The organism is Streptomyces sp. V2I9, from assembly GCF_030817475.1.
Lineage (GTDB): Bacteria > Actinomycetota > Actinomycetes > Streptomycetales > Streptomycetaceae > Streptomyces.
In genome coordinates this window covers 1964729-2195414 of record NZ_JAUSZJ010000002.1, presented here as the reverse complement: position 1 = coordinate 2195414, position 230686 = coordinate 1964729, and the positions used below count along the sequence as shown (strand labels likewise).

The 230686-nt window shown below is 73.0% G+C and carries 158 protein-coding genes, 1 tRNA gene and 4 pseudogenes (2 of these 163 cut by a window edge); 61 read left to right on the top strand and 102 right to left on the bottom strand.

Annotated features, from left to right (window positions below; translation table 11 throughout):
* Positions 1–1025, bottom strand: partial view of an aspartate aminotransferase family protein gene (locus QFZ71_RS09595; protein ID WP_307667840.1) — the 5' portion only. The gene continues 424 nt to the left of window position 1, outside the view; the window shows 1025 of its 1449 coding nt (coding positions 1–1025); the start codon lies at positions 1023–1025; its stop codon lies beyond the left edge, outside the window.
* 418 nt (positions 1026–1443) lie between these two features.
* Positions 1444–2085 carry a GNAT family N-acetyltransferase gene (locus tag QFZ71_RS09590; RefSeq protein WP_307667839.1) on the bottom strand — a complete coding sequence of 214 codons (642 nt, stop codon included), beginning with the start codon at positions 2083–2085 and terminating at the stop codon, positions 1444–1446.
* A 171-nt stretch (positions 2086–2256) separates the two neighbouring features.
* Here QFZ71_RS09590 and QFZ71_RS09585 point away from each other — a divergent pair, with 171 nt between their 5' ends.
* Both QFZ71_RS09585 and QFZ71_RS09580 read left to right on the top strand, forming a co-directional pair.
* Positions 2257–2901, top strand: a complete 645-nt coding sequence (locus QFZ71_RS09585) for a maleylpyruvate isomerase N-terminal domain-containing protein (protein ID WP_307667838.1) — start codon at positions 2257–2259, stop codon at positions 2899–2901.
* A gap of 80 nt (positions 2902–2981) precedes the next feature.
* A complete protein-coding gene (locus QFZ71_RS09580) occupies positions 2982–3641 on the top strand; it encodes a hypothetical protein (RefSeq protein ID WP_307667837.1) in 660 nt (219 codons plus the stop codon).
* 47 nt (positions 3642–3688) lie between these two features.
* Here the strand turns inward: QFZ71_RS09580 and QFZ71_RS09575 are convergent, their stop codons facing one another.
* The 6 genes from QFZ71_RS09575 to QFZ71_RS09550 form a co-directional block, all read right to left on the bottom strand.
* The gene (locus QFZ71_RS09575; protein WP_307667836.1) at positions 3689–4336 is read right to left on the bottom strand and encodes a YdcF family protein; all 648 of its coding nucleotides are present in this window, start codon (positions 4334–4336) and stop codon (positions 3689–3691) included.
* On the bottom strand, positions 4333–5127 hold the full coding sequence (locus tag QFZ71_RS09570; RefSeq protein WP_307667835.1) for a GntR family transcriptional regulator: 795 nt from the start codon (positions 5125–5127) through the stop codon (positions 4333–4335). Before QFZ71_RS09570 ends, QFZ71_RS09575 begins: the two co-directional genes overlap by 4 nt.
* A 412-nt stretch (positions 5128–5539) precedes the next feature.
* A complete protein-coding gene (locus QFZ71_RS09565; RefSeq protein WP_307667834.1) occupies positions 5540–6706 on the bottom strand; it encodes an acyl-CoA dehydrogenase family protein in 1167 nt (388 codons plus the stop codon).
* A gap of 7 nt (positions 6707–6713) precedes the next feature.
* Positions 6714–7685: a hydroxymethylglutaryl-CoA lyase gene (locus QFZ71_RS09560; protein WP_307667833.1), complete on the bottom strand. Its 972-nt coding sequence runs from the start codon at positions 7683–7685 to the stop codon at positions 6714–6716.
* Positions 7682–9637, bottom strand: coding sequence for an acetyl/propionyl/methylcrotonyl-CoA carboxylase subunit alpha (locus QFZ71_RS09555; protein WP_307667832.1), 1956 nt, complete (start codon positions 9635–9637; stop codon positions 7682–7684). Before QFZ71_RS09555 ends, QFZ71_RS09560 begins: the two co-directional genes overlap by 4 nt.
* A gap of 7 nt (positions 9638–9644) precedes the next feature.
* Positions 9645–11267, bottom strand: coding sequence for a carboxyl transferase domain-containing protein (locus QFZ71_RS09550; protein WP_307667831.1), 1623 nt, complete (start codon positions 11265–11267; stop codon positions 9645–9647).
* A gap of 113 nt (positions 11268–11380) precedes the next feature.
* Between QFZ71_RS09550 and QFZ71_RS09545 the strand changes: the two genes are divergently transcribed.
* Both QFZ71_RS09545 and QFZ71_RS09540 read left to right on the top strand, forming a co-directional pair.
* Positions 11381–11998 carry a TetR/AcrR family transcriptional regulator gene (locus QFZ71_RS09545; protein ID WP_307667830.1) on the top strand — a complete coding sequence of 206 codons (618 nt, stop codon included), beginning with the start codon at positions 11381–11383 and terminating at the stop codon, positions 11996–11998.
* A gap of 232 nt (positions 11999–12230) precedes the next feature.
* Complete coding sequence (locus QFZ71_RS09540) at positions 12231–12896, top strand: GPP34 family phosphoprotein (RefSeq protein ID WP_307667829.1); 666 nt, start codon at positions 12231–12233, stop codon at positions 12894–12896.
* Between the two features lie 118 nt (positions 12897–13014).
* Here QFZ71_RS09540 and QFZ71_RS09535 read toward each other — a convergent pair whose 3' ends face one another.
* A complete protein-coding gene (locus QFZ71_RS09535; protein WP_307671389.1) occupies positions 13015–16071 on the bottom strand; it encodes an acyltransferase family protein in 3057 nt (1018 codons plus the stop codon).
* 23 nt (positions 16072–16094) lie between these two features.
* On the bottom strand, positions 16095–17837 hold the full coding sequence (locus tag QFZ71_RS09530) for a cellulose synthase catalytic subunit (protein WP_307667828.1): 1743 nt from the start codon (positions 17835–17837) through the stop codon (positions 16095–16097).
* Positions 17838–18195: 358 nt separating this feature from the next.
* Between QFZ71_RS09530 and QFZ71_RS09525 the strand changes: the two genes are divergently transcribed.
* Complete coding sequence (locus tag QFZ71_RS09525) at positions 18196–19032, top strand: phosphatase (RefSeq protein WP_307667827.1); 837 nt, start codon at positions 18196–18198, stop codon at positions 19030–19032.
* A gap of 105 nt (positions 19033–19137) precedes the next feature.
* On the opposite strand, the gene QFZ71_RS09520 is transcribed toward QFZ71_RS09525, so the two are convergent.
* From QFZ71_RS09520 to QFZ71_RS09510, 3 genes are all read right to left on the bottom strand, one after another.
* Positions 19138–20103, bottom strand: a complete 966-nt coding sequence (locus tag QFZ71_RS09520) for a cation diffusion facilitator family transporter (RefSeq protein ID WP_307667826.1) — start codon at positions 20101–20103, stop codon at positions 19138–19140.
* Positions 20104–20164: 61 nt separating this feature from the next.
* Positions 20165–21046 (bottom strand): acyl-CoA thioesterase II, encoded by an 882-nt coding sequence (locus QFZ71_RS09515; RefSeq protein ID WP_307667825.1) that lies wholly within the window; start codon positions 21044–21046, stop codon positions 20165–20167.
* Between the two features lie 17 nt (positions 21047–21063).
* Positions 21064–22221 carry an acyl-CoA dehydrogenase family protein gene (locus QFZ71_RS09510; RefSeq protein WP_307667824.1) on the bottom strand — a complete coding sequence of 386 codons (1158 nt, stop codon included), beginning with the start codon at positions 22219–22221 and terminating at the stop codon, positions 21064–21066.
* Positions 22222–22466: 245 nt separating this feature from the next.
* Between QFZ71_RS09510 and QFZ71_RS09505 the strand changes: the two genes are divergently transcribed.
* The 3 genes from QFZ71_RS09505 to QFZ71_RS09495 all read left to right on the top strand — a co-directional run bounded on the left by QFZ71_RS09505 (position 22467) and on the right by QFZ71_RS09495 (position 25795).
* Positions 22467–22886 (top strand): helix-turn-helix transcriptional regulator, encoded by a 420-nt coding sequence (locus QFZ71_RS09505; RefSeq protein WP_065488124.1) that lies wholly within the window; start codon positions 22467–22469, stop codon positions 22884–22886.
* A 10-nt stretch (positions 22887–22896) separates the two neighbouring features.
* Complete coding sequence (locus tag QFZ71_RS09500) at positions 22897–23310, top strand: VOC family protein (RefSeq protein WP_307667823.1); 414 nt, start codon at positions 22897–22899, stop codon at positions 23308–23310.
* Positions 23311–23407: 97 nt separating this feature from the next.
* Positions 23408–25795, top strand: a complete 2388-nt coding sequence (locus QFZ71_RS09495; RefSeq protein ID WP_307667822.1) for an excinuclease ABC subunit UvrA — start codon at positions 23408–23410, stop codon at positions 25793–25795.
* Between the two features lie 60 nt (positions 25796–25855).
* Here QFZ71_RS09495 and QFZ71_RS09490 read toward each other — a convergent pair whose 3' ends face one another.
* Complete coding sequence (locus QFZ71_RS09490; protein ID WP_307671388.1) at positions 25856–26083, bottom strand: DUF397 domain-containing protein; 228 nt, start codon at positions 26081–26083, stop codon at positions 25856–25858.
* Positions 26084–26872, bottom strand: a pseudogene (locus tag QFZ71_RS09485) (Scr1 family TA system antitoxin-like transcriptional regulator); the annotation flags it as partial.
* Positions 26873–27004: 132 nt separating this feature from the next.
* Here QFZ71_RS09485 and QFZ71_RS09480 point away from each other — a divergent pair.
* Together QFZ71_RS09480 and QFZ71_RS09475 are read left to right on the top strand one after the other, a co-directional pair.
* Positions 27005–27361: a hypothetical protein gene (locus tag QFZ71_RS09480; RefSeq protein WP_307667821.1), complete on the top strand. Its 357-nt coding sequence runs from the start codon at positions 27005–27007 to the stop codon at positions 27359–27361.
* An 81-nt stretch (positions 27362–27442) separates the two neighbouring features.
* Positions 27443–28030, top strand: a complete 588-nt coding sequence (locus QFZ71_RS09475) for a YciI family protein (protein ID WP_307667820.1) — start codon at positions 27443–27445, stop codon at positions 28028–28030.
* Between the two features lie 91 nt (positions 28031–28121).
* On the opposite strand, the gene QFZ71_RS09470 is transcribed toward QFZ71_RS09475, so the two are convergent.
* The 3 genes from QFZ71_RS09470 to QFZ71_RS09460 all read right to left on the bottom strand — a co-directional run bounded on the left by QFZ71_RS09470 (position 28122) and on the right by QFZ71_RS09460 (position 30779).
* Positions 28122–28616 (bottom strand): hypothetical protein, encoded by a 495-nt coding sequence (locus QFZ71_RS09470; protein ID WP_307667819.1) that lies wholly within the window; start codon positions 28614–28616, stop codon positions 28122–28124.
* Positions 28617–28733: 117 nt separating this feature from the next.
* A complete protein-coding gene (locus QFZ71_RS09465; RefSeq protein WP_307667818.1) occupies positions 28734–29714 on the bottom strand; it encodes an alpha/beta hydrolase fold domain-containing protein in 981 nt (326 codons plus the stop codon).
* A gap of 129 nt (positions 29715–29843) precedes the next feature.
* Positions 29844–30779, bottom strand: a complete 936-nt coding sequence (locus tag QFZ71_RS09460; protein WP_307667817.1) for a trans-aconitate 2-methyltransferase — start codon at positions 30777–30779, stop codon at positions 29844–29846.
* 214 nt (positions 30780–30993) lie between these two features.
* Here QFZ71_RS09460 and QFZ71_RS09455 point away from each other — a divergent pair, with 214 nt between their 5' ends.
* Positions 30994–32421 carry an FG-GAP and VCBS repeat-containing protein gene (locus QFZ71_RS09455; RefSeq protein WP_307667816.1) on the top strand — a complete coding sequence of 476 codons (1428 nt, stop codon included), beginning with the start codon at positions 30994–30996 and terminating at the stop codon, positions 32419–32421.
* A 159-nt stretch (positions 32422–32580) separates the two neighbouring features.
* Here QFZ71_RS09455 and QFZ71_RS09450 read toward each other — a convergent pair whose 3' ends face one another.
* From QFZ71_RS09450 to QFZ71_RS09390, 13 genes are all read right to left on the bottom strand, one after another.
* Entirely contained in the window at positions 32581–32790 is a 210-nt protein-coding gene (locus tag QFZ71_RS09450) for a hypothetical protein (RefSeq protein WP_307667815.1), read from the bottom strand.
* Positions 32791–33149: 359 nt separating this feature from the next.
* Positions 33150–33926, bottom strand: a complete 777-nt coding sequence (locus QFZ71_RS09445; RefSeq protein ID WP_307667814.1) for a hypothetical protein — start codon at positions 33924–33926, stop codon at positions 33150–33152.
* Positions 33923–36517 (bottom strand): hypothetical protein, encoded by a 2595-nt coding sequence (locus QFZ71_RS09440; protein WP_307667813.1) that lies wholly within the window; start codon positions 36515–36517, stop codon positions 33923–33925. Before QFZ71_RS09440 ends, QFZ71_RS09445 begins: the two co-directional genes overlap by 4 nt.
* A complete protein-coding gene (locus tag QFZ71_RS09435) occupies positions 36514–36939 on the bottom strand; it encodes a DUF6507 family protein (RefSeq protein WP_307667812.1) in 426 nt (141 codons plus the stop codon). The genes QFZ71_RS09440 and QFZ71_RS09435 overlap by 4 nt, the downstream gene beginning before the upstream one ends.
* A gap of 76 nt (positions 36940–37015) precedes the next feature.
* Complete coding sequence (locus QFZ71_RS09430) at positions 37016–37327, bottom strand: pore-forming ESAT-6 family protein (RefSeq protein WP_307667811.1); 312 nt, start codon at positions 37325–37327, stop codon at positions 37016–37018.
* A 58-nt stretch (positions 37328–37385) separates the two neighbouring features.
* Entirely contained in the window at positions 37386–37718 is a 333-nt protein-coding gene (locus QFZ71_RS09425; RefSeq protein WP_228991319.1) for a hypothetical protein, read from the bottom strand.
* A gap of 115 nt (positions 37719–37833) precedes the next feature.
* Positions 37834–39252 (bottom strand): DUF6177 family protein, encoded by a 1419-nt coding sequence (locus QFZ71_RS09420; protein WP_307667810.1) that lies wholly within the window; start codon positions 39250–39252, stop codon positions 37834–37836.
* 71 nt (positions 39253–39323) lie between these two features.
* Positions 39324–43316: a type VII secretion protein EccCa gene (gene eccCa / locus QFZ71_RS09415; protein ID WP_307667809.1), complete on the bottom strand. Its 3993-nt coding sequence runs from the start codon at positions 43314–43316 to the stop codon at positions 39324–39326.
* A gap of 109 nt (positions 43317–43425) precedes the next feature.
* Positions 43426–44619 (bottom strand): MinD/ParA family protein, encoded by a 1194-nt coding sequence (locus QFZ71_RS09410; protein ID WP_307667808.1) that lies wholly within the window; start codon positions 44617–44619, stop codon positions 43426–43428.
* Positions 44620–44671: 52 nt separating this feature from the next.
* A complete protein-coding gene (eccD, locus tag QFZ71_RS09405; RefSeq protein WP_307671387.1) occupies positions 44672–46015 on the bottom strand; it encodes a type VII secretion integral membrane protein EccD in 1344 nt (447 codons plus the stop codon).
* A 168-nt stretch (positions 46016–46183) separates the two neighbouring features.
* On the bottom strand, positions 46184–46474 hold the full coding sequence (locus QFZ71_RS09400) for a hypothetical protein (RefSeq protein WP_307667807.1): 291 nt from the start codon (positions 46472–46474) through the stop codon (positions 46184–46186).
* A gap of 106 nt (positions 46475–46580) precedes the next feature.
* On the bottom strand, positions 46581–46850 hold the full coding sequence (locus QFZ71_RS09395; protein WP_307667806.1) for a DUF1905 domain-containing protein: 270 nt from the start codon (positions 46848–46850) through the stop codon (positions 46581–46583).
* 130 nt (positions 46851–46980) lie between these two features.
* Positions 46981–48516, bottom strand: a complete 1536-nt coding sequence (locus QFZ71_RS09390; protein WP_373465093.1) for a PucR family transcriptional regulator — start codon at positions 48514–48516, stop codon at positions 46981–46983.
* Positions 48517–48691: 175 nt separating this feature from the next.
* Between QFZ71_RS09390 and speB the strand changes: the two genes are divergently transcribed.
* Together speB and QFZ71_RS09380 are read left to right on the top strand one after the other, a co-directional pair.
* On the top strand, positions 48692–49693 hold the full coding sequence (gene speB, locus QFZ71_RS09385; protein ID WP_307667804.1) for an agmatinase: 1002 nt from the start codon (positions 48692–48694) through the stop codon (positions 49691–49693).
* Entirely contained in the window at positions 49690–51372 is a 1683-nt protein-coding gene (locus QFZ71_RS09380; RefSeq protein ID WP_307667803.1) for a thiamine pyrophosphate-binding protein, read from the top strand. Before speB ends, QFZ71_RS09380 begins: the two co-directional genes overlap by 4 nt.
* Positions 51373–51411: 39 nt before the next feature.
* Here the strand turns inward: QFZ71_RS09380 and QFZ71_RS09375 are convergent, their stop codons facing one another.
* Positions 51412–51777: a hypothetical protein gene (locus QFZ71_RS09375; RefSeq protein WP_307667802.1), complete on the bottom strand. Its 366-nt coding sequence runs from the start codon at positions 51775–51777 to the stop codon at positions 51412–51414.
* Positions 51778–52052: 275 nt separating this feature from the next.
* Between QFZ71_RS09375 and QFZ71_RS09370 the strand changes: the two genes are divergently transcribed.
* From QFZ71_RS09370 to QFZ71_RS09360, 3 genes are all read left to right on the top strand, one after another.
* On the top strand, positions 52053–55778 hold the full coding sequence (locus QFZ71_RS09370; protein ID WP_307667801.1) for an ABC transporter ATP-binding protein: 3726 nt from the start codon (positions 52053–52055) through the stop codon (positions 55776–55778).
* A gap of 93 nt (positions 55779–55871) precedes the next feature.
* Entirely contained in the window at positions 55872–56369 is a 498-nt protein-coding gene (locus tag QFZ71_RS09365) for a hypothetical protein (protein ID WP_307667800.1), read from the top strand.
* Between the two features lie 143 nt (positions 56370–56512).
* Positions 56513–57997, top strand: a complete 1485-nt coding sequence (locus QFZ71_RS09360) for a S28 family serine protease (RefSeq protein ID WP_307667799.1) — start codon at positions 56513–56515, stop codon at positions 57995–57997.
* 159 nt (positions 57998–58156) lie between these two features.
* On the opposite strand, the gene QFZ71_RS09355 is transcribed toward QFZ71_RS09360, so the two are convergent.
* From QFZ71_RS09355 to QFZ71_RS09315, 9 genes are all read right to left on the bottom strand, one after another.
* The gene (locus QFZ71_RS09355; RefSeq protein WP_307671386.1) at positions 58157–58735 is read right to left on the bottom strand and encodes a hypothetical protein; all 579 of its coding nucleotides are present in this window, start codon (positions 58733–58735) and stop codon (positions 58157–58159) included.
* Positions 58736–58999: 264 nt separating this feature from the next.
* Positions 59000–60835, bottom strand: coding sequence for a glycoside hydrolase family 3 protein (locus tag QFZ71_RS09350; RefSeq protein ID WP_307667798.1), 1836 nt, complete (start codon positions 60833–60835; stop codon positions 59000–59002).
* Between the two features lie 237 nt (positions 60836–61072).
* A complete protein-coding gene (locus tag QFZ71_RS09345; protein ID WP_307667797.1) occupies positions 61073–61861 on the bottom strand; it encodes a sugar phosphate isomerase/epimerase in 789 nt (262 codons plus the stop codon).
* Between the two features lie 110 nt (positions 61862–61971).
* Positions 61972–62595 carry a GAF domain-containing protein gene (locus tag QFZ71_RS09340; RefSeq protein WP_307667796.1) on the bottom strand — a complete coding sequence of 208 codons (624 nt, stop codon included), beginning with the start codon at positions 62593–62595 and terminating at the stop codon, positions 61972–61974.
* Complete coding sequence (locus tag QFZ71_RS09335) at positions 62579–63424, bottom strand: S8 family serine peptidase (RefSeq protein ID WP_307671385.1); 846 nt, start codon at positions 63422–63424, stop codon at positions 62579–62581. The genes QFZ71_RS09340 and QFZ71_RS09335 overlap by 17 nt, the downstream gene beginning before the upstream one ends.
* Positions 63425–63594: 170 nt before the next feature.
* A complete protein-coding gene (locus QFZ71_RS09330) occupies positions 63595–66924 on the bottom strand; it encodes an adenylate/guanylate cyclase domain-containing protein (protein WP_307667795.1) in 3330 nt (1109 codons plus the stop codon).
* A gap of 163 nt (positions 66925–67087) precedes the next feature.
* Positions 67088–67306 carry an aroma-sacti cluster domain-containing protein gene (locus QFZ71_RS09325; protein ID WP_307667794.1) on the bottom strand — a complete coding sequence of 73 codons (219 nt, stop codon included), beginning with the start codon at positions 67304–67306 and terminating at the stop codon, positions 67088–67090.
* Positions 67303–68076, bottom strand: coding sequence for an iron-containing redox enzyme family protein (locus QFZ71_RS09320; RefSeq protein ID WP_307667793.1), 774 nt, complete (start codon positions 68074–68076; stop codon positions 67303–67305). Before QFZ71_RS09320 ends, QFZ71_RS09325 begins: the two co-directional genes overlap by 4 nt.
* Entirely contained in the window at positions 68073–69245 is a 1173-nt protein-coding gene (locus QFZ71_RS09315; RefSeq protein ID WP_307667792.1) for a radical SAM protein, read from the bottom strand. The genes QFZ71_RS09320 and QFZ71_RS09315 overlap by 4 nt, the downstream gene beginning before the upstream one ends.
* Before the next feature lie 320 nt (positions 69246–69565).
* Here QFZ71_RS09315 and QFZ71_RS09310 point away from each other — a divergent pair, with 320 nt between their 5' ends.
* From QFZ71_RS09310 to lanKC, 4 genes are all read left to right on the top strand, one after another.
* A complete protein-coding gene (locus QFZ71_RS09310) occupies positions 69566–69727 on the top strand; it encodes a hypothetical protein (RefSeq protein WP_307667791.1) in 162 nt (53 codons plus the stop codon).
* Between the two features lie 112 nt (positions 69728–69839).
* The gene (locus tag QFZ71_RS09305; RefSeq protein WP_307667790.1) at positions 69840–69998 is read left to right on the top strand and encodes a hypothetical protein; all 159 of its coding nucleotides are present in this window, start codon (positions 69840–69842) and stop codon (positions 69996–69998) included.
* 352 nt (positions 69999–70350) lie between these two features.
* Positions 70351–71715, top strand: a complete 1365-nt coding sequence (locus QFZ71_RS09300) for an MFS transporter (RefSeq protein WP_307667789.1) — start codon at positions 70351–70353, stop codon at positions 71713–71715.
* Positions 71716–71730: 15 nt separating this feature from the next.
* Positions 71731–74388 carry a class III lanthionine synthetase LanKC gene (gene lanKC, locus QFZ71_RS09295; RefSeq protein WP_307667788.1) on the top strand — a complete coding sequence of 886 codons (2658 nt, stop codon included), beginning with the start codon at positions 71731–71733 and terminating at the stop codon, positions 74386–74388.
* A 66-nt stretch (positions 74389–74454) separates the two neighbouring features.
* Here lanKC and QFZ71_RS09290 read toward each other — a convergent pair whose 3' ends face one another.
* The 15 genes from QFZ71_RS09290 to QFZ71_RS09220 form a co-directional block, all read right to left on the bottom strand.
* Positions 74455–76410: an AfsR/SARP family transcriptional regulator gene (locus QFZ71_RS09290; protein WP_307667787.1), complete on the bottom strand. Its 1956-nt coding sequence runs from the start codon at positions 76408–76410 to the stop codon at positions 74455–74457.
* Positions 76411–76728: 318 nt separating this feature from the next.
* On the bottom strand, positions 76729–79650 hold the full coding sequence (locus tag QFZ71_RS09285; protein ID WP_307667786.1) for an AAA family ATPase: 2922 nt from the start codon (positions 79648–79650) through the stop codon (positions 76729–76731).
* A 79-nt stretch (positions 79651–79729) separates the two neighbouring features.
* A complete protein-coding gene (locus QFZ71_RS09280; protein ID WP_307667785.1) occupies positions 79730–79927 on the bottom strand; it encodes a hypothetical protein in 198 nt (65 codons plus the stop codon).
* A 140-nt stretch (positions 79928–80067) separates the two neighbouring features.
* Positions 80068–83403, bottom strand: a complete 3336-nt coding sequence (lanM, locus tag QFZ71_RS09275) for a type 2 lanthipeptide synthetase LanM family protein (protein WP_307667784.1) — start codon at positions 83401–83403, stop codon at positions 80068–80070.
* A gap of 255 nt (positions 83404–83658) precedes the next feature.
* Positions 83659–84903, bottom strand: coding sequence for an amino acid permease (locus QFZ71_RS09270; protein ID WP_307667783.1), 1245 nt, complete (start codon positions 84901–84903; stop codon positions 83659–83661).
* A 272-nt stretch (positions 84904–85175) separates the two neighbouring features.
* Positions 85176–86942: a hypothetical protein gene (locus QFZ71_RS09265; protein WP_307667782.1), complete on the bottom strand. Its 1767-nt coding sequence runs from the start codon at positions 86940–86942 to the stop codon at positions 85176–85178.
* Positions 86943–87044: 102 nt separating this feature from the next.
* Positions 87045–88307: a kynureninase gene (gene kynU, locus QFZ71_RS09260; RefSeq protein ID WP_307667781.1), complete on the bottom strand. Its 1263-nt coding sequence runs from the start codon at positions 88305–88307 to the stop codon at positions 87045–87047.
* On the bottom strand, positions 88301–89350 hold the full coding sequence (gene dmpG, locus QFZ71_RS09255) for a 4-hydroxy-2-oxovalerate aldolase (protein WP_307667780.1): 1050 nt from the start codon (positions 89348–89350) through the stop codon (positions 88301–88303). The genes kynU and dmpG overlap by 7 nt, the downstream gene beginning before the upstream one ends.
* Entirely contained in the window at positions 89347–90207 is an 861-nt protein-coding gene (locus tag QFZ71_RS09250; RefSeq protein WP_373465187.1) for an acetaldehyde dehydrogenase (acetylating), read from the bottom strand. Before QFZ71_RS09250 ends, dmpG begins: the two co-directional genes overlap by 4 nt.
* A gap of 50 nt (positions 90208–90257) precedes the next feature.
* Positions 90258–91280 (bottom strand): amidohydrolase family protein, encoded by a 1023-nt coding sequence (locus tag QFZ71_RS09245; RefSeq protein WP_307667778.1) that lies wholly within the window; start codon positions 91278–91280, stop codon positions 90258–90260.
* Complete coding sequence (locus QFZ71_RS09240) at positions 91277–91849, bottom strand: 3-hydroxyanthranilate 3,4-dioxygenase (protein WP_307667777.1); 573 nt, start codon at positions 91847–91849, stop codon at positions 91277–91279. The genes QFZ71_RS09245 and QFZ71_RS09240 overlap by 4 nt, the downstream gene beginning before the upstream one ends.
* A complete protein-coding gene (locus QFZ71_RS09235) occupies positions 91846–92271 on the bottom strand; it encodes a RidA family protein (protein ID WP_307667776.1) in 426 nt (141 codons plus the stop codon). The genes QFZ71_RS09240 and QFZ71_RS09235 overlap by 4 nt, the downstream gene beginning before the upstream one ends.
* A complete protein-coding gene (locus tag QFZ71_RS09230; protein WP_307671384.1) occupies positions 92268–93029 on the bottom strand; it encodes a 2-keto-4-pentenoate hydratase in 762 nt (253 codons plus the stop codon). Before QFZ71_RS09230 ends, QFZ71_RS09235 begins: the two co-directional genes overlap by 4 nt.
* Positions 93030–93091: 62 nt before the next feature.
* Complete coding sequence (locus tag QFZ71_RS09225) at positions 93092–93913, bottom strand: 2-keto-4-pentenoate hydratase (protein ID WP_307667775.1); 822 nt, start codon at positions 93911–93913, stop codon at positions 93092–93094.
* On the bottom strand, positions 93910–95328 hold the full coding sequence (locus tag QFZ71_RS09220) for a 2-hydroxymuconic semialdehyde dehydrogenase (RefSeq protein WP_307667774.1): 1419 nt from the start codon (positions 95326–95328) through the stop codon (positions 93910–93912). Before QFZ71_RS09220 ends, QFZ71_RS09225 begins: the two co-directional genes overlap by 4 nt.
* 196 nt (positions 95329–95524) lie before the next feature.
* On the opposite strand from QFZ71_RS09220, the gene QFZ71_RS09215 reads away from it, so the two are divergent.
* The gene (locus QFZ71_RS09215) at positions 95525–96481 is read left to right on the top strand and encodes a LysR substrate-binding domain-containing protein (protein WP_307667773.1); all 957 of its coding nucleotides are present in this window, start codon (positions 95525–95527) and stop codon (positions 96479–96481) included.
* Positions 96482–96675: 194 nt separating this feature from the next.
* Here the strand turns inward: QFZ71_RS09215 and QFZ71_RS09210 are convergent, their stop codons facing one another.
* Together QFZ71_RS09210 and QFZ71_RS09205 are read right to left on the bottom strand one after the other, a co-directional pair.
* Positions 96676–97677, bottom strand: coding sequence for a hypothetical protein (locus tag QFZ71_RS09210; protein ID WP_307667772.1), 1002 nt, complete (start codon positions 97675–97677; stop codon positions 96676–96678).
* 464 nt (positions 97678–98141) lie between these two features.
* Positions 98142–99233 carry a LacI family DNA-binding transcriptional regulator gene (locus QFZ71_RS09205; RefSeq protein ID WP_307667771.1) on the bottom strand — a complete coding sequence of 364 codons (1092 nt, stop codon included), beginning with the start codon at positions 99231–99233 and terminating at the stop codon, positions 98142–98144.
* A 110-nt stretch (positions 99234–99343) separates the two neighbouring features.
* Between QFZ71_RS09205 and QFZ71_RS09200 the strand changes: the two genes are divergently transcribed.
* From QFZ71_RS09200 to QFZ71_RS09190, 3 genes are all read left to right on the top strand, one after another.
* Entirely contained in the window at positions 99344–100495 is a 1152-nt protein-coding gene (locus QFZ71_RS09200) for a Gfo/Idh/MocA family protein (protein ID WP_307667770.1), read from the top strand.
* 78 nt (positions 100496–100573) lie between these two features.
* On the top strand, positions 100574–101725 hold the full coding sequence (locus tag QFZ71_RS09195; RefSeq protein WP_307667769.1) for a dihydrodipicolinate synthase family protein: 1152 nt from the start codon (positions 100574–100576) through the stop codon (positions 101723–101725).
* Complete coding sequence (locus tag QFZ71_RS09190; protein ID WP_307667768.1) at positions 101722–102555, top strand: sugar phosphate isomerase/epimerase; 834 nt, start codon at positions 101722–101724, stop codon at positions 102553–102555. The genes QFZ71_RS09195 and QFZ71_RS09190 overlap by 4 nt, the downstream gene beginning before the upstream one ends.
* A gap of 301 nt (positions 102556–102856) precedes the next feature.
* On the opposite strand, the gene QFZ71_RS09185 is transcribed toward QFZ71_RS09190, so the two are convergent.
* Both QFZ71_RS09185 and QFZ71_RS09180 read right to left on the bottom strand, forming a co-directional pair.
* Positions 102857–103276, bottom strand: a complete 420-nt coding sequence (locus QFZ71_RS09185) for an RNHCP domain-containing protein (RefSeq protein WP_307667767.1) — start codon at positions 103274–103276, stop codon at positions 102857–102859.
* Between the two features lie 76 nt (positions 103277–103352).
* Complete coding sequence (locus tag QFZ71_RS09180; RefSeq protein ID WP_307671383.1) at positions 103353–103712, bottom strand: RNHCP domain-containing protein; 360 nt, start codon at positions 103710–103712, stop codon at positions 103353–103355.
* Positions 103713–104293: 581 nt separating this feature from the next.
* Here QFZ71_RS09180 and QFZ71_RS09175 point away from each other — a divergent pair.
* From QFZ71_RS09175 to QFZ71_RS09165, 3 genes are all read left to right on the top strand, one after another.
* Positions 104294–104560: a hypothetical protein gene (locus QFZ71_RS09175; protein ID WP_307667766.1), complete on the top strand. Its 267-nt coding sequence runs from the start codon at positions 104294–104296 to the stop codon at positions 104558–104560.
* 290 nt (positions 104561–104850) lie between these two features.
* Positions 104851–105735: a lysozyme gene (locus QFZ71_RS09170; RefSeq protein WP_307667765.1), complete on the top strand. Its 885-nt coding sequence runs from the start codon at positions 104851–104853 to the stop codon at positions 105733–105735.
* A 141-nt stretch (positions 105736–105876) separates the two neighbouring features.
* Entirely contained in the window at positions 105877–106542 is a 666-nt protein-coding gene (locus tag QFZ71_RS09165) for a peptidoglycan recognition family protein (RefSeq protein WP_307667764.1), read from the top strand.
* Positions 106543–107395: 853 nt separating this feature from the next.
* On the opposite strand, the gene QFZ71_RS09155 is transcribed toward QFZ71_RS09165, so the two are convergent.
* From QFZ71_RS09155 to QFZ71_RS09145, 3 genes are all read right to left on the bottom strand, one after another.
* Complete coding sequence (locus QFZ71_RS09155) at positions 107396–113635, bottom strand: DNRLRE domain-containing protein (RefSeq protein ID WP_307667763.1); 6240 nt, start codon at positions 113633–113635, stop codon at positions 107396–107398.
* 474 nt (positions 113636–114109) lie between these two features.
* A complete protein-coding gene (locus QFZ71_RS09150) occupies positions 114110–114631 on the bottom strand; it encodes a hypothetical protein (protein WP_307667762.1) in 522 nt (173 codons plus the stop codon).
* Between the two features lie 211 nt (positions 114632–114842).
* Positions 114843–115349 (bottom strand): DUF6584 family protein, encoded by a 507-nt coding sequence (locus tag QFZ71_RS09145; RefSeq protein WP_307667761.1) that lies wholly within the window; start codon positions 115347–115349, stop codon positions 114843–114845.
* A 135-nt stretch (positions 115350–115484) separates the two neighbouring features.
* On the opposite strand from QFZ71_RS09145, the gene QFZ71_RS09140 reads away from it, so the two are divergent.
* Positions 115485–117710 carry an ATP-dependent RecD-like DNA helicase gene (locus tag QFZ71_RS09140; protein ID WP_307667760.1) on the top strand — a complete coding sequence of 742 codons (2226 nt, stop codon included), beginning with the start codon at positions 115485–115487 and terminating at the stop codon, positions 117708–117710.
* Between the two features lie 214 nt (positions 117711–117924).
* Positions 117925–119223, top strand: coding sequence for a citrate synthase (locus QFZ71_RS09135; protein WP_307667759.1), 1299 nt, complete (start codon positions 117925–117927; stop codon positions 119221–119223).
* 572 nt (positions 119224–119795) lie between these two features.
* Here QFZ71_RS09135 and QFZ71_RS09130 read toward each other — a convergent pair.
* Both QFZ71_RS09130 and QFZ71_RS09125 read right to left on the bottom strand, forming a co-directional pair.
* The gene (locus QFZ71_RS09130; RefSeq protein WP_307667758.1) at positions 119796–122267 is read right to left on the bottom strand and encodes a cation-translocating P-type ATPase; all 2472 of its coding nucleotides are present in this window, start codon (positions 122265–122267) and stop codon (positions 119796–119798) included.
* Between the two features lie 117 nt (positions 122268–122384).
* A complete protein-coding gene (locus QFZ71_RS09125; RefSeq protein WP_307667757.1) occupies positions 122385–122702 on the bottom strand; it encodes a heavy-metal-associated domain-containing protein in 318 nt (105 codons plus the stop codon).
* A gap of 399 nt (positions 122703–123101) precedes the next feature.
* Here QFZ71_RS09125 and QFZ71_RS09120 point away from each other — a divergent pair, with 399 nt between their 5' ends.
* Complete coding sequence (locus QFZ71_RS09120) at positions 123102–123860, top strand: class I SAM-dependent methyltransferase (protein ID WP_307667756.1); 759 nt, start codon at positions 123102–123104, stop codon at positions 123858–123860.
* A 25-nt stretch (positions 123861–123885) separates the two neighbouring features.
* Here QFZ71_RS09120 and QFZ71_RS09115 read toward each other — a convergent pair whose 3' ends face one another.
* Positions 123886–124077 carry a MerR family transcriptional regulator gene (locus QFZ71_RS09115; protein WP_307667755.1) on the bottom strand — a complete coding sequence of 64 codons (192 nt, stop codon included), beginning with the start codon at positions 124075–124077 and terminating at the stop codon, positions 123886–123888.
* Between the two features lie 258 nt (positions 124078–124335).
* Between QFZ71_RS09115 and QFZ71_RS09110 the strand changes: the two genes are divergently transcribed.
* On the top strand, positions 124336–124857 hold the full coding sequence (locus QFZ71_RS09110; protein WP_307667754.1) for a DinB family protein: 522 nt from the start codon (positions 124336–124338) through the stop codon (positions 124855–124857).
* Positions 124858–124986: 129 nt separating this feature from the next.
* On the opposite strand, the gene QFZ71_RS09105 is transcribed toward QFZ71_RS09110, so the two are convergent.
* Positions 124987–125913, bottom strand: coding sequence for a sugar phosphate isomerase/epimerase (locus QFZ71_RS09105; protein ID WP_307667753.1), 927 nt, complete (start codon positions 125911–125913; stop codon positions 124987–124989).
* Positions 125914–126060: 147 nt separating this feature from the next.
* Here QFZ71_RS09105 and iolC point away from each other — a divergent pair, with 147 nt between their 5' ends.
* The 8 genes from iolC (at position 126061) to QFZ71_RS09065 (ending at position 135598) form a co-directional block, all read left to right on the top strand.
* On the top strand, positions 126061–127134 hold the full coding sequence (gene iolC, locus QFZ71_RS09100) for a 5-dehydro-2-deoxygluconokinase (RefSeq protein WP_307667752.1): 1074 nt from the start codon (positions 126061–126063) through the stop codon (positions 127132–127134).
* A complete protein-coding gene (locus QFZ71_RS09095; RefSeq protein WP_307667751.1) occupies positions 127131–128039 on the top strand; it encodes a deoxyribose-phosphate aldolase in 909 nt (302 codons plus the stop codon). The genes iolC and QFZ71_RS09095 overlap by 4 nt, the downstream gene beginning before the upstream one ends.
* A gap of 10 nt (positions 128040–128049) precedes the next feature.
* A complete protein-coding gene (gene iolB, locus QFZ71_RS09090) occupies positions 128050–129027 on the top strand; it encodes a 5-deoxy-glucuronate isomerase (protein ID WP_307667750.1) in 978 nt (325 codons plus the stop codon).
* On the top strand, positions 129024–130979 hold the full coding sequence (iolD, locus tag QFZ71_RS09085) for a 3D-(3,5/4)-trihydroxycyclohexane-1,2-dione acylhydrolase (decyclizing) (RefSeq protein ID WP_307667749.1): 1956 nt from the start codon (positions 129024–129026) through the stop codon (positions 130977–130979). Before iolB ends, iolD begins: the two co-directional genes overlap by 4 nt.
* Positions 130980–131013: 34 nt before the next feature.
* On the top strand, positions 131014–132516 hold the full coding sequence (gene mmsA / locus QFZ71_RS09080) for a CoA-acylating methylmalonate-semialdehyde dehydrogenase (protein ID WP_307667748.1): 1503 nt from the start codon (positions 131014–131016) through the stop codon (positions 132514–132516).
* 122 nt (positions 132517–132638) lie between these two features.
* Positions 132639–133259 (top strand): DUF4291 domain-containing protein, encoded by a 621-nt coding sequence (locus QFZ71_RS09075; protein WP_307667747.1) that lies wholly within the window; start codon positions 132639–132641, stop codon positions 133257–133259.
* Between the two features lie 133 nt (positions 133260–133392).
* Positions 133393–134826, top strand: coding sequence for a sensor histidine kinase (locus tag QFZ71_RS09070; RefSeq protein WP_307671382.1), 1434 nt, complete (start codon positions 133393–133395; stop codon positions 134824–134826).
* Positions 134827–134833: 7 nt separating this feature from the next.
* Positions 134834–135598, top strand: a complete 765-nt coding sequence (locus QFZ71_RS09065; protein WP_307667746.1) for a response regulator transcription factor — start codon at positions 134834–134836, stop codon at positions 135596–135598.
* A 96-nt stretch (positions 135599–135694) separates the two neighbouring features.
* Here the strand turns inward: QFZ71_RS09065 and QFZ71_RS09060 are convergent.
* Positions 135695–135901: pseudogene (locus tag QFZ71_RS09060) on the bottom strand (hypothetical protein); the annotation flags it as partial.
* Here QFZ71_RS09060 and QFZ71_RS09055 point away from each other — a divergent pair.
* Positions 135813–136259 (top strand): hypothetical protein, encoded by a 447-nt coding sequence (locus QFZ71_RS09055; protein ID WP_307671637.1) that lies wholly within the window; start codon positions 135813–135815, stop codon positions 136257–136259. The pseudogene QFZ71_RS09060 and the gene QFZ71_RS09055 sit on opposite strands and share 89 nt — an antisense overlap.
* 112 nt (positions 136260–136371) lie before the next feature.
* Here QFZ71_RS09055 and QFZ71_RS09050 read toward each other — a convergent pair whose 3' ends face one another.
* Positions 136372–136794: a GNAT family N-acetyltransferase gene (locus QFZ71_RS09050; RefSeq protein ID WP_307667745.1), complete on the bottom strand. Its 423-nt coding sequence runs from the start codon at positions 136792–136794 to the stop codon at positions 136372–136374.
* Between the two features lie 148 nt (positions 136795–136942).
* Between QFZ71_RS09050 and QFZ71_RS09045 the strand changes: the two genes are divergently transcribed.
* The 4 genes from QFZ71_RS09045 (at position 136943) to QFZ71_RS09030 (ending at position 142984) form a co-directional block, all read left to right on the top strand.
* Complete coding sequence (locus tag QFZ71_RS09045) at positions 136943–139594, top strand: alpha/beta fold hydrolase (protein ID WP_307667744.1); 2652 nt, start codon at positions 136943–136945, stop codon at positions 139592–139594.
* Positions 139591–140493, top strand: a complete 903-nt coding sequence (locus QFZ71_RS09040; protein WP_307667743.1) for an ABC transporter permease — start codon at positions 139591–139593, stop codon at positions 140491–140493. The genes QFZ71_RS09045 and QFZ71_RS09040 overlap by 4 nt, the downstream gene beginning before the upstream one ends.
* Before the next feature lie 169 nt (positions 140494–140662).
* Positions 140663–142345 carry a von Willebrand factor type A domain-containing protein gene (locus tag QFZ71_RS09035; protein WP_373465092.1) on the top strand — a complete coding sequence of 561 codons (1683 nt, stop codon included), beginning with the start codon at positions 140663–140665 and terminating at the stop codon, positions 142343–142345.
* 171 nt (positions 142346–142516) lie between these two features.
* The gene (locus tag QFZ71_RS09030) at positions 142517–142984 is read left to right on the top strand and encodes a DUF1772 domain-containing protein (RefSeq protein WP_307667742.1); all 468 of its coding nucleotides are present in this window, start codon (positions 142517–142519) and stop codon (positions 142982–142984) included.
* A 49-nt stretch (positions 142985–143033) separates the two neighbouring features.
* On the opposite strand, the gene QFZ71_RS09025 is transcribed toward QFZ71_RS09030, so the two are convergent.
* The 14 genes from QFZ71_RS09025 to eccD (QFZ71_RS08960) all read right to left on the bottom strand — a co-directional run bounded on the left by QFZ71_RS09025 (position 143034) and on the right by eccD (QFZ71_RS08960) (position 172734).
* Positions 143034–143621 (bottom strand): GNAT family N-acetyltransferase, encoded by a 588-nt coding sequence (locus tag QFZ71_RS09025; protein WP_307667741.1) that lies wholly within the window; start codon positions 143619–143621, stop codon positions 143034–143036.
* Between the two features lie 151 nt (positions 143622–143772).
* A complete protein-coding gene (locus QFZ71_RS09020; RefSeq protein ID WP_307667740.1) occupies positions 143773–144648 on the bottom strand; it encodes a peptidoglycan-binding protein in 876 nt (291 codons plus the stop codon).
* Positions 144649–145090: 442 nt separating this feature from the next.
* The gene (locus QFZ71_RS09015) at positions 145091–146770 is read right to left on the bottom strand and encodes a hypothetical protein (RefSeq protein WP_307667739.1); all 1680 of its coding nucleotides are present in this window, start codon (positions 146768–146770) and stop codon (positions 145091–145093) included.
* A gap of 2433 nt (positions 146771–149203) precedes the next feature.
* On the bottom strand, positions 149204–159214 hold the full coding sequence (locus QFZ71_RS09010) for a glycosyltransferase (protein WP_307667738.1): 10011 nt from the start codon (positions 159212–159214) through the stop codon (positions 149204–149206).
* 91 nt (positions 159215–159305) lie between these two features.
* Positions 159306–164795, bottom strand: a complete 5490-nt coding sequence (locus tag QFZ71_RS09005) for a hypothetical protein (protein ID WP_307667737.1) — start codon at positions 164793–164795, stop codon at positions 159306–159308.
* A gap of 33 nt (positions 164796–164828) precedes the next feature.
* The gene (locus QFZ71_RS09000; protein ID WP_307667736.1) at positions 164829–165140 is read right to left on the bottom strand and encodes a hypothetical protein; all 312 of its coding nucleotides are present in this window, start codon (positions 165138–165140) and stop codon (positions 164829–164831) included.
* The gene (locus QFZ71_RS08995) at positions 165133–165591 is read right to left on the bottom strand and encodes a YbaB/EbfC family nucleoid-associated protein (RefSeq protein ID WP_307667735.1); all 459 of its coding nucleotides are present in this window, start codon (positions 165589–165591) and stop codon (positions 165133–165135) included. The genes QFZ71_RS09000 and QFZ71_RS08995 overlap by 8 nt, the downstream gene beginning before the upstream one ends.
* Positions 165591–166259: a type VII secretion system-associated protein gene (locus tag QFZ71_RS08990; protein WP_307667734.1), complete on the bottom strand. Its 669-nt coding sequence runs from the start codon at positions 166257–166259 to the stop codon at positions 165591–165593. Before QFZ71_RS08990 ends, QFZ71_RS08995 begins: the two co-directional genes overlap by 1 nt.
* Complete coding sequence (locus QFZ71_RS08985) at positions 166256–168454, bottom strand: hypothetical protein (protein ID WP_307667733.1); 2199 nt, start codon at positions 168452–168454, stop codon at positions 166256–166258. Before QFZ71_RS08985 ends, QFZ71_RS08990 begins: the two co-directional genes overlap by 4 nt.
* A gap of 4 nt (positions 168455–168458) precedes the next feature.
* A complete protein-coding gene (locus QFZ71_RS08980; RefSeq protein ID WP_307667732.1) occupies positions 168459–168836 on the bottom strand; it encodes a hypothetical protein in 378 nt (125 codons plus the stop codon).
* A gap of 32 nt (positions 168837–168868) precedes the next feature.
* Positions 168869–169168: a hypothetical protein gene (locus tag QFZ71_RS08975; protein WP_307667731.1), complete on the bottom strand. Its 300-nt coding sequence runs from the start codon at positions 169166–169168 to the stop codon at positions 168869–168871.
* A gap of 59 nt (positions 169169–169227) precedes the next feature.
* On the bottom strand, positions 169228–169575 hold the full coding sequence (locus tag QFZ71_RS08970; RefSeq protein WP_307667730.1) for a hypothetical protein: 348 nt from the start codon (positions 169573–169575) through the stop codon (positions 169228–169230).
* A gap of 234 nt (positions 169576–169809) precedes the next feature.
* Positions 169810–171279, bottom strand: coding sequence for a type VII secretion protein EccB (eccB, locus tag QFZ71_RS08965; RefSeq protein WP_307667729.1), 1470 nt, complete (start codon positions 171277–171279; stop codon positions 169810–169812).
* Positions 171280–171351: 72 nt separating this feature from the next.
* Entirely contained in the window at positions 171352–172734 is a 1383-nt protein-coding gene (gene eccD / locus QFZ71_RS08960; RefSeq protein ID WP_307667728.1) for a type VII secretion integral membrane protein EccD, read from the bottom strand.
* A gap of 269 nt (positions 172735–173003) precedes the next feature.
* Here eccD (QFZ71_RS08960) and eccCa (QFZ71_RS08955) point away from each other — a divergent pair, with 269 nt between their 5' ends.
* Positions 173004–176936 carry a type VII secretion protein EccCa gene (eccCa, locus tag QFZ71_RS08955; protein ID WP_307671380.1) on the top strand — a complete coding sequence of 1311 codons (3933 nt, stop codon included), beginning with the start codon at positions 173004–173006 and terminating at the stop codon, positions 176934–176936.
* A 171-nt stretch (positions 176937–177107) separates the two neighbouring features.
* Here the strand turns inward: eccCa (QFZ71_RS08955) and QFZ71_RS08950 are convergent, their stop codons facing one another.
* A complete protein-coding gene (locus QFZ71_RS08950; protein ID WP_307667727.1) occupies positions 177108–178403 on the bottom strand; it encodes a S8 family serine peptidase in 1296 nt (431 codons plus the stop codon).
* 202 nt (positions 178404–178605) lie between these two features.
* Between QFZ71_RS08950 and QFZ71_RS08945 the strand changes: the two are divergent.
* Positions 178606–181915, top strand: a pseudogene (locus QFZ71_RS08945) (right-handed parallel beta-helix repeat-containing protein).
* Between the two features lie 137 nt (positions 181916–182052).
* Here QFZ71_RS08945 and QFZ71_RS08940 read toward each other — a convergent pair.
* Entirely contained in the window at positions 182053–183648 is a 1596-nt protein-coding gene (locus QFZ71_RS08940) for a M23 family peptidase (RefSeq protein ID WP_307667726.1), read from the bottom strand.
* Between the two features lie 571 nt (positions 183649–184219).
* Here QFZ71_RS08940 and QFZ71_RS08935 point away from each other — a divergent pair.
* From QFZ71_RS08935 to QFZ71_RS08905, 7 genes are all read left to right on the top strand, one after another.
* Positions 184220–185206, top strand: a complete 987-nt coding sequence (locus tag QFZ71_RS08935; RefSeq protein ID WP_307667725.1) for an alpha/beta hydrolase family protein — start codon at positions 184220–184222, stop codon at positions 185204–185206.
* A 61-nt stretch (positions 185207–185267) separates the two neighbouring features.
* The gene (locus QFZ71_RS08930) at positions 185268–186779 is read left to right on the top strand and encodes a peptidoglycan DD-metalloendopeptidase family protein (RefSeq protein ID WP_307667724.1); all 1512 of its coding nucleotides are present in this window, start codon (positions 185268–185270) and stop codon (positions 186777–186779) included.
* A gap of 11 nt (positions 186780–186790) precedes the next feature.
* Positions 186791–188260, top strand: coding sequence for a transglycosylase SLT domain-containing protein (locus QFZ71_RS08925; RefSeq protein ID WP_307667723.1), 1470 nt, complete (start codon positions 186791–186793; stop codon positions 188258–188260).
* A 28-nt stretch (positions 188261–188288) separates the two neighbouring features.
* On the top strand, positions 188289–190316 hold the full coding sequence (locus QFZ71_RS08920) for a family 43 glycosylhydrolase (RefSeq protein ID WP_307667722.1): 2028 nt from the start codon (positions 188289–188291) through the stop codon (positions 190314–190316).
* Positions 190317–190440: 124 nt separating this feature from the next.
* Positions 190441–191211, top strand: coding sequence for a serine/threonine protein kinase (locus QFZ71_RS08915; RefSeq protein ID WP_307667721.1), 771 nt, complete (start codon positions 190441–190443; stop codon positions 191209–191211).
* Between the two features lie 75 nt (positions 191212–191286).
* Complete coding sequence (locus QFZ71_RS08910) at positions 191287–192603, top strand: serine/threonine-protein kinase (protein ID WP_307667720.1); 1317 nt, start codon at positions 191287–191289, stop codon at positions 192601–192603.
* 163 nt (positions 192604–192766) lie between these two features.
* Positions 192767–193807: a BTAD domain-containing putative transcriptional regulator gene (locus tag QFZ71_RS08905; protein WP_307667719.1), complete on the top strand. Its 1041-nt coding sequence runs from the start codon at positions 192767–192769 to the stop codon at positions 193805–193807.
* Positions 193808–193946: 139 nt separating this feature from the next.
* Here QFZ71_RS08905 and QFZ71_RS08900 read toward each other — a convergent pair whose 3' ends face one another.
* From QFZ71_RS08900 to QFZ71_RS08890, 3 genes are all read right to left on the bottom strand, one after another.
* The gene (locus tag QFZ71_RS08900) at positions 193947–194993 is read right to left on the bottom strand and encodes an alpha/beta hydrolase family protein (protein ID WP_307671379.1); all 1047 of its coding nucleotides are present in this window, start codon (positions 194991–194993) and stop codon (positions 193947–193949) included.
* 73 nt (positions 194994–195066) lie between these two features.
* Positions 195067–197559, bottom strand: a complete 2493-nt coding sequence (locus QFZ71_RS08895; protein WP_307667718.1) for a penicillin acylase family protein — start codon at positions 197557–197559, stop codon at positions 195067–195069.
* A 423-nt stretch (positions 197560–197982) separates the two neighbouring features.
* Positions 197983–198058: transfer RNA gene (locus tag QFZ71_RS08890), tRNA-Arg, on the bottom strand.
* Between the two features lie 306 nt (positions 198059–198364).
* Between QFZ71_RS08890 and QFZ71_RS08885 the strand changes: the two genes are divergently transcribed.
* The 7 genes from QFZ71_RS08885 (at position 198365) to QFZ71_RS08855 (ending at position 207036) form a co-directional block, all read left to right on the top strand.
* Entirely contained in the window at positions 198365–200008 is a 1644-nt protein-coding gene (locus QFZ71_RS08885) for a dynamin family protein (RefSeq protein WP_307667717.1), read from the top strand.
* Entirely contained in the window at positions 200005–201855 is a 1851-nt protein-coding gene (locus tag QFZ71_RS08880) for a YfjP family GTPase (protein ID WP_307667716.1), read from the top strand. Before QFZ71_RS08885 ends, QFZ71_RS08880 begins: the two co-directional genes overlap by 4 nt.
* 123 nt (positions 201856–201978) lie before the next feature.
* Positions 201979–202440, top strand: a complete 462-nt coding sequence (locus tag QFZ71_RS08875; protein ID WP_307667715.1) for a single-stranded DNA-binding protein — start codon at positions 201979–201981, stop codon at positions 202438–202440.
* A gap of 186 nt (positions 202441–202626) precedes the next feature.
* A complete protein-coding gene (locus QFZ71_RS08870) occupies positions 202627–204105 on the top strand; it encodes a Cys-Gln thioester bond-forming surface protein (RefSeq protein WP_307667714.1) in 1479 nt (492 codons plus the stop codon).
* Positions 204106–204230: 125 nt separating this feature from the next.
* A complete protein-coding gene (gene ettA / locus QFZ71_RS08865) occupies positions 204231–205895 on the top strand; it encodes an energy-dependent translational throttle protein EttA (RefSeq protein WP_307667713.1) in 1665 nt (554 codons plus the stop codon).
* 5 nt (positions 205896–205900) lie between these two features.
* On the top strand, positions 205901–206323 hold the full coding sequence (locus QFZ71_RS08860; RefSeq protein ID WP_307667712.1) for a thioesterase family protein: 423 nt from the start codon (positions 205901–205903) through the stop codon (positions 206321–206323).
* Positions 206320–207036: a hypothetical protein gene (locus QFZ71_RS08855; protein WP_307667711.1), complete on the top strand. Its 717-nt coding sequence runs from the start codon at positions 206320–206322 to the stop codon at positions 207034–207036. Before QFZ71_RS08860 ends, QFZ71_RS08855 begins: the two co-directional genes overlap by 4 nt.
* 99 nt (positions 207037–207135) lie before the next feature.
* Here QFZ71_RS08855 and QFZ71_RS08850 read toward each other — a convergent pair whose 3' ends face one another.
* The 4 genes from QFZ71_RS08850 to QFZ71_RS08835 form a co-directional block, all read right to left on the bottom strand.
* Positions 207136–208164: an ABC transporter ATP-binding protein gene (locus QFZ71_RS08850; protein WP_307667710.1), complete on the bottom strand. Its 1029-nt coding sequence runs from the start codon at positions 208162–208164 to the stop codon at positions 207136–207138.
* Entirely contained in the window at positions 208161–211022 is a 2862-nt protein-coding gene (locus QFZ71_RS08845; protein WP_307667709.1) for an ABC transporter permease, read from the bottom strand. The genes QFZ71_RS08850 and QFZ71_RS08845 overlap by 4 nt, the downstream gene beginning before the upstream one ends.
* Before the next feature lies 1 nt (position 211023).
* Entirely contained in the window at positions 211024–214317 is a 3294-nt protein-coding gene (locus tag QFZ71_RS08840; protein ID WP_307667708.1) for an FtsX-like permease family protein, read from the bottom strand.
* Between the two features lie 211 nt (positions 214318–214528).
* Positions 214529–214933: a globin gene (locus QFZ71_RS08835; protein WP_307667707.1), complete on the bottom strand. Its 405-nt coding sequence runs from the start codon at positions 214931–214933 to the stop codon at positions 214529–214531.
* Positions 214934–215066: 133 nt separating this feature from the next.
* On the opposite strand from QFZ71_RS08835, the gene QFZ71_RS08830 reads away from it, so the two are divergent.
* Complete coding sequence (locus tag QFZ71_RS08830) at positions 215067–216068, top strand: methyltransferase domain-containing protein (protein WP_307667706.1); 1002 nt, start codon at positions 215067–215069, stop codon at positions 216066–216068.
* A gap of 39 nt (positions 216069–216107) precedes the next feature.
* Here QFZ71_RS08830 and QFZ71_RS08825 read toward each other — a convergent pair.
* The 10 genes and pseudogenes from QFZ71_RS08825 to QFZ71_RS08780 all read right to left on the bottom strand — a co-directional run.
* Positions 216108–217605: pseudogene (locus tag QFZ71_RS08825) on the bottom strand (FHA domain-containing protein).
* Between the two features lie 130 nt (positions 217606–217735).
* Positions 217736–219091: a VWA domain-containing protein gene (locus tag QFZ71_RS08820; protein ID WP_307667705.1), complete on the bottom strand. Its 1356-nt coding sequence runs from the start codon at positions 219089–219091 to the stop codon at positions 217736–217738.
* 17 nt (positions 219092–219108) lie between these two features.
* On the bottom strand, positions 219109–220662 hold the full coding sequence (locus QFZ71_RS08815; protein ID WP_307667704.1) for a PP2C family serine/threonine-protein phosphatase: 1554 nt from the start codon (positions 220660–220662) through the stop codon (positions 219109–219111).
* A 2-nt stretch (positions 220663–220664) separates the two neighbouring features.
* Positions 220665–223490, bottom strand: coding sequence for a serine/threonine-protein kinase (locus QFZ71_RS08810; RefSeq protein ID WP_307667703.1), 2826 nt, complete (start codon positions 223488–223490; stop codon positions 220665–220667).
* A complete protein-coding gene (locus tag QFZ71_RS08805; RefSeq protein ID WP_307667702.1) occupies positions 223487–224839 on the bottom strand; it encodes a hypothetical protein in 1353 nt (450 codons plus the stop codon). The genes QFZ71_RS08810 and QFZ71_RS08805 overlap by 4 nt, the downstream gene beginning before the upstream one ends.
* Positions 224840–224946: 107 nt before the next feature.
* Positions 224947–225969 (bottom strand): glutamate ABC transporter substrate-binding protein, encoded by a 1023-nt coding sequence (locus QFZ71_RS08800; protein ID WP_307667701.1) that lies wholly within the window; start codon positions 225967–225969, stop codon positions 224947–224949.
* Positions 225970–225980: 11 nt separating this feature from the next.
* Positions 225981–227369 carry a hypothetical protein gene (locus QFZ71_RS08795; RefSeq protein WP_307667700.1) on the bottom strand — a complete coding sequence of 463 codons (1389 nt, stop codon included), beginning with the start codon at positions 227367–227369 and terminating at the stop codon, positions 225981–225983.
* 284 nt (positions 227370–227653) lie between these two features.
* On the bottom strand, positions 227654–228664 hold the full coding sequence (locus tag QFZ71_RS08790; RefSeq protein WP_307667699.1) for an N-acetylglucosamine kinase: 1011 nt from the start codon (positions 228662–228664) through the stop codon (positions 227654–227656).
* Positions 228655–229920 carry a 6-phospho-beta-glucosidase gene (locus QFZ71_RS08785; RefSeq protein ID WP_307667698.1) on the bottom strand — a complete coding sequence of 422 codons (1266 nt, stop codon included), beginning with the start codon at positions 229918–229920 and terminating at the stop codon, positions 228655–228657. Before QFZ71_RS08785 ends, QFZ71_RS08790 begins: the two co-directional genes overlap by 10 nt.
* Before the next feature lies 1 nt (position 229921).
* Positions 229922–230686 carry the 3' portion of a carbohydrate ABC transporter permease gene (locus QFZ71_RS08780; protein ID WP_307667697.1) on the bottom strand. Its footprint extends 141 nt past the window's final position, so 765 of the gene's 906 nt are visible here — the last part of the coding sequence; the start codon falls outside the window, past its right edge — the gene reads right to left on this strand; the stop codon is at positions 229922–229924.

Below are 230686 nucleotides of genomic sequence, written 5' to 3'. Positions count from 1 at the left end.
AGGGACTTGTCGACCTGGTTGGGGATGTTCTCCTCGGCCGTCCGGCGCGGGTTGAGGTATTCCGCGTGGTACGTCGCATGGCGCAGGGTCGCCCGGTCGCGGACCAGCAGGGCGGACGAACTCACGGGTTGGAAGAAGGACTTGTGGTAGTCCACGGTGACCGAGTCGGCGTGGGCGATGCCGTCGAGGAGGCCGCCCCGCTCGCGGGAGACGAGCAGTCCGCAGCCGTACGCGGCGTCCACGTGCATCCAGACGGCGTACCGCTCGCAGAGCGCCGCGATCTCGGGCAGCGGGTCGATGGAGCCGAAGTCCGTGGTGCCGGCGGTGGCGACGACAGCCATCGGGACGGCCCCCTCGGCCACACAGCTCTCCAGGGCACGGGCGAGGCCCACGGCCCGCATCCGCTTGTCGCGGTCCACGGGGACGGAGACGACGGCGTCCGGGCCGAGGCCGAGGAGTTTGGCGGACTTCTGGACGCTGAAGTGGCTGCACTCCGAGGCGAAGATCCGCAGCCGGGTGAGGTGTTCGGGCCGGACCTTCGCCTCCTCGCGCGCCAGCAGCAGGGCCTGGAGGTTGGACTGGGTGCCGCCGCTGGTGAAGATGCCGTCGGCGGCCGGGCCGAGCCCGATCCGTTCGGTGGTCCAGTCGATCAGGCGGCGTTCGATGAGGGTGCCGCCCGCGCTCTGGTCCCAGGTGTCCAGGGAGGAGTTGACGGCGGAGAGCACGGCCTCCCCGAGGACGGCGGGGATGACGACCGGGCAGTTGAGGTGGCCCAGGTAGCGGGGATGGTGGAAGTAGACGGCGTCGCGGAGGTAGACCTCGCCGAGTTCGTCGAGGGCCGCGGCGGCGTCGCCCAGCGGCCGGTCGAGGTCGATCGTGTCGACGGCGGAGGAGAGCTCGTCGACCCCGATCCCGCTGAAGGGGCGCTCGGTGGCGGCGAATGTGGCCGCGACCCGTGCCACTCCGGCGGTGACGGTGGTCCGATAGTGCTCCGCGGTCGCGTTGTTGAGCAGGTGCGCACGCATGGTGAGGGGCCTCCCGGATGAGGGGATCTTCATCGCACCCTCCGGGCAGGAAAAGGGGGACGGGCGCGATGTCGAAATTAGGTAAGCCTAACCTAAGTCGATCGGGTTGTTCGTCCTCACCCCTCGGGCTGCACCGCTTGTCCGCCGCCTCCTCCCCATCCCTCCACCTGCTCTCCTCACTTCCTGTGTCGTGCCTGGTCCAGGCCGGTGCGGGCGGTGGCCGACACTGCTTCCGCTTCCGCAGCCCGCACCACGGTGTCCGCTTCCCGACCCCCGGTGCGCCATGCCCGGTGCGCGATGCGCGGACGGCAGGCAGGACTCATGGCGGTGCCCGGACGAAGGGCACGGCTGCCGACGACACGGCGAAGACCGGCGCCGGGTGCCGAGGGTTGTACGGCCCTCACCGGAGAACGCGGCTTCAGACCCCGAACTCCGCCCGGCAGGCGTCGAGTCCCTCCACGGTCACCTCCACGCCGCTGTGTTCCTCCCACCGGGCCCGGTCCATGCGCAGCCGCTGAAGGGTGACCGGCGCCCCGCGGACGACACCCGTCTCCAGGCCGTCGTCCGTGTATCCGAGCCGCCGCGAGACCCCGAGCGAACGGGGGTTGTCGAGCATGGCAGCGGACACGGCGTACCGTGCGCCGAGCCCGGCGAACGCGAGGTGGAGGGCGGCGGCGCGCATCTCCGTACCGAACCCCCGCCCCTGGTACGGGAGTCCGAGCCATGACCCCGTCTCCACCTGTCGCCGGACCCCGAAGTCCTGCCCCATCAGGTCCTGCCGTCCGACGACCTCGCCCTCATGCAGGACGGCCAGGCTGAGCGTCCAGTTCTGCACGGACCAGTCGGCGACGGTCGCCAGCACGTGCTGGAACACCGCCCGCGCCACTTCCTCGGGCTTCCCGTCGGTCCAGGGCACGGTGAACGGCATGCGGTCCGGACCGTGCACCCCGACGGCCGCCACCGAGGACAGCTCGTCGAGGAGCCGGAGGTCGGGCAGACGCAGTTCGAGACGCGGGGTACGCAGGCGAAGCCCGTACAGGGGCCAGTGTCGGAGGTCCATGACGGGACTCTGCCGGACGGGGCGGGGAGTGTCGAACGGATTGGACGGGCGACGGGCGCGGCGGGGGCACCGTCACGCACACCCACGGCGGACACGCACCCACGGTGAACGCGAGGACCACCATGCGGACGCCACTCCGCGGATGATCACCTTGCGGGCACCATGCCCGGCATGACGACCACCGACACACGCACCGCGTACCTCCTGGCCGCCGAGCAAGCCGTGCACCTCCTGGCGGAAGCGGAGGTGGCGCGCCGCTGGCAGAAGGAGTCCGTCCTGCCGGGGATGTCGGTGGGCGCGCTGGCAGGTCACCTCGCACGCAGCATCCTGCAGGTCGAATGGTTCCTCGACGGCCGGGTGGCCGGAGCGGAGCCGGTGACACCGGTGCACTACTACGCCCGGCTCACCGGCACAGCGACACCCGACTCCGCGCTCAACGTCGGTGTGCGCGCCCGCAGCGAGGAAACGGCCGCGGCGGGACCCGAGGTCGTGGCCGGACAGGCGCGCGCCGCCTGGCAGCGGTTGTCCGTCCGGCTGGCGGAGGAGCCGGCCGACCGGCGGGTGGCTGTCCTCCACCGGTCCGGCGAGGAGATGCGCCTCGACGGATACCTGGAGACGCGCTGCGTCGAATTCGCCGTACACCTGGAGGACTTGGCGCTGAGTGCGGGCGTCAGCACGCGCACGCCGGAGCCGGCGCTCGCGGTGGCGATCGACGTGCTCTTCGCGGCAGCCCGCGAACGGCACGGCGACCAGGCCGTGTTGCACGCCCTGGCCAGGCGCGAACGCGATGCCGGAGACGCCCTGCGGGTGTTGTAGGCGGCGTTCCGGGAAGCTCCGGACGGGCCGTGAGTACGCGTACTCACGCGGACCGCGACGTTCCGCCGGAGACTCGCCGCATGACACAGATCCGCGGTTCTCTCAGCCTGTTCGCCCATGGTCGGCGCGCCCTCACCGCCGCTGCCCTCGCCGCTCTGGTCCTCACCGGTTGCGGCAGCGTGCAGAGCGGCGGCGGGCAGCGGGGCGACTCGGCCGCCGCCGTCTCCGAGACGCGCGCGCCCCGGTCTTCCGCCGAGCACGCGGCGTCCGCCACGCTTTTCGAGGCGTTCGGACGGGCCTGCCCGCCACCGGGTACGCCCGCACGGAGACCCGCCGGCGGGCAGGCCGTTGCGGAGGGGCCGGAGAGCGTCGCCCCTGGAGAGACGCCCCCGACCCGCCCGATCGAGCCGGCTCCCCCCACCGGGCCCGAGGCGGAGCTGAACGCCCGCGAGTGGTGCATGAGCGGCCACCACGAACAGCGGATCGTCGCGGCGCTGCAGAAACTGGCGGAACCCACCCCCGCCACGGTCCGCGCGACCCTGAACCGCCTCGGCTACACCGACGACCTGATCCACGCCCTCCAGCAGGACGGCACGACGACCCGCCTCCACCTCGACCTGCGCGAGAGCGGCGGCCGGCTCTGCGAGTCGGTCCTGGCGGCGGGCGCCGTGTCGGACATCGCCCCGTGTGTGGCGGCCGCCGAGGGACCGTTCGAGGTCACGTCGGAGTCCCGCCCGTAACGCCGGCGCGCCCCGCCCATGGCGCGCCCTTGGCGAGGGCCCGCCTCCTACCGGATCAGCCGACTCGTGAACCCGGCCCCGACCAGCCGCTCGTACGCCGCCGCGACCTCCTCCGGCACGGGCTGCTCGATCATGAACCCCCGGGCCGGGTAGACGAGGAGTCGTTGCAGTGCCCCGACCAGCATGTCGATCACCATCCGGTCGTCCCCGATCGAGGCCGCGTATTCCTCGAACGTCATCGGGCTCGACGCGCTCACGATGCGCACCCCCGGCCACAGTTTGCGTGCCGTGGCGTACGCGCGCCGCTCCTCGTACGGCTTGCTGACCAGCAGGACGGATTCCGCGTCCACCTCGGCCCCTTCGAGGAGGGCCCGCGAGAAGCGGATGTTCTCCCCGGTGTTACGGGCCCTCGGCTCGACCAGCACGGCGGGCTCCGGCACCCCCAGCTCGACGGCCCGCTCCCGGTAGTGCACGGCCTCGCCGCGCGGCATCCGGTCGCGGGTGGTGGGGCTGGTCGAGCCGGTGAAGACGATGACGGGAGCCAGCCCGCGCAGGTAGAACCCCGCCGACGCATCGGCCACCCCCAGGTCATGGCTGCCCAGCCCGATGATGACCGAGCAGGGGCGCGGGGTGTGGTGCATGAGGTGGTGGTCCCACAACTGCCGGGCATCCGACCAGGACTGGGGAGTGATCACGACTGCTTGCCCTTCCTCTGCGCCGAGTCCGGTACCGCGAAGTCGTATGTCCAGCGGAACCTCGAGGCGGCGTGCACTCCGATGGCGAACTCGACAGCTGTTCCGTCTGCGGTGAACGCCGTCCGGTGAAGCTCCACCACGGCTTCACCGGAGGGCAGGTGCAGCAACGTCGCCTCCTCCGGTGTGGCGGAGCGCGCGAACAGCTCCTCACGCATGTGGTCGATCTCGTACCCGGCGTCGTACAGGACGCGGAACCCTCCACCCCGCCCGGCCGGGCCGGGCGCCGGGTCGACCAGACGCGTGCCTTCGACGTGCTCGGGGCGGTAGTAGCTGGTCAGGGTGTGGGTGGGGTGGCCGCTCTCCTTGATCAGGCGGGCACGCGCGTAGACGTCGGATCCCGGGCGCAGGCCGAGGGCGGCGGCAACGGTGTCCGTGGCTTCGATGCGGCTCACCGTCTGCGTCTGGTCGCCACGGCTGTGCGGTCGCCCCGAGGCGACACGGTCCGCGATGAAGGCGACTTCGTCGCCGTCGCGCCACTTCGCTTTGTCGTAGCGGTCGGTACCCAACCGCTGGAGAGCTGCCGGCGGCCGTACGACAGTGCCGTGGCCGCGCGACGATGTGACCAGGCCCTCTGCCTCCAACGCCTTGTACGCCGCATGGACCGTCGACTTGGATCCCTCGCCCGCTGCCACGAGATCTCTGATGTGTGGCAGCTGCCGTCCCGGCTCGTACTCACCGCTTCTGATGCGTTCGGCCAGCCGGTCGGCCAAGTCCCGCCACTTGGGCGCCATGCGTCCCTCCTCTCGACAGGAGCAGTCAAACACAGCGAAGAGAAGGTTGACAGTCCTAGGACTGTGCGCCACAGTGGCATCGCCGACGGTCGTAGTCCTAGGACTGAGAGGCTGGATTCGTGATGGTGCAGAGCAGTGGCGGTCGACGGAATCTCTCTCGACTCATGAAAGAGCTCGGCAGTGACGGGGTTCTCGTCGTTCCGACCGGTGGCCATGCCCGGGCCGACCCCGACCCCGACCTCGTCCCCGGAGCCGCGCTCCGGTGGCCGCCCTGTCGGTGCGGGCACTCGCTCTGCCCCGACCTCGTGCCGCCGGAGGGCGATGGGTGACCCCCGCCCACACGCCCGCCCCGCCCGCCGCAGAGTGATCCACGGCGGGCGGGGCGGCGGCGGTCAGCGCATCGGACGGCAGCTCAGCCCGGCAGTCCCAGCTCCCGTGCGATCAGCATCCGCTGGACCTCGCTCGTGCCCTCGCCGATCTCCAGGATCTTCGAGTCGCGCCACATCCGTGCCACCGGGTACTCGTTCATGAACCCGTAGCCGCCGTGGATCTGCGTGGCGTCGCGGGCGTTGTCCACCGCGACCGTCGAGGAGTACAGCTTCGCGATGGCCGCCTCCTTCTTGAACGGCTCGCCCGCCACCAGGCGGGACGCCGCGTCGCGCCAGCCCACGCGGGCCATGTGGGCGCGCGTCTCCATGTCGGCGATCTTGAACTGGATCGCCTGGTTCGCGCCGATCGGCTTGCCGAACGCGTGGCGTTCGTGCGCGTACTTCACCGACTCGTCCACGCAGCCCTGCGCCAGCCCCGTCGCCAGGGCGGAGATCGCGACCCGGCCCTCGTCCAGGATGCGCAGGAACTGGGCGTAGCCCCGGCCCTGTTCGCCCAGCAGGTTGGCGGCGGGGACGCGGACGTCGGTGAAGGACAGCTCGCGGGTGTCCGAGGCGTTCCAGCCGACCTTGGAGTACGGGGCCGCGACCGTGAAGCCGGGGGTGCCCGAAGGGACGATGATCGCGGAGATCAGCGGGCGGTCGTCCTCCTTGCGGCCCGTCACGGCGGTGACCGTCACCAACTCCGTGATGTCCGTACCGGAGTTGGTGATGAAGCACTTCGAACCGTTGATCACCCACTCGTTCGTCGCCTCGTCCAGCACCGCCGTCGTCCGGGTGCCGCCGGCGTCCGAGCCGCCGTCCGGTTCGGTCAGGCCGAACGCGCCCAGCGCCTCGCCCGCGCACAGCTTCGGCAGCCACTGCCGCTTCTGCTCCTCCGTGCCGAACAGGTGCAGCGGCATCGCTCCCAGCGACACCCCGGCCTCCAGGGTGATCGCCACCGAGGAGTCGACCCGCGCCAGCTCCTCCAGGGCGATCCCGAGCGCCAGGTAGTCGCCGCCCATCCCGCCGTACTCCTCCGGGAACGGCAGCCCGAACAGGCCCATCCGGCCCATCTCGCGCACGATCTCGTACGGGAATTCATGCCGCTCGTAGAAGTCGCCGATCTTCGGCGCGACCACGTCGTGCGCGAACTCCTCGACCGTGCGGCGCAGTTCCTCGTGCTCGGCGGTCAGCCGGTGGTCCAGGGACATGGGGTGCTCACTCCTTGTGGGAGGCGGAAGAAGAGGAAGGGGCGAGGGCGCGGACCGTGCGCGACGGGCTCGGCCGTCCCAGGTGTCCGGCCAGCCAGAGACTGGTGGCGGTCAGGGCGTCCAGGTCGACGCCCGTCTCGATGCCGAGGCCGTCGAGCATCCAGACCAGGTCCTCGGTGGCCAGGTTGCCGGTGGCGCTCTTCGCGTACGGGCAGCCGCCCAGACCGCCCGCCGACGCGTCCACCGTCGTCACTCCGTGCTGGAGCGCCGCCAGGGTGTTCGACAGCGCCTGGCCGTACGTGTCGTGGAAGTGCACGCCGATCGACGGGGTCGCCACCCCCGCCTCGTTCAGCGCGGTCAGCAGGGCGCTCACGTGGCCGGGTGTCGCCACCCCGATCGTGTCGCCCAGCGACAGCTCGTCGCAGCCCAGGTCCATCAGCGCCTTCGCGACGCCGACCACCTGCGCCACCGGCACCGCGCCCTCCCACGGGTCGCCGAAGCACATCGACAGATACCCGCGCACCTGGACCCGGTCCGCCTTGGCGCGGGCCACCACCGGTTCGAACATCGCCAGCGACTCGGCCACCGTCCGATTCAGGTTGCGCGCGGCGAACGTCTCCGTCGCCGAGCCGAACACCGCGATCGACCGGGCCCCGAGTGCCAGCGCCCGGTCCAGTCCCCGTTCGTTCGGGACGAGGACGGGGAGCGACACGCCCCCGACGTCCGCGATGTCGCCGAGCAGCGGGAACAGCTCCTCCGCGTCCGCGAGTTGGGGCACCCACTTCGGGTGGACGAAGCTCGTCGCCTCGATGGTGGTGAGGCCGGCCTCCGCCAGGCGGCGGATGAACTCCGCCTTCACCGGCGTCGGGACCGTCTCCTTCTCGTTCTGCAGGCCGTCCCGCGCCCCCACCTCGTGGATGCGGACCCGGTCGGGCAGGCCGGGGGCCGGCACCTCCATGGGCAGCGACCGTGTGCTCATGCGTCCTCCCCGCCGGCGGCCGGGACCACCACGGCCAGGACCTGGTCCATCGCCACCGTCGCACCCGCCGTGACGTCCAGCTCGGTCACGGTCCCCGCGTGCGGGGCGGAGATCACGTGCTCCATCTTCATCGCCTCCACCACGAGCAGGCTCTGGCCCGCCTCGACCTCGTCCCCGACCGCCACCTTCACCACCGTGACCGTGCCCGGCATCGGGGCCGCCAGGGTGCCCGCCCCGCTGCGGCCGGCCCCGCTGAGGGACGCCTCCACCGGGTCGTGGTCCTGGACGTGCCAGGTGTCGCCGTCCCGGCCGAGCCAGTGGCCTGACCGGTGGAAGTGGCCGACCGTGCCGTCGAGTTCGACCGTGACCCGGTCGGCGGTGACCGTCGCGGAGGCCGGGGCGATCCGCGTGACGGGTTCGCCTCCCGCCACGCGCAACGGGAAGAGCAGCGGCGCGCGCACACCGCCCGTACGCCATCCGTTCGGCACCGAGAACGGGTCCGTCCAGCCGCCCGCGTCCGGCCGGGGCTCCAGTGCCTCCCGGCGGACCGCCGCGGCCGCCGCGTACACCTCGTCCGGCACGCCGTCCGGCACCAGGCCCTCCGCCTCGCGCTCCACCAGCCCCGTGTCCAGGCGCCCCGCGATGACGTCCGGGTGGGCCAGCAGGCGGCGCAGGAAGCCCGCGTTGGTCGGGACGCCCAGGATCACCGTGTCCGCGAGGGCGGCCCGCAGCTTGCGCAGGGCGGTCGCGCGGTCGGGGCCGTACGCGATGACCTTCGACAGCATCGGGTCGTACAGGCTGCCCACCGGCACGCCCTCGCTGAGCCCCGAGTCCGTCCGCACCCCGCCGCCCTGCGGCTCGCGCAGCGCCAGCACCGTACCGCCCGAGGGCAGGAAGCCGCGGGAGGGGTCCTCGGCGCAGACGCGGGCCTCGATCGCCCAGCCGTCGAGCCGGACGTCCTCCTGCGCGTACGGGAGCCGCTCGCCCGCCGCGACCCGCAGCTGCCACTCCACCAGGTCCAGCCCGGTGATCAGCTCGGTCACCGGGTGCTCGACCTGGAGACGGGTGTTCATCTCCATGAAGTAGTACGAGGACGGGTCGTCGCCCGGAACGATGAACTCCACCGTCCCCGCGCCCGCGTAGCCGCAGGAGCGCGCCGCCTGCACGGCCGCCTCGCCCATCGCCGCGCGGGTCTCCGCGTCCAGCAGGACGCTGGGCGCCTCCTCGATGATCTTCTGGTGGCGGCGCTGGAGGGAGCACTCGCGCTCGCCGAGGTGGATCACGTTGCCGTGGGTGTCGGCCAGCACCTGGATCTCGATGTGGCGCGGGCGGTCGATCCACCGCTCCACGAGCAGCGTGTCGTCGCCGAACGAGGCCCGTGCCTCGCGCCGCGCCGCCGCGATCTCCTCCGCCAGGACGGCCGTGTCACGGACCAGGCGCATGCCCTTGCCGCCGCCGCCCGCCGAGGGCTTCAGCAGCACCGGGGTGCCGATCTCCCGTGCCGCCGCCTCCAGTTGGGCGTCGGTCAGGCCGCTGCCCGAGGAGCCGGGCACGACCGGGACCCCGGCCGCGGCGACGGTCTCCTTGGCCCGGATCTTGTCGCCCATGAGCGCGATCGCGGCGGCGGGCGGTCCGATGAAGACCAGCCCCGCGTCCGCGCACGCCTGGGCGAACTCCGCGTTCTCCGCGAGGAATCCGTACCCCGGATGGACGGCCTGCGCCCCCGTGCGACGGGCCGCGTCCAGCAGCGCCGGCACGTTCAGGTAGCTCTCGGCGGCGGGCGGCGGGCCGATGCGGACCGCCGTGTCCGCCTCCCGTACGTGCCGGGCGTCCGCGTCCGCGTCGCTGAAGACCGCGACCGAGCGCACGCCCTGCTCGCGCAGGGTCCGGATCACCCGGACCGCGATCTCGCCGCGGTTGGCGACCAGTACGGTGTCGAACATCGTCGTCATCTGTTCCTCACATCCGGAAGACGCCGAAGCCGGGCCCGGCCGGGTCCTTCTGGGGCAGCGGGGCATTGGCGCAGGCGGTCAGGGCGAGGCCGAGGACCTGCCGGGTGTCCACAGGGTCGATCACACCGTCGTCCCACAGTCGGGCGCTGGCGTAGTACGCGTTGCCCCGGGTCTCGTACTGGGCGCGGATCGGGGCCTTGAACGTTTCCTCGTCCTCGGCGCTCCAGTCGTCGCCGAGCTGGTCGCGCTTGACGGTGGCCAGCACCGAGGCGGCCTGCTCGCCGCCCATCACCGAGATCTTGGCGTTCGGCCACATCCACAGGAAGCGGGGGCTGTAGGCCCGGCCGCACATCGAGTAGTTGCCCGCGCCGTACGAACCACCGACCACGACCGTCAGCTTCGGCACGCGGGTGCAGGCCACCGCCGTCACCATCTTCGCGCCGTGCTTGGCGATGCCGCCCGCCTCGTAGTCGCGGCCGACCATGAAGCCGGAGATGTTCTGGAGGAAGACGAGCGGGATGCCGCGCTGGTCGCAGAGCTCGATGAAGTGCGCGCCCTTCTGCGCCGATTCGGAGAACAGGATGCCGTTGTTGGCGACGATCCCGACCGGGTGGCCGTGGACGCGGGCGAAGCCGGTGACCAGCGTCTGCCCGTACTCCGCCTTGAACTCCTGGAACCGTGAGCCGTCCACCACGCGGGCGATCACCTCGCGTACGTCGTACGGGGTGCGGGAGTCCACCGGGACCGCCCCGTACAGCCCGGCCGGGTCCACCTTCGGCTCCTCGGCCGGCTCGACCGACCAGGGCAGCGGGGCGCGGTCCGGGAGGGTCCCGACGATGGTGCGGACGATCCGCAGGGCGTGCGCGTCGTCCTCGGCGAGGTGGTCGGTGACCCCCGACGTCCGGGAGTGGACCTCGCCGCCGCCCAGTTCCTCGGCCGTGACGACCTCGCCGGTCGCGGCCTTCACCAGCGGCGGGCCGCCGAGGAAGATCGTGCCCTGGTTCCGGACGATGACGGCCTCGTCGCTCATCGCCGGGACGTACGCACCGCCCGCGGTGCAGGAGCCCATGACCGCCGCGATCTGCGGAATCCCGGCACCCGACATCCGTGCCTGGTTGTAGAAGATCCGCCCGAAGTGGTCCCGGTCGGGGAAGACCTCGTCCTGCATCGGCAGGAACGCGCCGCCCGAGTCCACCAGGTACAGACAGGGGAGACGGTTCTCCAGGGCCACTTCCTGGGCGCGCAGGTGCTTCTTCACGGTCATCGGGTAGTACGTGCCGCCCTTGACGGTCGCGTCGTTGGCGACGATCACGCACTCCCGGCCCGAGACCCGGCCGATGCCCGCGATGACGCCGGCGGCGGGGGCCTGGTCCCCGTACATCCCGTTCGCCGCCAGCGGGGCCAGCTCCAGGAACGGCGAGCCCGGATCGAGGAGGGTGTCCACCCGGTCGCGGGGGAGCAGCTTGCCGCGCGCCTCGTGACGGGCCCGCGCCTTCTCACCCCCGCCCAGCCGCGCCGTGGCGAGGCGGCCCGCCAAGTCGTCGGAGAGCGCGCGATGCGCCGCCTCGTTGGCCTGCCAGGCCGCCGAGGCGGGATCGGCCGCACTCGCCAGGACCGGTGCCTGCTGCATCGTGTCGAGCCCCCTTGCCCGTACCGCGATCGGTGCTGCACTGCTGTTAATGAGCGTTAACGCGTCCGCCTCAGGTTAACGAGCGCTAACGGCCCTGTCTAGAATGAATCCTCATGAGCACCCATGCCGCCGCCCGCGTCGCGGCCCCCACCCGCCGCGAGCAGATCCTCCGGGAGGCCGCCCGCCTCTTCGCCGAGCGCGGCTTCCACGGCGTCGGCGTGGACGAGATAGGCGCCGCCGTCGGGATCAGCGGTCCCGGCCTCTACCGGCACTTCCCCGGCAAGGACGCGATGCTCGCCGAGCTGCTGGTGGGGATCAGCGAACGCCTCCTGGAGGGGGGACGGCAGCGGGTGGCGGAGGACGAGGCCCGCGGCGGCGGCTCCCCGGAGGCCCTCCTGGACGCGCTCATCGAGGGCCACATCGACTTCGCCCTCGACGACCGCCCCCTGATCACCCTCCACGACCGGGAGCTGGACCGGCTCCGCGACACGGACCGCAAGCGGGTGCGCCGGCTCCAGCGCGAGTACGTCGAGGTCTGGGTCGGCGTCGTCCGCGCCCTCTACCCGGCGCTGGCCGAGAACCGGGCCCGCGTCACCGTGCACGCCGTCTTCGGCCTGCTGAACTCCACCCCGCACCTGGCCCGCCCCGACGCCCTGCCCGGCCGCGCGGCCACCGCCGCCCTGCTGCACCGGCTGGCCCGCGGCGCGTTCGCCGCGGCGGAACCGTCCTGACCGCCCGAGCCCCTGACCCTCCAGCCTCCTGAGCACCCCGACCGCCCGGCCTCCTGACGGACTCGGCGCCCGCCCGCCGTCCTGACCGCCCGCCGTTCTGACCGCCTGAACACCCGGCCGCCCGGCCTCCCCGTACCGGTGTCGGCAGCCGGGTGCTCCGGGGTTCCGGGCAACCCGGAACCGGGTACGTACGTCTGTCCGGTCACCACGCAACGAATCGGGGAGCCGCATCGTGACTGTCTCACTGGGTGAAGAGATCATGCTGCTGTCGCTGGACGACGCGACCGGCGAGGCGAAGGGGCAGACCGCGGCCCGCTGGGGTGTGGCGGCGGGCATGCTCCTGGAGCTGGTCATGGCGGGCCGTGTCACGGTGAAGGGCGGCCGCGTCGAGGTCTTCGACCCGACCCCCACGGGCGACCCGCTCCTGGACGGCCGCCTCGACCGGCTCACCCGCTGGGTCCACGGGGCGTCCAGCAGCCGCAAGGTGACCGACTGGCTGGCCCGCGAGCACTCCAAGGGTTCGCAGGACGTCGTGGCGAGCCTCGTCGCCCGCGGTCCGGTGACCGAGGAGAAGCGCCGTGCCCTCGGAGTCTTCCCGGTCCGCCGCTATCCGGAGGCGGACGGGGCCGTGGAACGGGAGCTGCGCGCCCGGCTGGCCTCCGTGGTCCTGGACGGGGTCGAGCCGGACGCCCGCACCAGCTCCCTGGTCGCGCTGCTGCACGCCACCGGCATGCACCCCCAGGCGTTTCCGGGCGTGCCGAAGAAGCAGGTCGTGCCGCGCATGGCCGAGATCGCGGAAGGCCACTGGGCGGGCGTGAGCGTGCGCGAGGCGATCCGCACCCTTCAGGCCGCGATCTCCGCGGTGACCGTGGTGACGGTGCTCTCCGTGGCGTCGTAGCGGCCCGCCGCGGGTCCCGGCGTCCGGGAGGGCCCCTCACGCGGAGGTCCCTCGGGCGTCCCGAGCGCGGCGGGCGCGGGGCGGCCCCGGTCGGTCCGGGGCCGCCCCGACGGACCGGTCACCCCGCCGGGGCCCTGGTGGCGACCCGTACGTGATCCACCCGCATCGGGTGGCCCGGCTCGGTCGCGGGGCCCGCCGTCGCCCCGTCGGCCAGCGGCAGCTTGCCGCCGATCGCCACGTTCAGGATCAGGAAGAGGCCGTGGTCCACGGTCCGCTTCCACGTCCCGGCGTCCATCGCGTCCGCCCGCACCCGGTGGAACACCCGGTCGTCCCGGTACCAGCGGACCTCCTCCGCGCCCGGTGAGAGGTCCACCTCGACGGCGTACGTGTGGAACCGCGTACGGCAGTCCGCACACGCCTGCGGGCCCGAGGTCAGCCCCACCGGCTCCTCGCACGGGCCGCCGTCCAGGACCCCGCAGTGCATCGTGCCGAAGACGGTGTCCCGGCCGTTCACCGACTCCATCACGTCCAGCTCGCCGACGCCCGGCCAGCCGGTGTACCCGTCGCGCAGGTCCGCGCCCAGCGTCCAGAACGCCGGCCAGTAGCCCGCGGCCTTCGGTCCCGTCACGTCCGGCAGCGCGATCGACGCCTCGATCCGCAGCACTCCGCCGGGCGGTGGCGCGAAGTCGGACCGCACGGTCGTGATCCGGCCCGAACTCCACCGCCCGTCCTTCCTGGTGGGGACGATCTCCAGCACGCCCCGCCCGTCCAGGCGCACGTTGTCGGTCGAGTCGGTCATGGTCTCGATCTCCCCGGTGCCCCACTGCGCCGCCGGGCAGCCGGGGTAGCAGGTGCCGAGGTCGTGACTCCAGTTCGCGCGCGAGGGGCGACCACCCGCCGGGCCGTCGAAGTCGTCCCGCAGCAGAACGCTCCAGCCGTCCGCGCCGGGCTCGGGAGCCGGTGGGGGCGGAGTGACGGCGGGGCCGGAGGCGGCGGCCGGGGGCAGCGCGCCCGAAGCGGTCAGCAGCCGCTCCAGGCGGGGGGTCAGCACGATGGCCGCCACGTTCGTCAGGTGGGCGTCGTCCCGGTAGAGGAGGACGCGGTCCCGCACGGCAGGGCAGGTCGGGCCCGGCTCCGGGCACAGCACCGGGTTCACGCCGACCGACCGCACACCCGGCACCGCGCCCGCCGCGATCCGCCGCGCCAGCGGATCGGCGGGAAGCGCCTCCGCCCGGTCGAACGCGCAGCCCGCCGCCTCCTCCGGGACGCCGGAGACGCAGGCCGGGATGTCCGTGCCCGGTACGGGGGTGTCCTCGATGTACACGATCGGCGTGCCGGTCGCCCGCAGCGGCTTCAGCGTCTTCTCCCAGGCCGCGACGAGGAGTTCACGGTCGGCGGTGTACCGGTTGAGCGAGGCGATCACGATGAGCCGTGGCGTGGGACCCGTCCGCACCCGTTCCAGGGCGTCCGCCCGCCAGGTGTCGCACTCGCGGTACTCCCGGCCCAACTGCGGGTTCTTCACCGTCAGTTCCGGAAGCGGGCAGCCCTGCTTGACCAGTTCCTGGAGCGCCCAGCCGCGTCGGGAGGCCAGGGCGAGCATCGGGGAGAACCACTGGCCCGCGTGCGAGTCGCCGAGCAGCACCACCCGGTCGGGGCTGTCCACCGCCCCGAACAGGCATTCCGGGCTGCGGGTCGCCGCCGGGGCGACCTGGCAGGCCCCGTCCGGCGGGAAGTCCTTGCGCGCCTGGGCCGGGCTCGGCACCGTCGGGCCGCCCGCGAGCGGGGAGCCGTCGGTCCGGGCCAGCAGGGAAGGGCCGGTGGCCGCACCGGGCGGCAGACCCTTGACGTCGACCGGGGTGGCCGGGCCCATCAGGTGCAGGGTGGTGGTGCCGACGACCAGCGCGAGCACGATCGGCAGGACGATCGCGGAGACGCCCACCGCCAGCCCCCGGCGCGGGAGTTCGGAGACCGTACGACTGCGGCGCAACGGCCGTTCGACCCAGCGCATCGTGGCGAGGGCGGGCAGCACGGCCGCCAGCGTCAGCGCTGCCTTCGCGGGCCAGCCGAGCGCCCCGAGCCGCGCCTCGGCCAGGACGAGCACCGGCCAGTGCCACAGGTAGAGGTTGTAGGAGAGCCGCCCGACCGCCCGAGGCGCCCGTCCGGCCAGCAACCGGCCCACGCTGAGGGCCCCTTGGACCTCCCGCTCGCCCCGGCCGGGGATCGCGGCGAGGATCACGGCGGCCGTCCCCAGGGTGGGGACGAGCGCCGCGTATCCGGGGTACGGGGTCGTCGCGTCGTACGCCACGACGCACCAGACGATCGCCGCGGCCCCCGCCCACCCGCAGACCAGGCGCAGCGGACGCGGCCCGCGCAGCAGATGCCAGGGCAGCAGCGCCAGCATCGCACCGACCGCGAACTGCCAGACGCGCGACGGCGTTCCGAGGTACGCGAGCGAGACCGAGTCCCGTGTCCAGTGCAGGGACAGCGCGAACGAGGCGAGCCCCAGGGCGGTGGCGGCGAGCGCCACGACCGCGCGCACGGCCCGCCCCCGGCGCACCGCACGGGCGGTCAGCAGCACGGTCACCGCCAGCAGCGGGCCCCACGCGAGATAGAACTGTTCCTCGACGGCGAGCGACCAGAAGTGCAGCAGCGGACTCTGGTCGTGCCCGGCGGCCAGGTAGTCGGTCTGCTGGGAGACGAACCGCCAGTTGGCGACGGACAGCGCGGCGGCGAGGACGTCCTGCTCCAGGTCGGCGCGGAGCAGCGGTACGGTCAGCCACGCCCCGGCCACCGCCACGGCCGCGAGGACGACGGCGGCGGAGGGCAGCAGCCGGCGGGCCCGGCGGGAGAAGAAGTCGCCGAGGCGGATACGGCCGGTGGTGATCGCCTCCCGGACCAGCAGGCCGGTGATCAGGTAGCCGGAGATGACGAAGAAGACGTCCACACCGACGAAGCCGCCCGCCGTCCCCGGTATCCCGGCGTGGAAGGCGAGGACCGCGAGGACCGCGACCGCGCGCAGCCCCTCGATGTCGGGCCGGAAGGTGGACCGGTGCGGACTGGGCCCGGACTCGCCGCCCGGGCCGCCGGAACGGCCCGGGCGGCACGCGGACTCGGGCGTGGTGGGCGGGGGAGGGAGCCGTCTGCGGCGAGGGCCGGGTGCGAGGAGGAAGGGCATCGGGCGGGGCCTTTCGGAGCGGTTCAACTCAGCCACGGGAGCATGGGGTTGACCCATCCCGAGGCGATCAGACCGGTGAGCAGGAGGACGGCGGAGGCGGCCAGGGCCTCGGGCCAGCGGCGGGGCAGGAGGACGCCGGCACGGGCCGGCGGTCGGTGGTCGGCGCGAGGTGTCATCGCACCCGACCTGCCGTTCGACGGCTCGTCGGAAGAGGTCTGTTCGGCAGCCGCCGAGGCCCGGCGGATCGGGCGCAGCTCCGCCAGCAGGTCCCGGATCAGCGGCACGTTGATCTGCGACTGGACCAGGAGGTAGAGGCCGAGGCCCCAGTTCGGCTCCCAGCCGTTGCGGGCGACGGCCAGGGCGAGGCCCGCCGCGGCGGCCCCGTTGGACAGGACCAGCCAGACCAGTGAGCCGCCCACCACCCGGCGGGCCATGGAGCCCGAACTCCCCTTGCCCTGCGCGCCCGTGGGCACCCACGCGGCGCTGCGGCCCCGCAGGGTGTGCCAGAAGCCGACGGCGGCGGCGACGCTGGTGAGGACGTTGGCGCGGATCACCTCGACCCGCCACCGGGTCCGGCTGATCCGGGGCAGCAGGACGTGCCACAGCCAGAGCGGGGCGAGCAGCGGCAGGACGTGCCAGGGGCGGATGTGGTCCGGGTACGCGAACATCATCACCAGCGGTGGCAGCGGGGCGGCGAAGGTGTTCACGGCGGTGGTCAGATAGCCGACGACGCCCTCGTAGAAGCAGAGCCGCATCCGCCAGGGCGCGCCCATCCGCTTCAGGACCGGGGTGCCGAGGAGGTGCAGATTGCCCATGGCCCACCGGTACTGCTGGTTCACGAACGAGGTGACGGTGTCCGGCGAGGTGCCCTTGGCGACCAGGACGGGGACGTACTGCGTGCGGAACCCCCGCTCGTACAGGGCGAGTCCGGTGTACAGGTCCTCGCTGTGGTCGAGCCGGGCGAAGCCGCCGGCCAGGTCGATCGCGGAGCGCCGGTAGACGGCGTTGCTGCCGCAGCAGATCGCGGCGTCGCTGGCGTCCCGTGAAGGCTGGATCCAGCGGAAGAACCACTCCTGGGCGGCGCCTGCGGCGCGTTGGATCCAGGCCATGCCCGCGTCGGTGTCGAAGCACTGCGGGCTCTGCACGATGCCGACGGCCGGGTCCGCGAGGTACGGGACGAGATGGCGCAGGAAGTCCGGCCGGGGCGCGAAGTCGGCGTCCAGGATCGCGATGAACTCGGCGTCGGACAGGGTGAGGGCGTGGTTGAGGTTCCCCGCCTTCTTCAGGTGCCCCCGGTCGGGCCGTACGACGTACCGGTAGCCGTGCTGGGCCGCCAGGGCCGCCACCTCCGCCCGGTCGGCGTCGTCCAGCACCCAGACGGTCAGCGCGTCGGGCCAGTCGAGGGCGGCGACCGCGCGGTAGGCGTTGGCGAGGACGGGCAGCGGTTCGCCGCAGGTCGGCAGGTAGAGGTCGACGGCCGGCAGCGTGGCGGGCCGCCAGGCGCGGACGAGCACCTCGTGCGAGGAGCGGGTGAGGCGGCGCTGGCGCAGGCTGTTCAGGCAGGACAGCAGCAGGGCCGCCATGTTCAGCCCGAGGACCGCGAGGAACGCCCAGAGCGCCGGGGTCCGCAGCGCGAAGGTGAACATGGTGGCCGCCGTGAACACGAAGGCCAGCGAGCTGCTCACCAGCACCCACCGGCGTTGCGGTCCGAAGTACCAGTACAACTCGGTGTCGGACGGAGGTTGCGGAAGGTGATGCACGGTCATAAAGCCCCCCACGGCTGCGTATGTGCCCGTTTCAGGTGGCCCACCCTAATGCCAAAGGTATAGACCACTGCCCGGAGATCGCTCCGACGGAGAGAATCGGACACCGGTTTGGCGCGACTCGATTGGTTTAGACCTCTGGGTCGTTCCATTCGAGACCGGTCCCCGCCCGGCGAAGGAAGAAGCAGGTCACGCGGGGGTGAACAGTGCCGGAAGACTTGCCCGGCCGAGCGGCGGGCCGGATGCGACGCGGCCGCCGGACCAGGGGACGGACCGCCCGCCACACCGCTCGCCGGAGCGGAACCCGCTCCCCGGCCCGGACACCGGGCACACCGCGCACACGGGACGGCACAATGGGTCCATGCCGATACCCAGCCGCGCCGCCCTCGTCGACCACCTCGTCCGCTCGCGTATCGCGGGGGATGTCGCCACACCGCGCGACAACAACCTCTCCCACTACCGCAAGCTCGCCAACGGCGACCGCCACTACTGGCTGGGCCTGGAGCTCGGCGACCGCTGGACCGACGAGCAGGACGTGCTCGCCGTGATGGCCGAGCGCTGCGGCGTCAACGACGACCCCGCGCACCGGCAGGGCCAGGACACCATCGACCCCGAGCTGACGGTGGACGCCCTGGAGCGGATGGCGGCCCGCCTGCGCAAGGCCGCCGACGGCCGCGAGCGGGTCCTCTTCGCCACCGGGCACCCCGGCGGCCTGCTGGACGTGCACCGGCAGACGGCGGACGCGTTGCGCCGCGCCGGCTGCGAGATCGTCCGCATCCCGTCCGGGCTGATGGCGGACGAGGGCATGGTCTTCCAGTTCGCGGACGTCGCGGTGCTGGAGCGCGGGGCCACCCTGTGGCACACCCACTCCCCGGCCCCCATGGCCGCCATCCTCGACGCCATGGCCCACCTCGGCCGCCCGCTGCCCGACCTGGTCGTCGCGGACCACGGCTGGGCCGGCTGCGCCGGACAGCGGGGACTGGACGCGATCGGCTACGCGGACTGCAACGACCCGGCGCTCTTCCTCGGCGAGGCGGAGGGGACCCTCCAGGTCACGGTCCCGCTCGACGACCACGTCACCGACCCGCGCTTCTACGACCCGATGACGGACTACCTGCTCCACGCGGCGGGACTGCTGGAGGAGGAGCCCGTCGAGGAGGCGGCGGAGACCGAGAGGGCCGGCCGGCCGGTCGCGTAGCGGCTTCCGGTGGGTGAACCGCGCGGCCGGGCCCCGTGCGCGTCAGGGGCCACCGCGCCCCGCCCCAGCGGCCCGCCCGCGGCTCCCGGAGCCGTACGTCCCGCGTCAGGTCCCGCCGTTCCGACGCCGGGCCCGGCCCGGCGTCGGGTCCAGGTAGACCCGGCGGATCGACGGGAACCGCTCGCGCAACTGCGCCTCCGCCTCCTCGCAGGCCCACTCGACCTCGGCGGCGGTGGCCATGTCCCGGAAGTCGATCTTCGCGGCGATCAGCATCTCGGTCGGCCCCTGGATCAGCGTGGTCAGCTCCAGTACGTCCACGATGTGCGGCACCGACAGCAGTTCCTCGCGCACGCCCGCGCGCACCGCGGCGGGCAGCGGCCGGCCGATCAGGAGCTGCGCGTTGGAGCGGCCCAGCACCCACGCCACGTACACCAGCAGCAGGCCGATCAGGCAGGACGCGATCCCGTCCCAGACGCCCGAACCGGTGAGCTGCCCGCCCAGCAGGCCGCCCGCTGCCAGCAGCAGCCCGGCCAGGGCCGCCGAGTCCTCCATCACGACGGCCTTGACCGCCGTGTCGGGGGTGTGGCGCAGGTAGTACGCGTCCGGCACGCGCATCCGCGACGCCTCGCGCCGCACCTGTTTGACCCCGGTGCGCAGCGAGTAGCCCTCCAGCAGGAAGGCGACGGCCAGCACGATGTACGAGACGAGAGGGTCGCCCAGCTCCTCGCCCTCGACCAGGGTGTGCACCCCGTCGTAGAGGGAGAAGACGGCCCCGCCGACGAAGGTGGCGATGGAGGCGAGCATCGCCCAGATGTAGCGCTCGGGGCCGTAGCCGAGGGGGTGCTCCTCGTCGGCGGGCTTCTCGCTCCGCTTGAGCGCGGCGAGGAGCATGACCTCGGTGACGGTGTCCGCGACCGAGTGCGCCGCCTCGGAGAGCATCGCGCTGGAGCCGCTGATGAGTCCGGCGACGGCCTTGGCCACGGCGATCCCGAGATTGGCGACCGCCGCCACGATCACGGTGAACGTGGATTCCCCGCCACCGTCTGTTCCGTTCGCTTTCGCGTCACTCATGGTGGGGAGTATGTCGGAATTGCGGCGTCGAATCACGGTCATCGCCGGGGGCGCGGACGACTCACCGGGGAACGCGGACGACGCCTTCCTGGATGACGGTGATCGCAAGGCGTCCGTCGGCGGTGTGGATACGGGCCTGGCCGAGTCCGCGCCCGCCGGAGGCCGAGGGCGACTCCTGGTCGTACAGCAGCCACTCGTCCGCCCGGAACGGCCGGTGGAACCACATCGCGTGGTCCAGGCTCGCCCCGACCACGTCCCCGACCGCCCAGCCGCCCCGCCCGTGGGCGAGCAGCACCGAGTCGAGCAGGGTCATGTCGGAGACGTAGGTGGCCAGGCAGACGTGCAGCAGCGGATCGTCGGCCAGCTTGCCGTTCGTCCGGAACCACACCTGCGAGCGCGGTTCACGCGCCTCGCCGACCGTGGCGAACGGCGGGGTGTCCACGTACCGCAGATCCACCGCCGCCCGCGCGTCGATGAGCCGGTCCACGACGCCGGGGGAGCTGAAGCGGTCCGCGTACCGGGGCAGCATCTCGGCGGCGGTCGGCAGCGTCTCCGGGTCGGGCGCGGCGGGCATGGGCGCCTGGTGCTCCATGCCCTCCTCGTACGTCTGGAAGGACGCGGAGAGGTGGAAGACGGGCTGCCCGTGCTGGACGGCGACGACGCGGCGGGTGGTGAAGGAACGCCCGTCCCGGATGCGGTCCACGGTGTAGACGATCGGCGCTCCGGGATCGCCCGCCCGCAGGAAGTACGCGTGCAGGGAGTGGGCGGCCCGGTCGGCGGGGACGGTGCGGCCCGCGGCGACGAGCGCCTGGGCCGCCACCTGGCCGCCGAACACCCGGGGCACGAGCGAACTGCGGCTCTCGCCCCGGAAGATGTCCCGCTCGATCCGCTCCAGGTCGAGGAGCTGGAGCAGATCGAGCAGGGGATCGGGACTCTCGTTCATGGAGGGAACGTGTCCCCTTACAGGCCCATGGACTTGGCGATGATCGACTTCATGACCTCGCTGGTGCCGCCGTAGATGCGGTTGACCCGGTTGTCCGTGTAGAGGCGGGCGATCGGGTACTCGTTCATGAAGCCGTAGCCGCCGTGCAGCTGGAGGCAGCGGTCGATGACGCGGTGGGCGACCTCGGTGCAGAACAGCTTCGCGGAGGCGGCCTCGGCCGCCGTCAGCTCACCGGCGTCCAGCGCCTCCAGCGCGCGGTCGGCGACGGCCTGGGCCGCGTCCACCTCGGCCTGGCAGGCGGCCAGCTCGAACTTGGTGTTCTGGAACGAGGCGACGGTCTTGCCGAAGACCGTGCGGTCCTGCACGTACTGCTGGGCGAACCGGACGGCCGCCGCGGCCTGGGCGTACGCGCCGTAGGCGATGCCCCAGCGCTCGGAGGCCAGGTTGGTGCCGAGGTAGCCGAAGCCCTTGTTCTCCTCGCCCATCAGGTCCTCGACGGGGACCTTGACGTCGACGAACGCCAGCTCGGCGGTGTCCGAGACCCGCAGGCCCAGCTTGTCGAGCTTGCGGCCGACCGAGTAGCCCTCGGACGTCGTGTCCACGGCGAAGAGGGAGATGCCGAAGCGGCGGTCGTCCTCGCGCGGGGCGGCGGTGCGGGCGCAGACGATCACGCGGTCGGCATGGACACCGCCGGTGATGAACGTCTTCGCGCCGTTGAGGACGTAGTGGGTGCCGTCCTCGGAGAGCTTGGCGGTGGTCTTCATGCCCGCGACGTCGGAACCGGTGCCCGGCTCGGTCATGGCGAGGGCCCACATCTCCTCGCCCGTCGCGAACTTCGGCAGCCAGCGCTTCTTCTGGTCGTCGGTGGCGAGCATCTTGATGTACGGCAGACCGAGCAGCGTGTGCACACCGGAGCCGCCGAAGGAGACTCCCGCCCGCGTGGTCTCCTCGTAGATGACGGCCTCGTACTTGTGCGAGTCGATGCCCGCGCCGCCGTACTCCTCGTCGACCGTGATGCCGAAGACGCCCAGCTCGCCCAGCTTGAGGTAGAAGTCGCGCGGGGCCTGGCCCGCGGCGAACCACTCGTCGTACACCGGCACGACCTCGGCCGCGATGAAGGCGCGGAGGGTCTCCCGGAACGCGTCGTGGTCCTCGTCGAATACCGTACGGCGCACGGGATGCCTCCTTGGTCGGCGGTCGATGCGTGTTCGTCTAAGCGCTTGCTCAGCCCTCCTTCGAAGTTACCCGCCAGTTGTGTGCGCTGTCCAGGGTGACGCTCGGCACCCGTCCCGATGGGCGGTGGAGCGCGATGGTCGGTGGCGTGGGGGAGGATCGGGAACAGGCGGCGCGAGACGCCGACGGATGTACGGAAACGGGCATACGGGACGCACGCGGGCGCGTGCGTCGGTGGAGGTGGGGAGTGAGGCTGGAGGACCTGGCCCGGCTGCGCCGGGCCCGCGACCGCATGGACCGCGAGTACGCCGAACCGCTCGACGTCCCCTCGCTGGCCCGCGACGCCCTCATGTCGGCGGGCCACTTCTCCCGCAGTTTCCGCGCCGCCTTCGGCGAGACCCCGTACAGCTACCTCATGACCCGCCGCATCGAGCGGGCCAAGGCGCTGCTCCGCCGGGGCGACCTGTCGGTCACGGACGTCTGCTTCGCCGTCGGCTGTACGTCGCTGGGCTCGTTCAGCAGCCGTTTCACGGAGCTGGTCGGGGAGAGCCCGAGCGCCTACCGGGCCCGTCCCCACGAGGCCGGCGAGACCATCCCCGCGTGCGTCGCCAAGATGCTCACGCGACCGGTCAGGAATGGAGAAGCGGATCGTCGGCCCCGCCCGTAGCGTGAAACCCATGGACATCAAGCTCTCGCAGTGCTTCATCGCCGTCGACGACCACGACAAGGCGCTCGCCTTCTACCGGGACGCCCTGGGAATGGAGGTGCGCAACGACGTCGGGTTCGAGGGCATGCGCTGGGTGACCGTCGGCTCCCCCTCCCAGCCGGACGTCGAGATCGTCCTGGAGCCCCCGCTCGCGGACCCCAACGCCCCGGCCGCCGACCGGCAGACCATGGCCGAGCTGCTCGCCAAGGGCATGCTGCGCGGGGTCATCCTCTCCTCCGACGACGTGGACGCGGCCTTCGAGAAGGTCCGCGCGGCGGGCGGCGAGGTGCTCCAGGAGCCGATCGACCAGCCGTACGGCGTCCGCGACTGCGCCTTCCGCGATCCCGCCGGGAACATGCTCCGCATCACCCAGGCCACGAGGTAACCCCCGCCGGGCCGGGGCCGGGACCGACAAGGCCCCGGCCCCGACGCACGATCACGATCCGCAGGCTTCGCGTACCAGTACGGGAGAGACGACGAGCATGGCCCCGAGAACGACGACCCAGCAGCAGCCCGGCCCGCACCCCGCCGACAGCCACGACCTGATCCGGGTGCACGGCGCGCGGGAGAACAACCTGAAGGACGTCAGCATCGAGCTGCCCAAGCGGCGGCTGACGGTGTTCACCGGAGTCTCCGGCTCAGGAAAGAGCTCGCTGGTCTTCAGCACCATCGCCGCCGAGTCCCAGCGGCTGATCAACGAGACCTACAGCGCGTTCGTCCAGGGCTTCATGCCCTCGCAGGCGCGGCCCGACGTCGACGTCCTCGACGGCCTGACGACGGCGATCATCGTCGACCAGCAGCGCATGGGCAGCGACCCCCGCTCCACGGTCGGCACCGCCACCGACGCCAACGCCATGCTCCGCATCCTCTTCAGCCGCCTCGGCGACCCGCACATCGGCCCGCCCGGCGCGTTCGCGTTCAACGTCCCCTCGGTGACGGCCAGCGGCGCGATCACCGTCGAGCGCGGCAACAAGAAGGCCGTCAAGGCGACCTTCAGCCGCACCGGCGGCATGTGCCAGCGGTGCGAGGGGCGCGGCAACGTCTCCGACATCGACCTCAGCCAGCTCTACGACGACTCCAAGTCGATCTCCGAGGGCGCGTTCACCATCCCCGGCTGGAAGTCGGACAGCTGGTGGACGGTGCGGGTCTACGCGGAGTCCGGCTTCCTCGACCCGAACAAGCCGATCGCCACGTTCACCAAGAAGGAGATGCAGGACTTCCTCTACAAGGAGCCGACCAAGGTCAAGGTGGAGGGTTCCACCCTCACCTTCGAGGGCCTGATCCCCAAGATCCAGAAGTCGTTCCTGTCCAAGGACCGCGAGTCGATGCAGCCCCACATCCGGGAGTTCGTCGACCGCGCCGTCACCTTCGCCACCTGCCCCGAGTGCGACGGGACCCGGCTCACCGAGGCCGCCCGCTCCTCGAAGATCGCCAAGATCTCCATCGCCGACGCCTGCGCCATGGAGATCCGCGACCTCGCGGAGTGGGTCCGCGCCCTGGACGAGCCCTCGGTCGCCCCGCTCCTCGAAGCGCTCCAGCAGACGCTGGACTCCTTCGTGGAGATCGGCCTCGGCTACCTCGCCCTGGACCGCCCCTCCGGCACCCTGTCCGGCGGCGAGGCCCAGCGCGTCAAGATGATCCGCCACCTCGGCTCCTCGCTCACCGACGTCACGTACGTCTTCGACGAGCCGACCATCGGCCTCCACCCGCACGACATCCAGCGCATGAACGACCTGCTGCTGCGCCTGCGCGACAAGGGCAACACGGTCCTGGTCGTGGAGCACAAGCCCGAGGCCATCGCCATCGCGGACCACATCGTCGACCTCGGCCCCGGCGCCGGTACGGCGGGCGGCACCGTCTGCTTCGAGGGCACCCTGGACGGGCTGCGCGCCTCCGGCACCGTCACCGGCCGCCACCTCGACGACCGGGCCGCGCTCAAGGACGAGGTGCGCAAGCCCACGGGCGCGCTGGAGATCCGGGGGGCGACGTCCCACAACCTCCAGGACGTGGACGTCGACATCCCGCTCGGCGTCCTCACCGTCATCACGGGCGTCGCCGGCTCCGGGAAGAGCTCGCTGGTCCACGGGTCGATCCCGGCGGGCGAGAACGTCATCTCCGTCGACCAGAGCCCCATCAAGGGCTCCCGCCGCAGCAACCCGGCGACGTACACCGGCCTGCTGGAGCCGATCCGCAAGGCGTTCGCCAAGGCCAACGGGGTGAAGCCCGCCCTCTTCAGCGCCAACTCCGAGGGCGCCTGCCCCACCTGCAACGGCGCGGGCGTCATCTTCACCGACCTCGGCGTCATGGCCGGCGTCTCCAGCCCGTGCGAGGACTGCGAGGGCAAGCGGTTCCAGCCGTCGGTGCTCGACTACCACCTCGGCGGCCGGGACATCAGCGAGGTCCTGGCGATGTCGGTCACCGAGGCCGAGGAGTTCTTCGGCTCCGGCGAGGCCGCCATCCCGGCCGCGCACAAGATCCTCACCCGCCTCGTGGACGTCGGCCTCGGCTACCTGAGCCTCGGCCAGCCCCTCACCACCCTGTCCGGCGGCGAACGCCAACGCCTCAAGCTGGCCACGCACATGGCCGACAAGGGCGGGATCTACGTCCTCGACGAACCGACCACCGGCCTGCACCTCGCGGACGTGGAACAGCTCCTCGGCCTGCTGGACCGCCTGGTCGACTCCGGAAAGTCGGTGATCGTCATCGAGCACCACCAGGCGGTCATGGCCCACGCCGACTGGATCATCGACCTCGGCCCCGGCGCGGGCCATGACGGCGGCAGAATCGTCTTCGAGGGCACCCCGGCCGACCTGGTCGCGGCCCGCTCGACCCTGACGGGCGAGCACCTGGCGGAGTACGTGGGGGAGTAGTCAGGCGGGGCCGGGTCCTTCCGGCCCGGCTCTCCGGGCCCTCTCGGCACGACCTCCGGCTCAGCCGGGGAGGGCCCCGCTCTTGACCGCGTCCACGAAGGAGGTCCACCCGGCGGCAGGGATGAGCAGGGCGGGCCCGCCGGGGACCTTGGAGTCGCGGACGGGGACGGCGGTGGGGTGGTGGTCGTGGACTTCGAGGCAGCTGCCCGACTCGCTGCCGCTGTAGGAGGACTTGCGCCAGCGAAGGGGCGAGCGCGGTGAATCCTTCGGGAGTTTGTGCTCAGCCATATCGCGGTAGCCCTTCGCAGTCTCTTTCAGCAGTGCCAAAGACTCCTGCAATGGCAGTGCTTCGCTCAGGGCGAGATCATAGCGGGCCTGGAGTGCCTCGACCACGGACGGCGAATCGTGCAACCTCCCCATCTGCACGCCTTCGCTGTAGGCGACCGGCGGCTGGTCGTCGAACCACATCAGCGTCAGCATGCTCTCCAGCAGGGAGTGGAACCCGACCGAAGCGGGGATCACGTGTACGCGAATGCGCCCGGATTCGACGAGTCCGATGATGTGCTCAAGCTGTTCGGCCATGACGGCCGGGCCGCCGATCGGACGTCGAATCGTGGCCTCGTCCAGAAGGGCCCAGACCACGGGAGAAGGGGGTGACTTGAGGACCTGAGCCCGTTCCAGTCGTGCGACGACGGCTTTGTCACACTCCTCCGGGGTCAACGGCGGGTACACCTTGCCGAGCACCGCACGTGCGTACGCCTCGGTCTGGAGGATGCCCGGCAGGAAGGACAGGGCGAATTCGCGGATCACGGTCGCCTGCTGCTCAAGATGACGCGCGGCCGCGAAATAGTCCGCGAGGACGTTGTCCTCGGAACCGGGCCGGAAGCTGGTCAGCACCCCACCGGTCTTGAGCACCATGTCGAGCCGCCGGGCGTCCTCCTCGCTCGGCACGCGGCGACCCGCCTCGATGTGGGCGATGTGCGACCGGGTCATGAACGCCAGGTCCGCCAATTGCTGCTGTGTCAGACCCGCCGCCTCCCGCTGCGCCTTCAACCATTCGCCATAGGTATTACTCACAGCCAACTCCCGTGTGACGAGCGCGGTGTCACTCCGACCCTCTGGCGAGCCTAGCTCCGCCGCTCGCACTCTGTGAGTGGATCGCTACGCAGCGAAGACTTCACCCCCACTGCTCACGGAGTTGACACCCTCATGAACGAAGACACGCACGACGAACTCCCCAACACCTTCCGCCTCCTCCCTTGGACCGGGACGGCGGGACGGCCCTGCTACGTCGTCGGCAGCGGCGACGGGAAGGTCTCGCGCGAGGCCGACAAGGTCGAGGCCATGCAGCTCGGCATGGCGTACGAACTCCTGGACCACGCCGACGACCTGGTCCAGGACGACGGGTCCACCGCCGTACAGCTCCGCCATGTCGCCGCCGCCCTGGCGCACTCGCTGCGGGATGTGCACCGGGTCGCCCGGAGCCGTGGACTGCGGCTGGGGATTCCCGACGTGTTCGAGCCGGACCACCCGTCGGGCCCCGGACTGATTCCGCTGCGGCCCTGAGGCGGGAGGAGCGTCCCGGCGGCCTCCCCGCCGTGGCCGGGTGGACCGGGCCCGTTCCGGCGCCTCCGGTACGGTCGCGGCATGCCGTTCTACGTCTACGCCCAGGACCAGCCCGAAGTCGCGGACCAGTTGATGGAGTTGTGCGAGGAGCACTGGTCCTACATGGACCGGTTCGACGGCCGGCTGATACTCCGGGGGCCCACCGTGTCCGACGACGGGGAGGAGCACACGGGGAGCGTCCACGTCGTCGATCTCGCCGGCCGGGCGGAGGCGGAGCGGTTCGCGCGGGAGGAGCCGTTCCGGAAGGCGGGCCTCTACCGGGATCTCACGGTGGTCGCGGCCGTGGTGCTGCTGCGCCGTGAACCGGCGGCGGACGTCCCGTACACGCTCGTCACCGCGCAGTGGTCCGTGTCGGCCAGCGCTACGGGCGGTGCCGCTTCGGGTGACGCCGGGCGGCAGCGCCTGCTGGGGGCGGAGCCGGACGACCGGCTGGTGTTCGTGGCCGCTCTGGTCGATGACGAGGGGACCGGGACGACGGGGGTGGTCGCTGCCGTGCGGGCGCTCCCGGACGAGGCACGGGGCCTGGTCCGGCCGTTCGCGGAGCGGCTGGCCGGTGGACAGGCCGTGACGCTCACGGCGCAGCGCTGGGAGCGCGGCGGACGGAACTGACACACGGGCCGGGGCGCCGCTGTTCGCCGGTAGGCGCCGCACTTTCGGAGCCCCGGTACGCGCCCCCACTGGCCGGGCACGCGCCGCGAGCTCAGACCCCGGCCGTGCAGAACACGCACCCCGCCCAGTACGGCAGCGCGTCGAGCACCCGGTGGCGTACGCACGAGGCCAGCGCGGCGTCCTGTGGTGCGGGGAGGACCCCCGCACGCCCGTCCGCCGTCGCCGGGTCGAACACCTCCACCATGGCCCGGTACGTGCGCAGGTACGTCTCGGCATACGGCGGTTCGTACGTCAGCTCCTCCCAGCGGTGGCGGGTCAGCGCCAGGTCGAGGACGCGCAGGAGCCACTCCTTCGCCGCCGCCCGCTCCTGCGGGGTGTCTCCCCAGGCGAGGTCCGCCAGGTCGAAGCCGACGACCCCGCGCCCGATCACGCTCTGGTCCTGGAGCGTCAGCAGGGCGGCGAAACGGAAGTGCCACGGCTCGCGGGCCAGGGCGGAGACGGCGAGCGCCAGGACATCCACGAACACCGCCGTACCGCCGTTGCTCATCTCCAGGCATTGGCCGTCGCCGCCGTCGAAGATGTTCATGCACCGAGCGTAGGGAGGGGCCGCCTTCCTGTCAGCCGGGTTCAGGGGCGGTGCCGCGACCTTGACGTACGGCTTCCCCGGCGGGTGCCCCTGGGCGCGTGCATCTGCACGCCCGCGTCAGGGGCGACCGAGCCGTTCCCGCAACCAGGAGTCGATGCCGGCGAGCGCGGTGGCCGCGAGGGCGGTGGGGTGGCCGGTGAAGCCGTGGGGCGCGGCGGGGTAGAGGCGCAGCTCGACGTCGTTCCCGGCGGCCGCCAACCGGCCCGCCAGCGTCAGGTTGTCCTCCAGCAGGACGTCCTCCGCGCCCACGACGAGCAGGGCCGGAGGGAGTCCGGTGAGGTCGGCGTAGAGGGGCGAGATGTCGGGAAGGGTGCGGTCGCGGTCCGGCACGTGGCCGACGTACGCCTGGAGGAAGTACTCGTCCGCGATACGGCGGCCGGCCGGGGTGAGCGCGCTCATGTCGTAGGTGCCGAACTGGAGCGCGGCCCCGGTGAACCGGCTCACCGCGTCTCCGTACCGGCTCGCCGGGGCTGCCTCGTCGGGGCCGCTCGGGGTGTCCTCGGCGCGCCGGTCCCTGAGCCGCAGCAGGGTGGCCAGGGCGAGGGTGGCCCCGGCCGAGGTTCCGCCGATCGCCAGCCGCGATGTCCCGAACCGGGCCTCGGCCTGTTCGACCAGCCAGAGCGCCGCCGTCTCGCAGTCGTCGGGCGCGGCGGGCCAGGGGTTCTCGGGGGCGAGCCGGTAGTCGACGCTGACGACGACGGCGCGCAGGGCCTCCGCGAGGGACCGGTTGCGTACGTCGCCGTGCGCGGCGCTGTCCATGTAGAAGCCGCCGCCGTGGATGTCCAGGTGGACGCCACGGGGCGGGCCGCCGGACGGCAGGAAGACCCGGACCGGGACACGCCTCCCGGCTGCTTCGGCCGTCTCCTCGACGGCGGGCGGATCGGCGGAGGGCGGAGCGGACCGCCGCGCCCGGACGGCGGCCAACTCCTCGAACGAGACCGGCCCACGGCCTGCGGCCCGCGCCCGGTGGAAGGCGCGGGCCTCCGCGACCTGCTCGGCGGGCACGTCCGCGAAGAGTGCCTCCAGTGCGAATCGCATGCGTCGCTCCTCGTGGTCGGCCTGAGTCCGTCCGGGTCCGTCTGAGTCCGTCCGGTTTCCGCGTGGATGCTATCGGCGGCCCGGTGCGGACAGTCCGGGACCGGGGTTCTCAGGCGGGGACGGGGTGTCTCAGGCCGGGCGGCGGGCCAACCAGGTCTCGCGGGTGGACCGTACGACGAGGTCGTCCCGGTGGCGTACGTCCTCGGGCCCGCCGCCGACCAGCCGGTCCAGGGCTGCCAGATCCTCGGCGCTGACGCGCCCTGCGAGGGTGCCGCGGATGCGCTCGAAGACCAGGAACGCGTACCGGCCTGCCTCCTCCGGCAGCGGGGCACGCAGTTCCCACCGCTCGGCGCGCTCCTGTTCGACGGAGAGCCCGGCGACGGTGAGCAGGGTGCCCCAGTCGGCGCCCCGGTGCGGCAGCCGCTCGGCGTGCAGGCCGTCGAGCGCCGTACGGCAGCGGGCCTCCAGCGCGCCGGCCGGGCCGTCCTCCGGCAGGAAGGCGGGCATCCCGTCGACCTCCGCGACGGCCAGCAGGCCGCCGGGGCGCAGGGCGGCACGGATGCCCGCGAGGGCGGTGGCGGGGTCGTCCAGGTGGTGCAGGGAAGCGGACGCCCAGACGAGGTCCGCGTCGACGACACCGGGCAGCCCCGCCCCGGCGTCGGCCTCCACCGCCCGCACGCGGTCGCCGAGCCCCCGCTCCCGCGCGGACGTGACGATCCGCTCCAGCATGGCGGGGGAACTGTCGACGGCGGTCACGCGGGCGGTGGGGAACCGCTCCAGCAGGGCGAAGGTTCCGGTTCCGGTTCCGGCGCCGAGGTCGACGATGTGCCGGACGTCGTCACCGGCCAGACAGGCGATACGCCCGGTGAGCGCGGTCAGGTGGGGCGCGAAGAGGGCGGCGTCGAGGTCGAGGATCTCGGGGAGGCCGTCGGGAGGCGGGTCGGAGACATGGCTGTGGGGGGAGCCGTCATGCGTGTGCGTGTGCGTGTGCGTGTGCGTGGTGGGCTGGTGGGTGTGGGGGCGGGAGGGCTGGTTCTGGTCCTGGTCCTGGTGTGCGTGAGCCATGTGGTCGAGCGTACGAAGGGTTGCGCCACCTGCATACAGGGTTGCCGAAAACGCAAGAAGAAGACTCCGGAGCCGGCTCCGCACGCAAGAGGCCGACACCGGCGTGATCCACAACCCGACCGGGTTCGCACAACCATTCGCCGGGCGGGTGGTCTACCTGAGGGCGGGGGCGGATGGCCCTCCGACCGACAATTTCTGTCCTTCAGGGGGATGAATGGTGAACGCTTCACGTATCCGTACGGCTTCCGCGGTGATCGTCGCACTCGCGGCGACGGCGGCCGCCGTACCGGCCTTGACCGGGACGGCGGTGGCGGCCGGACCTGCCGCCGTCGCGCGTCAGCACGTGGACTTCAACGGGGACGGGTACCAGGACATGTACGCCTCGGTGCCCGACGGGACGGTGTCCGGCCTGAAGAAGGCCGGGTACCTGGTGGTGTACGCGGGTGACGCGAAGGGCATCAGCCCGGCCCGGCGTCAGGTGATCAACCAGAACACGTCCGGGGTCCCCGGCACGGCCGCCGCGAACGCCCGCTTCGGCGGCGGAACAACGGCCGACATCGACCGCGACGGCTACACGGACCTGCTGGTGACGGCCGGCACGGACCAGCGGATCATCCTGTTCGGCGGCAACCAGGGCCTCGGCGCCCGGTCCGTCGAGTTCCAGGGCAAGGGGCACGTGCTGGGCGACTTCGACGGGGACGGCCGTACGGACGCGGCCGGGATCGAGTTGGGCGACTGGAGCGGCAAGGTCGTCCTGCACGAGGGCATCGGCGCGGACGGCTCGGTCGCCTCCACGCGCACGGCACTCACCGTGGACGACGGCGTCAGCGTTCTCGAAGGCGTGCAGGCCGTGGACATCAACAACGACGGCAAGGACGACCTGCTGGTCCGCACCGGTTGCAACGACGAACCGGACTGCGACAGCACGCAGTTGTACCTGTCGACGGGTACCGGCTTCACCCACACCCCGATCGTCGCCGCAGCCGGGACGTACCTGTCCCACTCCTCCGTGACGGTCGGCTCGGTCAACGGGGACGCGTACCCGGACCTGGTCTTCACGCGCCGGCCGACCGGCCTGGACAGCGACCTGGACTTCCCGAGCAAGGGCGGTGCGGTGGCGGTCGTGTACGGCGGGCCGAAGGGCCAGAACACCGCGCTGAAGCCGAAGTGGATCACCCAGGCCACGACCGGGGTGCCGGGCGCGGACGAGGTGGGCGACGCCATGGGCGCGAGCGCGGCCGTGGGCGACCTGGACGGCGACGGTTACGGCGAGGTCGTCGTGGGCCTGCCGGGCGAGGACGTGGACGCGGCGAAGGACGCGGGCGGTGTGCTGGTCTTCAAGGGCCGCGCGTCGGGCATCACGGGCGCGGACACGAAGGTGATCGGCCAGTCCACGGCGAACGTCCCGGGGGCCGACGAGAACGGCGACGCGTTCGGCGGCGAGGTCCACGTGGTGGCCGGAGCCAAGGGCGTACCGGCCACGCTGGCGGTGGGCGCGCCGGGCGAGAACATCAACCAGGGCGGCGTCTGGCTCTTCAAGGGCAGCAGCACGGGCCCGGTCACCATGGGCAGCGTCTCCTTCGGCGAGTCGAGCCTGGGCGTGACGCCGTCGCCGGTCCGCTTCGGCAACTGGCTGGGCTGACGAGGAGGACGGCGGCGGCCCCGGAGACGCGCTCGCACCTCCGGGGCCGCCGTATGTCCGCCGCCGGCCGGTCTCCGTCTGCCCCGCCCGTCCACTTTCAGCCAAGATCAAGATTGGTTAACGTGGACGTGCTCAATCACTGGCGATTCTCCGCAGAGCTCAGAAGTCGGCCTCCGCGGTCGAAGATTCATGTGGAATGTGTCCGGAAGCTTTGTTTGTGGAAGAATTCCTGAGGGTTTCCAAGGCCACGGAAGGCGTCAATCCCTGATCGAAGGCGTCTTGAAGCTTGTCCAGCCACACCAGGCCCGCGTGGTATCCGGCCAGATCGGCTTTTGTCGCGCGGCTCGAAACTTGCAGCCCCTTCGGCATCCGACGCCCATAGATACCCTAGAATCTCGCCCTCGCCGCGCACAGGCAAAAAGGAGACCTGGCCGGTGGCGTCGCGCCTGTAGGTTGCCTGGAACGGCGGGGTCTGGCTAAAAACGCTTCCACGTTCGAAGGGTCGCGGCTCGATAGGAGGCGGGGCGTGTTCGCCGTGACCCATATCGCACGTGAGTGAGGGCCAGGAGATCAATCAGACGGCTCCCGAAGGCCAGTCTCGGGGAGGCAGCCGTCTACGAGGTGGCTGAGGTATTGGATGCGTCGTAGGCCGTGTTGATGCGCTGCACGATGAGCAGTCACCTGCTACGACTCCACAAGCTAAACTTCAGCAACTGGGCAGACGTGGTTCACTCCTGGCCTGCGACCCTAGGTAGACCAAGTAGGGCCTCCTCAATGATCCTGGCAGCGTCCTGGTCGTAGATGCGAACGCAGTCACCATCTGTTTCCATAGCGGATAGCCGGGTTGTCGGCTGCCACCCCAGGCGTCCACTGAATACCTCTTCGTGTTGCCCGCCCCCCTGCGGCAAAAGGCGTCTGAAGACGGTTCCTCGGTCATTATCAGAGGCGTAGAACGTAACGCGTCCTTCGACATCCAGGGCGTCGAGCACGGCGTCGTGGAGCGCGACAACTGGGGTATTGCTCGCATTTCCCTGCAAGCTTCCTGGGCGAAACGAGACACCTGTCAGATCGAGGGCTCCGACATTGTCTTCCATGAATTCGCCCCCTCGCTCATACAAGCGAATCAGTGGCTCATAGAGATCAGGTAGGCCGGTAGCCGCGATAGCGGGGTCATGGAAACGTAGTTCCGCAAGGCGCACGGCGCCACGGCAGGTTACCTTGACGCTTCCGCTCATTCGTGCACGGAGAAAATCTTCCAATTCGTGCGCCGTGCTGGGCGGAAGCGTAAATTCTGGATCCACGTACTCCGTTACATCGAAGAACGGCCAAGCGCTCTCAGCGGAGTATGTCTGGGCCCACAGCGCGGATCGCCTCAGGTATTCTCGCATCAATAGCCGCCGCGACATCGCCTTCCCAAAGGAATCACTCCAATCGCCATCCCATTGCACTGCGCGGAGACGCTCCATGACTTTGAATGCTGCCTGCTCGCCTTGCCTGTCAGTCACTTCAGCTCGATCCCCTTGGCCAGCAGCTCCCGCTTGAGGGCCGCGACAACATCGTCAATATTTTTCAGTCTAGGCGCCACCTCGACACGCGAGGCATCCATGCCCAATGAGCGCCAATGTCCGAACCCGCCCGTACCTTCATTCAAGGAGAGGTCATGGGCGCCCGCCTCGGATGCACTCCTAGGCCAAGTGTGATAATATTCAACGGTTTTGCCGCCGTCATTGGAAAAACTCTCCCATGCATCTGGGTGCTCGCGCAAATAGGGTAGACCCGCCTCCATCAGGTGGCTCTCGATATATTCATGAGCTATAAACCTTTCGAACTTGACAACTTCCTCCGGATTCAAGCTGCGTTGACTTGCTGTTTCGAGGATGGTGGCAATGTCTTGACGGGGTGTGAAATACGCTTTGCGGGCGCTGCCCGGGGCATCTGCCACCACGTGCTCGGTGAGAAAGAAATGCGTTCTGACGCGGTCCAGCGCATCCTTGCTTACGCCGGTGTTCTCAGAGATGCGCGCGATGTCCAGGGAATCTGGGTCCGCTCGCACTCGGTCGTAGAACTCTGCCGCTGCGGTGTGCTCGGCGGTAGGTTCCTCGACATACCGGGCGCCGTCAGGCCTCACTTCGGAGCCGCCCCCAAGTGGCGGTGGCTCATGACCGTCTCCATGACTGGACGTGCCTCTGGCATCGGCGCTGTGACCGCCGCTGGCCGTCGGGGCGTCCGTGGGGTTGCCTCCGTCCACGCTGTTTGCCGGGGTGTGGCTGCCCTGGCCGTCTCGTGAACCGCTGCCCGGCGTGCTGTTGTCCACGCTGTTGGTCGGCAGGTTGTTGGCGGTTCCGCCCGGTGATCTGTCGGGGTTCGTGGCGTCGTTGCCCGTGCGGCCGGGGTGGTCGCCGATCCGGCCGGTCTCGCTCATGTCCGAGCCCAGCCGCACTGTGTCGCTGCCGCCGCGTGCGCCCGCGCCGATCAGGGCCGATTCGTGTGCAGGTGTGCGGGGGAGGGGGCTGCCCGCGTCGGCGGGTGCCGGGCTGTCGGCCGGTGGGGTCTCGCGGCGGGCGTCGGTGTGGTGCTGTTTGAGGGTGCCGTCCTGGCCGAGGATGTTGCCCTGGCGGTCGAGGTGGGTGACGTTGCCGTTCTCGTCGATGCCTCTGGCGGTGCCTTCGGGGAGGGCGGTGGTGCCTTCGGGGAGTTTGAGGGCGCCCTCCTGGATCGGCAGGGAGCCTGCGGGTGGGGTCATGCCGTCGGGGAGGTGGACGATGCCGTCGCCCAGGTCCACCGCTCCGGTGGGGATCCGCGCCCCGGCCGGGAGTCTGACCGAGCCCTTCGGGATCTCGAACGCGGTCTCCGGGACGGCCGCGCCCGCGGGCAGGGTCAGTGTGCCGTCGGCCGCCTTGTACGCGCCGTCCGGCAGGGTCACCACGCCGGGTGGCAGGGGCGGGATCTCGATGTGGCCCGTGTTCCTCAGGCCGGTCATGACGTCGCTGATCCTGGTGAGGCCGGCCCCGGCGCCCGTGAAGAGGTAGGCGGTGGGGTCGACGGCGCGGCTCGCCCTGTTCGCGAAGGAGATGGCCTTGCCCGCGAGTGCCGCTTTGCCGGCGCCGGAGACGCCGCCGCCGGTGCCACCGGTGAAGACCGTCGTCAGGACGTTGAAGGTGACCGCGCCACCCGCACGGGCCGGGTTCTCGCCCCACCGGTCGTAGGCGATCAGCGCCTTCCCGGTCTCCTTCATCGCCCGGCTCGGACCCCGTAGCCAGGAAGGCAGTCCCTCCTCCGGCGTGGTGAGGAGGTACGCCCCTCCCGCACCCGACGTCGCCAGGGTGATCGACAGGCCGATGGAGAGCTGTGCCAGGCCGCCCCACGCCTGCTTCATGCTCTCCCAGCCGTCGACACCGACCAGGGTGCCCAGGCCCTTGACCGTGCCCCAGACACCGTCGACGACGAAGCCCTTGCCGAAGTCCCAGACGTGCTCGTAGGACTGGTACCAGGGGGTCGATTCCTTGACCGGGTCGCCCCACGGCAGCCCCTTCGCCTGCTTCAGGGCCTCGGCGTCGTACCCGTGCATGCGCTCGCCGCCGGAGCCGTCGTTCACCGTGAGGGGCTTGCCGCCGGGCACCAGGGAGATGATCCTGTTGTAGCAGGCGCGCTCCACCGCCTGGAACGCCGCCCACGTCTCGGCGATCTCGTCGCGGCGCCGGTTGTTCTCCTCGACCAGGTCGCCGTCCTCGCGCCACTCGTCGTCCGCGTTCACCTTCACGAGGAACGCACCGGCGTCCCGCTTCAGCTGCCGCAACTTCTCGACCAGCGGACCGGCGTCGTCCGAGTAGCTCCTCAGAGCGGCCGTGATCGTGGCGAGGTCCGACTTCAGCGCGGCCCCCCGGTCCGCGACCGGCTTCGTCGCCGCGAACAGCTGATCGGCCTCCGGCGCCCGGTAGAAGGCCTGCAGACCACCGAAGCTGCTGTGGACGTCGCCCGCGGCCGCGGCGATCCTCGCCCCGTCCCCGACCAGCTCCCTCACCTTGGTGTCCAGCAGGGCGAGATCACCCGTGAAGACCGGTATGCCCTCCAGAACCACCGGCTGCGAGTCGCTCACTTCGCACCCCGCAGATCCCTCAGCACATCCAGACGCACCGACCTCGCCGCGTCCTGCGCCTGCTTCGCCGCCTCGAGATCACCCTCCACGTACTCGTTCACCGCCGTCGCCGCACCCAGCACCGCCGCCTGGATCCGCTCCGACATCGCCCTCAACTGCGGCTGCCGCGCCGTCACGTACTCACCCAGTGCCGCCGCCACCGGACCCGACGCCGCCCGCGACAACGGCGCCCGCCCCGGCGCCACCGGGCCGTGCACCGCCGTACTCGCAGCGTTCCCCGGAACCGCCGTCCCCGCCGCCCGCGCCGCCTCCCCCAGATCCTCCAGCCACGCCGTCAGCGCCTTCTCCAGCTCACCCGCATGCCCGCCGACCACCTTCAACCGGCCCTGCACACCCTGCGGCCGAATATCCCACCCGCTCATCCCACGCCCCCGTACGCACAACACAACCGACCCACCCCACCGGGCAGGCGAAAACCGTCCACCGGCCGCCGGCAGGTCAGCCGATACCGTCCACCGCCGCCTTCGCCCGCGCCAACGTCTGCGCGGCCGTCACATCGTTCTTCTCCAACGTCGAACGCAACAGCCGGATGATGTTGCGCACCTCCTGCGACGTCGCGTACCACCGCTGCTCCTTGCCGTGGTACTCCTCCGCCACCCCGTCGGCCGCGAAATCGTTCATCGCCGCCTTCACCTGCGCGTCCCGCGCCGTCATCACCTGCTCCAGACGGCCGATCACCACCTGCAACGACGCCTGCACCTCCGTCGAAGCCCCGGTGTCGTACGAACGCCGATCCGTGCTGCCCGCCATCGGTCCCCAACTCCCCGTCACACACAAAAACTGGACAACCCGCTCACCACGACCGGCCTCAGCGACCCGAGAACCGCGCCGCGTCGAAATTCGCCGACGCCATCTGCGACCGCGCGTTCTCGCCCTGCTCCTGATCGCCCGAACCGAACGCCGCGTCCATCCCCGACTGACCGCCCAGGATCCCCGACAACGACGCGTTCAACGCCTTCGTGATCTCGTCCGACCGCGTCTTGAAGTCATCGAACGCGACCTTCCCCGCCCCGTTGAACTTCCCCTCCAACGGCTCCGCCGCAGCGATCAACTGCTGGATCAACGTCCCCAGATCCGTACTCGCACCCTGCGAATCCGACAACAGCCGCGACAGGACCGACGCCCCCATGTCGAACTTCATCAACAACCCCCCGTTCCACCGAACACATCGAACGAACGTACGCGTGCACTCCTGTCTATCAACCCCGGCATCGCTACTGCAATCTGCAATCGGCCAGATTGCGGCCGAGGCGGAACTACGCCCCCTTGAGATGCCGCATCAGCCGCTCGAACTCCTGCCACCCGGTCAGATCCGAGGGGTCCCCCGGCAGCGGGTAGTACAGCGCTTGCCTGGTTCTCGGGCCGAGCGGCACCGGTTGTCCGTCCAGCGGGGTGCGGCGTGCCCGGTCCCCCGGCATCGCGCGGACCTCCTCCGCGCCCAGTACGAAGGCCAGCGGGACTCCGGGGCCCTCGAAGCGCGGGGGCACGGCGATGTCCCGGCGTGCTTTGCGAAGTTGTACGAGCATCGACTGGAGGTGGTGGCGCGTGGCGAGCGCCTCGGCGGCCGCGGGCAGAGCGTCCAGCGGCGGCTTCTCGTCCGCGCCGTAGCCGAACGCCAGCGTGACCTCCTCCTCCACACCGGCCGTCGTACGCGTGACCCGTACGGTGGCGATCCCCGGCCGCGAGCGGTGGCCGACCACGACGAACCAGCTCGGCTCGGGTGCCCGGCGGTGCGCGACATCGGTCAACCGGGTGGCGGACCAGGGGAGGTTGGCCGGTTCCGCTGTTCCCCAGCCGGCCGGCGGCTCTCCTGTCAGTTCACGCCACACGGCCTCCAGGCCACCGCCCAGCACCAGTCGCTCGTCCGCCGGGTGCACCATGCGGAAGGTCAGGCCGAGCTGGCGTTCGCCGGTGTCCTGGACCTGCTGGTAGGCGGCCGCCACCGGGGTGCGCGGGTCGTCAGCCGTGGCGTCGGGGGAGAGCACGGGGTCGAACACGCCGTCCTGCCAGCGCAGTACGGCTCCCGTCAGACCGTCGTAGTAGCCGTCACGTTCGTCCTGGACGATCCAGCGGGACGGCCACCCGCCCAGCGCGTCCCGTACGGCGGGGGAGAGCGTGGTGCCCGCCGGGGAGACGATCTGGAGGCCGAGGCCCGCGGCAGCCGCCGCCCGGAAGGCGTCGGACAGCCAGGCCGTCATCGCCACCACCGGGCGGTCCTGGATGACGACCGCGACCTTCTCGGTGAGCACGTCGATGGCGGGCCGGGCGGCCGCGGGCTCCGGCGCGACGCTCACGCCCTCGGTCTTCACCACGGCGATCGAGCCGACCGCGTCCGGTGGCCAGGCGGAGCCGCCCACCAGCGTGGCGAGCCGGGCCGCGAACGTGCCCGCGAGCTGCTCCGCCTCGGCGACGCCCGTGGTGGCACGAGCCTCCGTCCACCAGTACGGCACCGGCGGCGGCACCGTCCCGAGCAGCCGCTCCGCCTCGCCCTCGACGGAGACCAGGAGCGGTGCCTCCACGGAGACGAGCGGGCGGCCCTCCGGATCGCAGAGCTGTACGACTGCTCCCTCTCCCCGTGTGTCGACGAGCTTGTCGGGGCCGCCCGAGAGCAGGCCCGCCAGTACGGCCCAGGGGTCGGGCATGCGGGGAGTGAGGGCGATGACGTCCTTGGTCATGGCGTGGTCGTCCGGTCCTTCGTCGTCGTCGGTCGGCGGGGATGCGGCGGGCGCTGGTCCGTCCCGGCGCATCAGGTCGGCGCGCAGACCGTCTGGATCAGACGGTTCGGCTGGCCGCGACGGATGAACACACCACGCCCCGCCGCCTGTTGGGAGGCGTACACGCCCGGGAAGAGCTGGCCCTCGCTCCGGTCGCCCGCCATCACCAGGGCCGAGGCCCCCGATTCCCGCAGCCCCTGCACCAGCGGTTCGTACATGCCCCGCGACGCACCGGCGACCCGGCGCGTCAGGACGAAGTGGAGGCCGATGTCCACCGCCGACGGGATGTACGGGAGGAACGGCGACAGCGGCGACTGCCCGGCGGTCGTGAGCACGTCGTAGTCGTCCACCAGGACCACGATGCGCGGGCCCTTGCCCCAGCGGCCCGGTTCCAGGTCCTCCAGGCGGGCGTTCTCGTCGGGCAGGCGCTTCTCCAGTTCGGTGGCGATGCCCGCCGAAAGGCCCGCGCACAGCTTCGCGTTGTACGCGTAGCCGCCGTTGAACTCTTCCGGCACCGCGCCGCGCAGCGAGCGCCGCGGATCCATCACGGCGAACACCAGCTCGTCCTCGCCGTACCGGTCGACGAGCCCGTGCGCGACGGTCCGCAGCAGGTTCGTCTTGCCGCACTCGCTGTCCCCCAGCACCAGCAGGTGCTGGTCGTGGTGGAACAGGTCGAGCAGGACGGGGGCGAGCGCCGACTGATCGAGCCCGATCGGTACGCGGGTGGGCTCGGCCGCCGGCCCCGGCAGCGAGTGCGGCTCCAGGATGTGGGGCAACACCCTCACAGGCTGGGCGACTTCGCCGCTCCAGGTGGCTCGGACCGTACGGGCCGAGCGCTCCAGGACCGCCCCGAGGTCCACCGTGTCGGCGACGCCGTCCGTGCGCGGAAGCGCCACCTGGGCGAAGAGCTTGGCATCGGTGAGGACCCGGCCGGGCTCGTCCGGCGACAGCGTCTCGGCGAGCTTGCGGTCGATGCTGGACTCGCCGGGGTCGTTGAGACGCAGCTCGACACGGGTGCCGAAGTTGGACTGGATGGCGATGCGTACGTCGTTCCAGCGCAGCATGCCCGCGACGACGTGGATGCCGTACCCGCCGCCGCGCTTGAGGATGTCGGCGATCGCGTCGTCGAGCTCGTCGAAATCGTCGCGCAGCGCGCCGAAACCGTCGATGACCAGGAGGACCTCCGCGGAGGCGAGCTCGGGCAGCCGGCCGCTCGCGTGCAGGGTGCGCAGCTGCTCGACCGAGTCGATGCCGTGCTCGCGGAAGAGGTCCTCGCGCAGCGCGAGCATCGTGCGGACCTCCTCGACGGTGCGCGCCGCCCGTTCCCGGTCGGCGCGGCCCGCGATGCCTCCGACGTGCGGCAGCCCCGACAGCGCCTGGAGACCGCCGCCGACGAGGTCGAGTCCGTACACGCCGATCTCGCGCGGGGTGTGGGTGAGCGCGAGGGAGAGGACGAGGGTGCGCAGCAGCGTCGTCTTGCCCGATTGCGGGCCGCCGATCACCGCCACATGGCCGCCCGCCACCGTCAGGTCCAGGTACCACTGCCCCTGCCACTGCCGGGCCGGGTCGTCGAGCAGTCCGACAGGGACGCGGAGGGGGCGGCGGCCGCCCGCCGTGTCCGTACCGGTCAGCCGCATCCCGTCCGGGCCGATGTCCAGCGGGCCGGCGACGGTGTCCAGCGCGGTGGCGGTGGGCAGCGGCGGCAGCCAGATGCTCCGTACGGGGTCGGCGACGCCGGTCAACTGCTCGACCATGATGCCGAGTTCGGTCGGGCCGGTCTCCCGTCGGCGGGACGCCGGTTCCGGGGACGTCCGGGCCTCGTCCGGCCCGGCCAGGGTGTTGAACGCTTCGTACGGCAGCGCCAGCGGTCCGGTCTCCGCCGCGTCCTGGCTGCGGACCGGGCCGCGGTAACCCCCTGACACGTAGCCCGCCTTGAACCGCGCGTAATGGCTCGTGTCGACCTTCAGGTAGCCGAAACCGGGCAGCGGCGGCAGATGGAAGGCGTCCGTGGTGTCCAGGACGGTCCGTGACTCGTCCGCGGAGAAGGTCCGCAGCCCGAGCCGGTAGGAGAGATAGGTGTCCAGGCCCTTGAGCTTGCCGCCCTCGATGCGCTGGCTGGAGAGCAGCAGATGGACGCCGATGGAGCGGCCGATCCGCCCGATGGAGAGGAACAGGTCGATGAAGTCCGGTTTGGCGGTGAGCAGTTCGCCGAACTCGTCGATCACCACGAACAGGTGCGGCAGCGGGTCCAGGTCCGGCCGCTTCTCGGCGCGCAGCGCGGCGTAGTCCCCGATGTCCGCGACGTTCCCCGCGTCCTTCAGTGCCTGCTGGCGGCGCTTGACCTCACCGGCGAGCGAGGAGTGGACGCGCTCGACGAGCCCCGCCTGGTTCTCCAGGTTGGTGATGACCCCGGCCACGTGCGGCAGCTCCGCGAACGGCGCGAAGGTCGCCCCGCCCTTGTAGTCGACCAGCACGAGCGCCAGGTCTTCCGGCGGATGCGTCGCCACCAGGGCGAGGACCAGGGTGCGCAGCAGTTCGGACTTTCCCGAACCCGTCGCGCCCACACACAGCCCGTGCGGGCCCATCCCCAGCTCCGAGGACTCCTTGAGGTCCAGCAGCACCGGCTCGTGGGAGTCGCTGACGCCGATCGGAACGCGCAGGAACGCGCGTTCGCCCCGAGGCGCCCACAGCCGGTCCAGGTCGAGCCGGGCCACGTCGTCGATGCCGAGCATCGCCGCGAACTCCACCGGTCCGGACAGCGGGGCGTCGACCAGCGACTCGGCGGACAGGCGCAGCGGTGCGAGCATCCTCGCCAGGCCCTCGGCGAACGGGACGCCGGCTTCGTCCACCGTGCCGTGCGCCTCCACGGGCTCCGGCGTGCGCAGGTCCTCGACGGTCACGTCCGTGCCGTCGACGGTGATCCGTACGCTGACCTGTCCCGGCTCCTGCACCCGCCGCTCCACCAGGTGCAGGACGGTGACGCCCATCTCGCGGAGGCCGACGGCGTCGTCCGGGCGCGGCAGATCGACGGCGTCCTCGCCGTGCCCGTCGGTCACGACGAGCAGCCGGGAGTTCATGGACAGGGCGTCCTTCCCGGCCAGACCGCGCCTGACCTCGGCCGCGTACGACGCGCGGCGGCGCAGCTCGGGGCCGAGCCGACGGGCGAGCTGCGGTGCGGACGGGGCGATGCGGCGGGCGGCCACCGGCCCGTCGAACTGCTCGGTGTCCAGCAGGTGCGGCAGCCACTTGGCCCACTCCCAGTCGGCCGTCCGGTCGCCCGGCGCGGCGAGTGCGATGGCCACGTCGTCGGGCGCGTGCAGGGCTGCGGCCTGGACCAGCAGGGCACGGGCCACCCGAAGACAGTCCTCGCGGGGTCCGACCACGCTGACGTTGCCGATCCGGTCCAGCGGGACGGTCAGCGGGAGTTCGGTGCCGTTGCGGAACCGGTTCACCAGCGCGGACGCCTCGTTGAGCATGAACAGGTCGGGCGGGGTGAGCACGGTCGAGCCCGGTTCGGCGATCCCCAGATCGCGTACCGGCATCTCACCGGTACCGATCCGCACCCGCAGGAAGTCGTCGTCGATCCTGCGCCGCTCCCAGAGGCGGGCCGGGTCCCGCACGATGTCGTACAGGGCGTACGGGGGCGGGTTCAGCACGTCCGCGCGCTCGCGCCGCTCGCGTTCCTCGGCGGAGAACTCCTCACGCAGGTCCTCCACGTAGGCGAGATACGCCTCGCGCTGCGTGCGGCGGGTGCGCTGGGCCTTGCCGCGCTGGGAGAAGAGCAGCGCCACGGAGCCGATGACGGTGACCACGAGGATGATCGCGCCGAGGGCGGCGAACTGGCTGTTGCGGACCACCGTCATCATCACGACGGACGACATGACCCCGGCGACCGGCAGCAGGGACATCGCGATGTTGCCCGCCTTCCCCTCGGGGAGGTTGGGCGGCGCCTCGATGGTGCGGGGCGCGGGCGCGGCCGGGGGACGGGCGGTCCGGGCGGGGCGGTGGATCAGTCGGGTGCTCATCGGCGTGGTCCGGCGGGAGGGGTGGCGGTGGCGGAAGCGGCGGTGACGGAAGCAGTGGTGGCGGAAGCGGCCGTGGTGGAAGCGGCGGTGGCGGTGGACCGCATCGGGGTCACCTGCGCTTCTGGGAGAGCTGGAAGACCTCGGCGGCCAACCGGGTGGCCGCCAGCCGCGTGGGCCGGGCGAGGAGTTCGGTGCGGAGTGCGCCGCCCGCCGCGAGGTGCCGGTCGTAGGGCAGCACGTGGACGGCCGCGCCGGTGGACCGCAGCTTCTCGGCGGCGGCCTCCACGTCGATGCCGGGACGGGCCGTCATGCTGGTGAGAGCCACCACGGTGCCGGCGATCATGTGGCGGGGCAGCCCCTGCATCCACTGGAGGACCGCGTACGTGCTGGTGATGCCGTCCAGCGTGGCGGGGGCGGCCAGCACGCGGGCCTGGGAGGCGGAGAGCGCGACACGGGCGACCTCGGCGGGCAGGGTCTCGCAGTCGACCACGGTCACTCCGAAGTAGCGCCGGAGCGCGACCATGACCCGCTCGTACGCCGAGGTGTCCAGCATCGCCCCGATCCGGCCCTGACTGCCGGGCAGCAGCCAGGCGTTGCCGGGGAGCTGGACGAGGTAGCCGGTGACGTCGAGCAGCGACATCTGCGGTTCCACGAGGTCCGCCAGATCTGCCGTGGTCCAGCGCAGCGCCTCCGCGCCGAGACGCAGGGGCAGCGAGCCGAGCGCCGGGTCGGCCTCCACCAGGAGGACCGGGTCCTGGCGGTGGTGCGCGTACGCCGTGCCGAGCAGGGCGGCCACCGTCGTCTTGCCGGCACCGCCCCGGATGGAGGTGACGGAGATCTGCCGGCCGGTGGTCACCGGCTGCTGGATGCACTCGGCGGTGCGGGTCAGCTCGGTGACCTCGCGCGCCGCCGACGAGGACACGATCCGGCGTATCGCCCGCGACACCCGGACCGCTGCGGGCTCACCCCTCAGGGGGCGTCGGGCCGTTCCGGCCAGCGCGCCGTCCACGACGGGCCGCGAGTCGGGGGACGGGGCCGGCCGTCGCGTGCGGGCCGGGGGAGTGGCGGCGGGCGGCGCCGCCGCGCGTTGCGCGGGCCACGGGGTGGCGGGTGCGGCAGCGGCGGAGGTCCTCGGGGCCGGTGCCTGTCCGGGGGAGCGCGGGTGGGGTGGTGTCCGCGCCGGGGTGCCGGGACGTTCCTGCGGCTGCGGCTGCGGCTGCGGCTGCGGCGGAGCCTGCGGAGGCTGAGGCGTACTCCTCAGATCGCGCAGCACATCGCGCTGCCAGTTGTCCGCGTTCGGCATGGCTGCCTTCCCCTCCGCTCCGATGCCCCACCGGAGCCGTCCCGCATGAATGTCAGAACTTGCCGAGCAACTGGCCGTACACGCCGAACACACCGACGGCGAGCGGGAACAGCCCCACCATGCCGATGGACTCGACCAGGTCGGCGGTGCGCCGCAGCCGTACCTGGACATGCTCCGGAGGCTCCATCGCCAGCGCGAGCAGCGGCAGCAGCGCCGTCACGCCGAGCACGAGGACGGGGCCCACGCTGCCGGACGACTGCTCCATCCACAGCATCACCAGGCGTACGAGCAGGACCGCCGCCGCCGCGAACAGCGCCACCACCTCGGCGACCAGCGGGAACGCACGCGCCCGCGAGAGCAGCACCACCGCCACCAGTGAGGGCAGGAGCACGGTCCACACGGTCGGTCTTCCGGCGAGGGTGAGGAGCCAGCCCGCGGCGGTCGCCGAGACCGCGGTGACCACGGTCGCCAGGGCGAGCCCGCGGTGCGTGGCGGCCAGCGCGTCGGCGACGTCGTGGCGGCTGACCGACACCCCGCCCGACCGCCGGTCGTCGAGCGCGGTGAGACCGGAAGCCATCAGGGCGAGCCGGGGCAGCATGCCGAGCAGTACCACGGAGAAGACCGCCATCACGGCGCCCAGCCGGGCCGGATCCGGTTCCACGGCCGCCACCGCCTCCCAGGCCGCGGCGACGGCCGCCGTAGCGGCCGCACCGACCAGGCCCCCGCGGCCGAGAGGCGAGAAGAGGCCGAGCAGCACCAGGCCCAGGACCACCGCCGTCGCCACCGCGGCGAGCCGCGCCGGGCCCGACCAGCCGTACGCGTCGGCCGCGGTCCAGGCCGTGAGGACGCCGAGACCGCCCGAGACGAACAGCAGGGCGGTCGCCAGTCCGCGGTTGCCCTCCCCGATCCGGGCGCACAGCGCGCCGCCGACCAGGAGTGCGGCGGTGACACCCGCCAGCACCACGGCCAGCGTGCCGAGCGGGACGTCACGCCGGGCCAGGAGGGCGGCGATCACCGCGAACGCCACGGCCGACGCGCCGGCGGCGACCCTGCGCGCGGCCGGCCGCCAGCGCCATGCCCGCACGTCGAGATCCTCGGCCACCTGGTCCGTGACGTCGTGGACCACCGGGGCGGGCGGTGCCGCGTGGGTCCGGACCAGACGCAGCACGGCGCCGTCGCTGACCCCCGCCGACGCGAGTGTGCTGTCGTGCGGCAGGGCCGAGCCGTCGGAGGTGATCAACTGCCGTGTCAGCGGCCGCGATGCCGCCCGATCGTCCAGCAACTGGAGTATGTCCGGCAGGAGTTGACCGATGGGGGTGTCCGAGGGCAGCACGATGTCGGCCCGGCGCCGCTCGCCGACCAGGGTCACCCGGCTCAGTTCCGAGCGGGACGTCATTGCTGTGCTCACCACTTACGGGAACCTATCATCGTGATGTTCCGAAAATTCGGGCCAATTGGGCAAAAGGCTTTGGGTGGCTGGGGAAATGCCCGGTTCGGCGAAAAGTCGCCCACCGCGCATGCCGGTGAAACTCCGCCCGTTCCGTCGCTGTGCGGCGGGAGTTGATCAGCGACTCTTCCCGGTGTCGGAAGAATGCCCCGGCGGTGCGTACCGCTGGGCCTGCCGCTGCTGCTTCTCCTGCTCCGCCTTCTGTTTGTCCAGGGTGTGCTGGAGGAAGGACCAGCCGACACATCCGGCGCAGAGCACGGCGGTGATGGCGATGCCCGCGAATACCTTTCCGAGCCGTTCGTCGGCGGTGCGCCGCGCGCGCCCCACGCCGAAGATCAGGGCATCGCGCATCCTGCGACGCCTTACCCCTACCGATTCCAGCAGCTGGCTGTCGTAATCCCGTGCCATGCGATCCCCCTTTGCCACTGCAACATACCGAGCCGCGGTCGTGGAGTACACGGCAGGGGGGCCGGGAGGGGAAAAGGTGCGGGGCCCGTGCCCGGACTTGCCCCGGTCAGCCGGAAATCCGCTCCTCCAGCCGCACGGTCACGGTTTCTCCTTCCTCCTTGCCGATCGCCTTGCGCACCTCCGCCTTCACCGGCAGTTTGTGGGTGCCGTCCCCCAGGGCCATGAACGAACTCCGGAACGGGTGGCCGTCGACGGTTCCCCTGACCTTCACCAGGCCGCGGGTGCCGAAGAACGCGACCGATTCGGGCCACACGACATAGGTCCAGCCGCCCTTCTCCGGGCTCTTCCGCAGAGTTGCCGTGAACTGCTTGTCCATCGTGGGTACCGCCTGTCCGGAAACGCGCGACGGGGCCGTCGCGGTGTACATCAGGAGGACCGCGCCGGGCGGGGAAAGTCATCGGTGAGGGGGAGGCCGGAGACCCGTCGGGCCGGCCCGACGCCCCGGCTCACCCCTGCCGCAGCGCGAACCACAGCTCCGTCCGTACGTCCATGTCGTCCAGGTCCTTCCCCAGCAGCTCCCCGCACCGCCCGATGCGCTGGCGGACGGTGTTGCGGTGGACGGCGAGGGCCACCGCCGTACGGTCCCAGCTGCCGTGCAGGGAGAGCCAGCAGCGCAAGGTGTCGGCCAGCGGCGCGGTGAGCGGGGCGAGCAGGGCGCGGGCGTGGGCGGCCGCCTGCCCGGGCGGGACCAGGGCGGCCAGGCCGCTCACGGGGGTGTCCACCGTCAGCGGAGCGCGGGTCGCCCGCGCGTGGGCCAGGGCGCGGGCGGCCAGGGAGTCGGCGGCGTCGAGACCGGGGACGGGGGTGGGCGCGGACGCGCCGAGGGTCCAGCCGGGCTGCGGGGCGATCCCGTTCCCCTCCGGCAGCAGCAGGCGGACGGGGGAACCGGCCCCGCCTCCCCTGCCTTCCCCGCCTCCCGTGTCGACCAGGGCCGTGCCCAGCGACGCGCCCAGTGCCCCGGCCGTCAGGGCGTCCGCCGGGGCGCCGTCCGTGCGGCGGGCGTGGACCACCGTCCACAGGCCGGATCCGGAACCGGGACCGCCGCCGAGCAGCGGGGCCACCTCGGAGGGGGACGCGCCCAGCAGCAGCCGCACCAGGGCCGCCGAGCGGTTCGCCGCGTCCGCCCCCTGGTGGGGCGCCGCCAGCAGCGACAGCAGGACCACCGCGATGCCCGCCACCGTATGGTCGCCCGGTCCCCGCCGCCGGGCGGCCAGCGTCAGGGCCAGGCCCTCGCCGCCGCCCAGCGCGTAGGCGGACAGGCGGGTGTCGCCGTACGTGTCCGTGGCCGAGGCGGGGGCGCCGGGGCGGTCGCCGGCCACCACGCGGGCCAGGCGGGTCAGGGCGGCCACCGCCTCCGGGCCCACGTCGCGTCCCGCCGCGTGCACCTCCTCGCCCCGCGCCGTCAGCAGGACGGCCCGGCCGTCGAGCTGGGACGCGAGTTGCTGGAGCACCGCCGGTACGGGGTCGGGGCGGGCCGCCGCCGTCGCCAGCGCCTGCTGGGCGCGGGTCACCCGGCGCAGCTCCCGGTGGCGGGCCTCGGCCATCAGCCGCCACACCGCCCGCGCGATCGCGGTGAACGGGGTTTCCGGGGGCACCTCCAGCAGAGGCAGTCCGTACCGGTCGCACGCCTCGACCAGCCCTCGGGGCACCACCTCGTGCACCGGCCGGACCCCGAAGCCCAGCGCCGCCGCCCCCGCCTCCACCAGCCGGGAGACGTAGTGGTCCGGCTGGTGATCCGGGTCCGTGAGCAGCACCCCGGCCGTCAGCAGCAGCTCCCCGCCGAGGAGGTACGGGTACGGGTCCGCCATTTCCGAGGTGTGTACCCAGAGCAGCTCGGCCTCCGCCGGGCCCGCGATCCGGCGCAGGCCCAGGTCCTCGCGGGCGAGGAGTTCCGCCAGGGGGACGGGCGGGGTCGGAGGGGCGGTCGGCGCGGCGGCGTCCGGGGCCGGGGGCGGCGTGTACGGCATGGATGGTTCATCCATTCAGGGCGGGACAGGTGGAGCAAACGTACACTTCAGTGTCGGCTTTCGGCCGCCTACCGTCTTCCTCGCACCTCCATCCGTCCGCCCGGACGGCCCCGGCGCCCCGCCGCGCGGCACACCGCCGCGGACCACCCGCACACTCGACCCCGTACGAAACCGAAGGAAGGGCACCCCCATGAGCAGCACCGAGTCGCCGCGCGGCCCCATCGACTCCTCCCGCGTCCCGCGGTACGCCGGGCCCGCGACGTTCGCCCGGCTGCCCCGGCTCGACGAGGTCGGGCGCACCGACGTCGCCGTGGTCGGCGTGCCCTTCGACACCGGGGTCTCCTACCGGCCCGGCGCCCGCTTCGGCGGCAACGCGATCCGTGAGGCGTCCCGGCTGCTGCGCCCGTACAACCCGGCCCAGGACGCCTCCCCGTTCGCCCTCGCGCAGGTCGCCGACGCCGGGGACATCGCGGCGAACCCGTTCAACATCAACGAGGCCGTCGAGACCGTCGAGGGCGCGGCCGACGACCTGCTGTCCACCGGCGCACGCCTGATGACCCTCGGCGGCGACCACACCATCGCCCTGCCCCTCCTGCGCTCCGTCGCCAAGAAGCACGGGCCCGTCGCCCTGCTCCACTTCGACGCGCACCTGGACACCTGGGACACCTACTTCGGCGCCGAGTACACCCACGGCACCCCGTTCCGCCGGGCCGTCGAGGAGGGCATCCTCGACACCTCCGCCCTCTCCCACGTCGGCACCCGCGGCCCGCTGTACGGCAAGCAGGACCTGACCGACGACGAGAAGATGGGCTTCGGCATCGTCACCTCCGCCGACGTCATGCGGCGCGGCGTCGACGAGATCGCCGACCAGCTGCGGCAGCGCATCGGGGACCGGCCGCTGTACATCTCCATCGACATCGACGTCCTCGACCCGGCGCACGCCCCCGGCACCGGGACCCCCGAGGCCGGCGGCCTCACCTCCCGCGAACTGCTGGAGATCCTGCGCGGGCTCGCCTCCTGCCACCTGGTCTCCGCCGACCTGGTCGAGGTCGCCCCCGCGTACGACCACGCCGAGATCACCTCGGTGGCCGCCTCGCACGCCGCGTACGAGCTGACGACGATCATGTCCCGCCAGATCGCCGCGGAGAAGGCGGAGAAGGCCGCGGAGAAGACGGCGAAGGACGCCGAGTGAGCCACGACCACGACGACCGGCCCCGGCTCACCGCCGCCCAGGCCGCCGCCGTCCTGGACCCGCCCCCCGGCCGCAACGGCGGCGACCTCGTCGTCGAGTCCCTCCAGGGGCTCGGCGCGACCACCGTCTTCGGGCTGCCCGGCCAGCACGCGCTGGGCGTCTTCGACGCGGTGCGCCGCTCCTCCCTCCGCTACGTCGGGCTCCGCGTCGAGAACAACGCGGGCTTCGCCGCCGACGCGTACGGCCGGATCACCGGCGAGGTGGCGCCGCTCCTGCTCTCCACCGGGCCCGGTGCGCTCACCTCGCTCGCCGCGCTCCAGGAGGCGGCCGCCGCCTCCGCCCCCGTCCTGGCGATCACGAGCCAGATCCCCGTCGCCGGGCTCGGCGGCGGGCGGCACGGCTACCTCCACGAACTGCGCGACCAGCAGGCGTCCGTCCGCGACATCGTGAAGTCCGTCCACACCGTGCGGACCGCGTCGCAGATCCCGTCCGCGATCGCCGCCGCCTGGGAGTCGGCCCTGACCGCCCCGCACGGGCCGGTCTGGGTGGAGATCCCGCAGGACGTGCTGCTGGCCGAGACGGTCCTGCCGGTCGTCAGCGCCATGGACGCCACCCCGCGCGAGCTCCACCCGCGCCCCGAGCTGACGATCGCCGCCGCGCACCTGCTGTCCCACGCCGAACGCCCGGTGATCGTCGCCGGCGGCGGGGTCGTCCGCTCCGACGCCTCCGGCAAGCTGCGCGCCCTGGCCGAGAAGCTCGACGCCCCCGTCGTCACCACCTTCGGCGGCAAGGGCGCCTTCCCCTGGGAGCACCCGCTGTCGCTGCGCTCCTGGCTGGAGGACCGGCACACCACCGCGTTCCTGGAGGACGCGGACGTCCTGCTCGTCGTCGGCTCGGGCCTCGGTGAGCTCTCCTCGAACTACCACACCTTCCGCCCGCGCGGCCGGGTGATCCAGATCGAGGCGGACGCCGGGAAACTGGAGTCCAACCACCCCGCGCTCGGCATCCACTCCGACGCCCGCGAGGCGCTGGCCGACCTCCTGGACGCCGTCGAGCGCCGCGAGGACCCGGAGGCCCCCGAGCGCGTGCGTACGGTCCTGGAGAAGGTACGGGGCCGGATCGACGCCCAGGGGCTCGCCCTGGAGCAGCAGGTCCTCGCCGCCGTCCGCGAGGCGCTGCCCGAGGCCGCGCCCAGCTTCTGGGACATGACGATCCTCGCGTACTGGGCCTGGTCCGCGTTCGACGCCCGCCGCCCCAACACCATGCACTCCGCCCAGGGCGCGGGCGGCCTCGGCTACGCCTTCCCGGCGGCGGTCGGGGCCGCGGTCGCCGACCCGACGCAGCCCGTGCTCGCGGTCTCCGGCGACGGCGGGGCGATGTACTCCCTCGCCGAGCTGGCCACCGCCCGGCAGTACGATCTGCCGCTGACCTGGCTGATCGTGGACGACGGCGGCTACGGCATCCTGCGCGAGTACATGACGGACGCCTTCGGCGAGACCACCGGCACCGAGCTGTCCCGCCCGGACTTCGTCGCGCTCGCCGCGTCCTTCGGCGTCCCGGCCGTCCGGAGCACCCCCGAGTCCCTCGCCACCGACCTCCGCGAGGCACTGGCCGCGCCGGGGCCGTCCGTCGTCGTGCTGCCGGCCCTGCTGCGGATGTTCGAGCCGACGCACCTGTAGGCGGGACGGGCGGGCCCCGGGCGCCCCGGGCCCGCCCGCTCACCCGTCCGCGAGCGCCTTCCCGATCGCGGCCTCCTGCGCGGTGACGCCCTCCTGGAACCGGGCCCGTTCCGACGCGTCCCGGATCTCCCCCGGCAGTTCCCGGCCGAGCGGCAGCAGGTCCGGCAGCTGCCGGAAGATCACCCCGGCGGCCCGCCCCTCGCCCCGGTTGGTGGCTCCGAGCAGGTACCGGCCGGCCTGCCACAGGTGCACGGTGAGGTGCTTGCGCGGTTCGGTGGACAGCTGCCGCCTCGTCCCCGGCCTCCCCAGGGAGTGGTGCGCGCCCTCGCTGAGGCGCTCCAGCGCGGCGAGCGCCGCGAAGAGCTGTCCGCAGCGGTAAGCCTCGGTGAGCCGGTCGTTCGCCATGGTTCCTGCCCCCTTCGGGTGCCCTCCGACGAGGAGGCACCGGTGCCGTCGCGCATCACTACCCACCCCGCCGGGCACGCGAACCGGGACCGGGGCCCCGGTCCCGTGCGCCCCGCGCCGACCACCGGTCGACGGCTCCGTTCGCCGCCCCGTTCGTTACGGCGGGATGAAATGACGGCCGGGGGACGTTGGTGCCTTCCGGCAGGGCTGGTGGGACCACCCGGCCTGCCGGACCGGCGGACAGGCCGCGGAGCAGGGCGAACAGGAGGCGACGCGTGACGGGCGCAGATCAACAGGGCTGGGGCCGGCGGCTGGCCGGGTACGCGTGGCGCTACCGGCGCAACGTCGTGCTCGCCCTCGGATCGTCGCTCGCCGGCATGGCCGTGATGGCCCTCGTCCCGCTGATCACCAAGGTGATCATCGACGACGTGGTCACCGCCCACACCCGCTCCCTCGCGCTCTGGACCGGACTGTTCGTCGGCGCGGCCGTCCTCGTCTACGCCGCCACCTACATCCGCCGGTACTACGGCGGCCGGCTCGCCCTGGACGTCCAGCACGATCTGCGTACGGACATGTACGCGACGATCACCCGGCTCGACGGGAAGCGCCAGGACGAGCTGTCCACGGGGCAGGTCGTCGGCCGGGCCACCAGTGACCTCCAGCTGATCCAGGGGCTGCTGTTCATGCTCCCGATGACCATCGGGAACGTGCTGCTCTTCCTCATCTCCCTGGTGATCATGGCGTGGCTCTCCCTCCCGCTCACCCTCGTCGCCCTCGCCGTCGCCCCCGCGCTCTGGTACATCGCCCGCCGCTCCCGTACCCGCCTCTTCCCCGCCACCTGGTACGCCCAGAGCCAGGCCGCCGCCGTCGCCGGAGTCGTCGACGGGGCCGTCTCCGGGGTCCGGGTCGTCAAGGGCTTCGGCCAGGAGGACCAGGAGACCGGCAAGCTCCGCGAGGTCGGACGCCACCTCTTCGCCGGGCGGCTGCGCACCATCCGGCTGAACTCCCGCTACACGCCCGCCCTCCAGGCCGTGCCCGCGCTCGGCCAGGTCGCCATGCTCGCCCTCGGCGGCTGGCTGGCCACCCGCGGCGAGATCACCCTCGGCACGTTCGTCGCCTTCTCCACCTACCTCGCCCAGCTCGTCGGCCCGGTCCGGATGCTCGCCATGGTCCTCACCGTCGGCCAGCAGGCCCGCGCCGGCGTGGAACGCGTCCTGGAGCTGATCGACACCGAACCCTCCCTGCGGGACGGCACGAAGGAACTGCCCGCCGACGCCCCCGCCGGCATCGAGTTCGACGACGTCCGCTTCGGCTACGCCGACGAGCGCCCCGTCCTCGACGGGTTCTCGCTCACCGTCGAACCCGGCGAGACCGTCGCCGTCGTCGGCACGTCCGGCAGCGGCAAGTCCACGCTCTCCCTCCTGGTGCCCCGCTTCTACGACGTGTCCCACGGGGCCGTCCTCATCGGCGGCCACGACGTCCGCGAGCTGACCCAGGCGTCCCTGCGCTCCGCGATCGGCCTCGTCCCCGAGGACAGCTTCCTGTTCTCCGACACCGTCCGCGCCAACATCGCCTACGGCGTCCCCGACGCCACCCCGGAACAGATCGAGCAGGCCGCCCGCGCCGCCCAGGCCCACGGGTTCATCTCCGACCTTCCCGACGGGTACGACACCACCGTCGGCGAGCACGGGCTCACCCTCTCCGGCGGCCAGCGCCAGCGCGTCGCCCTCGCCCGCGCCATCCTCACCGACCCCCGGCTCCTCCTCCTCGACGACGCGACCTCCGCCGTCGACGCCCGCGTCGAGCACGAGATCCACGAAGCCCTCAAGCACGTGATGGCGGGGCGCACCACCCTCCTCATCGCCCACCGCCGCTCCACCCTCCAGCTCGCGGACCGCATCGCCGTGCTGGACGGCGGGAAGCTCGCCGCGCTCGGCACCCATGAGGAGCTGGAGCGCACCTCGCCCCTCTACCGCCGGCTGCTCACCGACCCCGACGAGCTGGGCGGCGCCTCGCCCGGCCACCGGCCGCCGCGCACCGCCGCGACGGCCCCCGAGGACGACCGGGCCCTCCAGGAGGAGCTGGACGCGGAGTTCGACGCGGAGCGCGGCATCACTCCCGAGCTGTGGATCCGCAAGGAGGAGGAGCGGGACACCACCGTCGCCGGCATGCCCGCGACGCCCGAGCTCCTCGCCCAGGTCGAGGCGCTGCCCCCGGCCACCGACACCCCCGAGGTGGACGAGGCCGCCGCCGTGCGCCCGGAGAAGTCGTACGGGCTGCGCCGGCTGACGCACGGTTTCGGGGCGGCCCTGCTCGTCAGCTTCGGGCTGGTCGCGGTGGACGCGGGCATGGGCCTGCTGCTGCCGGTCCTGATCCGGCACGGCATCGACGAGGGCGTCACCCAGCTCTCGCTCGGCGCGGTGTGGGCGGCCTCCGCGATCGCGCTCGTCGTCGTCCTCGTCCAGTGGGCGGCCCAGACCGGCGAGATCCGGATGACCGGCCGGACCGGCGAGCGCATGCTCTACTCGCTCCGGCTCAAGATCTTCGCCCAGCTCCAGCGGCTCGGTCTCGACTACTACGAGCGCGAGCTGACCGGCCGGATCATGACCCGGATGACGACGGACGTGGACGCGCTCTCCACGTTCCTCCAGACCGGTCTCGTGACCGCGTTCGTCTCCGTGGTCACCTTCTTCGGGATCATGGTCGCCCTGCTCGTCCTGGACGTGCAGCTCGCCCTGGTCGTCTTCGCCACCCTGCCCGTGCTGATCGTCGGCACCGTCTTCTTCCGGCGCAGCAGCGTCAAGGCGTACGAACTGGCCCGGACCCGCATCAGCGCCGTCAACGCCGACCTCCAGGAGTCCGTCGCCGGTCTCCGTATCGTCCAGGCGTTCGGCCGCGAGCAGGACGGGGCCGCCCGCTTCACCGAGCACAGCGACAGCTACCGCCAGGCGCGGGTACGCGGCCAGTGGCTGATCTCCGTCTACTTCCCCTTCGTCCAGCTCCTGGCCTCCGTCGCCGCGGCGGCCGTCATGATCGTCGGCGCCGGCCGGATCGACAACGGCACGCTGACCACCGGGGCCCTGGTCGCCTATCTCCTCTACATCGACCTGTTCTTCGCCCCCGTCCAGCAGCTCTCCCAGGTCTTCGACGGCTACCAGCAGGCGACCGTCTCCCTCGGCCGCATCCAGGAACTGCTGCGCGAGCCCACCTCGACGGCCGACCCGGACGAGCCGCGCGCCGTGCCCTCGCTGCGCGGCGAGATCGCGTTCGAGGACGTCTCCTTCGCGTACGGCTCCGACGAGGAGGCCCTGACCGGCGTGGACCTGCGCATCCCGGCCGGCCAGACGGTGGCGTTCGTGGGGGAGACGGGCGCCGGGAAATCGACCCTGGTCAAGCTGGTCGCCCGGTACTACGACCCCACCAGCGGCCGGGTCACCGCCGACGGGGCCGATCTGCGCACCCTCGACACGACCGCCTACCGGCACCGCCTCGGGGTCGTCCCGCAGGAGGCGTACCTCTTCGCCGGCACGGTCCGCGACGCCATCGCCTACGGGCGGCCCGACGCCACCGACGCCGAGGTCGAGGCCGCGGCCCGCGCGGTCGGCGCGCACGAGATGATCGCCACGCTGGAGGGCGGCTACCTCCACGAGGTGGCCGAGCGCGGCCGGAACCTCTCCGCCGGGCAGCGCCAGCTCATCGCGCTGGCCCGCGCCGAACTCGTCGATCCGGACATCCTGCTCCTGGACGAGGCCACCGCCGCCCTGGACCTCGCCACCGAGGCCCTGGTCAACCAGGCCACCGACCGGCTCGCGGGCCGCCGCACCACGCTGGTCGTCGCCCACCGGCTGACCACCGCCGCCCGTGCCGACCGCGTCGTGGTCATGGACCAGGGGCGCGTGGCCGAGGACGGCACCCACGAGGAGCTGCTGGCCCGCGGCGGGCGGTACGCCCGGCTGTGGCGCACCTTCATAGGGGAGGACGAGCCGGCCGCTGTCGTCTGACGGCGGCCGGGCCCGGCCGTGCAACCTCTCACCGGTCTGCTGCGTCGTAGCCTGAGACGCAGGGGTGCGTACAGATGTCAGGTGGGGGCAAAGGTGTTCGATAAGGCTGCGGGGCCGGCGGGACCGGAGGGGTCAGGAGCGCCCGCCGGATCGAGAGCGGCCCCCGGACCGGGCCGATCGGGAACGGCCGCCGGGCGGTCGGCGGCCGCCCTCCGCGAGCGGCGGCTGCTGGTCCGGCTTCTCGTCCTCCCCCTCCTCACCGGGCTCGTCCCTCTCCTCGCCGTCCCCGGCACCGCGCACGCCGCCGGCGGCTGTTCCGGCCGCCCCGCGAAAACCGTCGCGTTCTCCACCGGAGAGCTGCGCGTCTACAAGAGCCGCGGCCTGGCGTGCGCCGTGACCGTCGCCAAGAAGCCCGGCAAGCGGCGGACGATGAGTGTCACCCTCCAGGCGCGCGGCGGACACGCCGTCACCGACAAGGGCGCGTACACGAAGATGGCCGGGCCCGTCACGGTCAGCGCGCTCAACCGCTGCGTCCGGGCGTCCGGTGCGATCGGCAAGAAGTCCGCCTCCACCGGATGGATCCTCTGCTGAACCCGCCCGGTCCGCCGCGTCGGCGGGCCCCATGACACCCCCGTCCCGCCCGCCTTCCGCACTGACACGGGCAACCGGGTCTGGCGTGGCGTGTGCTGCCCCGATAAGTTCACGGCGTCTGTTGTGAATCAAGGGGAGGGTGCATGCGCAAGGCGCTCACAGGGGTTCTCTCGCTCGCCGTGCTCATAGGCACGGTCGGAGCCGCGGGGGCCTCGGCCGGTGCGGCCACCGCCGCGGAACCGGCCGCGAAGCGGAGCAGCGGGGCTGCCGGAGGCAGCGAAGCGAGCAACGAGGACATCAAGGACCGCATCCTGGCGATCCCGGGGATGAGCCTGATCGAGGAGAAGCCGTACGCGGGATACCGCTACTTCGTCCTCAACTACACCCAGCCGGTGGACCACAAGCGGCCGTCCAAGGGCACGTTCCAGCAGCGTCTGACCCTGCTGCACAAGGACGTGAGCCGCCCGACGGTCTTCTTCACCAGCGGCTACAACGTCTCCACCAACCCCAGCCGCAGCGAGCCGACGCAGATCGTCGACGGCAATCAGGTCTCCCTGGAGTACCGCTACTTCACCCCGTCCCGCCCGGCCCCGGCCGACTGGTCCAAGCTGGACATCTGGCAGGCCGCCAGCGACCAGCACCGGGTGTTCACGGCGCTCAAGAAGATCTACGACAAGAAGTGGCTGGCCACCGGCGGGTCCAAGGGCGGCATGACCGCCACGTACTTCGAGCGCTTCTACCCGAAGGACATGGACGGCGTCGTCGCCTACGTCGCGCCCAACGACGTCGTGGACAACGAGGACTCGGCGTACGACCGGTTCTTCCGCAACGTCGGCACCGCGGAGTGCCGCGACAAGCTGGCCGGGGTGCAGCGCGAGGCGCTGATCCGCCGGGCCCCGCTCCAGAAGAAGTACAAGGAGCTGGCCGCCGATCAGGGCTGGACGTTCAACACCGTCGGCTCCCTCGACCGTGCCTACGAGGCCACGGTCCTGGACTACGGGTGGGCGTTCTGGCAGTACAGCCTGCTCGCCGACTGCGTGGACATCCCGGCCGACGCGAAGAAGGCCACGGACGACGACATCTGGAACTCCGTCGACGCCATCTCCGGCTTCTCCGCCTACATCGACCAGGGCCTGGAGCGGTACACCCCGTACTACTACCAGGCCGGTACGCAGCTCGGGTCGCCGGACATCAAGCAGCCCTGGCTCGCCGAGCTCAGCCGGTACGGCTACCAGCCGCCGCGCAACTTCGTGCCCCGCTCCATCCCGATGACGTTCGACCGGGGCGCGATGCGGGACATCGACCGCTGGGTCAAGCGCAACGCCCGGCAGATGATGTACGTCAACGGCGAGAACGACCCGTGGAGCGCGGAGCCGTTCCGCCTCGGCCACGGCGCGCGGGACAGCGCGGTCTACACCGTCCCCGGCGGCAACCACGGCGCGAAGGTCTCCGGTCTCCCCGAGGCGCAGAAGGCGCGGGCCACCGCCGCGATCCTGCGCTGGGCGGGCGTCGCCCCGGCGGCCGTCGAGGCGGACCCGGCGAAGGCGAAGCCGCTGGCGAAGTTCGACAGCAGGCTGGACCTGCGCAACGGCGAGGTCGAGCGCGACGAGGCCACCCTGCGCCCGTAGCGTCCGGCGCTTCCGCGGATTCCGTGGCGTCCGCGCTTCCGCAGGGCGTCCGCGGCATCCGTGCGCGTCCGTGGGCGGCCCCGGCGGACGGCCCCCGCAGGGTCGCCCGCCGGGGCCGTCCGCACGCCGCACCGCGTGGGCCGTGCCCGCCGGTCGCCGTCACCATCCGGCGGCCCGGCGGGCGCACCCCACCGGCTTCGGCCCCCGCAGGGAGACGTACAGGTCGGTGTCGTCCGCACACTGGGCCCGCCGCCCGACCGCCGACTCCACCCGGTAGCGCGGGGCGCGCCCACCCGTGTCCGCGCAGGCCGTCTCCGTGACCTCGCCCCCGCCGGAGGCCGTGACGCAGTCCCCGACCACGGTGAGCGGGCCGCCGCCCTGCCCCGGATCACCCGGATGGGGCGGCTCCAGATTGCGCATGCAGGCGTAACCGGTGGTGAGCCGGGAACGTGCCCCGGTCCCCGTCTCGGACACATGCAGCACGAAGTCGGTGGCGTCCGGGCAGGGGTGCCCCGACGCCGGGGTGCCGAGATGCCGGGCGAGCACCTTGGCCACCGCCTTCTCACTGCGGCAGAACACCTCCCGGATCTCCGGGCCGCGCGAGCTGCAGTCGCCCGGCCCGAGGAACACCACCCCGTACGGGGAGGGGCCCGGCGGTCCGGGAGAGGGCCGCCCCCGCCCGTCGGCGGCCGTGCCGCCCGATCCCTGACAGGCCGTCAGCAGCAGCACGGCCACCATCAGGGCCGGCCGGAGGAGGGTGCGCGGGAGGACCGGACGGCGGACCGGCGGCGGAGCCGGCGGGCGCTCCGGCGCGAGGGCCTGCGGGAGGGGCGGCGGCGACGGACGCCGGGGCCCCGCGGAAACGTGATCGTCCATGAAGTGACCCCCGATACGTCCCTCCAGACGTACACCCGGCGTGGCCCGCGGGAGCGGGGCCACGCCAGGTACACGGGGTGCTTTGCGCAACTGGTCGGACGCGGGGACCGTCCGGTCGCCGTAGGGCTAGTACGACAGACCGTGGCCCACCGGATACAACACCTGCGCCGGGTCGTCCGCGCGCTGCACCGGAACCGGGAGGGTGCCCCCCGGCTCGGCACTGCCCGCGATCACCCGTGCGGCGGCCCGCAGTTCGACGTCCGTCCAGGAGTACGTGGCGAGGCTCGCCGCGGCTCCGCTGCCGTCGAGGTGCGCGACGTCGTACGGGTTGCGGACCGCGACCGCGACCACCGGGACGCCGGTCGCCACGAGCGCGGTCACCAGCCGGCGCTGCGCACTCGCCGCCGTGACGTTGTACGTGGCCACGATCACCGCGTCCCGGCCCCGTGCGGCGGCCACCGCCTCGTCGATCTTCGCCTGGTTCGGTGCCGTACCGGTGGACAACGCCCGTGCGGTGAAGCCCAGTTCACCGAGGGCGGCGGCCAGGGTGCTGGTCGGCGGGCCCGTCGTCCCGGAGGGGGATGCCGGATCGGCCCCCACCACCAGCAGGTCGCGGTGGGTACGGCGGGAGAGCGGCAGCAGGGTGCCCGGATCGGCGAGCAGGGTCGTCGTACGCTCGGCGATCCGGTCGGCGGCGGCCCGGTGGGCGCGGCTGCCGACCGTGCGGTCGACGCCCCGCCCGGTGACGAACGGGTCCCGGAACAGCCCCAGTCCGCTCTTGAGCCGCAGGATGCGCAGGATCGATTCATCGATCCGGGCCTCGCTGATCTCGCCGCTCCGGACCGCCTCCAGCACCGCGTTCCAGGCGACGGAGAGCTTCGGCGGGTTGAGCAGCTGGTCCACGCCCGCGAGCAGCGCGAGGACCGGCACCCGGTCGTCCCCGTACTTCGTGCGCACCCCCTCCATGCCGAGCGAGTCGGTGACCACCACCCCGTCGTAGCCCAGCTCCTCGCGGAGGATGCCGGTGAGGATCGGCCGGGAGAGCGTGGCCGGGTCCCCGGACGGGTCGAGGGCGGGCACCACGATGTGCGCGGTCATGATCGAGTCGATCCGGGCCCGGATCGCGGCGCGGAACGGCGGTGCGTCCAGCTCCTCCCACTGGGCGCGGGTGTGGTTGATGACGGGCAGCCCGGTGTGGCTGTCGGTGTTGGTGTCGCCGTGACCGGGGAAGTGCTTGGCGGTCGCCGCGACGCCCGCGCCCTGGTAGCCCTTCACCTGCGCCGCGACCAGATCGGCCACCGCGTCGGGATCGGAACCGAAGGACCGTACGCCGATGACCGGGTTGGCCGGGTTGACGTTGACGTCGGCGTCCGGCGCGTAGTTCTGGTTGATGCCGAGAGCGGCCAGTTCCGCGCCCGCGATCCAGGCGGCCCGGCGGGTGTCGGAGCGCGAGCCGCCCGCGCCGAGGGCCATCGCTCCCGGCAGCAGCGTGGCGGGTTCGCCGACCCGGCAGACGATGCCGTGCTCCTGGTCGGTGGAGACGAGCAGCGGGATGCGGGAGCGGCCCGCGAGCGCGGCGCGCTGGAGGCCGTTGGAGAGCTCGGCGATCTGGTGCGGGTCGCGGGTGTTGTGCGCCCACGTGAAGTAGATGATGCCGCCGACGTGGTACGTGGAGATCAGCTCGGCGGCCGTGCGGACCCCGATCTCTTTGAGGTTCGCGTCGATGTCGGCCTGGTCGGGCTCGGTGGCGGAGTGCCCGTAGACCCGCATCACGAACAGTTGGCCGACCTTCTCCTCCAGGCTCATTCCGGCGATGATCCGCCGCAGCCGGCTGTCGGTGGAGGCGTTCGCGCTGTGCGCGGAGGCGAGGGCGGAGGTGGCGGCGAGGCCGCCGGTGGCCGCGGCGGCCGTGATGGCGGCGGTGGCGGTGAGGAGGGTGCGTCTTGAGGTGCGGTGGGGCACGTGAGCTCCTTCCCGGGGTGAAAGAAACTTTCAAGGAAGTACGCTTATCCGGAAGGTAACTTCCGGTCAAGAGGGCGGGCCGATGCCGAAGCGCCACGCGGCCGAAAGAGTGGCCGGGGCCGGAACCCCGTGCGGCACCCCGCCGGCCCGTACCCCCGTACCTCTTCCGCTCCCCCCTGCGTCCGTGCCCCTCCGCCCCGGAACCCGTCACCGTCGCGCCCCTTCCCCCGGCGGCCGCTACTGCTTCGGCGCTCCGATCCGCAGCAGGTGCTCCCGGCCCGCGCCCAGCAGCCCCGGCAGCTCCGCCGCCGCCGGGTACCAGCGCTTCTCGTACTCCCAGCACACCCAGGTCTCCGGGCCCGGTCCGTCCAGGCACTCCGCCAGCGGCAGCACCCCCGAGCCCAGGGGCAGCGGAGTGAGGTCGTCGGCCGACGCCACGTCCTTCACCTGGACGTATCCCAGGTGCGGGGCGAGCACCGCGTGGCTGGCGGCCGGCTCCTCCCCGGCGAGCCAGGTGTGCAGCACGTCCCAGATCGCGCCGATCCGGGGGTGCCCGACCGTGCCGACGATCCGGGCGACGTCCAGGCCCGCGCGGTGCGTGTCATGGGTCTCCAGCAGGATGCTCACGCCCAGGTCGGCGGCGGCCGGGGCGAGAGCGCCGAGCCGCCGGGCGGCCGCCGCGTCGGCCTCCTCCCGCTCCTGGTCGCCGCCGCCGGGGAACACCCGGACGGAGGAGGCGCCCAGGTCCCGCGCCAGCTTCAGCAGGGCGGACAGCTCCGCGAGGACCGGCTCGTCGTCCCCCTCGGTGGCCACCTGGACGTACCCGGCGAGGGCCACGATCTCCACCCCGGCGGCCTTGAACACCTCCACCACGTCGGCCCGCTCCAGCGAGGAGAGCCCCGGGTGGACGGGCTCCTCGGGGTGGACGCGCAACTCCACTCCCTGGTAGCCGTTCCCGGCGGCGAGCCGGGCGACCTCGGAGACCGGCGTCCCCGGCACCCCGAGCGTGGAGAAAGCGAGCTTCATCGTGCGTGTCCTTCCCTTGTGCCGACGCCCCGCTCCTGCCCGCCGGGGCGGTGGCTACTCCCGTACGCGGAGCGCGGGGCCGCCCGTACGGGAGCCGTGCGGCGGCCGCCTCAGCCGACCCCTCGCAGCAGTCGCTCCAGGCTACCCAGCAGCCGTAGCGCGTCCTCGCGCCGCGCTCCCTCCAGCGCGGGTCCGCCGAACACCGCACGCTCCTCGGCCTCCCGCGCCCGCTCCGGGGTGATCACCCGGAGCGCGGCGGCGGCCTGCCGGGCGAACATCGCGAGCAGGTCCAGCTCCCGCACCCCCGACCGGGCCTGCGGGGAGGGGTCCAGCACCTCCAGGACGCCCAGGACGCGGGCGTCGCTGATGAGCGGGGCCGCCATCAGGGAGTTCGGGACGTACGCGGTCGACTCCGCCAACGACCGGTCGAAGGACGGATCGTCGCTCAGGTCGTCCACCACCATCGGCTCACCGGAGGTGGCCACCCAGCCGGCGATCCCGCGTCCCGCCGGGAACCGGCGGCCGACGAGGAATTCCTCGCCCTGCCCGGAGACGGCCTGGAAGACCAGTTCGTCCGCCTCCTCGTCGAGCAGGAACACCGAGCTGGCCTCGGCCCCGAAGATGGCGCGGGCCACATCGACGACCGACTGGAGCAGCTCGTTGCGCGGGGCGTCCGCGACCGGGGCGGCGGTGGGGGAGAGGGAGGAGGGGGCGGAATCAGTTCTCGGAGTCATCACGGATATCTCCTGCCGCAGTGGTAGGACGCGGCGCGTGGCGCACATTGGCCGCGGACAGATAGAGGGCGTTCTTGAGCTGGAAGGCCGTCATCCGCGGATGCGCGGACAGGACGCGGGCGCACAGCCCGGCGACGTACGGCGTGGCGAAGCTGTTCCCCGTGGTGCGGATGGTCCGGCCGCCGAGCCAGGGCACGGTCACGTTCTGGCCCGGCCCGAAGAACTCCACCGGGGGGTCCGGGTTGTACAGGTGCAGTTCGGGGTCGTCCTCCTGGTGGCTGCCCACCGAGATCACCGAGGCGAACCGCCACGGGAAGCTCTCCACCGGGGTGTTGTGGGCGGAGGCGACGATCACCGTACGGGCGAAGTAGGCGCTGTCGGCCAGGTTGTGCAGCTCCTGGGCGAAGCGGGTGCGGGTCGTCGACAGGCTGAGGTTGACGATGTCGAAGCGCTGTTCCACCGCCCACCGCAGCCCGGCCATCAGGATGTCGCCGGTGCCGGAGAACCGCTCGCCGAGCACCCGCACACTGTGGATCTCGCACTCCGGGGCGGTCCGCCGGACGATGCCCGCGCAGGCGGTGCCGTGTCCGCAGGTGTCCCCGGTGGTGGTCGGCTCGACGGTGATCGCGCCGCTCTCCCCGTCCTTGACGACCACCCACGACCCGGCCAGGGGGCCGACCAGCGGATGGTCCCGCTCCACGCCCGAGTCCACCACGCAGACGCGGACGCCGCGCCCGGTGGCGGGCCCGGCGGGACGGCCGAGCGGTGGCCCGGCGTCCGCCAGCACCGGTACGTCGTCCGGTCCGCGCCCGCGCAGGCTCCAGGTCAGGCCCTGCCCCGGAGCGGTACGGGCCCCGGCCGGGCCCGTACGGGTCCCTCCGGACGCTGTACGGGCCGCGTCCGGAGGCGTACGGGTCGCGTCCGGCGGGGTACGGCCCCCGTCCGGGCTCGTCCGCGTCCGGACCGGTCCTGTCCGGTCCCGTTCCGGTTCCGTGGTCGTCATCGGTCGGCTCCTCTCCTCGTCGTGGCCATCGGCCCGGCCCGGTGCGCGAGGAACCCGGCGGCCCGGCGCGCCCCCGGCAGATGCCCCTTGCCGGTGTAGTGCGCCTCGGCCGCCCGCGCGGACGCCTCGGCCTCCGGCAGCCGGCCCAGGGCGGCGAGCGTGTGCGCCCGGTCCAGCTCGGCCGCCGCCTGCACCAGCGGGGAATCGGTGAGCAGCGAGGCCCGTACGGCCTGGTCCGCGTGGCGGACCGCCCGGTCGGGCTGCTCCCGCACGGTCAGCCGGGCCCGCAGGCCCGCCAGGTCCACCGCGTCGGCCCGGCTCAGCCCCGACGTGTCCCCGACCTCCGCCAGCCGGGCCGCGGCCCTCTCCTGCCGGCCCTCGTCGAGCTCCAGCCGGGCCGCGTCCAGGGCCACCGCCGTCCGCATCCCGGCGGCCCCGGTGCGCCGGGCCGCCGCGTCCGCCCGGTCGAGCAGGTCCAGGGCGGTGGCGTGGTCGCCGCGCAGCGCCTCCACCGTCGCCCGGAACACCGGGAGGAAGACCTCCGCCTCCGCGAACCCCAGCTTCCCGGCGAGTCGTTCCGCCTCGGCCAGGCAGCCGTGCGCGTCGTCGGCCCGCCCCTGGAGCGCGTACAGCACCGCCAGCGGGCAGTTGAGCGTGACCCGGACCGTGGGCCGGCCCGCGCCGTGCGCCGCCAGCAGCGTCCGGCAGCGGATCACCGCGGTCGGCACCGGGACCGGCCCGCGCCACAGGGAGATGCCGATCGCGCCGAGCGCCCCGGCCCGCTCCGGTTCCGCACCGGCCAGTACCGCGTGCTCCAGGGCCCGCGCCTGGTCCCGCTCCGCCTCCTCGTGCCGTCCGGACCGCTGGAACTGCTGGGCGAGCCGCAGGTGGGCCCGTGCCCGCCCCACCGAGTCGCCGGCCGCCTCGAACACCGGGAGCACGGTACGGGCCACCGCGGCGGGGCCCGGACCGGGGCCGCCCGGGTCCAGCACCGCGAGCGCCAGCCGGGCATGCGCGGCCTCCACCTCGTCGGCCGCCGAGTCCCGTACGGTACGCAGCAGTTCGGCTCCCTCGGCGGCCCGGCCGAGCGCCACCCGTACCTCGCCGAGCCGCCGCGTCGCCGCCGGGTCCGCGGGGCACAGGTCCACCGCCCGCTCCAACAGGCCGTGTGCCCAGTGCAGGTCGGACCGGGCGGCGGCCTGGGCCCCGGCCCGGCCCAGCGCGGCGGCGGCCCGGTCGCGCAGCCGACGCGCCCGGTCGTCCAGCAGACCCAGCTCGGCGCGGTAGCGGTAGGCGCGCTCCAGATGGCCGCCGACCGCGCCGTCGCCGCTGCGCAGCACGCTCGGCAACTCGGCCGCCCACGCGTGGCGTTCGGCCTTGGACCGCTTGGAGAGCGAGGCGTAGGCGACCTCGTGCACCAGGCCGCTGCTGAACCGGTACGCGGCCTCCGCTCCGTCTCCCGTAGGGCCCGACTCGACCAGCCGGCGGCTGCCGAGCACCTCCAGCGCCGCGTCGACGCGCCGCTGGCGGCCGGGAGCCGTCCCGGCGCTTCCCGTCGCGTCGCCCGTGCCGGCCGGGTGGCTCTCCCCGGTCCGTACGGACTGCTCCAGCCGGACCAGTTCCCGCGCGGTGAACTCCCGGCCGATCACCGCCGCCAGGTCCACCACCTCGCGTTCGGTCCGGGCCAGCGCCCCGATGCGCGCGCCCAGGAGGGCCTGGAGCGTGGGCGGCAGATCCTCGTGCCCCGACCCTCCCGCCCGGTCCGCACGGTCGCCGACCAACAGCTGCTCCAGGTAGAGGGGGTTGCCCCCGGCCCGCGCCAGGAGCGGTTCGTCGTACGGGGGCCGGTGCCCGGTCCGCGTACGGCGCGGGGCCTCCACCGGGTCCGGCCCGGCGTCCGGGCCGGCGAGGGCGGCGGCGAGCCGGGCCGCCTCCTCGTGCGAGAGACCGGTGAGCTGGAGCTGCCCCGCACCGGCCGGGGTGCCGCCGCCCCGGTCGTCCTCGTCGGGGCCGTCCGGCCGTCCGGCACAGAGCACCAGCACCCCCGCGCACCCGGAGCCGTCCGTCAGCCGGCGCACCGTGCGGACCAGCAGCGGAGCCGCCGCGTGCCAGTCGTCCAGCACCAGCACGACCGGGCGGTGGCGGGCCGCCCGGTCCAGGACCGTGGCCAGGGCGGCGCACATGTCCTCGAAGGGCGCGTTCGGCGTGCCGTCGCGCAGCAGCCCCCCGGACAGCAGGGCCATCGCGTCGTCCACCGCCAGCGCTTCGGCCGTACCGTCCGCCGGAGCGGCATCGGGGGCGGCACCGGAAGGGACGCGGTCGGCGCCCGTCGCGGTCATCAGCGAACGCACCGCGTCGGCCAGCGGAGCGAGGGTGCCGTGGTCCCCGTAACTGCGGCACCGCCCGGCCCCGTACGCCAGCGCGCCGGCCGCCGACCGCTCCGCCAGCCACTCCCGTACCAGCCGGGTCTTGCCGATGCCCGCCTCCCCGGTGACCCGCAGCGACGCGGCCGCGCCTCCGCGCACGGCCGCCTCCAGCGCCGCGTCCAGGGCCTGCCGTTCGCCCGTGCGCCCGATGAAGGGGACGTCGAAGCGGCGCAGCAGCTCGGGGTCGTCCGCGCCCAGGGCGAGCAGCCGGTACGCCTCCACGCTGTCCCGCTTGCCCTTCAGCCGCAGCGGCCCGGTGGGTTCGGCGTTCACCGTCGGGCCGGCGGCGAGCAGCGTCTCCGGGCCGATCAGGATCTCTCCCCGGCCCGCGTTCTGTTCCAGCCGGGCGGCGATGTTGACGGTCTCGCCGGAGACCAGGGCCTGCCGCGCGGTCCGGTCCGAACCCGCGACCACCTGGCCGGTGTTGACGCCGATCCGGGTGGCCAGCTCGATCCCCAGGGTGGCGCCCAGCTCCTCGTTCAGCCGGGCCAGCGCCCTGCGCATCCCGAGCGCCGCCGCCAGCGCCCGCCGGGCATCGTCGTCCCGGACCACCGGGACGCCGAACACGGCCATCACCGCGTCCCCGATGAACTTCTCCGGGGTGCCGCCGCGCGCCACGATCTCCGCGCTCATCGCCTCGAAGTAGCGCAGGGTCACGGAGCGCAGCGTCTCCGGGTCGAGCACGCCGGACAGGGCGGTGGAGCCGACGAGGTCGCAGAAGAGCACGGTCACCGGCTTGCGCTCGTCGCCGGGCGGCGGAGCGGCGGGGGCCGGCCCGGCGGCCGGGCTCCCGGCGGGCGCGGCCGGCGCTTCGGCCCCGCCGGGTGCGCACGGGGTCCCGCAGGACGAGCAGAACCGTGCCGTGGGCGGCAGATCCTGCTGGCACGAGAGGCAGTTCATGGCGGGTCCTTCTCTCCCGGAGGCCGTGCGGTCAGGGGTGGCGGGCGGTTCACGGAGGCGCGGCCGCGTCGCGGCGGGCGGCGGCGGTACGAGCCCGGAGGGTTGCCCCGTGCCGGACCCGTACCGCTGAGCCGGTGGCCGGTCACCGGCTGCCCCGGCCCGGTCAGAACAGCGCGCCGCCGGCGATCTCGCCGTGCGCCTGGACCTCCGGCCCGACGGCGTCCAGCCTGCCCTTCACGTCGAGCAGCAGTGCCAGTTCCTCCGGCGTCAGCTCGCTCAGCACCTCGCGCTGTTCCTCGGTCAGCAGGTCCACCGGGAACCCCGCCTCGTACAACACATCGGGCAGCGGCGCGCGTTCGCCGTTCTCGGGTGGTCCGGTCATGGTGTGACTCCCATCGGTGAGACAGATCCGGCTCCCCGCGGCGACGGCGTCGGCGCGGAGCGCCCGAGCCGGACGAACAGCCGGGTGAGCGCGTCGAGGGAGTGCAGGGCACTGACGGCGACGGCCGCCTCCCGGTCCCGGCCCAGAGGCAGCCGGTCCAGCAGCGCGTACAGCTCGTCCAGGTGCTCCGTGTCGAGCGCCGCGTGCTCCCGCACGGTGCGCAGGGCGGCCGGGGGAAGTCCGGTGAGCCGGGCGATGCGGCCGGTCAGACCGGGGGCGGGCGCGTAGCCCTCCAGTACGGCGATGTAGCCGAGGAGCGCGACCGGGTGGTGGTGCTCGATCCAGTAGTACTGGGAGCCGACGAGCGAGGCGACCAGCGGCGCGGGCAGCGGGCCGAGCGCGTCGTCCGGGGCGCCGCCCGCCGCCCGCAGGTCCTCCAGCAGCCAGGCGTCGTGCCCCGCCTCCTCGCGGATGTGCTCCTCCAGGTAGGCGGCGAGCGGCCCCGCGAGCGGATCCCCGGACGCGGCCCGGACCCGCGCCCGGTCGAACGCCAGCTCCATCAGCGGGACGGAGGCGCGGATGACGGCGTGCATCGTGCACAGGTAGGACCGGTAGCGCGGCCCCAGACCGTCCGCGCGCCACATATGGGCCGTAGCACCCCGGAACTCCGGCTCCAGCAGCAGGAGTTTGGTGCGCAGACGGGCGGACGCCCCCGCGGGGGCACCCTGCGCCCCCGTGGTCCGCGTGCCGCCGGCGGCCGGCGCGCTCATCGGACGTCCTCCGGTCCCGTCCCCGGCAGCTCGGCCGGCCCCGAGACGACCAGCGGCGCGTACGCCGCACAGCCGTGGCGGCGGACCACGCCCTGCGCGCCCTCCCGCGAGCCGCGCATCGCCGCCGTCAGGTCCAGCAGCGCCCCGGCCGCCCCGCCCGCCACCGCACGGGCCCCGGCCGCCACCGCCTCGTCACCGCCCAGCGCCCGGCAGCCGTCGCAGTAGGAGCCCGGCAGGGGGCCGGACCCGTACCGTGCGGCCAGATGAGCGGGTCCGACCGTACGGAGCATGCGCAGCACCGGGGACTCCAGAGCGCGGCGGCGCACCGTCCCCCAGGTGTCCTCCGCGATATGGCCGAGGTCCAGATGGGCCGGTACGGGCCGGCGGTCCACGGTGTCCTGGTTGCAGCAGGCCAGCACCCGGCCGTCGAAGGCGACCACCGGCCAGGCGGCCATCGAGCACGGGGACGCCTCGGCGGGGTCAGGACCGGTGCGGGCCGCCCGCGCCCAGGAAGCGGCCCGGCCGAACGGCCGCACCTCGTTGACCAGACACGGCACCTCACCCCCGAACTCCTCCCGTACGGCACGGGTGAGGCCGGCGAGATACGGGTCGGAGCCGCCCGTCCCGGTGAGGTGGAGGCTCACGGCCACCCCCTCCTCCCGGACACGGTGCAGGGCGCGGAAGACGTCGGCGCGGGACACCTCGCGTTCGTGGTGCACGTCGAGGGAGGCGGAGAAGTGGTCGACGGAGCGGATCGCACGCAGGATCGCGGGCGGAATCCCCGCCGAGTCCCGCCTGCGCGGACCGCCCCCGGCCGTGATGCCGCGAGGGGTGGCGGCCCCGCCCCGAGGCCGGCCGCTCCGGGCGAAGAACATCCCGCTGAGCAGCGCCGTACGGGACCCGGCGCTACGGGCCAGCGTGCTCAGCCGCTCCGCCAGCGCGGGCAGGAGCAGCGGCTCCCCGCCCGTGAGCATGACCACATCCGGCCGGTTCTCCTCGGTGAACGAGGCGACGAAACGCTCCAGTTGGCCGGGATCCGGCTCCTGGCGGGTGAGCGGGCCGGACCCGGTCGAGCAGTGCCCGCAGCTCAGCGGGCAGCGCCGGGTGAGGCCGATCAGCAGGCCGCCGGCCGGGAAGGGCCGCCGTGCGACGAGTTCGGCGAGTTCCATGCGGGCCGCCTCCTTCGGGGCCGGGGCGCGTCGGGCGCGTACCCAGGCTGGGCCGCGCCGGTTCGAGGACGGTCCGACGGCGCTTGGGCAGCGGTATGGGGCCAGGTCGGAGCGGGTTCCCGGAGCCCTGTCCGGCCGCGCCGGGCGGTTTCCCACCGCCGGGAGCTGGCCCGATACCGCTGCCATACCGGCGGCGAAGCGATCGCCAGGCCCGGCTCCCTAACTTTCTCGGCAACGGCAGGCACCGCCCGCCGCACCGGACACCGAGGGCCCCGCCCCGGAACACCGGATACCGCAGTGACGAGTGGATGGAGACCACCATGTCCGAGAACACCCAGCCGGCCGGCGACGAGACCACCGAGGCCCCCGAGGTCGAGGCGCACTCCGTCCTGGACCTCCAGGAGACGTCCGTCCACGGCGACCGCGACATCGTCGCGCCCCCCGGCAACTGCATCAGCGTGCTGAGCGTCGTCGAGAACTGATCTCCCGCACCTGATCTCCCGCACCCGATCCGGCGCAGCTGACCCCGCACCTGATCCGGCGCACCTGATTCACCGCAGTTCTGCCCGCAGTGACGAGTGGATGGAGACCAGCATGTCCGAGAACACCCAGCCGGCCGGTGACGAGACCGCCGAGGCCCCCGAGGTCGAGGCGCACTCCGTCCTGGACCTCCAGGGGACGTCCGTGCAGGGCGGCGACACGACCGACGGCAACTGCATCAGCGTGCTGAGCGTCGTCGAATCGCAGCGCTGATCCCACCGGGCCGGGCGCCGCGGCCGGGCGAGGCCGACACCTCGCTTCCGCGGCGCCCGGCCGGCGGCCAGGCGGTACGGGGCGGCTCCGCGACCGACGGGAGCCGCCCCGCCGCGCTGCCGCCGCACCGCTGGGCACGTGCCACCCCGCCGCACCTCGGGGCACGCGCCGCCCCGTCGCGTTTCCACGAGCTCTTCCGACCACCGGGCCGGCGCCGGCCCGCCGCGTTTCCGCGCTCCTCCGCACCACCGGGTTCGCGCCCGCCCGCCACGCTTCCGCGCCGCCGGACCGCCACCGCACAGAACGCACGTCCCGCCGCCCGCCCACCCCGCTCACCTCCGGGAGCCTGCCGATGGCCACGTCTCTCCGCTCCAACCGGGACTTCCGGCTGCTCTGGATGAGCGGCCTGTTCGCCGTTCTGGGCAGCCAGATGGGCGCCCTCGCGCTGCCCCTGCTCATCCTCAAGGAGACCGGCTCCGCCGTGCAGGCCGGGACCGTGGGGACCGTCTCCGTCTGCGCCGTGCTCATCACGATGCTGCCCGGTGGGGTCATGGCCGACCGGGTCGAACGCCGACGGCTGATGCGGCTGTGCGACGTGGGGAGCCTGCTCGCGGTCACCGCCCTGACCGCCGCCGTGTGGAACGGCCACGCCCCCATGGCCCTCGTCCTGCTGGTCGCCACCGCCGGCGCCGTCCTCAACAGCGTCTACGCCCCCGCCGCCTTCGGTCTGCTGCGCGCGGTCGTGCCGCCGGACCAGATGGGCACGGCGACCGCCCGGCTCCAGGCGCGTACCGCCACGGTCCGGCTGGTCGGCCCGCTGGTCGGCGGCGCGCTCTTCACCGTCCACGACGTGCTGCCGTTCGCCGCCCAGTTCCTCGGGCTGCTGCTGTCGACCGTCTGCGTCGCCCTCGTCCGTACCCGTTCGTCCGCCGCCAAGAAGGCCGGCTCGGTCCTCAGCCGCGCCGAACTCACCGCGGGGCTCGGCTTCCTCTGGCAGCTCCCCTACCTGCGGACGGTTCTGCTGGTCTTCGGCCTCGGCATGAACTTCGCCTTCGGCGCCCTCACCTTCACGGCGCTCGCCGTCTTCTCCGAGGGTGGCCGTTCGGGGCTCGGCGGCGGCTTCGTCATCACCTGCGTCTCCGCCGGGGCGCTCGCCGGGGCGCTGCTCGCTCCCCGGCTCTCCCCGGACCGCCACATCCGGTCCCTCCTGGTCGTCACCTGCTGGAGCTGCGTGGTGACGGCCGGGGCGCTGGCCTGGCTCAGCAGCCCGCTGGTGGCGGGTCTGCTGTGCGCGGTGTGCATGTGCCTGTCGACGGTCGCCAGCATCGGCTTCCTGTCCACCCTGCTGATCGTCACCCCCGACGACCGGGTGGGCCGCGTGCAGAGCGCGGCCTCCTTCCTGTCCTCGATCGTCCAGCCGTTCGGCCCGCTCGCCGGCGGCGCGCTGCTGACCGCACTCGGCCCGCGCGACGCCTTCGGCGTGGTCGGGGCGGTGCTGGCCGTCTCGGCGGCGGTCATGACGCTCGCCCCGTCCGTCCGGAAGGGCGCCGTCCCGCCGCCCGCGGCTCCGGAAGGTCCCGCAGCCCCGGAAGGTCCCGGGAGCGCCGGGACAACCCCGGCTCACCAGGCCCACAGCCCCCACGCACCCCACGAGGCCCGCACCGCTCATGAGGCCCGCACCGCCCACGAAGCCGCCGGTCCCGGCGTCGCATCCTGACGGAGGAGGAACGCCGTGCCCGGTATCCAGGAGACCCAGCTCTACTGCCTCGCCGACCGCCGCTACTACGACACCCCGGCCCGCCTCCCCGACCAGGACACCCGCTACCCCCTCGACACGGCCGAACCGCCCCCCGGCTGGCGGCGGGTGGCCGGCGGGCTGTGGACCTCCCTGCTGCCCGAGGACGGCGAACCGGCCGAACAGGGCTGGAAGATCCACGTCTCCACCGTCCCCGACGAGGCGGCGCCCACCCTCCGCGACACCGCGGAGATCTGCCTCCGGCACCGGGTCCCGTTCAAGTTCCTCCGCAGCGAGCAGGCGCTCCTGCTGATGTCGGGGAAGTACATGTCCCGTGGCAGCGCGGGGAAGTTCCTCACCCTCTACCCGCCGGACGAGGCGGTCCTGGGCCGCCTGCTCGGCGAGCTGACCGAGGCCCTGTCCGGACGCCGGGGCCCGTACATCCTGAGCGATCTGCGCATCGGCGACGCCCCCGTCTACGTACGGTACGGCTCCTTCGTCGACCGCTGGTGCCGGGACGCCGACGGCGAGCGCGTGCCAGCCCTGCGCCACCCCTCCGGCGAACTCGTGCCCGACGAGCGCGGGGTGGTGTTCCGCACGCCCGCGTGGGTGCGGGTTCCCGCGCTGCTGCGCCCCCACCTCGCCGCCCGCGCCGCCGCCCGCGACGACTCCTTCCCGTACACGGTCACCGAGGCCCTCCAGTTCTCCAACGCGGGCGGCATCTACCTCGCCCGCCACCGGGAGACCGGACACCGGGTGGTGCTGCGCGAGGCCCGCCCGCACTGCGGGCTCGACGCGGTGGGCGACGACGCCGTGACCCGGCTGGAGCGCGAGCACCGGGCCCTGACGGCGCTCGCCGGGCTCGACTGCGTACCCGAGGTGTACGGGGTTCGGACCGTGTGGGAGCACCGCTTCCTGACGACCGAGTACGTGGAGGGGCCCACGCTGCTCGAAGAGATCGTCGCCCGCTTCGCCCTGGTGCGCGGAGCGCGCACGGTGGACGAACTCGCGCCGTACGTGGCCTGGGTGGACCGCGTCACCGATCAACTCTCGGAAGCTTTGCGGGAGATCCACGGCCGGGGGATGCGCTTCGGCGACCTGCACCCCTCCAACATCATTCTGCGGCCCGACGGGCGCCTCGCCCTGGTCGACTTCGAGTACGCCACCGAACTGGACGACGAGCGCGTCCCGTTGGCCGGCGCACCCGGTCTCCAGGCCCCTCCCGGCACCCCCGGCGCGGAGGCCGACGCCTACGCCCTGTGGGCGACCTGGCTCACCATGCTGATGCCGCTGACCGAGATGGCCTCCCACGACCGGGCCAAGGCGCTGTCCCTGGAGTCCTGGGCGCGGGAGCGGTACGGCCTCGCACCCGGCGCCGGCCCGGCCCGGCCCGCCCTGCTGCGGGCCGCCGAGCGCGCCGCCGACCGGGAGAACGAGATCGCCGCCCTCCTCGGCGGGCCCGCCCCCGACTGGGCCGGACTGCGGGCCCGGCTGATCGCGGGCATCCACGCGGGCGCGACGCCGGAGCGCCGCGACCGGCTCTTCCCCGGCGACCCGAACTCCTTCGCCACGGGCGGCTGCGACCTGGCGCACGGGGCCGCCGGGGTCCTGTACGCCCTCCACCGCGTCGGGGCGCCCGTCCCGGACGCGTGGACCGACTGGCTGGCCGCGACGGCCCGCCGCCGCGACCCGGCCGTACCGGGCGGCCTGTACGACGGGCTGCCGGGCACCGCTGTGACGCTGGCCCTGCTCGGCCGCCCGGACGAGGGCCGCGAGCTGTTCGCCAGGGCGGCCGAAGCCGGCCACCCCTCGCCCTCGGCCGACCTGCTGACCGGCCGCGCGGGCACCGCCCTGGCCGCCCTCCGCCTGGCCACGGCGGGCCCAGGGGCCCCGGACCAGGAGCTGGTGGACACCGCCCTGCGCACCGCCTGGCAGCTCGACTGCCTGGTGCGCGGCGAAACGGTGCCGGGCGGGCCCGCCGTCCCGCCGTCGGCCGGACTGCTGCGCGGACTCAGCGGCATCGCCCTGCTCCACCTCGACCTGTACGCGCTCACCGGTGAGGAGTGGCTGCTGCGCGCCGCCCGCACCGCCCTGTACCGGGACTCCGGGCACTGCGTGGCGATGGACGACGGCACGGTCCAGGTCAAGGACGGCCGCCGTCACCTGCTCTACCTCGACCAGGGCAGCGGCGGCTTCGCCCTCGTCGCCCGCGCCTACCTGGCACGGGAGGAGGCGCCCGCGCTCGCCTCCCTGCTGCCCGGCGTGCGCAAGGGCTGCGGCAACGAGTTCGTGCGCGAGCCGGGACTGTTCACCGGCCGGGCCGGACTCGTCGCCACCGCACGGCAGTTGGAGGAGCCGGGGCAGCCCGCCGGGCCCGAGGTGCTCGCCTCCGTGCGCAATCTGTCCTGGCACCTGGTCGCGGACGGAGACCGCCTGCTGGTACCCGGAGCCCGGCTGCGCCGCTGCTCCGCCGACCTGGCCACCGGGGCGGCGGGACTGCTCCTCGCCCTGCACTTCCTGGCCGGGGCGGACCGTGGGGCGGGCGCAGGGCCGGCCGGCGGTGGAGGATCCGGCACGGAGACCGTGGCGGCCGCCGCCTCGGGGGACGACGGCCGCCCACCGGCCGATCTGCTGGAGCTGCTCACCCTGGGATGAGCGCCGCCTCCCGGGGGACCCCGGGAGGCCGGTCCCGCTTCCCGGACAGACCCCTGGCCCGGCGTCTCACCCCGCCACGAGGGCGGTGGCGGCCTCCGGCACGCCGGGACGTTTCTCCGCCTCCGGCGCACCGGGACGCTCTACCGCCTCCGGCCCGCCGGGAATCTCCTCCGCTTCGCGCGCCGCCTGCTCGCGGGCGAACAGGCCGAGCAGACGCGGTACTTCGTACAGCGCGGCATGGGCGGTGACCTCGCCCGCGGGGGAGGTCACCGCTCCGGCGCCGATCAGCGACTCGACGGCCCGGATCGCCGCCCGGTCCCCGCGGCCCAGCGCCTCCGCGGCCCGGTCCAGGGTGAAGCCCCCGTCCTCCGCGAGCCCGGCCAGCCGTGCGAGCGCCCGCCGGTCGCCCTCCGCCAGGTCCTGCCATCCGGACGCGATCCGGCGCCGTACGGAGACGTCCCCGGCGACCAGTTCGTCCAGCGCGCCCGAAGGATCGTCGAGCCGGTCCGCGTACTCCGCCAACGGCAGGTGCCGCAGCACCGCCAGCCGCATTCCGCTCACCTCGACCGCCAGCGGCAGCCCCCCGCAGGCCCGGACGATCCGCAGCGCCGCCCGCGGGTCCGTCCGCAGCCGCCCGGCCCCGATCAGCTTCCCCAGCAGCTCCAGCGCCTCCCCGTCCGCCAGCGGGGGCAGCGCGATCCGGTGCACCGGGGCGAGACCGGGCAACTGCCCGCGGGCGGTGACCAGGACCGAACACGCCCCCGACCGGGGCAGCACCCCCCGCACGGACGCTTCGTCGGGCACGTCGTCCAGGACGACCAGGGCCCGGCGGCGGGCCTGCCACGCCTGCCAGGCGTCCGCGAGCGCGTCAGCGGTGGCGGGGGGCCCGGACGGCTGCCCGGACTCCGGGGCGGGCGCCGCCTCCGCGGCCCCGCACAGCCGTCCCAGCTCCGCCAGGATCTCCGCCCGGCTCCGTGCCGTCCCGTCCTCCCGGCGAACGTGTACCTGGACGCGGCCGTCCGGGAAGCGGTCGGCCAGCAGATGCGCGGCACGGACCGCCAGCGCCGACTTGCCCGCCCCGACGGGGCCCGAGACGACCATCACCCGCCCCTGTTCGCCGCCCAGCACGTCGAGCACGTCACGGAGTTCGTCGCGGCGGCCCGCGAACGCCGCGTTCCCCGCGGGCAGCGCCACCGGGCCCGGCCGCTCCCGTACGGCGGCGGGCCGCCGGGCCTCCCGCCCCCGGCCGAGCATCGAACGGTAGAGCGCCGCCATCGCCGGGCTCGGCTCCAGGCCCAACTCCCGCGCCATCAGCTGCCGGTAGTCGTCGTACACCGCCAGCGCCTCGGCCTGGCGTCCCGACTGGTGCAGGGAGTTCATCCAGGCGGCCCGCAGCCGCTCCCGCATCGGATGGCGCTCCACCAGATCGCGCAGCCCGTCCACCGCGACGGCCGGCCGGCCCAGCTCGATCTCCGTCTCCGCCCAGTCCTCGTACACGGTCAGGCAGCGGGCCTCCAGCCGGTCGGCCTCCTCGGCGACCCCGGCCGAGTCCCGCAGATCGTTGAGCGGCGGCCCCTCCCACAGGTCGAGCGCCTTCCGCAACAGCCGGGCCGCCCCCGCCGGATCGCCCCGCTCGGCCGCCGCCCGCCCCGCCCTGGCCAGCGACCCGAAGCGCAGGGTGTCCAACTCGCCCTCCGCGATGCGCAGGAGATAGCCCCCGCACCCGTGCACCACCCGCTCCCGGCCCCCGTCCCCGGCCGTGCCGAAAAGCGCGCGGGCGGCGCTGACGTACACCTGGAGGTTCTTCCGGGCCGTCCGGGGCGGATCGTCCGGCCACACGACATCCGTCAACACGTCCACCGGCACCGGGGTGTTGGGGCGGGCCAGCAAGGTGGCGAGGACGAGACGCTGCTTGCGCGGGCCGAGCGGCAGCTCCCGGCCGCCGATCCGCGCGGTGAGCGGGCCGAGGAGGGAGAAGTACACCGCACCGGCGGAAGCGGTACGGACGGGAGGTCGGGACATCGACGGGCCTCCTGGCTGGGGGACGGGGGGCGGTCTGGGCCGTACGCACGCCCCGATCGTGCGGCCGGGCCCGACCCCCGCACATCGGGGAGCCGCCCGCATTTTCCGTCCGCGCACCCGACCGAAACCGCCCGGCGCCCCCATGCCGCCGCCCCAGGCCCCCATAGCCGCCGCGCACCGGCCGCGTGGGCCCCGCTCCAGCCGGCCGCCGCCGGTCCGGGGCCCCACTCCGGCCCACCACCAGCCGCCGCCGGGGCCCCGTACCCGCCGCGCGGCCCGGTCCCCGGCCCTCGGCGGCTCCCCGGCCCCGCTCGCCTCTCAGGCCGGCTCGACCGCGCACTCGGCGGCGAACTCGCACAGCGCCGCCCGGTCGGCGCGCCCCGTCTTGCTGAGCAGGCTGGCCATGTGCTTCTCCACCGTGCGGGGCGAGATGGACAGCCGCCGGGCGATCTGCTGGTTTCCGGGCCGTTCGGGCAGCAGCACGAACACCTCGTACTCGCGCGGCGTCACCCCGCTGGTCCGCAGCGGCGACGGAATCCGGTCCCAGCCGCCCCGGTGCTGGCCCACGCTCGCCCCGGCCTGCCGCAGCGCCGCCCGGCACGCGGAGGCGACCGGCTGCACCCCGGCCCCGTAGAAGAACTCCTCGGCGGACCGCAGCCACGCCACCGGCTCGCCCCACCCGTCCTGGCGCGCCGCCTCCGCCGCCAGCCGCAGGCCCAGATGGCGGGCGACCGGAAAGGGCGCGGCGAGCGCCTCGAAGGCCGCCAGCTGCCGGGCCGCCCCGGCCGCGTCCCCCTCCCTGCCCAGCAGCACCGCGTCGGCCAGCTCCAGGAACTGCCGGTTCCAGGCGAGGCACCCGCCGGGGGCGGAGCGCGCCTCCGCCGGCTCCGCCCGGTCCGCCGTGCCCGCCAGCACCCGCAGCAGCGGGCGCAGCCCGTACCGCCCGCTCAGGTAGTAGTAGCTCGGACGGTCCGCCTCCCAGGCCAGCGCCTCGTCCAGACTCGCCGCCGCCCGCTCCCGGTCCTCCTCCAGCAGCGCCCCGAACCCCCGGCACAGCCCCGACCGGAGCGGCACCAGCAGAGACTGCTCGCCCCCGGCCCGCCGGAACGCGGCCAGCGCCCGGTCCATCTCCCGCCGCCGCCCCCGGTGGGCGGCCATCGTCGCCCCGGCCAGCAGCAGATAGCGGTGGGTGGACAGATCGCCGACCCGTGCGCTCGCCTCCGTCGAACGGTCGATGATCTCCTGAGCCTCCTCCCACCGCGCGCACAGCACCGCGTTCATCGCGAGCAGCCCGTCGACCGTACGGGTCAGCCGCAGCGCGCCCAGTTCGGTGGCCGCCGCCCGCGCGGACAGCAGCCGGGAGGCGTCGCCGGTCCGCATGAAGGCGTTCGCGCCCAGCCGCACCAGCGCCTCCACCCGCCAGACCGGCAACGCGTGCTCGGTGGAGATCGACAGCATCCGCTCCAGCGCCGCGTCGGCGGCGTCGAATCCCTCCTCGCGCCGCAGCAGTGCCAGCAACTGCCAGCCCTGGCAGGCGACCTGGGGCAGCCCCTCGGTCTCGGCGGTCTCGGCGGCCCGCTGGACGGCCCGCCCGGCCGCCACCGGATCGGGGTGGGGCCGCCCGTGCTCGGGCAGCAGCGCCAGATGCCCGTCGACCACGGCGAGCGCCGCCTGCGGACCGGGCGGCGGCGAGGGGCCGAGCAGATCGCGGGCCGTCCCGGCCTGGCGGGCGGCGTCGGCGGTGCGCTCGGCCATGACCGCCGCCCAGGCCAGCTCGACATGGGTCCGGCCGCGCCGGGCGGCGGCCTCGGAACGCGCCGGAACGGGCGGCAGCGCGTTCGCCAGCGCCAGCGCGCCGTCCAGGTCGCCGCCCTCGGCCCGCGCGACCGCCAGCGACTCGGCGACGGCGGCCCGGTCGGTCTCGGCGGCCAGCGGGAGCGCCCGCTCCAGCAGCACCACGGCGGAGCCGTGCGCCCCCGAAGCGAGCATCCGTCTCCCCGCCTCCGCGAACTGGAGGGCCGCCCCCGCGCGGTTGCCCGCGGCCAGTTGCAGCGAGGCGACGAGCTGCCGCCCGTCCTCGTCCAGCGGCTGCCCCGCGTGCTCGATGGCGCCGGCGGCGCGGCGGGCCAGGGACGCCCGCTCGGCCGGGGCGAGCGAGGAGATCAGGGCCTCGGCGGTGAGCGAGTGCCGGAAGGTGTAGCGGTCGGGGGCCGCGCCGTCCGGGGCGATGACCCCGGCCTCGACCGCCGACCGCAGATGCGTGAACAGGGCCCGGTCCTCGAACCCGGTGACCGTCTGGAGCACGGTCACCGAGAACTGGCTGCCCAGCGTGGCCGAGGCCAGGAGCAGGTCCCGCACCGGCTCGTCCAGCCGCTCCAGCCGCCGGGCCCAGCTGCGCACGATGTCCGAGGGGACCCCGCCGCCCTCCTGTTCCACCGCCTCCCACCCGTCGTCCGTCCGCCGGAGCCGGCCCGTGTCGAGCAGGTCCGCGAGCAGCACTTCCAGCAAGTACGGGTTTCCCGCGGCGCGTTCGGCCAGCCTCCGGTGGACCGGCTCGGGGATCTCCTCGGGCCGCGTCTCCAGGCACGCGCCCGTCAGCACCCGGACCTGCGCGTCGCGCAGCGGCCCCATGTCCCGGACGACCGCGGCCTGCCGCCGCTCGGCGGAGCGTACGAGGTCCAGGGCGGCGCCCGGTTCGGGGCGCAGCGTGCCCAGGAACAGGATCGGCAGATCCGCCAGGTTGTCGATGACGTACTCGACGACCGCGATGGTCTCCGTGTCGCAGTCGTGCAGATCCTCCAGCAGGATCGCGCAGCCCGCCTCCCTGCCCAGCACGGACAGCAGCCGCAGCAGCGCCTCGGCCAGCTCCACGACCGTCTCCGGATAGCCGGGGGGCCCGTCCCGCCGCCATTCCGGGACCAGCCGGGCCAGCGCCGGATGGTACGGCGCCAGCTCGGGATCGGTCGGGGTGCCGGCGGCCCGGAACCGGGACGCCAGCGCCTCGGCCAGCGGGCGGAAGGGGACGACGAGGCCGGTGGAGGTGGCCCGGCCGCGCAGCACCGGCATCCCGAGCCCGTAGGCCCGGTAGGCGCACTCGCCCACCAGCCGGGACTTGCCGATCCCCGCGTCCCCGAGGAGGAACAGCGCGCGCCCCGAACGCCGCCGCACGGCGTCCAGGGCGCTGCTCAGGAGTCCGATCTCCTCGTCCCGCCCGACGATGACCGGCGAAGTGGCTCGCATGGCCGCAGGCTACTGGAGCGACAACTCCCACGGCAGCGTGCCAATCCGGCTCAATTGCCGTCGAGTTGGCCGGATTCGTTCACCACGGGGCGGTCATGGTGGTCCAGGGCAGGTCGTGGCTGTAGCCGCTCTCGCCCTCCGAGGCGCTGAGGAGTCTGCTGCGCGCACCGAGGCCCCCGGTGGAACCCAAGGAGATCTGGCCCGCCGGGTGCTCGGGGGCGCCCTCGTGCGCCAGGTCGCCGGACACCTGCAGGGCCGCTTCGCCGAAGTGCTTCATCTCTGCCTCATCCTCTGGTGGTGGGTGATCATGGGGCGCAGGAGCGTGGTCGTATCCGGTGGAACGGTGGTGCGGTGGTGCGCGGAACCGTGGAGCGGGCGGCGCCGGAACGGGAGGCCGGGCTCCGATCGGACCGCGGGTCAGGGGGCCCGTGAGGGGCGCAGGAGCAGGGCGGAGCCGATCCGTTCGGGGAACCCGGCCCGCAGCAGTCCGTGCCCGATCCCCGACAGCCCGGTGAGCAGCCCCGGATGCGGTGCGCGGCCGGGCGTCCCGCACTGCGGGCCCGCCCGGTCCGCCGAGGCCAGCAGCGCTCCGGCCCGGCGCAGCCACGCGGACCGCGCGGCGGGCAGCGCCCGGTGGCCCAGGAGTTCGAGGAGGCCCGACTCGCCGTGGCACAGGCTGTCGTCGGCGAGCGGGTCGAGGTCCGCCAGCTCATGGACCTGTCGCGCCGACCATGCGGACAGCGTCGGGTCCGTGAGGGTGTGCGGGCTGTCCGCGATCGCCAGCGCGACTCCGGCCGCCCCGTGGCACCAGGCGGGGCCGTGGGCCGGTCCGGCACCGGAGCCCTCGCCGCCGGTGGCCCCGCCGGTCCCGGCGGACGTCCGCGTGGTCGCCCGGCGCAGGGCCTGGAGCCCGGCGGCCCGGACGCGGGCGTCGCCGCCCGCCGCGGAGAAGCGCAGCAGCGCCCAGCCGACGCCCGCCGCCCCGTCCGCGAAGCCGTTCGCGGCGGGGAGCGGGGCGGTGAGGATCCGCTCGGCGCACCGGACAGCGCCCCGCCACGCCTCGGGCCGCCCGGTCGCGCGGTGCACGGCCAGCAGCGAGGCCAGCCCGCCCGCGGCCCCGCCGCGCACCCCGTACCCGGTCTCCGCCGCGCCCGCCGCACAGCAGAGCCGTACGGCGGGTCCGACCAGGTCCAGCACGTCCGGGTCGGACAGCAGGGTGCCCACCTCGGTCAGGGCGTACGCGATGCCGCCGAGGCCCGCGAAGGCGCCGGAGCCCAGGGGGCCGAGTTCGTCGTCCCGCCCGTGCAGCGCGTCCAGCAGTCCGGGGACCGGTGCGAGCGCCTCACGGGCGGCCTCCGCGTACCGGGACACACCGGTGAGGGCGGCCAGTTGGGCGAGGAAGAGGGCGGGGCCGGTGTAGCCACCCGCGAGGTCCGCCGCCATCGGTGTGAGCCGCCAGTAGCGTTCACCGAGCAGTTCCAGCCCGATCCAGTTGGTGCGGCTCTCGTGCCGGTAGGCGAGGGAGACCAGCTGATCGCCCACCGAGCGGGCGGCGGACAGGAGTTGCTCGGGCTCCGGGGCCCGTGCCGCACTCCGTGCCCGGCCGCCCGCCGTCGCCCGGTGGGCCGGCTCGGGCGAGGTGCTGACCATCGCGGCCCGGATGATCCGTTCCTGGTCCTGCCGGTCCACGGTGTCCATCGCGCGCACCTTCGCCTCGACCCGCGCCAGCCCGGAGAGCCCGTCGGTACCGGAGCCGCCCGCGTCTCCGGCCGGAGACGGCACCGTACGGCCGGTGCCACTCCACCACTGCGTACCGCCCGGCCGGGTGGCGAACACGGGCACGTCGCCGCACCACAGCTCCGCGATCTCCTCGTCCTCCAGACCGGGCCGCGTCGGCGCGCCCAGGAGGGGGGTGCGCAGCAGCGACAGCACCTGGTGCCGTTCGGCGGCGTCCCGCATCAGGTCGGGGTGGGTCGACTCGTCCAGCAGCGTCGTGTACGTCCAGGTGGGCCGGGGTACGACGCGCACCTCGTCGCGGGCGAACAGCTTCAGCAGCCCTTCCTCGCCCAGGAGTTCGTCGCGGTGCTCGGCGATCGCGGTGTACCCGGCGCTGAAGCCGCCGCACAGGGCGTCGGTGTACGCGGACGGGTCGGCGGCCACGCCGCCCAGCCGGGGCCGGTTGGCGGACTCGGTGAAGCGGCCGGCCCGCCGCACCAGCCGCATCCGGTCGGTGCCGGCGTCGGCCCAGTCGGCGGTTGCGACGGGCGACGACGCGGCCCCGCCTCCGCCGATGGCGGACATGTCGAGCGCGGTCGTGTCGCCGACGAGCAACTGCGGGAGCAGGCCCACCCGGTGGACCGAGTCGTGCAGGGCGCGGGCGGCCGGATCGGAGGAGCGCGCGGGTCCCAGCGGCGGGTGGAACAGGGTCTCCACGTCGACCAGGACCGGATGCGGACCGCAGGCGATCAGGTTCTCGTGGTGCAGGTCCGTACCGTCCAGCGCGTGCAGCAGGGCCAGCAGCGCACCCTGGCGCCAGTAGAACTGCCGGGTCTCCGCAGCCGAGGCGCAGGGCCGCTCCTCCACGAACTCGGCCCAGCCGTACTCCCCCCGGTCCAGCACGCGCAGGACCCGCAACTCCGGGGCGCCGTCCAGCGAACCGAACCAGTCGGCCAGGGCGTTGAAGTGCCGGTGCGCCGCGAGCGGGCGCGGCTTGTAGACCAGCCGGGCGCCCCCGGCGAACCGGAGCAGCATCACCGACCGGCCGCCCCGGTGGCTGTCGCCCGCCCCGGCCTCGACCCCGATGAGCGCTCCCGGCCCGGCGTCCGAGCCGAGTGCGCCGTCGAGAGAGCCGCCCCCGTCTCCCAAGACTCCAGCGGGGCCGAGGAGATGACGGTCGGCGGCGAGCCGCGCGGCCATCTCGGCGAAGGCGTCCCCGGTGGCGAGGCAGGCCGTGGCGAGGAGGCGGGCCAGTACGGGGTAGGCGGTGACGAGCGGGCCGAGGCCGTCGCGGCGGGCCGTCAGCCGGACGAAGTCACGGAAGCGCTCCTTGGGCCCCTCGCCGCTCAACCGCCCCATCCGCCGGGCCTCGTGGAGTTCGGTGACGAGCGTGCGCGCCGCGATCCGGGAGAGCCGGCGCGTCAACTGCCGCCGGAAGTCGGTGAGGACGAGCGCGTACGTGTCTCCTGCGGGGCCGTTCGCGGGAAGTCCGCCCCGCACCGGCCCGTGGGCCGCGTGCCCGCCGCTCTCCGGGCCGTCCCCGGCCGGATCGTCCGAGGGGGCCCCGAGCGCGGGCGTTTCGTGCGCGGCCGCCCCGGTCACCGGAGCCCCGGTCGTCGGGGACCCGGTGGTCAGGGACCCGGCCGTCACGGCCCCCGTCGTCAGCGGCCCGGCAGTGGCGAGTGCGGCCCGGAGCCGTTCGGCGGCCGCCTCGACGAACGGGGCGACGATCGGGCCGAAGCCGCTCAGTCCGGGGTAGGCACGGTCGGCGACCACCACGTCGCGCGGCGCGGCGGCGACGGCCTCGCGGGTGAAGACCGCCCAGGCGGGTTCACCGGAGGACCGGCCTCCGACGACGCCGGGCAGCCACCACGGCGCTCCGGCCGTACCCCCGAAGGCCGTACCCCCGAAGGGGGAGGAGGCGGAGGGGGAAGGCCGGGCGGGCCGGGCCGCGTCGGAAGCGGCGGACGGCGCCGCGTCGGAAGCGTGGGCGGGGCGACGGCTCGTACCTCTGTCGATCAGGTCCTTCTCCGCCACCGCTCAGCACCTCCCCGATCCCCGGCCGCCCGGTCGGCGGCCCGCGTCCATCGTGGCGGGGGAGAGGGCACGGGCGCATGGGGGTGTCGCCCCCATCTTTCGCCCCCCGGCCCCGCGGAGGCGCCCCGGCCGGGGCGCGGACCCGGACCGGGGGTCCGGCCCGTGGCGCACACCCCGGGCGGGTGCCCGGTCTGAGGTGGGGTCTGCCCGCACACCGCCGTCCGCCGGGCGGGGACGGCGGTGCGACGCCGGAGCCTAGGAGGGGCGCCGCCGCCGTGCCGTCAGGGCGTAGCAGGCGAGGAGGGCGAGGGTGAAGGCGATGCCGATGACGGCCGCCTGCCGCATGTCGGGCACCTTCACCGCCGTCGCGGCGACCGCGAGGACGCCGAGCCCCGCGACGACCGCGAGCTTGTCGCCGCCCCGGACGGAGAATCCGGTGAACTCCTCGGGGCGCGCGGCGCGGTGGCGCCGGAAGGCGAGGTACGAGGCCAGGATCAGCAGCCACACCAGCATCACCGCGAAGATCGCGATCGACATCATGACGCCGAAGAGGCCGCTGACGTCGTAGAAGGCGAGCAGGGCCGCCGCCGCGATGCCGAGGGTGGACGCGGCGATCGCGACCGCCGGGACGCCCCGGCGGTTGAGCCGGGCCAGGGCCCTCGGCGCGAGGCCGTCGTCGCCGAGGGAGTGGAGCAGCCGGGAGGCGCCGTACAGGTGGGCGTTGGCGGCGGACATGGCGGCGATCAGCACGACGGCGTTGGTGACGGTCGCGGCGGCGGGCACGCCGATCTCGGAGAAGACCCGGACGAAGGGGCTCGCCTCGACGCTGCCGTCGCCGTCCGCCATCCGTCGCCAGGGGATCAGGGCCAGTACCAGGGTGATGGAGAGCAGGTAGAAGAAGCTGAGACGCCAGGCCAGTTGGCGCATCGCGGTGCGTATGGTGCGCTGCGGGTCGGCGGCCTCGGCGGAGGCGATGGCGACGACCTCGAAGCCGGCGTACGCGAACATGACCACGGACATGGCCAGCCAGATCGAGCTCAGGCCGTGCGGGAGGAAGCCGCCGTCGTCGGTGAGGTGCGCGAAGCCGGTGGCCTCGGTGTCCGGCAGCCCGAAGAGGACCAGCAGGGCCGCGCAGAGGATGAAGGCGCACAGGGCCGTCACCTTGACGGTGGAGAGCCAGAACTCGGTGGTGCCGAAGGATTTCACGCTGATCACGTTGACCGCGAGGACGATCGCCGCGACGGCGAGGATCGCCACCGACATCGGAACCGCCGGCCACCACCAGCGGATGTAGAGCGCGGAGGCGACGACCTCGGTTCCGATGACGACGACGGCGCTGAACCAGTACAGCCAGCTGCTGAGGAAGCCGGCCCAGGGGCTCAGGTAGCGGCCGGCGATGGTGCCGAACGAGCCCTGGACGGGGTGGGCGGCGGACATCTCGCCGAGCAGCACGGCGATGATCGCTACCAGGACCGCCCCGATCACGTACGAGACGATCACGGCGGGCCCCGGCGACGGACATCGCCGAACCGGAGCCGAGGAAGAGGCCGGTGCCGAGCGCGGAGCCCAGCCCGATCATGGTGGTCTGCCGGTGGGTGAGCGAGCGGACCAGCCCCGTGCCGGAGCCGGAGCCGGAGCCGGGAGCGGGTCCGGCAGCGGTGTCGGGCGCGGGTCTGGCGCCGTCGGCGGTGGCCGGGGCGGGAGGTGCGGAATCGCTGGGTGAGGCCATGGCGGTGGGACCCTTCTGCACGGGGGTGGGCGACGGGGGAGGGTCAGAACTCGCTGGTGCGGAACGGCTTGGCGGGGGCGTCGAGGTCGGGCTTGCCCAGGACCTTCGACGACAGGGCGTAGATGCCGTGGTTGGTCAGGGCCCAGGCGATGTTCCGGTCCCACTCCACGTAGACCCCGTGGGTCTGGTTGCCGTACGCGTACTCGGCCGTGTCGCGGCCGTACGCCTTCGGCACGAAGTACGCGGAGACCTCCGGGTCGGCCGGGTCCGAGACGTCGAAGAACTGCACGCCCGCGTTGTAGAAGCCGTAGCCGAGGATGCCGGCGTCGTGCTTGCCCGGATTGGTGTAGTAGCCGGTCCGCTTGGGGCCGAAGCTGCCGCGCCGCTGGCAGTAGTCCGTGATACCTGCCTGCTTGGGCGGTACCGGGCGGGGGAGGACGCCGACGACGCGGGGGTTCTCCGGGTCCTTGGCGTCGATCTGGTAGACGTCCTTGTAGGGCTCGTAGCAGTCCTCGGTGAGCGGGTAGCCGGAGTAGTAGATCATTCCGGTCTTCTCGTACTGGGAGACGTCGATGTTGTCGCCCTCGGTGCCCGAGACCGACGCCGGGAGGTCGAGGTGGCTCACGGTCCGCAGGTTCGACGGGTCGGAGACGTCGAGGACGGTCAGGCCGTAGCCGCCCATCGCGGCGAAGGCGTAACGCCCGCCCTTCTCCACGGGCTTGGGGAGGAAGAGCGGCATCCGGGCGCCCATCCAGCTGGTGCGGTTGCCGCAGCGCGGGTTCTGCCGGTAGGCCGCGTCCTCGCCGGTGCGCTGGCCCGGCAGGTGCCAGGTGTCCAGCAGCCCGGGGTGCGCCGGGTCGGACATGTCCCAGGACTGGTAGCCGGCCGAGTGGAGGTTGGTGGGGTACTCGGTGCCGGAGTAGGTGTCGTCGGGCGCGGTGGCGATGAACATGTACTTCTCGCCCGTCCAGTACGGCACGTCGATCGAGCCGGAGCCCTGCTGTGCGGTGGCCGGGTCGCTGCGCAGCGGATCGGCCAGGGTGGAGTCGGTGGAGACGGTCGAGAGGAGCTTCCAGTCCTTCTTGCGCGGGCCGTCGAGGCGGTACACCTTGAAGCCCTTGAGCCCGGGCTTCTCCCGCAGCTTCCGTACGCCGTCGGGGTTGTTGTACTTGTCGAGCGGCGGGTGGTCGGAGAGTTCGGAGATCTGCCGCCTGCTCTCGAAGCTCTGCACCATGACGTAGGCGTTCAGCTTCTTGTTCCACTGGGCGGTGGCGGCGCCCCAGTAGTCGTGCGCCGCCCAGTCGCCGTTGGCCCGCGTCTCGTCGCCGCCGACGTCCTCGCGGCTCATCCGCTCGACGACCTTCACCTTCCGCACATCGGTGATGTCGTAGACGCGGCCCTCGGAGCGGTCGTACTGGAAGAGGTAGCGGCGGCCGTCGAAATCGACGACGTTCTGCCAGGTGTGGAAGTAGTCGGGGGTGAAGTCGGCGCCCTCGTACGCCGCTTCGACCTTCATGTTCTTGATGTACGAGCGGGTGTCGTACGCGGCGTTGCGCCCCGGGAAGGGGTGCTCGGACTCCTCGTCGACGGGGGTGAGGGCGGGGTGCCGGAACGTGCCGTCGAGCTGCATGCCGTACGCGCCCGGATCGGCCGGCCCGGGGCGGCGGTCGGCGCAGACGGCGCGCACGTTCGGGTCGGAGGTGGCGGCGGTCGCGGTGTCCGCGCCGGACGCGCCGGGGACGAGCAGGCCGGCGGTGACGGCGGCCGCGGCGACGGTGGCGAGAGCCGTGTTCCTGCGGGTGAAGCGCATCGGACGGTCCTTTCGGGGCGGGGCGGGGCGGGGGTAGGAAGGGAGGCGGGGACGGGAAGGGAAGGAGGGCGGACGGGGAGGGCCCGGGTGGGGGAGGAGGGCTCAGGTGACGGTGGGGCGCTGCTGGAACGCGGGGGCGAGGTGGGCCCCGGAGGCAGCGATGTCGCGCAGCTCGACCACCGCGCGCAGCACGTCGGCGTGCGTCACGTACAGGGAGTTGAAGCCGAAGCGGAGCAGGTCGGGGGCGCGCATGTCGCCGATCACGCCGCGGGCGGTGAGCGCCGCGACCAGCGGGTACGCCTCCGGGTGCCGCAGCGCGACCTGGCTGCCCCGGCGCTCCGGTTCGCGCGGGGTGGCCGGGGTGAAGCCGAGCCCGTCGAGGAGGAGGTCGGCGCACTCCTGGAAGAAGCCGGTCAGGGACAGGCTCTTCGTCCGCACGGCGGCCATCTCCACCCCGTCGAAGGCGGAGAGCGCGGCCTCCAGGGCGACCAGGGAGAGCAGCGCCGGGGTGCCGATCCGGGCCCGGGTGATGTCCGCCGCCGGGGTGTACGTCCCCGCCATCGCGAACGGCTCGGCGTGCCCGTGCCAGCCGGTCAGCGGATGGTCGAAGCCCTCCTGGTGGCGGTGGGCGACGTACGCGAACGCCGGAGCCCCCGGCCCGCCCGACAGGTACTTGTAGCCGCAGCCGACCGCGAAGTCCGCCTCGATCGCGTCGAGTCCGACCGGCAGGGCGCCCGCCGCGTGGCACAGGTCCCAGTGCATCAGGGCCCCGGCGGCGTGCGCCGCGGTGGTGAGCGCGGCCATGTCGTACAGCTCGCCGGTGCGGTAGTCGACCGGCGCGTACGCGGCGACGGCGACGTTCCCCGCCTCGGCGGCCAGCACGGCGGCGGCGTCCCGCGCCGGCACCCGGCGGACGTCGAGGCCGAGCAGCCGGCCCACCGAGTCGGCGATGTACTGGTCGGTGGGGAAGTGGTCCGGGTCGGTCAGCAGCAGCCGGCGGCCGGGGCGCAGCCGGGCGGCGGCGAGCAGGGTGTTGAAGAGCTGGACGCTGGTCGAGTCCCCGGCGACGACCTGGCCCGGGGCCGCGCCGACCAGCCGGCCGATCGCGTCGCCGGTCCGCACCGGCGCCTCCCACCAGCCGTTGGCGTTCCAGGAGCGGATCAGGTCGGTGCCCCACTGGCGGTGCACGGCGTCCTCGACGGCCGCCGGGACGGCGGCGGGCAGGGCACCGAGGGAGTTGCCGTCGAGGTAGACGACCCCGTCGGGGAGGAGGAAGCGGTCCCGGACGGCGGCGAGCGGGTCGGCGGCGTCCAGTGCCTCGGCGCGGGTGGTGAGGCCGGTGAGGCCGGTGGGGTCGGTCAGCATGCGGGGGCTCCGTGGTCGGGGGTGGGAGAGGCGGCAGCGCCGGTACGGGTGAGGTCCAGGGCGATGTCCGTGAGCAGGTCCTCCTGCCCGCCGACCAGCCGCCGCCGGCCCGCCTCGACGAGCAGGTCACGGGTGTCGAGCCCGTGCCGGGCGGCCGTCGCCTCCGCGTGCCGCAGGAAGCTGGAGTACACCCCGGCGTAGCCGAGCGTGAGGGTCTCCCGGTCGACCCGCACGGGCCGGTCCTGCGTCGGCCGGACCAGCTCCTCGGCCGCGTCCGTCAGGGGGAAGAGGTCGCAGCCGTGCTCCCAGCCCATCAGGTCGAACACCGCGACCACCGGTTCCAGCGGGGCGTTGCCCGCGCCCGCGCCCTGCCCGGCGAGGGAGGCGTCGACGCGGTGGGCGCCCGCCTCCACCGCGACGATGCTGTTGGCGACGCCGAGGCCGAGGTTGTGGTGGGCGTGGACGCCGATCTCGGTGGCCGGGTCGAGGACGTCCCGGTAGGCGCGGACCCGGTCCCGCACGCAGTCCATCGTCAGCCGCCCGCCGGAGTCGGTGACGTACACGCAGTGCGCGCCGTACGACTCCATCAGCCGTGCCTGCGCGGCCAGTTCGGCGGGCGGCGCCAGGTGGGACATCATCAGGAAGCCGGAGACGTCCATGCCCAGGTCGCGGGCGAGCGCGATGTGCTGGGCGGACACGTCCGCCTCGGTGCAGTGGGTGGCGACGCGGACCGAGGTGACGCCGAGCGCGTGGGCGCGGCGCAGGTCGGCGGCGGTGCCGATGCCGGGCAGCAGCAGCGTGGTGAGCCGGGCCCGGTCGAGGACCCCGGCCGCCGCCTCCAGCCACTCCCAGTCGGTGTGGGCGCCGGGGCCGTAGGTGACGGAGGAGCCGGAGAGGCCGTCGCCGTGGGCGACCTCCACGGCGTCCACGCCGGCCGCTTCCAGGGCGGCCGCGATCGCCCGTACCTGGTCGAGGGTGTAGCGGTGGGAGACGGCGTGCATGCCGTCCCGCAGGGTGACGTCCTGGACGTAGACGCGGGTCATCGGCCCGTGCTCCGTTCGGCCAGGCGCTCGGCGGTACGCAGCGCGGCGGCGGTCATGATGTCGAGGTTCCCGGCGTAGGAGGGGAGGTAGTGGGCGGCGCCCTCGACCTCCAGGTAGACGGAGACGAGCAGCCGGGCCCCGCCGCCGAGCCGGACCAGCGGGTCGTCGGCGGCGAGTGTCCGGAACTGCGGCTCCTGCTTGAGCCGGTAGCCGGGGACGTACGCGGCGACCTCGGCGGCCTTCGCGCGCACCGACGCGGCGATCCGGCCGGCGTCGGCGTCGTCGACGAGGCAGTGCACGGTGTCCCGCATGAGCAGCGCCGGTTCGGCCGGGTTGAGGATGATGATCGCCTTGCCCCGCGCCGCGCCGCCGACCCGCTCCAGGGCGAGGGAGGTCGTCTCGGTGAACTCATCGATGTTGGCGCGGGTGCCCGGCCCGGCGGACCGGGAGGCGATCGAGGCGACGATCTCCGCGTAGTGCACGGGGGTGACGGCGGAGACGGCGGCGACGACCGGCACGGTGGCCTGCCCGCCGCAGGTGACCATGTTCAGGTTGGGCGCGTCCAGGTGCTCGTCGAGGTTGACGGACGGGACGACATAGGGGCCGACGGCCGCCGGGGTGAGGTCGATCAGCGTCTTCCCGTACGGGGCGAGCGCGGCGGCGTTGCGGTGGTGGGCGGCGGCCGAGGTGGCGTCGAGGACGACGTCGATCCCGTCGAAACCGTCCAGGGCGATCAGCCCGGCGACGCCGTCGGAGCTGGTCGGCACGCCGAGCCGGCGGGCCCGCGCGAGCCCGTCCGAGTCCGGGTCGATGCCGATCATCGCGGCGGCGGTCACGAGCCCCGGTCCGCGGATCATCTTGATGAGGAGATCGGTGCCGATGTTGCCCGATCCGATGACGGCGGCCTTCACCGCACGGCCTCCTTCAGCAGGGGGGTCAGTCCGAAGAAGCGGACGGCGTTGCCGCCGAGGACCGCGTCCCGCTCGGCGGGGGCCAGGCCGCTCTCCCGCACCAGCCGGCCGATGGACTCCTCGCCCAGCGGGAACGGGTGGTCGGAGCCGAGCAGCACCCGCTCCGCGCCCATCACGTCCACCAGGAGCCGCAGCGCCCCGGAGTCGAAGACGGCCGAGTCCACGGCGAAGCGCTCGGTGTAGTACGACGGCGGGTGCGGGCTGTCGGCGCGCACGATGTCCCGCCGGTGCCAGGCGTTCTCCGCCCGGCCCAGCAGGTACGGGAAGCTGCCGCCGCCGTGCGCGAACAGCAGCCGCAGCGACGCCGGGAGCCGCTCGAAGGCGCCGGAGAGGATCAGCGACAGGATCGTCAGGTGCGTCTCGCCCGCCATCCCCGCCAGCCAGGCCAGCATGTAGCGGGAGTGGCGCGGCCCGGCGGGCAGGTCCCACGGGTGGACCAGGACGGCCGCGTCCTCGTGCGCGCAGTGCGCGAGGAATTCGAGGAGGGCGCCGTCGTCGAGGTCGCGGTCGCCGAGGTGGTTGCCGATGTGGACGCCGTGGAAGCCCTCCCGCATCGCCTCGGTGACCAGCGCGCAGGCCGCCTCGGTGTCCTGGAGCGGCACCTGGCACAGCGGGGCCAGCCGGCCGGGGGCGTGCGCGGCGTACCGCAGCAGGTGCCCGTTGACGGTCCGGCACCAGTCGGCGGCCCGCGCCGTCTCCAGGCCGTAGCCGAACAGCAGCGGCGTGCTGGACAGCACCTGCACGTCCACGCCGAGCCGGTCGAGGTCGGCGACGCGGGTGGCCGGGTCCCACAGGGTGCGGCGCACCGGGCGGTACTCGGCGGCCCCGGCCATCATCATCCCGGCGTCGGGGCCGTCCGTGGTGCGCAGCCACGGGCCGTCCTCGGAGCCGGTGATCCGGTGCGACTCGGCGCGGCCGATCTCGGGGAAGACGTGCGCGTGGACGTCGACGACGGTCATGCGCCGCCCGCCTCGTCGCGCCGGGTGCGGGGCCGCAGCTCCTCGGGCCAGTCCTTGCCCGGGTGGAGGGCGCCGCAGTGCCCGCAGGTGCGGGCGGCCTCATCGGCGTAGAAGGCGGAGAAGACCGGCGGCAGGTCGTCGACGATCGAGGTGAGCTGCACCTCGCTGCGGTGCACCAGGTGGTGGCACGCGACGCAGTACCACTCGAAGGCGTCGAGGTGGCCCTGCGGCCGGGCGAACTCGACGACCAGGCCGATGCTGTCCTCCTCCGGCCGCTGCGGGGAGTGCCGCAGGTGCGCCGGGGCGAGGAAGACGTCGCCCTCGCGGATGTGGATGTCGCGCGGCGGCCGGCCCTCCTCCTCCATGACGCGGAGCACCATGTCGCCCTTGAGCTGGTAGAAGAACTCCTCGATGGGGTCGTCGTGGAAGTCGGTGCGGCGGTTGGGGCCGCCGACGACCGTCACCATCAGGTCGGCGTCCTGCCAGATCTGCACGTTGCCGACCGGCGGCTTCAGCAGGTGGCGGTGCTCTTCGATCCACGCCTGGAGGTTGAACGGTCTCATCGTCATCGGTGCTGTTCCTCGTTCGGGTGCTGGGGGAGGTGGGCCACGGCGCTGATCTCGATCAGCAGGTGGGGGTGGGGGAGCTGGTGGACGGCGACGGTGGTCCGGGCCGGCCCGGACTCGTCGAAGTACTCGGCGTAGACCTCGTTGTAGCCGCCGAAGTCGTTCATGCTGACCAGGTAGGCGGTCACCGACACGAGGTCGTCCAGACCGCCGCCGGCGGCGGCCAGGATGGCCGCGATGTTGTCGAGGACCGCCCGGGTCTGGGCCCGGATGTCGAGGTCGGTGACGCCCATCGGGTCGGCGCTCGCCCCGGTGAAGCCGCCGTCCGGGCGGTGGGAGCTCGTACCGGAGACGAAGACCAGGTCGCCCGCGCGCCGCAGGTGCGGGAAGCGGCCGCGCGGCGGGGCCGCGCCGGGGACGATCACGCCGCCTCCCCGGTGGTGAGGCCGACGGAACCGAGCCGGGCCACGGTGGCCCGCACGTGCGTCCCCGGCGGCAGCGGTACGGCGGCGGTCGCCGCCCCGGCGAGGACGACCGTCCCCGCGGCGAGCGGGCCGGCCAGCCGGGCGGCGGCGGCCAGCGCGCGCAGCGGGTCGCCGAGGATCGCGGCCGTCGAACCGGTCTCGGCCGGGCGGCCGTCCACCTCCAGCACCACGCCCAGATTGGCCAGGGACCGCAGTCCGCCCAGGGCGGCCGCAGGGGTCCACGGGCCGAGCGCGTACCCGGCGGCGGAGGTGTTGTCCGCGATCACCTCGGGCAGCGAGAAGCGGAAGCCGTCGTAGCGGGAGTCGATGACCTCCAGGGCCGGGGCCACCGCCGCGACCGCCGCCGCCGGATCGCCGCCCGGCGCGAGGACCGCGCCGAGCAGGAAGGCGATCTCGGGCTCGATCCGGGGGTGGATCAGGCCGGAGACGTCGCAGCGCCCCCCGTCCGGGATCTCCATCCGGTCCGTCAGCCGCCCGTGGATCAGGTCGGAGACGCCCATCTGCCGCATCTTGGCGGCGCTGGTGAAGCCCAGCTTCACCCCGGTGGGCCGCTCGCCGCGGGCGAACCGCCGCGCCAGCAGCGCCTCCTGCACGGCGTACGCCTGAGTGGTGGTGGTGAGGCCGCTGCCGCCGCCGGGCAGCGGGCGCGCCGCCAGGGCGGCCGCGTCCAGCGCCTCCGCCAGGGCGACCGGGTCCACCGCCGTCGTCGTCGGGTCTGCTGCCGTCGTGGGGTCTGCCGGGGTCATCGGGTCCGCCGGGGTCATCGGGGGTCTCCTTCCGCGGCGGCGGGCCCGAAGGCCGCGCGCACCGAACCGAGCCCGTCGATACGGGCCTCCAGCACGTCGCCCGGCGCCACCGCCGCCATCGGCCCGAGCGCCCCGGTGAGCACCGTGTCCCCGGCCCGCAGCGGCGTGCCCAGCCGGACGAGCGTGTCCGCCAGCCAGACGGCGGCGTGCAGGGGATGGCCGAGGCAGGCGACGCCCGCGCCGGTGGAGACGGGCTCGCCGCGCCGCTCCAGCACCATCCCCGCGGTCCGCAGGTCCAGGTCCCGCAGCGGCACCGGGCGGGTGCCGAGCACGTACGCCCCGCCGGAGGCGTTGTCGGCGACCGTGTCCACGGCCGTGATGTCCCAGTCGCGGATGCGGCTGCCGACCACCTCGACGGCGGACAGCGCGAAGGCGGTCGCCCGGATCACGTCGGCCACCGTGTGCCGCTCGTGCGGCAGGTCGTGCTCCAGGACCAGCGCCACCTCGGCCTCGGCCTTCGGCTGGAGCACCGCCCCCCACGGCAGCTCCGCGCCGTCCGGCACGGCGGTGTCGTCGAACAGGGCCCCGAAGTCCGGGGTGTCCACGCCCAGTTGCCGATGCACGGCGGGCGAGGTCAGGCCGACCTTCCAGCCGGTGATCCGGCGCCCCTCGGCCAGCCGGCGCCCGGTCAGCAGCGACTGCACGGCGTAGGCGGCGTCCAGGTCGCCGGCCGGCAGCAGGTCCCGGACGGGGGCGCAGGGCACCCCGGTGCGGCGCGCCCGGTCCAGGCGTTCGGCGGCGTCGCGCACCGCCGGGTCGTTCCGGGTCGTCGTCACAGCTTTACGCACACGTTCATCGGCTCCGAGAAGAAGTCCAGGGAGTGGTCGCCGCCCTCGCGCCCGATGCCGGACGCCTTCACCCCGCCGAACGGGGTGCGCAGGTCGCGCAGGTTCCAGGTGTTGACCCAGGCGATGCCCACGTCGAGGGCCGGGGCGACCCGGTGGGCGCGGCGCACGTCACCGGTCCACACGGTGGCGGCCAGCCCGTACGGCCCCGCGTTGGCGAGCGCCAGCGCCTCCTCCTCGGTGTCGAACGGCGCCAGGTGCACGACCGGGCCGAAGATCTCGTCCCGGACCGCCGGATGGTCCTCCGGCAGCCCGGTCAGCACGGTGGGCTCCACCCAGAAGCCGCTGTCCCGCTCGTCCCCGAAGCGCGGCACCCCGCCGCCCGCCAGCACCTCGCCGCCGTCGGCGGCGGCCCGCTCCAGGTGGCCCAGGACCTTGTCGCGGTGGGCGGCCGACACCATCGGCCCGTAGCCGGACAGCTCCTTCGCCCCGGCGGCCAGCGCCGCCGCGAACGCGTCGTACACCGGCCGCTCCACGTACACCCGCTCGGTGCACAGGCAGACCTGACCGCTGTGGGTGAAGGCGGACCGCAGGGTGCCCGCCACCGCCTCCTCCAGGTCGGCGTCCGCGAAGACCAGGCCCGCGTTCTTGCCGCCCAGTTCGAAGGAGACCGGCGCCAGCCGGGCCGCCGCCGCCCGCATGATCTCCGTACCGGTGCGGGACGCCCCGGTGAAGGCGACGGCGTCCACACCGGGGTGCTCGGTCAGCCACTGGCCGGCCGCGTCCGGGCCCCGCCCGTGCACGAGGTTGAAGACGCCCGCGGGAACGCCCGCCTCATCCATCACCTCGGCCAGCAGACAGGCCGTTCCGGGGGTCAGCTCGGACGGCTTGGCGACGACCGTGTTGCCGGTGGCGAGGGCCGGGGCGACCTTCCAGGTGAGCAGCAGCAGCGGCAGGTTCCACGGCGACACCACCGCGACGACGCCGAGCGGCTTGCGCACCGTGTAGTTCAGAGCGCCCCGGCCGTCGGGCGTCGGGGTGTGCCAGGACCGCTCGCTCCGCCCGGCCAGCAGCTCCGCATAGGAGCGAAAATTGGCCACCGCGCGCGGGATGTCGACCGCCGAGGCCAGCTCGCGGGGCTTGCCGGTGTCGGCGCACTCGGCGGCGCGGAACTCCTCGAAGCGCGCCTCGATCCCGTCGGCGATCCGGTGCAGCAGCCGCGACCGCTCCGCCGGACTCCACGCGGCCCACGGCCCGCGCAGCGCCGCGCGGGCCGCGCCCACGGCCCGGTCGACCAGCTCCCGCGACGCCTCCGGCACCGCGCCGACGGTGCGGCCGGTGACCGGATCGACGAGCGGGAACGGCACGCCGGACGCGTCGAACCCGCCTCCTACGTAATGCCGCACGGGCGAACTCACCTTGCAGACCTCCGTTGCTGGGCCGGGAGCTGTCCGAAACTCGCCCCGGTGCGTGCCGGTATAGTGCGCCCACCCAGCTATGCCGATCCAATGCCGATCGGTACGAGATCCATAGCGATCCTGGTATGCCGCGGCACGGCCCCGCCCCGGGCGCCCCGCCGCCTCCCCGGAAGGAGTCCCGGCGATGGACCTCCTGGACGGCCGGCTGAAGTTCCGGCACCTGACCCTGCTCATCGCGGTGTACGACCACGGAAGCGTCGGCCGGGCGGCGGAGAGCCTCCACCTCACCCAGCCCGCCGCCACCCGCACCCTGCGCGAACTGGAGGCCGTCGCCGAACTCCCGCTCTTCGTCCGCGTTCCGCGCGGTATGCGGCCCACCGTCTACGGCGAGGCGCTCGTCGGCCACGCCCGCGCGGTGGTCGCCGAGATCCGGCGGGCCAAGGAACACCTCACCGGACTGCGCCAGGGCCAGGACGGCACGGTCACCGTGGGCACCCTGCTCGCCGGGGCCAACGTCCTGCTGCCGCGGGCCGTGGCCCGCCTCAAGAGGGAGCGCCCCCGGCTCACCGTCGTGGTCCGCGAGGGCACCCCCGACGTCCTCCACCCGGCCCTGCTCGGCGGCGAACTCGACCTCATCGTCGGACGGGTGGGGCCCGCCCCCGGCGGCGGTGAGGCGCTGCGGCAGCGGATGCTCTACCGCGAGCCGATCCGGCTCGCCGTCCGCGCCGGGCACCCGCTCCTGGCGGAAGGTCCGGCCGGGGGCACCCTCGCGCTCACTGACGCGCTCGCCCACCCGTGGATTCTGCCCGTCGAACAGACGGCCCTGCGCCAGGAGTTGGCCGCCCTCTTCGTCGACCGGGGGCTGGCGCTCCCCGCCGACCGGGTGGAGTGCACCTCCATCCTCACCATGCGGGCCCTGCTCCTCCAGACCGACATGGTGGCGCTCCTGCCCGAACTGGTCCTGCGCGGCGACGAGCACCTCGCCGCGCTGCCGGTCGAACTCCCCTCGGTGGGCCGCACGGTGGGCGTCACCGAGGCCGCCCACCGCACCCGCACCCCCGCCCTCGAAGCCCTCCTGTGCCACCTCGACGAGGAGGCGGCGCTGCTCCGCGCGAGCCTCGACGGCGGGGCGCAGGGGTGACGGAGCGACGGGTCCGGTGCGGCGGGGCCGGAGCAGCGGGGCCGGGCCGGCACCCCGGCGAGGTCCGCCGACGGCGGCGGCCCGGCGGCCCGGCGTGATCCCGACGGAAGGACCTGGCCCCGGCCCCCCTGGTCATGCGCCCGTACGGGCCCGGCCGTCCGCCCACCACGCCCACCGGACGCACGAGAGGACCATCAGGGCTGAGCCAGCTTCTGGAAGAGCGCGTCGATCTCCGCCCGGTCGGCGACCAGCGGGAGGGTGTCGAAGGTCAACTCCCACGCACTGTCGGGGCCGAAGCGTTCCACGATCCCGAACGGGATGTCCTTGCCCTTCGCTCCGGAAACCGTGCCGTGCCACTCCATGTAGGTCGTGGTCCTGCCGAAGGCGGCTTGGCCGGCCTTGAACCGGACGTCCGCCGTGCCGAAGAACCGCTGGAGGTAGGCCCGTTTGCCGGCGTCCGTCCTCAGCGGAGCGTCCAGCCCCGGTCCCGTCAGCCGCGCGTTGCCCATGCGGCCGAGCAGGGCGTCCGTGTCCTCCCCGTTCCATGCCGCGAGGCGGTCCGGAATCTCCGCGGCCGTCAGGCGTCCGGGCGCCGGGCCCCGGGACGGAGCCGGGCCGGAATCCGCGATCCCGTCGAACAGCGCCTCGGGCGCCAACTCCGGGACCGTGTCCCGGAACAGGACGTAGCGGTCGTAGTAGCGGCGGGCCTGGAGCGACTTGCCGTCGTCCCCGAGGACATTGCGCGCGATCTGCGGGTAGGCCACCTTGTGGCCCTTCAGCGTGGCCTCGTTCCACTGGCCGAACATCGTGACGGCTCCGTCGGCCACCACGTTCGTGCCCCGGTACCGCAGGTCGGGGACCAGGCGCAGAGAGCCGGTGATCGAGGTGCCGATCACGGTACGGCCGCGCTGCGGGGCGCTGCCCGCCTCCCAGAGGGTGGCGTCCTCGTCGAAGATGTCGAGGTAGGCCCTCACGCGGGGGTGGTTCAGGTCCCCGACAGCCGGAGGAGTGGCGGTCGGCAGTTCACCGAAGGTGATCTGACGCCGCATGAACGCGCAGACGTTCGGGGTGATCCGGCCCTCCAGCAGCTCGACCTCCGAGCGTACGTCCGGGCAGTCGCCGCGGGCGGCGGCCCTCTCACCGCCCGGAAGCGCCGTCGCCGAGGTCGCCACCCCCGTGACGACCGCGAGCACCACGGCTCCCACCACACCACGCCGACACGCGAACATTCCGTACCTCGTCTCATCCCGCCCGATGCGGCCCGTCGCCGCCCGTGGAGATCAACATGCCCGCCCGCCGGGGCAGAGGTCGATTACCTCCGGGGTAATGGCCGAGGTCAGAGGGGGTGCACACTCTTCTCCACGGGCAGGCGGCCACACGCGCAGGCCGGTACGGAGGCGGCCGCGGAGGGAGGCCGGTGGGCAGACGGACACGCGGACAGGCCGGTACGCAGGCGGCCACGCGGGCAGCCGGGTACGCAGACAGGAACGCGGGCCCGCAGGGCGTGGCGGGCCGTGACCACGCATGGGGCCCCCGGCATCGGAGGCCACCCGGCCCCGGCTGATACGGCGGCGGGCACCAGGAGCAGCGGGCTCGAACGGCGAGACGGTCCGCCCCCTGGCAGGAGCCGCCCGCCCCCGAGCGCCGGTCCCGGCCGGGCTCACCGCCGCGGCGCCGCCGTGGACCCCCGGATCATCAGTTCGGCCGCGATGGTGGCGATGCCCCCCGGCGGCGGGTTCTCCTTGCCCATAGCGAGCCGTCCGGCGCGGGCCCCCGCCTCGAAGAGCGGCAGCCGGACCGTCGTCAGGGCCGGGACCGCGTCCACCGAGAACGGCAGGTCGTCGAAGCCCGCGACCGAGATGTCCTGCGGGATGCGCATCCCCTGGTCCCGTACGGCCGCGCACGCGCCCAGCGCCACGGTGTCGTTGGCGGCCACGATCGCGGTGATGTCCGGAGCCCTGCGCAGGAGTTCGAGGGTGGCCTCGTAGCCCGAGCGCCGGTCGTACGGGCCGTGCACGGTGAGCCGGTCCTCCTCGCCGGAGTCCCTGTCGCCCGCCGGAACGGTGGCGATGCCGGCCGTGCGCAGCGCCTCCCGGTGGCCCTCCAGCCGGTGCCGGGTGGTGGTCCGCTCCGGGGGCCCGGCGACGTAGCCGATCCTGCGGTGGCCGAGCGCTGTCAGGTGCTCGGTGAGCCGGCGTCCGCCACCCCGGTTGTCGAAGGCGAGCGCGGCGACGAGCGCGTCCCCCTCGGGCAGCGGGGGCCGCCCGCAGAAGACGATCCGGGTGCCCGCGTCCGCGAGCTTCGCCAGTTTCGCTGCGATGGCGGCCTGGTGCGACGGGAACTCGACCGCGCCCCCGGTGAGGACGACGGCGGCGGCGCGCTGGCGCTGGAGGAGGGTGAGATAGGTGAGTTCACGCTCCGGGGAGCCTCCGGTGTTGCAGATGACGGCCAGCTTCTCGCCGCCCGCCCGCCCCGAACCGTCTCCGGGGCCGCCGATCTGCGTCTGCGCCGCCCCCGCCATGATCCCGAAGAACGGGTCGGCGATGTCGTTGACCAGGATGCCGACCAGGTCCGAGGTGGCCGCCGCGAGGGAGCTCGCGGGACCGTTGAGCACGTAGTCGAGGTCGTCCACCGCGCGCAGGACCCGTTCGCGGGTCGAGGCCGCCACCGGGTAGTTGCCGTTCAGTACGCGGGAGACGGTGGCCGGCGACACCCGGGCGCGCGCCGCCACATCCGCCAGGGTGACTGTCATCGCTGTCCTCCGTGGAGATCCCGTGCGGCCCCTCTTGTCCGGCCGCTTGCGGCAGGCTAGCGTCATCTCCGATAGAAAGCGCTTGCTACGACGGTACGGGAGGGGTGTTCGTGACACGCAGGACGGTGCGCATCGCCATGAACGGCGTCACGGGGCGCATGGGGTACCGGCAACACCTGGTCCGCTCGATCCTCGCGATCCGCGAACAGGGCGGCCTCGACCTCGGCGGCGGCGACGTGCTGTGGCCCGAGCCCGTGCTCGTCGGCCGCAGGTCCCACGCCCTGGAGGACATCGCCGGGCGCCACGGTCTGACCGAGTGGTCCACGGACCTGGACGCGGTCCTGGCGGACGACACGGTCGAGATCTACTTCGACGCCCAGGTCACCTCGGCCCGCCTGGAGGCGATCAAGAAGGCCGTCGCGGCGGGCAAGCACGTCTACACCGAGAAGCCGACCGCCGCGGACCTGGAGGGGGCGCTCGACCTGGCCCGGCTCGCTCGCGACGCCGGTGTCAAGAACGGCGTCGTCCAGGACAAGATCTTCCTGCCGGGCCTGCGCAAGCTGAAGCGCCTGATCGACGGCGGGTTCTTCGGCGAGGTCCTCTCCGTGCGCGGGGAGTTCGGCTACTGGGTCTTCGAGGGTGACTGGCAGAAGGCCCAGCGCCCCTCCTGGAACTACCGCGCGGAGGACGGCGGCGGGATCGTCGTCGACATGTTCCCGCACTGGGAGTACGTGCTCCACGAGCTGTTCGGCCCCGTCGCCTCCGTCACCGCCCACGTCCGGACGCACGTGCCGCGCCGCTGGGACGAGCGGGGCGAGCCGTACGAGGCGACCGCCGACGACGCGGCGTACGGGATCTTCCAGCTGGCGAGCGGGGCCGTCGCACAGATCAACTCCTCCTGGGCGGTACGGGTCAACCGCGACGAGCTGGTCGAGTTCCAGGTCGACGGGACCCACGGCTCCGCCGTCGCCGGTCTGCGCAACTGCCGTGTCCAGCACCGCTCGACCACCCCGAAGCCCGTCTGGAACCCGGACCTCCCGGTCACCGGGCCCTTCCGCGACCAGTGGCAGGAGGTCCCGGACAACGAGGAGTTCGACAACGGCTTCAAGGCGCAGTGGGAGCTGTTCCTGCGTCATGTGGCCCTGGACGAGCCGTACGCCCGGGACCTGCTGGCCGGCGCCCGGGGCGTCCAACTGGCCGAACTGGGCCTGAAGTCCTCCGCCGAGGGCCGCCGCTTCGACCTCCCGGAGCTGACCCTGTGACGTACCGCTTCGACCGCCCGGAGCCGACCCTGTGACGTACCGCCCGACCGTCCGGCGCACCGACGGGGAGCCGCTGCCGTGACGACCGTGATCCACCTCCCGCAGGGGCCCTACACCCCCCGCGCCACCCCGCTCGACCTGCCGTCGGGGGCGGCGCCCACCTCCCGCACGGTCTTCTCCGCCGCGCACGTGGTCGCGGACCCGTACGCGGACACCGGCCCGGACGGTCCGGCCGCCGTCGACTGGGAGACCACGCTCGCCTTCCGCCGCCACCTGTGGGCCCATGGCCTCGGCGTCGCGGAGGCCATGGACACCGCACAGCGCGGGATGGGGCTGGACTGGGCGGTCGCGGCCGAACTGATCCGCCGGTCGGCCGCCGAGGCCAGGGCCGTGGGGGGCCGGATCGCCTGCGGCGTCGGCACCGACCAGCTCCCCGACGGCGGTACGCCCACCCTCGCCGAGGTCACGGCGGCGTACGAGGAGCAGTTGGCGCTGGCCGAACAGCACGCCGTCCAGCCGATCCTCATGGCCTCGCGCGCCCTCGCCCGCGCCGCCCGGGGCCCCGAGGACTACCTCACCACCTACGCCCACCTCCTGCGCCAGGCGTCCGAGCCGGTGATCCTGCACTGGCTGGGCCCCCTGTTCGACCCGGCCCTGGAGGGCTACTGGGGCAGCGCCGACCTCGACGCGGCCACCGGCACCTTCATCGAGGTCGTCGCCGAACACCCGGACAAGGTCGACGGCGTCAAGATCTCCCTCCTGGACGCGGCCCGTGAGATCGACGTCCGCCGCCGCCTGCCGGACGGGGTGCGCTGCTACACCGGTGACGACTTCCACTACCCCGAGCTGATCGCGGGCGACGAACGAGGCTTCAGCCACGCTCTGTTGGGCATCTTCGACCCACTGGGCCCGCTGGCCGCGCACGCGGTACGGGTGCTGGACACCGGGGACGTCGAGGGCTTCCGGGCCCTGCTGGACCCCACGGTCGAGCTGTCCCGCCACCTCTTCCGGCACCCCACCCGCTTCTACAAGACGGGCGTGGTGTTCCTGGCCTGGCTGGCCGGTCACCAGGACCACTTCACGATGGTGGGCGGACTCCAGTCGGCGCGCTCGCTGCCGCACCTGGCGAAGGCGTACGAACTGGCGGACGGTATCGGCCTGTTCCTCGATCCGGGGCTGGCGGCGCACCGTATGCGCGCCCTGCTCGCGGTCCACGGAGGCGCCCGATGACGCACGACCTCGCTCGCCTGAGCATTAATCAGGAAACCATCAAACAGTGGTCGTTGGAGGAGCTGGTCGAAGGCTGCGTCAAGGCGGGCATCGGCAAGGTGGGCCTGTGGCGCGCCCCCGTGCAGGCGTACGGCGTCGAGCGCACGGCGCGGCTCCTGTCCGAGGCCGGACTCACCGTCACCAGCCTCTGCCGGGGCGGCTTCTTCACCGCCCTCGAACCTGCCGACCGCGCCCGCGCCCTGGACGACAACCGGGCGGCGATCGACGAGGCCGCGGCCCTGTCCACCGACACCCTGGTCCTGGTCTCCGGCGGCCTCCCGCCCGGCAGCCGCGATCTCCACGGGGCGCGCGAACGGGTGGCGGACGCGCTGGCGGAGCTGGCCCCGTACGCCGCCGAGCGTGGGGTGCGCCTGGCGATCGAGCCCCTGCACCCGATGTACGCGTCCGACCGCTGCGTGGTCTCCACCCTCGGTCAGGCCCTGGACCTCGCGGAGCGCTTCCCGGCCGAGCGGGTCGGCGTGGTCGTCGACACCTACCACCTCTGGTGGGACGACCGGGCCTTGGCCGAGATCGCCCGCGCGGGGGCGGGCGGCCGTATCCACGCGTTCCAGTTGGCCGACTGGATCACTCCGCTGCCGGCGGGGGTTCTGCTGGGCCGTGGCCAACTGGGCGACGGGAGCGTGGACTTCCGCGCGTTCCGGAGCGCGGTGGAATCCGCCGGCTTCGACGGCCCGATCGAGGTGGAGATCTTCAACGAGGCGCTGTGGCCCCGCGACGGGGCGGAGGTCCTCGCGGACGTTACGGAGCGCTATGTGCAACATGCCTGTTGAGAGCCCTGTCCGGGACCGAAGGTAAAGAGATCGCAAAGGGCTGCAACCTTTGCGTACCCTCTCGGGTCACACAGGGCGTCGGGACTTCCGGGGAGGGGTCCGGGGGGAACGGGAAGGCCCGACGGGAGGGGAAAGCGAGGGGGGTCCGGCCGCAAGGCCGGGCCCCATTCCGCTGTCCGCCCCCGCCCGCCCCGAAGCCGCCGGGCGACCCGCGCTTCCGCGCTCGACGCCGCCCGGCGACCCCGGTGGACCTGGACTTCCGCGCCGAGGGCCGCCCGGCGATCACCGGACGGCCCCCGCGTCACAGCGCGAGCATCGCCCGCGTGGGTACGCCCACGTCCGCGAGCGGCCGCAGCGCCAGCCGGATGAGCGCCAGCGCGTTGTCGTCGCCCGCGATGCGGTTGGCGCTGAGCCGTCCGCACGCGAGGCAGTGGTGGATGAGCATCCACTCCCCGTCCTGCCGCACGGACAGGCTCAGCGCCACCATCCGCCCGCGGCACCCCGCCGCCCGGTCACCCGGCACCCTGCCGTCCACGTGCAGGCTGACCAGACAGGACGGGCAGTGATTCCGGTGGGCGGTGCCCGGCGCCGTGAGCGGCACGTCGAGCCGGCAGCCGACGCACCGGAACGCGTCGCCGCGCGCCCCCGCAGGGCCGTGCAGCACGTCCTTGGGCCGTTGCGGACGGCGCTCCGAGGACCGCCGGGGTCCGCGCCGCGTCATCGGAGCCTCCCGCCCACGGTGCGTCCGCCGGCTCCCGTGAGGCCGAGGGGACCGGCTCCGGTTCCGCTCGCCCGGTTCACAGGTCACCGAAGGCTTCGAGCGGAAACGGCGGCTGGGCCAGCGGACGTACGGCCATCCGCATCAGGATCAGCTGGTTGTCGTCCCCGCAGACCGGGTTCGAGGTCAGCTCGTCGCACCGGGTGCAGCGGTGGACGACCATCCAGTCGCCGGTCCGCAGCACCGCGATCGAGATCGGGGCCATCCGGCCCTCGCAGTCGGAGCGGCCGCCCTCGACGTGGTCGACGAGGTGCTGGGAGTGCAGGCAGCTCGGGCAGTGGTTGCGCCGGCTGCCGTCGGGCGCGTACGCGGCGACGGTAAGTCCGCAGCGGACGCAGGTGAAGGTGTCCAGGGAGGACATCGGGGAAGGGGAGGGCATGGCTGAGCGGTGCTGGGGGTTGTCGTGTGACACCCGGATACTCCTTGCCGAAGATGAGGAACGAAGCAGCAGGGAAGTACCGAGCACCCTCGCGTCGGAGGCGTGCGCGCGGGGAGCGGGGCCGGACGGCTGCGCGATGTCAGCCGCTCGTGAGATGTCAGCAGTCGGTCGCGTACGGCGGCCGCGGACGGTCAGGCCCGGTCGCCCCGGCGCCACAGGCGCGACGAGGGAGGCTCGGAGTCACTGGCCGGGGCATACATCAACTGCTTTCCAGGGCTCACGCCCACAGGTCACCCGCGGTCGGACCCGCGGTCGAGGAGCGAGCACCGTAACAAGGGGGCCGCGCGACCGGCCACCGAATTACGCGCGGGGCGGAGGGGCCGGACGGCGGCCGGGGCGAGCGGGACCGGATGGCCGGGGCGACCGGGGCCGGGGCGACCGGGGGCGCGGCGGCCCCGGGGTGCGGCGGCCTCGGGGTACGGCAGCCCCGTAGTGCGGCAGCCTCTGGGCGCGGCGGACGGTCTCCGGTGGCGGTCCCCGTCCGTTCGCGTGGTCTGCCGTCTCCGGGGTACCCGGCGCCCATGGCCACCTCGAAGCGTGTTGCTCTCGCACCCCGTGCCGTACGGCAGTTGCGGCGTATCCGTCCGGTCTACCTCGGCGGGATGCTCATCTCCCTGCTGGTTCTCGTCCTCCAGGCGGACCGGGACGCGGGCGGCCGGCAGGCCGAGATCGCGGGGGTCTTCCTGCCGGCGTTCACGGCGCTGTTCGCCCTGACGGCCGTGCGGCTGCGGCGGCACGAGCGGACCGAGCACTGCAGTACGGCGAAGAAGCTGACGCCGTCGGTCTGATCCGGTCCGAGCTCCGCGCCGGTGCCTTCCGGGGGCCGGCCCCCACCTCGGCCTCGGGTGGCCACCTCCGGCCCACCGCCCGACTTCGACGCGCTGTGCGCCGGGTGCCTTCAGGAATGAAAATTCTCGCCATTCCGGAGCGTTTCCGCAGGTGAGGGCTGGCGACACAGGTCTAGACCGAAGGGCCTCTTTACGCCTCTCCCGGTCCGTGCATTACTCGTGACATGTCCATGGCCATCCGATTATCGGATGGCCATGGCTCTCTCCCATCCACGTGCCCGGAGGCAGCCATGTCCGCGTACCGTTCTCCGTCCCGCCGTCTCAAGAGATCCAGGAGGGCCCTGACCGCAGCCGGTGCCCTCGGCGCCGCCGCCGCGCTCATCCTCACCGGCGCGGGCCCGGCCGCCGCCGCGCCGCCCGCGCCCGACCAGCCGGTCCGGCAGGGGCAGGCGTGGATGGGGGCGGGCACCCGTATCGAGCAGGGCCCCGCGTCCACGGCCGCGGGCGGCGTGACGCCGATGGACACCAGCGGTGTCCAGGGCATCGACGTCTCCCACTGGCAGGGAGCGATCAACTGGGGGTCGGTGAAGGCCGCGGGCATCGACTTCGCCTACATGAAGGCCACCGAGGGTACGAGCTTCAAGGACAGCCGCTTCAGCGCGAACTACACCGGCTCCTACAACGCCGGCCTGATCCGGGGCGCGTACCACTTCGCCCGCCCCGACATCTCCAACGGCGCGACGCAGGCGGGCTACTTCGCGAGCAACGGCGGTGGCTGGTCCAGGGACGGCAAGACCCTCCCCGGTGTGCTGGACATCGAGCACAACCCGTACGGAGCCATGTGCTACGGCCTCTCCACCACGCAGATGCGCACCTGGATCAACGACTTCTACAACACCTACAAGGCCCGCACCACGCGGGACGTCGTCATCTACACCACGGCCAGCTGGTGGAACACCTGCACCGGGAGCTGGACCGGCATGTCCACCAAGTCCCCGCTCTGGATCGCCCATTGGGGCGTCGCCAGTCCGAACGTCCCCAGTGGGTTCCCCACATGGACGATCTGGCAGTACACGGCCACCGGCCGGGTCGGCGGAGTCTCCGGCGACGTGGACCGCAACAAGTTCAACGGCACCATGACCCGGCTCCAGGCCCTCGCCAACAACACGGCGTAACGGCGCGCCTTCTCGCGGCGGCCGGGTGAGCCCGCCCCCGGCTCACCCCGCCGCACCGCACCACCCGCGCGCCGCACCCCCACCCCCACCCCGCCGACGAACGCCCCAGCGGGTCCGCCGCCCCCACGCCAGGAGTCAGCCGTGAAGCTCCCCCTTCCGTCCCGTCGCCACGTTCTGCTCGCCGGGGCCGGTGGTCTGGCCGCCGCCGCCCTCCCCGGTACGGCCCACGCCCTCACCCGCGCCCGCGCCCGCGACGTCGTCGAACCGGACATCGACAGCACGGTCCAGTGGAAGGCCCGCGCGCCGCAGGGCCCGATCGCGCTGGTGGGGAAGCGGCCGACGATGATCGTCGTGCACCACACGGTCAGTGCCAACACCTCGGACCTCTCCCGCGCCCAGGCCCACCGCCACGCCCACTGGGTGCAGGACCTGCACATGGACAAGAACGGGTGGAGCGACACCGGTTACCACTTCCTCGTCAGCCGGGGCGGCTGGATCACCGAGGGCCGCCACCAGAGCCTCGGCACGCTGCGCGGCGGACGGGACTTCGTCATGGGCGCGCACACCTCGGGCCAGAACGGCGTGGGCCTCGGGATCGCCAACGAGGGCGCGTACCACGACGGCGCTCAGCCACCGAGCGCCCAGTGGGAGGTCCTGGTGGCGCTGTGCGCGTACGCCTGCCACCAGTACGGCATCGCGCCGAGCCGCATCTACGGTCACAAGGACTTCGGCGACACGCTCTGTCCAGGGGTGCTGCACGACAGGCTGCCGCAACTGCGCAGCGAGGTCGCCGCGAGCACGGGCTGAGCGGACGCGCCCTCGACGGCGGGGGGCCGCGCTTCAGACGGACCGGGCGGGGAACGCGCCACCCTTGACCGCGGCGACGAAGGAGGGGAGGGGAGAAGACGACGGCCGGACCGGCGGCGGCCTTGCTGTCATGGACGGGGACGGCGGCGTGGCCGTCCGTGACGTCGAAGCGCTCGCCTTGGTCCCCGCCGCTGTAGCCGGACTTCGAACCAGCCCGTGGGAGTGGACGGGTCCGCGATGCTCCGCCTACCGCCGACCATGTTCGTGCTCCTCCGCTGCGGCCCGCACGCGAGCCACCGACTACTGGTGCGACAGCGCATCGCGCAGAGCGAGATCGTAGGCCGGGCGGCTGGACGTCACCCAGCGCGGTCGTCCATCACGGTGCCCGTCCGGAAGCCGTCGGCATACGCCACCGGTGCGTCGTGGGGGACGGCACCGGCCGCGTCTCGCGGATGGCCGACGACGTCGAGAGCATCCAGCTGGACATGCGGACGAACTCCCCGGCCACGCCGCCGACCTGCTGGCCGACGAGGCGTCCACCGGGGAGCGGGTCAGATTTCTCGCCGGCCGGCTGCCCGAGTCTCCGGGGCAGGTCGTGCGCGTCGCGGAGAGCAGAGAGTCCCGACCGGAGGCGGCACACGCTCCGCCAGAACCTGCGTCCGCGCCTCAGCCTCGGTCGAACAGCGGGACCAGACCGTTGATCCGGATCCCCAAGAGGGCGACGGTCAGCAGCCCGTCGACTCTCACCTCCACCACCCCCCCGGCTTGGCCGGTTGCCCCGGCCCCGGTACACGCGGTGGGGCGGCGCCACCGGCGCCGCCCCACCTTTCACCGAACTGCTACAGCCGCTGGGTCAGACCCATGTCTTCCCCTTGGCGTTCGACTTCAGCTTGTGCTTCTTGACCTTGTCCTTGCAGAGCCGGCAGGCGGTCTGCTTCGCCTTGCCGTAGGTCCAGGCAGTGATCTTTCTTCCCACACTCCTGCCGACCGTGTTGTTGTAGGAGTCGGCCTTGGAGTCGCGCTTCGCCGCCGCGGATTTGCCGGCGTTCCTCTCATGCGCGTTGCCCAGGGCCTTGGCCAGGTTCGACCCGACCGACCAGGTGAGCATCGCCTGCCAGATGCAGTGGCGGTAGGCGTTCTGCTTCGCTCCGTTCGAATACCTCTTCTTGGCCTCGCTGAGCGCCCAGCTGGTTACGTAGATCATGTCCGCGCACCACAGGAAGAACAGAGCACAGATCGCGGCTTCCGGTACGAGCCCGCCGATGGCGTAGTTCCCGCTGACGTCGTAGCAGTTCACCGGGTCACCGAAGCAGTAGTCGTAGGAGCTGGCGTTGCCTCCCACGACACGGTCGGTGGACAGGAACCGGCCCGTGGCCGAGTCGTACAGGCGGACCCCCATCAGCGTGGCGGTGCTCGGCGTCTCCGAGGAGCGTCGCTCCGCGCCGATCCAGCCGTACCGGGCCGGGTCGGTGCCGGGAAGGCGGTTGCCGTACTCGTCGTAGCTGTTGACCACCGGAGTCGTGGCGTCCACCAGCGGAATCTGGGTGGCCACGTCGCCGTGGATGTTGGTGAGCTGGAGCACCACGTCACCGGTGGCGCTGGTCGTGGCGATCAGGTCTCCCGTCAGGTCCGACAGGTTCCGGGTGATCCTGCTGTCGCCCTCGCTGATCCACGTGGGGTTGTCTCCGTCGGACCCGTAGTGGTTGCGCTTGGTCGAGGCCGTCGACCAGGTCCCGTTGTCGTCCTTGTTCTCGGTCGTGAACGAGGCGAGCCGGCCGGCCGCGTCGAGGTCCCAGGTGGTGCGCTCGGAGCCCGCCGTGATCTGGCGGACGAGATCGTTGGCGAAGTAGGAGTTCTGGGCTCCGCTCCGCTGGGCGGTGGTGCGGCCGAAGGCGTCGTAGACCGTACCGGCGGCGATCAGCCTGTCGGCTGTGTCGTACGTGGAATCGGTCGTCGTCACGGTGGGTGCGCCGCCGTCCACGTCGTCGACCGTGGTCACCAGGGACGTTCGGTTGGTGTTGGCGTCGAACCCGTAGCCGCGATGGGTGGTGACACCGACCTGGGTGTCGTCGGCCTTGGTCAGGCGCCCTGCCGCGTCGTAGGAGTAGCTCTGGTACGCGCCGCCCCCCGTGTAGGTGGTGCGGGAGACGACCTGGCCGTGGATGTTCTCACTGATCGACTCACCCTGGACGGTCCAGCCGGACTCCCAGTGCCAGAAGCGTGAGGTCTCGTTCCCCGTGGGGTCGAGGTTGTACTCGACGCTCATGTTCCACGGCAGCTTCTGCTTGTAGAGGCGACCGTCGGAGTCGTAGAAGGCGGTGACGTCGCCCGTGCTCCCGAGCGCGGAGTCGTGCATTCCGGTCGGCAGACCGGTCAGACTGTCGTAGCTGTAGGTGGTCTCCGAGGGAACCGAGTCGGTCTTCCGCGTCACCCGGTCACGGCGGTCGTACTCGGTGCGCGTGACATTGCCCGCACCGTCGTCGTACGAGATCTCACGGCCCAGCCTGTCGGTGACGTGGCGCACGGTGCCGGCCCCGTCCGAGACGGTGACGGCCTGCCCGTTGGCCGGGTCGTAGGTGATGGTCTGCGTCGGTACAGCGGTGCCGACCCCTCCCGTGATCGTGCTCTTCGTTCCGCGCCCGGCCGCGTCATAGGTGGTGACCGTGGTGCGCGTCACCCCGTTGGCGGTCTCGGTGACCTTGGCCACCTGGCCCAGGCGGTTGTACTCCAGGGTCTTGGTGGGCAGTTCGTCGGGGTTCGAGCCGCCACCGGCGATCTTGCCCGCCGGGCCGCTGGAGCAGAGCAGGTCCGCCCATTCAGGGCGCCCGGCGCAGTCGCCGGTCCCGCCCGCGGCCCAGTAACGGGAAACCACCGTCCCGGCGTCCGCTCCGTTGGACTTGGGCTGCATGTTCTTCACGATGCGGCCCTGGGCGTCGAATTCGGAGGAACGGGTCAGCTTGAGCCCGTTCGGGTCCGTGACCGTGGCGGTGGGAAGACCCTTGGCCCAGTCGTAACGGGTGGTGGTGGTACGGACATCACCGTCGTTCGGGTAGCCCTCGACGAACGCTCCGGTCGCCGTGGTGGTCGGCTGGTCCGCCACCCGGGCCGATCCATCGGTGGGACGGCCTTCGTCGTACCGGGTGATGGCGTGCTCGCGCGCGGCCACCTGGGTTCCGGCCGTGATGGTGGGGCTGTCGGCGTCGCCCTGGAGCTGGTGGGTCAGGGTGACCAGGTGGAGCGGGCCGTACTGCTGCAGCAGCCGCTTGCCGTCGGCGGAGAACTCCGAGACCGTGGCCAGCTTGTGGGCACGTTCCGGCGGCGAATCGGCGAGGATGCCGAGTTCGCTCTGTGTGGTGACCTGGTAGTCGGCGTTGCCGAGTGCGAGTTCGCGGTTGGTGGCACCCAGCTCCAGGACGACGTTGCCGAAGGAGTCGTACTGGGTGGTGGTCAGGTGGCGGCCGGGCAGGCCCGTGTTGACCTGGAGGCCCGAGGCATTGGTGTAGGTGGTGGTCGCCTTGTCGTAGTCGGCGGCTCCGAGGTCGTTCCCGTTGTGCGAGGTGGGCACCTGGTCGGCCGGGAAGACGGCGGTGGCGTCCGTCGGCGCGTCCGTCTGGCCCCACGTCCTGGCTTCGGCCGGGGAGAGCTGGTTGGGCGCCTTGTCGCCGGAGAGCGGCACGTCGTAGACCAGTGAGGTGGCCGAGGTGCCGCCGTCGGTCTCGTCCTTGCTGCCCGGCTTCAGGGTCGGCCGGGACACGGAGAGCAGCATGCCGTCGCCGGCGACCGCGCTGGAGCCGGCCTTGCCGTACGAGAAGGTCCACGGCAGCTCGCCCGGCGGGGTCTGGGTGATCACGCGGCCCGCGCCGTCGTAGGTGTAGTACGTCTTCAGCGCGGGGGAGACCCGCGGGTCCCACTGCTCGCGCAGGCGTCCCGAGGCGTCGTACGCGTAGTTCGACACCACCGTGGCCGTGGCGTTCGCCGCGCCGGGGTCGGTGGACCACAGGCGGATGCGGGCGACCTGCCCGGCGTAGTCGCCCGTCGTGCTCCCGGTCGCCGTGGTCGTGGTGGCGTACTGGTACTCCAGGATCCGGCAGCCCTTGGTGGAAGGGGTCGCCGCACACGTGGCGTTGGTGACCGCCGAGGTGGGGGCGATCACGTACTTCGGGCGCGCCAGGACGGCGTTGCCCACGACGACCTTCTCCGAGATCAGAGAGGTCGTGGAGTTGTCCGTGGGGAGACTGCTCTGGGAGAGCTGCCAGATCGTGGCGGCCGTATCGATCTTGGTGAACTGGGAGACGGTTCCCTCGGTGTCCTTGAGGGTGAAGGAGCCCGTCAGGCTGCCCGTCAGCGTGAGGGCCTCGGCGCCCTCCTCGGGCTTCCAGCCGCCTCCGCTCGTCGCGGTGAACCCGGTCTCCTCGCCGTCGATGTCCACCACCGCGACCGAGGTGTTCGACGTCTTGCGCAGGTACAGCGATTCGGTGGCGGAGAGCTCCGCGGCAGCGCCCGCGGTCCACTGGGGACCGAAGATGGCCACCTGGCCCTCCTGCTGTCCGCCCTCGGAGGGCCGGCGCGAGGAAGCCGTGCGGCCGGCCGTCAGACCGAAGGCCGACGTGTCCGTCTCGGTCAGCACGAAGTCGCCGGTGAGCATGTTGACGGCACCCGGACCGACGTCCTGGGTGGGCGCTGCGCCCGCCTTCCGGTCGACGGTGATCGAGGTGGCGGGGGAGGCGTCGGTGCTGGTGCCGTCGGTGAAGACCGCACGGACGTGGATGGGACCGTCCTCGGCGAGGCTGCTGGTGATGTTCCACACCAGCGCCTCGGGAAGGCCACCGGTCACCGCGGCCGGCCAGGAGGCGAGGGCGGTGTTGTCCGCCCGGTGGCGCACATCCGCGAGCGGGACGTCCTTCCAGGCATCGGTCTCGCCGCGCCGGTACTGGTAGCGCACCCCGGTGTCGGAGGTCTTGCCCTGCCCGGACAGCACGGTCCGCCGTGCCGGACGGTCGCCCTGGCCCGGCGAGAGCAGGGCCGCACCCGAGCCGGCGAAGAAGGTGAACGAGGTGGTGGCGGAGACATTGCCGGCGGCGTCCCTGGAGCGTGCCGCCAGGGTGTGCTTGCCCGCGCGGAAGACCGGTGCGGCCGTCACTGCCGAGCCGGTGGTGGCGATCGACTGCCACGCCCCGCCGTCCAGCTGCCACTGGACCGACGTCACGTCCGTGGCCGGGGGATCGAGGGTGAAGTCGCCGCCGAAGTCCCCGTTGCCGTCCGGGGTTCCGGACCACTGTCCGGCGGGGAAGTCGCCCGAGGCGACCGTGGTCGCGGCAGGGGCCGTGGTGTCCACGACCAGGGTGCGGAACGTCGACCAGGCGCTGGTGGCGGAGCCGTCGGTGGCCCGCACCCGCCACTTGTAGGAGCCGGCCGGCAGTGCGGTGGGCGTCCAGTCCGCCTGGGCGCCCGAGGCGCCCGCCGCGCTGTTGCCGGTGCGCAGGGCGGAGGTGCCGGTGGAGGTCCACACCTCGTAGTTCAGGGTGACCGGCGAGCCGTCACCGTCCAGGGACTTCGCCGAGAGCGTCGGGGTGGTGTCGTTGGTGGCGGCTCCGGCAGCCGGGGCTATGAGGGTCGGCAGATCGGGGACGGAGTTGTAGGTCACCGACAGATAAGGGGTGTTGGAGGCGGCGTTGCCGGAGTTGAAGCGCTTCCAGCCGGCCGGGTCGCTCTCGTTCGTGGCCCGCAGTCCCAGGTGGTTGCTTCCGTTGCCGTTCCCCGCCCACGCCTTCGCCAGCGAGGTCACGTCCGCGTTCACCCAGCCGTCGTTGCAGGCGCTGGAGAAGCCCTTGGTCTGGGTGCTGGTGGCGTACTTCGTCGTCCAGGCCGGTTGCTCGGTCCAGCGCGACCCGGTACCGGCGGATCCGGTCGACCACACCTCCCAGCTGGCCGGGGTGCAGGACCAGGAGTGGTACGAGAACAGGTTCAGCTTCGCCGCTGTGACCTGCTTGCCCGTGATGTTCTTCATCGGGAACGAGAGGAACGACCGGGCCACCTGCGAGGAACCGTTGTTGCCGAGCTTGAGGTCCGTCGAGGCCGACTGGTCGGTCGTGTAGCCCTGTTGGACGAAGGTGTCGAAGCCGGCCCCTACGCTGATCGCGGGATCGATCGTCACGGGGAACCGCGTCGAGGGGTCGGCCAGGAACTTCGCGTCCGGCGTCAGAGTCAAGGTGACGGTGTCGCCGTCCTGGACCACCCTCACCGCCACCGGGGCGGTGCGCTCATGCTCACCGGACGACGCGTCCACCCTCGCGTCCCACATCACGGGCGCGGGCATGGTTCCCACGGGCCTGCCCTTGGCGTCCTTGAAGGAGACCGATCCGTCCGGGTTCGCCTTCGCGGTCAGACCCTTGGCGGTGAGGCTGTAGGCGATGGCACCGCTCGCGTCCACGGCGGAACGATTCTTCAGCTCCAGGAACTGCTCGTAGCCGCTCCGCGTCGACTCGATCAGGAGGTCCGCGGAGGGGAGGGCGTCCCGGTACCGGGCGATGGTGTTCTCCTCGCCCTCGATCTCCGGTGCGGGCAGCGCCCCGTACCAGCCCAGCTGGATGCGCTGACCGGTCCGGCCCTCGAGCGTCACCAGGGGGACGCCGGCCGTAGCGGTCTTCCTGCCGGTGCTCTTCAGCCCCTTGGGGGCCGCGCTCCGGCCGGCCAGGCGCAGCCCGTGGGGGTGTCCGCGGGCCTCGATCGAACTGTCCCCGAGCCGCTGCAAGGAGATGTCGACGTCCTGCCACTTGCCCCGGTCGTCCTTGAACCGGACCGGCCCGGCGTATGCCTCCTCGGTCACCGAACCGTTCGGGTTCACGTACACCGTCGAGGTCTCGGTACGTACGTCCAGCGCTTCGATCCGACGGTTCTGGATCTTCGCCTTCAGGCGTGCGGCTGCCACCGACCCCGCGGTCGGGGACCCGAGGTCCTTCGCGCCGACGGCCTTGCCGGCAGGGGCGGCCGAACGCTCGACGCCCATCGCCAGGTTGGCCGTTCCGACGATGACGGTGGCTTCGAACGCCATCGTCAGCGCGACGGCCGCGGCCACCGGACGCAGGCGGCTCAACTGTACGGAGGGCAGGAAGGGTTGAACGGACGGTGCGTTCGGTCTTCTTCCTGGCCGCAGGAACTTGCCTGTCACTCTCACTCCTCGCACGTGGTGCGGGGTGGAACCCCGCATGCACATGAGATCCTCACATGTCGCACACAGGTGTCAGCGAGATGTGAAGCGGAGTGAGTGCTTCCTCGGGAGGGTGCTCCGGACCGCCTACGGGACATCCCAGTCATCCGGTCGAGAAGGAGGGGACGATCGCGGAGAAAATGATCACCTGAGGGTGTGTGACGTGCGGTCATTTTTTTTGCCGATTCTTGACCTTCCCGCACCCCTCCTCCACGCGGAAAAGCCTCACCCCGGCCGAATGGCCATCAGATATGCCGTGTGCAGGTGAGGTTGAGCCGCTCGGAGCCGGAAATCTCGCTGAGAGCGAGGCCGGTGACGGCTGCGGCGGTGAGGCGCGGAGCGGCCGGTGGTGAGCCGGCGTCAGTCCGAGCAGTCGGCGGGCGAGCCGTCGGCGGCGGCGGTGATCTCCACGCGGTAGCCGGATCCGGAGTCGAACTCGGGTCCGGGCTTCCGTTCCTCCGCCTCCAGGATCTCCTGGGTCAGGAAGTAGACGTCCAGCGCGGTCGCCCGATCGCCCTCGGCCCTGAGGAAGCAGAGGCTGGCGGACCGTCCGTCTTCCGATGCCCCCTGCGAGGGGTGGGACAGCTTCCAGCCCTCCTGCTCCGCCACGGTCCGGTAGTGCGCCGCGACTTCGGCCCTGGCGCCGTCGCCGCGCAGCACGTAGGTCCGCGAGGCGTACAGCTGCGCCTCGCCGCTGTCCTGCCAGCAGCCGGACTCCAGCTTCTCGAAGCCCCGGGGAACGACGGCTCCTTCAGGTCGGGAGCCGAGGACGCCGTACGACTCCAGCTTCTCGACCCGGCTCCCGGTGTCATCGCAGCCCGAGGCGGAGGCGGCGTCGGCGATCGACTGGCATCCGGTGAGGGCTCCAGCCGCCACAGCCACCGTCAGAAGCACGCCGGTACAACGGCCGGGTCCTGTGTGAAGTGCCAAGTCGACTCCCCTGGTTGATGTGTCCGGACGGCCGGACTCCGCAGGCCCCGCGGCGCGCACGGCCGGTCACGCTAGCACGGTGTCCCCGGCTCTCCCGTGGAGGGGAAAGGAGCCCGCTCAGCGGCTATGCCCCATGCCCCGCGCCCTCTCGGGCCTCCCGGTCTCAGCGGAACAGCGAGACCAGCCCGTAGAGCCAGATCCCGACGAGGACTCCGGCGAGGAGCAGGCACCCGATGCCCGTCAGGGCGTCGGTCAGCGGACCGCTCTCCCGCGCGTCCCCCTTCACCTCCGCCAGGCCGTCCCACGTGACCGGCCGCCCCAGGGTGTCCGAGGCGTTCTCCCTCACGGCGGCCAACTGCCCGGCGGCGAACGGCGTCGGCGCGTCCGCCTCCGTGCCCCGCCAGGCCAAGGCCCGCATCCGGCGTACGGCGTTGGCGTACCGCTCCTCGAAAGCCGTCGTCTCCTCCCGCGAACGGTCCTCCTCCAGGTACGTCCAGCGCCCGGCCTCCGCCGCGTCGCCGTACAGGCGGTAGACGGCGGCCAGGCGGCGGCGGGGCTCCGGCTCGTGCGGATAGGAGGAGACCAGCCCGCGCAGGCGCTGCCTGGCCACCGGTATCCGCCCGGCGGCGAGGTCCGCGTCCACGCGGGCCAGGGTGTCGGTCAGAGGCATGCGGTCATCATGGGGCAGGAGGAGGGGAGCGTACGCATGAATTCTCACCTGGTCGGACCGGACCGTACTCGGCCTCCGCACTTCGCTACGGGGTCTGCCGGCCGCGCTGTCAGCGTCACCCGGTAGCGTCGGGCCATGTCCAACATGGCCGTCCTCGAAGGGGTCCTGGAGCGGATCACCTACGCCAACGAGGAGAACGGGTACACGGTCGCGCGCGTCGACACCGGACGCGGAGCCGGCGACCTCCTCACCGTGGTCGGTGCGCTGCTCGGCGCGCAGGTCGGTGAGTCGCTGCGGATGGAGGGCCGTTGGGGCTCGCACTCCCAGTACGGCAAGCAGTTCACCGTGGAGAACTACACCACCGTGCTGCCCGCCACCATCCAGGGCATCCGCCGCTACCTGGGCTCCGGGCTGATCAAGGGCATCGGGCCGGTGATGGCCGACCGGATCACCACCCACTTCGGTGTCGACACCCTCGACATCATCGAGAACGAACCGAAACGGCTCGTCGAGGTCCCCGGACTCGGTCCCAAGCGCACGAAGATGATCGCGGCCGCCTGGGAGGAGCAGAAGGCGATCAAGGAGGTCATGGTCTTCCTCCAGGGCGTCGGCGTCTCCACCTCCATCGCCGTCCGTATCTACAAGAAGTACGAGGACGCCTCGATCTCCGTCGTGAAGAACCAGCCCTACCGGCTGGCCGCCGACGTCTGGGGCATCGGCTTCCTCACCGCCGACCGGATCGCCCAGGCCGTCGGCATCCCGCACGACAGCCCCGAGCGGGTCAAGGCCGGACTCCAGTACGCCCTGTCCCAGTCCTCCGACCAGGGCCACTGCTACCTCCCCGAGGAACGGCTGATCGCGGACGGCGTCAAGCTCCTCCAGGTCGACACCGGGCTGGTCATCGAGTGCCTGGCCGAGCTGGCCGCCGACCCCGAGGGCGTCGTCCGGGAGAAGGTGCCGTCCCCCGAGGGCGGCGAGCCGGTCACCGCGGTCTATCTGGTCCCCTTCCACCGGGCCGAACTGTCCCTCGCCGGGCAGGTCAGGCGGCTGCTGAACACCGCCGAGGACCGGATGCCGGCCTTCCAGGACGTGGACTGGAACAAGGCCCTGGCCTGGCTCGCCACGCGGACGGGGGCCTCGCTGGCGCCCGAGCAGGAGCAGGCCGTACGGCTCGCGCTCAGCCGCAAGGTGGCCGTCCTGACCGGTGGGCCCGGCTGCGGGAAGTCGTTCACCGTGCGGTCCATCGTCGAGCTGGCGCGGGCGAAGAAGGCCAAGGTCGTGCTGGCCGCGCCCACCGGGCGCGCCGCCAAGCGGCTGGCCGAGCTGACCGGGGCCGAGGCGTCCACCGTGCACCGGCTGCTGGAACTGAAGCCGGGCGGGGACGCGGCGTACGACCGGGACCGCCCGCTCGACGCCGATCTGGTCGTCGTGGACGAGGCGTCGATGCTCGACCTGCTCCTCGCCAACAAGCTCGTGAAGGCGGTGGCACCCGGTGCCCACCTCCTCCTCGTGGGCGACGTCGATCAACTGCCCTCGGTGGGCGCGGGGGAGGTGCTGAGAGACCTGCTCGCGGAGGGCGGGCCCGTCCCCGCCGTCCGGCTCACCCAGATCTTCCGCCAGGCCCAGCAGTCCGGCGTCGTGACCAACGCACACCGGATCAACGTCGGAAAACAGCCCGTCACCGAGGGAATGAGCGACTTCTTCCTCTTCGTGGAGGACGAGACGGAGGAGGCGGGCAAGCTCGCCGTCGATGTGGCGGCCCGCCGCATTCCGGCCAAGTTCGGCCTCGACCCGCGCCGCGATGTGCAGGTCCTCGCCCCGATGCACCGGGGCCCCGCCGGCGCCGGCCACCTGAACGGGCTGCTCCAGCAGGCCGTGACGCCGGGCCGCCCCGACCTTCCCGAGAAGCGGTTCGGCGGCCGGGTCTTCCGGGTCGGCGACAAGGTCACCCAGATCCGCAACAACTACGACAAGGGCGAGAACGGCGTCTTCAACGGCACCGTCGGCGTCGTCACCGGCCTCGACCTGGACGAACAGAAGCTCACCGTCCGCACCGACGAGGACGAGGAGATCGGTTACGACTTCGACGAGCTGGACGAACTGGCCCACGCGTACGCCCTGACCATCCACCGCTCCCAGGGCAGCGAGTACCCGGCCGTCGTCGTCCCCGTCACCAGCAGCGCCTGGATGATGCTCCAGCGGAACCTGCTCTACACGGCTGTGACGCGGGCCAGGAAGCTCGTCGTCCTCGTCGGGTCCCGTAAGGCGATCGGTCAGGCCGTCCGCACGGTTTCCGCAGGCAGGCGCTGTACGGCGCTGGATTTCCGGCTCCGGGGCGGCTCCGGAGAAGACTTCGCGTGACCCCCGGGCGAAAATGATCGATCAAAACGGTGGGAAACATCACGGAGGTCTTCCGGAACCGCATTCGAGGGGGCAGGATGAGTAAGTTGGCGGCACTCAGTGCCGCCAGTAGGTCCAATGGACGACCCCGAGTGCACTCTCCTGAGCCGAATGGGGGAGGGTGGAGACAGTCAGGGCACCTCGAAGAAGAGGCACTACGTCGGTGAGGGATGACGTGAGCGAGCAGACCAACAACGCTGTAGTACTGCGGTACGGCGATGACGAGTACACCTACCCGGTGATCGACAGCACCGTCGGCGACAAGGGCTTCGACATCGGGAAGCTCCGGGCCAACACCGGCCTGGTGACGCTGGACAGCGGATACGGCAACACCGCCGCCTATAAATCCGCCATCACGTACCTCGACGGTGAGCAGGGCATCCTGCGCTACCGCGGCTACCCGATCGAGCAGCTCGCCGAGCGCTCGTCGTTCCTCGAGGTCGCGTACACGCTGATCAACGGTGACCTGCCGAAGGTCGACGAGCTGGCCGCCTTCAAGAACGAGATCACCCAGCACACGCTGCTGCACGAGGACGTCAAGCGGTTCTTCGACGGCTTCCCCCGCGACGCCCACCCGATGGCCATGCTGTCCTCGGTCGTCAGCGCGCTGTCCACGTTCTACCAGGACAGCCACAACCCGTTCGACGAGAAGCAGCGCCACCTGTCGACGATCCGCCTCCTGGCGAAGCTCCCGACGATCGCCGCGTACGCGTACAAGAAGTCGATCGGTCACCCCTTCGTCTACCCGCGCAACGACCTCGGGTACGTCGAGAACTTCCTGCGCATGACCTTCTCGGTCCCCGCCCAGGAGTACGAGCTGGACCCGGTCGTCGTCTCGGCGCTGGACAAGCTGCTCATCCTGCACGCGGACCACGAGCAGAACTGTTCGACCTCCACCGTGCGCCTGGTCGGCTCCTCGCAGGCGAACATGTTCGCCTCGATCTCCGCCGGTATCTCGGCCCTGTGGGGCCCGCTGCACGGCGGCGCCAACCAGTCGGTGCTGGAGATGCTGGAAGGCATCCAGGCCAACGGCGGCGATGTCGACTCCTTCATCCGCAAGGTGAAGAACAAGGAGGACGGCGTCCGCCTGATGGGCTTCGGCCACCGGGTGTACAAGTCCTTCGACCCGCGCGCCAAGATCATCAAGGCCGCCGCGCACGACGTGCTGTCCGCGCTCGGCAAGTCCGACGAGCTGCTCGACATCGCGCTCAAGCTGGAGGAGCACGCGCTCTCGGACGACTACTTCGTCTCGCGCAACCTCTACCCCAACGTGGACTTCTACACCGGTCTGATCTACCGGGCCATGGGCTTCCCGACCGAGATGTTCACCGTGCTCTTCGCGCTCGGCCGCCTTCCCGGCTGGATCGCCCAGTGGCACGAGATGATCAAGGAGCCGGGTTCCCGCATCGGCCGCCCGCGCCAGATCTACACCGGCGAGGTCCTGCGCGACTTCGTCCCCGTCGAGGGCCGCTGACCCGGACCCCGCGCCGCGGGAGCCGGCACCGCCGGACCCCGCGCCACCCGTAGTGCCCGGCCTCTTCGGCCGACTGCCTTCGCCCCGCGTACCGCGCTTCGCACAGAGCGCGGTGTCCGGGGCGATTCGGCGTTCCGGGGCCGTGGCGGGCGCGCGCGGGGTTTCTCCCGGCCCGCGCCGCCGGGGCGGGCCGCGGCGGCGGAAGGGGCGGGCCGTGCCAGGTGAAAAGCGAGAAGAGCCCCGCCGTCGATCCCCCCACGGGTCGACGGACGGGGCGCTTCCCATATCCCGGAGCGGATTCCCCCCACGGGATCCGGCCGGGCGTCTGCCGGGAGCCGAAACTCCCGCTGTTCTGTTGTGCCGCGATCTGCCGGGGAACGTACGCACGGGAGGGCCGCTCAAAGCTCCCCGGTGCACGTGCCCCGGCCAACGCATGCATGCCATCAGGAGCGTCCCCCAAGACACTCCGTCGGACGTCCCCCAAGACATCCTTTGGCAGTCGCACTCTAAGACCCGCGAACCCACCGGATGGTTACCCTGAAACCAGTGTGATCTAAGTCTCTTTGTGGAAGTTACGTGAAGGCACGCAACCGAAGGCTGTTCGTGACGACGAACACGGACGAAAACGCCATGGCGGCTCCCGCGATCATAGGGTTGAGCAGGCCACTTGCAGCCAGGGGCAGGGCCGCGACGTTGTACCCGAAGGCCCAGAAGAGGTTGCCCCTGATGGTGGTAAGGGTACGCCGGGAAAGCCGGATTGCGTCAGCCGTCACCTTGAGATCTCCACGAACCAGCGTGAGGTCGCTCGCCTCGATCGCGGCGTCCGTCCCGGTGCCCATCGCGAGCCCGAGGTCGGCCTGGGCGAGGGCGGCGGCGTCGTTGACCCCGTCCCCGACCATGGCGACGACCCGCCCCTCGGCCTGAAGCCGCTCGACCATGTCGACCTTGTCCTGTGGCATGACCTCCGCATACACCTCGTCGATGCCCACCTCGCGGGCGACCGCGTCCGCCACGGCCCGGTTGTCCCCGGTCAGCAGCACAGGCGTCAGACCGAGGGCGCGCAGCTCGGCCACGGCCGCCGCACTGCTCTCCTTGACCGCGTCCGCGACTCCGAGCACACCCCTGGCCTCCCCGTCCCAGGCCACGACGATCGCTGTACGGCCGTTCTCCTCGGCCTCCGCCAGGGCGTCGGACAGTGCGGGCGGGAGCGGGATCGCCGCGTCGGAGAGAAGCCGGGGCCGCCCGACGAGGACGGCGTGGCCTTCGACGGTGCCCTGGACGCCGAGTCCGGGGATGTTCTGGAAGTCCTCGGGGGTGGTGAGGGGGCCGGTGGTGTCGGTGGCGGCGGTGGCGATGGCTTGGGCGATGGGGTGTTCGGAGGCGTTCTCCAGGGCGCCTGCGAGGCGGAGGACCTGTGTCTCGGTCGTGGTGGGGGTGGTGTGAATGGTCTGGAGGGTCATGCGGCCGGTGGTGACGGTGCCGGTCTTGTCGAGGACGATGGTGTCGGCGCGGCGGGTGGTCTCCAGGACTTCGGGGCCCTTGATGAGGATGCCGAGCTGCGCGCCGCGGCCGGTGCCGGCCATGAGGGCGGTGGGGGTGGCGAGGCCGAGGGCGCAGGGGCAGGCGATGATGAGGACGGCGACGGCGGCGGTGAAGGCGGCGGTGGGTCCGGCGCCGTTGCCGAGCCAGTAGCCGAGGGTGGCGAGGGCGAGGGTGATGACGACGGGGACGAAGACGGCGGAGATGCGGTCGGCGAGGCGCTGGGCGGAGGCTTTGCCGTTCTGGGCGTCCTCGACGAGCTGGGCCATGCGGGCGAGTTGGGTGTCGGCGCCGACGCGGGTGGCCTGGACGACGAGGCGGCCTCCGGCGTTGAGGGTGGCTCCGGTGACGGGGTCTCCGACGCCGACCTCGACGGGGACGGACTCGCCGGTGAGCATCGAGGCGTCCACGGCGGAGGAGCCCTCGACCACCGTCCCGTCCGTCGCGATCTTCTCCCCGGGACGCACGACGAAGCGGTCCCCGACGGCGAGCGTGCCTGCCGGGACGCGTACCTCCCTGCCTCCCCGCAGGACGGCCACGTCCTTCGCGCCCAGCCGCATCAGCGCCCGCAGCGCCGCGCCTGACTTCCGCTTGGCGCGGGCTTCCAGCCAGCGGCCCAGCAGGATGAACGTGACGACCCCGGCCGCCACCTCCAGGTAGATCGTGGAGGCGGCGTCCGCGCGCGAGACGGTCAGGTCGAACCCGTGGCGCATGCCGGGCATGCCCGCGTCGCCCAGGAACAGGGCCCAGAGCGACCAGCCGAACGCGGCGAGCGTTCCGAGCGAGACCAGCGTGTCCATGGTGGCCGCGCCGTGCTTCGCGTTGGTCCAGGAGGCGCGGTGGAAGGGCAGCCCGCCCCAGACGACGACGGGCGCGGCGAGGGTGAGGCTCAGCCACTGCCAGTAGTCGAACTGGAGCGCCGGGGCCATGGCGAGCAGGACGACCGGGACGGCCAGCACGGCGGAGACGGCGAGCCGCTGTCGGAGCGCGGCGAGGGAGGCGTCCTGCTCCGCGTCGGCCTCCCGCGCGGCGGACGCGAAGGTCGGCTCCGGGGCCGGCCCCTCGAAGCGGTCGCTGCGGGGGCCGGCCGCCGGGGCGGCGGTGCGGTCGCCGCCGGTGTCCGGGGCCGTTTCCGGACGGCGGCGGGCGCTACCGGTGCCGGCGGCGTCCGGGTACGGGTTCCCGCCGGGGCCGGCGGGCGTGGCAGGGGGTGCGGCCGGGGCGGCGGCGGGTTCGGCCGCCGCCTTCCGTTCGGGCCGGGGGACCGGGCGGGCCGTATAGCCGGTCTTCTCGACCGTGGCGACGAGGTCCCCGATTTTCAGCCCCTCCGCGAACGTGACGCGGGCCTTCTCGGTCGCGTAGTTCACCGTGGCGGTGACGCCGTCCATACGGTTGAGCTTCTTCTCGACGCGGGCGGCGCACGAGGCGCAGGTCATCCCGCCGATGATCAGCTCCGCCGCGGAGGGTTCGGCGTCCGGGGAGTCGGCTTCCGCTGTGCTGGCCATGTCCGGAACTCCTGAGGTGACGCAGATCGGGCCGTACCCCACCAGTATCGGCTGGTGGGGCAGGCCCGGCGGTGGAGGGGGTGGCGCGGTGGCGCGGCCGTACGGTGTCGGACGGTCTCAGGCGGCCGGCCCGAGCAGTTCGTACCCGGCCTCGTCCACGGCGGCACGCACGGCGTCCTCGGCCAGCGGGGCCTTGGACGTGACGGTGACGAGGCCGGTGGAGGCGACGGCCGTGACCGAGGTGACGCCCGCGATCTCGGAGATCTCCTCCGACACGGCGCCCTCGCAGTGCCCGCAGGTCATGCCCTTGACCTGGTAGACCGTGGTGACGGTGTCGGCCTGGCCGAGCTGCGCGTCGGCCGCGCCGTCGTGGCAGGAACCGGTGGGCGAGCAGCAGGATCCGGAGGACTGGGGGGTCTCGGTCTCGGCGGTCATGACGTTCTCCTCTTCGTGGAAACGTGGTGGCGGTACGGCGGGGCGCGGGGGCCGCGCAGAACCCCTGGGGCGTCCCGTCTCTTCGATACTATACCCCTAGGGGGTATCGATGCGCGCAGGTGCCGAGGGTGGTCCGGAGCGGTTGCGCGGTACGGGTCGGCCGGCCGGGCCGGGGGCGGGAAAACCCGTTCGGAAACAGTCCCGGGGGAGGCCGGGAACGGCCTCGTGAAGCTCCGTGGCGGCCCCGTCCGGCGCGGAACGGGCGGGGGGTGGAGGGGGCCGGTCACGCTCCCGCCCGGAGGGTGGCACGATGCCGCCGGCGGCCTCGGTGAAGGAGGTCTGACCTGGGGTTTCGTGCTCCGGCTCCGTAGAATTGCCCCATCGGAAAAGGGGGCCCGGATGGACCGGAACGTACGCACGACCGACGATGTACTGGCGCTGATGGACGGCCTGTTCGCCCCGGAGGCGGATCGCTGGACGGAAGGCGGGGCGTCCTGGTGGGACGGCTTCTACGCGGACCGGTCGAAGGCCGTCCCGTTCTTCGTGGAGAAGCCCGACGAGAGCCTCGACGCGTATGTCCGGCGCGAGCCGGTCGCTCCGGGGCGCGCGCTCGACCTCGGCTGCGGGCCCGGCCGCAACGCTCTGCACCTGGCCTCGCTCGGCTTCGACGTCGATGCGGTCGACCTCTCCCCGGCCGCGATCGGATGGGCCCGCGAGCGGGCCGGCAAGGTGCCCGCCGGGACCGGCGAGGTCCGGTTCCACCGGGGCGACGCTTTCGAACTGACCGCGTCCGGGGCCGTGCTGGCCGGGCCCTACGACCTGATCAACGACTCCGGGTGCTTCCACCATCTGCCGCCCCATCGGCGCATCAGCTATCTCGCCCTGCTGGAGCGGTGCCTCGCTCCCGGCGGCCACTTCGTCCTCACCTGCTTCGCCGCCGGGAAGGGTGGCATGGGATCGGAACTGCCGGACGCCGAGCTGTACCGGACGGGCGGTCTGCAGGGCGGACTCGCCTACTCCGCCGAGGCGTTGCGTGGCATCTTCTCCGGCTTGACCGAGATCGACCTGCGCCGGATGAACGACGAGGACCCCGCGTCCCCGCTCTTCGGGGAGTCGTTCCTCTGGGCGGCCCACTTCCGCAAGGCCGCCCGGGGGTGACGGGCGGGCGCGCGCAACCGGGGCCTCAGCGGCCCCGGTTGCGGGGGCGGGAGGCGACCCAGGCGCGGATGGTGTCTCCGTACCAGTGCGGCTTCCCGTTCCGTACCTCGTCGGGCGGCGGCAGCAGGCCGTGCTTGCGATAGGAGCGGACGGTGTCCGGCTGGACCTGGATATGCGCGGCAATGTCCTTGTAGGACCAGAGCGTTCTGTCCGTCATCAATGACACCTCTCTCCGCTTCGTCTGGCTGACGGCTGATGATCACTCAGGCGGAGCCCCGGTCGACGCCCCCGCGCGGCGGGCAGGGTGAGGCTGTCGACCATCCGTGACAGAAGGCCCGCGTAACGGAGATATCTGTGCCGAAACGGTTACTCCTGTGACAGAACGGATGAAGCGAGGACGGTGGTGCGAGGGGTGGTCCCGGCGGGAGCGAGAGGTGGGCGGGCGTTGTCGGACCCGGCTGCCACGATGGAGGGCATGAGCACTGCCGAACGCCCGATGCCCCCGCTGGACGCCGACGAACGCACCACCTTGGCGAGCTGGCTCGACTTCTACCGCGCCACCCTCGCGCAGAAGTGTGCGGACCTGTCGGAGGAGGGGCTGCGGGAGGCGTCCGCGGCGCCCTCGCCGATCACCCTGCTCGGGCTGCTCCAGCACCTCGCGGAGGTCGAGCGGAACTGGTTCCGCCGGGTGCTCGCACAGGAGGACCTCCCCCCGTTCTTCCCGCCGGCCGGAGGCGGGGACGCGGGCCAGGGACGCGAAGGAGGCTGGGAGGTCGCCGAGGACGCCACCTACGGGCAGGCGCTCGCGCGGTGGGAGGAAGAGGTGGCGGCGGCACGGGAGAACTGTGCGGCCCGGGCGCTCGACGACACCAGCCCGTTCCCGGGCGCTCAGGTCACGTTGCGCTGGATCTACACCCACATGATCGGTGAGTACGCCCGGCACTGCGGCCACGCCGACCTGATCCGCGAACGCGTCGACGGGCGTACGGGAGTCTGACGGCCACCAGGTGGACGGGGCGGGAGGCGGCGGACGCACCGGGGAGGGGGCGGCGGCCCGTTACCGGGACCCGGCCCCGGCCCGTTCCCGAGACCCGGCCCCGGGACAGCCCCGAGTCCCGGTTCCGGGTCAGAGCGGTGAGCCGGGGCGGCCGCAGGAGCGGAGGAACGCGCGGGTCCGGCGGGCGATGGGGAGCGGCTTGTCCGGCGGGCACGGGTACATGTCCTGCTCCACGATCGCGAACAGGTCGACGTCCAGGGCGCGGGCCGCGTCCAGGACCGGTTCCAGGGCGGGCACCCCGCCGGGCGGTTCGCACATCACGCCCCGCGCCACCGCCGGGCCGAAGGGCACCCCGTCCGCCACCACCTCCGCGAGGACCACCGGGTCCACCTGCTTGAGATGGAGGTAGCCGATGCGCTCCCCGTACGTCTCGATGAGGCGGACGCTGTCGCCGCCGCAGTAGGCGTAGTGCCCGGTGTCCAGGCAGAGCGAGACGAGGTCCGGGTCGGTGGCGTCGAGGAAGCGGCTGACGTTCTCCTCGGTGTCGATGTGGGTGTCCGCGTGCGGGTGGACGACGATCCGCAGCCCGAACCGCTCCCGGACCTCCCTGCCCAGCCGCTCCGTCTGCGCGGTCAGATCACGCCACTGCGCGGGGGTGAGGGTGCGGTCCTCCAGCACCTCGCCCGTCTTGTCGTCGCGCCAGAAGGACGGGATGACGACCAGGTGTTCGGCGCCCATGGCCCTGGTCAGTCCGGCGATGTCCGCGACATGGGCCCAGGTCCGGTCCCAGACGTCCGGGCCGTGGTGCAACCCGGTGAAAACGGTTCCGGCGGAGACCGTGAGCCCCCGGCTGCGGGTCTCGTCCGTCAACCGGGCCGGGTCGGTCGGCAGATAGCCGTACGGGCCCAGCTCGATCCACGCGTATCCGGCCTCCGCGACCTCGTCGAGGAAGCGGTGCCAGGGCACCTGCCGCGGATCGTCGGGGAACCACACCCCCCACGAGTCGGGGGCCGAGCCGATACGGATACGGGCCGAGGGCTGGGCGGAGGGGGTCATGAAGCCCAGCCTCACGGCCCGCGCGGAAGGGTGTCAAGGGCACGTGCGCGGGACACGTCCGTATGTCCGGACAAAATGTTGACAGGGTTCCCGCGAGGGGGCTAGACCTGGGACCAGCCGGCCGCCGACGGGTCGAAGGGATGGCGCATGCCTGAGCCGTACGACGTGATCACCATGGGGCGGATCGGGGTGGACCTCTACCCGCTGGAGGTCGGGGTGCCGCTCGCGCGGGTCGAGACGTTCGGCAAGTTCCTCGGCGGGTCCCCGGCGAATGTCGCGGTCGCGTCCTCCCGGCTGGGACGGCGCACGGCCGTCATCACGCGGACCGGACAGGACGCCTTCGGCGCGTACCTCCACCAGGAGCTGGAACGGTTCGGCGTGGACCCCCGGTGGGCGACGGCCGTGGCGGAGTACCCGACCCCGGTCACCTTCTGCGAGATCTTCCCGCCGGACGACTTCCCGCTGTACTTCTACCGGCGGCCCAAGGCCCCCGACCTGGAGATCCACGCCCCGGACCTCGACCTGGACGCGGTACGCGACGCCAGGATCTTCTGGATGACGGGCACCGGGCTCTCCGCCGAACCGAGCCGCACCGCCACCCTCGCCGCCCTCGCCGCGCGCGGCGAGGGCCCGGCGGGCGCGGGGCGTACGGCGACGGTCTTCGACCTCGACTGGCGGCCGATGTTCTGGGACGGCGGCGACGACAGCGGCGAGGCGCCCGCACGGTACCGCGAGGCCCTGGCCCACGCCACGGTCGCGGTCGGCAACATCGACGAGTGCGCCGTCGCCACGGGCGAACGCGAACCGTACGCGGCGGCCCGCGCCCTGCTGGCCGCCGGGGTGGAGCTCGCCGTCGTCAAGCAGGGGCCGAAGGGCGTGCTCGCCGTGCACCGCGACGGGACCACCGCCGATGTGCCGCCGCTGCCGGTGGAGGTGGTCAACGGCCTCGGCGCGGGAGACGCGTTCGGCGGCGCCCTCTGCCACGGGCTGCTCGCCGGATGGTCCCTCGACCGCCTCGTGCGGTACGCGAACGCGGCCGGCGCCATCGTCGCCTCCCGGCTCGCCTGCTCCTCCGCGATGCCGTTCCCGGACGAGGTGGAGAAGGCGCTCGCAGCCGGAGCCGTCGCCCCGGACCCCGCCGACCCGAGCGCCGATCCCGCCGCGCCCCCGGCCGGCTCGGCGGCCTCCGCCGGCCGGCACCGCCCCGGAGGGGGCTCATGACGCCGATCGCGCCCTCCCTCTCCGCGCTCGTCCGGCTGCGTGCCGAGCGACCCGAAGCCGTGGCGGAGGCCGCCGCGCGAAGGAAGCGGCGGCGGCTGATCCGGCGTCCCGGCGACCGGCTGTTGATCATCGCGGCCGACCATCCCGCGCGCGGGGCGCTCGCCGTGGGGGCCCGGTCCCTCGCCATGGCCAACCGCTTCGAACTGCTGGAACGGCTCCGCCTCGCCCTCTCCCGCCCCGGGGTCGACGGCGTGCTCGCCTCCGCCGACGTCCTGGACGACCTGCTCCTCCTCGGAGCCCTGGAGGACAAGGTCGTCATGGGCTCGATGAACCGGGGCGGACTGGCCGGCGCGGCGTTCGAGCTCGACGACCGGTTCACCGGCCACCGCCCCGACGACCTGGTCCGCCACGGGTTCGACGCGGGGAAGCTGCTGCTCCGCATCGACCACGACGACCCCGGATCGCTGGACACCCTGCACACCGCCGCCCGGACCATCGACGCGATGGCCGCGCACCGGCTGCCCGTCTTCGTCGAACCGTTCCTCTGCCGCCGCGTCGGGGGCCGCCTCCGCAACGACCTGGGCCCCGCCTCCGTGGCGACCTCCATCGCCATCGCGTCGGGCCTCGGCGGGACGTCCGCGTACACCTGGCTGAAGGTCCCGGTCACCGACGAACCCGAGGCGATGGGCCGGGTGATGGAGGCGTCCACGCTGCCCGCCGTCCTGCTCGGCGGTGAGGTCGGCGACGACCAGGACGCCGCGTACGCGAAGTGGCGCGAGGCCCTGCGGCTGCCCACCGTCCGGGGACTCGTGGTGGGGCGGTCCTTGCTCTACCCGGCCGACGGCGACGTGGCGCACGCGGTGGACACCGCCGTGTCGCTGCTGCGGCCCGCGAAGGACGGGTAGGGAAGGCGACATGGACACGCACCACGAGGACCAGCAGCACGGCCACCGGAACCGGCACGGCCACGGGCACGGGACCGGGCACGGGACCGGAGGCGCCCCTCCCGCCGGCCGCCACCACCTGCCGTCCGGCAGTGCCGCACGCGGGGCGTACGCCCTCGACATCGATCCCGGACGGGCCGGCTGGGAGCGCTCGGCCCTGCGCGTGCTGGAGCTGGCGCCGGGCGGTGTTCACCCACTCGTCACCGGCAGTAGTGAATGGATCGTCCTGCCGTTGGCCGGTGGCTGTACGGTGCGTACAGCAGGTGAGACCTTTGAACTGCTGGGCAGGGAGAGCGTGTTCAGCGGGGTCACGGACTTCGCCTACGTACCGCGCGACGCCCGGGCACAGATCGCCTCCGGCGCAGGAGGCCGCTTCGCCCTGGCAGGAGCGAAGTGCGAGCGACGACTCCCCGCTCGCTACGGCCCCGCGCCGGAGGTACCCGTCGAGCTGCGCGGCTCCGGGACCTGCTCGCGCCAGGTGAACAACTTCGCCGCCGCCGACACCTTCGACTGCGACCGGCTGATCGCCGTCGAGGTCCTCACCCCCGGCGGCAACTGGTCCTCCTACCCACCCCACAAACACGACGAGCACGTGCCGGGCGAGGAGTGCGAACTGGAGGAGATCTACTACTTCGAGGTGCAGGGCGGCGGGGTCGGCTACCACCGGGTCTCCCCGTCGCGCGACGGCGGTACGGACGTGCTCGCCGAAGTGCGCGACGGGGACGCCGTCCTCATCCCCGACGGCTGGCACGGGCCGTCCATCGCCCCGCCCGGCCGGACGCTGTACTACCTGAACGTGATGGCGGGACCGGGGGAGGAGCGCGCGTGGCTGATCCGCGACCATCCCGACCACGGCTGGATCCGCGACACCTGGCCGGACGAGCCGATCGACGCCAGACTCCCGCTCTACACGGCGCATCCGTCGCCCGGCCCGGAGGTAACGCCTTGAGTCCGCAGCGTCCCGCGCACCGTCCCGCCGACCCGCACGGCCCGACCCGACGGCTGACCACCGCCCAGGCGCTGGTCGCCTTCCTGGCCCGGCAGTACACCGAGCGCGACGGCCACAGGCAGCGGCTCATCAGCGCCACGTGGGGCATCTTCGGCCACGGCAACGTCGCGGGCATCGGCCAGGCGCTCGTGGAGGCGGGGCCTTCGCGCGGGGCTGGCCCCGGCTCCGGCCACCGCATGCCGTTCCTCCAGGGCCGCAGCGAACAGGCCATGGTGCACGCGGCCGTGGGGTACGCCCGCCAGTCCGGGCGGCTCTCCGCGCACGCGGTGACCACGTCCATCGGGCCGGGGGCGACCAACCTCGTCACCGGGGCAGCCCTCGCCACCATCAACCGGCTGCCCGTCCTCCTCCTGCCCGGCGACACCTTCGCGGCCCGGCCCGCCGACCCCGTACTGCAACAGCTCGAAGTGCCGTACGCGGGCGACGTGTCGGTCAACGACTGCCTGCGCCCCGTCTCGCGCTACTTCGACCGGATCACCCGGCCCGAGGCGCTGATCCCGGCCGCGTTGCAGGCCATGCGCGTCCTCGCCGACCCCGTCGAGACCGGGGCCGTCACGCTCGCCCTGCCCCAGGACGTCCAGGCGGAGGCGTACGACTGGCCGGCGGAGTTCTTCGCCGAGCGCGACTGGCACGTCCGCAGGCCCGCCCCCGACACCGCCGAACTGGAAGCGGCCGTCCGGGCGGTCCGCTCCGCCCGCCGCCCTCTGATCGTCGCGGGCGGCGGGGTCCGGCACAGCGCCGCCGAGGAGACGCTCGCCGCGTTCACCGCCGCGACCCGCATCCCCGTCGCCTCCACCCAGGCCGGCAAGGGGGCGCTCCGCCACGACCACCCGGCCGACGTCGGCGGCATCGGCCACACCGGCACCGCCACCGCCGACGAACTGGCCCGCACCGCCGACCTGGTGATCGGCGTCGGCACCCGCTTCTCCGACTTCACCACCGCCTCCGGCACCCTCTTCGCCCACCCGGCCGTCCGCTTCCTCCACCTCAACATCGCCGCGTTCGACGCCCACAAGCTGGCCGCCCTCCCCCTGGTGGCCGACGCCCGCGCGGGCCTGGAGGCGCTGACGGCTGCGCTCGCCGGACGCGGATACCGGGTCGATCCGGCGTACGAGACGGAGTACACCGGGGCGAAGGAGGCGTGGGAGGAACGGGTCGAGGCGTCCTTCGCCACCCCCGCCCCCACCGCGCGCCCCACCCAGACGCAGGTCCTCGGCATCCTGGACGGCCTGGTCACCGAGGACGACATCCTGGTCAACGCCGCCGGTTCCCTCCCCGGCGACCTGCACAAGCTCTGGCGGACCCGCTCCCGCGACCAGTACCACGTGGAGTACGGCTACTCCTGCATGGGCTACGAGATCCCGGCGGCGATCGGCGTCCTGCTGGCCGACGCACCGCACCGCCCCGTCTGGGCGCTCGTCGGCGACGGCACGTACCTGATGAACCCCACCGAGATCGTCACCGCCGTCCAGGAGGGGCTGCCGCTGAAACTGGTGATCCTCCAGAACCACGGGTACGCCTCCATCGGCGGGCTCTCCGAGGCGGTCGGCTCCGAACGGTTCGGCACCGCCTACCGCCACCGCGACGCGGACGGCGGCTTCACCGGCCCGCCGCTCCCCGTGGACCTCGCCGCCAACGCGGCCTCCCTCGGGATGCGCGTCCTGCGCGCGACGACGGTCGACGAGCTGCGCAAGACGCTCTCCGAGGCGCGCGACGCCGAGGGCCCCACTTGTGTCTACGTCGAGACCGAAACGCCCGACACAGTGTCGGGCCCCCCTCCGGCACAGGCGTGGTGGGATGTTCCGGTAGCCGAGACCGCGAGCCGGCCGGCGGCGGTCCGCGCCCGTCAGGAGTACGACCGGCAGGTCGCCGCCCGACGCCGCCATCTCTGAACCTCCGCCCGACCGAAGCCTGAAGGAGCACGTCATGACGAAGACCGTCAACCACTGGATCGGCGGGAAGACGGCGGAGGGCACGTCGGGCCAGTACGGTCCCGTCACGGACCCGGCCACCGGCGCGGTCACCACGCGCGTCGCACTCGCCTCCGTGGAGGAGGTCGACGCGGCCGTGGCGGCGGCGAAGGACGCGTACGCGACCTGGGGCACGTCCTCCCTCGCCCAGCGCACCGCCGTCCTCTTCCGCTACCGGGCGCTGCTGGACGCCCGCCGCGACGACATCGCCGCGCTGATCACCGCCGAGCACGGCAAGGTGCACTCGGACGCGCTCGGCGAGGTCGCCCGCGGTCTGGAGATCGTCGAGCTGGCCTGCGGGATCACCACCCAGCTCAAGGGCGAGCTGTCCACCCAGGTCTCCAGCCGGGTGGACGTCTCCTCGATCCGCCAGTCGCTGGGCGTCGTCGCGGGCATCACCCCGTTCAACTTCCCGGCCATGGTGCCGATGTGGATGTTCCCGCTGGCCGTCGCGTGCGGCAACACGTTCGTGCTCAAGCCCAGCGAGAAGGACCCCTCGGCCGCCAACCTGCTGGCCGAGCTGGCGACGGAGGCGGGCCTTCCGGACGGCGTGCTCAACGTCGTTCACGGGGACAAGGTCGCGGTGGACGCCCTCCTCGCCCACCCCGACGTGGCCGCCGTCTCCTTCGTCGGCTCCACCCCCATCGCCCGGTACATCCACGCCACGGCCTCCGCCAACGGCAAGCGCGTCCAGGCGCTCGGCGGCGCGAAGAACCACATGCTGGTCCTCCCGGACGCCGACCTGGACGCGGCCGCCGACGCGGCGGTCTCGGCGGCGTACGGCTCCGCCGGCGAGCGCTGCATGGCGATCTCCGCCGTTGTCGCGGTCGGCGCGATCGGTGACGAACTCGTCGCGAAGATCCGCGAGCGCGCCGAGAAGATCACGATCGGTCCCGGCAACGACCCCGCCTCCGAGATGGGCCCGCTGATCACCGCCGCCCACCGCGACAAGGTCGCCTCCTACGTCACGGGCGCCGCCGCCCAGGGCGCGGAGGTCGTCCTCGACGGCACCGGGTACACCGTCGAGGGCTTCGAGGACGGGCACTGGATCGGCCTGTCCCTCCTGGACAAGGTCTCCACCGACTCCGACGCGTACAAGGACGAGATCTTCGGCCCGGTGCTGTGCGTGCTCCGCGTGGACACCTACGAGGACGGCGTCGCCCTCATGAACGCGTCGCCGTTCGGCAACGGCACCGCGATCTTCACCCGCGACGGCGGCGCGGCCCGCCGCTTCCAGCTGGAGGTCGAGGCGGGCATGGTCGGTATCAACGTCCCGATCCCCGTCCCGGTGGGCTACCACTCCTTCGGCGGCTGGAAGGACTCGCTCTTCGGCGACCACCACATCTACGGCAACGACGGCGTGCACTTCTACACCCGCGGCAAGGTCGTCACCACCCGCTGGCCCGACCCGGCCGACGCCCCGGCCGGCGTCGACCTGGGCTTCCCGCGCAACCACTGAGCCCTTTCGCGGCAAGCAGGTCCGGCCCCCGTCCGCGCATGCCGCGGGCGGGGGTCCGGCAGCTCCGCCCACCGGCGAAAACCAGGTGCCCGACCGCGGACGTCTCCCGCATCCTGTGACCCATGAGCGACCCGGACCAGCCGCCCCGTTACGAGATCCGCGCCCGGCACACCGAAGCCACCGTCACCGTGTACCAGGCGTACCGGCCCGCCATCGGGCTGCCCGCCGCGCGCGACGGGCGGTTTCCCGAGGAGTGGAAGCGGGACCGGATGACCTGGATCAAGCCCAGCTTCCTGTGGATGATGTACCGCTGCGGCTGGGGGACCAAGGAGGGCCAGGAGGTCGTCCTCGCGGTCGAGATCGACCGCGCCGGGCTCGCCTGGGCCCTCGCGCACGCCGAACTCTCCCACTACGTACGCGGCGTACACGCCGACCAGGCGGCCTGGAAGCGCAGCCTGCGGGCCGCGCCCGCCCGCGTCCAGTGGGACCCCGAACGCGACCTCGATCTGAACCCGCTCCCGCACCGCTCCCTCCAGCTCGGCCTGAGCGGCGAGGCGGCCCGGCGGTACGCCGACGCGTGGACGGTCTCCATCCGCGACGTGACGCCGCTGGCCCGCGAGGTGCACGCGGCGGTCCGGGCGGGGGACCGGGACGGCGCCGCCGCCCTCCTGCCCGTGGAGACGCCACTCGACCTGCCCGCGCCCCGTCCGGTGGCGGCGGCCGCCTCCACGCCGGAGAGGTGACTTTCGGCAGTGCCGCCGCCTCCGGGCCCCTCGTAGCCTCTCCCTCGTGAACAGGCTTTCCCTTCCCCGGAGGACGTCCGCGGCCACCGGCCGGGTCACCGGGCCGCGCCGGGCCGACCCCGGAGGTCTCCTGGTGTCCGCCGTGGCGGCGTTCGGCGCGCTGAGCCTGGTGGGCTGGTGGTGGGGCCTGCCGACCGCGATCGCCGCGTTCGCCGCCGGGCGGGGGCCGGGGCGCGCCCGGACCGTCGTCCTGGGGCTGGCCGGGGCCCTCATCGCCGGGGCGGCGGCGCTCGTCGTCGTACCGTCCCTTCTCACGCTCGCCACGCAGTTCGTCGCGGTCGTCGTCCTCGCCGTGCTGGTGCCCTGGTTCGTGGGGCGCTTCTCCCGCCAGTACCGGGAGCTGGTCCGGGCCGGCTGGGAGCGGGCCGAACAGATGGAACGGGAGCGGCAGTTGGTCGCCGAGCAGGCGAGGCTGCTGGAACGGGCCCGGATCGCTCAGGACATGCACGACGTGCTCGGCCACGACCTGAGCCTGATCGCCCTGTCGGCCGGCGCGCTGAAACTGGCCCCCGGTCTGGACGAACGGCACCGGCAGACCGCCCAGGACATCCGGAGCAGGGCCGCGGCGGCGGTCGAGCGCCTGGGAGAGGTGATCGGCGTCCTCCGCGAGGAGAGCGAGGGGCCGCCGCAGGGGCCGGGGGACGGCGACATCGCCCGGCTCGTCGGTGACGCGGCCGCCTCCGGGCTCCCCGTCGAACTGACCGTGGACGGTGAGCCGGTGGGGCTGCCGCCCGCCGTCGGGCGCGCCGCACACCGGGTCGTCCAGGAGGGCCTGACCAACGCGGCCAAGCACGCGCCCGGCTCTCCCGTGAACGTCGAACTCGCGCACACGGCGACCGGGACGCGGGTGACGGTCCGCAACGGAGCCGCTCCCGCCTCCGCCGGTGCGGGGGTGCGCACGGGGATGCGCGCCGGTGCGCCTCCCGTGTACGCCTCCGGGCCGCCACCCGTACGCGGGGGCCGCGGACTCATCGGGCTGGACGAGCGCGTCCGGCTCGTCGGCGGCACCCTCGGCCACGACCGCCGGGACGGCGGCTTCACCCTCACCGCCCGGCTGCCCCACCACGCCCCCGCCCAGCCGCCGCCCCGGCCGTCCTCCCGGACGGGCCCCGCCGGTGACGAGCCGGGACGTGCGCCCGCCGGGTACCGGCGGGCCCGGCAGGGTGTCCGGCGCACCCTGCTCACCGCGCTCGCGGTGCCGTCGGCCGTGGGCGCGGTCCTGCTCGCCGTGGTGGGGACGTGGGAGACAGTGGCCGCCTCCCGGTCCGTCCTCGACCCGCGCGACTACGCCCGGCTGCGCGTGGGGCAGGATCGGTCGGAGGTACGCACGGTGCTGCCGGACCGGCAGGCGGCGGAGCGGCCGGCGGGAGCCGGGCCGGAGGAACGAGGAGTGACGTGCGAGTTCTACGCGATGACGGCCGACCGCTTCGACGACCGGTCCGGGGACGTGTACCGGCTCTGCTTCCGGGACGGCAGGCTGGTCTCCCGCGACGCGCTGACTCCGTGAGCCCGCGATGACCGCCGCCGGCCGGGACCACTCCCCGACGCCCTCCGGACCCGCGCCGGACGGAGCCGACGCACCCGATCATCCGGACCCCATCCGGGTGCTCGTCGCCGACGACGAGCCCATGATCCGCGCCGGTGTACGGGCGGTGCTCGTCACCGATCCCGGCATCGAGGTCGTCGCCGAGGCAGCCGACGGGCACGAGGCCGTCGAGCTGGTCCGGGCCCACCGCCCGCACGTGGCCGTCCTCGACGTGCGGATGCCGGGGACCAACGGCATCGACGCCGCCGCCGAGATCAGGCGTTCCCTGCCCGCGACCGGCGTCGTCATGCTGACCACGTTCGGCGAGGACGACTCCATCCTGCGGGCGCTCGGTGCCGGGGCCGCCGGGTTCCTGATCAAGTCCGGTGAGCCCGAGGAACTCGTCGCCGGGGTGCGGGCCGTGGCCGAAGGCGCCGCCTATCTGTCACCGAAGGTCGCCGCGCGGGTGGTCGCGCACCTCGCCTCCACCGGGGCCGGGGAGCGGGCCGGCCGACGGGACGCCGCCCGGAAGCGGGTCGCCGGGCTGACGCCCAGGGAGCGCGAAGTGCTCTCGTACCTGGGCGGCGGACTGTCCAACGGGCAGATCGCCCGGCGGCTGCACCTGGTCGAAGGAACGGTCAAGGCGTACGTCAGTTCCGTCCTGGCGCGCCTCGGCGTCGACAACCGGGCGGCGGCCGCCGTCGTCGCCCACGAGGCCGGCCTCCTGCCCCCACCACCGCCCGAGCACGGCTGAGACCAGCAGCGCGACGGGACGGCCCAGCGCCAGGAGCGCCGACGCGACGACCGCCCCGCCGAGCAGGGCGCCCGCGACCACGTCGTGCGGGTAGTGGACCCCCACCAGGACGCGCAGCAGCGCCGCCGCCACCGCGACCGGCAGCGTGACGGCGGCCAGCCGGGGCCACCGTACGGCCGGCCCGACCGCCAGAGCGGCGGCCAGGGTGGCGTGGTTGCTCGGGAACGACCAGTCGCCCGGCTCGGGGCAGGCGGCGATCGCCTCGGCCCCGTCCACCGCACGGCACGGCCGCTCTTCGTCCACGACCAGCTTCAACGCCTCACTGACCGCGTACGCCACCACCGTCCCGACGCCGGTCAGCACGCCCCCCGCCACCGCGCCCGCGTCCCTTCGGCGCAGCGCCCCCCAGCAGACTCCGACCAGGAGCAGGCCCAGGACGATCAGCGTGGCCTCCGAACACAGCTCCAGGAGGTGGCCCAGCCACCCCGGCGCGTCGTCGACGGCCTCCGTCAGCGAGCGGTACGCGGAGACGGACACCCCGTCCGTGACCTCGACCGGACCGGGCCGCCCCGGACCGCCGGGCCACAGCAGTCCGATTCCGGCCGCAACCGCCCCCAGGAGTGCGGCCGATCCGAACAGCCGGGCCGGCCAGTGGCGTTGATGTGTGTGCTGTGTCATGCGGCGAACGTACGGAGGCACCACGGCCCGCCGCCGGGGCCGAACGGCAGGAGAGGCCCCCGACGAACGTCGGGGTTGACGCCGGGAGCCCCCTCCTAGAGGGAGCCGTCCCCGAACTCCCACACCAGCATCGCGAACCGCCCGTCGTCCCCCGCCCCCGCCGACCGGTACGTCGTGAGCGCCGCCTCGTTGTCCGGTTCCACGCCGACCCACACGTCGTAGCACCCCCGCGCCCGGGCGAGTTCCACCAGCGCGCGGGTCAGGGCCGTGCCGATGCCCCGGCGGCGGTACGGATCGTCGACGGCGAGTTCGTACAGGCACATCTCCGTGCCCTTGTCCGGGTGCAGCATCTCGATGCCCGAGACGAAGCCCGCCGGGACGTCGTCCACGTACGCGATCAGCAGCACGTGGCCGTCCGCGGCGAGGAAGCGGGCAGCCCACTCCTCGCGGGGCAGGGCGTCGAAGAGGTGGCCGGCGGCCAGCAGTTCCGTGACGGTGGTGGCGCGGCGGATGTCCATCAGGGCCTCCGTGGGAGCGGTAAGGGTTCAGGGGACATGGTGTACCGCGTCCGCAGTACGGCGGGGGCGCGCCGTACCTCTCAGGGAGGCCACCCGCCTCACCCCGGCGGCCCCCCAGCGGCTTGCGTCCTCCGTTTAGGGTCGAGGGATGGAGACCCCTACTGTTCGACGGCGGCGGCTGCCCCGTACGCCCGGCCGGTGGGCCGCGGTCGCCGCCGCGCTCGCCGTGCTCGTGGGCGGCGGCGCCTGGACCGCCGTCGCCGACGACGGCGCGCCTTCCGTGCGGCGCGAGGACCGGACGCTGCGCATGGACGGGGTGCCCGTCGACACCTCGTACTTCCACGCCGAGGGTTCCGGTAAGCGGCCCGCCGTGCTCATCGGGCACGGGTTCGGCGGCAGCAAGAACGACGTACGGGCGCAGGCGGAGAAGCTGGCGGCGGACGGGTACGCGGTGCTGACCTGGTCGGCGCGCGGCTTCGGCAGGTCCGGCGGGAAGATCACCCTCAACGACCCCGACCACGAGGTCAAGGACGTCTCGCGGCTCATCGACTGGCTGGCGACCCGGCCCGAGGTCGAACTGGACGGGAAGGGCGACCCCCGCGTCGGTCTCACCGGGGCCTCCTACGGCGGGGCGGTCTCCCTGCTCGCCGCCGGACACGACGACCGGGTCGACGCCATCGCACCCGCCATCACCTACTGGAACCTGGCCGACGCCCTCTTCCCCGACGGGGTGTTCAAGAAGCTCTGGGCCGGGATCTTCATCACCACGGGCGGCGGCTGCGAGCGGTTCGAGAAGCGGCTCTGCGCGATGTACGAACGGGTCGCCGTCAGCGGCAAGCCCGACGCGGAGGCGGTGAAGCTGCTCACCGAGCGCTCCCCGTCCGCCGTCGCCGACCGCATCGAGGTGCCCTCGCTGCTCCTCCAGGGCCAGTCCGACTCCCTCTTCCCGCTCGGCCATGCCGACGCCATGCAGAAGGCCATCAGCGCCAACGGCGCACCGGTCTCCGTCGACTGGATCGCGGGCGGCCACGACGGCGGCGACGACGAGGCGGGGCGGATCGAGAGCCGGGTCGACGCCTGGTTCGACCGGTATCTCAAGGAGGACACCGGTACCGGCACCGGGCCCGCCTTCCGCGTCAGCCGCACCGGAGGCGTCGACTCCACCGACGGGGCCGCCCTCCTGCGCGGGGCCTCCGGCGACACCTATCCGGGGCTGCGCGGCGGCGGCCGGGACATCGCCGTCGGCGGCGGGACCAGGACCTTCCGCAACCCGGCCGGGGCCTCGCCGCCCGCCATCTCCGCCGTGCCCGGCGTCGGCGGCGGCCTCGGCCGGCTCTCCTCCCTCGGCGTCGGGCTCTCCCTCGACTTCCCCGGCCAGTCCGCCCGTTTCGAATCCGCCCCGCTGGACGCCTCCGTCCGCGTCACCGGCACGCCCACCGTGACGGTGAACGTCACGGCGGACGGCGACCGGGACGCGGTGCTCTTCGGCAAGGTGTACGACGTGGGGCCGGACGGCAAGCAGCAGGTGCTGCCCCACCAGCTCGTCGCCCCCTACCGGATCACCCCCGACCGGCAGGGCAGGCCGATCGAACTGGCGCTGCCCGCCGTGGACCACGAGTTCGACGCCGGGCACCGGATGCGGCTGGTGTTCTCCGCCACCGACCTCGGCTACGCCTCCCCGGCCGAGCCCGCCACGTACACCGTCACCGCCGACGGACCGCTGACCGTGCCCACCGCGCCCGGCGTGACGACCGCGGCGGCCTCGCTGCCCTGGTGGACCTGGGGCCTGCCGGCCGGCTCCCTCGTCATCGCGGCCGCACTCCTGCTCACCGCCCGCCGCCGCACCGCGACGCCCGCACCGGACCCCGAACTCACCGACGTACCGCTCCTGATCACCGGACTCTCCAAGAAGTACGCCAAGTCCGTGGACCGGTACGCGGTGCGCGAGCTGTCCTTCCGCGTCGAGCGGGGCCAGGTCCTCGGGCTCCTCGGCCCCAACGGCGCGGGCAAGACGACCACGTTGCGGATGCTGATGGGGCTCATCACCCCCGACGCGGGCGAGATCCGCGTCTTCGGGCAGGCCGTCCGGCCCGGCGCCCCGGTGCTCTCGCGGGTCGGCGCGTTCGTGGAGGGCGCCGGCTTCCTGCCGCACCTGTCCGGACGCGCCAACCTCGACCTGTACTGGCAGGCCACCGGCCGCCCCGCCGAGGACGCCCACCTCGACGAGGCCCTGGAGATCGCCGGGCTCGGCGACGCGCTGGCCCGTGCGGTGCGGACGTACTCCCAGGGCATGCGACAGCGGCTCGCCATCGCCCAGGCCATGCTCGGCCTGCCGGACCTGCTGATCCTCGACGAGCCGACCAACGGGCTCGACCCGCCGCAGATCCGCGAGATGCGGGACGTGATGATCCGGTACGCGGCCGGCGGCCGGACCGTGATCGTCTCCAGCCACCTCCTGTCCGAGGTCGAGCAGTCCTGTACGCACCTGGTCGTCATGGACCGGGGGCGGCTCGTCCAGGCCGGCCCGGTCGCCGAGATCACCGGCTCCGGCGACATGATCCTGGTGACCACCGCCGAGGAGGTGTCCGAGCCGCTGGCGGAGAAGGTCGCCGCCCTGCCCGGCGTCGGCTCCGCCGTCCGCACCGACGACGGGCGCGGGCTCCTCGTCCGCCTGGACGGGGCCACCACCGCACGGCTGGTGGCCGACCTGGTCCGGCTCGATGTCCCGGTCACCGGCGTCGGTCCGCACCGCCGCCTGGAGGACGCCTTCCTCACTCTGATCTCCCAAGGAGCAGCATGAGCGCCCCCGTCCAGCCACCCGAGGCCCGGTCGGCGGCCGAGCACCCCGAGGCCCCCGGCTACCGCGCCGGGCGCACGCTCCCGCTCCGCGTCGAGGCCGTGCGGCAACTGCGCAGGCGGCGCACCCTGCTCATGGGCGGGGTGCTCGCGGCTCTCCCGTTCATCCTGATCATCGCCTTCGCGGTCGGCGGCACACCGGACGGCGAGGACGGCGGCCGGGGCAGCGGCCGGATCAACCTCATGGACGTGGCGACCGAGTCCGCCGCGAACTTCGCGGCCACCTCGCTGTTCGTCTCGGCCGGGTTCCTGCTGGTGATCCCGGTCGCCCTGTTCTGCGGGGACACCGTCGCCTCCGAGGCGAGCTGGTCCTCGCTGCGCTACCTCCTCGCCGCACCCGTTCCGCGCGTGCGGCTGCTGTGGTCCAAGCTCGTCGTCGCGCTGGGATTCAGCCTGGCCGCGATGGTGCTGCTGCCGGTCGTCGCGCTGGCGGCGGGCACGGCGGCCTACGGATGGGGCCCGCTGAAACTGCCGACCGGCGGAGAGCTGGCCGCGGCGGACACCGTGCCGCGCCTGGGACTCGTCGTGGCGTTCATCTTCGTCTCCCAACTGGTCACCGCCGGGCTGGCGTTCTGGCTCTCCACCCGGACGGACGCACCGCTCGGCGCGGTCGGCGGGGCGGTCTTCCTCACCATCGTCGGCAATGTGCTCGACGCCGTGACCGCGCTCGGCTCCTGGCGCGACTTCCTGCCCGCGCACTGGCAGTTCGCCTGGGCCGACGCGCTCCAGCCGCACCTGGAGTGGGGCGGCATGATCAAGGGAGCGGCGATCTCGGTGACGTACGCCCTGATCCTGTTCGCGCTGGCGTTCCGCGGGTTCAGCCGTAAGGACATCGTGTCCTGAACCTGATGTTCCGAGGTTTGCCGCCCGCCGACCGGCTCCCGACCACCCCCGACCGGCCGCTGTTGCCGCATCGAGATGGTTCCGCAACGCTTTCGTCGACTCCGGCGGGCGGCCCCGTACGTCACATTCACAGATGTCGAGGACATCGTGACGACATGGGGGGTTACACATGCACCGGACCGACCGACGACGCGAGAAGCGGAACGGCAGGCGGACAGGGGGCCGGGCGGGGGCCGTGGCGCTCCTGCTGGCGGGGACCATGGCGCTGACCGCGTGCGGGGCCGGCGACAGCGGCTCGGACGGCACGCGGGACGTCAGCTCGGGCAGACGCCAGGGGCAGGGACCGACCGGGGGCGGACAGCCCGCACCGGACGCGGTGGCGCCCGGGACGGGCCGGTCGGCCGCGCCGGGGGGCGAAGGGGCCGATGACACCGCCGAGCCGGGGCCCGAGGCGCCCGACTACCTCTCCACCTTCGCCCTGGACGTGGACACCGCCAGCTACGGCTACGCCCGCCGCACCCTCGGTGACGGCAGGATGCCCGCGCCCGGGGACATCCGGCCCGAGGAGTTCGTCAACAGCTTCCGCCAGGGGTACGAACGGCCCACGGGCCCCGGCTTCGCGGTGAACGTGGACGGGGCGCGGATCGGCTCCGGGGGGGACGGAGGCACGGGCGGGGGAGGCGGAAGCGGAGCCTCCGACTGGTCGCTGCTCCGTGTGGGTCTGGCCACCGAGGCGGCGCCGACGACCGCCGAACGGCCGCCCGCCGCCCTCACGTTCGTCGTGGACATCTCGGGCTCCATGGCCGAGACCGGCCGCCTCGACCTCGTCCGCAGGTCCCTGGCCATCCTCACGGACGAACTGCGCGACGACGACTCCATCGCCCTGGTCACCTTCAGCGACGAGGCCGAGACCCGGCTGCCGATGACCCGGCTCAAGGGCAACCGGAACCGGATCAAGGACGTGGTGGAGGAGATGAGCCCGGCCCGGTCCACCAATGTCGGGGCGGGGATCACCCGCGGCTACGAGGAGTCGGTCGAGGGCCACCGCAAGGGCGCGACCAACCGGGTCGTGCTGCTCTCCGACGCCCTCGCCAACACCGGCGACACCGAGGCCGACAGCATCCTGGAGAAGATCGGTTCGGCCCGCCGCGAGTACGGCATCACCCTCTTCGGCGTCGGCGTCGGCAGCGACTACGGCGACGCGTTCATGGAGCGGCTCACCAACAAGGGCGACGGCAACACCACCTACGTCGGGGACGAGGAGCAGGCCCGCAAGGTCTTCGTCGACCAGCTCCCCGCCCACCTGGAGATCCGGGCCCGCGACGCCAAGGCCCGGGTGGCGTTCGACCGGAAGACCGTGAAGCAGTTCCGGCTGATCGGCTACGAGAACCGCAAGGTCGCCGACGAGGACTTCCGCGACGACGGCGTGGACGGCGGCGAGGTCGGCCCCGGCCACACGGTGACCGCTCTGTACGCCGTACGGCTGCGCGAGGGCGCGTCCGGCACGGTGGCCGAGGCGACGGTGCGCTGGCTCGACCCCGAGACCCGCAAGGCGCACGAGGAGACGGGGACCGTACGCACCGGGGCGCTGGAGGACTCCCTGTGGGGCGGTGCGGGCGAGCGGCTGCAAGTGGCCGCCGTGGCGGCCTACTTCGCCGACCACCTCCGGGGCGGCGACCTGCCCGGTGCCCCCGGCCTCGGTGAACTCGCCTCGCGGGCGGCCGCCCTGGCGGAGGCCACCGAGGACAGCTCCGTGCGGAAGCTGGCCACGGCCATCGGCCAGGCGGACCGCCTGGAAGGAGGCCGGGGAGCGGGCGACGGGCCCGAACCGGACGAGGGCGAGGTCGGCTGAGCCCGGACGCCCGCCCGCACCGGCCACCCGGCCCGCACCGGGCCCGGCCCGCACCGGGCCCGGCCCGCACCGGGCCCGGCCCGCACCGGGCCCGGCCCGCACCGGGGGACCGGTGCGGGCCGGTGCGCACGTTCGATCGAAATCAGGTCCTGTGTACGGCAGTTCCAGGTCATGATGTCCGCCATGACCTCTCTCTTCCTGGTGTTCGCCACGATCGTCAACGGCCTCTACGCGGGCATCATGCTGACCTTCCTGATCGCGATCATGCCCGGACTCGCCGAGCTGACGGACGAGCAGTTCACCGCCGCCATGCGCCGCTTCAACGAGAAGGTCCCCGGACCGGTCTTCCTGGTCCTGTTCCTCGGCGTCGTCGTGCTGCCGGCCGCGGCGTTCTTCACCGGTCTCGGCGAGCACGACGAGGTGACCGGGCCCGCCGTCCTGGCGGCGCTGATCTGCGTGGTCGCCGGACACCTCACCACCGTGGCCGGGAACATCCCGCTCAACAACGCCCTCGCCGCCTCCGAGGGCGGCGACGACAGCGCGGCCCGCGCGGCCTTCGAATCCCGCTGGAACACGCTGCACCAGGTGCGTACCGCGTTCTCGCTGGTGGCGTGCGTCCTGTTGGCCGTCGCCCTGTAGAGGGCCCGCCCCGCGGCGTCCTGCACCCGTCCTCCGTACGGCTGCGGGGCTATCCGCCGTACGTCACGGCGTCCGCCCGCCCCGGATGGCGGGGGCCCAGCAGCACCGCGAGTGCCGCCCTTCCGGGCACGGGCGCGGCCACCCGCACCCAGCCGGTCCGCTCGTACAGCCGCAACGTCGCCTCGGCCCGCAGGGAGGTCAGCAGCCAGCAGCGGCCGTCCGGGACGCGCCCGGTCACCGCGTCCAGCAGTGCGGCGCCGAGCCCCGCCCCGTGCTCCTCGGGTGCGACCGCGAGCTCGTTCACCTCGCGTGCGCCGCACAGCCACGCCCGCGTCCGTGCGGGGCCGAGAGCTGCGGAGACCTGCCCGTAGCTGCGGTCGGCCGGGAAGACCTCCGGGGTGGTCCAGGCCGTGGCGAAACCGGTGACCGTCCCGGCGGACACCGACACCGCCGCCGTGAATCCGGGCCGGAGCGCGTCCCGCGCCAGCCGCTCCGCGTAGAGGTCGGCCTCCGCCGGGTCCTCGTGCCACGGCGGACCCGCGAAAGCCCGCGCGTAGACGTCGCGGACGCCCTCGGTGTACCCGGCCAGCTCTCCGGGTCCCACCGTTCTGACCTTGCTTCCCGTCCAGGCCGCCATGGTGCCGCCCCACCGCCCTCGCCCGGTCCGCGTCGGCCGGGCGCCGACGTCGCGGGCCACCCTAGGGCCTGCCGTCGGACCGCGGCCCGCCGGGCGGCGACGATGGTGACGGCAGGCCCCGGGGGGTGCCGGCGGGCGGCTTCGGGTCCTGTCACACGTTGGGCACCTTGAGCCGGTCCCAGCTGCTCTTTCCGGGAACGCCGTCCGCGTCGCCGCCCGTGTAGCCCAGCTTGCGCTGCCAGGCGGCGTACGACTTCCGGTCGGCCTCGGACCAGGCGGGTCCCGGACCGACCGTGTACCGGCCGCAGCCCTCCGCCACCAATCGCTTGCCCATCGCCGTGACGATCGGGCTGGTGCGGCCGACCTTGAAGAACGAGGCCCCCGGGAACGGCTCGTACCTCGGTCTCGGCGGCGGGTCGGAGGGGCCGTCCGGCGCACCGCCCAGCCGCTTGGCGACCCGGCCGCGCATCGAGTTCATGGTGAATCCGCGCGGATCGACCTTGCCCGGCTGCCACTCCAGATGGCCGATCACCGACCGTTCCGACCAGCCGTGCGCCCGGCAGACGGCGGCCGAGGCCCGCTCGATCGCCAGCAGCTGGGCGGCCGGCCACGGGTCCTTCCCGTCACCGAGATTGACGCACTCGAAGCCGTAGAAGTGCCGGTTCCCGTCGGTGTTGGCCTCGTTGTCCGGAGGCAGGGCCTTCTCGGCGACGACGGCGCGCAGGACATCGTCGTCGCCCATCCCGGCGTGGTTGGCCCGCCCGTTCCCCACGAGGTGGACGGTTCCGTCCTTGGCGATGACACCGTGGCAGAGCGGACCGGGAAGGGCGGAGTGACCGTTGTAGCAGAGCTCTACGGAGGACGAGGTGCCCGAGGTGACCGTGTGATGGATCATCACCCCGTTCACCGGTCCCCACGGTCCTTTGTGGTTGCGGTTGTTGGTGCGCCAGCTCCGGTGCTCGACGACATGGAGTCCTTCGGCGCGGAGGGCTTTGAGCAGCTTGTCGGCGGACAGCGGCGTCGCCATCGCGGCGCTCCTTTCCCTGGTGGTGCGTAGTTCACGCGGGTGCTTCGGTGTGCGGGCGGGCGGGACCGGCGGGTGGACGGCGGTCGCGGCTTCCGGGGTGGGGGGAATCCGCCTTCGGTCCCACCTGATCGATTTGCCCGCTCCCACGCCCTGCCGAACGTCCCGTCGGGCGGAAGGTTTCGCCCTTTCCGAACTCCCGACCGGGGGAACCCGAACTGCTGCCCGAGGTTTCGTCACCGCAATGAACCGGAATGCCCGGCCAGGGCCGGGCGGGCGCCGCCGCCCGGCCGCCTACCGCACTCCTCGCACGCCCCCTCCCCGCTTCCTGACGCGCCCCGGCCCCGTACCTGACCCGGAGCGCGTCAGATACGGGGCCGGGGTCGGGACGGAACCTGCGGGCCGGTCGCACGACCGGCGGCTCCGTGCTGTCCGCGCCCGCCGCTCAGCCGGTGCAGGTCGCCTTGATGGTCGAAATCGCGTGGTGCTCGTACTTGGTGTCGCGGCCACGGTCGTGGATGCGGACGGAGAGCTTCTGCGCGTCGACGGCGAAGGTGCCCGGCACGTTGTACCAGGTGCCGCGGCGGTCCTGCTGGTTGACGTAGAAGGAGCCCACCAGGTTGCTGGTCCTGGGCAGGAACCGGTCGTACACCGTGTAGTAGCTCGGGTCGCCGCCGACCCGCACGATGTCCGAACTGCCGGGCACATGGACGGAGATGCTGCACTTCCTGGCGGACGCGGGCAGGTCGAACAGCCAGGTCGCCGAGCCGCCGGAGTCCTTGGAGGAGCTGCCGGACATCGGCATGGAGAGGTACGTGCCCGCGCAGCCGTAGCCGCCGAAACCGCCGCTGTGGGTGGCCCAGCCCTCCTTGCCGTCGCTGTAGTAGCCGTCCCGCTGGAACCGCTGGGTGGGGCACTCGGGGCCCGACACCCCGCTGTACACGACGGTGGGTGCCTTGGGCGTCGTCTTGGGCTGCGACTGGGGCGCGGTCTCCGCCGAGGGGGCCTTGACGGCACCTTCCGAGTCCGTACCGGGGTCCTGCGCGCCGGAACCGCTCTTGTCCGCAGTGCCGCCCGTGCCCGTGGAGCCCTTCGCGGCCTTGGTGCCATCGCCCCGCGCGGTCCCGGGCGAACCGTTCGCGCGCTGCGGCCCGTCGCCGGCGTCCGCGCGGACGTGGTTGGCGGGGCCCTTGTCGCCCCGGACCGGGGGGACCCCCTGCTGGGGGGAGCCGGGAGCCCGTACGCCGTCGGGGCCCGCAGGGTCGGTGCCCGGCACGTACCCGCCCTCCTGGCCGTCCTGCTTCCACGCGGCCGCCGCAGCTTCGCCGCGCGTGGGCCTGCCGTCGTCCTTCTGGGTGCCCGCCACGACGAACGGGGCCCCGAGGAGCAGCGCCCCGGCGAAGGCCGCGGCCACCACCATCGGACGCGACACCCGGCCGGGACGCTCCGGTGCGCCGCCCTCCGTGGCCGACGCACTGTCGGGCGGGCTCGCGGCGACGGTGGCGGTGGCCGTGGTGGTGGCGGTCGCGGTGGCACCGGATGCGGCGGCCTCGGCGGCCTCCTGGGACGCCGACCCGGTCTTCGTGGAGCCCGACTCCGCGGCGGCGGTCTTCGTGGCGGCCGCAGTCTCGGGCGCACCGGCCGCGGACGGTACGCCCGCGGTGGTTTCCGTCTTCGTCTCGGCCGTCTCTTCGGCCACGGCCCCGGTGGACGCGGCGGTGGCCGCCAGGGCCGTGGTGGTCGCCGCCGCGGTCCCGACGGTCGTCTCGGCAGCCTCTTCCCGGGCGACCGCGGCCAGCTCGCCGCCCGGCTGCTCCTCGGGTTCGGACGTGGTCCTGCCGATGGAGACGCCGACGGCGTGCACGGCCGCCGGGGCTCCGGCCTCCCGCTCCCCGGCCTCCTCCGGGCCGGGCGCGGACGAGGTCGGCGTACGCGCGCCACCGCCGTCCCCGTCTCCGGCGACCGACGCGTCCCCGCCCTGCGTCGCCGTCCGGGACGACGGCGCGGGCGGGGCCCCTATGCTCCCCGGACCTGAGCCCTGCGCACTGTCCGGCGCCGTCTCCCCGGAGGCCGCGTCCCGGCCGTTGCCGGGGTCGCTCTCCTCGCTGGACCGCTGTTGCTTCACAGGCCGCCTCTCGTTTCCTGCCATTGACCTTCTTCGTCCTCTTGGATCGCTTCGGGGAGGGGTGGGTTGCCTTCTCCGTCGGACGAGTCGACACGCCGTCATACCACGGGCGCCGAAGGGTCTCCGCCCGGGGGCTGCCGCAGACGCTCCGCAGCGGTCCGCAACGCGCTCAGCCACTGCAGATAGCTCTCGAACGAGCCCAGGAAGCGGTTCATGTTGTTGGCCCACGCCTCCTTGCTCGCCGCGTGCGGGGAGAAGTCGTTCCGCAGGGACACCAGCGCGACCTTGGCGGCGAGCAGGACCGGACCGACGGACGAGTGCAGCTCGCCGGCGTTCCCGGCGATGAGAATGCTCCCCGCACCGGCGGCCACCTTTCGCTGGGCGTTGATGGCCGCGTCCTGCAGGTTCTTCGGCGCGTTGTTCTTCGTGAGCCCAGCGCTCGCGCGACTGATGTTGCGCAGGTGTTCCTCGGCCAGAGCCGAGTAGACAGCACCGGCCTGCCTGAACCTCTCCCCGTCGTCGGCCGGTTCCAGTTTGAGCAGACGCGTGGACGTCTTGCTGATGTGCGTCTCCTTCATGTTGTGCGCGGACGTCAGGACCTCCTGGCCGAAGATCTCCCAACCCTCCGACCCGAAGCTCAGGATGTTCGTGACCTCGGGGAGGGTCTTGCCGCCCCCGCTGCTCATGTATTCGTTGTCGCCGAACCAGTCCATGGTGCGGTGAGTGTGCTGGAATGCCAGCGCGTCCTCCATCCGGCGGCCGGGTGACTGGTAGTGCCAGGCCCGGAAGCTGTCCGGCGCCCCGGGACTCCTGGTGACGGCGAAGGCACATCCGTTCATCGTGGCCGTGAAGACGAGGCCCGCACCGGGAGCGTCACCCGGCACCAGCGGGACCTTCACGTGGCCCACTTTCGTATCGGGGTCGCTCGCTCCGCCTCTGAGATAGGGAACGTACGAGGAGTGGAGGTAGTTGTCCTCGGCCAGTACGGGCGGCAGATCCGCGTGCCCGACCAACTCCGCCAGGAAGGGGGGCTCCTTCTGTTGCTTCGCGTAGGACACGTACTTCTCCAGGGCGGGCGTCAACACGTACGCCGGACTGCCCGGACCGTCTCTCCGAGGGTCGAGCGTCAGGACGAACCAGTGCCGGTCCAGGGTGTCCAGGGCCTTCGCGAGCTCGGCGTGGACACCCTTCAGCGCGGGCCTGTCCCATCGCGCGTTCATGCCCACTGCTGTGTCCATGGAGAGCTTGTTGGCCTTCAGGAACTCCCCGGGATTGTTGATCAACTGCGCGTGCACCGCGCGCTGTTCCGCGAGCTCGGGCGTGTCCGGGGCGATCTCGGTCGCTTCCGGGACGGTCTCGGGCGTGTCCGGGGCGATCTCGGTTGCTTCCGGGACGGTCTCGGGCGTGTCCGGGGCGATCTCGGTCGCTTCCGGGGCGATCTCGGGCGTGGCCTGAGTGGTGCCGGTCGCTTCCGGGGCGGCCGGGACGGTCTCGTCCGTGTTCAGCAGGAGGGGGTTGAGCGCCTCGAAGATCGTGTCCGCGAGCGAGACGGGTGGTTGCTCCGCTCCCTCCTGCGGGGCAGGGGGAGAAGCGGTGTCCGGCTCCACCCCTTCGCCCGCGGCGACCGGCACACCGTGCTGCTGTGTGACGGAGTCGTCTCCGGCCGTCAGGTCGGTCACGGAATTGTTCGGCGTGCGCATGGGGCGGAAGGGGGTTCTGTCCTCGCCTCCCTGTTCACTCAGAATGTTCTCCACGTCGGAGCCCAAGCGGATGATCTCGCGGGCTCGGTCATAGATCTCGGTCAGCGCCTGCTTCTGTTCCGCGTCGATCTCCCGCTGCTTCGCCCTCCATTCGTCGGTGTCGGGTACCTTGGGGAGGTTGTCGAAATCTTCCTGGGTCCGCACCGTGTACGTGGTCGTGAGTATCAGCTCGTTGCGCTTCTCGCCGGGAGACGCCGTGTAGACGAGGATGTCCAGGCCGCCGATCTCGCCGCTCTCGATCCGCTTCTTGGCCTCGGGCCACTCCGTGGTGGTGAGGACGCTGCTGTCGTGGATTCCGTCCAGCACGTGGGCGGTGACCCGGTTCGTGAGGCCCTGGGCGTAGGTACGGGACAACTGGAGCCACAGTTCACCCATGGTCGGGGAGTCGTCCCACCGGGGAAGCCCGAACCCGAGGCCGTTGAAGATGTAGCCCTGGACCGATGATTCCAACGCCACGGCGGCTCCGACGGTGGCGGTGCTGATCGCCTCGGCCGCACCCATTTTCGACCAGATCTGGCCGTGCTCGGCCGAGTCTGCGGCGCGCCTGACCACGATTCCGTCGAATCCCGCTGTGTCCTGGTGCTGGAGGAACCACATGTAGTTCAGTTGGTGGCCCATCACCGCGTCCGACTGGAAGCCCCTCATGATCGCGTCCACGGCGGACGCGTTGATTTCATTCCTGTCCGGGCGTCCGGCCAGAGCCTTGTGCATGTCCGATTCGACGGTCTCCAGCCAGGTGGTCACGCCCTGACGGAATTCCTCGTTCCCGGCCAGCGGCTTGATGCCGTCGATCCGATCCCACAGTTCTCTTCTCTGCCGCTCGAAGTCCTGTTGCGCCTTCTGCGTGACGCCATCGCCCGACATGTCCTTGTCCGGGACGTTCAGCAGCAGCTCGTCGGCGTTCGGCACCGGGTCGTAGCCGTCCGTGGGCTTCGTCACCCCGCCGACGACCGTGTCGCCGTCCACGCCGCCGTCCTCCACCTCCTGCCTGAGCAGGGCGTCCAGCGCGTCGGGCTCGCTCGCGGTCACCCACCGGCCCGTTCGCCCGGTCGTCGGGTCCTGGAGCAGGGCCAGCACGCCGGTCGCTCCGCCTGTGCCGGACCCGGTCACATGGCCCACCGCGACGTCGGGGGCGTACCAGCGGCGTCCCGGCACCGCCCGTGCGGCATCCATGACGACGCTTCCACCGTCCGTGGAACGGGTGACCGCGGTGTTGCACGCCACGAGCACCACCGGGGCGGGCGGCTGGTCGGGGTCGGTCAGCGTCTCCATGAAGCGGGCGAACTGGGCGCCGTCCACCACCAACGGCAACGCACCGTCGATGTGGAGCTTGACGCCGTGCTGGGAGCCGTGTGCGTCGAAGAAGATCGGCTTGGGGGCCCTGCTGCTGCCCGGCCGGGACGTCTGTTCCGGTGGCCTTCGCGGTACTGCTGCTCGTGCCGGTGCCGGTGCCGGTGCCGGATGCGGTGCTGGTTTCGTTGTGCCAGGGCACGGTACGGGGGGCGGCCGGGGCCTCGGGCACGGCGGCGAACCTGCCCTGGCCCTCCGGCCGGTAGACCGCGTACGAGGCCTGGTCGGCACGGTAGTTCGCGTAGAAGTCCTTGCGCGGGGCCCAGTCCTTGTCGCTGTGCGACGCGTAGCCGATGACCTCGCCCGAGGCGTCCCGGATGGTCCGCAGACTCTGCCGCATCTGCTCGAAGGAGACCTTCCGGCCGTCCTTGCCGACGAGTTCGTCCTTCGGCGCCGCCCCACCGCTGAGGTCGAGCTGGTCCTGAGCCGGGTCGAAGCCGGTCAGCAGGGTGCCCTCGTTCGACAGCGTCGGGGCCGAGCCGGTCCGGCCGCTGCCCCACGTCGCGCCGTCCTTGAGCCTCTTGAGGGTGCCGCCGATGCGCTTGGCCAGCGTTTCCTGCCGAGCGGGCGCGGATGTGGTGGTGGGGGCCTCCTGGTTCTCGCTCTCGGAGGTCAGCCAGTCGAGCTGTGTCCAGTCCGTCCAGTCCTGCGGACGGATGCGGTACTGGGCGATCGGTGCGAGGGTGAACGTCCGCCTGCCCGCCGCCCTGTCGCTCTCCGCGGTCTGTGCACCTTCCGATGCGGTGGCCGCTTCCGGCTGCGGGAACTTGGCGACGTGCTTGACGAATTCCCGTACCAGGAAGCCGGGGCCGGTCTTGGAAGCCACGTTCTTCGACTTCATGGCCTCCACGAGGTAGCCCTTGTCCAGCTTGTTCTTGGTGGTGTAGTCCGGAAGGTTCTCCAGCACCTGCTTCATGAAGGGGCTTTCGGGATGCGCGATGATGAAGTGGTTCCCGAACTCCCCGTTCTCGTACGCGAGGGCGGCGGCCTGCTGGATCTGCTGCCCGGTGGGTAGGACGTCGTCGGCGAGCCCGAGCTTCCGCCGTACGCTGCCGAGATCCTGGAGCAGCGGGCCGAACATCGGCAGGGTGTCGTCGCCCAGCGGCATCATCACACCCTCGGGGCGCAGGTTCACTGCACCCGGCCCCAGGTCCACGTCGAGATACACCCCGCCGTGCTTGTGGAGGAGCGCGTACCGGGCGACGTCGGAGGCCATCGCGTAGCTCTTGAGGTCGAGCGCCGCTTCGTACAGCGTCTGCGCCTTGGAGAGCGGATTCTTCTGCCAGACGGGCCCTTCCTTGGCGAACAGGTGCTTGACCTTGCCGTGCTGAGCGGCTCCGGTCTCCGCCGAACGCTGCAGGAATTCCGCGTTCTTCCGGGCGCCGGCGGCATCCGTCCAGATCGTCAGCGTCCACCCGGCGGCGGTGGCCCTGGTCGCCCATTCCCGGATGTTGGTGCGGGCGTCCTGGCTCAACTTGCCGCCCAGCCAGACGAAGTTGAGCTGTCTGGGCACGACGGTGAGCGGGCCGGATCCGCTGCCCAGGTAGTGGATCGGACCCGCTGGGCGTATCACGGTGGTCGGCGCGACCGGACTCGACTCGGCGGAGGCCGTCCCGGCGGCCTGCTGGGTGATCTCCGAATCGGCGTTGAGCAGCAGGGTGTCCGTCGTGCTCGGTACGGCGGGGCGGTACAGCCCGTCGTCCGCGAGGTACAGCACCACGCCCGACCGGGAGGGCTCGGCCGTGGCCGTGGCCTCGGGGGTGAACGTCACGTGGTTCAGGTCCGCGTGGACCACGGTGACCGGGACCCCGAGCACCCGCGCCGCGAGCAGGGCGGCCAGGTCCCCGGCGGAGTGGTTCCAGCCCGCGTCCTTGCGGTCGCCGATCCGCTGGTCGCCAGGGCGCAGCAGGGTCGTACGGGCCAGCTCCACGCGCTGGTCGGGGGTGAGCCGAGTGGCCACCGCCTGCGGGAGGCGGTGGCGGGAGGCGGCGTGCTCGGCGGCCTCCGCCGGGGTGAGCACGACCCCGGCGTCGGTCAACTCCTGTGCGGTGAACCGCTCCTGGGGGTCGACGGCGAGGAACGGCGCGAGTTCGCCGCGGTCCTCCATCAGCCGGTCGGCCAGGCGGTTCCGCAGATCCTGGACGTCGGCGGCGGAGAGGCTCCGGCCCGCGGGGTGGAGCCCCTGGTCGGCGAGGAGGCCCGGGTGGGCGCGCTCGACCGCGTCGAGGAGGGAGCGGTGGAAGCTCGTGCCGTGGTCGAGGTGCGCGGGGCCGGTGGAGGGCGGTTTCACGAGCTGGAGGACGCGGCCGTCCGGGTCCGTCAGGGTGACCGGGCGGCCTTCGGCGTCCTCGCCCCAGGAGGTGTACGGGTCGGGGGCCGAGGTATCGGTCGGACGTACGTACCCGTCGGGCTCCGCAGTGGGGTGCCAGGGGGTGACGACGGGAGGGGCGCTGCCCTCGGGACGCGGCGTGAGAAGCGGGCGTACGGTCGCGTCCACCGCGTCGAAGTCCGCCTGGACGAGGCCGAGTTCGCGGTACCGGGCGGTCAGCCGCTCGACCGCCTTGTCGTAGGCGGCGCGTGTGGTGCGTACGGCGGCCTCGACCGTGTCGAACTGCCCCGGTGCCATGTCCCGTGCCGGCGTCTTCCCGCTGCGGGCCGCCCGCAGCCGGGCGGCGTCCAGGTCCGCGCGGGCGGCGCGCACGGTCTCCAGCGACGCCCGGTAGGCGGCGTCCGCGGCCAGCAGGTGCTCCGCCCAGGCGGCGGCCTTGGCCTGCTCCCTGCGGACGGCCTCCACGTCCGGCAGCGGCCCGGTCTCGCCGAGCCAGAACTCCGTACGGGTCAGGAGGTCCTGCGGGGTGGCGGAGGTGGCGGTGGAGGGGCCCGCGTCGGGCGCGGTGTCGGCGAGGAGTTCGGCGAGCGGCGGGTAGCCGGGGACCGTGGCGGGGGGCTCCTCGGTGGTCGTACCCGTCGCCGTGTCGGTGCCCGCTTCCGTCGTGCTCGTGGCCGGCTCGGTCCAGGGGACCGGCGGGGTGCCCGTGGGGCGGGGGCCGGTGAGCGTGTAGTGCTCGACGGCCTTCCAGGCGGCCTCGGACGACCCGGCGAGGTGCTGCTCGGCGGTGACGAGATCACGGCGGTGGTTGGCCAGGTCCCGCTGGGCCTCGGCGTACCGGGTACGGGCCGTGGCGAGCCGTTCCCGCGCTGCCGCCACGTCCGTGGCGGTGGGCGACGGCGTTGCGAGATGATCGCGGAGCCGGGTCCGGAGGGCGGCGGCCTCGCCGTCGAGTGCGCGCAGACGGCGTTCGGCCGTCGCGGCCTCCTTGGCGGCCGTGACGTACTTCTCGGTCTGCTGTTTGACGAGGCCGGCCGCCGCCTCGACCTCGGCGGGCAGCAGCCCGTGCTTGCGGGCGACGTCGAAGGACACCCACATCGTCACCCCGTCCGGCACCGTGTGCTCGACGGTGACCGGCGGCCGGGACCCCGGCCTGAGCGGCGCCGGGACGAGCGGCAGGTCCGCGACGCGGTGCGACGCCTTCGCCGTCTGGACCACGTGCAGGGGCGCCTGGACGAGCACGGCCCCGCCGGCGAACGGCTTGAGCGTGGTCAGCGCGGAGGTCCGGCGGTCGGCGGCGCTGCCCGCCGCGTCGGAGTCCGTCCAGCCCGGCACGGCGGCCGTGCTCTGGACCACGGGCTGTGCATGGAAGCCCGGACCCGCCGTCATCGACGGCAGGTGGCTGTCGGTGGTGTCGCCCGTGTACGTGTCGTTGTCCGAGGTGCGCCGGCTGCCGCCGAGCCCCGCCTGCGCGTCCACCGCCAGCAGCTTGGCCTGCGACAGGTCGACGTTCGCGGAGAGGGTGAGGGTGGCGTCGGTCCCGCCGACCGCGGACGTGGTGTCGTGCAGAGTGACGGTCAGGCTGTCGCGAATCATCTGCGGCAGGTAGGCGCTCAGCACATCGGTGCTGATGCCTCCCTTGAGCGCTTCCCCGGCGGCGGTGCCGGGCCGCGTCAGCGCCGTCTTCCGCACGTAGCGGCCGTGGGTGTCGGTGGGCATGGGCGTGGCGTCGCCGCTCTTCGTGCCGCGTCCCTTCACGGCCGTGTCGACGGCGTACGCGGCGGCGTCCCGGAGAGCGGGGATGCCGCTGACCGTCGTCACGACGACGCTCTCCGGACCGGCGGCGAACAGCTCCTTGCCCGCCGAGCCGCGCTCCCGCAGCGCCACGGTCCGCGGCTGCTCCGGGGGCAGCAGCACCGGGCGGGGGGCCTGCCGCGTGGCGCTCGACGCGGGCGTTCCGGCCGCCGCGGCCGACGCCGTCGTTCCGGTCGCCGGGGTGGTCACGGTGTGTCCGGTGGTTCCCGTCGCTCCGGCCGTGGCGTTGGTTCCGGCCGACGAGGCCGGCGGCTCCGGTCGGGCGAGGCTGAGGGGAAGCACGACATCGGCGTCGCCGACGCCCTGCGTGTGCGTCACCACGGTCCCGTCGGGCAGTTCCAGGGTGAAGGTGGCCTCGAACTCCGTCCGGCCGGTCACCACGGGCCCCTCGAACGCCACCTGGGCGCTGACGGCGTCGGTGACCGCGTGGGCCAGGGCGGCCGAACGGGAGGACCCGACCTTGTCGTCGAGGGTGAAGCCGCCGTTGCGGACCACCGGGTCGTTCTGGACGGTGGGAACTTCGGCGAGCCGGTACCCGGCCTCGTACCCGCGTGCCAGCTTCTGGGTGACGGTCTCCGCCGTGGACGTGGGCCGGGTGATCGTCGGCTTCACGTCGTGGCGCAGCGGGCCGGGGGTGAAGCCGGTGCGGCGCAGGGTCACCGTGAGGCTGGCGTCCTTGGACGGGCCGATCTTGTTCCGGGCCAGGCGCAGAGAGGTGCCGCCGTTCTCCATGCCCGTCTGGAGAGCACGCATCCCGGACGGCGACAGTGTGGTCACCTGTCGGGCCAGGCCGCCGAGTTGGTCGGCCAGCAGACTCTTCGGCCCGAGCCAGCTCTTGTGCTGGGGCAGGGTCGTGAGCAGTCGGTCCGTGAACGCCTTGACCGCCGGTGCCATGTCGATGCGGCCGACGGTGAGCGTGCCGTGCGCGGCCGCCCCGGTGGTGGTGTAGAGCTGCGGGGACGGCGGGGCGGTGAGACCGTCGTCGAACAGCCCGGCCTTCCGGGCCTCCGCGAGCGGCACCCAGACGAGCACGCCGTCGGGGATCTCCACGATCCGCCCCTCGGGCTTGCGTCCACGGACCAGCTCCATCGGCCCCTGGAGCAGACCGGAGGGCTGGGAACGGGCCGCGAGGTGCCAGGCCACGTCGGCGCTGACGAGCGCCATGGGCCCGGTGTACTGGACCGTGTGGGCCGGGTTCGCGGAGAAGGTCGCCGCCTCGGTCGTGGTGCTGGTGCGCTGGTACGGCGTCCAGAGCGCCCCATAGGTGCCCGCGGTCTGGAACGTGTCGGTGTGCTTGGCCCGGAAGGCACCCAGGAGGCTGAGGGTGTGGCTGCTGACCTTGGCGACCGAGTGCCCCGCCCCGCTGGTCCCCGAGCCGACGGCGGAGAGGGCCAGGTCGCTGGAGTCCACGACGGCCACCACGCGCGGTCTGCGCAGCTGGGGCCAGGCGCTGACCGAGGCGGTGATGTCGGTGACGGCCGTCCGTCCGAACAGGTCGCTGACGTGCTTGCCGGTCTGCGCCGCGTCGCTGAAGTCCGCTTCGTTGCGGCCGACCGCGAACGCCTCGGCGAGCGCCCCGGTCGCGGGGGTCCCGTCGTTCCCGTAGACCCACGAGTTGCCGGAGACGGAGGCGAGCAGATCCCTGAGGTGCTGCTGCACGAGCTGCGGCGAGGTGACGCTCTGCACGGAATGCAGGCCGTCGAGGAGCGGGTGGGGCGTCCAGTCGGTCGTGGAGACGGGCTTACCGGAGGAGAGCAGTTCGGCCATGGCCGGAGCCATCTGCGTGATGGTCGGGTCGGGCCGCGGGGTGGTCTGCGACCGGTCGACGGGCAGGGAGGCCGGTACGGACAGCGACGCGGGCACGGCGACGGTGACCCGCCCGGCGACGGCGGCAGGGGCCGGGGCGGTGCCGGTGGCAGGCGGTCGGGTGGTGGCCGTGCCGGTCCGGCCCGGCCGCCCGGCGTGACCTGTCTCGTCGGACGATCCCGTCCGGCCGGTCCGATCGGTACGCAGCAGGTCGACGGTTTCGGCGGTCTGCTTCACGAACCACCGCGTGCCGAGCAGTTCGCCGGTCATCGTCCGGGCGATCTGGCGCGGCCGGGTGAAGCTGGTGGCCTCCGCGGTGAAGTTCAGGTGGTACGACCACAGGTGCTGCGATCCGGAGCTGGTGATGCCGCCGTCCGGGGTCAGCGTCGGACCGTACGTCATGCCGTACGCGGTCTGCTTGCCGTACCGGTAACCGACGCTGCCGGTGCCGCCGAAGCGGTCGAGCCCGGTCAGCCCCATGTCGAAACCGACGGACCAGCCGTGCGTCCGGGTGGTGGCGCTGTCCGCGCGGCGGGTCGACAGGACGTTGTTGGCCACGCCCAGGTCGTGATGGGTCCCCACGAACCGGCGGTCCGTGGCCTGTGCCCGCACGGTGACGACGACGTACCGCTTGTTGACCGTGCCGAGCTGTTCGAGCGGGATGCGCAGCCCGGTGCTCGTCAGCCGGTCGAGGGAGCCCTCCAGCACCGTACGGGCGAGCGCCTGGCGCAGCAGGTGGGTGTTGCGCACCGCGTTGTTGTACGTACGGTCGCTGCCGCCCGAGCGGTCACCGGTGGTCGTGGTGGTGGTGCCGTTCGCGGCGGTCGCGCCGTTCGTCCCTGGCGGCAGTACGAGGTCGGGGTAGGCGCGGTGCAGACCGGCCTGAATACGGTCGACCAGCGCGTCCGTGAGGGACGTGTGGGGCGGCGGCGCCTGCGCATCGCCGACCGGCGCGAGGTCGACGACCGCGTGCAGGCCGAACGTCACCGGGTCGGACGGGGTCAGGTATACGGGCGCGGGCGGTGCCTCGGCGTCCGGGACGGGCGTGGTGCCGTCGTCCCAGCCGGCCAGCCTGCGCGCGTCGGCCCGGGGGAGCTGCACGGTGGCCGTGAGGAACGCGCCGCCCCCGGCCGGGCCGCCCCCGCCGGTCCGGTCACCCTGCTGGACCGGTGCGGGCGACTCCCACGTACCGCCCTGGCGGCGCACCTCCAGCCGGAAGCGGACGTCGTAGAGCCCCGAGTGGCCGCGGCTGTTGAGGGTGCGCACGGACTCGGCCGTGTTGCCGCTGTAGCTGCTCTCGGCGCGCTGGGTCGTCAGCCCGGCGGCCCCCGCGACCTGGAGGTTCAGGGCGCCCGAAGGCTGGAGCAGGCCGAACTGGGGGCCGACGGTGAGGCCGACCCCGGCCCCCTGGGTGTTCTTCTTCTCCGTGGTACCGGTGGAGCGCTGCGCGTCGGCCTTCTTGACCTCGGTCTTGTCGGACGCCTGGAGCAGGGTGGCGTCGACCGGGACCAGCCGCAGCTCGACGGAGCCCAGCGAGCGGTTGCCCAGCCCGGCGAAGAGCGGGGCCGTGACCACGGTCTCCCCGGAGCTCTGCGCGATCATGGTGCGCAGGCTCTCCTCACCGAACAGATCGGCCAGTTGGCGGCGGAGGAAGCTGCCGGGGGTGGCCTCGGGGAAGTTCCTGAGCGCCCAGTCCAGCAGCCGGGTCCCGGTGGTGACGCTCAGCGGTGCGAGCAGGTGCGGCCGGGCGCCGGGGGCGAAGGTGAAGGCGGGGGGCAGCCGGTCCGGGATGGCCGGGTCGGTGACGCTGTCGGGGACACGCCACGCGACACCGTCCTGGATGCGGTAGTGCTGCCGGCCGGCGGTGCCGGCCTGCTGCTGGGGCGTGGGCCGCTCCCGGCCCTTCTTGTCCCAGACGCGCACGGACTCGGCCACGATGTGCAGGTCGCTCACGTGCAGGTGGCTGCCGTCCTTGCCGACGGTGGTCACGCTGCTCTGGGCGCGGTTCTCCTGCGTGTACGTGTAGGACGCCTCCATGCGCCGGCCGCTGAGGGACACGGACCCGAGCGCTCCGAACGGCGTCCCGGAGGGGCCGATCGGGACGGCCAGCCCGAAGGCGCGGGAGGTGCCGAGCGTCTTGGTCTCGGTCGCGCCGGGCCGGGTGCGGAGTTCGGTCTCGACCTTGACCGGGGCGTCGGTGGTGGTCTTGGCCTCGGCGGTCTTGGAGGCGTCGGACTCGGGGGTGTCGGTCTTGGGCGCGGCGGTGGTGCCGGACGCCTCTGTCGGGGACGCCTCCGGAGCGGTGATGGTCTTGGGTGCGGTGGTGGACCCCTCCGCCGCGGACGTCGGAGCCTGTACGGCGGGAGGCTTCGGCGCGGTCGTGGTCGCGCTGGTGGTCGTGGTCGTGTTCGAGCCGCCCTCGCCCGTACCGGGTGCGGGCAGCGTCGCGTCGTCCGGGACGGCCAGCGGTGTCGGCTCGGTGAAGCGGCGCCAGTTCCCGTAGCTGTCCAGCGAGAGGGTGACCTCCCGACGGCCACCGTCCAGGGTCGGCAGGACGAGCGTCCGGGGGCTGAGCAGCGTGTGCGGGCTCTGGGTGAGCACCAGGTTCACCCGGGCGGCCCCGTCGGGGTGCAGACGCCAGCGCGTGGTGAGGGCGTCGACCAGCCGCTCGACGCCCCGGAGGGTGATGTGCCCGTGCCCGTTGCCCTGCATGGAGGTGGGCAGCATCGCGTTGTCGTCGAACGTCACGAACGCGCCGGACCGTCCGGACGGCGGCGCAACGCCCTCGGCCAGCAGCGGTCGGGCGAGGGACACCTCTGTCTCCACCTTCACGCCGGGGTCGTCGATCCGGCGGTACACCTCGTCGCGCAGGGCTTCGTCGGTCACCAGATCCGGCCGGTCGCGCCGAGCGCGGTACATACGCTTCTCGAACTCGTCCGCCGAGAGGGCGTCGAGAGCCTGGTCCCGGGCCGAGAGCGGCGGCGGCTCCTCCTCGGACGAGCCGCCCGGCCGGTGGCCGTCACCGGAAGGCGCGCCCCGGGCCTCGTCGCCGCCCTGTGACTCCCCGCTCTCCTTCGAGGGGCTCGCGGAATCACCCGAATCCCCGGAACCCTTGGGGTCCTTGAGGTCCTGGGTGCCCCTGGTGACCCCGGCGTTCTGGGTGTTCTCGGGGCTCTCCGGAGCGGAGGCGACGGCCCCGGCGTCGTCGGACAGGTGCGGGGCGTCCTCGTCCCGATCGGACGCGGTGGAGGTCGGCGCGTCCTCGTCGGTCTCCGTGGGGACGCGGCGACTGTCCGGCGAGGGCAGCTCGTCGCGGTCACGCGAGTGCGTGCTGCCACCGTCCTCGGACGCCGACGAGGCGTTCCGCTGCCGAGGGGCCTCCATCAGCTGCTCTCCGGGGAAGGCCGGAGCACGCCGGTCCCGCTCGGAGCCGGCCGGGGGCGGGGTCTTCTCGGTGCGGCTGGTGCTGCCGCCCTCATCGCCGCCCGTACGGGAGGAGGAGGACGAGTCCGAGGACGGAGCCGGGGAGGGGGAACGGGGCGGTGTCGCATGCGGGACAGGGGCAGGTACGGGCGACGGGCGGGGGCGAGTCCGCGCCCTGCGCGTCGGCGTTCTGCTCCGGTACGGCATCGTCCGTCTTCGGGGCAGCGGTCTCCTCGGATCCGGCGGTCAGGTCCCGCAGTCGTTCCACCAGCGTGCGGGCGTCCCGGGCGGCCCGGGTGCGTACCTCCTCGGGCAGGCGGTCCAGCGAGCGGTCGATGCGCCGGTCGAGGTCGCGCAGGCGGTCCGGGGCGCGCAGTTCCTGCTCCAGGCGCTCCTTCCCCTCGCGCCGCAGCTTGTCCGTCTCCGCGTCGTAGTCGTCGAGCACCCGGTCGACGGCCTGCGGGTCGTCCGCCGCCTCGTCGAGCCTGCTCTGCCACGCGTCCTGGCGCTCGGGGCTGCGCCGCGCCCCCTCGGGGCCGCCCTCCGAGACGGCCTTCAGACGGCGGTCGCGCTCCACCTGCGCCATCCGTTCGGCGTGCTGTCGCTCGACGGCCTGCCGCGCCGCGTCGTCCTCGGCCCGCGCGTGCCGGTCCGCCCACTGCTGCTGCTCCTCGCGCGACAGCCCGGTGTGGTCGTCACCCTCGCGCAACTTCTCCAGTCGGGCCTCCAGGGCCGCGTCGTTCTCGGTGCCCGAGCGTTCCGACCGGTCGCCGGCGGGGGTGTTGTCGCTGCTGGTCCCGTCGTGTGGCGTGGACGTCGGCTGCGGGGGCTCCTGCTGGGCGGTGCTGCCTCTGTGTATGGCGTCCAGTCTTTGCTGGAGGGCAGCCATGACGGCGTCGCTGTCCTGCTGCTGTTCGCGCGAGGACCCGGTGCGGTCGTCGCCGTCGCGCGTGTTCTCGGCGTCCGTGTCGTTCGATCGGTCGCTGGTGGTGGTGTCGCTGCTGTTCTGCGGGGGCTCCTGGGAGGCGGCGCTGCCTCTGTGTATGGCGTCCAGTCGTTGTCGGAGTTCGGCCACGACGGAGTTGCCGTCGTGTGGTGGGGGAGTCGGCTGCGGGGGCTCCTGGTGGACGGTGTCGCCCCGGTGTATGGCGTCCAGCCTTTGCCGGAGGTCGGCCACGCTGGGACCGCCGTCCTGCTGTTCCTGCGACGGCCCGGTGTGGTCGTCGCCGGTCCCGTCGTGCGGCGGGGGCGGCTGCGAGGGCCCCTGCTGGGTGGCGTCGTCCTCGTACAGGGCGGCCACCTTCTCCCGGAGGGCGGCCACCTCGGCTTCGCCGTGGAGGGTGGCCGTACGCCGTTCGTACTGGGCGTCCAGGTCGCTGCCCCGCGCCGGGCCCTCGAACCGGGCCTTCCAGGAGGCCAGTTCCTTCTCGGACGCCCCCAACTCCCGCAGGGTCGTGAGCCGGTGCGCGGTCTCCAGCTCCGCCTGGTAGTCCGCCAGTGTCTTCTGGAGCTCGTCGGGGGTCGCCGCCTGCTCCAGGCGGTCCTCCCACGCGCGGAACCGCTCGCGGTCCATGCCCGCGGCCTCGGCGTCGGCCCGCCGGTCGTCGGCCCGTCGCTTCTCCAACGCCTCGGGGGAGTGGTCGGCGCGGTCCTTCAGCTCGGCCCCGAGGGCGCCGAGCCGCTGCTCGAAATCGTCCAGCAACTGGGTCGTACGGCGCGGATCGCCGTTGAGCGCCGCCTCCTCGATGTCGAGGCCATGACGCAGCCACTCCGAACGGCGCATGCCCAACTGCGCGGCGCGTCCCTCGTATCCGCCGTCCATGTGGCGGCGGAACTGCTGGAGTCGTTCGCCGAGACCGTGCAGCGCGACGAGGTCGCTCAGCTCGCGCAGGCCCTCTGCCGCTTCAGCGTGTCTGCCCGCCCGGACGTCGTCCTGGATGCGCTCGCCGAGCCGCTGACGTGCCTCTCGGTCGACGCCCACCCGCCGCGCGTCCGCCAGCAGGGCGTCCGTCTCCCGCGTCGTGTCCGCGGCCAGCTTGCGCCGGTCGGCGGAGGACAGCCCCTCGGGTACGTCGGGAAGGCGGGCCAGTTGGCTCAGCGGGTCGTCGGTGGGGGCGCCGCTGCCGTCGAGGCGCGCCAGCAGCGCGTCGAGATCGCCGTCGGCGTCGAAGCCGTCGGGGAAGGGCAGCTCGTCCGTCGACTCCGTACGGGGAGGGCTCGGCGCGTCGTCCGTGACCGTGTCGGCCCCGTCGCTCTCGGTTCGCCCCGCGCCGGGCCGCGCGGAAGGTTCCTGCTGGGGGACGTCGGGGAACACGAGGTCGGCCTCGTCCGCGGTGGCCGGCCGGGAGCCCGGGGGGTCCTGGGGGACGTCGGGCAACGACGCGTCGAGTCCGTCCGGGTTCGTGCCGGCGGGGGGCTGTGGACGTGAACCACCGGGTGTGTTACCGGAGTTGAATGCGGCCGTCGTCGAAGCGGTCGGGGCGGGACGCTGCGGTGGGGCGGTACCGCCCGTGGCGTTGGGCGTGCCGGTACCGCCCGTGGGGCTGTACGGGAGCGCGGTCGCATCGCCCTCGGGACCCGTCACCGTACCGTCGCGGTCCGGTCCGTCCGTGCCCTCCTCCTCCAGGGCCGCGCGGTACTGCTCGCGCAGCTCGTCGACCCGTGCGGGCCTGCCGAGGCCGTCGGGCCCGCCCTCGCGGAGCTTCGCCAGCCGGGCGGCCAGGTCGGCGTCCAGGTCGTCCGGGTCCTGCTGGTTCTTGAGCCGGTCCATACGCTCCTGGAGGAGGCGGTCGGGATCGCCCGGAGCCCGGTTCCCCGGCTCGGAGTCACCGGCCCGGCCGGACGGTGAGCCGCCCGACCCGTCGCCGGACGTCTGCCAGAGGCTGCCCTCCGGTACGTCGGGGAGGTCCGCCGGCAACCGCAGCTCCTCCGGCGACCGCGGCGGGCCCAGCGGGGTGTCGGGTACGTCGGACAGGCTCGCGAGCAGTTGGTCCGGCGTCAGCGCGGCCCCCGGTACGGCGTCGGGTACGCCGGGGAGGTCCGCCGGCACGGAGTCCAGGTCCGTGAGGTCCTGCGTCAGGTTCTCCGGAACCACGTCCGGGTCCGGAACCACGTCCGGGTCCGGAACCACGTCCGGGTCCGGAACCACGTCCGGGTCCGGAACCACGTCCGGATGCGGCTGCGGGCTCGGCGGGGCGTCGGGTACGTCCGGCAGGCTGTTCAGGAGCAGGTCCAGCTCGGACACCGTGTCCGGCGGAACGGGGGACTCGGGCGAGCGAGGCCCGGGGGCAGCCGGCTCGCCGGATCCCGAGCCGGGGACGGTGCCGCTGCCGGAACCGGAGCTGTCGGTGGTGTTCGGGCGGCCGCCCACGTTCGGGGTCTCGTTCCCGTTCGGGACCTCGTTCCCGTTCGGGGTGTCGCCCCTGTTCGGGGTGGACGTGAAGTCGCCGGTGTTCGTGATGTCCGCGCCGCCGGAGCTGGTGGCGAAAGAGGGGGCGGAGGCCGTGGGCGCGCTGGACGGGGCGGTGCCCCCGTTCCCGTCGTCGTCCCCGTACAGCGTGGCGCTGTCCGAGAGGTCGTCCACGTCCAGGTAGTACAGGCTGTCGGTGTCCGACCCGGAGTCCGTGAGCGTGCGGTTGTCCGCGTCGGTCTTCGGGGTGGAACCGTCGCGGCCCGTGGGGCCGGACTCGGTGCTGGGCCGGGGCGTGGCGGTCGGCGGCGTGGGGGCGTCGGACGAGAACACCGGAGGGCGCGGCGGGGGAGCTGCCGGAGGCCCCTGGACCATGTTGTGCACCGACTGGAAGCCGTGGGCCACTCCCCGGCCCAGGACGCCGCCCATCGCGCCCGCGGCGGCCGTCCAGCCGCTGACCGTGAACTTCTTCTCCGGGCCGAAGAGCAGGTTGTACATGCCCTCGGTGACCACGGCATGGCCCGCTTCACCGGCGATCTCGCCGACGAGGTTGCCGGCGTGGAAGCCCAGGTTCCCGCCGACCGTCCGGACGAACGAGCCGGGCAGATCGTGCGAGAGCGCCCGTACGCCGCTCTCGCCCAGGTCCTTCATGAACGGCTTGAGCGCGTCGTCCAGCGCGTGGGTGAGTCCCTGCCAATCGGCTTTGCCGGCCCAGTTCTTGACCAGCGCCTCGCCGTACTCGCGGCCCAGGTTCTTGGCGGTCTCGTTACCGAGGGCGCCTCCGAGGTGCTTCTCGAAGGCGTTCGCGAAGTCCTTGACGACCTCCCGGCCGACTGCTCCGGCGACCGTGCCCCGCACGCCGTCCGCACCCAGCTGGTTCAGGGATTCGTTGGTGCGGCCCATGATGTTGCCCAGACGCTCGCCGAGCTCACGGGCGGAGTTCTCCGAGATCGTGTTGCCCGCGGCACCCGCCCCGGACCTCGTTCCGGCCCCGGCGGCTCCGTCGCCCGCACCGCTGACACCCTTGCCGAGACCGTCGCCGACGCCGCCGACACCCTTGCCGACCCCTTCGCCCAGGCCGCCCGCGCCTTTACCGGCTCCGGCTCCTGCGCTGCCTGCGCCTTTACCGGCTCCGGCTCCTGCGCTGCCTGCGCCTTTACCGGCTCCGGCTCCTGCGCTGCCTGCGCCTTTACCGGCTCCGGCTCCTGCGCTGCCTGCGCCCTTTCCGGCTCCGGCTCCTGCGCTGCCTGCGCCCTTTCCGGCTCCGGCTCCCGCGCCGCCCGCGCCCCGGCCCGCGCCCGCTCCCGCACCCTTGGCGAGCGCGCCTCCGCCCTTACCGGCTCCGGCTCCCGCGCCCTTGCCTCCGCCTGCCAGACCCTTGGCCAGCACGTTCCCGGCATCGTTGCCGAGGAGCTTGCTCAGCCCCTTGCCGCCCAGGTGGCCGAGCAACTTGCCGAGCCCACCGCCCAGCAGCGCGAACGGCCCGCCGAGGACCCCCCCGATGGCTGCGAATATCGCAGCGTTCTTGGTGAAGTCCGTGTTCCACTCCGTACGGTCACCGCGGCCCATCTGGGTGAGCTGGAGGATGCTGTCGAGCAGCAGACCACCGACGAGACCGGTGATGGTCTGCATGATGATCTGAGCCACCAGGAACTTGAGGATCAGCAGCGCCATGGCCTTGAACGCGCCGATCGCCGCGGCCGCCCAGATCTCGGACAGCCCGGCGGTCACCGGCATCAGCGCCTGGGCCAGGGCGATCTGTACGACCAGCAAGGCGAGTTGGCCGAAGATCATCCACTTCGTGTACTCGATGTCGGCAGCCGTCTTGTGCGCGTTCTTCGACAACTTCATGGCGTCCTCGTGCGCCCTGTCGAGAATGCTCTGGTTGCCGTTCGTCACCTCGACGAACTGCCGCGCGTACGTCACGAACTCCGTCGCGGTCTGGCCCTCGAAGTCCTCGTCGACGCGGCTGACGACCTGCCGCAGGAGTTCCTCGACCTCCTGGAACTTCTCGGCCATCAGCTGGTAGTCGTCGCTGACCAGCCGCAGGGAGTCCTCGTTCGCCTGCGGGAAGGGCATTCCGGTCAGGGTCTTGAGGAGTGTCGCCCACCCGTCGGGGACCTCGATGGCCATGGTGTGGTGCTACGCCTTCGGAGTACGGCCGGCTCAGCCGGCGGCGAGGTGGTTGGCTTCGTCTTCGGCGTCGTTCAGGATGATCGAGGCCGTGTTGCCGCTGATGCCGACCATCTCAAGCAGCTCGGAGAGGCCTTCGAGGCCGTAGGTGAGTCCCTTGCCCGTCGAGTCGACGAACTTGTGGTACTCCTTCGCGTACACGTCGTCCCGCCCGCCCGCCGTCCGATTCGCCACGTTGATGCGCTCGTTGAGCGTTCCCAGCTCGTTGACGATCCTCGAAATGTCACCGAACTGGGTGAACCGCCGGGGGAGATCGCCCGGAACGCTCAGGGTTCCGTCAGCCATAGAGCCCGTCCTCCTCGCCACGGTTCGCGGACGGCTTGCGGTTCTTGCCCAGCACCGTCTCGGTCAACCCCTCGGGCTGCATCGCACGCAGGGGCGCCAGCAGATCGTCCAGCTCGCCGCCGCCTCCGAAGAAGCCGTTCGCCAACTCCTCCTGGGCGCCCATCAGCGGGCGTACGGTACCGGTCACCTTCGAACTCACCTCCGCGCGCGCCGCGTTGACGATGGTCTTCAGCACCTCGGCGAGCTGGGCGGCCGGCATCGTGCGGTAGCCCTCGGAGTGGAACTTGAAGGAGACGACCTCCCCGTGGGCGTTGACCGACGCGGTCACCATCCGGTCCTTGGAGGTCGCCGACGCGGACGTCCTGGCCAGCTCCTCCTGGACCTCCTGGATCTTCTTCGTCTGCTCCGCGAGTTGGGCCATGGCCTCCGCGAGCTGCTCCTGGAACGACATCAGTTCTGCTCCTCCTCGGCCGCCGAGGGCTCCGGGGCTTTCGTAGCCCCCGGTCCTGCGACCGCTTCCAGTACATCGACCGCGCGGGACAGGTCGTCCGCGGACAGGCGCAGGGCGACGGGGCCCGTCGGGTTGAGATAGAGATCCTGGCCTTCGGGCACGAGCGCGAACGCCTCGGCGAGGGGCAGCACCCGGTGGGCGAGCGCGCCCGCCCGCTTCAGATGCTCGGGCGAGGTGAACACCGGGACCACCGCGTCCCCCTCGGGGGTGCAGGCGCTGACCGCGCCGCCGTCCGGGGCGGTCAGCACGGCCAGTTCGCCCGTGACCGCCGCCAGGGCGACGTTCTCGACCGGGCCGTAACCGGTCGCCGCGAGCTGCATGGCGGCGTCCACATCGTCGGTCGGCTCGGGCCAGCCGAGCATGCCGGGCGACGGCCGGTACGTCTCGTTGCGCTGCCACTCGGCGATCTCGCCGTCGGCGTCGGAGCGCCACTGCCCGATCACCGCCCACAAGGGCGGTTCGCCCTCTCCGCGCCACGCCGGGTCCACCATGCCGAACCAGTGTTCCGGTGCGGTGCGCGCGGCCGCACGGATGTCGTCCGGCACCGGTGGCATGGCGGTGTCCGCGGCGGCGGGTATGCCACCCGCTTCCACCCCTGGGGAACTCATCGCCCGATCACGCCCGTTCCGGCGTCGGACTCGGTGCCCCACACCTCTTCGTCCTCGGACAGCCATACGTTGGGCTGCCGGTCGTTGCCGCTGCCACCGCCCCCCGGAGCGCCGCCGCCCATGCCCATCGGCGGCATGAAGGGCATTCCGCTCCCCGTCGTGCCGAGTGCCCCGGTCCGCCCGAGGGCGCTGACCGACTGGGTGGACAACGTGCCCTGCGTCGGGGCGGCGGGGACCACCGGCAACCCCATGGCGGCACGGGCGCGGTTGCTGATCCCGCCGGACCCGCCGATCGCCTCACGGCCGGTGACGCCGTGGCCGTCGAGCGACTTGCGCATCCCGTCGGAGACGCCCTTCGAGCCGCCGAGGAGATCGTTGGAGCCTCCCTTGGAGACGCCGAAGATGTCACCGCTCGAGGTGGAGGGACGCCGCTGGGTGTTCACCAGGTCGTCCAGGGTCATGGGGTTGCGGGTCTTGAGGCTGTTGCTGGCCTGGGTGATCTGCTTGCCCTGCGGGTCGGTGATGGTCCCGTCCGCGTTGACACGGGAGCCCGGCGGAACGGTGAGCTTTCCACCGTACGCGTTGGTCAGCGGCTTGCCGTCCGCGCCGATCAGATTCCCCTGGGCGTCCACCTTGACCCCCTTGGGGACGATGATGTTCCCGTTGGAGTCGACCCGGATGCCGTTCGTCAGGTCCCCGGAGGTGGAACCGCTCGGAAGCGTCGGCCCCTTCGGAACGCTGGGCACAGGCGGGATGATCTTGCCCCCGGGGCCGAGCGTGGAGCCGGGCGGTACGACCAGGGGCTGGCCGTTGGGACCGGTGACGGGCTTGCCCCGGGCATCGGTGACCGCACCGGTCTTGGGGTCGATGCGCGATCCGGCGGGCAGGGCCACGGGCCCCGGGCCCGTGCCGGAGGTGCTGCCGCTGGGGCCGGTGACCGGGTTCTGCGCGAGGAGGTTCTTGGTGTTCGGGAGGTTGACCCCGGACGGGAGGTTGGTGCCGGAGACGCTGCCGCTCGGCCCGGTGACCGGAGGCGGGGTGCTCAGATCGATGTCCTTGCCGCTCCCGTCGGTGCCCGCACCACCACCGGTGCCGCCACCGCCCGCGCCGGCTCCGCCGAACATCTCCATGAACGTGTTGAGGACGTCGTTGGCACCGCCCGGCGCACCGCCACCGCCCGGACCCGCGGAACCGTAGAAGTCCTTCTGCTCGTCCGCCGTCAGCGAGATGGTGAACGTCGGCTTCACGATGGCGTTCGCGTCGGAGAACTTCATGGTCGCCGAACCGTATGCGTTCGCCAGGTCGGTCATCGTCTGGGAGGACGCCTGATCGAGCCCTTCCTCGACCCCGGTGATCCACCCCTGCTTCGCTCTGCTCTCGATGGCGGCCCAGTCCGGACCGCTCTTCGTCGGATCGTGGTCCGAGAGAGGGTTCTGGGTGCTCATCGTCTTCAGGAAGCTTGCATACAGGTGAGTGAACGCCATGGAGACGGGGCCGGCCTCCCTGGCCTCGATGGTGGTTCCCCCCACGGTCTCCTTCTTGCCGAACCAGTTCCAGGCGTTGTTCCTCAGTACACCTATGGTGGTCGTCAACTGCTTGTTCACTGCCTCGAGCTGCCGCTGCAGTTCGCCGTTCAGGTAGTACGAATACGTCTCCTGCAAAGAGCGTTTCACCGCTCGGAGGGTGGCCTCGAACAGCTCGGCGCTCTCCCCCTTCAGCCCCTCGTCGCCGTTCCCGACGCTTTCTGCCCAGGTGTTGAACTGGGTCGCCCAGCCGTCGGTCCAGTCATCCATGTTGTTGAGGATGGTGGCGGCTTTTCCCGTCAGCTCCGGATTGGCGTCCTTGTTCTTCCCGAACACCACCGATTCGAAAATCGGACCGGCCGCTCCGGTGAATTCGGCCAGTGCTCCGCCGTCATTACCGAAGTCGGTCCAGTTGTAGCGGAATCCGAATAGCAGGGATGTGTTGTCGAGCCTGTCGGGGAAGCTGAACGCGTAATACCCGTCCAGGTTCCATTCGTCCGCCCTGTCGGCTGCGGTGCCGGAGTGCCAGGCGCCGTTCACCACATGGACGATCCACGGCTTGGACCCCGGACCCGCCACCGCGTTCCGGTCGGGGAGCTTGGTGGTCCCGTCGTGAAACATGGCGAGGATGTCCTCCCACTTGGCCGGCATCCCGGAGGGTACCTCGACCATGGTTTCACTTTCCCTTCGGGTTCAGGATCTCGGAGAACTCGTCGAGGAGGGTGCTGCCGATGCTGTCGGAGTCGTCCTCGGCCTCCCTGTGCTTCATTTCCACGTCCCGGAGGCTGGCCGAGAAGGTGTTCAGCAACTCGATCGCCGATTCGTACCGCTGGTGCATGGAGGAGCGGTACGTCTCGAACTGGGCCTCGAGTGCCTTTGCCTGCAAGCACCTTTCGGGGTTTCCGAGACCGAGAGGAACCTTCGATCCCATGCTCAGGTAGTACGCGTTGACCGTGAGGTGACGGCGGAACGTGGGGATCTTCCCGTTCGCGTAGTCGAGATAGACACCTTCGGTCGACTGGTAGATGTCGCCAGGGATTTCACCGTCAGCCATGTTCACACCTCCACATCGGGTCGTCGGTCAGATCAGCTGCCCTGGGCGTTCTTCAGCCCGCGGCCGCCGTCCTGGTCTCCCTGGATCTGCCGGGCGTGCATGCGCTGAAGAGTCGTCTGGGCGACTCCGTACTCCTGGTTGAGCTGGACCTTGAGCTTGCTCAGCTCCTGCTGGAAGTTCTCCCAGGAGAGACGGGTCTCACCGGTCAGGGTGTCGCGCAGCGCGGTGAAGTTCTTCTCCATCCAGTCGAGCCCCTCCTGCATCTCCCTCTGGGCGTTGCCCATGTTCCTGATGGCTTCCTGAAGCGCTGAATGGCTGATCGCGACGGTCATGAAGAAACTCCTCGGGGAATGGGGTGGAAGAAGACGGTGCGGAAGGTGGCCGGCGAAGGTCAGCTGGGGTTGATCGTGCCGGCGATGCCCAGGGCGAAGGTGTTCGACTCGTCCTCGGCGTCCGCGAGGAGGTTCTTGGCCATCTTGGTGCCCTCGAGGAAGAACCGGGTGCGCTCCGTGATGCGGGCGTGCGTCTTCAGCCACTCGTCGATGCCCGCCGCGTGGGTCGCCGAGGACCTGGCCCGGTAGGCCTCGCTCACCTGGGTCTGAATCTTCCGGACCGTCTGGCCCGCCGTCTCCATGTCGCTGAGGTGCTTGTCCAGTGTCTGCAGCGTCTGGAGCATCGCCGTCTCGTCGTTGGACAGACCGTCCGACGAATTAATGTTGAAACCGGCAACATCGAACATTGAGAGTCCTCCTGGACGCTGCGGGGAACACGGTGGCACCACGGGTGCACGACGAGGCCGACCGCTTCGGGAATACCCCCTCCGGGGGCCGGCGACCATCACATTAATACGGGGTGGGGCGGCTGGGGAACCAAGGGGCTCCGGTTACCTGAGAGTTCACCTTCGCTACGGGCGTGAGCTGCGGGAATGTCGTCGTGCGCGGAGCATTCCGGCTTCCCTTTGCTCAAATCGAGCTCAATTGTCGGAGGCGGTCGCCTGCTTATCGGAAGCCACATCTTTCGTCGCTTCCACAAGTCCCTGTGCCAGGAGGGCGCTTCCGTCCAGCGCGGGCCCCGATGCCAGCATCCCGAGGACGCCCGACGGGACGGGCACGGACTGATCCGCCCGGTAGCCGAGCCGCTGGAGCCCCTTGTCCCCGCCAGGGATCGCGTACTTGGCGCCGGACGCGGTCACCAGGTAGTAGGCCGTGCCCGTGCCCGCCGAGGAGAGCGCCGTGACGAGAGCGCCGCCGTCCGGTCGCGCGGCGATCCGGTCCGCGGCCCCTGGACCCACCGTCACACCGGGCTGGTCGGACACCGCCCGGCCCGCCACCGCGTCCGCGCGGGGCAGGACGACCGAGACCGTCGGCCTGCCGTCCGCCGTGCCGACGACGGCGCACACGCCCTCGCCCGCGCGGACCGGACCGGGCTCGGGCAGGCCGGCCGGGACCTTGCCGCCGCCGGTGCCCACCAGTCGTCCGCCGCTCGCGTCCTGATGGCGTGCCAGGTCGTCGGGGCCGATCCGGGGCAGGGTGACGGCCTCTCCGGCGTAGGCGGTGCGCTGGGTGCGCGGATCGCCCTTCACCAGCGCCTCCTCCAGCGCGGTGACCCTGGTCAGCCCGCGCTCCGTCAGCAGGTAGTGGCCGCCGGGGCCGTCGAAGAGCTGACCGATCCGGGTGGGCCGCCCCGCCAGTGAGGGGCCGGCCTTGCCGCGTCCGGCCACCTCCGGCACCGCCAGATCCGGACCGGACGGCAGCGCGTTGAGGAACGCCTCCGGGACCGGGTATGCCGCGTCCGCGTCGTAACCCAGCGCCTGGACGGCGTAGTGCGCGGGGTCCAGCCGCATCCGGGTGCCGTGCCACAGCAGGTACGTGGTGTCGCCGGGGACGGTGCGGACCAGCGTGGTCAGGCCCGAGGTGACGGGCCGGCCCTCGGCGGTCAGGCCCACGCCCAGCGTGAGGAGCGGGTCGGCGGCGGCGTCGGGCCGGGTGGCGCACACCGACCAGGCGTCGCGGCTCAGCTCACCCGCCTGCGGCAGCGGGTCCGGTGCGCCGACGATGCCCAGGGTCGCGCCGCGCGGGGCGGCCTCGATGGAGGCGGGCTTGACGCTCACCACCTTCATCCGCTCACCGGCCAGCAGTTTGGCCGAGGTCTCGTTGAGGACCGGGTGGAGGACGCCGTCGACCGTGAGGTAGCGGGCGCCCGAACGCTCGTCGAGCACCAGCGTCCCGGTGGCCTTCCACGCGTTCGAGCCGCCGGGCACCACCAGTCCGTACACCGCGACGACGAGCGCCGCCAGGGCCGCGACCACGAGGCCGATCACGAAGCCCTTCGTGGTCCGCCGGTGCGGCGACTCGGGGGCGTCCGGGTCGTCCCGGAGCATGCCCAGCGACAGCCGGCTCATGACGAACATGTGCGCGTGGACCTGGTCCCGCCTGGACTGCATTCCTTGCCTTTCCGACCGGGCATCGGCCCGGCGAGCGAGGGTCCGGGGGGCCGGAGCCCCCGGCCGCCGGGGTCAACTGTTGAGGCCGCGCAGGTACCCGTAGAGGCCGGTGACGAGCAGGGCCAGCGGGACGAGGACGATGGCGAAGAGCAGATGCAGCAGATCGACCGCGCGCCCCCAGTAGGGCACCAGCCGCCTGCCGGGGAGCGTCCAGCCCGTGATCGCGAGCACCGCGGCGGCGGCCAGCAGCCCGGCGAGCAGCAGGGGCCGGGACCCGGCGTCGGCCTCCAGGACCCAGCGCACCGCCAGCAGGACGGAGCCGTAGGCGGCCGGCAGGACGACGGCGAGCCGCTGCCAGGCCCCGCCGATCGCCCGTGCGTGGGTGAACATCAGCGCGCAGAGGACCGCGGCCAGGGTGAGCGGCGCCCAGGACGTCTGGAACGCCAGCACCGTCAGGCAGCCCGCCGCCACCAGGCCGGTGGCGCCGTAGAGGCCCGTCAGGTACTGGTCGGCGACGGCGCCGCGGGCGGCGACCACCTCGTCCGGCGTGGGGTCGATGCCCTCCTGGAGCTGGCCCGTGTTGGTGGGCAGCAGCGGAACCTTCAGCCCGGACAGGCGGAACGCCAGCGACGGCAGGAAGTGTCCCAGCAGGACGACCGCCAGGATCAGCGGGGCGGCCGTGCCGGGGGCCGGGACGCCGAAGAGCATCACGGCCCCGCCGACCGCTCCGAGGACCGCGGCCAGCGCGGTGGCCAGGAACAGCGGTGCGCACGCGCCCACGGCGGCCACCGCGAGCACGGCCCCGCCGGTCGCGGCGGAGCAGCCCGCGAGGAGCCGGGCACCCAGTTCGGCGTCGGACGAGGCCCCTTGGGGCACCAGTGAGCCGGCCAGCGCGAGGAAGGGGACGGCGGCCGCCCCGAGCGAGGCGCCCGCGCCCACGTCGCCGACCGCCCGCGACGCCGCGGCCGCTCCGGCCAGCAGCAGCACCGCGGTCACCGCCGCGCAGACCGCCCGGAGCCCCGCGGGGCCGGGCAGCAGCAGGAGCAGCAGTCCGGTGGCGAGCGCGCCGAGGGCGAGCCCGGTCATGAGGTGGTGCGACCACACCGGCCGCCAGGAGTCGGCCCGTTCCCGCAGCCTGCCGGAGAGCCCGTCGACGAGGTCGTCGTAATGGATCTCGGGGAGCGCGTCCCCGCGCAGCCGCAGATGGACCGTTTCGCCGTCGCGCAGGCCGAGGTCGCCGAGCGTCCTCTCCTCGTCGAGGGGCTCCTGGCCGAGGCGCTGGAGCACCCATCCGCCCGCCTGCGCACCGCGCTCGTACAGGTCGGTGCCCCCGTGGTCGACGATGGTCGGCAGGAGGTCGGCCAGCACGATGTCGGACGGGACGGCGAGCTCGACGGAGCGGTCGGGCGTCATCACCGTGAGACGGCACAGGAGTGCCGCGGATATGTCGGTCAAGCGCGTTTCATCGCCTTCCAGGACGGTGGTCGACGCGGTCAGATTGATCACATTAACTTGTGTGTGCAGTCTGTAGGTTGTGGGGTGCCGCCCGGGATCGACGGTTCCGCTTCGCCCGTTCCCCCGGATTCTCCGGCTGTTCCACCGGCGTTCACCCCCCCTGTCACCTCGCGGTACCGCACGGCACCCGCCGGCATCCCTCATCAGGAAGGCGATTCCCTTTGAGCGTGGTCCTCTTCAAGAGGCCTCCCCGGCGTCTTGGCCCCGAGATGCCCCACGGCGAACTGAGCCTCCAGGAGCCGCCGTCGGTGCCGGAGCCGCAGAGCGCCATGGGCAACATGATCACGTACATGCCGATGGCGCTCAGCTCGCTCGGCATGGTGCTCATCTTCCTGCGCCCCGGCAGCGGCGGCGGCCCCATGATGTACGTCGCCATCGGCCTGATGGCCCTCTCCGCCGTCGGCATGCTGCTCTCGCAGATCGTCCGGGCCTCCGGGGACCGCAAGCGGGCGCTGCTGGGTGAACGGCGCGACTACATGCGCTACCTGGCGATCAGCCGCAGGCGCGTCCGCAAGGTGATCAACCAGCAGCGTGAGGCCCAGGCGTGGGCGCACCCGGACCCCGAGTCCCTGTGGAGCCTGGTGCCGACGTCCAGGCTGTGGGAGCGGCGGTCCGCGCACGCGGACTTCGCCGAGGTGCGGATCGGCGTGGGCGAGCAGCAGCTGGCGACCAAGCTCACGCCCCTGAGCACCAAGCCGGTCGAGGACCTGGAGCCGCTGTCCGCACACGCCCTGCGCCGCTTCATCAAGGCGTACGGCACCGTGCCCGACCAGCCAGTCGCGGTCTATCTGCGGACCTACGCCCGTGTCCTGCTCCAGTCCGGGGCACAGGACGCGCACGCGATGGTGCGCGCCCTGCTGGCCCAGCTCAGCGTCTTCCACGCGCCGCGGGACCTGCGGATCGTGGTCCTCGCCGACCACGACCGGCGCGACGCCTGGGAGTGGGTGAAGTGGCTGCCGCACAGCCAGCACCCGACGGAGGTCGACGGTGGCGGGCCCGTACGGCTCGTCACCGACTCCGTCCTGGGCCTCGAATCGCTGCTCGGTGACGAACTGACCGGTCGGCCCCCCTTCGAGCCGGACGCGGTGCCGAGCACCGAGGAGCCCTACTGCGTCGTGGTACTGGACAGCGCCCGGACGCCCGAGGATTCCCGCCTCGCCACCGACGGCTACCGCAACACCGTGACGCTGGACGTCTCCGGATCCCTCCCCTGGAAGCCGTTCCGCCACACGCTGCGGCTGCGGATCACCGGGCGGCGGCTGGAACTCGTCGGCACCGACCGGTCGGGCAGGGAGACCACCACCGCGCTCGGCAGCCCCGACGCGCTGAGCCCCCGGCGGGCCAGGGCGCTGGCCGCCCTGATGTCCCCCCGGCGGATGGGCGTCACCACGGACAACGGCGAGGCGCTCACCTCCGACGTGCAGCTCACCACCCTCCTCGGCCTCCCGGACCTGCACACCGTCGACCTGGACGCCGTACGCGACGAACGCGGCGAGCGGGCCAGGCTGCGGGTGCCGCTGGGCCTCGCCGGCGACGGCAGCCCGGTCGAACTGGACATCAAGGAGGCGGCGCAGGGCGGCATGGGCCCGCACGGCGTGCTGATCGGCGCGACGGGCTCCGGCAAGTCCGAACTGCTGCGGACCCTGGTGCTGGCGCTGGCGCTCACCCACTCCTCGGAGAAGCTGAACTTCGTCCTCGTCGACTTCAAGGGCGGCGCCACCTTCCTCGGCCTGGAGGACCTGCCCCACACCTCGGCCGTGATCACCAACCTCGCCGACGAATCCGCCCTGGTGGACCGCATGCAGGACGCCCTCCACGGCGAGCTGATGCGCCGCCAGGAACTGCTGCGCAGCGCCGGAAACTACACCTCGGCGTACGAGTACGAGACCGCGCGGGCGGCGGGCGCCGCGCTGGAACCGCTGCCGACGCTCTTCGTCGTCGTCGACGAGTTCAGCGAACTCCTCTCCTCGCACCGCGACTTCATGGACCTGTTCGTCATGGTGGGCCGGCTGGGCCGCAGCCTCGGCGTCCACCTGCTGCTCGCCTCGCAGCGGTTGGACGAGGGCCGCATGACCCAGCTCGAATCCCACCTGTCGTACCGGATCGCCCTGCGCACCTTCTCCTCGATGGAGAGCCGCGGCGTCCTCGGCGTGCCGGACGCCTATCAGCTCCCCTCCGTTCCCGGCAGCGCCATCCTGAAGAAGGACACCGGAACCCTGGTCCGGTTCAAGGCCGCGTACGTCTCCGGGCCCTACCAGGGCGTCCGCAGGGTCGCCGCCGCGGCCGTCGCCGGGCAGGTCGTCCCGTACCGCACGGAGTGGACCGCGCCCCGGCTCCCCGCCCCGGCTCCCGACCCGGAGCCGGTGGCGCAGGAGGAGGCGAGCGAGGAGACCCTGCTCGCGCTGGCCGTCTCCCGGATGCGGGAGGGCGGCAGGCCCGCCCACCAGGTCTGGCTGCCGCCGCTGGACAGGCCGCTGTCGCTGGACACCCTGCTGATGGGCGTGGCGCCGCATCCCGAACGGGGTCTGACCGCCCTCGATCCGGACCTGCACGGCAGGCTGACGGTGCCGGTGGGCATCATCGACCGGCCCTTCGACCAGGCCCGCGAACCCCTGATCGCCGAGCTGTCCGGCGCGGGCGGGCACGTCGGTATCGCGGGCGGCCCGCAGAGCGGCAAGTCCACCCTCGTACGCGACCTGATCATGGGACTCGCACTCACCCACACCCCGCGCGAAGTCCAGTTCTACTGCCTGGACTTCGGCGGCGGTTCGCTCGGCGTGCTCCGCGACCTGCCGCATGTGGGCGGGGTGACGGGCCGGCTCGACCTGGAGCGGGTGCACCGCACCCTGGCCGAGGTGCACGCGCTGGTGGCCCGGCGCGAGAAGCAGTTCGCCGACGAGGGCATCGACTCCATGGCGACGCTGCGCACCCGCCGCGCCGCCGGGGAGCTCCCCGACGACCCGTACGGCGACGTGTTCCTCGTCGTCGACGGCTGGGGCACGATCCGCCAGGACTTCATGGAGGTCATGGACACCGTCTCGGCGTTGGCGGTCCGGGGGCTCAACTACGGGGTTCACCTCATCGTGGCGGCGAGCCGCTGGGCGGAGATCCCCACCGCCCTGCGCGACCAGCTCGGCACCCGCTTCGAGCTGCGGCTCGGCGACAGCATGGACTCCATGATCAATATGCGGGCCGCCGCGACCATCCCGAAGGCGCCCGGCCGCGGCATGACCGAGACCAAGCACCACTTCCTCACCGCCCTGCCCCGGCTGGACGGCGGCGACAGCGCCACGGACCTCGGCGCGGGCGTCGCGGACGCGGTGGCCCGGGTGGCCGAGCACTGGCAGGGCCCGTCCGCGCCTCCGGTCCGTACGCTGCCCGGAGTCCTGGACCCCGCCGAGCTGCCCGACGCCGAGGTCGGCGCGGACGGCGACCTGCGCGTGCCGCTGGGTCTGGAAGGGGGCCAACTGGACGTCATGTGGCACGACTTCGCCCAGACCGCCCACCTCGTGGTGGTGGGCGACGCGGAGACCGGCAAGACCAACCTGCTGCGCGCGGTCTGCCGCGCGATCACCGACCGCTACACCCCCGACGAGGCGCGGATCCTGCTGGTCGACTACCGCCGCGGGCTGCTGGAGAGCATCCCCGAGTCGCACCGGCTGGGGTACGCGGTCTCCGTGGACGTGCTCAAGCAGGCGGTGGAGGGCGTGGCGCGGGCCATGAAGGAGCGCCTGCCCGGCGCCGACATCTCGCCCGCCCAGCTCAAGCGGCGCGACTGGTGGACCGGCCCGCGGGTCTTCATGGTCGTGGACGACTACGACATGGTCTCCGGCGGCACCATGAGCAACCACTTCGGACCGCTGCTCGACCACCTCGCCCAAGGTGCGGAGCTGGGCCTGCACCTGATCGTGGCGCGCAGCGCCAACGGTGCGGCACGGGCGATGAACGACTCGCTGCTGCGCCGGCTGATGGAGGTCAACACGCCTGCGGCGCTGCTCTCCTGTCCGCCGTCGGAGGGCTATCTGTTCAACGACACCAAGCCGAAGCAGCTCCCGCCGGGCCGGGCGCAGCTGATCACCCGCAGGGGAGTGGTCCAGGTGCAGACCCCGCTGCTGCCGGACTCGGTGGAGGAGGAGGCGTAGGCGGGGCGGCGGAGCCGGGCGAGGGCCGTCCGGCCGGGGTCCGGCGGTCCCGGCGTCCCGGCGCAACGGCTGCCGGGGTCCGGCGGTCCCGGCACAACGGCTGCCGGGCGGCGCGCTTCCCGCCGGGCGGCCCGGCGTTCGGCTTGACGACGCGTCCCGCGCGCCCGGCGCTCACTCCGCCGACGCGGCCGGCCCCCCGGTCCCGCCCGCTCGCCACCCGCGGCGGCGGCCCCGAGGCAGGACGACCGCGAGGAACGCGACCAGCAGCGTGACCGCGACCGCCCCGCCCACGACGGCCAGCGCGTGGTCGCGCGCGGTCGGCGGGTCGAGGGGCGGAACCGCATGGGCGGCGGAGGCGTTCCGTGTGCCGGACGAGGGCGGGGGCGAGGCGTGCTCCTCGGGGAGCACGGCGGAGAGCGCCCGCACCGGATCGACGACCCCGAAGCCGGCCTCGGGGTCCGGGGCGTCGCCCGCGGCCCCGTACGCGGTGGCCTCCAACCGGTGCGCGACCTGTTCGCCGCTCAGCTCGGGGTGGTACGCGAGGACCAGGGCCGCCGTACCGGCCACGAACGCGCCGGCCACGGCGTCGCCGCCGCCGGTGAACTGCCCTCCACCGCCCGGCCCCGGACCCGTCACCGAGACGCCCGGCGCGCTCAGCCTCGGCTGCGTCCGCCGCCCCGGCTCCGCGCCCCGCGGGTCCGGTTCGCCTCCGGGCCCCACCGACGAGACCGCCAGTACTCCGGGCAGCGCCGCCGGGTAGACGGGCCCGCTCTCCGCCCGCGCGGCCCCCGGACCACCCTCCCACTCCCGCGCCGAGGCGGGCGCCACCACCAGCGCCCCCGCCTTCCGCGCGGCGGCTACGGCGTCCTCCAGCTTCCGGGGCGCGGACGGAACGGCCAGCGCCACGTGGATGATCCGCGCTCCGGTGGCGGTGGCCGCCCTGATCCCGTCGGCCAGTGCCTCGGGCGTGGTCAGGCCCCCCTTGTCGGTGGCCCGGACCGCGATCACCCGTGCCTCCGGGGCGACCCCGGCCGCGGCGAGGCCCTCCTGCCGTTTGCCCGCGACGAGTCCGGCGAGGAACGTCCCGTACCCCACGCAGTCGTCCCCCACGGTTCCGCCGGCCACCACGTCCCGGCCGCCGGTGACCCGGCCGTCCAGCGCGGGCACCCGGCGCGTGTCCGCCCCGGTGCTGACGACGGCGACCTTCACCCCGGCGCCCCGGCTCAGCTCCCAGGCCCGGCCGATGCCCAGGAAGCTCTGCGCCCAGGGGACCCGCGCCGATTTCTTGGCCGACCTCGCGGTGCACGGGCGGCCGTCCGCGACGGTGGCGCTCACGCCCGGCAGCGAGGGGCTGTCCTCGTCCCCCGGTGCCGCGCCCGCGGGGGACGCGGCGTGGGGTATCAGGAGCAGGGCCGCCAGAACCGCCGGTCCGAGGGTGCGGGACACCGAGGACCTCGAAGATCGCATGGGCCGATGGTAGCGACGTTCCGCCCGCCGCCGGAACCCGCTTCCGGAGCCTCCGGGACGGGGTGGTGAAGCCACCCGGAACCCGACCGCGATGGCGGTCGACCTGCGGTAACAGGCATGATGGGAGCAGCAGTTTCCCTTGCCCTACATGTCGCGCGTCTCCGCCCCGTACCTACGGCGCAGGGGGTCCGGGAGGTCGAACGTGTCACGCCAGATGCTCATCGTCGCCGCCGACGGGACGGGCGATCACCGCACCGTCGCGGAGGCCGTCGCCAGGGCCCGCGCCGGGGCGGTCATCAGCATCGCTCCGGGACGGTACGAGGAGTGCGTGACGGTCTCGGCGGCGATCACCCTGATCGCCGCCGAGGGGCCGGGGACGGCGGAGCTGGCGCCCCGGCGCGGCACGGCGCTGACGCTCACCGGCGACGCGGTGATGGTCAGGGACCTCGTCCTGCGCGGGCACGACGACGAACTCCCCGTGGTGGACGCGCCGCGCGGAGAGCTGGCGGATGGACCGGTGCGACATCCACGGGTCGGCCTGGTCGGCGCTCTACGCGCGGGAGGGCGGATCGCTGGGGCTGCGGCAGTGCCGGATCAGCAACCCGGCGGGCGCGGGCGTGGTCTCCACCTCCACGGCCGAGAGCCTGCTGGAGAAGTGCGTCGTCGAACACCTCGGGACCTCCGCCCTGGTGGCCGGTGAACGGGGCCGGATCACCGCGCGGTTCAGCGAACTGAGGGACACCAAGGGCAACGGCGTCCTCACCAACGGACAGGCCCACGTCCTCCTGGAGGAGTGCGCGATATCGGCGACCGGCAAGCCGGGTGTCGCCGTCGAGGAGGAGAGTTCGGTCCGGATGGTGCGCGGCACGGTCCGCAAGGCCGCCGTCGGGGTGTTCGTGAACACCACGGGACCGGTCGTCCTGGAGGACGTCATGGTCAGCGACTCCACCGGCCACGGGTTCGTCCTGGGCGGCGGCAGCTCCCCGACCCTGACCCGGTGCGGCACCGAACGGACCGGCGGACACGGCCTGTTGGTGGCCGAGCGCAGTCGCGGCACATTCGGGAGCTGTACGTTCACGACCGCCGGCGAACCCGCCGTACGCGTCACCGGCTTCTCCTCCCCGGTGCTGACGGACACGGTCGTCCGGGACGCCAAGGGGACCGGAGTCCTGCTCGACGAGGACTCGTCCGCCGAGTTCGACCGCCTGGAGGTGCACGACAGCGGCGGCAGCGGCATCGTGATCCGCAGCGGCGCCAACCCGCTGCTGCAACGGGCCATCGTCGCCGGGGCGGCCGCGCACGGTGTCGAGATCGTCAAGGACGGACGGGGGCGTCTGGAGGAGTGCGTCGTCGAGCGGTCGGGCGAGTCGGCGGTCCATGTCTCCGGGCACGGCAATGTGTTCGTGGGCAAGGGCCGGCTGAGCTCCTCCACCGGGGCAGGCGTCCACATCGGGGCGCTCGGCACACTCACCCTGCGGGACACCGCGGTGGAGGAGTCCGGCGGCGCGGGCGTCCACATCGAGGCCGAGGGCGAACTGGCAGCCGTCCGCGCCGTGGTGACCGGCGCCGCCGAATGCGGCGTCCGGGTGTCCGCCGGGGCCCGCGCCTCGCTCAACGGCTGCGAAGTGACCGGCTCGGGCGCCGACGGCATCCGCGTGGAGGGCCCCGACGCCGTGACGCTGACCGGCTGCACGGTCCGCGCCAACCGGGGCAGCGGCGTGCGCCAGACGGCGGCCGGCGACCGGCTCGCGGTCGAGGGGCTGGTCAGTGCGGAGAACGGCGCCCCGGACGCCTGGGGCACCGCGGAGCAGGCGGCGGCCGCAGGGGACGGGCGGCTGCCCGGCGGCGCCGCCCCCGTGGCCGAACCGCCGCCCGGCACGGGCCCGGTGGCCGAGCTGGAGTCGCTGATCGGCCTCGAGGAGGTCAAGCAGCAGGTGCTGACACTGATCAACCTCAACCGGATGGCGCAGCGCAGGGCCAGCATCGGGATGCCCGCCCCGCCGATGAGCCGCCATCTGGTCTTCGCCGGCCCGCCCGGCACCGGCAAGACCACCGTCGCCCGGCTGTACGGCTCCATCCTGGCCTCGCTCGGCGTGCTGCGCTCCGGCCACCTGGTGGAGGTCTCGCGCGCGGATCTGGTGGCGCAGATCATCGGTGGTACGGCGATCAAGACCACCGAGACCTTCACCAGGGCGCTGGGCGGGGTGCTGTTCATCGACGAGGCGTACACCCTCCTCTCCGACGGCGGCGGCAACGGCGCCGACTTCGGGCGGGAGGCGATCGACACCCTGGTGAAGCTGATGGAGGACCACCGCGACGACGTGGTGGTCGTGGCGGCCGGCTATCCGAAGGAGATGACCGAGTTCCTGGCGTCCAACCCCGGCCTCGCCTCGCGCTTCACCCGCAACGTCGAGTTCAGCGACTACACCTCCCAGGAGCTGGTCACGATCGTGGAGCGGATGTGCACCGGCCACCGCTACGAACTGGACCCGGCGGCACGGACCGCTCTCGTCACCCGCTTCGACCGCATTCCCCGCGACGCGGGCTTCGGCAACGGCCGTACCGCCCGCAAGGTCTTCGAGGAGATGGTGGACCGGCACGCGTCCCGGCTCGCCGCCCTGGCGGAGGCGGACGAGCGGCAGCTCACGCTGCTCACCGCACAGGACGTGGGCGTCCCGGCGGGCGGCGCGCAGGAGAACGAGGAGAAGGAGGACCCGCTGCTGCGGCTGAACAGCCTGGTGGGGCTCGCGTCCGTCAAGCGCGAGGTGGGCGACCTGGTCCATCTCCTCGCCGCCGCCGGCCGGCGCAAGGCGGCCGGTCTGCCCGCGCCCCGGATCAGCAACCATCTGGTCTTCGCGGGCCCGCCCGGCACCGGCAAGACGACCGTGGCCCGGCTCTACGGCGAGCTGCTGGCCTCGCTGGGCGTGCTGCCGCGCGGCCAGCTCGTCGAGGTCTCCCGCGCCGACCTGGTGGGCCGCTACGTCGGGCACACCGCGCAGCTGACCCGCGAAGCCTTCGAACGGGCCCTGGGCGGCGTTCTGTTCGTCGACGAGGCGTACACCCTGACCCCGCACGTGCCCGGCGGCTCGGCGGACTACGGCCAGGAGGCGGTGGAGACGCTGCTGAAGCTGATGGAGGACCACCGCGACGAGGTGGTGGTGATCGCGGCGGGGTACACCGCGGAGATGGACCGGTTCCTGAACTCCAATCCTGGCCTCGACTCCCGCTTCCCGCGCCGGGTCGAGTTCCCCGACTACTCCTCGGACGAGCTGGTCACGATCGTCTCCATGCACGCGGCGGACAACGGCTACGCATGCGCCCCCGGCACGGCCGAAGCGCTGCGGGCCCACTTCGACGCCCTGCCGCGGGGCGCGTCGTTCGGCAACGCCCGGCTGGCCCGCCAGACGCTGGAGCGGATGATGACCCACCAGGCGGGACGGCTGAGCAGGGTCGCGGAACCGAGCCTGGACGACCTGCGGCTCCTCCACCCCCAGGACCTCGTCCCGCGCTGAGCGGTTCCCGGCCCGTACGCCCGCCGAGCGGTACGGGGCCGTCGGCGATGCCGGGCCACGGGGCTCCCCGGCGTACCCCTGCCGGGGCGGGCGGCCCGGCCACCGGCTCCGGCCCCGCCGCCCGCCCCGCGCGCCGGTCAATCCATCGCGGGTCCGGAGCCGTTGAGCCACTCCCACGGCGCCCAGGAGGCGAAGCCGGTCTGCCAGGTGTGGTAGACGCCCATGTGACTGGTCCCGAAGACCTCGATGCGGCCGTCGGCGTTGGCGGTCGCGGTGATCGCGCTGCCGCCGGTGCCGAGGGGGGCCCAGGCGTCGAAGGGGGCGTTGATGCCGGTCTGCCAGGTATGGGCGGCGGTCTCGCCGTTGATCGCGAAGATCTCCACCCGGCCGTCGGGGTTGCGTTCGCTGGTGAGCTTCGCGTCGGCCGGCCCGCCGGTGCCCACCCAGCCCGACCAGGAGGTCGGGCTCTCCTGGTACTTGTGGAAGACCCCCAGCGGATTGGAGGCGAAGACCTCCAGACGTCCGTCGGCGTTGTGGTCCACGGTCAGGTCGTGGCCGCCGTCTCCGAAGTGCTCCCAGCCGGCCCAGCCGCCGTTGGGGGAGAGCTGGTAGGTGTGCTCGAAGGCGGAGCCGTTGAGGGCGAACACCTCCAGGCGCCCATCGGGGGATTTCTCCATCTGCAGACGGGCGTCGACGGGGCCGCCGCCGGTGCCCTCCCATCCCGACCAGCCGGCGTTGGGCGCGGTCTGGTACTTGTGGAACATCCCCTTCGGACCGGAGGCGAACACCTCGATCCGGCCATCGGCGTTCGTGCCGGCGGCGATGTGGCGCCCCCCGGTGCCGAATGTCTCCCAGCCGGACCAGCCGCCGGAGGGCGCGGTCTGGTAGATGTGCTGGGCGATGTCACCGTTGATGGCGACGAGCTCCAGTCTGCCGTCGGCGTTGGGCGCGATGGCCATCTGCGCGTTCCCCGGACCGCCCATCGCCTGCCAGGCCGACCAGCCTCCGTTCGCCTGTGTCTGCCAGGCGTGGAACACGCCCCCGGCGCCGGCCGCGAAGGTCTCCAGCCGCCCGTCGGCCGACCGCGCCGACACCACGCGGCCCGCCTCGGACGGGTGCACGGCACGGCGGCCGGGGGCGTCGATGACCTTCTTGTAGCGGAACGGCGCGGCGGTGAACCGGCCGCCGTCCGTCGTGTAGTTGATGGGCCGCTCGTATCTGACGGACCCCCTCCCGCCCATCTCCTCCATGGTGAAGAAGCGCGTGTGCTGGTTGTTGGCCCAGCCGGTGAACAGCACGACATGCCCCGCGTCGCCACCGGTGCCCGGACCGAGGGTGCCGACGGCATCGCCGGGCCGCAGATCCTCCCAGCCGATCCGGTCCATGTGGTCGCCGAGATACACGGTGCTGGGGGAATAGGTCAGATGCAGCGCCATCGAGACGAAGCCGGAACAGTCCGTGCGGTACAGCTTGCCGCCCAGGTCCGGATGCACGTCGTCCATGTTGTAGTAGACGTTCAGATCCACCCAGTGCTGGGCGCGCAGGAGGATCTCGTCGCGGGTGATCGGCCCACCCACGTCCGACTGGACGCGCTGGACCGAGCGTTGGCCGCTGCCGGCGGCTGCGGCCGGGGATCCCGTCGTGAGGATCTCCGCGCCGGTGAGCGCCATGGCGGCGGACAGCCCGCCGATCGACTTGAGTACGCCTCTGCGGGTCGGATGCTGTGCGCGCAACTCGGGCTCCTGACGGATAGAGGTACGAGGGGCTTGCGGGAGGGGCTGCCGCCGCGCGGTGCGCAAGGGGTCGGGCCGCGCGGACCGGCCGGGTACGGTCCGGCAGGTCCGGTGGAACGCCCGGTGGGCGCGGGTGCGTCCGGCCGCACCCTGGCGGGGTGTGACCGGTGGCCGTCGCCGGTCGGTATCCTGCGGCGGACCTCCGGCGGACGCCGCCCGGTCGGGCCCGCCCCGCCGGAGAGGAACCGAGGCGATGGTTGGTGGACAGGTCTACACGGGGCGCCGGGGCGGCGGAATCCGGAACCTTACGGACTGACGCCCGCCACCGTCCCCGCCGGCGCCCTCGGCGTTCCGGCCGCCCGCCGCCCGGACCGGGGCCCGTCGCCGGGCTGCCGCCCTCCGGGCCCCGCGACCTCTGACGACGCGCCTTAGAGGACGCGGACCCTCCCTGTCAGTCCGTAAGGTTCCGGGTGCCTCTGCGGGGAGCGCGTCGCTACCTTCCGAACCGCCGGTCCCGCCGGAACGGAGGCCGGGTCCCCCGGCCGTGCCCGCTCGCCCACAGGAGGTCACCTTGACCGCGCAGAACCCCACCCGCAGGAACATCCTCAAGTCCGTCGGCGGACTCACCGCCGCGGCGGCCCTGGGCGCCGGAGGTGTTCTCGCCTCGGCCTCCCCGGCCGCGGCGGTCGGCGACGGCTTCGGCCTGCGCATCACGGAACGCGGCGAGCATGACCACCGGATGTGGTACTACCGCTTCCAGACCTCCGCCATCGGCGGCTGGACCCCGGCCGTCAACGTGCTGCTCCCCGACGGCTACCACACCAGCGGGCGCCGCTACCCCGTCCTGTACCTCCTCCACGGCGGCCTGGAGGACTTCATCACCTTCGACGCGCTTCACGACATCCGGGGCCTGACCGCCTGGAAAAACCTCATCGTCGTGATGCCCGACGGCGGGCGCGCCGGCTGGTACTCGAACCCGGTGAGCTCCAACATCGGGGCCCGCAACTGGGAGCACTTCCACATCGCGCAGCTGATCCCGTGGATCGACGCCAACTTCCGTACCTACGCCGAGTACGACGGCCGCGCCGTCTCCGGCTTCTCCATGGGCGGCTTCGGCGCCCTGAAGTACGCGGCCAAGTACTACGGCCACTTCGCCTCGGTCAGCTCCCACTCCGGCCCGGCCAACCTGCGCGGCGGCAACGGCCAGTTGGTGACCTACTGGGCCAACGCCTCGTCCGCCGCCGTGGAACTGAACGGCGGCACCATCTACGGCGCGCCCCTCTGGGACGAGGCGCGGGTCAGCGCGGACAACCCGTGCGAGCGCATCGAGAGCTACCGGCACAAGCGGATCTTCCTGGTCGCCGGCACCAGCCCCCAGGACATCCAGGGCTACGCCAACGAGGTCACGGTGCTCAACACCCAGCGGGAGTTCAAGTGGCACCTCGACCGCGCCGGCATCGGCTACGAGCCGCATGAGGTGGAAGGCGGCCACGGGGTCCGCCGGAACCTGCTGAGTGACGACATCGACGGCGTCATCGCCCGCCTGCGCAAGGCATGACGGGAGGCATCGCGTGATACCCACCCTTTCCCGAAGCCCGTCCGGGCCCCTCCCCGGACGGGTGCTCGGGCTTCTGCTCGCCCTGGCCGTGGTCCTCCTCGCACCGGGCCCGGCCGTCGCTTCGGCGGCCGGGCCGGGGACCGCTTCCGCCCCGCCCCGGACCGCCGGCTACGCCGCGGCCTGTCCCGCCGCCGGCTACATCTCCCAGGACTACAGCTGGGAGCACAACGGCATCGACATCGCCAACGACTACGGCACCCCGATCTACGCCGTCGGCGACGGCGAGGTGACCATCTCGGGGTACGAGCCCGGCTACGGGCAGTGGATCCGCATCCTGCACCCCGACGGCACCATCACCGAGTACGGCCACATGTACCAGCGGGACGTCCAGGCGGGCGACCGGGTGAGGGCCGGGCAGCAGATCGCGCTGATGGGCAGCGAGGGCCAGTCCAGCGGGCCGCATCTCCACCTCCGGGTCTGGGGGAACGCGGGTGCGTCCGTGCGGGTCAATCCGGTTCCCTACCTGGCGGAACGCGGCATCGAGATGCCCTGCACACCCGGCAGTGGGCCTGGTCCTGCGCCGTTGGTGTATCCGGCGGAGTCGGGTCGTGTGGTGTCGGCGCGGTCGGCGGACGGTCGTCTCGAGGTGTTCGCGGCTGGTGCGAACGGTGTGCATCACGCGTGGCAGGAGACGGTCAACGGCGCGTGGTCCGGGTGGGAGTTCGTGGCGGGTCCGGCCGGTGCGGAGTTGGCGATCGGGGCGAACGCTGATGGCCGTCTCGAGGTGTTCGCGTTGAACGGTGAGGTTTTGCAGCACCGGTATCAGAGTCGGCCGTCGGGTGGTTGGTCGGGCTGGGAGAAGTTCGGTGAGGGTGGCCGGGATCTCGCGGTGGGTTCGAACGGTGACGGTCGTCTCGAGGTGTTCGCCTCGGGTCCGGAGGATGTGTTCCACCGGTATCAGACCGTGCCGAACGGTGGTTGGTCCGGGTGGGAGGGGACCGGTGGTGGTCCGGGGAACAGCCGGATCGAGATGGGGAAGGCGTCGGACGGGCGTCTTGAGGTGTTCGCGCTGAACGGTGAGGTCTTCGAGCATCAGTACCAGACGGCTGTCAGTGGTGGCTGGTCCGCTTGGGGGAAGTTCGGTGAGGGCGGTCATGATCTGACGGTGGATCAGAATCAGGATGGTCGTCTGGAGGTGTTCGCTTCGGGTCCGGTGGGGGTGTTCCACCGGTATCAGACGGGTCCTTCGGGGTGGTCGGGCTGGGAGGAGACCGGTGGTCTGGCGAATGCGCAGCTGACGAGTCAGCGGGCGGTGGACGGTCGGGTCGAGGTCTTCGCGATCAACGGCGGTGCGGCCCAGCACATGTGGCAGACCGGGGTGAACGCCGCTTACGGGCCGTGGGAGTCCTTCGGCACCGGGGGCACGGAGATCACCGCCGTGGCCAACGCGGACGGCCGGATCGAAGTGTTCGGGACCAGTGCCGCCGGGGTCCACCACCGCTATCAGACCGGTTTCTCGACCTGGTCCCAGTGGGGCTGGCTCAAGGACACCGCCGGACCCGGAATCGACTGAGGAGACAGCAGGTGAGAGCCGTCCAGCGCGCTTGTGGAGCGCCGTACCGCATTGTTCTGTCCGTACTCGTCTCCCTCTGTGCGGCGGCGGGAATCCTCGTCGGCACCGCACAGCCGGCCTTCGCCGCCCCGAGCGACCTGTGCGCGGACGTCGGATACAAGGCGGGGTTCCGGGGCGACAGCCTGGTGACCGCCGTCGCCGTCGCCCTCGCGGAGTCCAGCTGCAATCCGCTGGCGTACAACACCTCGAACAACACGCCCCCGTCCACCGACCGTGGTCTGTGGCAGATCAACAACTACTGGCATTCCGACGTCAGCGACGCCTGCGCCTACGACGCGCAGTGCAATGCGAACGAAGCCTTCCGGATCTCCTCCGCGGGGAACGACTGGAGCCCCTGGTCCACCTACAACCAGGGCCACCACTGGCGGCACATGGACACCGCGCGCGCCGCGGTGGACCGTCTCGGGCATCCGGGGCCTGGTCCTGCGCCGTTGGTGTATCCGGCGGAGTCGGGTCGTGTGGTGTCGGCGCGGTCGGCGGACGGTCGTCTCGAGGTGTTCGCGGCTGGTGCGAACGGTGTGCATCACGCGTGGCAGGAGACGGTCAACGGCGCGTGGTCCGGGTGGGAGTTCGTGGCGGGTCCGGCCGGTGCGGAGTTGGCGATCGGGGCGAACGCTGATGGCCGTCTCGAGGTGTTCGCGTTGAACGGTGAGGTTTTGCAGCACCGGTATCAGAGTCGGCCGTCGGGTGGTTGGTCGGGCTGGGAGAAGTTCGGTGAGGGTGGCCGGGATCTCGCGGTGGGGTCGAACGGTGACGGTCGTCTCGAGGTGTTCGCCTCGGGTCCGGAGGATGTGTTCCACCGGTATCAGACCGTGCCGAACGGTGGTTGGTCCGGGTGGGAGGGGACCGGTGGTGGTCCGGGGAACAGCCGGATCGAGATGGGGAAGGCGTCGGACGGGCGTCTTGAGGTGTTCGCGCTGAACGGTGAGGTCTTCGAGCATCAGTACCAGACGGCTGTCAGTGGTGGCTGGTCCGCTTGGGGGAAGTTCGGTGAGGGCGGTCATGATCTGACGGTGGATCAGAATCAGGATGGTCGTCTGGAGGTGTTCGCTTCGGGTCCGGTGGGGGTGTTCCACCGGTATCAGACGGGTCCTTCGGGGTGGTCGGGCTGGGAGGAGACCGGTGGTCTGGCGAATGCGCAGCTGACGAGTCAGCGGGCGGTGGACGGTCGGGTCGAGGTCTTCGCGATCAACGGCGGTGCGGCCCAGCACATGTGGCAGACCGGGGTGAACGCCGCTTACGGGCCGTGGGAGTCCTTCGGCACCGGGGGCACGGAGATCACCGCCGTGGCCAACGCGGACGGCCGGATCGAAGTGTTCGGGACCAGTGCCGCCGGGGTCCACCACCGCTGGCAGACCGGTTTCTCGACCTGGTCCCAGTGGGGCTGGCTCAAGGACACCGCCGGGCCCGGAATCGACTGACAGTCCGCCGCACCCTCTGGAGTATCCCGTGCAACCGATCAGCAGGCGGCACCTGCTGCGCACGGCCGGAGCGGGAGCCCTCGTGCTCCCGCTCACGGCCCGCGCCGCTGCCGCCGCCCCCGCCCCCGCTCCTCAGGCGCAGTGGGTGGGCGCCGGCTCCTTCACCCATGTCTACGACCCCTCCACACCCGGCCGCCGCCGCTATCTCAACGATCACACCCTGATCAGGGCGAACGGCCGATGGCACCTGTTCGGCATCGTCGGAGACAGCGCCGCGCCCGGCCAGGTTCCGGACAGCTCCGCCGAGACCTCCTTCGTCCACGCCTCCGCGCCCCAGCCGTACGGGCCGTGGACCAGCCATGCCGACGCGCTGACCGTCGCCCCGGCCTACCACGGCGAACAGCACCTGTGGGCCCCGCACGTCATCGAGGCCGGTGGCCGGTACTGGATGTTCTACGCCGCGGGAGGCGCCGCCGGGGCCGCGATCAACCTCGCCACCTCCCCGGACCTCTTCACCTGGACCCGGATCCCGTCGGGCCCCCTCTTCCGGGGGCGTGCCGCGCGCGACCCCATGGTGGTGCGGATCGGCGCCGAGTGGGTCATGTACTACACCGAGCTCGCCGCCTCCGACGGCCGCCACCTGGTCTGCTACCGCCGCTCCGACGACCTGCTCACCTGGAGCGAGCCGGGCATCGCCTACGCCGACCCGAGCACCGCGGCCTCCGGGGTCTCCGTCACCGAATCGCCCTTCGTGACCGCGAAGGACGGCTGGTACTACCTGTTCATCGGACCCCGCGGCGGATACACGGGCACCGACGTCCTCGTCTCCCGCGACCCCTTCCGCTTCGGCCTGGACGGCTACGCCGGACATGTGCCCGGGCACGCGGTCGAGCCGGTCGCCGACGGGGACCGCTGGTACGCGAGCGCCGCCGGCTGGTTCGGGCGCGGCCTGTACATGGCCCCGCTCCACTGGCAGGACACGCCGCCCTTCTGGCAGAGCCCGGACAATCCGGTCGCCGCCCAGGACGTCCAGGGCCGACTGAACGTCTTCGCCCTCGACGACGCGGACCGCTCGATGCTGCGGCGCGTCCAGCTCGACCCGGACACCGACACCTGGTCGGCGTGGGAGGAGTTCGGCGGACCGGCCGGCGCGGTCCCCACGCTCGGCCGCAACACCAACGGCCGGCTGGAGGTCTTCTCCCTCGCCCCGGGCGGCGCCCACCTGCACCACCGGGTCCAGCGGCCCGACGGGGGCTGGCACGACTGGGAGGAGTTCGGCGGGCCGGCCGGAGCCGCCCCGGCCGTCGCACGCGACGCCGCCGGCCGCCTGGAGGTCTTCGCCCTGAGCCCCGGCGGCGGCGTGGTCTCCCGGCGTCGGCAGTGGTCGCCCGGAGCACTCACGTGGGAGGCGTGGGAGCCGGGATTCGGCGGCCCGGCGGGAGCCCCGCCCGTCGTCGCCGCCCATGCCGACGGCCGGCTGGAGGTGTTCAGCCTCCAGCCCGGAGGCGCGGAGATCCGGCACCGGTGGCAGTTGTCACCGGGCGGCCCCTGGTCCTCATGGGCCCGCTTCGGCACCGCGGCCGGCGCGGCTCCGCGCGTGGCGCGCGACGGCAGCGGGCGGCTCACCGTCTCCGCCATCGGCCCCTCCGGCGCGGGAGCGTTCCACCGCCGCCAGTCCGTACCGAGCGGAGGGTGGGACGACTGGCTGCCTCTGTTCGGCTGGTCGGCCGGGGCCCCGCTGCTCGTGCCGGGCGCCGACGGCCGGCTGGAGGCCTTCGCCCTGTCACCGGGAGGTGACCGGCTCGATCACCGGTGGCAGTACGCGCCCGGTGAGGGCTGGGACCCCGGAGGCGAGTTCGGTGAGCCCGGCGGCCTCCTCGCCGCCACCCCCGCCGCCGCCCAGGACGCGACCGGGCGGATCCATGTCTTCGCGGTCTCCACCGAGGGCCGGGTGCGTACCCGCGTACAGGCCCGGCCGGGCGGCGGCTGGCAACCCTGGGCCTCCTTCGGCGACCGCACCGTGGCTCCCCTGCGCTCAGGGGCCCCCGCTCCCTGACGGGCCGCTGTTCGCCCACTTCCCCGCCGCTGTCCTAAACGTGACTGATACCACGCGGTAGGGCAGCACTTACACGCGGTAGCGTTCCCTCTGCCGTTGGGAAACCGTGGGGGACGGGGGAGCGTTGAGCGGGATTGTCGTGTATCTGCCAGGCGGGGACGGGAGTGCTCCGGTGACCCTCCGGCTCGGTCCCGGAGAGAGCGCGCGCTTCGGCCGCGGCTCGTCCACCACGCCGGTCGAACTCCGCCTGGCCGAGTCGACCGTGTCCCGCCTCGCCGGGGAGATCCGGGCGACCGACGACCACTGGCAGTTGAGCAATCTCAGCAGCACCCACAGCTATCTCGTGGAGAACCCGGAAGGGGCGGGGGAGTACCTCCGGGTCCCGCCGCGCCGCCTCGGGGCGTCCATCCCCTTCGAGTTCTCCCGCGTGGTGCTGCCCTCCCGCAGTGACACCCCGGTCTGCTTCCAGGTGTTCGCCCCCGACCACGTCTACCTCGATCCGCGCTCCACGGGCGGCTCCGGGGAGAGCCGTACCCTGACGGCGTACTCCCTGGACGAGACCTCCACCTACTTCCTGGTGCTCGTAGCGCTGTGCGAACCGTGGCTGCGCGACGCCTGGCCCGTCGCGGTCCCGACCACCCCTCAGGTCGTCGAACGGCTCCGGGGGCACCCCTCCTGCGCCAAACTGACGGCACGGGCGGTCAGTTCGCACATCGACTATCTGGCGGACGAGAAGCTGAGGGTGGATGTCCCCGCCGCCGACGGCGCCGGACGGACGGAACGCCGGAACGGTAAACGCGAAGCCGTGGTGGCGATCGCCCTGAGATTCGGCATCGTGCATGAGGAACACCTGGCGCTGCTGCCGCGAAGAGCCCAGCCCCCGACCGGGCGGTAGGCCGCGGTGCCCCCGCAGAACCGGGCCCCGTCCGGCAGCGGCGACCGGTCCGGAATCCTGCCCCCCGGTTGTCGCGTGGGCGAGTGGACCGTCACGGAGCAGATCGGCTCCGGAGGCTGGGCCACCGTCTACGCCGCACGGCCCGCGAACCGGCCGGACGGCCCCGAAGTCGCCCTCAAGGTCATGCCCACCGCCGGACTGGCGCCCCGCCAGGCCCGTGAGGTGGCCGAAGCGGCGCGCCGTGAGGTCGAACTCGGCCGGCAGGCCCCCCACCCGCGACTCATCAGGCTCCTCGACACCCTCGTCCTGGACGACCCGGACCGGCGCGCACTCGACGGGGCGATCGTCCTGGTCATGGAGCGGGCCAGGTGCAGCCTGCGCGAACTGCTCGCCGCCGGGATCACCGAGGAGGAGGGCAGCCGGATCATCACCGGCATCTGCGAGGGCCTGGCCCACCTCCACCGCAGCGGCTGGGTGCACACCGACCTCAAGCCCGAGAACGTCCTCATCCACCAGGACGGCGAGGTGCGGCTCTCGGACTTCGGCTTCGCCATCGAACTCAGCGGAACCCACGGCTACGCGGCCCCCATGGGCACCCCGGACTACCTGCCCCCCGAGCGGTGGCGACAGCCCCTGGGGGAGCGCGGCGTCCAGGTGCGGCCCACGGCCGACATCTGGGCTCTCGGGATCGTGATCCACGAGGTGTTCGCCGCGGGGGTCTCGCCGTTTCCCGGTGCGACCGCGATCACGCGGGGAGCCGCCGTGCAGGAGTACGGCGAGGGCCGGGCGGCCTTACGGATGGACAACGCCGTGCCGGAGTTCTGGCGCACCGTGGCCGCCGACTGCCTCGCGCCCACGCATGAGGCCCGTGCCGCGCACACCGCCGAGAGCCTGCTCGAACGGATCACGGCCGCCACGCGGAGCCCCGGCCGCCGGTCACCGCGCCGCCGGTTCCTCTCCCGGTCCGGCGTCCTCGCCGCCCTCGTCGCGTGCGCGGCGGCGCTCACCGGCGGGCTCTGGTGGATCTGGGGCGGGGCGGACACCGGTCACTCTCCCGTGCGCATCCGGGTGTTCAACGCCGAGCGAGGCTGCCAGGACCGCGAGGGCCGTCACCCCGCGTGCAGTCTGGGCCTGGCGATCGACCCGCACCAGCCCTACACGGCCGAGAACGTGGTACCGACCCGGGTGTGGCACGGGGACGTCCTCGAAACGGACTGCCGGCTGCGCGACGGCTGGCCCATCGTCGACGAGGCGGACCTGCACTCCACCCTCTGGTTCCGCATCCGCCTTCCCGGCGAGCACACGGAGTCCACGGCCTGGCTGCCCGCCGTCCGTACGAAGGACCACCCGGCCCTCCCCTGGTGCACCGGCCCCTCGGAAGCCCCCGGTTGAACGGCGCCGCCCCGGTCCGGGGCGGCGGACACGGGCTGTCCGGGGGCGGCCGTCCGGCGGCCTGTCACTCCGGATCGTTCCGGATACCCGGCCCGGCACGCCCTCCCTAGCCTGACCACCGCACCGCAAGAGAGCCGTCCGAACGGAGCACGGGGGAACAGCGATGCCGACGACCGCCGTCACCGGACACCTCACCGCCACACCGCTTTCGCCCCAGGAGCGCCGGGTCCTCGCGGCGGTCGGCTGCGGTCTGCGGGACGACGAGATCGCCACCGCCCTCGCCCTCTCCGGGGAAAGCGTCGCCGAGCACCTCGCGGGCATCCTGGAGAAGCTCGGCCTCCGTGACCGGGACGCCGCCATCGTGCACGCCTTCGACTGCGGTCTGGTCGTCCCCGGCCATGGCGTCCGCATCCCCGCGCACCGGCCGTGTCCGCAGGCCCCGGCTCCGCCGACGGCGGCCGGCAGGCTCCGGATCTCGCTGCTCGGCCCCTTGCGGGCCTGGCAGGACGGGCGAGGTCTCGATCCGGGCCATCTGCGTCAGCAAGCGGTCCTGGCGGTCCTGGCGCTGAGCGCCGGGCGGCCCTTCAGCCGGCGGGAACTGCTCGACGGGGTCTGGGGTGCGGAGCCACCGGCCGGGAACGTGGTGCCCGTCTACGTCTACCGGCTGCGCAAGATCCTGAGCGCCGGCGGCGGGCCGGAGCCGGTGATCGAGCACGGCCCTCGCGGCTACCGGCTGGCCTCCGGGGCGGTCGACGTGGACGTGGCACGGTTCGAGCAGCTGTCCGCGGCCATCGCGGAGGCGGAGCGGGCGGGCGAACCGCGGGCGGTGGTGAACCTGTGCACCCGGGCACTGGGCCTTTTCCGGGGGGAACCTCTGGCCGGGCTGCCCGGCCCGTTCGCCGAAGGGGAGCGGCTGCGGCTCACCGAGCGCAGGATCGCCCTCACGCAGGGGAAGCTGGAGGCACAACTGCGGCTCGGCCGGAACGCGGAGGCCACGGCGGAGTTGTTCGCGCTGACGGCGGAGCACCCCCTCAACGAGCCGCTGGCGGCACTGTTGATCCGGGCACTGCACCGGAACGGGCGGCAGGCCGAGGCCCTGACGGTGTTCGAGCGTGCCCGCCGCCGCCTCGCCGAGGAACTGGGGGTCGCTCCGGGTCCGGTACTGCGAGGAGCGCACCGCACGGTCCTGCGCGCCCGCCCCTGACCGCACCGATGACGATGCCGTTCCCGGCGCACCCCTGCGCGGGAGCGGGTGGCGCCGTCCGGGATCCCGCCGCTCGGCGGCCGGGGACGGCTCGCGCCCTCCGTCGCCCGCCGAGGCGGGCGACGGAGGGCGGCCGTTCTCAGGAGGCGAACTCCCGCTCCAGCCGGGGAATCAGGTCACGGAGATCCTGCTCCCAGCAGCCGCCGTTGTGGCCGCCGTTGCACTGGGTGCCCCAGGCGGCTCCGTCGCCGTAGTTGACGTAGTAGTAGGACATGCCCAGCGCGTCCATGGCGGCCTTGACGTTCTTGGCCGCGCCCGCGACCCAGAACTCCAGATCGGTGATCGAACCGCCGCCGTCCCCCACGTAGATGGAGACCGAGACCCCGCCGTTGGCCAGCTTGGCCATGTGCTGTGACGGGTCGACCTGGTTCCACCGCCAGTCGGCGTTGAACACCGGGTACGGGGAACCGAACGCGGCGTCGCTGTCCACACCGGGCTTGTAGGGGGAGTCGGCGGGGTCGCAGACCCCGGACGCCGAGGCGCAGGCGGCACCCTGCGCGTCGATGAGCGTGGCGACGACCGCCAGCCGGAGGTCCATCGACCTGGCCGACAGATCGATGTCCCCGGAGAGGGACGCCGTGTGGCGGAACAGGTCGGGACGGGCCTGGGCGTAGTGGAAGGCGCCGAACCCGCCCATGGAGACGCCGGCGATGGCCCTCCCCTTCTTGGTGGGGATGGTCCGCAGGTTGGCGTCGATGAACGGGATCACCTGGTCGAGGTGGAAGGTCTCCCAGTTCTGGGCGCCGGCCGCGGTCTTCTGGTTCAGCCAGTTGGCGTACCAGCCCCGCGGGCCGCCGTCCGGGATCACGGTGATCATCCGGTCCGAGGTCTTCAGGGCCGGATACGTCTGGTGGACCGGATCGTCGGGCGAACCGTGCAGGAAGTACATCACCGGATAGCGCCGGTCCGGATCGTCGTAGTAGCCGCTCGGCAGGATGATCTTGATGTGCTGCTCGCCCTTGACCTGGGGTGTGTTCACCGTGAGGTAGAAGTCGTGGGCGTCACCGACCGCCGCGCCGACCTGGGTCAGGCCGAAGCCGTCCGGCATCGTCGGAGGCGAGGTGGCCGGGCCGGAGGCGCCGGCCGAACCCGCCGGGGCGACGACGGTCGCCACGGCGGCGAGCATCCACACCAGGGTCAGCCGCCACCAAGGAACCGTTCTCTTCACTGCGTTCTCCCTTTGCGAGGCTTCCGCGTTCTCATTCCAGAACCTTGGTCCGCAGCTTCGGAGAAGCCGCGATCTGTTCCTCCGTGAACCGCTCCGTCACCCACGTTCCGGCCGAGAACAACCTGGTCTGGTCGGCGTGGTGCGGAGAGGTCGGATCGGCCGACTGGGAGTAGGCCATCACCGAGTACGCCTCCGGCGGGCCCTCAGCGGTGAACCGCACCTGCTGGATGAAGCTGGATCCGAAGACGACGTCGAACTTCCCGTCGACCTGTCCGGGGGTGATCACGTTGAGCACGCCCAGCTGGCCGAGCCCACCGTGGATCGGGATCTGCTCTCCGTTCCGGGTGACCTTCTGGACGTCCGAGAGCGGGGCGCCGAGGGGAATGCCCGCCTTGCGCAGGGCGAGCACCGCCCGGGCGAAGGCGGCGCTGACGTCGGAGTGGCCCGCGTCCAGCGAATTCGGCGTGTGGACCGGGTCCTTGGGGTCGAAGGGGACCCGCCACGGCAGCTTCTCCACACCCCGCCCGTTGAGCAGGTAGGCCCAGTAGTTCGCGAAGAGCCAGGAACCCCGGCTGTCCGCCGAGTAGTCGTGGCTGGTCCAGGCGGCCAGGATCGGGCACGCCTCGCTGACGTTGACGAGGACCCCGTCCACCAGGATGTGCCCGAAGGGGGCGTTCCGGCACATGGTCACGGTCGCGTTGAGGGCCAGATCGGCCGCCCTGCTGTTGTCGGAGAACAGCAGCTTTCCCATGGTCTCCGGGGTGAAGCCCCTGCCCGGCAGGCCGTCGGTGCCGTTGATCCGGTTCTGCGCGGTGAGGATGAGCTCCTGCGTGCGCAGCGATCGCGGCGCCGAGGTGTCGCCCATCACGCGGGGAAAGGCCAGCGGCTGCTCGGGGTTGGCCAGCCAGGCGCTGTCGTTGGCGTTGCCCGCGAAGTCGGAACGGATCAGCCGGGGCTGCTTGTGCGGGTCCAGCAGTCCGGGAGCGGCCGCGTTCGGGTCGTCGGGCCAGTCGCACGCACTGCGCTTCCCGTCGAAGATGGAGACCGGCGGCACGTTCGGCAGCCGCAGCGTCTGGTGGAACAGCAGCCGGCCGGTGAGCGTGAGGCACGACTCCGCCAGCTCGTCGGTGATGTTCGGGGTGGCCTGGATGTCCGCGTACAGGGCGTTGCCCTTGCGGTCGGAGGCGACGGTGTTGAAGAACGGGATGCCCTGCGTGGTCTCCAGGATGTCCACCACGTCGTGCACGTCCGTGGCCTGGTCGAGGCGGAACCAGGTGTTCAGCGCCCGCAGGTTGTGCATGTTCACGTCGCGTACCGCGTGCGCGCTCACCACCCAGGGCAGTGCCTGGCCGTGGATCGAGGTGGTGACCGGGCCGTAGCGGGTGGACCACAGGGTCCGGGTGACCCTGGAGAGCGACCCGTCCGCCTTGAGCACGTCGACCCCGACCTGCTGCGAGATCATCCGCTCCCATGCCCCGTCCACCAGGTACATCGTGGGATTCAGCGGATCCACCTGCACGTCGAACAGGCCGAACGGAGCCACCGTGGCGACCGTGTGGCTCCAGGCCACGTTCTCGTTGTAGCCGATGTTCACCGCGGGAAATCCGAGCAGGCTGGCCCCGGAGACGTTGACCTTGCCCGGAATCGTCAGCTGGCTCTGCCACATGCGGTTCTTGCCCTGCCACGGGAAGTGCGGGTTGGCCAGCAGCATGCTCGTACCGCCCGAGACGCCCTGCGAACCGACGGCCAGCGCGTTGCTTCCCATGCTCTGCTGACGGCTCACCGCCATCGCCTCGCGGATCTTCTCCGCGGTCTTCGCGGCGGACTTCTTCGTGACCTTCGCCGCGTCCTTCGAGGGCGCGGTGGACCGGGCGGCCGCCGAGGCTCCCGGAGGCGCTGCGGTCACCATGCCGTCCAGGAGCGCGTCGGCGCTGCCCATGATGATCTCGGCGTGCGCGTGCCGGTAGACGTCCAGCTCCGTGATGGGCCGCACCCAGGCCGCGCCGCGGCAGGCCGGGTCGGAGATGCCGTCCACGCCGGTCTCCGCCAGGTACCTGTTGTACCCCTGGACGTAGCCCTGGATGGCTTGTCGGACCTCCGGCGCCGGCCCGTCGGGGGCGGGCTGTTCGAGGAGCCGCTCCACCACGCGGTCGTCCTTGATGCGCTGGAAGTACAGGTCGCTGTTGAGGTTGGTGGTGGTGTTCTGGTTCTGGCCGGGACTTGCCTTGCCGTCGGGACCCAGGTGGCGTGACCGCTGGGCGTTGACCATCAGATAGGTGTCGGCGAGGGTGCAGAGGTTGTCCTTGGCCGCCGCGTATCCGTAGCCCGTTCCCAGCCCCTCCCAGTCCGAGGCGATGATGTGCGGAATCCCGTACTCGGTGTAGCGGATCGTCGGCTTCTCCGGCCCGGCTTCGGCGGCGGTCCTCCCCTGTGCCGTCGAAGCGGTGGCCGCCAGGGTGCTCATCACCACCAACGCGGCCACGACCACCCGTGGCAGTCTCGCTCGGTATCTCCTGCGCGGCATTGCCGTCCTTCCCCTGGGGTGCAGCCCGTCGTTCCGAACGGATTCACGCTAAGGAGGACCGATGAAATCTCGATGATCAGCTCGGGGGCCGCCCCGCGGTTCGGGCGGTCGCCCCCGCGCGCGGCCGTGCTCGTACCCCGCCGGCCGGGGTGTGCCATTCCGAGAACTTCGAACTTCCGGAGGGAGGGGGCCCGGCAGTCCGAGCGCCGGTTCGGGCCGGACGACGCCACCCGGGCCCGCCGGCACGGCTACAGGCTGACGCGGGAGGCCCGGTCGGGCGGCGCGGGCGGAGAGGCCGGGGCCGAGAACAGCCCCCGGGCGCGGGGTGGCGCCGAGGCGGGTGGAGCCACCGATCCGGGCGACGAGAAGCCCGCCGCAAGCGGTCTCGCGGCGGGCTGCGACGATGTCCGACCCGCTGAAGAATGGCGCCCCCGGCAGGACTCGAACCTGCGGCCAAGCGCTTAGAAGGCGCCTGCTCTATCCACTGAGCTACGGGGGCCGGGAGTCCTGATCGGTGGTTCCGTGGCCGTGCCGGGACAAGGATAGGGCTCCGATCGCCTGGACCCGGTTGCTTCACCTGCGTGGCACGATGTGGAGGTTCGGTGAAGCGAACCGATAATCGCAGGTAGGTGCGATTCCTGCACCGGTTTTCGCTCGCCTCGCGCCGGGTGTTGTGCACTCGTTATGCCCCCGCCCCACTCGTCCCCTCTGTCCGGACTCTGTCACGAGGGTGGAACCGCCGCGCAGAGAGGCCCATACGCTTCAAAAAGGCTTCAAAATTGGGCATTCTTCGCATGTGGTGACCATGGACGTACGGCCTCAGCTCATCGACGCACTTTCCGCCCTGCGCGACCGTGTCGCCGCCGTGCGTCTCCCACTGCCCCTGCCGGGGGCCGAACGCGCCCGGCAGACCAGGACCGAACTCCTCGCCCAGCTCGACGACTACCTCCTGCCCCGCCTCAAGGACCCCGAGGCCCCGCTGCTCGCCGTGATCGGCGGGTCCACCGGGGCCGGGAAGTCCACCCTGGTCAACTCCCTGGTCGGATGCCGGGTCAGCGAGGCGGGCGTGCTGCGGCCCACCACCCGGACCCCGGTTCTGGTCTGCCACCCGGACGACCACCACTGGTTCGCCGGGGTGCGCGTCCTGCCACAGCTCACCCGGATCTGGCTGCCGCCGGGGCAGACGCCCGACCCGGACGGGCTGGACGACCTCGCCGCGCGGGGCGAGGACGGGGAGACCGCCCTGCGGGTGGAGACCGCGGTCAGCCTGCCGCGCGGACTCGCGCTGCTGGACGCCCCGGACATCGACTCCCTCGTCGTCCGCAACCGCGTCCTCGCCGCCGAACTCATCTGCGCCGCCGACATCTGGGTGATGGTCACCACCGCCTCCCGCTACGCCGACGCGGTGCCCTGGCACCTGCTGCGTACCGCCAAGGAGTACGACGCCGCCCTCGTCACCGTCCTCGACCGGGTGCCCCACCAGGTGATCGCCGAGGTCTCCCGGCAGTACGCCGCCCTGCTGACGCGGGCCGGACTGGGGGACGTACCCCGGTTCACCATCCCCGAACTGCCCGAGTCCACCGGCGGCGGCAGCGGGCTCCTCCCCACCAGCGCCGTCGCCCCGCTGCGCGCCTGGCTCGCCCACCGGGCCCAGGACCCCGCCGCCCGGCAGCAGGCCGTGGGACGCACCGCCTCCGGCGTCATCGAGTCGCTGAACGTCCGGATGCCCGCGCTGGCCTCCGCCGTCGCCGCCCAGTACGCCGCTTCCGTCCGGCTGACCGGAGTGGTCGAGGAGGCGTACGGCAAGGAGGCCGCCCGCATCCGCCGCAGACTCAGGAGCGGCGCGGTCCTCTCCGGGGGCGCGCGGACCCGGTGGCGCGGCTACCCGCTCTACAGCTCGCCCGAGGAACTCCTCGACGCCCTCGTCGACAGCCTGGTCGCCCTGCTCCAGTGCTCGGTCTCCGCCGCCGACGAACAGATCCGCACCCAGTGGCGCCGCGAGCCCGCCGGAGCCCACTTCCGTTTCGAGGACGCCGGGCGGGAGGCCGGCGGCTGGGGGCCCGCCGAGGACGTCGAAGGGCGGATCTCCGTCGCGGTGCGCCGGTGGCGGCGGGTCCTGGAGGAGCTGGTCGAGGAGGAGGTGCGCCGGCTCGACCGCAGCGTCGCACCCGCCCCCGAGAACGTCGCCGCCCTTCTCGCCGCCGCCCTCCTCGGCGGTCGGCGCGCCCGCGCGGCGGGGGAGCAGCTGGCCGAACGCATCGGCGCCCAGGGCGCCCTGCGGCTGCGCGACAGCGGCGGCGAACTGCTGACGTCCTCCCTCGACCAGGTCCTCGGCGGCGAACGGGACCGCCGCCTCGCCCCGCTCGACGCCCTCGACGTCGCCCCCGAACCGCAGGCCGAACTGATCGCCGCGCTTTCCGTACTGCAGAAGGAGAGGTGGCAGCGATGACTGCCGTCACGGACGAGGACCAGGGCAACGACAGCGGCACCCGGAAGCCGGACGGACGCTGGGACGACGGACTCATCGCCCGGCGCGCGGCGGCGGCCGAGCCCCGTGAGGCCGCCGGACCCGCCCCTCGTACGGCCGCCGAGGACGACGCGGACCCGCAGGTGGAGGCGTACGCCCCCGCCGACGGGCCGCTGCCCACCCGGCTCGACGCCCTGCGCGAACTCGTCGGGCTCTCCCGTGCCCGGCTCGACCGGGACACCCTCGCCGAAGCGGGACGCGTGCTCGACGAGGCGGCGGCGCGGCAGCGGCTCTCCTCCCGGCACACGGTCATCGCCCTCGCGGGCGCCACCGGCAGCGGTAAATCGACCCTGTTCAACGCGCTCGCCGGGGCCCCGATCTCCGACACCGGGCTGCGCCGCCCCACCACCTCCCAGCCCATCGCGTGCAGCTGGACCGACGGGGCCGCAGGGCTGCTGGACCGCCTCGCCGTCCCCGGCCGGCTGCGCCGCAGGCCCCACCCCGGTCCCACCGCCTCCGACGAGACGTTGCAGGGGCTCGTCCTGGTCGACCTGCCCGACCACGACTCGGCCGCCACCGAACACCGCGAGCAGGTGGACCGGGTCCTGGCCCTGGTCGACGCGGTGATCTGGGTCGTCGACCCGGAGAAGTACGCCGACGCCGCCCTCCACGAACGCTATCTGCGCCCGCTCGCCGGACACGCCGAGGTCACCTTCGTCGTCCTCAACCAGACCGACCGGCTGCCCGGCGAGGCCGCCGACCTCGTCCTCGACGACCTGCGCCGCCTCCTCGACGAGGACGGGATCGCGCTGGGCGAGCACGGCGAACCCGGCGCCACGGTCATGTCCCTGTCCGCGCTCACCGGCGACGGCGTGCCCGAACTCCGCGAACTCATCGGCCGCTTCGTCCAGGACCGCACCGCCGCCACCCGCCGCCTCTCCGCCGACATCGACGCGGCGGCGGCCCGGCTGCGCCCGGTGTACGTGGCCGACGGGCGGCCCGGCCTCGGCGAGCGGGCCCGTGACGCGTTCACCGACCGGCTGGCCGAGGCGGTCGGCGCGGCCGCCGCCGGGCAGGCCGCCGAGCGGGAGTGGCGCAGGAACGCGAGCCGGGCCTGCGGGACGCCGTGGCTGCGGCTCTGGCGCTGGTACGAGAACCGGGGCCTGCCCGGCAGCCTGGACCGGATGGGCCAGGCGCTCACCCCGCCCGAGGAGGAGCTGACGGCCCGGCAGCGGGTCGAGCAGGCGGTACGGATCGTCGCGGACGACGCGGCGGACGGGCTGCCCGGCCCCTGGGCGCAGGCGGTCCGCGAAGCCGCGTTCACCGGGGCGCAGGGGCTGCCCGAGGCGCTGGACGAACTGGCGGTCAAGGCCGGGGCCCCCGGTGCGGCCAAGCGGGGCGGCCGGACGGAGGCGGGGCAGGACACCGCCGCCGGGGCTCCGCCCGGTGGACGGCCGGCCAAGCCGCCCCGGCCCAAGTGGTGGCCGGCCGCCGTGCTGGCGCAGGCGTCGATGACGCTCCTGCAGATCTTCGGCGGCCTGTGGCTGGTCGGCCAGATCATCGGCGTCCTGGAGCCGGGGCTCATCGTCCCCGCCCTCATCATGCTGGCCGGGGTCGTCGGCGGCCCGCTGGTGGAGTGGGCCTGCGCCGCCGCGATCCGGGGCCCGGCCCGGCGGTACGGGCAGGACGCCGAGCGGCGGCTGCGCGAGGCGGCGGCCGGATGCGGCCGGGCCAGGGTCCTGGACCCGGTCTCGGCCGAGCTCGCCCGCTACCGGGAAGTGCGTGAGCGGTACGTGACGGTGACGGAGTTTTCCACAACCGGCCGGTAGTCCACAGCCCCCGACGTGATTCCCGTCCCGCGTCCACCATGGAGCAACCGGCGCGGCCCGGCGTCGGTCCGACGCCGGGCGGAGCGATGCCACGCCGTGCGACAAGGAATGCGGGGGCGGGATATGAACGAGACCTTGGTGACCCTGGTGGGTAACGCCGCGACCGCGGTGGAGTTCCGGGAGACGGCCACCGGAGGAATGGCGCGATTCCGTTTCGCCGTCACTCCGCGCCGCTGGGACCGCGGGAAACAACTCTGGGCGGACGGCCGCACCAGCTTCTACACCGTCTGGTCGTGGCGGACGCTCGCCGCCAATCTGGCCGGTTCCGTTTCGGTCGGGGAACCGCTGGTCGTGCATGGCCGGTTGAAGGTCCGTGAGGAGGAACAGGCCGGTCAGCGGCGCACGTTCGTCGATGTCGAAGCCGTCGCCGTCGGCCACGACCTGAGCCGGGGCACGACCGCCTTCCGCCGGACGGTGCGAGCGGAAGGCGATCTGACGGAGCGTCCGGAACGCATCACCGAGGGCGACGCGAAAGGTGCGCCGAATCAGCGGGAACCCGCCGTCGCCATGGCCGCGGTGTCTTGAAATGGCTGTTACGGGAACCATCCCGCGATAACGATTCCGATTCGGAATGGTTGGCGAAGGGCGGTACGGGGGACCCACCTTCGCCCGTTCTTTAGGATTCCAGTGCTCACGGGTCACTTGGGTCTGCTGGCGAGGCATTCCCCACACGCGCACCACGCGCCAGGGTCTCGCCCGGAGGGGAATTCTGTGTTTTCTGCGTCTTCAGGGTCCGCCACGCCGTCCGGTACGACAGGGGCGCCCCCCGGCCGCGGAATCCGCCGCCCGGCCACCGCGCTGCTGCTCTCCGGTCTCGTCGCGGCGACCGCGCTCGTGGGCGCGGGACCCGCCGCGGCCGACGAACCGGGCCGCCACCACGGTGGTGCGGCGGCGGTGCTCGACGGGCTGAAGACCTTCGACAGTGCGGTGCTCCGCGTCGAGGGGAAGAACGGCGCACCCGACCGGACCCAGCAGATCCCCGCCGGGCTCTTCGAGATGACCGTGGACGGCGGCGGCAAACTCAAGACCTACTGCATCGACCTCCACAACCCCACCCAGGACCAGGCGAAGTACCTGGAGACCCCCTGGGCCGAGACCTCGCTCAACAGCAACCGGGACGCGGGGAAGATCCGCTGGATCCTCCAGCACTCCTACCCGCGCGTCGACGACCTCGCCGCGCTCGCGGAGGCGGCGGGCACGGGCCCGCTGACCGAGCGGACCGCCGCCGCCGGGACCCAGGTCGCCATCTGGCGCTACTCGGACGACGCCGACGTCACCGCCTCGGACAAGCAGGCGGAGAAGCTCGCCGACTGGCTGCACCGCCGCGCGCGTGCGGTGAAGGAGCCCCGGCCCTCGCTGACCCTGGAGCCGGCGGCCGTCTCCGGCCGGTCCGGTGAGCGGCTCGGCCCCGTGACCGTCCGCACCGACGCGGACCAGGTCTCGGTGGCGCCGCCGGCCGACGCGTCGGCCGGCGGCGTCCGGATCACCGACGAGAAGGGCGCCCCCGTCACCGACGCCGAGGACGGGGACCGGCTCTACTTCGACGTGGCGAAGGACACCCCCGACGGCACCGCCTCCCTGGGCGTCCAGGCCACCACCTCCGTGCCGGTCGGCCGGGCCTTCGCCGGGGCCGGCCGCACCCAGACCCAGATCCTGGCCGGCTCCAGCGAATCCACGGTCTCCGCCCGCGCCACCGCCACCTGGGCCGAGACCGGCGCCGCCCCCGCGCTGACCGCGCGGAAGAACTGCGCCGAGGGCGGGGTGGACGTCACCGCCGCCAACCGGGGCGACGAGCCGTACACCTTCGAGCTGGCCGGGGCCGAGCACACCGTCGCCGCCGGGGAGACCCGCACGGTGACGGTCCCGGTCGCCGAGGACCAGGCGTACGACGTCACCATCACCGGGCCCGCCGGGTTCAGCCATACCTTCACCGGGGTGCTCGACTGCGCCACCAGTGGCAGCGTCCTGGAGGAGGAGGGCGCGGGCAACGGCATCGGCACCCGGAGCGCCCAGCGGTCCGTCCCCGCCACGACCGGGTCGGGCACGTCCGGGCTGGAGGGCGACCTCGCCGCGACGGGCGGGTCCAGCGCCACCTCGATGGTCGCCGCCGTCGCCATCGGCCTGCTCGTCGTGGGCGGCGGCGCGGTCTTCCTGCTCCGCCGGAAGCAGCCGCACACCGACGGTGAGTGACCTTCGGGATCCGGGGAACCACCCGCGCCCTGACACCGGCCCCCGGACGGGTTTCCGTCCGGGGGCCGGTGTCAGGCAAGATGGATGTATCTGCCCACACCTCTATTGCTGCCGGACGGTTTCTCTTGGCTGAGTTCATCTACACCATGCGCAAGACGCGCAAGGCGCACGGCGACAAGGTGATCCTTGATGACGTCACCTTGAACTTCCTGCCCGGCGCGAAGATCGGTGTCGTGGGCCCCAACGGCGCCGGTAAGTCCACGGTGCTGAAGATCATGGCGGGCCTGGAGCAGCCGTCCAACGGCGACGCGTTCCTGTCGCCCGGCTTCACCGTCGGCATCCTCATGCAGGAGCCGAAGCTCGACGAGTCGAAGACCGTCCTGGAGAACGTCCAGGACGGCGCAGCCGAGATCATGGGCAAGCTCAAGCGCTTCAACGAGGTCGCCGAGCTGATGGCGACCGACTACTCCGACGCGCTGATGGAGGAGATGGGCAAGCTCCAGGAAGACCTGGACCACGCCAACGCGTGGGACCTGGACGCCCAGCTGGAGCAGGCCATGGACGCCCTGGGCTGCCCGCCCGGCGACTGGCCGGTCACCAACCTCTCCGGTGGCGAGAAGCGCCGCGTGGCGCTCTGCAAGCTCCTCATCGAGGCCCCGGACCTGCTCCTCCTCGACGAGCCCACCAACCACCTCGACGCCGAGTCGGTGAACTGGCTGGAGCAGCACCTCTCCAAGTACGCCGGCGCCGTCGTCGCGGTCACCCACGACCGGTACTTCCTGAACAACGTCGCCGAGTGGATCCTGGAGCTCGACCGCGGCCGCGCCATCCCCTACGAGGGCAACTACTCCACCTACCTCGACAAGAAGGCCGCCCGCCTCAAGGTCGAGGGGCGCAAGGACGAGAAGCGCCAGAAGCGCCTCAAGGAGGAGCTGGAGTGGGTGCGGTCGAACGCCAAGGGGCGCCAGACCAAGTCCAAGGCCCGTCTCGCCCGGTACGAGGAGATGGCGGCCGAGGCCGACAAGATGCGGAAGCTGGACTTCGAGGAGATCCAGATCCCGCCGGGCCCGCGCCTCGGTTCCATCGTCGTCGAGGTCGAGCACCTCTCGAAGGCCTTCGGTGACAAGGTCCTCATCGACGACCTGTCGTTCACGCTGCCCCGTAACGGCATCGTCGGCGTCATCGGTCCGAACGGCGCGGGCAAGACCACGCTGTTCAAGATGATCCAGGGCCTGGAGACGCCGGACAGCGGCTCGGTCAAGATCGGTGACACGGTCAAGATCTCCTACGTCGACCAGTCCCGCGCCAACATCGACCCGAAGAAGACCCTCTGGGCCGTCGTCTCGGACGAGCTGGACTACATCAACGTCGGCCAGGTCGAGATGCCGTCCCGCGCCTATGTCTCCGCGTTCGGCTTCAAGGGCCCGGACCAGCAGAAGCCGGCCGGCGTCCTCTCCGGTGGTGAGCGCAACCGCCTCAACCTGGCGCTGACGCTCAAGGAGGGCGGCAACCTGCTGCTCCTCGACGAGCCCACCAACGACCTCGACGTCGAGACCCTGTCCTCGCTGGAGAACGCCCTCCTGGAGTTCCCGGGCGCGGCGGTGGTCATCTCCCACGACCGCTGGTTCCTGGACCGGGTCGCCACGCACATCCTCGCCTACGAGGGTGACTCCAAGTGGTACTGGTTCGAGGGCAACTTCGAGTCGTACGAGAAGAACAAGATCGAGCGTCTCGGCGCGGACGCGGCCCGTCCGCACCGTGCCACGTACAAGAAGCTCACGCGAGGCTGATCGTCTTGGCTCGTCACCTGTACAGCTGCCCCCTGCGCTGGTCGGACATGGACGCCTTCGGCCACGTCAACAACGTGGTCTTCCTCCGCTACCTGGAGGAGGCGCGCATCGACTTCATGTTCCGGCTGGCGCCCGGGGACGGTTCGCCGTCGTTCTCGGGCGGGTCCGTCGTGGCCCGTCACGAGATCGACTACGTACGGCCGCTGGTCCACCGGCACGAGCCGGTGACCGTGGAGTCCTGGGTCACGAAGATCGGCGCCGCGTCGCTGACGATCGCCTACGAGGTCAAGGACGCCGACCAGGTGTACGTACGCGCCTCGACCGTCGTCGTGCCGTACGACCTGGCCGCCGGACGGCCCCGGCGGATCACCGCGGAGGAGAAGTTCTTCCTCCAGCAGTACCTGGCAGAGGAGCCCGCCGCGGCATGACCGTGCCCGTGCAGTCGCTGCGGTTCGCCGACGCGGGGGAGGCGGCGGATCTCGCCGCCTTCCTCGGCCGGCTGCTCCACTACGACCGGGCCGCGGCGGTCCGGTTGCAGGCGGGCGGCGGCGACGCGCTCGCCGTGTTCGGCCGTCCGCCGTCCTTCGAGGTCCTCGCCATCCGTGCGGCCCGCCTGGCCGGCCCCGCGACGCTCGACGTCACGGTGTCGGCCGGCGAGCTGCTGGAGTCCCTGGACGCCCCCGGTACGGAGGGCGCGGGCGGTACGGGCGGCGGTGCGCTGCCCGCACCCGTCACCGGGCCGCCCTGGACCGGCGTCCTGCCGCCTCGGGGGCCCTGGCGGGAGGTGGCCGGTCTGCCCCGGCCCGACGCCCTGCGCACCGCGCTCGATCTGGCCGTCGCCGAATTCCGCCGCCGGGACGAGGCGCTCCCCGACGAGCTGCGCACCCGCGCCGAACGGGACCGCATGGGCCGCGAGATCTGGTCCCGGCAGGTCGGCGCCACCGGGCTGCCCCTGCGCGCCGTGCACGCCGCCCAGTCCCTCGGCTTCCTCCGCCCCGACCCGGACTTCCCCGTCTCGCTGCTCTCGGCGGGCGGCTGGCTGCGGCTGCGGACGCCGTTCGGCTCGATCGCCCTGCGCCGCGACCCGGTCGGCGGACTGGGCGGCCCCGGCGGACTCAGCCTCTCGGTCGGACGCGGCTGACGCGGGCCGGGCAGCACCGCGCGGCCGGGGGACGGATGCGCCGAGGCGGTCCGGCGCCGCTGAGGCAGCCGGGCGGGATCGAGGCAGCCGCGCCCGACGTCACTTCGTGGGCGACGCCTCCTGCGCGGGCCCGTCCGGCTTCTTCCCGGCTCCGTGGGTGTCCGGCCAGACGCCGATGTGGTCCTGCTCCAGCTCCAGCAGCACCCGGTGCTCCATGCCCAGCGCCCGCGTGTGGTCCGCGGGCAGCTGGAGCCGCCCCGCCCGGTCGAGCATCGCGTACTCGCGGGCCACCTGCGACTCCTGGCCCGTCGCCGCGTCCACCTCCGTGCGGCGCAGCACCTCGGAGGACGTACGGCCGTCGCGGATGGCGACCGTACGCCGCACCTCGTCCGCGACCGCCTGGTCGTGGGTGACGATCACGATCGAGGTGCCCAACTCCTCGTTGGCACGCCGGAACGCGGCGAAGACCTGCTCCCCGGTGGCCGAGTCCAGCTCACCGGTCGGCTCGTCCGCCAGCAGGACGGACGGGGAGTTGGCCAGCGCCACCGCGATCGCCACCCGCTGCTGCTGACCGCCGGACAGCTGCTGGGGCCGCCGGTCGCGGCACTGCTCGATGTCGAGCATGGCGAGCAACGACTCGGCGCGGGCGGCCCGTTCGCGCTTGCCGCCGCCACCGCGCAACTGCATGGGCAGGGTGATGTTCTGGATCGCCGTGAGGTACGGGAGCAGGTTGCGGGCGGTCTGCTGCCAGACGAAGCCGACCACGTCCCGGCGGTAGCGCAGCCGTTCCTTCGGGCCCATCGACAGCAGATCGCAGCCCGCGACCTTCGCCGAGCCGGCGGTCGGCACGTCCAGGCCCGCCAGGATGTTCATCAGCGTCGACTTCCCACTGCCCGACGCCCCCACCAGGGCCATCAACTCGCCCTCCTGGACCAGCAGATCGAGACCCTGGAGCGCCTGCACCTCCACCCCGTCCGTGGTGAAGATCCGCACCACGCGGTCGCAGGCGATCAGCGCGTCGTGTCCGTAGGACGGGCGGTCCCGGCGGGCCGCGGCCCGCCGCTCCAGCTCCGCCAGCGTCGTTCCGGCCGCGCGGGCCGTGCCTGCCGTCTCGGTGGACGAGGTCATCGGGAGTCTCCTGCCCTGAGTTCGGTGATCGATCCGCGGCGGCTCGCCCACCAGGCCTGAACGGCGGCGACCGCGGCGGCGAGCGCCACCACCCCGGCGGCGGGCAGCCCCAGCGACCAGAGGTCGGTGCGCAGCGTGACGGGGCTCGTGTCCGATCCGGCGACGCCCGCGAGCGCCAGCGGCACCAGGTCGATGCCGGGGGAGAGGAGGGCGATGGTCGCCCAGCCGGTGAACAGCCCGCCGCCCGCCGCCATCAGCGCCTGCGGCGTCGCCTCGAAGGCCAGCAGCCGCCGGCCCTGCGCGGTGGTGAGCCCCATCGTGCGCAGCCGCGCCAGCAGGGTCTTGCGCTCCGGCGCGGTCCGGAGCAGCGACAGCAGGACGGCCAGCAGCGCGTACCCGGCCCCCGCCGCGACGGCCGCGAGGTAGATCCGCTCGGCCCCCGCCTGCATCGGGGTGTCCACATACCGCGCGCGCTCCTCGGAACGCAGCTTCACGGTGTACTTCTCGCCGCTCTCCGCGACCGCCGCACGCAGCTTTCCGGCCTCCGGCGCCCCGGCGAGGAGCAGCGTGGTGGGCGCGCCCCGCTCCAGGGAGGCGGAGTTCACGATCAGGAAGTCGGTGGGGGAGACGGCCGCGGCGCGCTCCGTGGTCCCCACGACCCGCACCGTGAAGTCGCCGGACAGCGTCTTGAGCGCGCGCGGCTCCTTGCCCAGCCGGGCCGCCACCCCGGGGGAGGCGATGACCGGCAGGACCCGTTCGGAGCCGCCCTCGCCGCCCTTGGCCGGGCGGGCGGTGGAGCCGGTGGCTCGCAGCCGGTCGGCCGGGAAGTCCGGGAGCCCGGCGGCGCGGGCCGCCCGCGCGTACGACAGGGGGTCGACCCCCACCAGGGCCGCCGTCCTGGAGTCCGTGGCCGTGCCCGTACCGGCACCCGTCCCGTCGCCGCCGTCCGGGCCCGTGGCCCCGGCCCCGCCGGGAGCCGCCTCCGGGAGGACCACGCCGTACTCGATCCGCACCGGCGCCGCGTCCCGTACGCCGTCCAGTCCGCTCACCGTACGGACCAGCTCGTCGGGGAGCGTCGTGCGCTCGCCCGCGCCGCTGACCCGCGCGTCCGCACCGACCGCCGCCATCGCCGCCCCGTCCCGCGCGTCCCCGATGCCCGCGATCACCGAACCGCCGAACGCCGCCGTGGCCAGCGCCAGCAGCAGGGCGAGCAGCGGCAGCGCCCCACCGGCCGAGGACCGGCCGGCGCGGGCCAGCGAGAGGAAGCCGATCGCCCCGCGCAGCCGGGCCACGGGGCGGGCGGCGAGCCGCAGGGGCAGCGGGTGGAGCCGCACCAGTACCAGCGCCGCGATCAGCGCGACCAGCACGGGCGCGGCGCTGACCAGCAGGTCGGTGCCGCCCTCGGTGGACGTGCCGCGCCGGCGCAGCGCCGTCACCGCGCCGGCCGCCAGCACGACCAGGGTCAGTTCGACGACGGTGCGGCGGCGCGACGGCCGGGCGCTCACCAGGTCCTCGCGGGGTGTGCCCAGGACGGGCCGGATGTGCTGGAGCGTCGTCCGCAGCGGCAGGGCGACGCACACCAGGAGCCCGACCCCGGCCGCCGCCGGCGCGCCCGGCCACCACCGGCCCTCACCCTCGCCCACGAGCAGCGTAGCGAGGAGCAGGCCGAGCGCGCTCGCGGGCAGGACGGTCACCGCGGTCTCCGCGAGCAGCCGGCCGCCGATGCCGCGCAGCGAGCCGCCGCGCGAACGCATCAGGGCCAGTTCGGCGCGGCGGCGGCCGGAGATCAGGGAGCCCGTCATCAGCAGGACGACGGCGGCCACCGAGCCGATCCCGAGGGCGGCGACCGCGATGACGGGGCCGATCGCGTCGCGCATCCGCGCGTTGGCCCCCACGATGTGGCCGAGCCCGGTGGCGAACACCGCGGTGTCCCCGGCGGTCTCCCGCACCTTCAACAGTCCGGGGCCGCTCTCCAGCGAGGCGATGACGGACGTCAGCCGTGCGCCGTCGGGGCCGGTCAGCCCGGCCGGGTCGGGCGGGATCCGCCAGTAGAGGACGGGTTCGGCGGTTGTGCTCAGGAGCGCGGGACCGGCGTCCTCGGCCAGCAGGACGGTGCCGGTCCAGTAGTACACCGGGAAGGGTGCCTCCGGGTCCGGGACCAGGGACGGGGAGCGCAGCAGCGGATCGGCGGACCAGTAGCTGCCGCGCGGATCGCGCGGGGCCACGATGCCGGTGATCGTCACGGTGATGGGCTTCCGGGCCGCGGTGAGCAGCTCGACGGTCGCGCCGACCTTCACCTTCAGCTCGGCCGCCGTCTCCTCGGTGACCGCGCCCTGCACCGCACGGGATTCCGAGGTCACCTGCTGAGGTGTCGTCGGCCAGGCGCCCGAGGCCAGGGTGGCGTGTTCCTTCAGCCCCGACTGTGCCACGTAGGAGAGCCGCGGCGGAATCGCGTCGGGCCTCGGCAGCCACGGCTCGGTCGCCGTCACCCCCTCCGTGGTGCGCACCCCGTACGCGACCGACGAGGTGTCGGCGCGCAGCGGTGCGGGAAGCGCCTTGAGCAGCTTGCCGCCGACCCGCGCCAGCTCACCACTGCGCAGTTCGGCCTCCCGCTGCGCCTGCGGCAGTTCGAGACCGGGCTGCGGACGGGAGACCTCCACGACGCTGCGGCTCGCAGCGGCCGTCAGGATGTCGTGGCGCAGCCCCTTCGTCTCGTACGCGTCCACGGCCCGCGGGAACGCCGCGGCGAGGAACGCCGTCACCAGCACCAGCACCGCGAGGGCCGACGCCGCACCGGGCGCGGTCCGCAGCCGGGTACGGATCCAGGGGGCCTCGGCCGCCCGCTTGTCGTCGCTCATATCAGTGGTCCCCCTGGTGGCGCAGTGTGACCGCCGGGTCCCCGCGGCGCAGCGCCATCGTCGCGACGATCACGAGAGGCAGTGCGGCGACGCACCCCAGCAGCGCGGCGACCTGCCCGGCGGGCAGGTCGACCAGCACCGGCGGAACGGGCCGTCCCGCCTGCCCGGTCAGCACGATCAGCGGGACGACGGCACGGGTCAGCACCGTGCCGATGCCGAGCCCGATCAGCAGCGCGAGGGCGATCAGCACGCCCTGCTCGGCGGCGACCATGCGGGCCAGCTGGCGGCGCGGGGCGCCGAGCGCCCGCAACACGCCCAGTTCGGCCGACCGTTCGCGCCGGGACCCCGAGGCGCTGACGGCGAAGCCGACCGCCGCCAGCGCGGCGGCGACCACCGCGACGGCCGGCAGCGCCGACTGCGGCCCGGCCCCCAGCGGGTCGTCCACCAGGCGCTGGGCGGCCTCCGCGCGGACCAGGACCTGCGCCGGGTCGGTGTCCGGCAGGGCCCGCAGGGCGGCGGCCGTCTTCGCGGCGTCGCCGGGGGCGGTGCTCAGCCACCATTCGGTCGCCTCGATCGTGGCGGTCGGCCGGTGGGCCAGGACCTCGGTGACGGCCTTGAGGTCCACCAGCAGCGCACCGCCGTCACCCGACGGGTCCTCGGCGCCGGGCGGCTCCGCCGACTCCGTGGTCGGAAGGCGCCGCACCGACTCGGCCAGCGTCACCCGGACGGTGTTCCCGGCGAGGGTGAGATCGATCCCGTCGCCCAGTTCCGCGTTCGTGCTCTTCAAGTAGGCGTCCGTCGCCACCGCCTTGACGGCCGTGGGCCGGGGGCGGGCGGCCGTGATCCGCAGGGTGCTGGTGACCGGCTCCCAGGCGTCCGTCCGGCCCACCCCGGTGTCGTAGGTGAAGTCCGGCAGGCCCGTGGCGCCGTTGCGTACCGGCGGCTTGCCCGGCTCGACCTCGCCGGACTCGGTCAACGTCATGGACGCGTCCCAGCGCACCGATCCGGTCACCGCGACCGGACGTTCGGCGCCGGAGGCCGTGACCACGCGTACATCGCCCACCGAGATCCTGTGCTTCCGCGCGCGTTCCCCCGGCGGTCGGCCGTCCAGCTCGATGCCGGTCACGGCCAGGCCGCCCGCCGCCGACACCGGCACGGACACCGCCACCGGTCCGCCGTCCACGGGCACCGGGCCGGCCAGGGCGCGGTAGGGCAGCCCGTAGCGGTCCTCCAGGAGCACGGTCGCCACCGGCGCCTCCTCGTCCGGGGCCGGGGCGGACCCGGAGCGCTTCGACGCCACCGTGGTGATCCGCAGGTCCAGCTTCAACCGGGTGCCGTCCTTCGGCAGGACGAGGCCGGGGCGTGGGGCCGGTTTCGGGGCGATGGCCTCGAACAGCCGGCGGGGGCTCTCGTCGGCGAGGTCGGAGCGCAGCAGCATCCGCTCGTCCGCGTGGGCCGTGTCCAGGGCGACGACCTCGGCCACGCGTCCGCCGGAGACCTCCACGTCCGCCCGGTAGGCGGGGGCGGCCTGCCGCACGCCGGGCAGGGAACTGTAGGCGCCGGCCGCGGCCGGGCCGCCCCCGGTCCCGCCGACCATCCGCACCGAGGCGCCGGAGGCGAAGTCGGCCTGGTCGGACTGCGAACGGTTCCACGAGGCGCTCTGCCCGATCGCCAGCATGCCCATCGCCACCGACAGGACCAGCAGCAGCACCGGACCCGCACCGCGCAGGGGGCGGCGGCTGAACTGCCAGCCCGCCAGGGCCGCGGGCAGCCCCCGGCCCCTGGCCGCGCGTCGCTCGGCGAGCTTCGCGGCCGGCGGCAGCAGCCGCAGGGTCAGGACCGTCCCGGCGAGCAGCGCCAGGGCGGGGGCGACCACCAGCAGGGGATCGACCCCGAGGTCGCCCGCCCGGTCGCCGCTGAGCGCCCCGCCGCCGGCCTGCCGGTCGAGCTGCCAGTACGCCACCGCCGCGATCAGGAGCAGCCCGAGGTCCGCGCCCGCCCGCACCGGGCCGGGCAGCGACGCCGCGCGGGTTCCGCGCCCGCCCGCCCCGGTCGCCAGCGACGGGGCCACCACGGCCAGCGCGCAGGCCAGCGCGACGCCCGCGGAGACCAGCCACACGGTGCCCGCCGAGGACTCGCCGACCCGCAGTCCGATCCGGGACAGGGCGCCGCGCTCGGCCAGCAGCCCGGTCAGCGGCCCCGCGAGCAGGGGGGCGACCACGGCGGCGGGCACGGCGAGCAGCAGCGCCTCCAACGCGGCGAACGAGGTGATCCGGCCCCGGCTGCCGCCCCGCGCCCGCAGCAGCTCGCGTTCGCCGTCGCGCTCGCTGTTCAGGAGCCGGGCCACCAGCAGCAGGGCGTACGCGGCGAGCAGCACCAGCTGCACCGCGACGATCATCAGCGTGGAACGGGAGACGAGCAGCGCCCGGTCGAGCTGGTCGAGCACGGTCGGCAGCGACGTCCGCGCGGTGATGCCGGAGGAGAAGACCGGGGCGGCGGACAGGGCCTTCGGGGCGGCGGCCGATGCCTCGCGCAGCCCCGCCATGGAGCCGGTGGTCAGCCCGGCGAAGTCGGCGGTGGCCAGCCAGGCCGTGTTCCCGCCGCTGAGTGTGCCGGAGGCGAGGGCCGAGGGTTCGGTGAGCAGCGGGCCGTACGTGGTGAAGGCCAGCTTGCGGACCCCGCGCCCGCCGAGCGGATCGAGCTGCCAGTACGGATCGGCCTGGTCGGCGGCCTCGTAGACACCGGTGACCAGGACCTGCTGCTTCTTCCCGCGCAGCCGGTCGGTGACCGTGAACCGTCCGCCCGGCCTGAGCTTCAGCGCCTCGGCGGCGACCGCGGGCAGCGCGACCTGGACGGGCCCGCCGCCTTCGGAGCCGGCCGCGGGGGCCTCGCCCTCGGTGATCCGTACGCGCGTGCGGTCGAGGGCGGCGAACTGGGTCAGGTCCGGCTCGCCGCGCCGGGCGGCCGGTTCCTGGAGCGTACGCGGCAGGGCGTACGACCCCGAGCTCTCCAGCTTTCCCACCGTCACGGGCAGCCCGTCGAAGGCGTCGCGGGACGCCTCGCGGACGGCGTCGTCGGCCTCGGCGCGCCGCTCGTGGTCCACGGAGGCGGTGACGAGGAGGGAGGCGGAGGCGGCGGAACCGTGGGTGAGCGAGTGGCGCAGGGCCGCGTCGCCCACAGAGCTGGAGAACGCGGTGAGCGCGGCCAGGACGGACGTGGTCAGCAGAACGGCGAGGAGGGCCGCGGAGAGCAACAGGCGATGAGCCCGCACCCGCAGAAGGACGAAACCCGTCACCTGATCCCCCAGCCCCGGAAACACCGCATGCGCACGCCCCCCGGCGTACCGGTGATGCTGTCAGAGGCGACCGGGTTCCGGTAACCGCTTGCCGGTGCACCTTGACGCGATCGTGATCGTTATGCGGAGGTGGAGGATCGGATTCCGGAGTCGTTCGGTCACGGACCGCTCATGCGTCACGCACGGGTGACTGATCGGTGCCGGGACGTGATCAGTCCGCGGTGTTGATCATCGAGGCGGCGGCGTACGTCATGTAGTCCCACAACTGCCGCTCGTGCTCCGGCGCGAGTCCCAGCTCGTCCAGCGCCACCCGCATATGGGACAGCCAGGCGTCATGGGCCGCCCGGTCCACCCGGAACGGCGCGTGCCGCATGCGCAGCCGGGGGTGCCCCCGGTGATCGCTGTAGGTGCGCGGGCCGCCCCAGTACTGCATCAGGAACAGCGCGAACCGCTCCTCGGCCGGACCCAGATCCTCCTCCGGATACATCGGCCGCAGCAGTTCGTCGCCCGCCACGCCCTCGTAGAAGCGGTGGACCAGGCGCCGGAAGGTCGCCTCGCCGCCGACCTGCTCGTAGAAGGTCTGCTCCTGAAGCGTGTCGCGCGGAATCTCAGTCACCCGTCCATGGTCGCAGACGCTCCGGCCGAGGACGGGGGTCCTAGGACCAAGGGCGGGCGCACCGAGGGTGTTCGGCGGGCGCGCGTTCGCCGTACCGTTCGCCCGCGCGGTCCCGGCGCAGGACAGTGGAGGTATGGGCACACAGCGGTACGGCTCCTCCCCGTCCGTCTCCGACGCCGAGGCCGACGCGGCGCGGGAGGCCCTGGTCCGGGTGATCGCGGCGCGGGGCGCGCTCACCGACCCCGCCTGGCGCACCGCCTTCGCCGAGGTCCCCCGCCACCTGTTCGTACCGTTCTTCTACGTGCACGGCGTCCGGGGTTACGAACGCCTCCGGGGCGAGGACCCCGACCCCGAGCGCCGCTCCCGCTGGCTGCGCGGGGTGTACACGGACGAGGCACTGGCCACCCGCCTCAAGGACGGCGAACTCGTCTCGTCCTCCAGCCAGCCGTCCCTGATGGCCCTGATGCTCGACGCCCTCGGCGTCGAGGACGGGCACACCGTCCTGGAGATCGGTACCGGCCCCGGCTACAACGCGGCCCTGCTCGCCCACCGGCTCGGCGATCCGGCGGTGACCACCGTCGATCTGGACCCGGAGATCACGGACGCCGCCCGCGGCCACCTCGCCGCGGCCGGCCGCCATCCGACGGTGGTCACCGGCGACGGAGCACGGGGCTGCCCGGCGCGCGCCCCGTACGACCGGATCATCGGGACCTGCACCCTGCCGTCCGTACCGCGCAGTTGGCCGGAGCAGTGCCGTCCGGGGGCACGGATCATCGCGCCCCTCGCCACGGGCCTGGTCTCGCTCCGGGTCCGCGGGACGGCGCACGGCCCGCGCGCGGAGGGGCACTTCCTGCACACCCCCGCGTACTTCGTGCCGCTGCGCGGGGCGCACCCGGTGGGCGACTCCCTTCCGTACCTCGGCGCGCTGCCGCGCCGGGTGGCCGGGGACGACCTCTTCCGGTTCCTGCTGACCCTGAGCGCGGGAGCCCTCGATCCGCACGAGGCCCTCTCCCTCTGGGAGCGCGAGGGGCGCCCGCAGCGGGAGAGGTACGGCGTCACGGTCGGCCGGGGCCGCCAGTGGGCCTGGCTCGACGACCCGCAGGGCCCGTACACCTGGCCGCTCGCCGCCGGCTGAGGCGGCACGGGCCCGGCCCCGGAGGGCCGGGCCGGCCGCTCAGTCCCGGTGGAGCGTGATCGTCGTCCACGCCCCGACGTGCACCTGGTCGCCGTCCTGGAGCGGAACGGGGACGTAGGGCTGGATCGGCTCCTCGGCGCCGTTCAGCGTGGTGCCGTTGGTGGAGTTCTGGTCGACGACCGCCCAGCCGCCGTCGGGCTGCTGCACCAGCACCGCGTGCTGGTGCGAGACGCCCGGGTCCTCCGGGGGCACCGACAGGTCGACGTCGGGGGACTCACCGGTGCTCTGCCGCCGCCGCCCGATGGTGACCTGGCCGCCGGTGAGCGGAAGGCGCTGCTCCGGGGAGTACGCGGGCAGGTTCAGCCCGCTGGCCTCGGGGCCGCTGCGCTGCATCATCGCCAGGAAGTACGCGCGGTCGGGAGCGATCACGGCCGTCCAGGAGACGGGCTGCTGCTGCCGCCCCTGGCCGGGCACCCCGGCGTGCTGCTGACCGCCCTGGTCGTACCCCTGGTCCGGGCCGCCCTGGCCGTGTCCCGCGTGTCCCTGGTCCGGGCCGCCGTGACCGTCGTACCCCTGGCCGTGCCCCGGCCCCTGGCCCTGGTGGGGGCCGGGCTGCTGGAACTGCTGGGGTGGCTGCGGGGCCTGCGCCCGGGAGGGCGGCGGCAGCACCCAGTCGTCCCCGCCGCCCGTGTGCCCCGACGAGTGCGGCGGCGCGGGCGGCGCCGACTGCTGCTGCGGTGCGAAGGGCGAGGACTGCCGGGGCTCGAACGACGAGGACGCCGAAGGGGCCGACTGCTGCGGCTCGAACGGCGAGGGTGCCGACGGGGCCGACTGCTGCTGCGGCCGGATTTCCCCGCTGCTGGAACGACGGCGGCGGGGGCCCCTGCCGGAACGACTGCGGCGGAGGCCCGCCCTGACCGCCGTGCCCCTGCGGGCCGTTCTGCTCGGGGGCGAGCGGCTCGGCGGGACGGTTCATCTGCGAGGGGCGCGAGCCCTGGTAGTCGAACGGGTCGTGCGCCCGGGGTTCGCCGGAGGGGCCGCCCTGACCGCCGGGGCCGTGCTGACCACCCTGACCGCCGGGAGCACCGGAGCCGTGCTGGCCGCCGGGGCCACCCTGACCGCCGGGACCGTACTGTGCGCCGGGACCGCCCTGGCCGCCGGGACCGGCGGGGCTCTGGGACTGGAAGCCGGGCGGCAGGCTGAGGCCGGGCGGCGGGCCGCCGGGCGTACCGTGCTGCGGTGCCAGCGGGGTGTAGGAGGTCGCCTTGTTGGTGAGGAAGTTCCAGCGGCACTCCTCGCAGAACGGCGCCATCGCCTCACGCGGCGTGCGGCACTGCGGGCAGAGCTCCGCCTGCATGGTGGGCGGGCCGCCATCGGCGCCGGAACCCGGCTGCGGGTAGCCGTAACCGGGCGCGGGCGGCGGCGGAGGCGGCGGGGGCACGGCGCCCGCGGGCGCACCGCCCGGGGCCATGCGGTGTCCGCAGACCTCGCACCAGTCCTCGGAACCCGACTGGTGTCCGTTCGGGCAGGTCGGCATGTCGGCGCTTCCCCCTCTCCTCTTCCGGCCGCGGAGGCCGTCATTGCTGTCGATCGCGGCGTCGTTGCTCAGCGAGTACGTCGGGCTGTTCTGTGCTCACGGCCTGTGGTCAACGGATGACCGGACCGTGCTACTTCTTGACGCGAACGGTCTTGGTCGAGCGCGTTTCGAGGGTCATCTCGTCCGCTTCCGCGACCTTCGCCTTCAGTCGCACAGTACCTGTCGCGGCGTCGACGACGTCGACCACCTTCGAGAGCAGCCGCGCGGTGTCCTGGTTCCCGGATGCCGACGCCAGCTGTACCGCACGCCCCAGCTTGGCCGTCGCGCCGTGGAAATCGCCCGACTTGCGCGCTTCCAGGCCCTGCTGGATGACCTGCGCCAGCTCGGCCTGGCCCGTGTAGTGCGCGACATGCGGATTGATCGAGGTGGACGCCGCCATGTCGTCCGTCCACACCGCCCGTACGAGCCCTTGCGACAGGGGCTGCGGCACGCCCGTGCCCGAGGGGTCGGGCAGGATCAGGGAGACCCGTGCCGCCAGCATCTCCTGGCCGATCCCGGCCTCCGGAACCCGTACGCACACGTGGTAGTCCCGTGACTCGTCGCCCCACGAACCGGTCGGGTAGTCCCCGGCGCGGGGGCCCGCCTCGGTGCGCCGCCCGGTCAGGTCCGCCACGGTCGGCGCGACCTGCTTCACGAACCGGATCTCCACCCCCACCGGAGTCCAGAGCCGCAGCGCCACGTCCGCGACCTCCTTGTCCATGGCGTTCTCCATCATCCGCGTGAAGTCCGCGGCCAGGCCCGAGGGGTCGGCGACGATGTCGGCCGTGCCGAGGAGGGCGGCGGCGATGCCGGTGACCTCCTTCACCTCCCAGTCGGTGCCCACCCCGCGGGCGTCGCAGGTGAACCGGCCCGCGCAGGCGTCCAGCGCCGCCCGCAGATCCTCGGGCGCCTCGTGCTCGTTGCGGCCGTCGGTCAGCAGGATGCCGTGCCGGATGGCCGCGTCGGCCGAGCCCAGCAGCCGGTCGGCCAGTCCCAGCCAGGTGCCGATCGCGGTGCCCCCGCCGGCGCTGAGCCTGCGCAGGGCCTCCTTGGCCTGTGCCTTCGTGTGCGCGTCGGCGACCGCGAGCCGCCCGTCGCCCGGATAGACGTCCCGGGCGACATGCGTCCCGGCGACCACCGCGAACAGGGTGCCGTCGCGCAGGGTGTCGACGGCCGCCGCCGTCGCGTCACGCGCGTTGCGCATCTTCGTCGGCGGGTAGTCCATCGAGCCCGAGCAGTCGACCATCAGCACGACGGCGGCGCTCGGCCCCCGCCCCGCCCCGTACGCGGCCCCCGAATCCGCCAGGGGTATCCCGCCGGTGGTGCCGCCGCCCGTCGAGGTGACGGTCACGATGGCGTTGACCTCGCGGCCTCCCTCGGGCAGGAACGCGTTCTGGTACACCTCGACGGAGAACTGCGGCACGTTCGACTTGGAGAAGTTGGCCATGGTCGGCTCCTTGAGGTTCACACGGTTTCGCGGGCCGATCCTGCCCCTTGCGGCCGTACGGCGAACGGCATCAGTGCCACCGTTACGTTGTCGTGGCCCCCGCCGTCGAGGGCGTGACCGACCAGCACCCGGGCGGCGTGCAGCGGACGCTCGCGGGCATCGGCCGGGACGGCGGCGGCCATCTCCTCGGCGGACTCCGCGTAGTTCCACAGGCCGTCCGTGCACACGACCACCAGGCCCGGCCGGTCCGGCTTGAACGCGGCGGTGTGCGGCTCCAGTTCGTACGCGTCGGCGCCGAGCCAGCCGGTGATGGCGTGGGCGCGGTCGTCCGCGTACGCCTCCGCCTCGTTCATCAGCCCGGCCGCCACCATCTGCGCGGCCCAGGAGTCGTCCTCGGTGAGCCGGGCGGTGGGCCGGGCCCGGTCCTCCGGCACCCAGTAGGCCCGGCTGTCGCCGACCCAGCCGATGATCAGCAGGTCGCCCGCCATGACCGCGCCGACCAGGGTGCAGGCCGGGGCGTTCTGATGGCGGTGCGTGTCGGGCTCCCTCGCTCCGGCCGGTTCCTGCGCCAGGGCGTTGACCGCCTCGGACGCGGCGACGATCGCCTCGTGCATCGCCTGCTGCGGGTGCGTACCACGGGGGAGGGAGGCCAGGAGCGCCTCGTTGGCGGCGTTCGCGGCGGCGGCCGACGCCTCGTCGGGGCGGCTCGCCGAGGAGACCCCGTCGCAGACGATCGCGACGACGGCGGACGAACCGTCCGGCAGCGCGGTCGAGGAGAGGGCGAAGGAGTCCTCGTTGCGGTGGTGGCGCAGCCCCCGGTCGCTGACGGCGGCCACCGCGTCGAGTTCGTGCTCCATGTGGTCGCGCTCACGGGGCTGTGCGTGCCCGCAGTTCTCGCAGTAGCCGTCCGGGTCCACCCGGCCGGAGCGGCACGCCACACAGACCTTCGTCCCGGAGGCGGGTGCGGCCGGGGAGGCGGGCGCGTGTTCCGCCGTACGGGGGTCGGGCGCGGCCAACGGGAAGTCGTCGGAATCCCCGGAGCTGCCGGGAACTGCCGCGCCCTCCGGGGATTCCGCGTCCTCCGGGGACGCGGTGCCGGCCGCGGCCGCCGCGCCGAGGGCGGACGGGGCGCCTTCCTCGGGCGCCGCCCCGTCCGGGGCCGCCCGGTGGTCGTGGCGTACACGGACGGCCTCGGCCTCGCGGGGCGAGCCCCCTGCGGCCGCCTCCGGTCCCGCCGCCGGTCCGGACAGCGGCCTGCCGTCCGAGTCCGTTCCCGGCACGTCCGCCGGGCTGTGCACCGGCGCCGGGACATCCGAGCTGTCGGTCTCCGCCGCGGCGGGCCACCGCACCGCCTCGGCCTCGCGGGGCGACGCCCCCGCAGCCGCGCCGGGCTCCGGTGCCGACGGACCGGCAGGGGGCACGGTGATCGCCATCGTGGGCCGGTCGCCGGGCCGCGCCGGTACGGCCGAGAGGTCGTAGCCGCACGCTCCGCAGAACAGATCGGCCGCGTCCAGCGGCTCCTCGCAGCCGGGGCACCGCGACACGGCGGGCTGCTGGTGGCTCTGAGACATCTTCACACCCACGTCCGGGGGCGGAAACGGTTGGCCCGCTCCACCAGTTCGATCCTCTCGTCGCCCTGCTGCGCGAGCCGGGCGAGCATGCGGTACGAGCGTTCGAGACCGAACCGCAGGCCCCGCTCGTCCAGTTCGGCGCCGAGCAGCTTCCGCGCGCCACCCGGCGTACCGGCGGCCGGTCCGTCCGGCCCCTGGACACCGGGACTACCGGAGAGTACCCAGTCCAGCGCCTTGCCCAGTACCTCGGCCGACAACCGTTCGCGCCGCACCGGGTCCAGGCCGACGGCGGCCAACGCCGCCACCTGGTCCCCGGCTGCCGTCAGATCGGCCCCCAGCGGTTCGTGGTGGGAGCGCTCGCGCAGCCGCGCCCGTACGGCCGCCACCCGCGCCGCCGTGCAGTGGACCGACGTCTCCGGAACCGACTCCAGGGTGGCCACCGCGGCCCCCCGCCGACCGGCCGCGATCTGCACCCGTGCCAGGCCGAACGCGGCGCTGACGAACCCCGGATCGGTCGCCCACACCAGGCGGTAGTACTCGGCGGCGTTGTCCAGCTGGCCCAGCACCTCCGCGCAGATCCCCAACGCCAGCTTGGGCGCCGTCTCGCCGGGGAACGCGTCGTAGACCGCGTCGAAGGAGAGCGCCGCCGACTCGTGGTCGCCGGTCACCAGCGAGCTGATCCCGCGATACCAGACCACCCGCCAGTCGTCGGGGTGTTCACCCTCCAGAGTGGACAGCGTGCTGGAGGCCGCGTCCAGCTCCCGCATCTCCAGCCGGGCCCGCAGCTCCCGCAGCCGGGTCTCCAGCGAGGGGACCGGGACCGTGTGCAGGGCGGCGATCAGCTCGGCCGGGGCGGAGGCCATGAGACCGGCCAGGAAACCGGCGTTCGGGTCCGTCGCGTCGACCCGCGGGACCGGCAGCGCCAACGAGGTGGCCCGCGCGTCGAACAGGGCGAGCCGGACGCCTCCGGAGGGACCGCACGGGCCGGCCGGCACGACGTACGGACCCGCCGCAGGCCCGGCCGTCCGGGGAGGGGGAACAGGAGCGTGCGCCGGGGCCGCGTACGGAGGAGGAGCCCCGCCGGCCGGTGCGGGGCCCCGGACATGGGTCGGCTCCACGGCCAGCGGAGCGGCCCCCGGACCGGACGGGTGGCCCCCCGCCGGACCGTGCGGCTGCGCGCCCACCGGCAGCGCCCCGGCCACCGCCGACGACACGGCCCCCGGCGCGACCGGCCGCGCCGGGGCGGGGAGGTGTCCCGTCGGGCCCTGCGCCGGAGTGCCGGGGACCGGCCGGCCACCGCGCCCGCGGCGGCCGGACCACCCGCGCCGCGCGCCGGTGTCCCGGCCGCCCAGCACCGAGACGTCGTCCGCCTGTGGGGCGAACAACTCCGTGTCCATCACCCGCAGTTCGGCGCCGAACAGCGTCGACAGCGCCGGGCGGGGCCGGCCGGTCCGCAACGCCACGACCTCCCGCAGCACCCCCGTCAACTGCTCGGCCATCTCCGCCGCCGAGGCGAAACGGCGGCCCGGATCCGGGTCGGTGGCCCGCACCAGCAGCCGGTAGAACGACTCGTAGGTGCGGAACACCTCGATCGTGTCCGGGTCGGGCAGCGCGTCCACGTACACGTTCGTGTAGCCCTGGAAGTCGAAGGTCAGGACCGCCAGCGTCCGGGCCACCGTGTACAGATCGGAGGCGACCGACGGGCCCAGCTCCGCGACCTCCGGGGCCTGGTAGCCCACCGTGCCGTAGATCGCCGACTCGTCGTCGTCCATCCGGCGCACCGCGCCCATGTCGATCAGCTTGAGCTGGTCCTCGCTCTGGATGGCGTTGTCGACCTTGAAGTCGCAGTAGAGCAGGTTGCGGCTGTGCAGATGGCCCAGCGCCTCCAGCGCCTCGATCCCGTACGCGCACGCCTGCTCCACCGGCAGCGGGTCGCGCTTCCCGGCCGGGGTGCGGCGCTCGTTGGCGATCTCCTTGAGGGACTTGCCTCCGACGTACTCCATCACGATGTAGCCGTCCAGCGAACCGGTCCGCTGGTCCAGGTGCTCGACGAAGTTGTAGATCCGCACGATGTTGGCGTGCTCGATCTCGGCGAGGAAGCGGCGCTCGGAGATCGCGGCGGCCATCGCGTCCTGGTCGCCGGTGTCCAGCAGGCCCTTGAGGACCACCCAGCGGTCCGAGACGGCCCGGTCCACCGCGAGATACACCCAGCCGAGCCCGCCGTGCGCCAGGCAGCCCACGACCTCGTACTGGCCGTGCACGATGTCGCCGCCGCTCAGCTTCGGCACGAAGGAATAGGGGTGCCCGCACTTGGTGCAGAACCCCTCGGTGCGGCCCGGCCGCTCACCGCGCGCCCGGCCCACCGGCGCGCCGCAGTCCGAACGGGAGCAGAACCGCTTCCGCTCCGGCACCTCCGGATGCTCCATCACCGCCGTGCGCGGATCGTGCCGGGGCACGTCCGGCACCTGGACCAGCCCGGCGCCGAGCCGCCCCCGCGCCGAGGCGGTCGAGGACGAGCCCGAGGAACGCACCGAGACCGAACGGGAGACGGACACCCCCGACAGCGAGCGCGACAGCCGGCCGGAGACCGAGCGGCGCGAGGTCGACGAACGGGACGAGGACCGGGCGGAGGCGCGGGAGCCGGACCGCTGCGAGGAACTGTCCCGGCCGGCCGCCCGCCCGCCCTGGGCGATCCCCGTGGGCGGCGAGGAGACCATGCCCGTCGGCGAGACGACCGGTGCCAGGCCGCAGGTGTCGCAGTACAGCTCACCGCCGCCCATGTCCTCGTAGGACCCCTCGCACGAAGGGCGCTGGCACCGTGTACTCATCGTGTCTCCCCCTGTCCGCCCGCGCCCCGGCGGTCCTCCGGCTCCTCGGACCGGCGAGGCGTCAGCGCGTCCGCGACCGCGTGCTGGTAGCGCAGGACGGCCTGCTCGGCGGCGCGCAGATCGCACGGCGCGCTCCACAGCATGCGGCGGGCCGCGTCGTACCGCTCGATCAGCACCGGGTCCTCCGCCAGGCCGTGCCGGGCCACCTTCGCCTTGTACGCGTCCAGCCGGCCGCGCAGCTCCGCACGGACCGCCAGCGGCGCGGTCACCGAGGTCAACGATGCGCGGGCGCGGAGCAGTTCGTCCTCGGCCTCCTGCTCCAGCGCCTCCAGCAGCGGGGAGAGCCGGTGCCACTGGGCGTGCCTGCGGTGGTCCGACGCCGTCGCCAGCCGCTCCTGGAGGGCGGTCGGCGGCCCGCTGACGGCGGGCACCTCGGAGGCGGCGATCTTGGCCAGCACCTCGCCCCGCGCCGCCCGCGCCTCCGTCAGGGTCCGGTCGGCCCGCGAGAGCACGTCCCGCAGCCGCACCAGGCGCGCCTCCGCGTCCTGCCGGACCGCGAGGACCGCCTCGATCTCCCGCCGCACGTCCTCCAGGGCCCGGGCCGCCCGGTCGTAGCGCGAGGTGTCGGGACGGCCGCCGCCCGGCGCGGCGCTGCCCGGCCCCGGCAGCCAGAACGCCAGCGGGTCGGAGATCACCTGCACCCGCAGCGTGGTCAGCTCCTCGGTGATCTCCGCCAGGTCGTCCCCGGCCGGATGCTCACCGGGCCGCACCCCCACCGAGTACGCCAGCGAACGCGTCCGGTGCAGCTCGGCCGCGAGCAGGTCGATCCGGGCGGGCAGCGCCGACCAGACCGCGTCGGAGGCGACGACCATGTCCAGCGACCTGGCGTACAGCTCGTTCATCCGGGCCACCAGCTCCTGGAGCGAGAACCGCTCGGAGAGCCGGGCCGGGCCCGCGACCGGGGGCGGCACCGCCGCCCCCGCGTTGGCGACGGTGACCGCCTCGCCGCGCAGCAGCTCCGTCAGCGCCAGAAGGTCGTCCCGGTTCGGGTGGCGGCGGCGCTCCCGGATCTCCCTGGCCTGCGCCAGGGCCCCGGCATACGCGTCGAAGTACCCCCACAGCAGGGTGATCGACTGCTCGGTCGTGGCCCAGCGCTCCCGTGTGACGCCGGTCAGCTCGGCGCCCTCCAGCAGCCGGCGGCCGGCGTGGTCCTGGAGCGCGAGGAGCGAGGTCTCGATCGCCTCGTGCTCCGCGCCGAGCCGGGCCAGCGCACGGTCCGCCTCCTCCCGGTCCATGACCGGGCCGGGGGGCCTTTCCGCGAAGCCGGGGAAGGATCCCGCGACGCCCATCGATCACCTCTCCGCTCTCCCCGCGGGGCCGGTGAGGCCCGGCGGGATCGGTCTGCTGCGTTCTGGCTCCGGTCCGCCCGCCCCGGCCCGCGTGGGGGCGAACCGGGTCAGCCGCCGCGGTACTCGGGGGCGGGCGGACCGGATATGCCGGGCAGTCCGGCCGCCAGCCACCGCCGGTAGGACGTCATCCAGGCGCTGTCGTCGCCGCCCGCCCGGTAGTCGACGAGGACCTTGTTCACCCGCGCCACCAGGTCGTCGGCGCCCTTCTTCGCCGCGACGCCGTAGTACTCGGTGGTGAACGGGGCCTTCCCCTTGAGCTCCACCGCCGGGTCCTGCGCCGCCTGACCGGCCGCCAGCGCGTTGTCCGTGACGACCGCGTCCACCTCGCCCAGCTGGAGCCGCACCAGGCAGTCCAGCTGGTTGGGCACGGTCAGCCGGTCCGGATCACGCCCGGTGCCGTCGTAGTCGTCCTTGTACAGCGCGCCGAACGACTGCTTCTCCAGCGCCTCGTACGCCGTGGAGCCCTCGGCCGAGCAGACCCGCCTGCCCTTCAGCGAGGAGTCGTACCCGGTGATCCCCGAATCCTTCGGGGCGAGCACCTGCTGCCCGGTCTGGAAGTAGGCGGTGGAGAAGGAGACCTGTTCGAGCCGCTTGCAGTTGATCGTCATCGTCCGCACGACGACATCGACCCGGTCGTGCTCCAGGGCGGCGATGCGCTGGTTGGTGGGGATCGCGCGGAAGACCACCGCGTCCGGGTCGCCCAGGACGTCCTCGGCGATGGCCCGCACCAGATCGATGTCGAACCCTTCGAGCCGGCGGCTCTCCGGATTGCGGTAGCCCCAGCGGAAGCTGTTCTGGTCGACGCCCGCGATCAGCTTGCCGCGCCGCTTGATCCGGTCGACGGCCGGGCCGCCACCGCCCGACGGGGGCAGACTCGCCTCCGGCTCGGTGCACGCCTCGGCGCGGGCCCGGTCGGCCGCCACCACCCCGCCGCCCGACAGGTCCACGCGGCCGTGCTGGGCCAGCGGCAGCAGGGTGACCGCGGCGGTGAAGGCGCAGGCCGCCGCCATCCCGGTGACGCCGCCCCAGCCGCGCAGGCGGCGCACGGGACGGCCCTTCGACCTGCTCATCGCTGCCCCTCTCACCGGTACTCCGAGAGCCTGCGGTTGACCCCGGCGATCACGGCCGCGGCCCCCAGGACCGCCAGTGCCGCGGCGCCCGTCGGCAGGCCGCGCAGAGCCCCGCGCCCGTCCTCCGCCGCCGAGGTGAACTCGTCCTGCTCATGCGCCAGCGCCTTCTCCAGCGCGCCGTCCACCTGCCGGAAGGACTGCCCGGTGGACTTCCCCGTTCCGATGATCTGCTCCAGAGCGCCCTCGTAGTCGCCCCGGTCGTCCGTGGCACGCGCCTCGCGGTGGCGGGTCCGCCACTGGGCCACGCCCTCGGAAGCCTCGGCCACCGGCGTTCTCCCGCTCGCGTCGTCCGCGAGCCGGCCGGCCTTCTCCAGCCGGTCCTTCAGCGCCTTCATCCCCGTGACGTAGTCCGCCTCGTACTGGTCGGCGGAGCCGTCGGGGGTCAGCACCGCACCCCGCGCCACCAGGGTGAGATTCTCGTTGGCCCGCGCCTTGAGGGAACTGATCCGGGCGTCGTTGAGCACATCCAGGGACGCCTGGCCGTGCGTCATCGCCGAACGCAGCTCCGTACGGGCCACGGTGTGCCCCACGGTCAGCCAGAGCAGCACCACCGACGCGGCGGCCGTCGCCGCCAGCAGCCCGTGGTTCAGCACCCGGTTGGTCCGGCGGTAGGTGCGCCGCTGCATCCACACCAGAGCGCCGAGCACCACGATCCCCGCGCCGACCGACAGGAGGGGCAGGCGCCGGGCGTCGGCGGAGTCCGACTCCAGCCGCCCCGTCTCCGCCGCGTACAGCCGCTCGGCGGCCGGCAGCATCTCACCGGCCATCTTCTGGTTCGCGTACCGGAGATAGGCGCCGCCCAGCGGGAGGCCCTGGCGGTTGTTGGCACGGGCGCGCTCGACCAGGCCCGTGTAGACCGGGAGCAGCCTGTTGAGGGTGGCTATCTCACGGCTGGAGGCGCTGTCGGACGCGGTGTTCCCCGAGGCCTTCACCAGCAGTCGGGCCGCCTCCTCGATGTCCTCGCGGTACCGCTCCTGCACGGCCTCGGGCTCCTGCGCTCCCGCGAGGAACCCACCGGCCGCCGTCGTGTCCGCGTCCGCCAGGAAGCGGTAGATGTCCGCCGCGTCGGCGCTGAGCGGCTGGCTGCGGCCGACCACGTCGTCGGCGGCGGCGGCGCGCTGCGAGACCTCCAGGGTGGTCACCGCGCCGAACGCCACGACCAGCAGCGCCAGGACGGCCCCGATGATCCGGAGCCGGCCGGGCTCGGTCGTCGCCGCCGCGCGCAGCCGTTCGGCCTGGACGGCACGGAGCGCGCGGGGCCGCTCGGGCACGGCGACGGGCGCGGACACCGGGTCCGGTGCGCGCAAGGTCTGCGAGCCGCCGCTCGGCGGGTGTGTCACTCGACCTCCCCCTCGGTCACCGACGGTGGGTCCCCGTCCCCGTCATCAGTCCCCGCATTCGACCAGGGCAGGCGCGGCCGATCAAGGCAAGCGGCGCAACGTGCCCGGATACATCCCCATAAGCGAACGGACTCCCCATCAGGTACACGTTCCGGAAGCCCGATCGGTTCCCCCGAGCCCCTCGTACGCCAGGCGTTCACCCGTACGGGGAACGAACAAGAAGCGTCCCCTCACGCACACCGCGTGAGGGGACGCCCCGCCGGGCACCGACCGGCCCCTGCCGCTCAGGCGTACTGCCCGCGCAGCCTCCGGTGGACCTCCGGCCCCGCCCCCGTACGGTCGAGCCCCAGCAACGCCGCGCCCAGCACCGGCGGCTCGGAGACCACGCGCACCTCGGCCTTCGGGGCGCGGGCCGCGAGCAGCGCGGTGATCCGGTCGTCGAGCTGCGGATGGCGGGCTGCCAGCACACTGCCGCCCAGCAGCACCGGAACCTCCTCCTCCAGCAGACCGAGCCGGGCCAGCGTGACCGAGGCCATCGCCACCACCTCGTCGGCCAGCCGCTCCACCAGCGCCAGGGCCACCGCGTCCCCGGCCGCGGCCGTGGCGAACAGGACCGGCGTCAGCTCGTGCCGCCGCGCCATCGGGATCGCGCCCCGGTGCAGCGCCTCGATCAGCGCGTACATCGAGCCCAGCCCGAAGTGGCCCGGCAGCGCGCGGGCCAGCTCGGACGCCTCGCCCCGCCCGTCCTCGGCGCGCGCGGCGAACCACAGCGCCTCCTCGGCGAGCCCCGCACCGCCGCCCCAGTCGCCGGATATCCGTCCGATGGCGGGGAAGCGGGCGGTCCGCCCGTCCGGGGTCATGCCCACGCAGTTGATCCCGGCCCCGCACACCACCGCGACGCCGCGGGGCTCGTCCACCCCGGCGCGCAGGATCGCGAAGGTGTCGTTGCGCACCTCCACCGAGGAGGCCCAGCCGCGGGCCTCCAGGGCCGCCGCCAACTCGGCCTCCTCGACGGGCAGGTCGGCGTTGGCCAGGCACGCGGAGAGGTGCACGGCCGAGCCGGGCGGGGCGAGCGAGGAGAGCGTGGCGCGCGGACCGCCGGTCTCCGGCAGTTCCGCGACCGCCCGCTCCAGCGCCTCGGCCAGGACGTCGATCGCGGCCTCCGCCCCGACCACGGGCGGCTGGAAACCGCCGCCGCGCGCCGTGGCCAGCACCGTGCCGTCCTCGCCGATCAGTGCCACGTCGGTCTTGCTGTTGCCCGCGTCGATGGCGAGGACCGACACCTTCACGCCCACGCCAGGTGCTCCCGGTTGTGCGCGATCAGCCGGTCGGTGAGCCCCTCGGCGTAGTCGAACTGGCCGACCAGCGGGTGGGCGAGCAGCGCCTTGAAGACCCGGTCCCGGCCGCCGCGCAGCGCCGCGTCCAGGGCGAGGTCCTCGTACGCCGTCACGTTGGCGATCAGACCGGCGTACAGCGGGTCCAGCGCCGGTACGGCCAGCGGCGTGGCGCCGTCGCGTCCGATCCGGGCCTGGACCTCGATCACCGCGTCGTCCGGGAGGAACGGCAGGGTCCCCCGGTTGTACGTGTTGACCACCTGGACCGGTGATCCGCCGTCGCCCAGCAGGGAGGCCGCCAGGTCCACCGCCGCCTCGGAGTAGAACGCGCCACCGCGCTTCGCCAGCAGCTCGGGCTTCTCGTCCAGCGACGGGTCGCCGTACATCGCGAGGAGTTCCTTCTCCATCGCCGCGACCTCGGCGGCCCGAGACGGCTTGGTGCCCAGCTCCTTCACCACCTCGTCGTGGGCGTAGAAGTAGCGCAGGTAGTACGAGGGGACGACGCCGAGCCGGTCCACGATCCGGCGGTCCATCCGGAGGTCGCCGGCGATGGCGTCGCCGTGCTCCGCGAGCAGCCGGGGCAGGACGTCCTCGCCGTCCGGGCCGCCGAGCCGCACCCCCAGCTCCCAGGTCAGGTGGTTGAGCCCGACGTGGTCGAGGTGGACCTCGGAGGGGTTCACGTCCAGCAGCCGGGCGAACTTCCGCTGGAAGCCGATCGCCACGTTGCACAGGCCGACGGCCTTGTGCCCGGCCTGGAGGAGTGCGCGGGTGACGATGCCGACGGGGTTGGTGAAGTCGATGATCCAGGCGTCCGGGTTGGCACGGCGGACCCGCTCGGCGATGTCCAGCACCACGGGCACGGTGCGCAGCGCCTTGGCCAGGCCGCCGGCGCCGGTGGTCTCCTGCCCGACGCAACCGCACTCCAGCGGCCAGGTCTCGTCCTGGTTGCGCGCGGCCTGTCCGCCGACCCGCAGCTGGAGCAGGACCGCGTCGGCGCCGGCCACGCCCGCGTCGACGTCGGTCGTGGTCGTGATCCTCCCCGCGTGGTCCTGCTTGGCGAAGATCCGCCGGGCGAGGCCGCCGACCAGCTCCAGGCGGTCGGCCGCCGGATCGACGAGCACCAGCTCCTCGATCGGCAGCGTGTCCCGCAGCCGGGCGAATCCGTCGATCAGTTCAGGGGTGTAGGTGGACCCGCCACCCACTACTGCGAGCTTCATGTCAGCCCTTTACTCCGGTCAGTGTGACGCCTTCGACGAATGCCTTCTGGGCGAAGAAGAAGACGGCGATCACGGGGGCCATGACCAGTACGGTCGCGGCCATGGTCAGGTTCCAGTCGGTGTGGTGCGCGCCTTTGAACGACTCCAGGCCGTAACTGAGCGTCCAGGCGGCCGGGTTCTCCGAGGCGTAGATCTGGGGCCCGAAGTAGTCGTTCCAGGCGGCGAAGAACTGGAAGAGGGCGATGGCCGCGATGCCGGGCTTGGCCATCGGCAGGACGACCTTGACCAGCGTCCGGAACTCGCCGCAGCCGTCGACCTTCGCCGCGTCCAGGTACTCGTTCGGAATGGTGAGCAGGAACTGCCGCAGCAGGAAGATCGAGAACGCGTCGCCGAAGGCCATCGGGATGATCAGCGGCCACAGGGTGCCGGAGAGGTCCAGCTGCTTCGCCCAGAACAGGTACATCGGGATGATGACGACCTGCGGCGGCAGCATCATCATCGAGATGACGAGCATCAGCGACAGCTTGCGGCCCCGGAAGCGGAACTTCGCCAGCGCGTACGCCACCGGGACGGACGAGACGACGGTGAGCACGGTGCCCACGCCCGCGTAGAGCAGGGTGTTGCGCCACCAGACCAGGAAGCCGTCGGTGTGGAAGACCCGAAGGTAGTTGCCCCACTCCCAGGTGTTCGGGGTGAGGTCGCGGGTCAGCGCCTGCTGGTCGCTCATCAGCGAGGTCAGCACCACGAAGACGAACGGCAGCACGAA

What these genes read in the sequence shown, in the direction of transcription:
- QFZ71_RS08805 (WP_307667702.1), bottom strand. Translation starts at nt 224,839, where the DNA reads ATGGGCGTCGCGGGATCCTTCCCCGGCTTCGCGGAAAGGCCCCCCGGC.
- eccCa (WP_307671380.1), top strand. Translation starts at nt 173,004, where the DNA reads ATGCCCCACGGCGAACTGAGCCTCCAGGAGCCGCCGTCGGTGCCGGAG.
- QFZ71_RS08820 (WP_307667705.1), bottom strand. Translation starts at nt 219,091, where the DNA reads ATGGCCAACTTCTCCAAGTCGAACGTGCCGCAGTTCTCCGTCGAGGTG.
- QFZ71_RS09535 (WP_307671389.1), bottom strand. Translation starts at nt 16,071, where the DNA reads ATGCCCTTCCTCCTCGCACCCGGCCCTCGCCGCAGACGGCTCCCTCCC.
- QFZ71_RS09095 (WP_307667751.1), top strand. Translation starts at nt 127,131, where the DNA reads ATGACGCCGATCGCGCCCTCCCTCTCCGCGCTCGTCCGGCTGCGTGCC.
- QFZ71_RS09035 (WP_373465092.1), top strand. Translation starts at nt 140,663, where the DNA reads ATGCACCGGACCGACCGACGACGCGAGAAGCGGAACGGCAGGCGGACA.
- QFZ71_RS09190 (WP_307667768.1), top strand. Translation starts at nt 101,722, where the DNA reads ATGACGCACGACCTCGCTCGCCTGAGCATTAATCAGGAAACCATCAAA.
- iolC (WP_307667752.1), top strand. Translation starts at nt 126,061, where the DNA reads ATGCCTGAGCCGTACGACGTGATCACCATGGGGCGGATCGGGGTGGAC.
- QFZ71_RS09075 (WP_307667747.1), top strand. Translation starts at nt 132,639, where the DNA reads ATGAGCGACCCGGACCAGCCGCCCCGTTACGAGATCCGCGCCCGGCAC.
- QFZ71_RS09175 (WP_307667766.1), top strand. Translation starts at nt 104,294, where the DNA reads ATGGCCACCTCGAAGCGTGTTGCTCTCGCACCCCGTGCCGTACGGCAG.
- QFZ71_RS09050 (WP_307667745.1), bottom strand. Translation starts at nt 136,794, where the DNA reads ATGGACATCCGCCGCGCCACCACCGTCACGGAACTGCTGGCCGCCGGC.
- QFZ71_RS09435 (WP_307667812.1), bottom strand. Translation starts at nt 36,939, where the DNA reads ATGAGCGGGTGGGATATTCGGCCGCAGGGTGTGCAGGGCCGGTTGAAG.
- QFZ71_RS09425 (WP_228991319.1), bottom strand. Translation starts at nt 37,718, where the DNA reads ATGAAGTTCGACATGGGGGCGTCGGTCCTGTCGCGGCTGTTGTCGGAT.
- QFZ71_RS09465 (WP_307667818.1), bottom strand. Translation starts at nt 29,714, where the DNA reads ATGCGATTCGCACTGGAGGCACTCTTCGCGGACGTGCCCGCCGAGCAG.
- QFZ71_RS09030 (WP_307667742.1), top strand. Translation starts at nt 142,517, where the DNA reads ATGATGTCCGCCATGACCTCTCTCTTCCTGGTGTTCGCCACGATCGTC.
- QFZ71_RS08850 (WP_307667710.1), bottom strand. Translation starts at nt 208,164, where the DNA reads ATGACCTCGTCCACCGAGACGGCAGGCACGGCCCGCGCGGCCGGAACG.
- QFZ71_RS09490 (WP_307671388.1), bottom strand. Translation starts at nt 26,083, where the DNA reads ATGGCTGAGCACAAACTCCCGAAGGATTCACCGCGCTCGCCCCTTCGC.
- QFZ71_RS08980 (WP_307667732.1), bottom strand. Translation starts at nt 168,836, where the DNA reads ATGGCTGACGGTGAAATCCCTGGCGACATCTACCAGTCGACCGAAGGT.
- QFZ71_RS09390 (WP_373465093.1), bottom strand. Translation starts at nt 48,516, where the DNA reads ATGGATGAACCATCCATGCCGTACACGCCGCCCCCGGCCCCGGACGCC.
- QFZ71_RS09455 (WP_307667816.1), top strand. Translation starts at nt 30,994, where the DNA reads ATGGTGAACGCTTCACGTATCCGTACGGCTTCCGCGGTGATCGTCGCA.
- QFZ71_RS09285 (WP_307667786.1), bottom strand. Translation starts at nt 79,650, where the DNA reads ATGCGAGCCACTTCGCCGGTCATCGTCGGGCGGGACGAGGAGATCGGA.
- QFZ71_RS09025 (WP_307667741.1), bottom strand. Translation starts at nt 143,621, where the DNA reads ATGGCGGCCTGGACGGGAAGCAAGGTCAGAACGGTGGGACCCGGAGAG.
- QFZ71_RS08855 (WP_307667711.1), top strand. Translation starts at nt 206,320, where the DNA reads ATGACCGTGCCCGTGCAGTCGCTGCGGTTCGCCGACGCGGGGGAGGCG.
- QFZ71_RS08900 (WP_307671379.1), bottom strand. Translation starts at nt 194,993, where the DNA reads ATGCTCGCCGCCGTGGCGACCGTCGTCGCCCCGGCGGGTTCGGCCGGC.
- QFZ71_RS09250 (WP_373465187.1), bottom strand. Translation starts at nt 90,207, where the DNA reads ATGATCCGCGGACCGGGGCTCGTGACCGCCGCCGCGATGATCGGCATC.
- eccD (WP_307671387.1), bottom strand. Translation starts at nt 46,015, where the DNA reads ATGACGTCCCGCTCGGAACTGAGCCGGGTGACCCTGGTCGGCGAGCGG.
- QFZ71_RS09305 (WP_307667790.1), top strand. Translation starts at nt 69,840, where the DNA reads ATGTCCGAGAACACCCAGCCGGCCGGTGACGAGACCGCCGAGGCCCCC.
- QFZ71_RS09320 (WP_307667793.1), bottom strand. Translation starts at nt 68,076, where the DNA reads ATGAGCGCGCCGGCCGCCGGCGGCACGCGGACCACGGGGGCGCAGGGT.
- QFZ71_RS09140 (WP_307667760.1), top strand. Translation starts at nt 115,485, where the DNA reads ATGTCCAACATGGCCGTCCTCGAAGGGGTCCTGGAGCGGATCACCTAC.
- QFZ71_RS09560 (WP_307667833.1), bottom strand. Translation starts at nt 7,685, where the DNA reads ATGAGCACACGGTCGCTGCCCATGGAGGTGCCGGCCCCCGGCCTGCCC.
- QFZ71_RS09065 (WP_307667746.1), top strand. Translation starts at nt 134,834, where the DNA reads ATGACCGCCGCCGGCCGGGACCACTCCCCGACGCCCTCCGGACCCGCG.
- QFZ71_RS09430 (WP_307667811.1), bottom strand. Translation starts at nt 37,327, where the DNA reads ATGGCGGGCAGCACGGATCGGCGTTCGTACGACACCGGGGCTTCGACG.
- QFZ71_RS09205 (WP_307667771.1), bottom strand. Translation starts at nt 99,233, where the DNA reads ATGACAGTCACCCTGGCGGATGTGGCGGCGCGCGCCCGGGTGTCGCCG.
- speB (WP_307667804.1), top strand. Translation starts at nt 48,692, where the DNA reads ATGAGCAGCACCGAGTCGCCGCGCGGCCCCATCGACTCCTCCCGCGTC.
- QFZ71_RS08845 (WP_307667709.1), bottom strand. Translation starts at nt 211,022, where the DNA reads ATGAGCGACGACAAGCGGGCGGCCGAGGCCCCCTGGATCCGTACCCGG.
- QFZ71_RS09420 (WP_307667810.1), bottom strand. Translation starts at nt 39,252, where the DNA reads ATGACCAAGGACGTCATCGCCCTCACTCCCCGCATGCCCGACCCCTGG.
- QFZ71_RS09530 (WP_307667828.1), bottom strand. Translation starts at nt 17,837, where the DNA reads ATGACCGTGCATCACCTTCCGCAACCTCCGTCCGACACCGAGTTGTAC.
- QFZ71_RS09345 (WP_307667797.1), bottom strand. Translation starts at nt 61,861, where the DNA reads ATGAAGCTCGCTTTCTCCACGCTCGGGGTGCCGGGGACGCCGGTCTCC.
- QFZ71_RS09215 (WP_307667773.1), top strand. Translation starts at nt 95,525, where the DNA reads ATGGACCTCCTGGACGGCCGGCTGAAGTTCCGGCACCTGACCCTGCTC.
- QFZ71_RS09115 (WP_307667755.1), bottom strand. Translation starts at nt 124,077, where the DNA reads ATGACGGACAGAACGCTCTGGTCCTACAAGGACATTGCCGCGCATATC.
- QFZ71_RS08815 (WP_307667704.1), bottom strand. Translation starts at nt 220,662, where the DNA reads ATGTCTCAGAGCCACCAGCAGCCCGCCGTGTCGCGGTGCCCCGGCTGC.
- QFZ71_RS09010 (WP_307667738.1), bottom strand. Translation starts at nt 159,214, where the DNA reads ATGGAGGCCCCTCGGCAGCGGAACGCCTCGTCGGCGTCCGAGGACGGT.
- QFZ71_RS09280 (WP_307667785.1), bottom strand. Translation starts at nt 79,927, where the DNA reads ATGAAGCACTTCGGCGAAGCGGCCCTGCAGGTGTCCGGCGACCTGGCG.
- QFZ71_RS09555 (WP_307667832.1), bottom strand. Translation starts at nt 9,637, where the DNA reads ATGACGACGATGTTCGACACCGTACTGGTCGCCAACCGCGGCGAGATC.
- QFZ71_RS08830 (WP_307667706.1), top strand. Translation starts at nt 215,067, where the DNA reads ATGGGCACACAGCGGTACGGCTCCTCCCCGTCCGTCTCCGACGCCGAG.
- QFZ71_RS09290 (WP_307667787.1), bottom strand. Translation starts at nt 76,410, where the DNA reads ATGTCCCGACCTCCCGTCCGTACCGCTTCCGCCGGTGCGGTGTACTTC.
- kynU (WP_307667781.1), bottom strand. Translation starts at nt 88,307, where the DNA reads ATGCTGACCGACCCCACCGGCCTCACCGGCCTCACCACCCGCGCCGAG.
- QFZ71_RS08905 (WP_307667719.1), top strand. Translation starts at nt 192,767, where the DNA reads ATGCCGACGACCGCCGTCACCGGACACCTCACCGCCACACCGCTTTCG.
- QFZ71_RS09515 (WP_307667825.1), bottom strand. Translation starts at nt 21,046, where the DNA reads ATGAACGAGAGTCCCGATCCCCTGCTCGATCTGCTCCAGCTCCTCGAC.
- QFZ71_RS09300 (WP_307667789.1), top strand. Translation starts at nt 70,351, where the DNA reads ATGGCCACGTCTCTCCGCTCCAACCGGGACTTCCGGCTGCTCTGGATG.
- QFZ71_RS09180 (WP_307671383.1), bottom strand. Translation starts at nt 103,712, where the DNA reads ATGCCCTCCCCTTCCCCGATGTCCTCCCTGGACACCTTCACCTGCGTC.
- QFZ71_RS08785 (WP_307667698.1), bottom strand. Translation starts at nt 229,920, where the DNA reads ATGAAGCTCGCAGTAGTGGGTGGCGGGTCCACCTACACCCCTGAACTG.
- QFZ71_RS09170 (WP_307667765.1), top strand. Translation starts at nt 104,851, where the DNA reads ATGTCCGCGTACCGTTCTCCGTCCCGCCGTCTCAAGAGATCCAGGAGG.
- QFZ71_RS09340 (WP_307667796.1), bottom strand. Translation starts at nt 62,595, where the DNA reads ATGACTCCGAGAACTGATTCCGCCCCCTCCTCCCTCTCCCCCACCGCC.
- QFZ71_RS08950 (WP_307667727.1), bottom strand. Translation starts at nt 178,403, where the DNA reads ATGCGATCTTCGAGGTCCTCGGTGTCCCGCACCCTCGGACCGGCGGTT.
- QFZ71_RS09460 (WP_307667817.1), bottom strand. Translation starts at nt 30,779, where the DNA reads ATGGCTCACGCACACCAGGACCAGGACCAGAACCAGCCCTCCCGCCCC.
- QFZ71_RS09525 (WP_307667827.1), top strand. Translation starts at nt 18,196, where the DNA reads ATGCCGATACCCAGCCGCGCCGCCCTCGTCGACCACCTCGTCCGCTCG.
- QFZ71_RS09375 (WP_307667802.1), bottom strand. Translation starts at nt 51,777, where the DNA reads ATGGCGAACGACCGGCTCACCGAGGCTTACCGCTGCGGACAGCTCTTC.
- QFZ71_RS09040 (WP_307667743.1), top strand. Translation starts at nt 139,591, where the DNA reads ATGAGCGCCCCCGTCCAGCCACCCGAGGCCCGGTCGGCGGCCGAGCAC.
- QFZ71_RS09470 (WP_307667819.1), bottom strand. Translation starts at nt 28,616, where the DNA reads ATGAACATCTTCGACGGCGGCGACGGCCAATGCCTGGAGATGAGCAAC.
- QFZ71_RS09495 (WP_307667822.1), top strand. Translation starts at nt 23,408, where the DNA reads ATGGCCCCGAGAACGACGACCCAGCAGCAGCCCGGCCCGCACCCCGCC.
- QFZ71_RS09480 (WP_307667821.1), top strand. Translation starts at nt 27,005, where the DNA reads ATGAACGAAGACACGCACGACGAACTCCCCAACACCTTCCGCCTCCTC.
- QFZ71_RS09310 (WP_307667791.1), top strand. Translation starts at nt 69,566, where the DNA reads ATGTCCGAGAACACCCAGCCGGCCGGCGACGAGACCACCGAGGCCCCC.
- mmsA (WP_307667748.1), top strand. Translation starts at nt 131,014, where the DNA reads ATGACGAAGACCGTCAACCACTGGATCGGCGGGAAGACGGCGGAGGGC.
- QFZ71_RS08800 (WP_307667701.1), bottom strand. Translation starts at nt 225,969, where the DNA reads ATGAGCAGGTCGAAGGGCCGTCCCGTGCGCCGCCTGCGCGGCTGGGGC.
- QFZ71_RS08995 (WP_307667735.1), bottom strand. Translation starts at nt 165,591, where the DNA reads ATGTCGTTCCAGGAGCAGCTCGCGGAGGCCATGGCCCAACTCGCGGAG.
- QFZ71_RS09450 (WP_307667815.1), bottom strand. Translation starts at nt 32,790, where the DNA reads ATGCCGAAGGGGCTGCAAGTTTCGAGCCGCGCGACAAAAGCCGATCTG.
- QFZ71_RS08810 (WP_307667703.1), bottom strand. Translation starts at nt 223,490, where the DNA reads ATGAGTACACGGTGCCAGCGCCCTTCGTGCGAGGGGTCCTACGAGGAC.
- eccB (WP_307667729.1), bottom strand. Translation starts at nt 171,279, where the DNA reads ATGCAGTCCAGGCGGGACCAGGTCCACGCGCACATGTTCGTCATGAGC.
- QFZ71_RS09120 (WP_307667756.1), top strand. Translation starts at nt 123,102, where the DNA reads ATGGACCGGAACGTACGCACGACCGACGATGTACTGGCGCTGATGGAC.
- QFZ71_RS09590 (WP_307667839.1), bottom strand. Translation starts at nt 2,085, where the DNA reads ATGGACCTCCGACACTGGCCCCTGTACGGGCTTCGCCTGCGTACCCCG.
- dmpG (WP_307667780.1), bottom strand. Translation starts at nt 89,350, where the DNA reads ATGACCCGCGTCTACGTCCAGGACGTCACCCTGCGGGACGGCATGCAC.
- QFZ71_RS09410 (WP_307667808.1), bottom strand. Translation starts at nt 44,619, where the DNA reads ATGCCGAACGCGGACAACTGGCAGCGCGATGTGCTGCGCGATCTGAGG.
- QFZ71_RS09000 (WP_307667736.1), bottom strand. Translation starts at nt 165,140, where the DNA reads ATGGCTGACGGAACCCTGAGCGTTCCGGGCGATCTCCCCCGGCGGTTC.
- QFZ71_RS09265 (WP_307667782.1), bottom strand. Translation starts at nt 86,942, where the DNA reads ATGCGCTTCACCCGCAGGAACACGGCTCTCGCCACCGTCGCCGCGGCC.
- QFZ71_RS09005 (WP_307667737.1), bottom strand. Translation starts at nt 164,795, where the DNA reads ATGGCCATCGAGGTCCCCGACGGGTGGGCGACACTCCTCAAGACCCTG.
- QFZ71_RS09045 (WP_307667744.1), top strand. Translation starts at nt 136,943, where the DNA reads ATGGAGACCCCTACTGTTCGACGGCGGCGGCTGCCCCGTACGCCCGGC.
- QFZ71_RS09130 (WP_307667758.1), bottom strand. Translation starts at nt 122,267, where the DNA reads ATGGCCAGCACAGCGGAAGCCGACTCCCCGGACGCCGAACCCTCCGCG.
- QFZ71_RS09125 (WP_307667757.1), bottom strand. Translation starts at nt 122,702, where the DNA reads ATGACCGCCGAGACCGAGACCCCCCAGTCCTCCGGATCCTGCTGCTCG.
- QFZ71_RS09500 (WP_307667823.1), top strand. Translation starts at nt 22,897, where the DNA reads ATGGACATCAAGCTCTCGCAGTGCTTCATCGCCGTCGACGACCACGAC.
- QFZ71_RS08970 (WP_307667730.1), bottom strand. Translation starts at nt 169,575, where the DNA reads ATGTTCGATGTTGCCGGTTTCAACATTAATTCGTCGGACGGTCTGTCC.
- QFZ71_RS09400 (WP_307667807.1), bottom strand. Translation starts at nt 46,474, where the DNA reads ATGGCACGGGATTACGACAGCCAGCTGCTGGAATCGGTAGGGGTAAGG.
- QFZ71_RS09355 (WP_307671386.1), bottom strand. Translation starts at nt 58,735, where the DNA reads ATGGTGGCCGTGCTGCTGCTGACGGCCTGTCAGGGATCGGGCGGCACG.
- QFZ71_RS09475 (WP_307667820.1), top strand. Translation starts at nt 27,443, where the DNA reads ATGCCGTTCTACGTCTACGCCCAGGACCAGCCCGAAGTCGCGGACCAG.
- QFZ71_RS09185 (WP_307667767.1), bottom strand. Translation starts at nt 103,276, where the DNA reads ATGACGCGGCGCGGACCCCGGCGGTCCTCGGAGCGCCGTCCGCAACGG.
- QFZ71_RS08975 (WP_307667731.1), bottom strand. Translation starts at nt 169,168, where the DNA reads ATGACCGTCGCGATCAGCCATTCAGCGCTTCAGGAAGCCATCAGGAAC.
- QFZ71_RS09105 (WP_307667753.1), bottom strand. Translation starts at nt 125,913, where the DNA reads ATGACCCCCTCCGCCCAGCCCTCGGCCCGTATCCGTATCGGCTCGGCC.
- QFZ71_RS09145 (WP_307667761.1), bottom strand. Translation starts at nt 115,349, where the DNA reads ATGCCTCTGACCGACACCCTGGCCCGCGTGGACGCGGACCTCGCCGCC.
- QFZ71_RS09565 (WP_307667834.1), bottom strand. Translation starts at nt 6,706, where the DNA reads ATGTCCCTGGACCACCGGCTGACCGCCGAGCACGAGGAACTGCGCCGC.
- QFZ71_RS09020 (WP_307667740.1), bottom strand. Translation starts at nt 144,648, where the DNA reads ATGGCGACGCCGCTGTCCGCCGACAAGCTGCTCAAAGCCCTCCGCGCC.
- QFZ71_RS09580 (WP_307667837.1), top strand. Translation starts at nt 2,982, where the DNA reads ATGACACAGATCCGCGGTTCTCTCAGCCTGTTCGCCCATGGTCGGCGC.
- QFZ71_RS09395 (WP_307667806.1), bottom strand. Translation starts at nt 46,850, where the DNA reads ATGGACAAGCAGTTCACGGCAACTCTGCGGAAGAGCCCGGAGAAGGGC.
- QFZ71_RS09570 (WP_307667835.1), bottom strand. Translation starts at nt 5,127, where the DNA reads ATGGCGCCCAAGTGGCGGGACTTGGCCGACCGGCTGGCCGAACGCATC.
- QFZ71_RS09240 (WP_307667777.1), bottom strand. Translation starts at nt 91,849, where the DNA reads ATGACGATGAGACCGTTCAACCTCCAGGCGTGGATCGAAGAGCACCGC.
- QFZ71_RS09330 (WP_307667795.1), bottom strand. Translation starts at nt 66,924, where the DNA reads ATGAACTGCCTCTCGTGCCAGCAGGATCTGCCGCCCACGGCACGGTTC.
- iolB (WP_307667750.1), top strand. Translation starts at nt 128,050, where the DNA reads ATGGACACGCACCACGAGGACCAGCAGCACGGCCACCGGAACCGGCAC.
- QFZ71_RS08880 (WP_307667716.1), top strand. Translation starts at nt 200,005, where the DNA reads ATGACTGCCGTCACGGACGAGGACCAGGGCAACGACAGCGGCACCCGG.
- QFZ71_RS08895 (WP_307667718.1), bottom strand. Translation starts at nt 197,559, where the DNA reads ATGCCGCGCAGGAGATACCGAGCGAGACTGCCACGGGTGGTCGTGGCC.
- QFZ71_RS08885 (WP_307667717.1), top strand. Translation starts at nt 198,365, where the DNA reads ATGGACGTACGGCCTCAGCTCATCGACGCACTTTCCGCCCTGCGCGAC.
- QFZ71_RS09520 (WP_307667826.1), bottom strand. Translation starts at nt 20,103, where the DNA reads ATGAGTGACGCGAAAGCGAACGGAACAGACGGTGGCGGGGAATCCACG.
- QFZ71_RS09585 (WP_307667838.1), top strand. Translation starts at nt 2,257, where the DNA reads ATGACGACCACCGACACACGCACCGCGTACCTCCTGGCCGCCGAGCAA.
- QFZ71_RS08985 (WP_307667733.1), bottom strand. Translation starts at nt 168,454, where the DNA reads ATGGTCGAGGTACCCTCCGGGATGCCGGCCAAGTGGGAGGACATCCTC.
- QFZ71_RS09325 (WP_307667794.1), bottom strand. Translation starts at nt 67,306, where the DNA reads ATGACCGGACCACCCGAGAACGGCGAACGCGCGCCGCTGCCCGATGTG.
- QFZ71_RS08875 (WP_307667715.1), top strand. Translation starts at nt 201,979, where the DNA reads ATGAACGAGACCTTGGTGACCCTGGTGGGTAACGCCGCGACCGCGGTG.
- QFZ71_RS09545 (WP_307667830.1), top strand. Translation starts at nt 11,381, where the DNA reads ATGAGCACCCATGCCGCCGCCCGCGTCGCGGCCCCCACCCGCCGCGAG.
- QFZ71_RS09245 (WP_307667778.1), bottom strand. Translation starts at nt 91,280, where the DNA reads ATGACCGTCGTCGACGTCCACGCGCACGTCTTCCCCGAGATCGGCCGC.
- QFZ71_RS09315 (WP_307667792.1), bottom strand. Translation starts at nt 69,245, where the DNA reads ATGGAACTCGCCGAACTCGTCGCACGGCGGCCCTTCCCGGCCGGCGGC.
- eccCa (WP_307667809.1), bottom strand. Translation starts at nt 43,316, where the DNA reads ATGAGCACCCGACTGATCCACCGCCCCGCCCGGACCGCCCGTCCCCCG.
- QFZ71_RS09550 (WP_307667831.1), bottom strand. Translation starts at nt 11,267, where the DNA reads ATGCAGCAGGCACCGGTCCTGGCGAGTGCGGCCGATCCCGCCTCGGCG.
- QFZ71_RS09360 (WP_307667799.1), top strand. Translation starts at nt 56,513, where the DNA reads ATGCGCAAGGCGCTCACAGGGGTTCTCTCGCTCGCCGTGCTCATAGGC.
- QFZ71_RS09110 (WP_307667754.1), top strand. Translation starts at nt 124,336, where the DNA reads ATGAGCACTGCCGAACGCCCGATGCCCCCGCTGGACGCCGACGAACGC.
- QFZ71_RS08990 (WP_307667734.1), bottom strand. Translation starts at nt 166,259, where the DNA reads ATGAGTTCCCCAGGGGTGGAAGCGGGTGGCATACCCGCCGCCGCGGAC.